231 protein-coding genes, 1 pseudogene and 3 riboswitches (2 of these 235 only partly in view) are annotated in these 230686 nt (G+C 42.2%); of the genes and pseudogenes, 164 read left to right on the top strand and 68 right to left on the bottom strand.

Annotated features, from left to right (window positions below; translation table 11 throughout):
* The 3 genes in view from NST01_RS18790 to NST01_RS18780 are tightly spaced (at most 31 nt apart) and all read left to right on the top strand, a layout consistent with a single transcriptional unit that may run on beyond the window.
* On the top strand, window positions 1-914 hold the final stretch of the coding sequence (locus NST01_RS18790; RefSeq protein ID WP_017368397.1) for a beta-glucoside-specific PTS transporter subunit IIABC. 946 nt of this gene lie to the left of the window's left edge; the window shows 914 of its 1860 coding nt (coding positions 947-1860); the start codon falls outside the window, past its left edge; it ends in the stop codon at window positions 912-914.
* 4 nt (window positions 915-918) lie between these two features.
* The gene (locus tag NST01_RS18785) at window positions 919-2385 is read left to right on the top strand and encodes a glycoside hydrolase family 1 protein (protein WP_065461409.1); all 1467 of its coding nucleotides are present in this window, start codon (window positions 919-921) and stop codon (window positions 2383-2385) included.
* Window positions 2386-2416: 31 nt separating this feature from the next.
* Window positions 2417-3265 (top strand): PRD domain-containing protein, encoded by an 849-nt coding sequence (locus tag NST01_RS18780; RefSeq protein WP_008347382.1) that lies wholly within the window; start codon window positions 2417-2419, stop codon window positions 3263-3265.
* A gap of 93 nt (window positions 3266-3358) precedes the next feature.
* Here the strand turns inward: NST01_RS18780 and NST01_RS18775 are convergent, their stop codons facing one another.
* From NST01_RS18775 to NST01_RS18755, 5 genes are all read right to left on the bottom strand, one after another.
* On the bottom strand, window positions 3359-4537 hold the full coding sequence (locus tag NST01_RS18775) for a response regulator aspartate phosphatase (RefSeq protein WP_025208279.1): 1179 nt from the start codon (window positions 4535-4537) through the stop codon (window positions 3359-3361).
* 658 nt (window positions 4538-5195) lie between these two features.
* Window positions 5196-5957 carry an ABC transporter ATP-binding protein gene (locus NST01_RS18770; RefSeq protein ID WP_017368394.1) on the bottom strand — a complete coding sequence of 254 codons (762 nt, stop codon included), beginning with the start codon at window positions 5955-5957 and terminating at the stop codon, window positions 5196-5198.
* Between the two features lie 13 nt (window positions 5958-5970).
* The gene (locus NST01_RS18765; protein ID WP_249476664.1) at window positions 5971-8298 is read right to left on the bottom strand and encodes an FtsX-like permease family protein; all 2328 of its coding nucleotides are present in this window, start codon (window positions 8296-8298) and stop codon (window positions 5971-5973) included.
* Entirely contained in the window at window positions 8295-9548 is a 1254-nt protein-coding gene (locus NST01_RS18760; RefSeq protein ID WP_025208276.1) for an MFS transporter, read from the bottom strand. The genes NST01_RS18765 and NST01_RS18760 overlap by 4 nt, the downstream gene beginning before the upstream one ends.
* 69 nt (window positions 9549-9617) lie before the next feature.
* Window positions 9618-10268, bottom strand: a complete 651-nt coding sequence (locus NST01_RS18755) for a TetR/AcrR family transcriptional regulator (protein ID WP_008347371.1) — start codon at window positions 10266-10268, stop codon at window positions 9618-9620.
* Window positions 10269-10428: 160 nt separating this feature from the next.
* Between NST01_RS18755 and NST01_RS18750 the strand changes: the two genes are divergently transcribed.
* The 7 genes from NST01_RS18750 (at window position 10429) to NST01_RS18720 (ending at window position 17187) form a co-directional block, all read left to right on the top strand.
* The gene (locus NST01_RS18750; protein WP_116306542.1) at window positions 10429-11541 is read left to right on the top strand and encodes a CdaR family transcriptional regulator; all 1113 of its coding nucleotides are present in this window, start codon (window positions 10429-10431) and stop codon (window positions 11539-11541) included.
* Window positions 11542-11658: 117 nt separating this feature from the next.
* Window positions 11659-12930: a GntP family permease gene (locus tag NST01_RS18745; RefSeq protein ID WP_116306540.1), complete on the top strand. Its 1272-nt coding sequence runs from the start codon at window positions 11659-11661 to the stop codon at window positions 12928-12930.
* Between the two features lie 29 nt (window positions 12931-12959).
* The gene (locus tag NST01_RS18740; RefSeq protein WP_116306539.1) at window positions 12960-14099 is read left to right on the top strand and encodes a glycerate kinase; all 1140 of its coding nucleotides are present in this window, start codon (window positions 12960-12962) and stop codon (window positions 14097-14099) included.
* A gap of 93 nt (window positions 14100-14192) precedes the next feature.
* Entirely contained in the window at window positions 14193-14531 is a 339-nt protein-coding gene (locus NST01_RS18735; protein ID WP_017359922.1) for a zinc ribbon domain-containing protein YjdM, read from the top strand.
* A 294-nt stretch (window positions 14532-14825) separates the two neighbouring features.
* Window positions 14826-15785 carry an ABC transporter ATP-binding protein gene (locus NST01_RS18730; RefSeq protein ID WP_223255600.1) on the top strand — a complete coding sequence of 320 codons (960 nt, stop codon included), beginning with the start codon at window positions 14826-14828 and terminating at the stop codon, window positions 15783-15785.
* A complete protein-coding gene (locus NST01_RS18725; protein ID WP_008347358.1) occupies window positions 15782-16732 on the top strand; it encodes an ABC transporter permease subunit in 951 nt (316 codons plus the stop codon). The genes NST01_RS18730 and NST01_RS18725 overlap by 4 nt, the downstream gene beginning before the upstream one ends.
* 26 nt (window positions 16733-16758) lie before the next feature.
* Window positions 16759-17187 carry a DUF4064 domain-containing protein gene (locus NST01_RS18720; RefSeq protein ID WP_007497283.1) on the top strand — a complete coding sequence of 143 codons (429 nt, stop codon included), beginning with the start codon at window positions 16759-16761 and terminating at the stop codon, window positions 17185-17187.
* A 45-nt stretch (window positions 17188-17232) separates the two neighbouring features.
* Here the strand turns inward: NST01_RS18720 and NST01_RS18715 are convergent, their stop codons facing one another.
* From NST01_RS18715 to NST01_RS18685, 7 genes are all read right to left on the bottom strand, one after another.
* Complete coding sequence (locus tag NST01_RS18715; protein WP_017359919.1) at window positions 17233-18561, bottom strand: CitMHS family transporter; 1329 nt, start codon at window positions 18559-18561, stop codon at window positions 17233-17235.
* Between the two features lie 294 nt (window positions 18562-18855).
* On the bottom strand, window positions 18856-20922 hold the full coding sequence (locus NST01_RS18710; RefSeq protein WP_116306534.1) for a beta-galactosidase: 2067 nt from the start codon (window positions 20920-20922) through the stop codon (window positions 18856-18858).
* Window positions 20923-20945: 23 nt separating this feature from the next.
* A complete protein-coding gene (locus NST01_RS18705; protein ID WP_039962843.1) occupies window positions 20946-22154 on the bottom strand; it encodes a glycoside hydrolase family 53 protein in 1209 nt (402 codons plus the stop codon).
* A gap of 11 nt (window positions 22155-22165) precedes the next feature.
* The gene (locus tag NST01_RS18700; protein WP_007497274.1) at window positions 22166-23008 is read right to left on the bottom strand and encodes a sugar ABC transporter permease; all 843 of its coding nucleotides are present in this window, start codon (window positions 23006-23008) and stop codon (window positions 22166-22168) included.
* A 1-nt stretch (window position 23009) separates the two neighbouring features.
* On the bottom strand, window positions 23010-24248 hold the full coding sequence (locus NST01_RS18695) for a carbohydrate ABC transporter permease (RefSeq protein WP_045033662.1): 1239 nt from the start codon (window positions 24246-24248) through the stop codon (window positions 23010-23012).
* A 145-nt stretch (window positions 24249-24393) separates the two neighbouring features.
* On the bottom strand, window positions 24394-25659 hold the full coding sequence (locus tag NST01_RS18690; RefSeq protein ID WP_008347347.1) for an extracellular solute-binding protein: 1266 nt from the start codon (window positions 25657-25659) through the stop codon (window positions 24394-24396).
* A gap of 172 nt (window positions 25660-25831) precedes the next feature.
* A complete protein-coding gene (locus NST01_RS18685; protein ID WP_024720441.1) occupies window positions 25832-26827 on the bottom strand; it encodes a LacI family DNA-binding transcriptional regulator in 996 nt (331 codons plus the stop codon).
* 172 nt (window positions 26828-26999) lie between these two features.
* On the opposite strand from NST01_RS18685, the gene NST01_RS18680 reads away from it, so the two are divergent.
* Window positions 27000-27899, top strand: coding sequence for a LysR family transcriptional regulator (locus NST01_RS18680; RefSeq protein ID WP_017359912.1), 900 nt, complete (start codon window positions 27000-27002; stop codon window positions 27897-27899).
* 16 nt (window positions 27900-27915) lie between these two features.
* On the opposite strand, the gene NST01_RS18675 is transcribed toward NST01_RS18680, so the two are convergent.
* The 3 genes from NST01_RS18675 to NST01_RS18665 form a co-directional block, all read right to left on the bottom strand.
* The gene (locus NST01_RS18675) at window positions 27916-29592 is read right to left on the bottom strand and encodes a hypothetical protein (protein ID WP_008347341.1); all 1677 of its coding nucleotides are present in this window, start codon (window positions 29590-29592) and stop codon (window positions 27916-27918) included.
* An 82-nt stretch (window positions 29593-29674) separates the two neighbouring features.
* Window positions 29675-30085, bottom strand: coding sequence for a hypothetical protein (locus NST01_RS18670; protein WP_098680412.1), 411 nt, complete (start codon window positions 30083-30085; stop codon window positions 29675-29677).
* 12 nt (window positions 30086-30097) lie between these two features.
* Window positions 30098-31582 carry a lipase family protein gene (locus NST01_RS18665; RefSeq protein WP_249476666.1) on the bottom strand — a complete coding sequence of 495 codons (1485 nt, stop codon included), beginning with the start codon at window positions 31580-31582 and terminating at the stop codon, window positions 30098-30100.
* Between the two features lie 129 nt (window positions 31583-31711).
* Here NST01_RS18665 and NST01_RS18660 point away from each other — a divergent pair, with 129 nt between their 5' ends.
* The 8 genes from NST01_RS18660 to NST01_RS18625 all read left to right on the top strand — a co-directional run bounded on the left by NST01_RS18660 (window position 31712) and on the right by NST01_RS18625 (window position 39593).
* Entirely contained in the window at window positions 31712-32218 is a 507-nt protein-coding gene (locus NST01_RS18660; RefSeq protein ID WP_035704010.1) for a DUF1433 domain-containing protein, read from the top strand.
* Window positions 32219-32299: 81 nt separating this feature from the next.
* Window positions 32300-32779 (top strand): DUF1433 domain-containing protein, encoded by a 480-nt coding sequence (locus NST01_RS18655; RefSeq protein ID WP_048001200.1) that lies wholly within the window; start codon window positions 32300-32302, stop codon window positions 32777-32779.
* 60 nt (window positions 32780-32839) lie between these two features.
* Entirely contained in the window at window positions 32840-33322 is a 483-nt protein-coding gene (locus tag NST01_RS18650) for a DUF1433 domain-containing protein (protein ID WP_249476667.1), read from the top strand.
* A gap of 93 nt (window positions 33323-33415) precedes the next feature.
* On the top strand, window positions 33416-34351 hold the full coding sequence (locus NST01_RS18645; RefSeq protein ID WP_249476668.1) for a nucleoside hydrolase: 936 nt from the start codon (window positions 33416-33418) through the stop codon (window positions 34349-34351).
* 116 nt (window positions 34352-34467) lie between these two features.
* On the top strand, window positions 34468-35301 hold the full coding sequence (locus NST01_RS18640) for a MurR/RpiR family transcriptional regulator (protein ID WP_034646848.1): 834 nt from the start codon (window positions 34468-34470) through the stop codon (window positions 35299-35301).
* 185 nt (window positions 35302-35486) lie between these two features.
* Window positions 35487-37031 (top strand): gluconokinase, encoded by a 1545-nt coding sequence (gene gntK / locus NST01_RS18635; RefSeq protein WP_017359904.1) that lies wholly within the window; start codon window positions 35487-35489, stop codon window positions 37029-37031.
* 24 nt (window positions 37032-37055) lie between these two features.
* A complete protein-coding gene (locus tag NST01_RS18630; RefSeq protein ID WP_249476669.1) occupies window positions 37056-38384 on the top strand; it encodes a GntP family permease in 1329 nt (442 codons plus the stop codon).
* A gap of 108 nt (window positions 38385-38492) precedes the next feature.
* Window positions 38493-39593 (top strand): DNA alkylation repair protein, encoded by a 1101-nt coding sequence (locus NST01_RS18625; protein WP_411801829.1) that lies wholly within the window; start codon window positions 38493-38495, stop codon window positions 39591-39593.
* A 219-nt stretch (window positions 39594-39812) separates the two neighbouring features.
* On the opposite strand, the gene NST01_RS18620 is transcribed toward NST01_RS18625, so the two are convergent.
* Window positions 39813-41150 carry an amino acid permease gene (locus NST01_RS18620; protein ID WP_007498042.1) on the bottom strand — a complete coding sequence of 446 codons (1338 nt, stop codon included), beginning with the start codon at window positions 41148-41150 and terminating at the stop codon, window positions 39813-39815.
* Window positions 41151-41468: 318 nt separating this feature from the next.
* Here NST01_RS18620 and NST01_RS18615 point away from each other — a divergent pair, with 318 nt between their 5' ends.
* Window positions 41469-42983: a methyl-accepting chemotaxis protein gene (locus NST01_RS18615; protein WP_008347318.1), complete on the top strand. Its 1515-nt coding sequence runs from the start codon at window positions 41469-41471 to the stop codon at window positions 42981-42983.
* A 41-nt stretch (window positions 42984-43024) separates the two neighbouring features.
* On the opposite strand, the gene NST01_RS18610 is transcribed toward NST01_RS18615, so the two are convergent.
* A complete protein-coding gene (locus tag NST01_RS18610) occupies window positions 43025-44008 on the bottom strand; it encodes a Gfo/Idh/MocA family protein (protein WP_116306518.1) in 984 nt (327 codons plus the stop codon).
* A gap of 144 nt (window positions 44009-44152) precedes the next feature.
* Window positions 44153-44512 (bottom strand): MerR family transcriptional regulator, encoded by a 360-nt coding sequence (locus NST01_RS18605; protein WP_007498034.1) that lies wholly within the window; start codon window positions 44510-44512, stop codon window positions 44153-44155.
* 311 nt (window positions 44513-44823) lie between these two features.
* Here NST01_RS18605 and yidA point away from each other — a divergent pair, with 311 nt between their 5' ends.
* Window positions 44824-45636, top strand: a complete 813-nt coding sequence (gene yidA / locus NST01_RS18600; RefSeq protein ID WP_024719208.1) for a sugar-phosphatase — start codon at window positions 44824-44826, stop codon at window positions 45634-45636.
* A gap of 35 nt (window positions 45637-45671) precedes the next feature.
* Here yidA and NST01_RS18595 read toward each other — a convergent pair whose 3' ends face one another.
* Window positions 45672-46679 (bottom strand): helix-turn-helix transcriptional regulator, encoded by a 1008-nt coding sequence (locus tag NST01_RS18595; RefSeq protein ID WP_249476670.1) that lies wholly within the window; start codon window positions 46677-46679, stop codon window positions 45672-45674.
* A 125-nt stretch (window positions 46680-46804) separates the two neighbouring features.
* On the opposite strand from NST01_RS18595, the gene NST01_RS18590 reads away from it, so the two are divergent.
* The 3 genes from NST01_RS18590 to NST01_RS18580 all read left to right on the top strand — a co-directional run bounded on the left by NST01_RS18590 (window position 46805) and on the right by NST01_RS18580 (window position 50059).
* On the top strand, window positions 46805-47512 hold the full coding sequence (locus tag NST01_RS18590; protein WP_249476671.1) for a class I SAM-dependent methyltransferase: 708 nt from the start codon (window positions 46805-46807) through the stop codon (window positions 47510-47512).
* Window positions 47509-48606, top strand: a complete 1098-nt coding sequence (locus NST01_RS18585; protein ID WP_144625475.1) for a saccharopine dehydrogenase family protein — start codon at window positions 47509-47511, stop codon at window positions 48604-48606. Before NST01_RS18590 ends, NST01_RS18585 begins: the two co-directional genes overlap by 4 nt.
* A gap of 181 nt (window positions 48607-48787) precedes the next feature.
* Complete coding sequence (locus NST01_RS18580; RefSeq protein WP_326114794.1) at window positions 48788-50059, top strand: MFS transporter; 1272 nt, start codon at window positions 48788-48790, stop codon at window positions 50057-50059.
* 95 nt (window positions 50060-50154) lie between these two features.
* Here NST01_RS18580 and NST01_RS18575 read toward each other — a convergent pair whose 3' ends face one another.
* Window positions 50155-51978: an acyltransferase family protein gene (locus NST01_RS18575; RefSeq protein ID WP_341042388.1), complete on the bottom strand. Its 1824-nt coding sequence runs from the start codon at window positions 51976-51978 to the stop codon at window positions 50155-50157.
* A 239-nt stretch (window positions 51979-52217) separates the two neighbouring features.
* On the opposite strand from NST01_RS18575, the gene NST01_RS18570 reads away from it, so the two are divergent.
* The 11 genes from NST01_RS18570 (at window position 52218) to NST01_RS18520 (ending at window position 62902) form a co-directional block, all read left to right on the top strand.
* Window positions 52218-53093, top strand: coding sequence for an aldose 1-epimerase family protein (locus NST01_RS18570; RefSeq protein WP_048002488.1), 876 nt, complete (start codon window positions 52218-52220; stop codon window positions 53091-53093).
* Between the two features lie 60 nt (window positions 53094-53153).
* Entirely contained in the window at window positions 53154-54098 is a 945-nt protein-coding gene (locus tag NST01_RS18565) for a sugar-binding transcriptional regulator (RefSeq protein WP_046526802.1), read from the top strand.
* Between the two features lie 84 nt (window positions 54099-54182).
* Window positions 54183-54854, top strand: a complete 672-nt coding sequence (deoC, locus tag NST01_RS18560; RefSeq protein ID WP_017358631.1) for a deoxyribose-phosphate aldolase — start codon at window positions 54183-54185, stop codon at window positions 54852-54854.
* A 167-nt stretch (window positions 54855-55021) separates the two neighbouring features.
* Entirely contained in the window at window positions 55022-56203 is a 1182-nt protein-coding gene (locus tag NST01_RS18555; RefSeq protein WP_017358632.1) for a NupC/NupG family nucleoside CNT transporter, read from the top strand.
* A 24-nt stretch (window positions 56204-56227) separates the two neighbouring features.
* Entirely contained in the window at window positions 56228-57529 is a 1302-nt protein-coding gene (locus NST01_RS18550; RefSeq protein WP_039164991.1) for a pyrimidine-nucleoside phosphorylase, read from the top strand.
* A 547-nt stretch (window positions 57530-58076) separates the two neighbouring features.
* A complete protein-coding gene (locus NST01_RS18545) occupies window positions 58077-58520 on the top strand; it encodes a MarR family transcriptional regulator (protein WP_008345718.1) in 444 nt (147 codons plus the stop codon).
* A 14-nt stretch (window positions 58521-58534) separates the two neighbouring features.
* Window positions 58535-59173, top strand: a complete 639-nt coding sequence (locus tag NST01_RS18540) for a nitroreductase family protein (RefSeq protein WP_008345716.1) — start codon at window positions 58535-58537, stop codon at window positions 59171-59173.
* A gap of 25 nt (window positions 59174-59198) precedes the next feature.
* Complete coding sequence (locus NST01_RS18535; RefSeq protein WP_008345714.1) at window positions 59199-59492, top strand: putative quinol monooxygenase; 294 nt, start codon at window positions 59199-59201, stop codon at window positions 59490-59492.
* Window positions 59493-59681: 189 nt separating this feature from the next.
* Window positions 59682-62063, top strand: coding sequence for an immune inhibitor A domain-containing protein (locus NST01_RS18530; RefSeq protein WP_008345712.1), 2382 nt, complete (start codon window positions 59682-59684; stop codon window positions 62061-62063).
* 207 nt (window positions 62064-62270) lie between these two features.
* Window positions 62271-62534, top strand: coding sequence for an ORF6C domain-containing protein (locus NST01_RS18525; RefSeq protein WP_008345710.1), 264 nt, complete (start codon window positions 62271-62273; stop codon window positions 62532-62534).
* Window positions 62531-62902, top strand: a complete 372-nt coding sequence (locus NST01_RS18520; protein WP_007498006.1) for a DUF1304 domain-containing protein — start codon at window positions 62531-62533, stop codon at window positions 62900-62902. The genes NST01_RS18525 and NST01_RS18520 overlap by 4 nt, the downstream gene beginning before the upstream one ends.
* 143 nt (window positions 62903-63045) lie before the next feature.
* Here NST01_RS18520 and NST01_RS18515 read toward each other — a convergent pair.
* Window positions 63046-63237, bottom strand: a pseudogene (locus NST01_RS18515) (hypothetical protein); the annotation flags it as partial.
* 227 nt (window positions 63238-63464) lie between these two features.
* On the opposite strand from NST01_RS18515, the gene NST01_RS18510 reads away from it, so the two are divergent.
* From NST01_RS18510 to NST01_RS18460, 11 genes are all read left to right on the top strand, one after another.
* The gene (locus tag NST01_RS18510; RefSeq protein ID WP_017358640.1) at window positions 63465-64121 is read left to right on the top strand and encodes a type 1 glutamine amidotransferase domain-containing protein; all 657 of its coding nucleotides are present in this window, start codon (window positions 63465-63467) and stop codon (window positions 64119-64121) included.
* Window positions 64122-64262: 141 nt separating this feature from the next.
* Window positions 64263-65390, top strand: a complete 1128-nt coding sequence (locus NST01_RS18505; RefSeq protein WP_008345703.1) for a hypothetical protein — start codon at window positions 64263-64265, stop codon at window positions 65388-65390.
* Between the two features lie 56 nt (window positions 65391-65446).
* Window positions 65447-65550, top strand: a riboswitch (TPP riboswitch).
* 87 nt (window positions 65551-65637) lie between these two features.
* Window positions 65638-66324 (top strand): thiaminase II, encoded by a 687-nt coding sequence (gene tenA / locus NST01_RS18500; RefSeq protein ID WP_282746136.1) that lies wholly within the window; start codon window positions 65638-65640, stop codon window positions 66322-66324.
* Window positions 66321-66920 (top strand): ECF transporter S component, encoded by a 600-nt coding sequence (locus NST01_RS18495; RefSeq protein WP_019743666.1) that lies wholly within the window; start codon window positions 66321-66323, stop codon window positions 66918-66920. The genes tenA and NST01_RS18495 overlap by 4 nt, the downstream gene beginning before the upstream one ends.
* Complete coding sequence (locus NST01_RS18490; RefSeq protein WP_341042379.1) at window positions 66895-68487, top strand: ABC transporter ATP-binding protein; 1593 nt, start codon at window positions 66895-66897, stop codon at window positions 68485-68487. Before NST01_RS18495 ends, NST01_RS18490 begins: the two co-directional genes overlap by 26 nt.
* The gene (locus NST01_RS18485; protein WP_024719222.1) at window positions 68477-69211 is read left to right on the top strand and encodes an energy-coupling factor transporter transmembrane component T family protein; all 735 of its coding nucleotides are present in this window, start codon (window positions 68477-68479) and stop codon (window positions 69209-69211) included. Before NST01_RS18490 ends, NST01_RS18485 begins: the two co-directional genes overlap by 11 nt.
* A 149-nt stretch (window positions 69212-69360) precedes the next feature.
* A complete protein-coding gene (locus NST01_RS18480; RefSeq protein ID WP_024719223.1) occupies window positions 69361-70200 on the top strand; it encodes a methyl-accepting chemotaxis protein in 840 nt (279 codons plus the stop codon).
* Between the two features lie 173 nt (window positions 70201-70373).
* A complete protein-coding gene (locus tag NST01_RS18475) occupies window positions 70374-71189 on the top strand; it encodes a YwqG family protein (protein ID WP_341042378.1) in 816 nt (271 codons plus the stop codon).
* 224 nt (window positions 71190-71413) lie between these two features.
* Window positions 71414-72247, top strand: a complete 834-nt coding sequence (gene licT, locus NST01_RS18470; RefSeq protein ID WP_060832766.1) for a BglG family transcription antiterminator LicT — start codon at window positions 71414-71416, stop codon at window positions 72245-72247.
* A 325-nt stretch (window positions 72248-72572) separates the two neighbouring features.
* Complete coding sequence (locus NST01_RS18465; protein ID WP_035702588.1) at window positions 72573-74480, top strand: beta-glucoside-specific PTS transporter subunit IIABC; 1908 nt, start codon at window positions 72573-72575, stop codon at window positions 74478-74480.
* On the top strand, window positions 74452-75870 hold the full coding sequence (locus NST01_RS18460) for a glycoside hydrolase family 1 protein (RefSeq protein ID WP_146271010.1): 1419 nt from the start codon (window positions 74452-74454) through the stop codon (window positions 75868-75870). The genes NST01_RS18465 and NST01_RS18460 overlap by 29 nt, the downstream gene beginning before the upstream one ends.
* A gap of 54 nt (window positions 75871-75924) precedes the next feature.
* Here NST01_RS18460 and NST01_RS18455 read toward each other — a convergent pair whose 3' ends face one another.
* The 5 genes from NST01_RS18455 to NST01_RS18435 all read right to left on the bottom strand — a co-directional run bounded on the left by NST01_RS18455 (window position 75925) and on the right by NST01_RS18435 (window position 82080).
* Complete coding sequence (locus tag NST01_RS18455) at window positions 75925-77049, bottom strand: 5-methyltetrahydropteroyltriglutamate--homocysteine S-methyltransferase (protein WP_341042374.1); 1125 nt, start codon at window positions 77047-77049, stop codon at window positions 75925-75927.
* Between the two features lie 87 nt (window positions 77050-77136).
* Window positions 77137-77249: riboswitch (SAM riboswitch) on the bottom strand.
* A gap of 81 nt (window positions 77250-77330) precedes the next feature.
* Entirely contained in the window at window positions 77331-78650 is a 1320-nt protein-coding gene (locus tag NST01_RS18450; protein WP_008345676.1) for a gluconate:H+ symporter, read from the bottom strand.
* 50 nt (window positions 78651-78700) lie between these two features.
* Complete coding sequence (locus NST01_RS18445; protein ID WP_017358656.1) at window positions 78701-80122, bottom strand: four-carbon acid sugar kinase family protein; 1422 nt, start codon at window positions 80120-80122, stop codon at window positions 78701-78703.
* 6 nt (window positions 80123-80128) lie between these two features.
* Window positions 80129-81022: a 2-hydroxy-3-oxopropionate reductase gene (gene garR / locus NST01_RS18440; RefSeq protein ID WP_017358657.1), complete on the bottom strand. Its 894-nt coding sequence runs from the start codon at window positions 81020-81022 to the stop codon at window positions 80129-80131.
* A 200-nt stretch (window positions 81023-81222) separates the two neighbouring features.
* A complete protein-coding gene (locus NST01_RS18435) occupies window positions 81223-82080 on the bottom strand; it encodes a MurR/RpiR family transcriptional regulator (RefSeq protein WP_017358658.1) in 858 nt (285 codons plus the stop codon).
* A 161-nt stretch (window positions 82081-82241) separates the two neighbouring features.
* On the opposite strand from NST01_RS18435, the gene NST01_RS18430 reads away from it, so the two are divergent.
* Window positions 82242-82919 carry a DUF3298 and DUF4163 domain-containing protein gene (locus tag NST01_RS18430; protein ID WP_341042371.1) on the top strand — a complete coding sequence of 226 codons (678 nt, stop codon included), beginning with the start codon at window positions 82242-82244 and terminating at the stop codon, window positions 82917-82919.
* A gap of 79 nt (window positions 82920-82998) precedes the next feature.
* Here the strand turns inward: NST01_RS18430 and NST01_RS18425 are convergent, their stop codons facing one another.
* On the bottom strand, window positions 82999-83178 hold the full coding sequence (locus NST01_RS18425; protein ID WP_008345664.1) for a hypothetical protein: 180 nt from the start codon (window positions 83176-83178) through the stop codon (window positions 82999-83001).
* A gap of 288 nt (window positions 83179-83466) precedes the next feature.
* On the bottom strand, window positions 83467-84699 hold the full coding sequence (gene pepT, locus NST01_RS18420) for a peptidase T (RefSeq protein ID WP_046344783.1): 1233 nt from the start codon (window positions 84697-84699) through the stop codon (window positions 83467-83469).
* A 226-nt stretch (window positions 84700-84925) separates the two neighbouring features.
* On the opposite strand from pepT, the gene NST01_RS18415 reads away from it, so the two are divergent.
* The 5 genes from NST01_RS18415 to NST01_RS18395 all read left to right on the top strand — a co-directional run bounded on the left by NST01_RS18415 (window position 84926) and on the right by NST01_RS18395 (window position 88322).
* Window positions 84926-85249 (top strand): WXG100 family type VII secretion target, encoded by a 324-nt coding sequence (locus tag NST01_RS18415; protein ID WP_058213448.1) that lies wholly within the window; start codon window positions 84926-84928, stop codon window positions 85247-85249.
* A 4-nt stretch (window positions 85250-85253) separates the two neighbouring features.
* Window positions 85254-86450 carry a DUF6861 domain-containing protein gene (locus tag NST01_RS18410; protein ID WP_017358662.1) on the top strand — a complete coding sequence of 399 codons (1197 nt, stop codon included), beginning with the start codon at window positions 85254-85256 and terminating at the stop codon, window positions 86448-86450.
* 12 nt (window positions 86451-86462) lie between these two features.
* Window positions 86463-87221, top strand: coding sequence for a hypothetical protein (locus NST01_RS18405; RefSeq protein ID WP_282833270.1), 759 nt, complete (start codon window positions 86463-86465; stop codon window positions 87219-87221).
* 21 nt (window positions 87222-87242) lie between these two features.
* Entirely contained in the window at window positions 87243-87770 is a 528-nt protein-coding gene (locus NST01_RS18400; protein WP_341042364.1) for a YfjD family protein, read from the top strand.
* 96 nt (window positions 87771-87866) lie between these two features.
* Entirely contained in the window at window positions 87867-88322 is a 456-nt protein-coding gene (locus NST01_RS18395; RefSeq protein ID WP_017368337.1) for a helix-turn-helix domain-containing protein, read from the top strand.
* Window positions 88323-88575: 253 nt separating this feature from the next.
* Here NST01_RS18395 and NST01_RS18390 read toward each other — a convergent pair whose 3' ends face one another.
* Window positions 88576-88923: a helix-turn-helix domain-containing protein gene (locus tag NST01_RS18390; RefSeq protein ID WP_017368336.1), complete on the bottom strand. Its 348-nt coding sequence runs from the start codon at window positions 88921-88923 to the stop codon at window positions 88576-88578.
* Window positions 88924-89129: 206 nt separating this feature from the next.
* On the opposite strand from NST01_RS18390, the gene NST01_RS18385 reads away from it, so the two are divergent.
* The 6 genes from NST01_RS18385 (at window position 89130) to NST01_RS18360 (ending at window position 94854) form a co-directional block, all read left to right on the top strand.
* Window positions 89130-90119 carry an asparaginase gene (locus NST01_RS18385; protein ID WP_017358664.1) on the top strand — a complete coding sequence of 330 codons (990 nt, stop codon included), beginning with the start codon at window positions 89130-89132 and terminating at the stop codon, window positions 90117-90119.
* Window positions 90120-90147: 28 nt separating this feature from the next.
* Window positions 90148-91569 carry an aspartate ammonia-lyase gene (aspA, locus tag NST01_RS18380; RefSeq protein ID WP_048001178.1) on the top strand — a complete coding sequence of 474 codons (1422 nt, stop codon included), beginning with the start codon at window positions 90148-90150 and terminating at the stop codon, window positions 91567-91569.
* A gap of 143 nt (window positions 91570-91712) precedes the next feature.
* Entirely contained in the window at window positions 91713-93119 is a 1407-nt protein-coding gene (gene nhaC / locus NST01_RS18375) for a Na+/H+ antiporter NhaC (protein ID WP_017358666.1), read from the top strand.
* Window positions 93120-93414: 295 nt separating this feature from the next.
* Window positions 93415-93840, top strand: coding sequence for a YwqH-like family protein (locus NST01_RS18370; RefSeq protein WP_017358667.1), 426 nt, complete (start codon window positions 93415-93417; stop codon window positions 93838-93840).
* A gap of 37 nt (window positions 93841-93877) precedes the next feature.
* Window positions 93878-94144, top strand: a complete 267-nt coding sequence (locus NST01_RS18365) for a YwqI/YxiC family protein (RefSeq protein WP_008345634.1) — start codon at window positions 93878-93880, stop codon at window positions 94142-94144.
* Window positions 94145-94428: 284 nt separating this feature from the next.
* Window positions 94429-94854 carry a YwqH-like family protein gene (locus NST01_RS18360; protein ID WP_007497950.1) on the top strand — a complete coding sequence of 142 codons (426 nt, stop codon included), beginning with the start codon at window positions 94429-94431 and terminating at the stop codon, window positions 94852-94854.
* Window positions 94855-94901: 47 nt separating this feature from the next.
* Here NST01_RS18360 and NST01_RS18355 read toward each other — a convergent pair whose 3' ends face one another.
* Window positions 94902-95099, bottom strand: a complete 198-nt coding sequence (locus tag NST01_RS18355) for a hypothetical protein (RefSeq protein WP_017358669.1) — start codon at window positions 95097-95099, stop codon at window positions 94902-94904.
* A gap of 137 nt (window positions 95100-95236) precedes the next feature.
* Here NST01_RS18355 and NST01_RS18350 point away from each other — a divergent pair, with 137 nt between their 5' ends.
* From NST01_RS18350 to NST01_RS18315, 8 genes are all read left to right on the top strand, one after another.
* Window positions 95237-97234 (top strand): BglG family transcription antiterminator, encoded by a 1998-nt coding sequence (locus NST01_RS18350; RefSeq protein WP_341042361.1) that lies wholly within the window; start codon window positions 95237-95239, stop codon window positions 97232-97234.
* Window positions 97235-97283: 49 nt separating this feature from the next.
* Window positions 97284-98594, top strand: coding sequence for a PTS sugar transporter subunit IIC (locus NST01_RS18345; protein WP_017368333.1), 1311 nt, complete (start codon window positions 97284-97286; stop codon window positions 98592-98594).
* Window positions 98595-98609: 15 nt separating this feature from the next.
* Window positions 98610-99674, top strand: a complete 1065-nt coding sequence (gene uxuA, locus NST01_RS18340; protein ID WP_079919719.1) for a mannonate dehydratase — start codon at window positions 98610-98612, stop codon at window positions 99672-99674.
* Complete coding sequence (locus tag NST01_RS18335) at window positions 99671-101104, top strand: glycoside hydrolase family 1 protein (protein WP_341042358.1); 1434 nt, start codon at window positions 99671-99673, stop codon at window positions 101102-101104. The genes uxuA and NST01_RS18335 overlap by 4 nt, the downstream gene beginning before the upstream one ends.
* 12 nt (window positions 101105-101116) lie before the next feature.
* Window positions 101117-101440 carry a PTS sugar transporter subunit IIB gene (locus tag NST01_RS18330; protein WP_008345616.1) on the top strand — a complete coding sequence of 108 codons (324 nt, stop codon included), beginning with the start codon at window positions 101117-101119 and terminating at the stop codon, window positions 101438-101440.
* A gap of 19 nt (window positions 101441-101459) precedes the next feature.
* Entirely contained in the window at window positions 101460-101789 is a 330-nt protein-coding gene (locus NST01_RS18325; RefSeq protein ID WP_008345614.1) for a PTS lactose/cellobiose transporter subunit IIA, read from the top strand.
* A 65-nt stretch (window positions 101790-101854) separates the two neighbouring features.
* On the top strand, window positions 101855-102709 hold the full coding sequence (locus NST01_RS18320) for a polysaccharide deacetylase family protein (protein WP_017368329.1): 855 nt from the start codon (window positions 101855-101857) through the stop codon (window positions 102707-102709).
* A gap of 170 nt (window positions 102710-102879) precedes the next feature.
* Window positions 102880-103245: a VOC family protein gene (locus tag NST01_RS18315; protein ID WP_017368328.1), complete on the top strand. Its 366-nt coding sequence runs from the start codon at window positions 102880-102882 to the stop codon at window positions 103243-103245.
* Between the two features lie 69 nt (window positions 103246-103314).
* Here the strand turns inward: NST01_RS18315 and ribD are convergent, their stop codons facing one another.
* The 3 genes from ribD to NST01_RS18300 are packed head-to-tail and all read right to left on the bottom strand — an operon-like array spanning window position 103315 to window position 106025.
* The gene (ribD, locus tag NST01_RS18310; RefSeq protein WP_007497931.1) at window positions 103315-104406 is read right to left on the bottom strand and encodes a bifunctional diaminohydroxyphosphoribosylaminopyrimidine deaminase/5-amino-6-(5-phosphoribosylamino)uracil reductase RibD; all 1092 of its coding nucleotides are present in this window, start codon (window positions 104404-104406) and stop codon (window positions 103315-103317) included.
* A complete protein-coding gene (locus tag NST01_RS18305; RefSeq protein ID WP_008345606.1) occupies window positions 104393-105154 on the bottom strand; it encodes a GTP cyclohydrolase II in 762 nt (253 codons plus the stop codon). The genes ribD and NST01_RS18305 overlap by 14 nt, the downstream gene beginning before the upstream one ends.
* Complete coding sequence (locus NST01_RS18300; protein ID WP_017358676.1) at window positions 105132-106025, bottom strand: VOC family protein; 894 nt, start codon at window positions 106023-106025, stop codon at window positions 105132-105134. Before NST01_RS18300 ends, NST01_RS18305 begins: the two co-directional genes overlap by 23 nt.
* Before the next feature lie 179 nt (window positions 106026-106204).
* On the opposite strand from NST01_RS18300, the gene NST01_RS18295 reads away from it, so the two are divergent.
* The 15 genes from NST01_RS18295 (at window position 106205) to cydC (ending at window position 122780) form a co-directional block, all read left to right on the top strand.
* The gene (locus NST01_RS18295) at window positions 106205-106537 is read left to right on the top strand and encodes a winged helix-turn-helix transcriptional regulator (protein ID WP_007497926.1); all 333 of its coding nucleotides are present in this window, start codon (window positions 106205-106207) and stop codon (window positions 106535-106537) included.
* Window positions 106538-106909: 372 nt separating this feature from the next.
* Window positions 106910-107368, top strand: a complete 459-nt coding sequence (locus tag NST01_RS18290) for an NEAT domain-containing protein (RefSeq protein ID WP_007497924.1) — start codon at window positions 106910-106912, stop codon at window positions 107366-107368.
* Window positions 107369-107388: 20 nt separating this feature from the next.
* Window positions 107389-108045 carry a heme uptake protein IsdC gene (gene isdC / locus NST01_RS18285; protein ID WP_017358678.1) on the top strand — a complete coding sequence of 219 codons (657 nt, stop codon included), beginning with the start codon at window positions 107389-107391 and terminating at the stop codon, window positions 108043-108045.
* A 19-nt stretch (window positions 108046-108064) separates the two neighbouring features.
* The gene (locus NST01_RS18280; protein ID WP_341042350.1) at window positions 108065-109963 is read left to right on the top strand and encodes an NEAT domain-containing protein; all 1899 of its coding nucleotides are present in this window, start codon (window positions 108065-108067) and stop codon (window positions 109961-109963) included.
* Window positions 109964-110040: 77 nt separating this feature from the next.
* Window positions 110041-110928, top strand: a complete 888-nt coding sequence (gene isdE / locus NST01_RS18275) for a heme ABC transporter substrate-binding protein IsdE (protein WP_008345594.1) — start codon at window positions 110041-110043, stop codon at window positions 110926-110928.
* Window positions 110929-110961: 33 nt separating this feature from the next.
* Entirely contained in the window at window positions 110962-111948 is a 987-nt protein-coding gene (locus NST01_RS18270) for a FecCD family ABC transporter permease (protein WP_017368325.1), read from the top strand.
* A complete protein-coding gene (locus NST01_RS18265) occupies window positions 111935-112705 on the top strand; it encodes an ABC transporter ATP-binding protein (protein WP_008345591.1) in 771 nt (256 codons plus the stop codon). Before NST01_RS18270 ends, NST01_RS18265 begins: the two co-directional genes overlap by 14 nt.
* Before the next feature lie 26 nt (window positions 112706-112731).
* Window positions 112732-113481, top strand: coding sequence for a class B sortase (gene srtB, locus NST01_RS18260; RefSeq protein ID WP_341042349.1), 750 nt, complete (start codon window positions 112732-112734; stop codon window positions 113479-113481).
* 18 nt (window positions 113482-113499) lie between these two features.
* Window positions 113500-114438, top strand: coding sequence for an ABC transporter substrate-binding protein (locus NST01_RS18255; protein WP_241511628.1), 939 nt, complete (start codon window positions 113500-113502; stop codon window positions 114436-114438).
* Window positions 114435-115448, top strand: a complete 1014-nt coding sequence (locus NST01_RS18250) for a FecCD family ABC transporter permease (RefSeq protein WP_035702526.1) — start codon at window positions 114435-114437, stop codon at window positions 115446-115448. Before NST01_RS18255 ends, NST01_RS18250 begins: the two co-directional genes overlap by 4 nt.
* 1 nt (window position 115449) lies before the next feature.
* On the top strand, window positions 115450-116571 hold the full coding sequence (gene isdG / locus NST01_RS18245; RefSeq protein WP_046526783.1) for a heme oxygenase: 1122 nt from the start codon (window positions 115450-115452) through the stop codon (window positions 116569-116571).
* A gap of 328 nt (window positions 116572-116899) precedes the next feature.
* The gene (locus NST01_RS18240) at window positions 116900-118315 is read left to right on the top strand and encodes a cytochrome ubiquinol oxidase subunit I (RefSeq protein WP_008345582.1); all 1416 of its coding nucleotides are present in this window, start codon (window positions 116900-116902) and stop codon (window positions 118313-118315) included.
* Window positions 118302-119318, top strand: a complete 1017-nt coding sequence (gene cydB / locus NST01_RS18235; RefSeq protein ID WP_017358684.1) for a cytochrome d ubiquinol oxidase subunit II — start codon at window positions 118302-118304, stop codon at window positions 119316-119318. The genes NST01_RS18240 and cydB overlap by 14 nt, the downstream gene beginning before the upstream one ends.
* Window positions 119318-121054 carry a thiol reductant ABC exporter subunit CydD gene (gene cydD, locus NST01_RS18230; protein WP_341042345.1) on the top strand — a complete coding sequence of 579 codons (1737 nt, stop codon included), beginning with the start codon at window positions 119318-119320 and terminating at the stop codon, window positions 121052-121054. Before cydB ends, cydD begins: the two co-directional genes overlap by 1 nt.
* Window positions 121044-122780 (top strand): thiol reductant ABC exporter subunit CydC, encoded by a 1737-nt coding sequence (gene cydC / locus NST01_RS18225; protein WP_035702518.1) that lies wholly within the window; start codon window positions 121044-121046, stop codon window positions 122778-122780. The genes cydD and cydC overlap by 11 nt, the downstream gene beginning before the upstream one ends.
* A 57-nt stretch (window positions 122781-122837) precedes the next feature.
* Here cydC and NST01_RS18220 read toward each other — a convergent pair whose 3' ends face one another.
* Entirely contained in the window at window positions 122838-123869 is a 1032-nt protein-coding gene (locus NST01_RS18220) for a pectate lyase family protein (protein ID WP_017358687.1), read from the bottom strand.
* Between the two features lie 489 nt (window positions 123870-124358).
* Here NST01_RS18220 and sigY point away from each other — a divergent pair, with 489 nt between their 5' ends.
* The 13 genes from sigY (at window position 124359) to NST01_RS18155 (ending at window position 135633) form a co-directional block, all read left to right on the top strand.
* The gene (gene sigY / locus NST01_RS18215) at window positions 124359-124889 is read left to right on the top strand and encodes an RNA polymerase sigma factor SigY (RefSeq protein WP_341042343.1); all 531 of its coding nucleotides are present in this window, start codon (window positions 124359-124361) and stop codon (window positions 124887-124889) included.
* Complete coding sequence (locus NST01_RS18210) at window positions 124889-125200, top strand: YxlC family protein (protein ID WP_035702515.1); 312 nt, start codon at window positions 124889-124891, stop codon at window positions 125198-125200. Before sigY ends, NST01_RS18210 begins: the two co-directional genes overlap by 1 nt.
* Entirely contained in the window at window positions 125197-125409 is a 213-nt protein-coding gene (locus NST01_RS18205; RefSeq protein WP_017368315.1) for a hypothetical protein, read from the top strand. Before NST01_RS18210 ends, NST01_RS18205 begins: the two co-directional genes overlap by 4 nt.
* A 308-nt stretch (window positions 125410-125717) precedes the next feature.
* Window positions 125718-127088, top strand: coding sequence for an NADP-specific glutamate dehydrogenase (gene gdhA, locus NST01_RS18200; RefSeq protein WP_035389910.1), 1371 nt, complete (start codon window positions 125718-125720; stop codon window positions 127086-127088).
* Window positions 127089-127171: 83 nt separating this feature from the next.
* A complete protein-coding gene (locus tag NST01_RS18195; protein ID WP_008345567.1) occupies window positions 127172-127285 on the top strand; it encodes a hypothetical protein in 114 nt (37 codons plus the stop codon).
* Window positions 127286-127396: 111 nt separating this feature from the next.
* Window positions 127397-128779, top strand: coding sequence for a hypothetical protein (locus tag NST01_RS18190; RefSeq protein ID WP_019743488.1), 1383 nt, complete (start codon window positions 127397-127399; stop codon window positions 128777-128779).
* Between the two features lie 68 nt (window positions 128780-128847).
* Window positions 128848-129462 (top strand): class F sortase, encoded by a 615-nt coding sequence (locus NST01_RS18185; RefSeq protein ID WP_048001160.1) that lies wholly within the window; start codon window positions 128848-128850, stop codon window positions 129460-129462.
* Between the two features lie 242 nt (window positions 129463-129704).
* Window positions 129705-131648, top strand: a complete 1944-nt coding sequence (locus NST01_RS18180) for a BglG family transcription antiterminator (RefSeq protein WP_035702510.1) — start codon at window positions 129705-129707, stop codon at window positions 131646-131648.
* Between the two features lie 121 nt (window positions 131649-131769).
* Window positions 131770-132075 (top strand): PTS sugar transporter subunit IIB, encoded by a 306-nt coding sequence (locus NST01_RS18175; RefSeq protein ID WP_007497889.1) that lies wholly within the window; start codon window positions 131770-131772, stop codon window positions 132073-132075.
* A gap of 14 nt (window positions 132076-132089) precedes the next feature.
* Window positions 132090-133439, top strand: coding sequence for a PTS cellobiose transporter subunit IIC (gene celB, locus NST01_RS18170; protein WP_007497888.1), 1350 nt, complete (start codon window positions 132090-132092; stop codon window positions 133437-133439).
* Between the two features lie 26 nt (window positions 133440-133465).
* The gene (locus NST01_RS18165; RefSeq protein ID WP_008345561.1) at window positions 133466-133792 is read left to right on the top strand and encodes a PTS lactose/cellobiose transporter subunit IIA; all 327 of its coding nucleotides are present in this window, start codon (window positions 133466-133468) and stop codon (window positions 133790-133792) included.
* A complete protein-coding gene (locus tag NST01_RS18160) occupies window positions 133789-135117 on the top strand; it encodes a 6-phospho-beta-glucosidase (RefSeq protein ID WP_007497885.1) in 1329 nt (442 codons plus the stop codon). The genes NST01_RS18165 and NST01_RS18160 overlap by 4 nt, the downstream gene beginning before the upstream one ends.
* 117 nt (window positions 135118-135234) lie before the next feature.
* Window positions 135235-135633 carry a hypothetical protein gene (locus tag NST01_RS18155; protein WP_060832752.1) on the top strand — a complete coding sequence of 133 codons (399 nt, stop codon included), beginning with the start codon at window positions 135235-135237 and terminating at the stop codon, window positions 135631-135633.
* A 324-nt stretch (window positions 135634-135957) separates the two neighbouring features.
* Here NST01_RS18155 and NST01_RS18150 read toward each other — a convergent pair whose 3' ends face one another.
* Window positions 135958-137049 (bottom strand): branched-chain amino acid aminotransferase, encoded by a 1092-nt coding sequence (locus NST01_RS18150; protein WP_341042338.1) that lies wholly within the window; start codon window positions 137047-137049, stop codon window positions 135958-135960.
* A gap of 358 nt (window positions 137050-137407) precedes the next feature.
* On the opposite strand from NST01_RS18150, the gene NST01_RS18145 reads away from it, so the two are divergent.
* The 5 genes from NST01_RS18145 (at window position 137408) to NST01_RS18125 (ending at window position 143660) form a co-directional block, all read left to right on the top strand.
* Window positions 137408-138835: a right-handed parallel beta-helix repeat-containing protein gene (locus NST01_RS18145; protein WP_341042335.1), complete on the top strand. Its 1428-nt coding sequence runs from the start codon at window positions 137408-137410 to the stop codon at window positions 138833-138835.
* Between the two features lie 117 nt (window positions 138836-138952).
* Window positions 138953-139062, top strand: a riboswitch (SAM riboswitch).
* Window positions 139063-139235: 173 nt separating this feature from the next.
* Window positions 139236-140354: a sugar ABC transporter substrate-binding protein gene (locus NST01_RS18140; protein WP_007497873.1), complete on the top strand. Its 1119-nt coding sequence runs from the start codon at window positions 139236-139238 to the stop codon at window positions 140352-140354.
* A 72-nt stretch (window positions 140355-140426) separates the two neighbouring features.
* Window positions 140427-141923 (top strand): sugar ABC transporter ATP-binding protein, encoded by a 1497-nt coding sequence (locus NST01_RS18135; protein ID WP_341042333.1) that lies wholly within the window; start codon window positions 140427-140429, stop codon window positions 141921-141923.
* Window positions 141920-142933 (top strand): ABC transporter permease, encoded by a 1014-nt coding sequence (locus tag NST01_RS18130; protein ID WP_017368303.1) that lies wholly within the window; start codon window positions 141920-141922, stop codon window positions 142931-142933. Before NST01_RS18135 ends, NST01_RS18130 begins: the two co-directional genes overlap by 4 nt.
* A 94-nt stretch (window positions 142934-143027) precedes the next feature.
* The gene (locus tag NST01_RS18125; protein ID WP_007497867.1) at window positions 143028-143660 is read left to right on the top strand and encodes a GTP pyrophosphokinase; all 633 of its coding nucleotides are present in this window, start codon (window positions 143028-143030) and stop codon (window positions 143658-143660) included.
* Between the two features lie 50 nt (window positions 143661-143710).
* Here the strand turns inward: NST01_RS18125 and NST01_RS18120 are convergent, their stop codons facing one another.
* Both NST01_RS18120 and NST01_RS18115 read right to left on the bottom strand, forming a co-directional pair.
* Window positions 143711-143860, bottom strand: a complete 150-nt coding sequence (locus NST01_RS18120; RefSeq protein WP_017358698.1) for a hypothetical protein — start codon at window positions 143858-143860, stop codon at window positions 143711-143713.
* Between the two features lie 19 nt (window positions 143861-143879).
* Window positions 143880-144965, bottom strand: a complete 1086-nt coding sequence (locus NST01_RS18115) for a Rap family tetratricopeptide repeat protein (RefSeq protein WP_206114082.1) — start codon at window positions 144963-144965, stop codon at window positions 143880-143882.
* A gap of 529 nt (window positions 144966-145494) precedes the next feature.
* Between NST01_RS18115 and NST01_RS18110 the strand changes: the two genes are divergently transcribed.
* The 3 genes from NST01_RS18110 (at window position 145495) to NST01_RS18100 (ending at window position 147699) form a co-directional block, all read left to right on the top strand.
* Window positions 145495-146259: a transporter substrate-binding domain-containing protein gene (locus NST01_RS18110; protein WP_007497862.1), complete on the top strand. Its 765-nt coding sequence runs from the start codon at window positions 145495-145497 to the stop codon at window positions 146257-146259.
* A 70-nt stretch (window positions 146260-146329) separates the two neighbouring features.
* Window positions 146330-146974, top strand: coding sequence for an amino acid ABC transporter permease (locus tag NST01_RS18105; protein ID WP_007497860.1), 645 nt, complete (start codon window positions 146330-146332; stop codon window positions 146972-146974).
* Entirely contained in the window at window positions 146971-147699 is a 729-nt protein-coding gene (locus NST01_RS18100; RefSeq protein ID WP_007497858.1) for an amino acid ABC transporter ATP-binding protein, read from the top strand. The genes NST01_RS18105 and NST01_RS18100 overlap by 4 nt, the downstream gene beginning before the upstream one ends.
* Before the next feature lie 87 nt (window positions 147700-147786).
* Here NST01_RS18100 and NST01_RS18095 read toward each other — a convergent pair whose 3' ends face one another.
* The gene (locus NST01_RS18095) at window positions 147787-148170 is read right to left on the bottom strand and encodes a VOC family protein (protein ID WP_008345541.1); all 384 of its coding nucleotides are present in this window, start codon (window positions 148168-148170) and stop codon (window positions 147787-147789) included.
* A 117-nt stretch (window positions 148171-148287) separates the two neighbouring features.
* On the opposite strand from NST01_RS18095, the gene NST01_RS18090 reads away from it, so the two are divergent.
* Window positions 148288-149469: a class I SAM-dependent rRNA methyltransferase gene (locus NST01_RS18090; protein ID WP_341042330.1), complete on the top strand. Its 1182-nt coding sequence runs from the start codon at window positions 148288-148290 to the stop codon at window positions 149467-149469.
* Window positions 149470-149506: 37 nt separating this feature from the next.
* On the opposite strand, the gene NST01_RS18085 is transcribed toward NST01_RS18090, so the two are convergent.
* Window positions 149507-150187: a CidB/LrgB family autolysis modulator gene (locus tag NST01_RS18085; protein WP_007497850.1), complete on the bottom strand. Its 681-nt coding sequence runs from the start codon at window positions 150185-150187 to the stop codon at window positions 149507-149509.
* The gene (locus tag NST01_RS18080) at window positions 150181-150564 is read right to left on the bottom strand and encodes a CidA/LrgA family holin-like protein (RefSeq protein ID WP_017368298.1); all 384 of its coding nucleotides are present in this window, start codon (window positions 150562-150564) and stop codon (window positions 150181-150183) included. The genes NST01_RS18085 and NST01_RS18080 overlap by 7 nt, the downstream gene beginning before the upstream one ends.
* A 165-nt stretch (window positions 150565-150729) precedes the next feature.
* Between NST01_RS18080 and cidR the strand changes: the two genes are divergently transcribed.
* From cidR to NST01_RS18060, 4 genes are all read left to right on the top strand, one after another.
* Entirely contained in the window at window positions 150730-151617 is an 888-nt protein-coding gene (gene cidR / locus NST01_RS18075) for a cidABC operon transcriptional activator CidR (RefSeq protein ID WP_017360156.1), read from the top strand.
* Between the two features lie 17 nt (window positions 151618-151634).
* The gene (thiM, locus tag NST01_RS18070; RefSeq protein ID WP_081114247.1) at window positions 151635-152459 is read left to right on the top strand and encodes a hydroxyethylthiazole kinase; all 825 of its coding nucleotides are present in this window, start codon (window positions 151635-151637) and stop codon (window positions 152457-152459) included.
* Entirely contained in the window at window positions 152446-153135 is a 690-nt protein-coding gene (gene thiE / locus NST01_RS18065) for a thiamine phosphate synthase (protein ID WP_081114246.1), read from the top strand. Before thiM ends, thiE begins: the two co-directional genes overlap by 14 nt.
* 113 nt (window positions 153136-153248) lie before the next feature.
* Complete coding sequence (locus tag NST01_RS18060; RefSeq protein WP_008345523.1) at window positions 153249-153623, top strand: nuclear transport factor 2 family protein; 375 nt, start codon at window positions 153249-153251, stop codon at window positions 153621-153623.
* A gap of 30 nt (window positions 153624-153653) precedes the next feature.
* On the opposite strand, the gene NST01_RS18055 is transcribed toward NST01_RS18060, so the two are convergent.
* From NST01_RS18055 to NST01_RS18035, 5 genes are all read right to left on the bottom strand, one after another.
* Window positions 153654-155192, bottom strand: a complete 1539-nt coding sequence (locus NST01_RS18055) for a solute symporter family protein (RefSeq protein WP_007497838.1) — start codon at window positions 155190-155192, stop codon at window positions 153654-153656.
* The gene (locus NST01_RS18050) at window positions 155189-155503 is read right to left on the bottom strand and encodes a DUF485 domain-containing protein (RefSeq protein WP_025208191.1); all 315 of its coding nucleotides are present in this window, start codon (window positions 155501-155503) and stop codon (window positions 155189-155191) included. The genes NST01_RS18055 and NST01_RS18050 overlap by 4 nt, the downstream gene beginning before the upstream one ends.
* A gap of 107 nt (window positions 155504-155610) precedes the next feature.
* A complete protein-coding gene (locus NST01_RS18045; RefSeq protein ID WP_035389886.1) occupies window positions 155611-156279 on the bottom strand; it encodes a glycosyltransferase family protein in 669 nt (222 codons plus the stop codon).
* A complete protein-coding gene (locus NST01_RS18040) occupies window positions 156272-156961 on the bottom strand; it encodes a class I SAM-dependent methyltransferase (RefSeq protein ID WP_017368290.1) in 690 nt (229 codons plus the stop codon). The genes NST01_RS18045 and NST01_RS18040 overlap by 8 nt, the downstream gene beginning before the upstream one ends.
* Window positions 156962-157259: 298 nt before the next feature.
* Window positions 157260-157400, bottom strand: coding sequence for an anti-repressor SinI family protein (locus tag NST01_RS18035; RefSeq protein WP_099496932.1), 141 nt, complete (start codon window positions 157398-157400; stop codon window positions 157260-157262).
* 458 nt (window positions 157401-157858) lie between these two features.
* Between NST01_RS18035 and NST01_RS18030 the strand changes: the two genes are divergently transcribed.
* Together NST01_RS18030 and NST01_RS18025 are read left to right on the top strand one after the other, a co-directional pair.
* On the top strand, window positions 157859-158242 hold the full coding sequence (locus NST01_RS18030) for a GtrA family protein (protein ID WP_024719496.1): 384 nt from the start codon (window positions 157859-157861) through the stop codon (window positions 158240-158242).
* A 26-nt stretch (window positions 158243-158268) separates the two neighbouring features.
* Window positions 158269-158526 carry a hypothetical protein gene (locus NST01_RS18025; RefSeq protein WP_048001150.1) on the top strand — a complete coding sequence of 86 codons (258 nt, stop codon included), beginning with the start codon at window positions 158269-158271 and terminating at the stop codon, window positions 158524-158526.
* Between the two features lie 34 nt (window positions 158527-158560).
* On the opposite strand, the gene NST01_RS18020 is transcribed toward NST01_RS18025, so the two are convergent.
* Window positions 158561-159406 carry an AraC family transcriptional regulator gene (locus NST01_RS18020; RefSeq protein ID WP_007497828.1) on the bottom strand — a complete coding sequence of 282 codons (846 nt, stop codon included), beginning with the start codon at window positions 159404-159406 and terminating at the stop codon, window positions 158561-158563.
* Window positions 159407-159587: 181 nt separating this feature from the next.
* Between NST01_RS18020 and NST01_RS18015 the strand changes: the two genes are divergently transcribed.
* The 8 genes from NST01_RS18015 (at window position 159588) to qoxD (ending at window position 168856) form a co-directional block, all read left to right on the top strand.
* Window positions 159588-160766, top strand: a complete 1179-nt coding sequence (locus NST01_RS18015; RefSeq protein ID WP_445662197.1) for a galactokinase — start codon at window positions 159588-159590, stop codon at window positions 160764-160766.
* Window positions 160766-161758 (top strand): UDP-glucose 4-epimerase GalE, encoded by a 993-nt coding sequence (gene galE, locus NST01_RS18010; protein ID WP_017360139.1) that lies wholly within the window; start codon window positions 160766-160768, stop codon window positions 161756-161758. Before NST01_RS18015 ends, galE begins: the two co-directional genes overlap by 1 nt.
* 31 nt (window positions 161759-161789) lie before the next feature.
* The gene (gene galT, locus NST01_RS18005) at window positions 161790-163310 is read left to right on the top strand and encodes a UDP-glucose--hexose-1-phosphate uridylyltransferase (protein WP_341042321.1); all 1521 of its coding nucleotides are present in this window, start codon (window positions 161790-161792) and stop codon (window positions 163308-163310) included.
* A gap of 7 nt (window positions 163311-163317) precedes the next feature.
* Window positions 163318-164400: a M24 family metallopeptidase gene (locus NST01_RS18000; protein ID WP_341042318.1), complete on the top strand. Its 1083-nt coding sequence runs from the start codon at window positions 163318-163320 to the stop codon at window positions 164398-164400.
* A gap of 514 nt (window positions 164401-164914) precedes the next feature.
* Window positions 164915-165871, top strand: coding sequence for a cytochrome aa3 quinol oxidase subunit II (gene qoxA, locus NST01_RS17995; protein ID WP_089374137.1), 957 nt, complete (start codon window positions 164915-164917; stop codon window positions 165869-165871).
* A gap of 27 nt (window positions 165872-165898) precedes the next feature.
* Complete coding sequence (gene qoxB / locus NST01_RS17990) at window positions 165899-167857, top strand: cytochrome aa3 quinol oxidase subunit I (protein ID WP_008345496.1); 1959 nt, start codon at window positions 165899-165901, stop codon at window positions 167855-167857.
* Window positions 167857-168474, top strand: a complete 618-nt coding sequence (qoxC, locus tag NST01_RS17985; protein ID WP_007497820.1) for a cytochrome aa3 quinol oxidase subunit III — start codon at window positions 167857-167859, stop codon at window positions 168472-168474. Before qoxB ends, qoxC begins: the two co-directional genes overlap by 1 nt.
* A gap of 1 nt (window position 168475) precedes the next feature.
* Window positions 168476-168856: a cytochrome aa3 quinol oxidase subunit IV gene (qoxD, locus tag NST01_RS17980; RefSeq protein WP_007497818.1), complete on the top strand. Its 381-nt coding sequence runs from the start codon at window positions 168476-168478 to the stop codon at window positions 168854-168856.
* A 77-nt stretch (window positions 168857-168933) separates the two neighbouring features.
* Here qoxD and NST01_RS17975 read toward each other — a convergent pair whose 3' ends face one another.
* Window positions 168934-169197, bottom strand: coding sequence for a spore morphogenesis/germination protein YwcE (locus NST01_RS17975; protein WP_008345491.1), 264 nt, complete (start codon window positions 169195-169197; stop codon window positions 168934-168936).
* 476 nt (window positions 169198-169673) lie between these two features.
* Here NST01_RS17975 and NST01_RS17970 point away from each other — a divergent pair, with 476 nt between their 5' ends.
* The 3 genes from NST01_RS17970 to NST01_RS17960 all read left to right on the top strand — a co-directional run bounded on the left by NST01_RS17970 (window position 169674) and on the right by NST01_RS17960 (window position 172804).
* A complete protein-coding gene (locus tag NST01_RS17970; protein WP_008345489.1) occupies window positions 169674-170885 on the top strand; it encodes an FtsW/RodA/SpoVE family cell cycle protein in 1212 nt (403 codons plus the stop codon).
* Window positions 170886-170995: 110 nt separating this feature from the next.
* On the top strand, window positions 170996-171745 hold the full coding sequence (gene nfsA / locus NST01_RS17965) for an oxygen-insensitive NADPH nitroreductase (RefSeq protein WP_017360135.1): 750 nt from the start codon (window positions 170996-170998) through the stop codon (window positions 171743-171745).
* 54 nt (window positions 171746-171799) lie between these two features.
* A complete protein-coding gene (locus NST01_RS17960; protein WP_326115183.1) occupies window positions 171800-172804 on the top strand; it encodes an LLM class flavin-dependent oxidoreductase in 1005 nt (334 codons plus the stop codon).
* A gap of 11 nt (window positions 172805-172815) precedes the next feature.
* Here the strand turns inward: NST01_RS17960 and NST01_RS17955 are convergent, their stop codons facing one another.
* Both NST01_RS17955 and NST01_RS17950 read right to left on the bottom strand, forming a co-directional pair.
* Window positions 172816-173043 carry a hypothetical protein gene (locus tag NST01_RS17955; RefSeq protein ID WP_017360133.1) on the bottom strand — a complete coding sequence of 76 codons (228 nt, stop codon included), beginning with the start codon at window positions 173041-173043 and terminating at the stop codon, window positions 172816-172818.
* Window positions 173044-173124: 81 nt separating this feature from the next.
* Window positions 173125-175548: a S8 family peptidase gene (locus NST01_RS17950; protein WP_052320532.1), complete on the bottom strand. Its 2424-nt coding sequence runs from the start codon at window positions 175546-175548 to the stop codon at window positions 173125-173127.
* Window positions 175549-176051: 503 nt separating this feature from the next.
* On the opposite strand from NST01_RS17950, the gene NST01_RS17945 reads away from it, so the two are divergent.
* From NST01_RS17945 to NST01_RS17920, 6 genes are all read left to right on the top strand, one after another.
* Window positions 176052-176330, top strand: a complete 279-nt coding sequence (locus NST01_RS17945) for a hypothetical protein (RefSeq protein ID WP_052320531.1) — start codon at window positions 176052-176054, stop codon at window positions 176328-176330.
* 51 nt (window positions 176331-176381) lie between these two features.
* Complete coding sequence (locus tag NST01_RS17940) at window positions 176382-177215, top strand: PRD domain-containing protein (protein ID WP_026050173.1); 834 nt, start codon at window positions 176382-176384, stop codon at window positions 177213-177215.
* 255 nt (window positions 177216-177470) lie between these two features.
* The gene (locus NST01_RS17935; protein ID WP_008345474.1) at window positions 177471-178859 is read left to right on the top strand and encodes a sucrose-specific PTS transporter subunit IIBC; all 1389 of its coding nucleotides are present in this window, start codon (window positions 177471-177473) and stop codon (window positions 178857-178859) included.
* Window positions 178860-178878: 19 nt separating this feature from the next.
* Complete coding sequence (locus NST01_RS17930) at window positions 178879-180336, top strand: glycoside hydrolase family 32 protein (RefSeq protein ID WP_017360128.1); 1458 nt, start codon at window positions 178879-178881, stop codon at window positions 180334-180336.
* Between the two features lie 188 nt (window positions 180337-180524).
* Window positions 180525-180779 carry a hypothetical protein gene (locus NST01_RS17925; protein WP_008359596.1) on the top strand — a complete coding sequence of 85 codons (255 nt, stop codon included), beginning with the start codon at window positions 180525-180527 and terminating at the stop codon, window positions 180777-180779.
* A 154-nt stretch (window positions 180780-180933) separates the two neighbouring features.
* Window positions 180934-182010 (top strand): chitobiase/beta-hexosaminidase C-terminal domain-containing protein, encoded by a 1077-nt coding sequence (locus tag NST01_RS17920; protein ID WP_035389870.1) that lies wholly within the window; start codon window positions 180934-180936, stop codon window positions 182008-182010.
* A gap of 46 nt (window positions 182011-182056) precedes the next feature.
* Here the strand turns inward: NST01_RS17920 and NST01_RS17915 are convergent, their stop codons facing one another.
* Window positions 182057-182866, bottom strand: coding sequence for a bifunctional hydroxymethylpyrimidine kinase/phosphomethylpyrimidine kinase (locus NST01_RS17915; RefSeq protein WP_017368275.1), 810 nt, complete (start codon window positions 182864-182866; stop codon window positions 182057-182059).
* Between the two features lie 126 nt (window positions 182867-182992).
* On the bottom strand, window positions 182993-183298 hold the full coding sequence (locus tag NST01_RS17910) for a general stress protein (protein WP_017368274.1): 306 nt from the start codon (window positions 183296-183298) through the stop codon (window positions 182993-182995).
* A 127-nt stretch (window positions 183299-183425) separates the two neighbouring features.
* Here NST01_RS17910 and NST01_RS17905 point away from each other — a divergent pair, with 127 nt between their 5' ends.
* Together NST01_RS17905 and NST01_RS17900 are read left to right on the top strand one after the other, a co-directional pair.
* Entirely contained in the window at window positions 183426-184253 is an 828-nt protein-coding gene (locus NST01_RS17905) for a glycosyltransferase family 2 protein (protein ID WP_341042312.1), read from the top strand.
* Entirely contained in the window at window positions 184250-184936 is a 687-nt protein-coding gene (locus tag NST01_RS17900) for a uracil-DNA glycosylase (protein WP_008343640.1), read from the top strand. The genes NST01_RS17905 and NST01_RS17900 overlap by 4 nt, the downstream gene beginning before the upstream one ends.
* A 26-nt stretch (window positions 184937-184962) precedes the next feature.
* On the opposite strand, the gene NST01_RS17895 is transcribed toward NST01_RS17900, so the two are convergent.
* On the bottom strand, window positions 184963-186321 hold the full coding sequence (locus NST01_RS17895) for an aldehyde dehydrogenase (protein ID WP_061420597.1): 1359 nt from the start codon (window positions 186319-186321) through the stop codon (window positions 184963-184965).
* 172 nt (window positions 186322-186493) lie between these two features.
* Between NST01_RS17895 and NST01_RS17890 the strand changes: the two genes are divergently transcribed.
* From NST01_RS17890 to NST01_RS17880, 3 genes are all read left to right on the top strand, one after another.
* On the top strand, window positions 186494-186826 hold the full coding sequence (locus tag NST01_RS17890) for a YwdI family protein (protein WP_008343634.1): 333 nt from the start codon (window positions 186494-186496) through the stop codon (window positions 186824-186826).
* Between the two features lie 33 nt (window positions 186827-186859).
* Entirely contained in the window at window positions 186860-188170 is a 1311-nt protein-coding gene (locus tag NST01_RS17885; RefSeq protein ID WP_007497786.1) for a purine/pyrimidine permease, read from the top strand.
* Window positions 188171-188237: 67 nt separating this feature from the next.
* Window positions 188238-188609, top strand: a complete 372-nt coding sequence (locus tag NST01_RS17880; RefSeq protein WP_003215282.1) for a DUF423 domain-containing protein — start codon at window positions 188238-188240, stop codon at window positions 188607-188609.
* A 42-nt stretch (window positions 188610-188651) separates the two neighbouring features.
* On the opposite strand, the gene NST01_RS17875 is transcribed toward NST01_RS17880, so the two are convergent.
* The 3 genes from NST01_RS17875 to NST01_RS17865 all read right to left on the bottom strand — a co-directional run bounded on the left by NST01_RS17875 (window position 188652) and on the right by NST01_RS17865 (window position 190841).
* The gene (locus NST01_RS17875) at window positions 188652-189269 is read right to left on the bottom strand and encodes a cupin domain-containing protein (RefSeq protein WP_017360121.1); all 618 of its coding nucleotides are present in this window, start codon (window positions 189267-189269) and stop codon (window positions 188652-188654) included.
* Between the two features lie 131 nt (window positions 189270-189400).
* Window positions 189401-189943, bottom strand: coding sequence for a spore coat protein GerQ (gerQ, locus tag NST01_RS17870; protein ID WP_007497781.1), 543 nt, complete (start codon window positions 189941-189943; stop codon window positions 189401-189403).
* A 223-nt stretch (window positions 189944-190166) separates the two neighbouring features.
* Window positions 190167-190841, bottom strand: a complete 675-nt coding sequence (locus tag NST01_RS17865) for a YIP1 family protein (RefSeq protein WP_007497779.1) — start codon at window positions 190839-190841, stop codon at window positions 190167-190169.
* A gap of 175 nt (window positions 190842-191016) precedes the next feature.
* Here NST01_RS17865 and NST01_RS17860 point away from each other — a divergent pair, with 175 nt between their 5' ends.
* The 12 genes from NST01_RS17860 (at window position 191017) to NST01_RS17805 (ending at window position 202054) form a co-directional block, all read left to right on the top strand.
* Window positions 191017-191787 carry a glycosyltransferase family 2 protein gene (locus NST01_RS17860; protein WP_025208175.1) on the top strand — a complete coding sequence of 257 codons (771 nt, stop codon included), beginning with the start codon at window positions 191017-191019 and terminating at the stop codon, window positions 191785-191787.
* 6 nt (window positions 191788-191793) lie between these two features.
* Window positions 191794-193206, top strand: coding sequence for a capsular polysaccharide export protein, LipB/KpsS family (locus NST01_RS17855; protein ID WP_341042305.1), 1413 nt, complete (start codon window positions 191794-191796; stop codon window positions 193204-193206).
* A 21-nt stretch (window positions 193207-193227) separates the two neighbouring features.
* Window positions 193228-194406 (top strand): DegT/DnrJ/EryC1/StrS family aminotransferase, encoded by a 1179-nt coding sequence (locus tag NST01_RS17850; RefSeq protein WP_017368269.1) that lies wholly within the window; start codon window positions 193228-193230, stop codon window positions 194404-194406.
* Complete coding sequence (locus NST01_RS17845) at window positions 194403-195278, top strand: GNAT family N-acetyltransferase (RefSeq protein WP_046344724.1); 876 nt, start codon at window positions 194403-194405, stop codon at window positions 195276-195278. The genes NST01_RS17850 and NST01_RS17845 overlap by 4 nt, the downstream gene beginning before the upstream one ends.
* 1 nt (window position 195279) lies before the next feature.
* Window positions 195280-196404, top strand: coding sequence for an N-acetylneuraminate synthase family protein (locus tag NST01_RS17840; RefSeq protein WP_025208172.1), 1125 nt, complete (start codon window positions 195280-195282; stop codon window positions 196402-196404).
* Window positions 196394-197134, top strand: a complete 741-nt coding sequence (locus NST01_RS17835; protein WP_017360114.1) for a cytidylyltransferase domain-containing protein — start codon at window positions 196394-196396, stop codon at window positions 197132-197134. The genes NST01_RS17840 and NST01_RS17835 overlap by 11 nt, the downstream gene beginning before the upstream one ends.
* On the top strand, window positions 197131-198159 hold the full coding sequence (locus NST01_RS17830) for a glycosyltransferase (protein ID WP_035389861.1): 1029 nt from the start codon (window positions 197131-197133) through the stop codon (window positions 198157-198159). The genes NST01_RS17835 and NST01_RS17830 overlap by 4 nt, the downstream gene beginning before the upstream one ends.
* 2 nt (window positions 198160-198161) lie before the next feature.
* Window positions 198162-198902, top strand: a complete 741-nt coding sequence (locus NST01_RS17825) for a sugar phosphate nucleotidyltransferase (RefSeq protein WP_079919333.1) — start codon at window positions 198162-198164, stop codon at window positions 198900-198902.
* On the top strand, window positions 198899-199864 hold the full coding sequence (rfbB, locus tag NST01_RS17820) for a dTDP-glucose 4,6-dehydratase (protein ID WP_108611081.1): 966 nt from the start codon (window positions 198899-198901) through the stop codon (window positions 199862-199864). The genes NST01_RS17825 and rfbB overlap by 4 nt, the downstream gene beginning before the upstream one ends.
* 3 nt (window positions 199865-199867) lie before the next feature.
* Window positions 199868-200722, top strand: coding sequence for a dTDP-4-dehydrorhamnose reductase (gene rfbD / locus NST01_RS17815; protein WP_144625550.1), 855 nt, complete (start codon window positions 199868-199870; stop codon window positions 200720-200722).
* The gene (locus NST01_RS17810) at window positions 200715-201170 is read left to right on the top strand and encodes a dTDP-4-dehydrorhamnose 3,5-epimerase family protein (protein ID WP_035702434.1); all 456 of its coding nucleotides are present in this window, start codon (window positions 200715-200717) and stop codon (window positions 201168-201170) included. The genes rfbD and NST01_RS17810 overlap by 8 nt, the downstream gene beginning before the upstream one ends.
* 92 nt (window positions 201171-201262) lie before the next feature.
* The gene (locus NST01_RS17805) at window positions 201263-202054 is read left to right on the top strand and encodes an SDR family oxidoreductase (protein ID WP_272870249.1); all 792 of its coding nucleotides are present in this window, start codon (window positions 201263-201265) and stop codon (window positions 202052-202054) included.
* A 15-nt stretch (window positions 202055-202069) separates the two neighbouring features.
* Here NST01_RS17805 and NST01_RS17800 read toward each other — a convergent pair whose 3' ends face one another.
* The 6 genes from NST01_RS17800 to NST01_RS17775 form a co-directional block, all read right to left on the bottom strand.
* Complete coding sequence (locus NST01_RS17800; RefSeq protein WP_341042294.1) at window positions 202070-203263, bottom strand: aminotransferase class I/II-fold pyridoxal phosphate-dependent enzyme; 1194 nt, start codon at window positions 203261-203263, stop codon at window positions 202070-202072.
* A gap of 17 nt (window positions 203264-203280) precedes the next feature.
* Entirely contained in the window at window positions 203281-204702 is a 1422-nt protein-coding gene (locus NST01_RS17795; RefSeq protein ID WP_144739644.1) for an ATP-grasp domain-containing protein, read from the bottom strand.
* A 14-nt stretch (window positions 204703-204716) separates the two neighbouring features.
* Window positions 204717-205478 (bottom strand): SDR family NAD(P)-dependent oxidoreductase, encoded by a 762-nt coding sequence (locus tag NST01_RS17790; protein WP_008343608.1) that lies wholly within the window; start codon window positions 205476-205478, stop codon window positions 204717-204719.
* Complete coding sequence (locus NST01_RS17785; protein ID WP_017368257.1) at window positions 205475-206182, bottom strand: cupin domain-containing protein; 708 nt, start codon at window positions 206180-206182, stop codon at window positions 205475-205477. The genes NST01_RS17790 and NST01_RS17785 overlap by 4 nt, the downstream gene beginning before the upstream one ends.
* 1 nt (window position 206183) lies before the next feature.
* Entirely contained in the window at window positions 206184-206789 is a 606-nt protein-coding gene (locus tag NST01_RS17780; RefSeq protein ID WP_017368256.1) for a bacilysin biosynthesis protein BacA, read from the bottom strand.
* A gap of 149 nt (window positions 206790-206938) precedes the next feature.
* Window positions 206939-208171, bottom strand: a complete 1233-nt coding sequence (locus NST01_RS17775; protein ID WP_079919317.1) for an MFS transporter — start codon at window positions 208169-208171, stop codon at window positions 206939-206941.
* 145 nt (window positions 208172-208316) lie between these two features.
* Between NST01_RS17775 and NST01_RS17770 the strand changes: the two genes are divergently transcribed.
* The gene (locus NST01_RS17770; protein ID WP_008343601.1) at window positions 208317-208796 is read left to right on the top strand and encodes an Lrp/AsnC family transcriptional regulator; all 480 of its coding nucleotides are present in this window, start codon (window positions 208317-208319) and stop codon (window positions 208794-208796) included.
* Window positions 208797-208811: 15 nt separating this feature from the next.
* Here NST01_RS17770 and NST01_RS17765 read toward each other — a convergent pair whose 3' ends face one another.
* Window positions 208812-209972, bottom strand: coding sequence for an MFS transporter (locus NST01_RS17765; protein WP_017360103.1), 1161 nt, complete (start codon window positions 209970-209972; stop codon window positions 208812-208814).
* Window positions 209973-210039: 67 nt separating this feature from the next.
* Window positions 210040-210810 (bottom strand): hydrogen peroxide-dependent heme synthase, encoded by a 771-nt coding sequence (gene hemQ, locus NST01_RS17760; protein WP_017360102.1) that lies wholly within the window; start codon window positions 210808-210810, stop codon window positions 210040-210042.
* A 239-nt stretch (window positions 210811-211049) separates the two neighbouring features.
* Between hemQ and pta the strand changes: the two genes are divergently transcribed.
* The 17 genes from pta (at window position 211050) to NST01_RS17675 (ending at window position 224570) form a co-directional block, all read left to right on the top strand.
* Window positions 211050-212021: a phosphate acetyltransferase gene (pta, locus tag NST01_RS17755; RefSeq protein ID WP_017360101.1), complete on the top strand. Its 972-nt coding sequence runs from the start codon at window positions 211050-211052 to the stop codon at window positions 212019-212021.
* 136 nt (window positions 212022-212157) lie between these two features.
* Window positions 212158-213009 (top strand): MurR/RpiR family transcriptional regulator, encoded by an 852-nt coding sequence (locus tag NST01_RS17750; protein WP_048001138.1) that lies wholly within the window; start codon window positions 212158-212160, stop codon window positions 213007-213009.
* A 141-nt stretch (window positions 213010-213150) separates the two neighbouring features.
* Window positions 213151-213822 carry an RraA family protein gene (locus NST01_RS17745; RefSeq protein ID WP_341042292.1) on the top strand — a complete coding sequence of 224 codons (672 nt, stop codon included), beginning with the start codon at window positions 213151-213153 and terminating at the stop codon, window positions 213820-213822.
* 11 nt (window positions 213823-213833) lie between these two features.
* A complete protein-coding gene (locus NST01_RS17740) occupies window positions 213834-214712 on the top strand; it encodes a prephenate dehydrogenase/arogenate dehydrogenase family protein (RefSeq protein ID WP_025208161.1) in 879 nt (292 codons plus the stop codon).
* A 43-nt stretch (window positions 214713-214755) separates the two neighbouring features.
* Window positions 214756-216090 carry a TRAP transporter large permease subunit gene (locus NST01_RS17735; protein WP_007497735.1) on the top strand — a complete coding sequence of 445 codons (1335 nt, stop codon included), beginning with the start codon at window positions 214756-214758 and terminating at the stop codon, window positions 216088-216090.
* Between the two features lie 13 nt (window positions 216091-216103).
* Window positions 216104-216370, top strand: coding sequence for a hypothetical protein (locus tag NST01_RS17730; protein ID WP_046526753.1), 267 nt, complete (start codon window positions 216104-216106; stop codon window positions 216368-216370).
* 174 nt (window positions 216371-216544) lie between these two features.
* Window positions 216545-216943 carry a YwqH-like family protein gene (locus NST01_RS17725; protein WP_008343584.1) on the top strand — a complete coding sequence of 133 codons (399 nt, stop codon included), beginning with the start codon at window positions 216545-216547 and terminating at the stop codon, window positions 216941-216943.
* A 4-nt stretch (window positions 216944-216947) separates the two neighbouring features.
* Window positions 216948-217226, top strand: a complete 279-nt coding sequence (locus NST01_RS17720) for a YwqI/YxiC family protein (RefSeq protein WP_008343583.1) — start codon at window positions 216948-216950, stop codon at window positions 217224-217226.
* A gap of 11 nt (window positions 217227-217237) precedes the next feature.
* Entirely contained in the window at window positions 217238-218908 is a 1671-nt protein-coding gene (locus tag NST01_RS17715; RefSeq protein WP_048001136.1) for a T7SS effector LXG polymorphic toxin, read from the top strand.
* A gap of 15 nt (window positions 218909-218923) precedes the next feature.
* Window positions 218924-219286, top strand: a complete 363-nt coding sequence (locus NST01_RS17710; protein ID WP_017360093.1) for a hypothetical protein — start codon at window positions 218924-218926, stop codon at window positions 219284-219286.
* Between the two features lie 28 nt (window positions 219287-219314).
* Window positions 219315-219587 carry a hypothetical protein gene (locus NST01_RS17705; RefSeq protein WP_017368246.1) on the top strand — a complete coding sequence of 91 codons (273 nt, stop codon included), beginning with the start codon at window positions 219315-219317 and terminating at the stop codon, window positions 219585-219587.
* A 65-nt stretch (window positions 219588-219652) separates the two neighbouring features.
* Window positions 219653-219928, top strand: a complete 276-nt coding sequence (locus tag NST01_RS17700; RefSeq protein ID WP_024719453.1) for a hypothetical protein — start codon at window positions 219653-219655, stop codon at window positions 219926-219928.
* Window positions 219929-219960: 32 nt separating this feature from the next.
* Window positions 219961-220356: an SMI1/KNR4 family protein gene (locus NST01_RS17695; protein ID WP_017368244.1), complete on the top strand. Its 396-nt coding sequence runs from the start codon at window positions 219961-219963 to the stop codon at window positions 220354-220356.
* A 233-nt stretch (window positions 220357-220589) separates the two neighbouring features.
* Window positions 220590-221435: a lipoate--protein ligase family protein gene (locus NST01_RS17690; protein ID WP_008343563.1), complete on the top strand. Its 846-nt coding sequence runs from the start codon at window positions 220590-220592 to the stop codon at window positions 221433-221435.
* A gap of 39 nt (window positions 221436-221474) precedes the next feature.
* On the top strand, window positions 221475-221960 hold the full coding sequence (locus NST01_RS17685; RefSeq protein ID WP_008343561.1) for a tetratricopeptide repeat protein: 486 nt from the start codon (window positions 221475-221477) through the stop codon (window positions 221958-221960).
* Between the two features lie 103 nt (window positions 221961-222063).
* Window positions 222064-224340 carry a glycosyltransferase gene (locus tag NST01_RS17680; protein WP_046526749.1) on the top strand — a complete coding sequence of 759 codons (2277 nt, stop codon included), beginning with the start codon at window positions 222064-222066 and terminating at the stop codon, window positions 224338-224340.
* Window positions 224337-224570 carry a DUF5970 family protein gene (locus NST01_RS17675; protein ID WP_008343557.1) on the top strand — a complete coding sequence of 78 codons (234 nt, stop codon included), beginning with the start codon at window positions 224337-224339 and terminating at the stop codon, window positions 224568-224570. Before NST01_RS17680 ends, NST01_RS17675 begins: the two co-directional genes overlap by 4 nt.
* Before the next feature lie 35 nt (window positions 224571-224605).
* On the opposite strand, the gene NST01_RS17670 is transcribed toward NST01_RS17675, so the two are convergent.
* The gene (locus NST01_RS17670; RefSeq protein WP_046526748.1) at window positions 224606-225406 is read right to left on the bottom strand and encodes an RsfA family transcriptional regulator; all 801 of its coding nucleotides are present in this window, start codon (window positions 225404-225406) and stop codon (window positions 224606-224608) included.
* A 242-nt stretch (window positions 225407-225648) separates the two neighbouring features.
* On the opposite strand from NST01_RS17670, the gene NST01_RS17665 reads away from it, so the two are divergent.
* The 3 genes from NST01_RS17665 (at window position 225649) to NST01_RS17655 (ending at window position 227873) form a co-directional block, all read left to right on the top strand.
* Window positions 225649-225870, top strand: a complete 222-nt coding sequence (locus NST01_RS17665; protein WP_003215259.1) for a DUF1450 domain-containing protein — start codon at window positions 225649-225651, stop codon at window positions 225868-225870.
* A 170-nt stretch (window positions 225871-226040) separates the two neighbouring features.
* A complete protein-coding gene (locus NST01_RS17660) occupies window positions 226041-227342 on the top strand; it encodes an HD domain-containing protein (protein ID WP_007497716.1) in 1302 nt (433 codons plus the stop codon).
* Between the two features lie 30 nt (window positions 227343-227372).
* A complete protein-coding gene (locus tag NST01_RS17655; RefSeq protein ID WP_007497715.1) occupies window positions 227373-227873 on the top strand; it encodes a YwgA family protein in 501 nt (166 codons plus the stop codon).
* 104 nt (window positions 227874-227977) lie between these two features.
* On the opposite strand, the gene NST01_RS17650 is transcribed toward NST01_RS17655, so the two are convergent.
* The 4 genes in view from NST01_RS17650 to NST01_RS17635 are tightly spaced (at most 17 nt apart) and all read right to left on the bottom strand, a layout consistent with a single transcriptional unit that may run on beyond the window.
* Window positions 227978-228721 (bottom strand): amino acid ABC transporter ATP-binding protein, encoded by a 744-nt coding sequence (locus NST01_RS17650; protein ID WP_017360086.1) that lies wholly within the window; start codon window positions 228719-228721, stop codon window positions 227978-227980.
* The gene (locus NST01_RS17645) at window positions 228718-229428 is read right to left on the bottom strand and encodes an amino acid ABC transporter permease (protein WP_008343549.1); all 711 of its coding nucleotides are present in this window, start codon (window positions 229426-229428) and stop codon (window positions 228718-228720) included. Before NST01_RS17645 ends, NST01_RS17650 begins: the two co-directional genes overlap by 4 nt.
* A 16-nt stretch (window positions 229429-229444) precedes the next feature.
* Window positions 229445-230287 carry a transporter substrate-binding domain-containing protein gene (locus NST01_RS17640; protein ID WP_008343547.1) on the bottom strand — a complete coding sequence of 281 codons (843 nt, stop codon included), beginning with the start codon at window positions 230285-230287 and terminating at the stop codon, window positions 229445-229447.
* 17 nt (window positions 230288-230304) lie between these two features.
* A protein-coding gene (locus NST01_RS17635; protein WP_008343545.1) for an amino acid ABC transporter permease crosses the window boundary here: on the bottom strand, window positions 230305-230686 show its 3' portion. It continues 380 nt past the right edge of the window; 382 of the gene's 762 nt are visible here — the last part of the coding sequence; its start codon lies off the right edge, out of view — the gene reads right to left on this strand; the stop codon is at window positions 230305-230307.

Raw genomic sequence — 230686 nt, 5'->3', positions numbered from 1 at the left:
TCGGGAAAGAAGCACTTTATTTACCAGCATCACTTGCGCATAATATTGCGGAAAGTGGAGCATGTTTCGCAGTGGCACTACGCACGAAAGACAAGGTACTCAGATCAACAGCCATTTCGGCAGGAATTTCAGCATTTTTTGGCATCACAGAGCCTGCTTTGTATGGTGTGACACTTCAAAATAAACGCGTACTTGGAAGTGTCATGATTGGTTCGTTTGTTGGCGGGATCTTCATTGGATTAGTTGGTATACAAGCTTTTGTACTTGTTGGTCCTGGATTAGCAAGTATGTCGATGTTTATATCAGATGAGCTTCCACGAAATCTAATGTTTGCTGTCATTGGAGCTGTCATTTCCTTCGTTGTTGCTTTTATCGCTGCTTTTGTATTAGGTAAGGATAAAAAAGTAGAAGAAAAGACAAATGATCAAGATGCATTTGCTGAACAAATTGGAGCAGGGGAAACTTTCAAAAGCCCTGTGATTGGTCAAATGATCTCTCTAGCTGAAGTAAAAGATGATATTTTCTCTTCAAAGGTCATGGGAGACGGAATTGCCATTATTCCTTCAGAAGGAGCGTTATATGCACCAGTAGATGGTGAGGTCACCTTGCTGTTCGAAACAAACCATGCACTTGGTATGAAAACGGACAAAGGGGTTGAAGTATTATTCCATATTGGCATTGATACTGTACAGTTGGAAGGACAGTATTTTTATCCAAAAGTGCAGGCAGGAGATCGTGTACAAGCAGGGGATTTACTCATTGAATTTGATGTAGAAAAAATCATGGAAGCAGGATACGATCCAGTTACGCTTGCTGTCATCACGAATACAGATCAATATGATATTAAGGTACAGCCATTACAAGAGGTCAATCGCCAAGATACATTGATGGTTATCACCCAATTAGGAGGCTAAACATATGACGACAATAAAAGGTTTTCCAAAAGGATTTTTATGGGGCGGCGCCATTGCCGCCAACCAAGCAGAAGGCGCTTGGAATGTAGATGGAAAGGGCCCATCTGTTGCTGATATTGCGATGTACCGGTCTAATTTGAGTGTAGAAGATTATGAAGGGCATCTAGCTGTTACTTCTGAAAATATAGATCGAGCGATGAAAGACCCAGATGATAAAAAGTATCCAAAACGCAGAGGTGTTGATTTCTATCATCACTATAAAGAGGATTTGGCTCTATTTGCTGAAATGGGTTTTAAAACTCTTCGCATTTCTATTGCATGGAGCCGTATCTTCCCAACTGGAGAAGAGAACGAACCAAATGAAAAAGGACTCCAATTTTACGATCGTGTATTTGCAGAAATGAAAAAACACAACATAGAACCGATTGTGACGCTGTCACATTATGAAATGCCGTTAGCACTGAGCGTGAAATATAATGGCTGGGTTGAAAGAAAAGTCGTTGATCTCTTTGTTAAGTTCGCCAATGTATGTTTTGAACGCTATAAACATGATGTGAAATATTGGCTGACCTTTAATGAAATAGATAGTATTCACCGCCACTCTTTTATTACAGCAGGAATTATTCCTGATCGCTGTCCAGAAGGGAAAGAGGAAGAGACGGTTTATCAAGCACTCCATCATCAATTCATTGCCTCTGCACTCGTAACAGCAGATTGTCATCGCATCATACCAGGCAGTCAAGTAGGGTGTATGCTGACAAAATTAACAACGTATCCGCACACTTGTCATCCGAATGATGTGGAGCGGGCATTGAAACAAAACTTAGAAAACTATTTCTATGCAGATGTTCAGGTATTTGGTGAATACCCGCCGCTTATCAAGCGCATGCTTGAGAGAAAAAACATTCATATCCAAATGGAATCAGATGATCTTTCTATTTTAAAAGAAAATACAGTAGATTTTATCTCGTTCAGCTACTATATGTCTTTAACTGAATCAGCTGATGAAGGATTAGAAAAAACGGATGGAAATACCATCCGTGGGGTCAAAAATCCTTACCTTCCATCTACTGATTGGGGATGGCAAATTGATCCGGTTGGTCTGAAAATTTCTTTAATAGAATTATATGATCGTTATCAAAAACCACTGATCATTGTAGAAAACGGCATGGGTGCAAAAGATGTTGTTGAAAGTGATGGATCAATTCACGATGATTATCGTATTAACTATTTCAAAGAGCATTTCCGCCAAATGAGAGAAGCGGTGGAAGAAGGCGTTGACCTCTTCGGATATACGAGCTGGGGCTCAATTGATATTATTAGTGCAGGTACATCACAGATGTCAAAACGATACGGGTTCATTCATGTAGATCAAGATGACGATGGAAACGGTACATTAAAACGTTCTCGTAAAGACTCATTTTATTGGTACAAAAAGGTCATTGAAACAAATGGTGAATCGCTTGATTGAAAAACCACAATCATGAAAACAGGTGATGACGATGTTTAAAATCAAAAAAGTTTTAAACTCGAGTGTGGTTCTGGCTGAAGATCAGAACCAACAGGAGATGGTTCTATTCGGCCGTGGGATTGGTTATGGACAAAAACCAGGTCAAATGATTGAAGAAAAGAAGGCAGATCAAGTGTTTATGTCTGTCGATAACATGAGAGCGAAGGAATTTCTCCAACTATTAGATTCAATGCCACAAGAGTTTATCGATTTAACTCAGCATATTGTTCAATATGCTGAAAAACGCTTAAACTCAAGTCTGAATTCTGGTGTCTATTTTACCTTGATGGACCACTTGAATTTTGCAGTAGAACGGCACAAGAAGAATATTAATATTACAAATCGAGTATACTGGGAAATCAAAAACTACTATACCGAAGAATTTGAAGTAGGTAATTATGCGCTTGAGTTAGTCAACAATACATTGGGCATACAATTACCAAAGGAAGAAGCGGCCAATATCGCTTTCCATTTAATTAATGCGTTAGGTGAAGAGTCCGATTCTAAAGATGGCATGAAGTATGCCAAGATGATCGGAAGTATTGTGAATCTCGTCCGCTATACGTTGAATATGAAAATGGATCAAGAGAATATTCATTACAGCCGATTTATTACACATGTGAAATTCTTTGTTGAAAGATTTTACGCAAATAAATTATTATCAGATCAAGAAAATGAGTTGTTTGAACAAATTGCACACTTGTATCCTCAAGCGATGGATGTAGCTTTCAAAATCAAAGATTATATTAAACAGGTGCATAGTATTGTTATTCCAAATGACGAACTTACGTATCTGGCGGTACATATTCACCGCCTCATTTCTTATCAAGAACTAAAATAAATGTGGACCACTTGCCTTGTAATGAGGCAAGTGGTTATTTGTATTGTATCGGTTTATGTTCCGATAGGTCGTTCTGTTGGGCCAAGATTTGTATCATTTAACGAATTGTAAGACACCGTTTGTCCGAAAACAACGATGGCTAAAGCGAAAATGAGTAAACTCACTTTTTTCATCATAATTCCTCCAATTAAGTGTAGTGTGTTCCAATTGATAGGCATCCTTCAAAAAGAGGTATGCTTGGTGAATTGAACCCAGCTCTTCAAAGTGTTTGGCAGCTAGTGCACTTAATTCACGGGCACCTTCAACATCCTTTAATTCTTTCAGAATACTGATGTCATCGAAACAGGTTTGAGCTTTTTTGGATATGTCTTCAGTGAAATATAGGTGATAGAGAAAATTCATTTTTGCTGTATAGATGGGGTTTCTGTCTATTTCTTGTTTTTGTTTGACCAAGTCAAAATAATAGAGAGCTTGCGACTTTTCATCAATGGAGAGTAGCTCTTTTAGTAACATAAACATGGAGTGTTCGAAATAACAAGATGAAAGGTAGTTATCATCACTAAGAGCCTTTTCTAGGGCATCAATACATTTTTTTGATTCTCCAGCTTCGGCATATAGAATACTGATATTGTGATAAAGCTGTGATGCTAGAAAATGATCGTTTAATTGATTTGAGATGTGTAATGCTTTTGTGTAGTAATTCTCAGCTCTTTTGAAATCGCCAATATCCATGAAGTTGGTGGCTGCGATCACAAAAGCTGCTGCCAGTCTTCTTTCATAGCCATCATGACCTTTGAAAATATCGATAGCATTCTGAATATAATGAAGTGAAATCAGGCTTTGGTGAAGCATCATATATAGGTTTGCGACCTTCGTATGGAATTCTGCTACTTCTATTTCATCAGGAATGTTTTGTAGTTTTTTCTCAGCAATTTTAAACAGTCCGATGGCTGATGCATAGTCTCTGTTATATGAAGCGTAAAGGGCTTTATATAGGTAAAAATAATATTCAATTAAGTCGTTTGTTTTAGAAGGGTATTCTAGCACTGTCGGTTCATTCAGTTTTTTACCTCTTCGTTCATATAACATGAGCTTAAATTTGCCTTCTAGCAATGAATAGTAGGTCAAGACCTCCTGATTCTCTTCCATCTCTTGAAGTAATTCCTTTAATTCTGTGTAGATTGTCTTTGCATTGTGCACATCATGCTTACGAATGGCAATTCGCCAATCATTTAAACGGTTCCCCACCTGTTCAGCTGAAATGATTTTCATGGAAATTTCACCTCTTTAACATCCTTTCGCCTGTTTCAATAAAAAACGATATCACAATTTTTGGTAAAATATAATCGTTTCTGGGAGGTGATTGACAGGAGGTAATAAAAAGGACCTTATGTCATGAGATGTACGTTATTGTATTGATGATTGATTGTTTATTCAAATGAGTAAAATCTTTTTTTGGAAGTCTAAAAACGTGATAGATACTATTAGTTTTAAGTTTATGGTCGAAAATACCATCCGAATATATGAAATAAAGCTTTTTTAGCTATGAGAGAAGAACAATGAAAGGTCGATCTAGAAGGGAAAATCAGTTATGATGTTGCTAGATGATTTTGGAAAAGAAACTGGTAGTTACTGAGAAAGGTGAATATCTAAGACAAGTGTTGACCTTTCAGAAAGGATGTTGAAATGAAAAAAAGATTTCAAATGTTAAACTGGCAAATGACAATTGTGATGACGACGCTTTTACTTGTTTTAGTCACTCTTTATATCTCAAAGAGATACTTTTATAGCAAAGAAATTGAGTTGCTGACAGAATCTTGTCAACAAGAAGACGGCAAAATCATACTAGAAACAAATAGTATGACTATGGATTACTCCTTTGAGTGTAAGAAAAAATAAAACAGGCAGCTTTCTGCCTGTTTGACACCAATTAAAACCCTAAGTTTTGTAACCACTTGTTTAACAAGGCCTCTCGTTTCTCAGCGGTGAAGCGATCGTATTTTCCTAAATTTAAATGGGCTGAAATTTCACCGTCATTCATAAATAAAATTCTTTCAGAGCAAAGGGCCACTTTTGGATCATGGGTGACGAGAAGCAAAGTTGTTCCTTCAGAATTGATTTGTGAAAAAATATCCATGACTTCCTTTGTGGTGCTTGAATTAAGAGCACCTGTGGGCTCATCGGCAAAAAGAATGTTTGGTTCATTCATAAGAGCTCGACAGATAGAGGCTCTTTGGAGCTGTCCTCCTGATACTTCTGATAAATATCTATCAGCTAAATGATCAATATCAAGTTTCTCCATTAGATATTTTGCTCGTTCATTGACTTCTTTTCTCGGCATTTTCTTCGCTAAGTAAGCTGCAGCAATGATGTTATCAAATAGATTGAGGTTTTTTAGTAAGTGGCTGTGTTGAAAGACGAATCCCATCTCTGATAAGCGCAAAGCTGTTAACTGTTTGTCTGTCATTTCTGATAGCAGTTGACCTTTATATTTGATTTCCCCTCTGGAGGATGTCTCTATACCGCTAAGTTGATAAAGCAAAGAGGTTTTTCCACATCCTGAAGGTCCCATAATGGTGACAAATTCTCCACGTTTAATGGTTAAGTGAATATTTCTAAGAATGGTCTGTTTTTGTCCTTTTAATGAATCAATTTGTAAAGACAATTGTTTCGCTTCAATTAATTGTTCCATGTGAAACATCTCCTTATGAAAGTGTATGACGGCTGATTTTACTAGAAAAAAAGGACTTCAATAACCACGAGATGACAGTTAAATTCACCATAAACAGCAGGAGAGGATACACGATCCAAACCCATTTCGGGGCTAACCACTGAAGGCTGGATGCTCCTAATGATGCTCCGCCTGCACTCATTAACGCCGGACCAATAGTATGAACAGCGATTGCTCCAATGAAGGCACCAATAGAGAGAACGACGATAAAACTTGTTAAGTATTGATAGGTTAAATCTTTTTGAGAAAAACCAATCGTCCTTAACAAGTGAGTACGATTTAAATCTTTCGCCCTTAACATGTGTAGAAACATCATTAACATGAGGCTGGCTGTTCCAAAAGCTGCGATGGTTGAAAATAATGCAATCACTTTTACTAGAGATGCGGTGCTTCCTATTGTTTGATGCACATATTCTTTCATATCTGTCACTTTTGCAGGAGACATATTTGTTTCAAGTGCTGCTTTTTTTCCTGCCATATCTATTCCTTGTTTTAATTGTATTTGAATGGTTTTCCAAAGGGATGATTGAGGAAAAGGCTGAGATAATGCTTTAGCAGTTTTCCCTCCGTTGGTGACGTCTTGATAAATGCCGGTAACCATTTTTTGAACTTGCTGCCCATTTGTGGCGAGAGTGACTTTTTCGCCTATCTTTTTCTGAAGTGAGTCAGCACTCAACACCGATAAAGCAATCTCTTCCTCCTTCAACGGTTCCCTTCCTTGTAAATAGGTGAGAGGGAATGCTGATAGATCACCTGTTTCTAAATAGAGCGTTTCTAATGTATTCTCCATTGTTTTGGCTTGTAGAGAAGTTGTTTCATAGACGGTAGATGTTTGAATGTCTTGGTCTTCGCTAATCATAGACTCTATTTTATTTGTACTTTTCTCTAAATGATTTCCCTGCCGAATATCAATTCGAAGGTCACTTTTTCCAGAGCCAAGATATGTGATGAAATCTGGTGATTGTAATGTGTACCATAACTGAATCGGCATCAACATTAAAAATGTACAAAGCGCGATAATACAAGTAATTGTTGAATACATCTTTATTCGCGAGAACAGATCTTTCAAACCAAACCAAAAATTGACTGGGAGGAATCTGTTTTTCTGGAGGTGCATAGGAATTTGTTTTTTATGGCTTGGTGAGCTTATGCCGCCTTGAATGGCTTGAGCGGCTGATATTTGTCCAAATCTCCTTAGGACAGCATAGCTGAATGAGATGACGATCATTGCCGTCAAAATTGACACCAAAAGCGGGATCACCTGATGAATAAAAGAGAGGCGATTCCCCATATATTGCTGAATATTGGCTGTAAACAAATCACCAAACATGAGCGTCATTAAATATCCTGCTATACACCCTATACAGGCAAGCACAGCATATTTCCCAACGTATAATTGTTTGATTTTTGATAAAGGAATTCCTAGCACTTTTAAGATTCCAATTTCACGTTCATCCTCTTCTATAGCGGCGGTCATAGCCAGACGAAGAGAGAGGAGAGAAATGCTAATGAGCAGAAAGCAGACAAGAAGAAGAATGGCGATCACCATACCATCTGTTAGAGCATTCAGCATGCGAAGCAGGGATAATGTGACAGCAGGCCCTTGTTGTGGCAGCTCAGATGATTGATAGAGTGATTGAAAAGCATCTGCTTGACTAGCATCATGCAATAAGAATTCAATTAAGTACTCCTTTTTTTGAAACACTTGATTCAGTGTCGCCCAGTCCGCATCATGCAGAAGAAATCTCTTTGAACTGACAAGACTTGGATTCATTTGGGCATCTCGTAAGAACGTTTTGATTTGAAAAGAGAATTGATGAGAGCCTTTTGTAATGAGTAACCTTTCGCCAATCTTTAAATGGTATTTTTGTTGAAAATAAATAGGGACTGCTACTTCTCCTTTATTGACAGTGAGCTTTTCATTTCGTTCGTTTAAAAGAAAATCAAAATAGCGATTTTGTTTTACAAATAAATGATCCATCACACCCGCTTGAGCAGGCTCCTGCCCGAACTTGATGCTGACGTGTTCGATCGGAATCATTGGAACAATTTGATGTGCCTTTACCATCGACTGTTTACTTGAAAATATATCGACCGCTTTTTCATCTAAGCTGCCATCGTGCATTTGGACAAAGTCTGGTGCTTTGGCTGATTGGAGTAGATCAGAAATGGAACCATTCAGCTGGACCGTCATTTGCGCAGCGCTTGTTGCTAAAAATGATGTCATCATGATGCAAAGGGTTAAGCCGATTGAAATGAGACGGTGGCGGGTTAGGTCTTTCTTGATAAACGTCAATCTCATGAGGCTGATTCTCCTTCATGTCGAAGCATATTTTTTGTAAGGAAGGCAAGTGCAAACATCAAGGCACTGACGATTAACACGGTCACATACATGCTGGCGGAAAAAGTGTTGAACAAGAACCCGTACATCATTTGACCGAGCGGTGCAGCACATTGAGAGACCATTGTCAGATTGGCCATGACTTTTCCTAATTGAGCATTGGGTGTTTTCTTTTGCACATGTGAGATGACAACGATCGAAATCATGGTGAGCAGCATGGCAATTGGGAGACACCCTGCTAAAAAGAGAAAATAGGCTGGAAATGTACCAAATTGAAGAGCCATCTTGGATGTTGAAAAAGCAACAGGCAGCAAAATGACTGCGATGACGAGCAGCCAGCGATACAAAGTAGGAATGCGCCAATGTTTCGCTACAAGCCCAACTAGCAGGGCGCCTGCGATGACGGCAAACTCAATGATACCCATTCCTATTCCGTACATGATGTCACTGCTTTTCATTGTGACCCTTAAAATAATGGGACCTCCAACGATAAAAAATGGTGTGAGGATGAAATTTAGCAACGCTGCAAGCAGCATGGCTCTTTTTAAAAATGGCTGGCTTCCGATATAGGAAAATCCTTGTTTCATATCTTTCAAGAGTACTTTGGTCATCGGTTCTGCGAGTGGGCTAGGTGAGAAAGAGATATTTAACCGTAAAAGCATGCATGCTGATAGAAAAAATACAATGCTGCTAGCGCCTATGATGACCTGGCTCCCAATGAGTCCGTATAAAACGCCGCCAATGATAGGAGCGACAACACCTGAAAGGGCCTGCACGCCATTCACGATGCCATTTGCTTGTTCTAATTTTTCTTCTTTCACTAGCTGAGGAATACTCGACATCACAGCAGGAGCATAAAATGTACTCATGACACCAAGGAGAATCATGACGGCTCCAATCATATAAAGCGAATCATGACCTGAAAATAACCAGAAATAAAAAGCCAGAATCATAATGCCAGTAAGAACATCAAATAAAATCATCAAATTTCTTCTGTTAAACCGGTCAGCAATTGCTCCTGCTAATGGCGAAAGGAGGAGCGGGATATTGGATAAAGCGAAAAGCAGAGCATATAAATCAACGCGATGTGTCATATCCAAGACGTGTAAAGATAGAACAAAACGAATCAAGGAAGACCCGAAAACGGAAATAATTTGCCCGAGAACGAGATAGATAAAATGGGTGGAGCCATTTTTGGCTGATAACGACATGAAAATCACTCTCCTTTTAGACCGACCGTCAGTCTATAATGTATGCAGGATTGGTATTGAAGTGACCAATCACTGATTATTGTCTTCCGGTTCTCCAGTTAAACGTTGGAGAAGGAAGGAGAAACTTCCCTTTTCTGCATGTAATGAGGCTTCAAGGATTGCGATAAATGCTAGAGCTCGTTGTATGCTTTCCGCTGTGGTCCATTGGAAAAGTCCCTCATCAAAGATAACCTGTGCAGAAGCGAGGAGAAATTCGACAGTTTCTTGCGGGTAATCCGTTTGAAATATCCCTTCTTCTACCCCTTGCTGAATGACTTCTGCTAAAACGGGTGATAGCTCTGTAATGGCTTTGATCAAGCTTTTTTGATGCATCTCTGCATTAGCAGGCTGATGAAATTGTTCGATCATGCCTTCTTTATGGCTGCCCTGTTTAGGAGATTGTGCCATGATGATGCGAAATAATTTATCGACCACTGAGATATCTGGATCAGCGGCAATACGCTTTGCCTCGATGATATCTGCTTTTATGATCCGGTCAATGATTGCATCCATCACTTCTTCTTTGGAAGTAAAGTAATAATAGAATGTGCCTTTTGCAATGCCAACGGCTTTGAGGATGTCAATAATTGTGGTTTGCTGATAGCCTTTGGTTGAAAAAAGCTTCTCTGCTGCATTTAAGATGTCATTTTTGCGTTCCTCAGGATGTTTAACGGTTCTCATAAAGCCATCCTTTCTTTTGACTAGACTGTCGGTCGGTCCCTTGATTTGATTAAACACTTTTTGGCGTATCCTTGTCAATGGCTGTTTTTTTCAGCTTTGCATTTATTGTGCAATGACACTATGATACATTGAATGAAAACCCCTTCAGGAGAGATGCAGAATGCAATTTTTAACCAGTGAATTGGCGCAAGAGATGGTTGAACGTACGATGCATATTTTACATCAAAACATCAATGTCATGAATGCAGATGGTGTCATTATTGGGTCTGGTGAACGAAAAAGGATTGGACAAAAACATGATGGAGCACGTCTAGTGCTGTCAAGCGGAGATAGTGTGGAGATTGATCAGGAGACGTCCCGCCGCTTAAAAGGCGTGAGACCTGGAATCAATCTGCCTATTTGCTTTCACGAACAAGTCGTTGGTGTCATTGGGATTACGGGTGAGCCAGGGGACATTCGTCATCATGCCGAGCTGGTGAAAATGGCAGCTGAACTCGTATTAGAGCAGTCTTTTCTACTTGAACGCTTCCAGTGGCGGCAGCGAATAGAGAGTGAAATTGTGAATCAGCTCATCTCCGAGTCTGACATGGGTGATCATCAGCTGAAACACCGTGCTGACTGGCTTGGAATGGTTTTAGACAAGCGGCGAATGGCTATTGTTTTTCAGCCGATTCCATCGTCTGAGGACACTGTACACAAAATGATGCATGCCATTCAATACGATAAGAATGCGGATGATTTACTAGGCATGACCTTCCGTCATGAATTGATCCTGTTAAGACAGCCGATATGTGACCATCAATTCAAGCATGTGATCGAACAGCTGCAACAAACAATGGCAGGTGCAGTTGATGGACAAGTGCTAGTGGGTGTAGGAACTGTCGCTGAGGACATGAGTCAATTACCGTTGTCCTTTCAGCATGCGAGAGAGGCCCTGCGGTTAGGAAAGGTGCTCCATCCAGAGGAAAGCATATATGTCTTTGAATCTTATCAGCTTGAAAGCTTGTTTATAAAAGCGAGAGCCGCCAAAGAGGGCAAACGGTGGAGTGATTTTTATCATCCGCTGATACAAGAAATGGAGCTCGTTCAAACGTTAAAGGTTTACATTGAAGAGGGCGGGGATTTACAAAGAATCGTTGATCGTCTATTTATTCACCGTAATACACTGCGATATCGTTTAGATAAAATCCAGGCATTGACCGGAAAAGACCCTCGTCATGTGAAACAGTTGATGGAGCTGTACATAGCACAATTGGACCATCAACTGTCTTAATTGTGCATTTGCACAACTGGATGAAGTAATAAATAAAAGAAGTTCATTTAGATTCACAACTCGATCCCAATGAGTAAACGCTTACAATTAATAAAAGACAATCAGGAGGGATGGAGAATGGGTGGAGATGTGACAGTAAGTACATTGGGCGCATTGACTGCGCTTGTGATCGCTATTGTTCTCATTTTAAAAAAAGTATCACCTGCTTATGGCATGCTGGCAGGTGCATTTATTGGCGGTTTGGTTGGCGGTGTAGATGTTGTGCAGACCGTGAACGTCATGATGGAAGGCGCAAAGGACATGATTCCGGCTGTCCTTCGAATCATGGCGGCAGGTGTACTGGCAGGGGTTTTAATTGAGTCGGGAGCAGCGCTATCTATTGCGGAGGCCATCGTCAAAAAGCTTGGAGAGGCGAGGGCACTTTTAGCACTCGCACTTGCAACAATGATTTTAACAACGGTGGGTGTTTTTGTAGATGTAGCAGTCATTACAGTAGCACCAATCGCACTTGCCATTGCCAAGCGTGCAAAACTTTCTAAAACGGGGATTTTACTTGCGATGATTGGAGGAGGGAAGGCGGGGAATATCATGTCACCGAATCCGAATGCCATTGCAGCCTCTGATGCCTTTGGTGTACCGCTTACTTCCCTGATGGCGGCAGGTGTCATACCGGCTATTTTCGGGATAGCCGTCACATATGTATTAGCCAAAAAGCTTGCGAATAAAGGGACACCTGTTCTGGAAGAGGGAGCTGACCAAGGCCAGGTTCAAGTGCCTGGTTTTCTACAAGCGCTTGTAGGACCGCTTGTGACCATTCTCTTGTTAGCCTTGAGACCATTGTTTCAAATAAATATTGATCCAATGATTGCCTTACCAATAGGAGGAATTGTTGGCGCTCTTTTCATGAAAAAAGGGAAGTTTCTCAATGATTATGCGATGTCAGGGCTGCATAAAATGTCAGGTGTAGCGATCATGTTACTAGGGACAGGTACATTAGCTGGAATTGTATCGAATTCTTCCATGAAAGAGGTATTTATTCAGGCGCTTGACGCTTCGGGATTACCTCCTTACTTGCTTGCACCAACGTCTGGAATTTTTATGTCGGCTGCCACAGCTTCGACAACTGCAGGGACGGCAGTTGCAAGTGGTGTATTTAGCGGAACTCTTATTGGTCTTGGTGTATCTGCCCTTTCAGGCGCAGCTATGATTCACGCTGGCGCAACTGTGCTCGACCATATGCCGCACGGAAGCTTTTTCCATGCAACGGCAGGAAGTGTTCAAATGGAGATAAAAGAACGGTTGAAATTAATGCCCTTTGAATCGTTAATTGGTTTGACATTAACCGTTGTATCGACCATTATCTTTGGTATTTTCCAGCTGTTCGGCTGAGGATTTAATGAGAAACGAGGGGTTTTTGGATGAAGATTGTGATCGCACCAGATTCATTTAAAGAAAGTTTATCTGCTTATGAGACAGCATGTGCCATTGAACGAGGATTTCGTTCTATTTTGCCACACGCAGAATATATGAAAATCCCAATGGCAGATGGAGGAGAAGGCACAGTTCAATCGTTAGTGGATGCGACAGGCGGGAAGATTGTCCAGCAAGTGGTCACGGGCCCGCTTGGCAAACCTGTGGATGCCTTTTTTGGTATGTTGGGAGATGGTCAGACAGCTGTCATAGAGATGGCAGCAGCATCAGGATTACATCTTGTCCCGCCAGAAAAACGGAACCCCTTATTCACGACGTCTAGAGGGACAGGAGAATTAATGCTTGCAGCGCTGGATAAAGGAGCGAAGCATTTAATCATTGGGCTTGGCGGAAGCGCAACAAATGATGGCGGCGTTGGCATGATGCAAGGTTTAGGTGCTTCTTTTCTCGATAAAGCAGGCCAAGACCTCACGCCGGGCGGTGGATCACTGAATCAATTAGCTTCTATTGATCTATCTCGACTGGATCCAAGATTGCGATCAGTCCGTCTGGAAGTGGCGTGTGATGTGGATAATCCTTTAACGGGTGAAAGAGGAGCGTCTGCTGTGTTCGGTCCTCAAAAGGGAGCAGATACAGAAATGGTTCAACTGTTGGACAAGAATTTATCTCATTTTGCACAAGTGGCTAAGCAGCATTTTCATGTCTCCTTTGGTGAGGCGGCAGGTGCAGGAGCGGCAGGAGGAATGGGCGCGAGTTTATTAGGCTTTTTACAGGCTGATCTGCAAAAGGGAATCGATATTGTACTGAAAGCCGTACATTTTGCTGACGTACTAAAGGACGCTGACCTAGTCATTACAGGGGAAGGCCGGATTGATCAGCAGACCATTTACGGCAAAACGCCGATCGGTGTAGCCAAAGCTGCGAAACAATATCGACTCCCTGTGATTGGCATCGCTGGGTCCCTCTCAAAAGACAGTGCAGTCGTACATGATCATGGCATTGATGCACTTTTTAGTATTGTCCCTGGCGTCACGACTCTGGCTGAAGCCATGCATGATGCTAGTGTGCATGTAGAGAGAACAGCGCGGAATATTGCGGCCGTCATGACATTTGGAAGAGATAAGTAAATGATGAAAAATGTTTCCTTTTCTATCACATTTCTTTCTATAGAAATGTGGTAAAATGGTTCTAAATGAAAAAGAAAGTTGGAGGAAACACAAATGTCTAATCTACCGAATTGTCCATCGTGCAGTTCAACCTATACATACGAGGATGGCAGCATGCTTATTTGTCCAGAATGTGCGCATGAGTGGTCGCTAGAACAAGAACAAGCGGCAGAGGAACAGCTTGTTGTCAAAGATGCGAATGGAAATCTATTAAGTGATGGTGACACGGTCACTGTGATTAAAGATTTAAAAGTCAAAGGTTCTTCTTCGGTTTTAAAAATAGGGACGAAGGTCAAAGGGATTCGTTTAGTCGAAGGCGATCATAACATTGATTGTAAAATTCCTAGTTTTGGCGCAATGAAGTTAAAATCGGAGTTTGTGAAGAAAGTATAATGTATGAAAAGAGGCTGTCGACCATCAGCCTCTTTTTTCGATATTTATAGGTGAAAGGTATAATCTTAAACATCATTTCATACATATGTACCTGTTGAAAATGATTCTTTTTTTAAAAAATCAAGCCTCTTTTCTTATAAAAATTCACGCTTTTCTTAACCCTACCTTAAAAAAGGCAGATGATTCTCTAAATTTTGCCTAATCCCCTTCACAACTTTTGGGCATTGCTGTACCATATGGAAGTGTTCTTCTATTTTTGACGGATCATGGTGTTTATCAGGAAATAGATGATAGATGATACTTAGACAAAGAAGGAGAGGTAACGTGACGAACGTTTTAGAACTGCAAAATGTATCTAGGCATATTCGCGGGAAAAAGATTGTTCAAGACTTGAGTTTCTCTGTCCAAGCGGGCGAAGTCTTTGGCTTCTTAGGGCCGAATGGCGCAGGAAAAACGACCACCATTCGCATGATGGTCGGTCTTTCTCCCATTACATCCGGTGACATTCTGATTAATGGTCATAGTATTCAAGCCTCATATCAGCATGCCATCCAAGATGTCGGTGCGATTATTGAAAACCCAGAAATGTATAATCATTTAACGGCAAGACAAAACCTTGTTCATTTTGCCAGAATGAATGGAAAAGTGGATGAAGGTCGAATTGATGAACTGCTAGAACTAGTTAGTTTGCAGCATGTGAAACATAAGCGTGTCCGTACGTTTTCATTAGGAATGAAGCAGCGTTTGGGGATTGCTCAGGCATTGATACATAAACCGAAACTGCTAATCTTAGATGAGCCGACCAATGGACTAGATCCAGAGGGAATTCGTATGATACGAGATTACTTGAGAAGGCTGGCAAAGGAAGAAGGGCTTGCTGTCATTGTTTCAAGTCATCTCATGTCAGAAATGGAATTGATGTGTGATCGTTTCGCCATTATTCAAAAAGGAAAGCTGATTGCGATTGAGGATCAGCGTGCGGAGACGAAGCAGGATGATTTGGTCAATTATCGAATGAAAGTAGCATCAAGTGAGATTGAAGAAGCTCAAAAGCTCATTGAAGCATTTGAGGAAGGTATCACAGTTAGAGAAGAGGAGCAGTACTTATTCTTCTCCATCCTAGAAGAGAAGATGCCACAATTGATTCGTCATTTGAGCGAGGCTTCTATTCATTTGTACGAAATCAAAGTAGAAAAACAAACCTTAGAAGATAAGTTCTTAAGCTTAACAGGTAAAAAGGAGGCAGACGTATGATTCGCCTCATTCAAAACGAGTGGATGAAAATCAGTTATCGTGTGGGTACTTGGATTATGGTTGGGCTTCTTGTTTTAGGTATGATTGCGACGTTGATTTTTGCTGTTAAGACAAATGACGGAGATCAAGCATCCGGTGATTGGAAAACTGAGTTGCAAGAAATCAATAAAGCAAAGAAGCAAGAATTGAAAGAGGATAATATAAGATTTTATAAGAGATCCCTTGAAACCGATATAGCGATCAATGAGTATCGAATCAAACATGATTTACCTCCAGCCGATCAATTCGGTAAAAATGCATGGACTTATGTGAAAACAAATGCTAATTTGCTTCAGCTGGTAGGTGTATTTGTGATTATTATTGCAGCCACAATTGTCTCGGCTGAATATAAGCATGGTACAATTAAATTATTACTGATTCGTCCGCCATCCAGGTTGAAGGTTCTTTTGTCTAAATACTTTACCGTCCAACTATATTCACTTTTCCTAATCGCTGTCCTATTTATCTTATCCTTTATCTTAGGTGCGATATTCTTTGGACTAAACAATGATTATGTGTATTTGGCTTATCAAAATGGTGAAGTCATTGAACGGTCTCAGTTTGCAAATATGGTCTCTTATTATTTGGCGCATTGTGCTATGTTTGTTGTATTAGGGACACTTTCTTTTGCTATCTCAACGGTGTTTAGAAGCGAGGCCATTTCCATAGCGATTAGTGTATTAGCCTATGTTGTCGGAGCATCCATCACAAGCATTTTGATGTTCTTCTTTGATTGGGCGAAATACTTATTGTTTGCCAACGATCCTGTACAGTATTTCGCAGAAACACCTACTTATATCGAAGGCATGTCCCTAGGTTTCTCACTAACGGTCCTAGTCATTTATTGGGCCATCTTCTTGGCGGTTGCTTTAATCGTCTTCCAAAAGCGAGAAGTAAAAACAGGTTAATTTAACTTTTTAGGAGGTTTCTATCAATGATTAAGCGTAAAGGTGAAAAAATTATGGGGATTATCAGTATTGTCCTCAACGTAATTGGTGTTGGTTTTGGGGCATTGATGCTCTCTGTGGACCCAGCATTTTATGAAGAAATGAATGAAATTTTACAAGAGGAAGGCAGCGCCTTGCCAGTTGAAACACTTGAAGCTTCGGTTCATGCCTTTGGCGTTCAGTTTATGGTTGTTTCCGCAATTGCGGCTGTCTTAGCCCTTGTTGGTGTGATTGTCTTGAAAACAGACCGCCGTGCCGTGCTTTCTGGTATTCTTTTCTTGGTTTCGGCTGTGACTCTTTTAATTGGAACTGTTGGTCTTGCTTTCGTTCCGATGATCTTGTTGCTAATCGTTGGATTGATGTCACTGATTAGAAAACCGAAAACAGACATTCACACGAGTGAATATCCTTCATAATTCAAAGAAAAAGACATGCGCTGATTTTGCGCATGTCTTTCTTTTTTATATGATGCCAATCAGTTTGGCGACGATGAGTAAAACGATACTGAACCCCCACATCCAAAAGAAGGAGTAGCGGATATGTTTCCCCATATCGACCCCTGCAAGACCGATGGCGAGCCATACAGCAGGTGCAAGAGGGCTGACAAAGGTGCCGATGATATTTCCAATCATCATGGCGTATGCTGCAGATGTCCCTGACACGCCAACCTCTGATGTAATCGATTCGACAATCGGCAGAAGTGCATAATAATAGGCATCCGTACTTGTCAGCATATCAAGCGGAACCCCAAATATCCCCACAATGATATGTAAAAATGGCAGTAAGAAAGCTGGCAAAATGTGAATGCTGTCCACTGCAATCGCCTTTAGCATGCCCGTTCCTTCAAGAATCCCTAAAAAAGAACCTGCGGAGAAAATAACAGCCGCCATCATTAGTGCACTCGGGGCATGTGCCTTAATTCGCTCCATTTGTAAATTCACATTTGGAAAGTTAATCAGAAGTGCTAGTGAAAGACCAATCATAAACATATAGCTAGCAGGAATCACGTTCAGCACAAGAAGGACAACAACAGCTAAAAATAGAATGAGGTTGACCCACATTAAGTGATAACGCTTTAAAGACGCATCGCCTGTTTCGCTGATCGATTGAATGGCACGATCCCAATCGGCGCCTTCTAATTGGACAGCGGCTACTTCATTTGCGGCGATTTTCACCCGAATTCGTTTTTCTTCTCTTTTTCCTAAAATGAATGCCATTCCTAATACGAGCACGACCCCGATCAGCTGAATGGGAATAAGCGGTACCCACAGTTCAGATGGGTCCATATTTAGAACACTTGCTGCCCGTCCTGTGGGGCCAGCCCATGGAATCATATTGGTTAATCCAGCACTCGTCCCGATTAACAAAAGCAATAAATAAGGACTCATATGTAATTTTTTATAAAGCGGAAGCAGTGCAGGTACAGTTAATAAAAAGGTGGTAGCTCCTGCTCCGTCTAAGTGTGCGATGACCCCAATCAAGGCAGTTCCCATCGCAACTGTGACAACATTTCCTTTTGTCAGCTTGATTAATGCTTTAATTACAGGTTCAAAGAACCCTGTATCTTGTAAAATGCCAAAAAATAAAATGGCGAAGATAAACATGGTCGCCACTGGCAATACTTTGATAATCCCTTGTTCAAAGAAAGTTTGAATGTCATTGATACCAAACCCCGCGATGAGCGCCCCTATTAAAGGCACCATGACCATGGCGACAATTGGACTCGCTTTCCCCCAAATCAGCAAAACAACAATCGTTAAAATAATCAACAATCCAACAAACGTTAACATAAGCCCCTCCCCCTACAATAAACCGTTTACATTTGTTTGTTTTTATACCAATGCAGTCCCACATCTGCATTGAAAAAAAGAGTATCAAAAATATGAGTATTAGGCAACCGCTTTCATACCTATACAATGGTAAAAAAGGATGGTGAATCCAATCGTGGCGCGGTGTTCAATATGTCAAAAAATTTAGATAAAAAATAATGATTCTATTGGTAATCTACTACCGGAAGAGATTTTATAGGTATTTAGATTCACTTAAAAGTAAAAAGCGCCCTTTGGATGGACGCTTCTTTCACGCTATTTTTTCAAAATAACGTATTCGTAAGGATTCAGTTGTAACTGTTGAGATGTATGCTGTCCAGTCAGCATATTTTCATAGCTTTCCGCTGAATCTAGTGAAATGTTCTGTTGCTGTTCTGTAAAATTCATCATAAACACAAAGTCCTGCGATCCATCTGTTCGTTTCTGGACACTGACGCCCTCTGGAATCGAAGAGGATAGGATCGGTTGTATGCCTATTCCTGTGATAAGGTCTTCGTAAAAATCATCATAAAACGCCTGCTCATTTTCAGAAGCCATATAGTATGCTTTCCCTTTGCCAAATGGACGGACAGTAAGGGCGGGCTGTCCTTCATAGCAGCCATTCTCAAAATGCCCTAACACAGAGGCTGTTTCAGGATGAATGGACTCGCAATATTGCCCGACATGATAAGTGCGTCCATTTCCTGTGGTCATTAAAACGTGTTCATCTGGCATCAATGTGTTGATTTCCTCTGCCCAAACACCAAGTACATGGCGGAGAGGACCGGGGAAACCACCAAGGAAACAGAGGTCGTTTTCATCGACCATGCCGCTCCAGTATGTTGCCACAAAAATGCCGCCCTCTTTGACAAATGCTTCGATCTTTTCTGCCACGCCTGGTTTGATCATGTAGAGCATTGGTCCAACAAGCACTCGATAGGATGAGAAATCCTTTTCCATCCCGACAATATCAACAGGGATGCCCTTTTTCCAGAAGCTTCGATAATGAGTTTGGCAAGCCTCTACATAGCGTTTGTTGGTATTATTTAAGCCTTGCGCATCATCAATTGCCCAATGGTTTTCCCAATCATATATGATGGCGACTTCTGGTTGAACGGATGTACCCGCAATCGGCTGAAGCTGCTCCAGCTGTTTTCCTAAATCAGCGACTTCTTGAAACACACGCGTGTGTTCATGTCCTGAATGATCCACAACAGCGCCGTGGAATTTTTCAGAGGCGCCTCGACCTTGTCTCCACTGGAAATAAAGGACGGAGTCGGACCCGTGGGCAATCGCCTGCATGGCAGAGAGGTGTGCCATTCCTTTATGCTTCACCTTATTCACTTCATGCCAGTTCACGAGGCTTGGTGTGCTTTCCATCACAAGAAACGGCTGACCGCCCTTTAATGAACGATACAAATCGTGAACGAAGGCGACGTTTGACGCTAATTCTGCAGTGGTTTCTCTGCCGCTATGCCATGCTGGATAGCTATCCCATGAGATCACGTCGACTTCTTTTGCAAATTGATGATAATCCAGTCCAAGGAATGGACGCATATGCGGATAGTCGCCCATAAAATTGGTGGTTACTGGCACATGAGGTGTTAATTCTCTCAGCGGTTCAATCTCATTTTGATAAAAATTGATCGTTTGCGCTGTGACAAAACGCTTCCAATCTAGGTTCATGCCGTGAATCATATGCTCCCCGTGAGGTGCTGGTGACTCGATTTGCGACCAATCGGTAAAGGTGTGGCTCCAAAATCCCGTCCACCATGCTTGATTCAAAGCTTCAAGGTCATGGTTGTATTTGTCTTTCAAATAGTCTCTAAATGCTTCTTGGCAAAGATCACAATGACATTCACCGCCGTATTCATTTGAAATGTGCCACATGATCAGCGCTGGATGATCCTTGTAGCGTTCAGCAAGCAAACGATTGAGTGTATTCGTTTTTTCTCGATAAACCGGTGAGGTGAAGCAATGATTATGGCGAAGTCCGTGTAAGTTGCGCTGGCGGTTTGCTTCAACGCGTAAGACTTCTGGATATGTTTGCGAGAGCCAAGCAGGTCTTGCTCCGCTTGGCGTGGCGAGAATGGCGTGAGCTCCCTGCGCTGCCAAGCGGTCCATGATATCATCCAGCCAGGCAAAATCATATTCCCCTTCTTTTGGCTCGAGCTTGCTCCAAGCGAAAATATTGATAGAGAATGTTTGACAGTGTGCAAGCTTCATTAATCGAAAATCTTCGTCAATGATCTCCGGCATATGGAGCCATTGATCAGGATTATAGTCGCCACCATGCAAAAAGCCTTTCACATTTGGGTGGACGAGTGGGTAACGCTTTCCCATTTTGTCACGTCCTATCTGTTTAATTACGGTGTCATTTGTTTAAATACATCAAGAGAAGGCAGGGCTTTTCCGTTGAAATCGAACATGGCCTGATTTTCCCAAGCATTCCCGACTGTCCCGGTTGTTTGAATATAAGCGAGCCCGTATTGACTAGACCACGGAGCACCTTTTGCTGGAATCCAAAGCGGCTCCCAATAAAAGAACCCTTTCCCGCGATTGTTTTTTACTTGTGAAATTTTTTCTGATAGATCTCGTATAAAAGATGCCTGCCCTTGTGGTGATGCTGGATAACCGGCCGTATTGACTGAATCTTGGTTAAATGAGTTATCGAGGTTGTCACCATTTGCTGTTGTAAAGCCGTAGGCGGTTTCTACCACGATGACATCTTTGTTATAGCGGGCGCTAATATCATTCATATTGTTAGTAAGACCGCTAAATCCGCCGTCCCAATACGGGTAGTAAGATAAACCGATCGTATCGAACGAAACGCCTCGTTTGGTGATTTCATCAAACCACCAGCGAGATGCACCATTGTCTCCTCCATGTGCAAGGTGAAGCATGACTTTGATGTTTGAATCGACAGAGCGGACAGCATTTGTCCCCGCTTTTAGCAAAGCAGCGAGCCGGTCAAATTCACCGCCGCCTTCACCCCAGCTCTTTCCGTTCGGCCAAAGCATACCTGAATTCAATTCATTCCCGACCTGTACCATATTTGGCAGGGCATTTTGTGCTTTCATCGCTTTAAGTACATCGCTTGTGTAAGTGCCAACAGCTTTTTCTAAATCGCTTTGCGAGAGATTGGTCCAAGCTTTCGGTTTGAACTGTTTACCGGGATCGGTCCAGAAATCACTGTAGTGAAAATCAAGCAGCACTTTCATGTTTTGTGCTTTTGCACGTTTCGAGAGAGCAATGGCGGTATTTAAATCGTTTGTCCCGCCGTTATAGGCACGGCCTTGGTTGTCGTATGGATGGTTCCAGAGTCTGATGCGCACATAGTTGACACCTTTCTCTTTTAATAGCTTGAGCGGATCAACCTGCTGCCAGTTTTGGTTGTAGTATTTGCCGCCGCTTCGCTCCACTTCTGCGAGCATGGAGATATCGGCTCCTTTGATGAAATCACCTTGCAATCCATTGATCGGTTTCACCGAAATCGTATCAGCCTTTGCTTCAGGCAGAATACCTAACCCCATCAGAAAGAAAACGACAACAGTGACAAGCAACCATTTCTTCATCAAATCTCCCCTTATCCTTTTGTCCCGCCTTGTGTGAGGCCGGATACAAATTGTTTTTGTAAAACAAGAAACAATAAAGCAACTGGAATCGCAATGAGTAAAGCCCCGGCTGCAAAGGTCGTGTAGCTGGCACCCATTTTGTCTGATACAAGATTGTATAGACCGATTGGGAGCGTATACATTTCGGGTGAGCGGACAATGACACTGGAGATGATGAAATCACCGAGCGGTCCTGTAAATGAGTTGATGGCAACAACGGCTAAAATCGGCTTGGCAAGCGGCATAATAATTTGGATGAAAATCCGGAAATGCCCTGCGCCATCCATTCTGGCTGATTCATCGAGATCCTTTGGAATCGCATCAAGATAGCCTTTCATTAAATACGTATTCATCGGAATTTGTCCGCCTGCATAAATCAAAATCAATGCAAGGTGGCTGTTAATGAGTCCAAGCATTTGAGCCAATACAAATATGGCAATCAGTGCTGAAAATTGAGGAATCATTTGCAGCAGCAAAAAGAGCATCAGTCCATTCTTGCGTCCTTTGAATCGGAACCTAGAAAAGGCATAACCTGTAAAGCTGACAAGTATCAACGTTAAGAGCATAGTCGCAATACTGATTTTCATTGAGTTCCAATACCATTTCGCATAAAGTGCTCCCTGACCGAAGAAGAGTTCTGTAAAGTGGCTGAACGTTGGATTCTTCGGAAACATGCTTGTGCTCATCAGGCTGTTCCCAGGATTAAAGGAAGCGCCGATCGTCCAAAGGAGTGGATATAGAATACAAACGGAGGCAATGAAAAGGATGAAATAAGTGATACTCAGGCGAATGAGCTTATTTTGTTTTGATCCCATATCACATCATGTCCTCCTCTTTGAATGAATTCGTTCTCTTAAACTGCCAAAGTGCAATGGCAATGACGAAGATTGACAGTAAGATCGTAACAGCTGCAGCAAGTGCATATTGAGAAGACTGCATCGTCAGTTTGTAAATCCAAGACACCAAGATGTCTGTGCCCCCCGCTGTGGATCCAGCAACAGGCGGTCCTCCGCCATTAAATAAGTAGATGATATTAAAGTTGTTAAAGTTAAACGTATACTGCGTGATTAATATAGGTGCAATTGAATAGAGGACAAGCGGTAATGTAATGGAACGGAATTTCTGAAAGAAATTTGCCCCATCAATGGTTGCAGCCTCGTATAAATCTTCAGGAATGGCCTGCAAAACGCCGGTTGTCATAATGAACACAAAAGGAAAACCAAGCCAAGTCTGCATCGCAATAAGAGCAATTTTGCTCCAAAATGGATCTGTCAGCCATGGTTTTGGATCAATTCCAATCGATGCAAAAAGGGTATTGTTGATCGCACCAAACGTGTCGTTAAACAATCCAGCAAACACCAAAATGGTCACAAATCCTGGAACAGCCCACGGCAGAATCAAAATCGTTCTGAAAAACCGTTTTCCTTTTAAATCTTTTTGATTGAGCAGAACCGCTAGGAAAATGCCGACAGCACATTGAAGGGTCGATGCAGCCAACGTCCATACGACCGTCCAGCCCAGTACATCAATGAATGTGTCTCTCCAAATATCGATTGAAAAGATATTTTGAAAGTTTTTGATGCCTACCCAATCAATGAGATTGGCAGGAGGCGAGTGGTATAAATCATAGTTTGTAAAGGCCAGCGCAAAGCTGAACATAATAGGAAAGACAACAGAGAATAGAAGTAAAAAGAAAGCAGGAGTGCTCATTAAGTAAGGAAAGCCTTGATCGATGAGCTGATGGTATTGAGCACGGATGGAATGAAGCGGAACCCCTTGATCACGTTTCTTTCCGTTCATAAATGCATCTCGTATCATGAGTACATAAAAACCGATGCCAAATCCAGCTGTTAAAAGTGCAATAATTCCTTTTGCTAAAAGGAAAACAGAGTTGTCACGAGGCAGCATCGTACCAAGTGTGAACAGCCCCCAGAAGCCAATATTGAATAAATCATAAAACACAAGTAGAAAAGAAACGCCAAACAGGAAAAAGAGTGCCCCTTTGCCATACTGTTTGTTGTATATTTGCCCCATCCCGGGTATAAGAGAGAACATTAGCGCCCGTCTCCGGTGTGTCTTTGATTCCACTATGTGTGTGCGGTCTAGTTCAAGGTTACCCGTCACGTCTAACACCTACTTCATATGAAATTAGATCAAGTGCAGGCAGCATGATAGATGAACAGCTACCTGCGCTTGATGTTTATTTGGAGTGATTCGCTTTAATTTGCGAGTCGATTTGTTTGACCGCATCATCAAATGCCTTTTTCACATCGGTACGGCCGGTCGCAATCAGCCCTAATGCGCTGTCAATCGGCTTCCACACCTCTGCCATTTCTGGATTGTTCGGTGTCAGCGTGGCATATTTCGTTTGCTTTGAAACAGCATCCGCATTAGCGTTTTCAGTAATGACTGGGTCTTTCATCAGCTTTTTCACTGGTGGAATTTCCTCTGTGACTTCAAAGCGCTTTTTCGAATTTTTTTCGTTCGTAATAAACTCAACAAATTTCTCGGCAAGTTCTTTATTTTTAGAATAAGAGGAGACGTTGTAGCTCTTTACACCTAAGAACGAGCTCATATGTTTTCCGTTAGGGAGTGTTGGCAGTTCCGTCACGCCATAGTCGATACCCGCTTCTTTATAAGGACCAAATGACCATGGACCAGAAATCACAGCCGCTGCCTTTTTCTCAGTGAATAAGGAATTGAGGACATTGATTCCTTGCTCACCAATGATGCCTTTCGGGAAAAGACCTTCGCTAAAGAATGTCTGAATGTATTTTCCGCCTTCGATGGCACCATCGTTATTAAGACCAATATCATTGACGTCATAAGACCCATCGTTTTTCTGTTTGAAAATATAGCCGCCTGAACCGCCTAATACACTTTGTGCGTAATAAATTTCATCCCACTTCGCAACAAAACCGTATTTCCCGTCCTTTGTCAGCTTTTTCGAAAGGTCATACCAGCCATCGAGTGTCGTTGGTGCCTTTTTCACAAGGTCTTTGTTATAGAAAAGCACAGTGGTTTCAACGGATTTTGGCAGGCCATACAGCTTACCATCTACCGTTTGTGATTGAATCGATTCGTCTGTGAAGGAATTGATTACTTTTTGATCTGGTTTGATTTCTTGTAACAATCCCTCTGTGACAGCTGATCCAATTTGGTCGTGAGGCATGGTGATGACATCTGGACCAGTGCCGGCTGCGCCATCAAGACGAAGCGCTTCAATTTGGTCGGCATATGCTTTTTCGACTACTTTGACTTTCACGTCGTTTTGTTTTTCAAATTCTTTGACAGCGTCTTGAATCCCATCAGACTTTTTGACATCCTCCCACACTAGCAAGGTCTTTGTACCTGTAGATGCCGGCTGTGTACCGCTTGAATTGTCATCTCCTGGTCCGCATGCTGACAGCAGAAGCACAGCAGTACCAACGACTGCCGATAATGTCGCCCATTTTCCCTTTTTCATTCGTAATCCCCTCTCGTTCTTTTTTCACAGATGATAAGAAAACGCTTTCTTAATGTGAGAATATCAACTTGAGTAAAAAAAGTAAACACATTTTATTAAATTTATTAAGTAAAATTTTTTACTGAAATAAAGAGAAAAGAAGCCCACCATATACGGCAGGCCTTCCAGCTGTTTATATCGTGCTTTTCCGAAAGACAGGTTCTGAGGCAATCAGCACGGTTTTTGGTAATGTTCTGCCATCAACAAGTCTTTCTAAAAGTAAATCGACAGCTGTTTCGCAAAGTAAAGAGGTATGGATGTGATAAGTTGTGAGCGGTGGTGACACATATTGAGAGACGTGAATATCGTTGATACTAAAGACACTCACTCGATTTGGTAAAGAAAAACCGCGTTCATTTAATGCTTGTAAACAGCCTATCGCAAGAGGATCACTTGCGACACAAAAAGCGGTTGGCAGGTGATCACCGAGCTCGTCGATCGCCTTCATCATCAATGAATAGCCTTCATCTACAGAGAAGTGGTGACCGATATAGACCAATTGTTCATCCAGTTTGTTGTGTGCTGTCATGTACTGGCGGAAGGTCGTTTCACGAATATCTGGAATCCGCCTATTTGTATTGAGATCAAGATCTGTCCCGCCAATAAATCCGATGGATGTGTGCTGTTTTTCGATAAAAGAATCAATAATCTTTTCTACAATTCGTTTCAGGTTTGGTTTTACAGAATCAAAGCGGTCTTCATCTGGTGATGTATCAATAAAGACGATATGTTTTGTGATCGCATATAATTGATCAAGCTCAGTTTTTTTAAATCGACCGATGGCGATGATGCCTTCTGTAGAAGGATCAATCGATTGAAGACCATCAGACGGGTTGTAAGCGGTAACATTTAAGCTTCGGGTATTGGTGAGTTCCTCAATGCCTAGACGAATGGATTTAAAATAAATATCTTCAAGCTCTTCTTTTTCGGTCATCCAATAGAGAAAGGCAATTTTTTTTAGTGAATGTTTGAATGTCTTTTTTTGATAGGACAAAGCTTCTGCTGCCGCGTATACTCTCTCACGTGTTTGATCTGTAACAGATAGGTTGGGATCTTGGTTCAATACGCGAGACACGGTAGCGATGGATAATCCGGCTTTTTCCGCAATGTCCTTTATTTTAGCTGCCAAGTCAGCACCTCCTATAGAAAATATCTCCTTTCAGTATAGAGTCTTTAAAAAAATTAGTAAATATTTTTATTAAATTGATTGCGTTTAGACTGTTCTTTACGATCTCGAAAGGAATTAGTAAGATATATGTATTGAAGATGTAGGATTAAGATTTCTGATAGGAGAGGGACAGATGTATTATGATGCACTGAAGACATTTGTGACAGTGGTAGAAGAGAAAAACTTTACAAAAGCAGCTCAGAAGCTACGGATTTCTCAACCGAGTGTCAGTCTTCACATTAAGAACTTGGAGCAGGAATTTCAGACGGTTCTGCTCAATCGTTCGCCAAAGCAATTAACGGTGACGCCAACTGGGGATATGCTGTACCATCGATCAAAACAAATCATTCGTTTATATGAACAGGCGAAGCAGGATATTTATGAGCATCATCATCTGGCACGAGGGAAGCTCACGATTGGAGCGAGTTTTACCATTGGGGAGTATGTGCTGCCGCAAATCTTGGCACAATTTCATCAGCTTTATCCGCATGTTGATATTGAGGTAGTCATTGATAATACAGAGGCGATCGCTAGACATGTTCGGTTGTTCCATGTCGACATCGGACTGATCGAAGGACAAACCAATGACAAAGAACTCTCTGTGGAAACGTTTCTAGAGGATGAACTGTATATCGTTGCCCCATTAGACCATCCGTTTGCAAAGAAAAAGGATGTCACCATTGATCAATTGCAAAATGAAACATGGATCACAAGAGAAGAGGGATCTGGGACAGGAGAATACTTACAGCACGTCCTGAAATCAAATGGACTGAAAGCGCGGACCTTTGTGACATTTAGCAGCAATCAAGCGATTAAAGAAGCTGTCATTCATGGAATGGGGCTGTCTGTTTTATCTAAATATGTCCTCCAGCGGGGCAGCATTGGCGGGGAATTGGCTGTCATTTCTGTGAGGGGAATGGACTTTAAACGGACATTTTCCTATGTCGAATCCCCGATGACAGGTGGGAATAAGAATAAGGAATTGCTTGTTGAGTTGTTGAGAAAAGAGAGAAAAGACGCTTCTCCGCAGTAGGAGAAACGTCTTTTTTTTATAATCCTTTGATGTTGATTTCATCGACTGGTAGGAAAATCTCACCTGTATCTGTGTACTTCATGGTGACTTGATCGCCTTCTTTTAAATAAATAATAAGAGGCTCTTTTTCAGATGACATGGTGTAGTTTTTCCCATCGTCTAGTAAGAAGGTGACGGTTGTATAATCACCGGTCTTTTCCTTATACACCCTCTTCACTTTGCCTGTTGACTCTTTCTTTTCTTGCTTTGATGAACTATTGACGGTACCGCCGCCTTTTTGAAGAGCTGTTTTATAGGCTCTTAGTGCTTCGTTTGGTGTAGAAGCGTATGCGGCGATCTCAGGATTGGCTGCCGAAACAATAAAGTAGTTTTGCAGGAACCCGTTTGAATCAAGAACAGGTGTAAGCCAGCTGGCTTCCCCGTAGAAATTATAAAGAATCGGCATGCGGCCCTTCCATTTCTTCTCGATAAATCGTTTCTCAATAATTTGCAAAGCTCCCTGTGAATCCATGTAGGATTCTTCAAGATTACCCGTATAATACGTAGCTTTTCCTGTTCGGGCATTTGTCAGTGCATACCCGAGCATGGAATCAACGCCCTCTTTTGGACTGGTGAAATCTGTGAAGTAATACATATCCCCTTTTGAATCAAACACTGGACTTACATTGGCTTCCGTTCCCTCGTCTGAAGGCAGCTTCACATCTGATTTTCCAAACATACTGTTCCAGAAACCATGAACATAGTTGCCGAAGTAACTATTTTGCAGACTGACGGCCTCTGGCGAAACAGCGCCATCAATAAAGGCTGGTACTTTGTCTAAGGAATATTTCTTCGTTTCACCCGTTTTGGCATCCACAACAACCACACCTGAAGCTTTAAACCCGTTTCGTGCAGAGATGAAATCTCCAAATGTTTGGATGTAATAAGGCTTGCCATCATCATTGATCTCGAGCTGCGTGTCTCCATAGAAAATCAAGTCTGGGTACTGAAGACGGATATGCCGCTCAATTTCCTTATTGAAATAGGAAGAAGGCGTATAGACCATCTCGGTTTTCACAAACTTTGGATTGGCAGATGAGTCGGTCGCACTTAATGTAAAGTAACCTGGTGTGCTACCAGAACGAATCCATTTAAAGAAATCGGAGAACTCGACGGGTGCGATATACACATACTCACCATTGACCTTCTGAATTTGCAAGCTGCCAAGCTCGTAGTAGCTCGTGTTTGGCACCTGTCCGAACGATTTCTTCATCTTATTGCGAGCAAATTGCGGTGGTACACTCGCAGGTGTTTCTGTCTCATCAAACGCTTTGATTTCGACTTTTTGCTCCATTTTAGACACGTCGAATTTCTCATTTGCATTAAATAGAAAAGCGGTTGCCATATAAACACCGAGCAACAATAAAATGAGAAATAATACGCCTTTGATCTTTCGCTCCAATCCCACTGATAAAAAGGCACCTGCTGCTGTCACAACAAGTCCAATGAGCCACAGTGATGATGGGTTGCGGTCTAAATTGGTGATGTAGTAGAAGCCGAAAATCCCGATGATGAACAGCAGTGCCAGTCCCGCAATCCACATAAGCGGCACCTGTTGTTCAGTCCCTTTCTTTCTAACGATTAACCTGAGTGGTGTGAGCAAAAGGGTCAGGACAAGACCGATCACAACCGAAAATAACAACATATATCCCACAAACAGATCTCCTTTCAAATCAATCACTCTTTTAGTATATACGAGTGAAACGGGGAAAAGATTCACCGGATAGAAGGTTCATTTAAATGCCGATCGAGTCGATGGCGGATTGAACATCTTCTTTCAGCTCAAAAAATGTGAGTCTTTTTTCGATTTTTTCGATTAAGGCGTCAATCGCTTCACCTGACATATGGGTTTGGATGTTCTTTTGATGTTTGTACACGTTAATCAGAAGGTCATCAATTAGATCTACTATTTTTTTGGCTTCTTGACGATCCTCTGCAAATTCATTTTGAAGTTGATGCCGGATGGCTCTGATCAGCGCTGTTTTCTGTTCTTCTTTGATCTTTGCCTTCAAAGCAGCCAGCTCTGCTGGTGTCATGTCTTCCGTGTTAAAGTTTGCTTGAGAGAAGATGGAGCTTGATGTATGCGTATCTGTCACTCTCTGCAAAAAACGATCTGCATCTGTTGGTTGTTTCTTTGAAAATTCCATTTGTCGTACTCCTTAAGAAATCCCCATATTCTTGGCAAGGGTTGTATCTGCATCGTGGTATTGTTTTCCTAGCTGGCTCATATCATCTGATATTGAGTCCGTCCACCTTTTCATATCCATCGCATGATCAATCGCTGCATCATACTTTTTAACTGAATAGAACTCATTTTCAAGACCCTCTGTTTTTAAGTGGCGAATGACAGCATCCACATCTGAAGCCGTCAGCTGATCATACGAACCAAAACCGACAATTTGTTTGTATCTTGAACGAACGCGTTCCACCGATTGATCCACTTTGTCATCGAGTTTCTCAATTTTGCGAATGATTTGCTGCATATGGTGCTCGGCATATGTGGAGAATGTACGACCTGTGTTCATAAGAACATGCGACTTGATTAAAATCGCTACCACACTTTGCGGGTGAACATTTGATTGGCTCAATTGATGTAACATGGCGGCAGTGAGAGAAGGGTTTTTTCTCAACATATCATCAATGGTTTGAACGGAGCCATCTGACGAAAAGGAATACCGGTCTAAGCCATGGCTGCCGGCGAGGGCTTCAAGAAATAAATTCGCATCAAGTGAAGGATTCACACTCATTGCCCGATTGAGGAGATTTTTCATAAATTGGACGGCCTTTGAGGAGTCCTCAGTGTAATCGACGCCTTCAGGTAAAGCGGCATCATACATCACTTTCACACGACCGATTTCTGTCGTATGACGATTTAAGAGAGATAGCCCGTCATTGAGATTGATATATTCTGTTAATCTACTACGGTAATCACCTTTTAATGCTTTGGCTTGCAGACCATCCGATAGATTTGGGTAAATATTCGGATTCTCAAAGGTGACCCCGCCTTTAATAAAATCATTTTTGACAAGAACATAAGAAGCATTTGACCCGCCAAGTGAATGCCCTGTCACATACATCTTCGCATTCGGCATTTTCTTATGGATCTCTTTCGCATACCGGTCCGCTTGCACCATTTGATTCTCTGCACCGTGTTCAAAAGGGATATTTTTAATCAAATACTTCGTATCTGAAATCAACCAATCTTGTACAATCTCATTTGTATAGGTCGTTGTCCCTGTCGTCATCTTCGTCGTGACTTCCTTTGACGTCTCTGACTGGCTAAAAGGAGGAAGCTTTGTCAAAATGGTAGAAAGAAGATCATCTGACTCTTTTTTTCCATGTTTTTTAATGGTATCTTTATATTGGCCTGCGCCAATTGGTTCTGATCCGCGGTAGGCGATGACGGCGTTTTTGATTTTGGTGAGGTCTTTGCCTTTACCGGATCGAATAAAGTCATCCTTTGATACCAGAGTTAGTGAGTTAAGCCCTTTTTCTGTTTCTTTATAGTCAATGACATACATTTTTCTATCATTGCTAATTTCTATTTCTTTATAGTCCTTATAGTTTTTAATAGCATAAGATTTTGTTGATATTTCTTTATAGTCTTCGTCAGTAAGCTTAAATCGAGTTGACTTTATGGTCAATATTAACACTCCTGTTATCTTTATATTTGGTAATTATATTATGTAGTGGTATAAATATCTATTTTAGATCTATCGCTTATTATACAAAAAATATCTCTATTATATCAATAAAAGGTGGATATTATTTAAATGAAAAATACAATTAAAATTATATGTGTTCTAGTTCTCGTCATAGTTATCTCAGTGATTTTACTTATTCTAGAATTTGACAAGAAAAAAGAATCAAACGATGCGGGAGGAAAAAATATCGTGGAAGAAAGAGAAAAGAGTGATCAAGAATTAGCAGAAGAGTTTGCAGAGAAGATGAAACCCAAGATTGAAGAGCACTTACACAAAAGAGATATTCATAACTTTATAAAAACCATAACGTTTGAAAAAGATGTGACCATTAACCCAATGGGAGATATTACGATTGATGGTTATGTAAATGATGAACCGGAAAAGTACGGTTTCTCAGCTTCTTTACAATATAGAGCTAAAAAAATCGGTTCAATGAGTTATGACCCTGATTTATCAGACCGCTTTATAGATTGGGAAGAATATAAAGATGAGCCGGAAGTGAAAGAAAATTACCTTAAAAGTTTTACTAAGGAGGAACGTGATCAGTATCTGAGAGACATTGGAGAAAAAGAGTAAAACAGGTACTAGCCTACCTGTTTTTATTTTGTCAAATTCAATAGTCAGCTGATTAAAGTTCATTAAGGAGTTTTGCTTTTTATGAAAAATATCATGAAATTTTCTATCATAATTGTGGTCGCCGTCATCTCCGTAACTGTGTTTGTTGTAGAGTACATTCATCAGAGTTTTTCAGATGAAGTAGTGCAAGAGAAAAGCGATCAAGAAAAGGCCGAAGAATTCGCAGAAAAGATGAAACCAAAAATTGAAGAATATTTACATGAAAAAGATATTCACAATTTTATTAAAACCATCACATTTAAAAAAAATGTATCTATAAGCCCTATGGGTTATGTCACAGTTGATGGATATATAAATAACGATGCAGAAAAATATCATTTTTCTGCATCATTAATATACAAATCTAATGAAATAGGTTCGATGAGTCATTCTCCTGATTTATCATATCGCTTTAAAAACTGGGATAAATATAAAGAAGAGCCTGAAATAAAGGGAAACTATCTTAAACGACTCTCTGAAAAAGAACGTGAACAGTACCTCAAGGATATTGGGGATAAATAACAAAAAGTTGATAAATTACCTTTTTTATTTTTCATTATTAAGAAGGTGGCAACGGTAGACATGAAAAACACAATAAAACTTGTATCTGTTTTGGTCGTTATCATCATTGTCTCAGTGACTTCGTTAATCACTCAGCACAATAAGCAAAGTAAATCAAATGATGTGGTAAAAGAAAAGAGCGATCAAGAAAAAGCAGAAGAGCTCGCAGAAAAAATGAAGCCTAAAATAGAAGAATGTTTACGCAAAGAAGACATCCATCACTTTATTAAGACCATAACGTTTAAGGAGAGGGTAACTATTAATCCTATGGGCTACATCGTAATTAGAGGATATATAAATGATGAGCCAGAAAAGTACGAGTTCTCCGCTTCATTAAAGTATAGAACAAAAGAAATCGGTTCAATGAGTTATTCAGGAGAACTAGGAGATCGTTTTGAGAACTGGGATGATTTTGATCCTCAAGTGAAAGAAGACTATTTAAATAGTTTATCTAAAAAAGAACGCGAACAATATTTGAAAGACATTGGAGAAAAAGTGAAATAACAAGTCGACAAAGCCGATTGATTCCCTAAATCAATTTCAAAATATGCTATCATTCCCCTAACAACACTTACAAACAAGGGAGAGCTTTCAAACATGGCAAATAAAAAGAAATTGATCTTGGATGTAGACACTGGAATTGATGATGCGATTGGTATTTTGCTTGCAGTGAAAAGTAAGCGGTTTGATATGTTGGGGATCACAACGGTGTGCGGGAATGTGTCTGTTGAAGCGGCGACGTTGAATACGTGTAAAGTGCTTGAGCTGGTTGAGGCAGAGGAAATCCCTGTCATCAAAGGTGCAGTAACGCCTCTTTTGAGAGCCCCTCATTATGAACATCGGGTGCATGGGGAGGATGGAATTGGCGGCGCTTTAAAGGACGCCCGGCCTAAGAAGACCGCAGATGAAGGTTTTGCGTCTGATTTTATCATTGACCAAGTGCTGAAGTATTCGAAGCAGGTTACGCTCGTGTTGACAGGGCCGTTAACGAATTTAGCCCTTGCGGTAAAAAAATGCCCTGAGCTGATTCATCATGTGAAAGAAGTCATTTTTATGGGGGGTGTCGTGCAGGGACAGGGAAATGTCACACCGGTTGCGGAATTTAATACATATGCAGATCCAGAAGCGACGAAATTGGTGCTGGAGGCTGGTTTCCCTTCACTGACTCAAGTAGGGCTGGATGTCACGAGACAGGTCTTGTTAACGGATGAGAGAATTGATGCCATTCAAAATGAAACGTTAGCCAGTTATATCAGAGAGAGCACAAGCATTTACCGCCAGCGCTATTTTGAGCGGAATGGGGTGTGGGCATGTGCCATGCATGATCCGCTTGCTGTAAGTCTTGCAATTGATAAACAACTTGTGAATACACAGGCTTTTCATGTAGAAGTGGAGACGAAAAGTGAGTTCTGCGATGGTCAAATGATATGTGATTTTCAGCACCAATGGGGAAAAGATCGCAATCTTCAAGTGTGTATGGATGTAGATGCTGAAGGGTTTTTTGATTTAATGATCAAAGTCTTGAATTCTTAAAAAAGAAGTCTGTGCAAACAGGCTTCTTTTTTATAAGATGGGAACATGAGGAAATGTATGCGCTCACATGAATGAGGAAGGAGTGAAGTCAATTGGCTTCTGTCAGTTTAAGTAGTATGGATAAGATAAGGGCAGCAAGCAGAGGATTGCCGCCAAAACTGAAAGCAATTGCTGAGCACATTACAAGTGAGCCCCGCGACATCATCCATTTGTCGATTGTCGAGCTTGCCAAAAAGACAGCGAGCTCAGAGGCAACGATTTTTCGTCTTTGTAAAAGGCTTGGATTTGAGGGGTATCAAGATTTGAAGATTGCTATTGCCCAGGAAATAGACCAAACGAAGCCTGATTATGTAGATGAAGAGATGAGTCTTGACGATGATACTGCCGTTTTTATGCAAAAGGTATTTCAGGCGAACATCACTGCATTAAAGGATAGTTTTCAATTGTTGAATCCAGAAGATGTAGAAAAAGCCGTACAATTAATCCATGAAGCAGAGCGCTTAGAGTTTTATGGCAGCGGTGGGTCTGGCCTCATCGCCACAGATGCTTTTCACAAATTTATGAGAACAGGCATCAACTGTATTGTTCATACAGATTCTCACTTTCAAGCGATGTCGGCAGGTCTGCTTGATCAAAAGAGCACAGTGCTTGGTATATCTCATTCTGGTCGAAATAAGGATTTGCTGGATGCGATGAAAACAGCCAAGGAAAAAGGAGCGAAAACCATAGGCATTACAAGCTATCAGCGTTCTCCATTGAGTCAGCTTGCAGATGTCACGCTGTATACATCAACGCAAGAAACGGCTTTCCGAACGGAAGCGATGTCTGCTAGGCTTGCCCAGCTTACTGTGATTGATGTGCTATATTTTGCGCTTGCACATTTAAGGCAGCAGGAAACATTAACAAACTTAAAGCAAATGAGAGAAACCATTTCTCAAAAAAGAGTGTAATGGTTTCAAAAATAAATTTTTCTATTAGTGAAAAATGCTGTTGTGGTAACGATTCTAAGGTTTTAAATGAAAATTATTTTCTTTTTGATCGTTGAATGTCGAAAAAAATATTCCTATAATGGGATTTATCAGGTACACCAGCACCACGACACTTTATTTCAAATCAATGATTGGGCGTGATACAGATGAAGGGAAACCAGGCGGTAATTGGTTTGGATATTGGAACAACAAGTACAAAGGCGGTTCTATTTGGACCACAGGGGAAAGTCATATCAAAACATTCTGTTCCTTATGACCTCATTCACCCCCAGCCAGCATGGGTTGAGCAGAACCCTGAACATATTTTAGATGCTGTGATTGCGAGTGTAAGAGGCGCCTTGACGAAAGCAGCATTTGATGCAAAAAATCTCATAGGTGTGGGAATTAGTACGGCGATGCATTCCTTAATCGTCATGGATGAGAATGGAAAAGCATTAACAAACAGTATCATTTGGGCTGATAACAGAAGTGCAGAACAAGCGAAACGAATCATAACGGACTTAGATGGCTTTCAAATTTATAAAAGAACCGGAACACCGATCCATCCAATGTCACCGCTTTCAAAAATACGATGGATCAAGGAAGTGACACCTGACGTCTTCAATCAGGCAGCAAAATTCATTTCCATCAAAGAGTATGTTCTTTATCATTTCTTCGGTCAGTATGTGGTCGATTATTCAATCGCATCAGCAACAGGACTGTTCCGATTGGAAACGCTTCAATGGGACGAGAAGGCACTACGTATTGCAGGAATTCAGGTGAATCAGCTGTCTGAACTTGTTCCAACGACGCATCAGCTGCGTGGGCTTCAGCCAGAAATTGCGCTGCGAATGGGCATTGAAGAAGATACACCATTTGTTGTGGGTGCAAATGACGGTGTCCTAGCGAATCTTGGTGTTGGTGCAATTGGCAAAGGTGAGGTAGCAGTCACGATTGGGACAAGTGGTGCAGTACGTACAGTCGTAGATCATCCAATTACAGATGAGCAATCAAGAACATTTTGCTATGCATTGACAGACAAGCATTGGGTGGTCGGAGGACCGACCAATAACGGCGGAATTATGCTGAGATGGCTCAAGGATGAATTTGGGTCTTCCGAGGTGGAGGTAGCAAAGCGTCTAGGTGTAGACCCTTACGATCTGATGATTGATATTGCAGAGAAGGTTCCAGCTGGCTCAGAAGGACTGCTGTTTCTACCATTTTTAACAGGTGAGCGAGCACCTTATTGGAATCCAAACGCAAGAGGCACGTTCTTCGGGATCAGTCTTCAGCATAAGCGCGAGCACTTTATTAGAGCCGTGTTAGAAGGCGTCATTATGAGTGTTTTCTCGATCGGTGTGGCACTAAGAGATTTAACAGGTCCAGCGAAGGATGTCAGGGCTTCTGGTGGATTTGCGAGATCCCCGTTATGGCGGCAGATTTTAGCCGATACGATGGGCAGAGAAGTGCTCGTTCCAGAAAGCTACGAGGCTTCCGCACTTGGGGCGGCTGTCCTTGCACTTCATAGTTTAGGTCATATGGAAGAGATAGAAGAGGTGCAGGAATGGATTCGTATTTCTGCCCGCCATGAACCAAATATGAAGAACAACGAAACATACATAGAGCTGTTTTATTTATATGAGCGTCTCTATGACAAACTGAAGGATGAATTTGATGTCATTAGTGCGTTGCAATTAAAACAAAATCGTTAAACATCGGGGAAAAGGTGGGAGAACATGCTTTTATTCATTGTGATTGCGGCGATTGTCCTTTTACTCATTCTCATTACAGTCGCTAAGTTGAATCCGTTTGTGAGTTTGATCATTACCTCTATGCTAGTAGGTTTTGCTACAGGAATGGATTTACAGGAAATCATTCAATCGATTAAAACGGGATTAGGGAACACGTTATCGTTACTGGCGATAGTGCTAGCGCTTGGGACCATGCTTGGGAAAATGATGGCTGAGTCAGGGGGCGCTGAGCGGATCGCTCAAACACTCATCAGTCGTTTTGGGACGAAGAATGTGCATTGGGCGATGATGTTTGTAGCCTTTATCGTGGGGATACCTGTCTTTTTCCAGGTCGGATTTGTTCTTCTCATTCCTTTACTCTTTACCATTGCGATTGAAACGGGCATTTCGCTTGTGACGATTGGGATTTCATTAATCGCAGGCTTGTCTGTTGTGCATGGGCTAGTCCCGCCTCACCCAGCTGCAATGGCAGCAGTAGGCATCTATCATGCCAACGTGGGGAAAACGATTTTCTTTTCAATCATCGTCGGTTTGCCAACAGCTATTATCGCTGGACCGCTGTATGGTAAGTGGATTGGAAAACGGATACATAAACCAGTTCCAGAGCTGCTCAGAAAGCAATTCACGGAACGACATGCTGATCGGAAGCTTCCTGGTTTTGCAAATACGATGTTTACCATTTTGGTGCCGGTCATTCTTATGCTGCTTGCCACGTTGGCGGAAATTATTTTGCCAGAGGATAGTATGTGGTATCAGATGTTCAAGTACATTGGAGATCCTATAACAGCTTTACTGATTGCGACAGTGTATTCTTTCTTTAGCCTTGGCTTTATACAAGGGATGAGCCGTGACCGAGTGCTGTCATTCAGTAATGATTGTTTGGGACCGATCGCTTCCATTCTGCTTGTGATTGGTGCAGGCGGAGCGTTCAATAATGTACTGATCGATTCAGGTGTTGGGGATTATATTGCTGATTTAGCCAAACACTCCCCAATCTCACCGATTTTACTTAGCTGGTTGATTGCTGCGGTTATTCGTGTGGCAACAGGATCAGCTACAGTATCCATGATGACAGCGGCTGGAATTGTAGCCCCAATCGCTGCATCCATGCCGGATGTGAGCAGAGAGCTGCTTGTTTTAGCAACAGGAGCGGGTTCACTGATTTTGTCTCATGTCAATGATTCTGGTTTTTGGCTGATCAAAGAGTATTTTGGTATGACCATCAAAGAGACGTTCTTGACATGGACGGCTATGGAGACCATCATTTCCGTTAGCGCCATTGCATTTATTATGATTATTAATATGTTTATATAACGGGACAACAGCTCAATTCTTCGGAATTGGGCTGTTTTAGCTTGTTGTTATGCCGCTTTTGACAATTTAGGATAAAATAATGATATTGAGCTATGGGAGGCGGACACGATCGAACCTTTAAAACATGTATATAATGAACCATTTATTCAACATTTAGCAGAAAAACTGGTGCAAGCGTCAACTGTATTTGATGCTGGTCACTTTCAGCAGCTCGTGTTTCAAGAGGATTGGGAGCAGCTGGAGTTGAAAGGACGAATGAGAAGAGTAACTGAATCGATGCACGCCTGTCTGCCTGAAGATTATGAGAAGGCAATCGATGTACTGCGTCAGACAGCACCGCATTTTACAGGGCTCAGTGCGCTCGTATTTCCAGACTATGTCGAGACATATGGTGTTGACCATTGGGATATTTCGATCAAAGCACTTGAATACTTTACACCGTTTTCCACTGCTGAATTTGCCGTTCGACCTTTTCTCATACAAGATCAAGAGAGAATGCTGGCGCAGATGCTTGTGTGGTCACAGGATCAAAATGAACATATTCGCCGTCTCGCTAGTGAAGGATGCAGGCCTCGTTTGCCGTGGGGATTATCCGTCCCTGCGCTGAAAAAGGACCCTTCTGTCACGCTGCCCATTTTAGAAAATTTGAAGTCAGATTCGGCCAAGTATGTGCAAAAAAGTGTAGCGAATCATTTAAATGATATTTCTGCAATTCAGCCAGACCTCATGAAGCAAATGGTCAAAAGCTGGTATGGAACCAATGAACATACAAACTGGATTGTCAAACATGCATCCCGTACGTTATTGAAAAAAGGCGATCCAGATATCATGGCTTTATTTGGCTATGGAGATGATCCGTCTATCCAAGTAACGGATTTGAAGGTGACGCAAGACCCCGTTCGTATTGGAGAGAAGCTGACCTTTCATTTTATTCTTCAGGCAGATAAGCCATTAAAGCTGCGCGTAGAGTATGCCGTTGATTACGTGAAAGCTCGTGGTACACGCAATCAAAAGGTATTTAAAATCACAGAATTTGAAACAGGATCGGCGCTGCATAGAGAATTTGTCCGGTCACAGTCGTTTCAAAATATGACAACGAGAAAGCACTATGAGGGCATTCATACATTAACCATCATCATCAACGGCATCCCAAAAGCGTCTGTCGATTTCGAAGTCACAGCAGCTGCTCATGAAAAAACCCGCCACTGAGGCGGGTTTCAGCGTGTAGACAAACCCTCGCATTCGGTGTCAGTCCTGCGCGCTGGTGCTCACGAATGTCAAATTCGCTCCGCGCCAGTACTCGTCCTTCCTAGACTGCAAAGGTTTTCTATCACGCTGAAAAGAAGACAAAGGGCTAAAATCAAGTTCATTTTAGCCCTTTGTCAACAATTTGATACCCGCCATTGAGGCGGGTTTTTTCATGCGTTTCTAAGCTTTCTTTTTCATTAAGAATGAAGCAATGATGGCGGCTGCTAAGAAACCGATACTGATAATCGAGCTAGGTAAGTTCTCTGGTCTGAATAGGAACAGAACAAAACTGACACTGAGTACAAGACCAGCAAATAAAGTGAAATACGGAAATAACCAAACTTTGAAATACGGCTCCTGTGGATATCTTGGACGCAGTTTCAAATGTGCCAGACAGATGCTGATCCAAATAAGAGAAACCGCAAAACCAGGAATAGCCAGCATATAGCTGAAAATTTGATCTGGGTACAAGTAAGCAAAGAATGTTCCGATTAAAAGAAACAGAACGGTCACCCATAAACTTAAAATAGGTACACCTCTTTTGTTGACCTGTGCCAGCTTTTTTGGACCGCCGTCTGATTTAGATAGAGAATGAATCATTCTCGTCGTACCGTAAATACCAGAGTTGGCGGCAGATAGAACAGCTGTAATTAAGACGAAATTAATGAAGTGAGAGGCACCCTGCATGCCAGCTGCTGAAAAGACTTGGACAAAAGGACTGTTATTCGGATCAATTTGATTCCAAGGAATGAGTCCACAAATAATCAAAATCGGCAGTGTGTAAAACAAGATGATGCGCCACATCATACTTTTGACAACACCAGGTAACACCTTTTCTGCATCCTTTGTTTCTGTAATGGTCAGCCCGATCAATTCAGAGCCTCCATACGAGAAGATCACCACTAATAATGAAGCAAAAACAGCGCCCCATCCGTTCGGGACAAAGTTTTGGTAATTGGTGAGAACAGGCGTGCTTTGTTCACTCGGAATGATTCCAAATAATAATGCAGCACCGAGAATAATAAACACAATAATAACGAAAATCTTCATTCCAGCGAACCAAAACTCAATTTCACCAAAGTATTTTACATTATTTAAATTAATTCCGATGACTAAGAGCGAGCAAAGTAAACATAAAGACCATAATGGTACGTTTGGCATCCAATATTGAAGCAAACTCCCCGCTGCAATGATTTCAATGACACATACAGTGAGCCACATAAAACAGTAAACCCATCCGACAACAAATGAAAAACGTTGACCAAGCGCAATCTGTATGAGGTCGCGAAGGTTATTCCCCGGGTAGACGATGGCCATTTCAGCTAAAGCCGCCATGACAATGAGAAGAAGCAATCCAGCAAATACATAGGAAAAGATAACTCCAGGACCTGCTAAGCCGATTGTATCGGCACTTCCTTTAAAGATTCCTGTACCAATGACCCCGCCCATCGCAATCATGCGAATATGACGCGGCGATAAAAGCTTTTTTAATTCGTGTTGTTCCTGATTCGCGCTCATGACGTTCTCCTTTTTTAAAATGCTTATGTTCCATTTTCTTTTTTCGAGCGGTCAGTGTCAATATAAAAAAAGAGATTTTTCAGACAAAATAGGCGGTTGATTCTATCAAATGAGCCGTTTTCTTCCATAAATCCTTTCCATGACCCATCCCCAAAATCTGAAACTTCGTGAAAAAATGAACATTTGCCTTCATTCTGACATAAACAATTTTCAGTTTTTGTCGATATATCTTTTGTATTACTAAAGTCCTAATAAAGAATTATTTATAACTGTAAAATATTTCAAAAAAGTATGGAAGAATGAAAGGAGTTATTGAAGATGTTTATGAGAAAAGCAAGTGATTCATCGTCGGGGGCCCTTCTTAGTGAAAGCAGTCAATTAGTTGAACGAATTGAGAAGGGAGATTTTTCAGCCAGAATTGATACTGCTGCATTCTCTTCTAGTCAAACAATAGAAGCAGTGGCTCAAATAAATGAAGCGTTGCAAAAGATGCAAGAAGCGCAAGAAGATATTCATATGCGTATGAATTTAGTGACAAAAGCGATTAAAGTGGGTCTATGGGATATGACGGTTGTAGCAGGAGATCCTGTGAATCCAAAAAACGAATTCACATGGACAGATGATTTCCGCAGAATGCTAGGTTTTCAAAATGAAAACGATTTTCCTAATGTCTTAGACAGCTGGGCATCTCGAATTCATCCAGATGAGCAGGAATACACCTTGAATGCATTCTCTACGCATTTATTGGATCATTCTGGCCGTACACCGTATGATATCGAGTATCGTCTGAAGTTGAAAAATGGCGAGTATCGCTGGTTCAAAGCAACTGGAACGACGATTCGAGATCGAAATGGGGTACCTCTTCGTGTGGCAGGGGCTCTTTTTGATATTCATGATCAGAAATTGAAAGAAGAAGAGCTGCAAGCATTCGTGACAAGATATGACTTGATCAACCGTGCGCTTGTGGAAGCTCCTTGGGATATGGTTGTAGAGGCTGGCGATCCTGTCAATCCAAACAATGAATTCTGGTGGTCTCCGCAGTTTAGAAAAACGCTTGGTTTTACAGATGAAAAGGATTTCCCGAACGTGTTGAGCAGCTGGAGTGATCGTTTGCATCCTGAAGATAAAGAGTCGGCTCTCCAAGCCTTTGCGGATCACTTAAATGACCATTCTGGCCGCACACCATTTGACATTGATTATAGATTGCAGAGTAAAAATGGCGAGTATCGCTGGTATCATGCGGGCGGTGAAACCATTCGTGATGAGAAGGGTGTCCCTTTACGTGTCGCAGGAACGATTCGTGATATTACGTTAGAAAAAAATAAAGAAAAAACAGCGAATGAAATGGCTTCTCAAGTAGAGCAGCTTTCAAGTTCTATTAGTGAAATGGTATCTGGCATCAGTTCTGTGACAAACCAAGCACAAGAGCTTGCTGTCGCTCAAGAGCAGTCAACGTCTGCTGCTAATCTGGCGAAAAACAGTGCAGATGAGACGAAGAACATTTCAGACTTAATCAAAGAAGTGGCAAACCAAACGAATCTGCTTGGTTTGAATGCCGCGATTGAAGCAGCAAGAGCAGGCGAGCAGGGACGCGGTTTCTCAGTCGTTGCCGATGAAGTGCGTAAGCTAGCGCTTCATAGTGCCAATGCGACAGAAAATATCGAATCTAGTTTAACTGAAATGAAAACACAAATCGATCAAATTCTTGAAAATATCTCCAATATGACAGCTCTTACGCAAACACAGGCTGCTTTAACAGAGCAAGTGAACGCTTCAGTTGATGAAGTGAATCATATGTCTCAGCGTCTGGTGGCATATTCAAAGAGTATCTAATGTCAAAAAACCGCCTTTTCATCAGAAGGCGGTTTTTTTATTTAAGCATGATCCGCTGGGAAAACAATACCGGCGTCTTTCCTAGCGGCTTCAAGAACCTTCATGACAGAAAGACTGTCATCAAGCCATTCATAACACTTTTCGACATTTCCGGTTTCAATGATATGCTGAAATGCTTCTGCTTCATAAAACAGGCGGTTTGAATTGGTTTGTGCATTGAGTGAAGTGACTTGGTCTCCTATATGCAGCAACACTTCCTCACAGCCATTCGCACCATTTTTCACATGTAGGAACCCTTTTTCCCCTTGAATCAAAGCGAAATTCATACTGCTTGTATCTTTGCTGCCAACACTTGTGGCGATGAAATCATTGTAAGTAAAAGTTAAAACACCAGATGTGTCGATGCCGTTTGGATGGCGGTTGGCCTGGTAACGAACGTCTTTCGGTGAACCAAATAGATTCATAATGAAATGAACATTGTAAATGTTAATATCCATTAGGGCACCGCCAGAAAACTCTGGGTTAAAGACATTCGGCGTTTCCCCGGCGAGCAGCTGATTATATTTACTTGAATATTGACTATAGTTACATTGAACGAGTTTGATTCTGCCTAATTGATGAAGGTGTTTTTTGATTAAATGATAGTTGGGCATATGAACGGTTGTAATGGCTTCAAATAGGAAGAGCTGCTTTTCCTTTGCGAGAGCGATTAAGGCTTCTAGCTCTTTCACATTAGAGGTAAAAGGCTTTTCGCAAATCACATGTTTTCCGTGTTTCAATGCAGCCGTGGCATGCTCGCTATGTAAACGATTGGGTGATGCGATATATACCGCTTCTATCTGGGGATCTTCTAACATAGCGGTTAAATCCGTATAAGTCGTTTGCACCCCAAATTGATCTGCGAGTTTCTTTGCCGTAGCGTCCTTTCTTGAATAGACAGCGTGGCAAGAAGCACCTTCAAGCTGTTCAATTGCCTGGAGGAATCCTTCCACAATCACACCTGTTCCAATGGTTGCTATTCTCATTCTATTCATAACCCCTTCCATACGATTGATGTCACGTCAAGCTGTCTCTAGTATACCTGATGTTTTCATCCAACGTGTACTTAACAGCTAGGCGCAGAGGGGTGCCAGTAAAAAATACCGGCACATCTTTGGCAGCCTCTACAATTAACTAATGTTAGCTAATGTTTGTTTCGTTAACAGTTGAATGGCCGCCTTCCTCTTTTTTAACTCTTGAATGGATTTTTGAATATCTTCTACTTTTTGTTCGAGCAGCTGTTCCGCTTCTGTTTTCGACTGTTTCTCGAATAGTGACGTGATAATTTCTCGAATTTCTTTGAGTGAAAAATCTAGCTTTCTTGCTTCAGTGATAAAGGATAGCATGAGTACATATTTTTTATCATATAAACGATAGCCGTTATGTGCTCTCTTAGGCTCGGGGAGCACACCCTCATTTTCATAAAAACGAATGGTTTCAATATGTACACCAGACATTTTTGACAATTTTCCTCTCGTAAATGTAATCATTCCCTGCACCTCCTTTCTTTGCTATCCATCATACAATTAGATTTGCTAGTTTCAAAATATTCTCCGATGAACTTTTGTTCCTTTTCATACTGTTAAAATGACAGGTCTGTCCTATTCACAGCGGATTTCATAGAATAGGTTATAATAGATGAGGATGAAGTGATTTTTTGTTACAGATATGAACAAGTAGACAGTGTGAGAAAAAAACGATAGGCTGAAATAGGTACATAGTATGATGAACAGCATGTGATCATGTAGATGATCACTCAAAATAGTGACAGCACGTTTTGCTGAGAAAAGGGGAGCAGTAAATGTATAAATTAGTCGCAATTGATATGGATGGTACGTTATTAAATGATCAGCATATGGTGCCGGATGAGGTGTTTGCTGCGATTCAACAGGCGAAGGCAGAAGGCGTTAAAATTGTCTTATGTACAGGCCGGCCGATTGGCGGGGTGCATCGCTACTTAAAAGAGCTGCAGCTCGATCAAGAGGGGGATTATGTCATCGCCTATAATGGAGCGCTTGTACAAAACAGCCATACAAATGAAGTCGTATCAGAATTAACTTTATCCTATGATGATTTGACTTCTTTATATGAACTGAGCCGTCAGCTGGATACACCTATGCATTATTTCGATTCAGCTCATCTATATACACCAAATCGGGATATTAGTGAATACACGGTACTTGAATCGTACTTAACGAAATTGCCGCTTAAGTATTTACCTGTCGAAGAGGCAGACCCATCCATGAGACTTCCGAAGATGATGTATATTGATCAGCCGGAACGTTTGGAAAAGACGATACAAGCCATTCCATCTGAAGTGAAGGATCAGTACATGATGGTAAAAAGCACAGATTTCTTCCTAGAAATTCTTCATCCTGATGTGAGCAAAGGGAATGCTGTGAAGCTTCTAGCGCATGAACTGGGGATTTCTCGTGAAGAAGTGATGGCGATTGGTGACAATGGGAACGACGTGTCGATGCTAGAATTTGCGGGCTGTGGCGTTGCGATGGGAAATGCCATTGAAGATGTCAAAGCAGTTGCGGATGTTGTGACAAAATCCAATAACGAAGCAGGAGTAGCACATGTTCTGCATGAGCGAGTCATCGGAAAATAAAGAAAGAGCGGTCTACCAATGAGGTAGCCGCTTTTTTATATGTGTGAGAAAAAGTAAACAAGCATACGTCTGCTGTTCAAATTTGTTTTTTCGAGCATCGCCTTTACATGGTCATGCACCGTATGAGGCGAGATAAATAACGTACTGGCAATTTCCTTTGTGGATTGTCCTTTGATTAAGCAGTCAAGGACGTTCATTTCTCTTTCTGTCAGCCGATATGTTTTCGCTATATAAGGAAGGATGTCACTTGTTTGAGCTCGTTTAATATGAATCATGACAGCCTCTTCCTGCTCGGCTGCCTGTGCTAATCGAAATGCTTGAAGAGAGAGAAAACGCCCTGTCGGCATTCTGGTGATGCTGACCGCTGTTTGGTCACCGCCGCCATATAAAAGCTTAGCACCTAATGCTCTAAACGGACGGGGCATGACGGCACCGTCATGAATTTGTTCAAAGGTTTGGAAGGTGTGAAGCCAATGAAGTCCGGTTTCATTTCCATAAAGAAGATGGTAATCGTGTGAAAGAATGAGGAAGCCTTGGTGTTCCGCCGTTTCATCTTCTTCCGTTTCTCTTCTTTTAAAAAGTTCATCTCTCAGCTTGGCAGCTAGTGCTGGTGTTTGGCGACTAACCGCTTGTATATCTTGTTCATGAAAAGGTTCCTTCTCCTTTTTCCGATAAAGGCTGGCAATTCCCCAGCATTCACCTTGAATCACAAGGGCTGCCCGCAATTCATCTGCCCATCCGTTAGGTAACAAAATGTGCTGGTATCGACCACTATTGGTGTATTCTCCACTTTGGACGAGACTGGCAGCGTGGACAGGACCTTTCGCTAGATCTTCATGCTGGTGCACATCTTTTTTTAAATATTCATTTTGAAACAGCTCGTTATGTATGGCTTCAATCGGCTCATCTGTAAAAGAACCCGTCGAGAGGAGAGTAGCTGGATCAATGGTTGTGATACAGGCAGCATCAAAATCACAGATAGCAGCAAGTTCATCTCGAATGCTTTTTCTCAGCTGCTGAAAATGAGCGGCTGGATTGTTCATTTGATCTCCTCCTCAATATCCCCACTTTTAGGGATCGTTTTTTCTCATCTATCTTCTTACAATGAAGATAACATACCGTTAGTGTAAAGGAAACGAAGCAAAGCGGAAACTGGAGGAGAAGACATATGAGTGTAAATCAACATTGGCATGATCCTGTTGCTGAATCCTATGCAGCGACAATTGCACATAAAGTACCGGGCTATCATCTTTTGCATGAGCTGACAGTGGATAGAGTAGAAATCGAATTAATGGGAGCGGCTTCTCGCATGTTAACAGTCGGAGCAGGTGGGGGCGAAGAGATCATCAACATGCTTCAAAGAAATAAAGACTGGCATATCATAGGGGTTGATCCATCTCCAACCATGCTTGATATGGCCAAGCGCAGAGTGGCACAGCTTCATATGCAAGATCGCGTCACATGGTATGAGATGGCCTTAGACAAAGTGCCGGTTGAAAAGTTGTACGATGCAGCAGTAAGTTTGCTTGTCATTCATTTTGTAAAAGATCAACTGACCTTTTTACAGGAGATCGCCCGCCGGCTTCAACCAGGGGCGCCTCTCGTGTTGGCGTTTATTCAAGGAGACCCAGAAACGCCTGCATTTCAGCAGGAGCTTCAAATGCTTTCTCTCTTCATGAATCGTCAAGGCTTGGGAAAGGAAGTGTTTACATCCTTCCGAGAAAGGCTGGGTGTCACAACATATCCCGTGTCTGAAGAAAAAATGACAGCACAATTAACCGAAGCAGGATTTCAAGACATCAGACCTTATTTTCAAGCGGGCATGATCAAAGGGATTGTTTGTAAAAGAGGCAATAGAAAGGCGGTTGGAAAATGAGGTCAAAAGTGATGGTGATAGGCGGTTATGGACATGTGGGGCAGCAAATATGTCTTCAATTAAGTGACGTGTATCCAGGCCAAGTCTTTGCGGCTGGCCGAAGTTATGAGAAGGCTGAACAATTTGCACGCCAAACAAATGGGCGTGTACGTCCATTTCAGATAGACGTCAGACAACCAATGGATACGGACTGGATGGATGAAACGAAACTCGTGATCATGTGTCTGGATCAAGATGACACGTCATTTGCTGAAACATGCTTACGATCAGGTATTGATTATCTCGATATTTCGGCAAAAGGAGCCTATATTGAGAAGCTAGCAAAGGTCCATCAACAGCAATTGAACGCAACGGCTGTGCTGAGCGTAGGTCTTGCACCTGGTCTCACCAATTTGCTTGCAGCGAAGGCGGCATCTATTCTGACTTCTGTGGAGCAAATTGATATTAGTATCATGCTTGGGCTAGGTGACCAGCATGGAAAAGCGGCTATTGAATGGACGCTTGATCATGTGCATACGGATTATGAGCTGACGAAGAATCATCAGCGAAAGAAAGTCAAAAGTTTTACTGGAGGGAAACGCATTGATTTTGGCAAAACGCTTGGAAAGCGGCAAGCCTATCAGTTTCCTTTCTCTGACCAGCAAACATTGCCTTCGACGCTCCATGTGCCTTCTGTGACAACAAGGCTCTGTTTTGATTCTCGCGCGGCGACACGTGCATTTGCTCTCACAAGGAAACTCGGAATGACGTCCCTTCTCACGATGCCGAAAATCAAGGAACGAGCCATTTCACTAATTCAATCTGCTCAAATGGGTACAGATCAATATGCAGTGAAAGTGGAAGCGGTAGGATTGAAGGGTAACGAAATTCATCAAGCAGCGCTTGGAATAAAAGGTCGCGATGAGTCTCAAGCAACGGCTCAAGTCGCCAGTGCTGCGGCACTGCATGTATTGAGCAGGCAGTTTCAGGCAGGTGTCTTTCATATCGAAGAATTATTTTCATTAGCGTATGAGAATGGTGATTTTGCGTTGGTGGATCAAAAAACGAAGGAAAAGCACGCATTAGCATTGAGTGCCAGTCTTTTAACGGCATAAAAGAAAACGACAAAAGATACGCATCAGCTCAAAAGTACAGGTCAGTCATGTGGCGCTTTATTCATGATCCGAAAACAACCGCTTGCTCTCCATGTAAATGGCCGAGAGGCAATCAAGGATGGTAGTCGGAACTGATATAATGGTTACATTGGGCAAATAAACCTCAAGTGGGTGTTTACAAGTGTTAGATACAGAACAAGATGTGGTGAAGAATTATATAGATTCACCCCAAAAATTGAAAAATTTATATAGACGAGTATTGTTCGTTGTCAGTCTATCGCAAATATTTGGAGGGGCTGGAATAGCTGCAGGAATTACGGTAGGTGCCATTTTAGCGCAACAAATGCTTGGAACTGAAGCCTATGCAGGAGTCCCAATCGCTTTATTTACTTTGGGGTCAGCTGGGTCAGCTTTCATTGTAGGAAAGCTTTCGCAATGTTATGGACGACGCATCGGTTTATCGACAGGTTTTGTTGCTGGAGGGCTCGGAGCAATTGGCGTTGTGCTGGCAGCTATGATGAATAGTGTCACTTTATTATTTGCATCGCTCTTCATTTACGGAGCAGGAACATCCACGAACTTACAAGCGCGTTATGCTGGGACGGACTTAGCGAATTCTAAACAGCGTGCAACTGCCATTAGTACAACAATGGTCATGACAACATTTGGAGCAGTAGCAGGTCCGAATTTAGTTGAAGTGATGGGTAAATTTGCAGTGTCCATTGGTGTTCCAGCACTTGCCGGTCCTTTTATTTTATCAGCAGCAGCATTTATTGTAGCTGGTCTTGTTCTTTTTATTCTGCTGCGTCCTGATCCATTAGACATTGCCCGAAGAATAGCAACTTACAAAGCAGAACATGGGCATGGAAATAAAGCAGATTCTGCTGATAAAAAAACAGATAAAAAAGGGCTTACAGTAGGTGCCACAGTGATGATCTTAACTCAAATTGTCATGGTGGCACTCATGACCATGACACCGGTGCATATGCAGCATCATGGTCATGGATTAGCCGAAGTGGGCATTGTGATTGGTTTTCATATAGGGGCCATGTATCTTCCTTCACCTATCACGGGTGTACTTGTAGATAAACTAGGACGAACAGCTATGAGCATAGCGTCGGGCATCACATTGTTACTTGCTGGTTTATTAGCAGCATTCGCACCAAGTGATTCAATGATTCTATTAATCATTGCTTTGTCTTTACTTGGATTGGGATGGAACTTTGGTTTAATTAGTGGTACTGCTCAAATAGTGGATGCTACAGAACCATCAACCCGGGCAAAAACCCAAGGAACACTCGATGTTTTTGTTGCGTTAGCAGGTGCTTCTGGCGGTGCCCTTTCAGGAATGGTCGTTGCGAATACGAGTTATGCTACATTATCTTTAAGCGGAGGAATTTTATCGTTAATTCTCATCCCTGTCATCATTTGGTCTTTTAAAAGTAAAACATAATGCAGCTCTGTGCTCATCCATCACAAAAAAGACATGCCTCCAATCATAGGAAAGCATGTCTTTTTTGAATCTCTCTTCACAGGATGCTAGTCTTCTTATGATGCTGAGGACACATCTCCTTTTTTCTTGATACTGGCTTTAATGAGCTCAGTCAATGTGTCAGAGCCTTTTGTGGAAAGGTGAACACCATCTGGCTGAAAATAGGATGGCTGTCCGGTAGCGGCTGAATGCCAATCGACTAAGCTCACATTGTGATGTTGATTGGCCACACGCTCAATGACTGCATTCACATCATTTTCCCAAGATCTTGGAACACGAGTGTTCACAAGAAAAATATGTGCCTTCGAGAAATGTTGAATGAATGAGGTCAAAGTCCCCTCTGTAAAATAACCATTTGTGCCAAGCTCAATAATAACAGCGGCATTAGATTGATTAAATGAAGCATACTGAGGAGCGATGTTGACGGCTTCGTTCATTTGTCTGCCAACCTTTGCATCGATGGTGATTTGTGCATATGCTTTTTCAAGATTCGGCGCTATGTCTAGCATGACGGAATCACCAATAGCAAGAATTTGGCGAAACTGCTTCTGATCCGCTGCTTTTTTCTCATGTTTGTCTTTCTTTTTCTTCACTTTTGATTCTGTCTGACCGCCTGCCTTTTGGGGCGCTGTCTTAATTTGTGTTACTTCCTTGGCATGTGGGGATGTATGAGACGAGCTAGACATGCCAATGGTAAATAAAATCAAAAGGACTGCGGCAATCCCAAGAAACACTTTGTTGGACATAGACCATTGCTTGATTCCTGTTTTCCAAATCGACCAAGAGGCAAAATAGTGTCTAAACCCGAGTTTACGAATCGGCTGTTCGATCAAACGATAGGAAGCCTCTGATATGAGTAGAATTGCGATGAGCTGCAATGTGACACGTCCTATGGAAGGCTGTCCAATCTCAATGACCGGTGTGGTCAGCACGATAATTGGATAATGCCATAAGTAGATGCCATAAGACCGCTTTCCGAGCCAAACGAGTGGTTGAAAAGACAGCCATTTCCCAATAAGACTGGCAGGATGGCAGACACACGCAATTAAGATCGCTGCATTCAAACAGAATAAAAGCATACCGCCTTGGTAGAGAAAGCCGTCAAATTCGTCGACTGCATAAACACATAAGAGGAAAATGACCATCGAACCGAATCCGGCTATTTGTAACATACGTCTGCCGACAGGAAGTAACTTTCTGCTGGAAAGTCTGTGCATGGGCCAGACAAATGCAAGACTGCACCCGATGAGGAGTGCAAACGCACGTGTGTCTGTTCCATAATAGATCCTGCTTGGGTCAGTATCCGGTGAATAGAGTATGGCCATCCATAACGCAGATACAAGTGCCAGACCAAAGGTGATCATAGGAAGATGGGATCTATTTTTCACCCATTTCAGTCCAGCAATCAACAGTACAGGCCAAATGAGATAAAATTGCTCTTCAATCGCCAAAGACCATAAATTTTTTAGTGGAGATACAGCATTGAAGCTGTCGAAGTAAGAGAGCTGATGAAAAATATACCACCAGTTACTCACATAAAAAAAGGACGATAAGGCATCGCCACGAATGGACATTAATGCATTTGAACCAGCAATGGTGCACCAGCTGACGATTAAAAAAATCATGACGTAGGCAGCTGGAAGCAGCCTTCTGATGCGGCCCATCCAAAAAGGCAGAAGCTCTTGATAGCCCAAATCCTGCTTATGCAGCAAGATGGTTGTAATCAAGTAACCAGAAATCACAAAAAACAAATCAACGCCAAGAAACCCGCCGCTTGCGGGTTCAATATGTAAGTGATAAGCAATGACCGCCAATACGGCAACAGCTCTCAGCCCATCTAATCCTAATATGTAACGTAAACGGTTTTCCTTGCTGTTCATGAAAAAGAATCCCCCATCAATGTCAAACGCGTCTTTTTTGTTGTCACTCCAAAAGAACAACGATTCTTTTATTTTATATAAGATTAGACGAATCAGCATTACATTTTGTTGGCGAATTTCTGTCTTTTTTAAAATTTTTTTATATGAAGAATTATTCTAAGGCTTGAGGGATTCTTATTTTTATACTCAAACCGAAAATCCCTGTCATAATAAAAGAAGAAGGAAAGGGGATGTGTTGAATGAGAACGATTGAAAATGATCTGTTATTGGTTCAAATCAATGAGAGAGGTGCCGAGGTGAGAGAGGTGCTTCATAAAGAAAGTGGACGTCAATATATGTGGTCTGGTGACCCTGCTTATTGGGGCAGGGTGTCGCCCGTCTTATTTCCGATTGTCGGACGGTTGAAGGATGATCAATACAAGATAGACGATCAAACGTATCAACTCTCGCAGCATGGATTTTTGCGTGATGTTGATTTTGAACTATTTGAAGAAGCAAAAGATCAGGTGGTTTTTCAATATCAATCAAATGGCCGTCACACGTCACAATATCCGTATGAATTTACAGCGCGCATCAGTTATGCACTGTCGGAAAATGGACTAACGATTTCCTGGGAAATTGTTCATGAAGGAGATGGCACGATGTATTTCTCGATTGGCGGGCATCCGGCATTTCATGTCCCGCTTGTTGAAGGCGAGCAGACAGCTGATTATTCACTCACATTGGCACCTTCCACCGAACATGATCCAGTCCAATATGAACTTCATGATTCACTTGTGAGAGAGAAGGAGAAAGGTGTTGAGTTTGAGCCGATTCAACTTCGCCCAGAACTTTTTCAGAACGATGCAATGATCTTTAGTCATATTGATCAAGTATCATTGATTTCTCAAGCAGGTCACGGCGTTGAGGTCGATCTCAGTGGTTTTCCGTTCGTTGGTATTTGGTCTCCATATGATCAAGAAAAGGGAACAATGGCTCCTTTTGTTTGTATTGAGCCTTGGTATGGGATCGCTGATATGGAAGGGACAAATGGGCAGTATAAGGAGAAATTCGGCATTCAAACCTTAGAGAAGCAAGAGACCTTTCACGCAGCTTACACCATTTTCTTTAAATGAACATTTGTGCATGGTGAAGTGAACAATTTGTTATGATAGAGGAAAAAAGGAGGCGTACGAATGGATCGGGACAAACAGCAATTAAGTATTGAAGCAGCAAGGCTCTATTACTTATCTGATTACAGTCAGCAGGAAATCGCCAAGCAGCTTGACCTGTCGAGGCCAACGGTGTCTCGTCTGCTTCAGTATGCGAAGGAAAAAGGGTACGTCCAAATTACAGTGATGGACCCATTTGAGGATTTAAATGAGCTGTCCTTATTGCTGAAAGAAAAATATGATCTGCTCGAGGCTCATGTGGTATTTTCACCAAAGGACGATTATCCAACGATTACGGATTACTTGAGCCGGTTTGGTGCAGATTATCTTCAGAATACGGTGAAAGACGGCGATATCGTTGGAGTGAGCTGGGGCACCACGATGTATCAAATTGCTCAAAAGATGCAACCTAAACAGGTAAAAGGGGTAGAAGTTGTTCAGTTGAAAGGTGGAATCAGCCATTCACATGTGAATACATATTCTGCGGAAACGATTCAGCTGTTTGCATCAGCTTTTCAAACGGCACCACGCTATTTGCCACTGCCTGTTGTGTTCGATAGTGCCGCCGTTAAAGAGATGGTCGAACAGGACAGACATATTCATCGCATTATTGAAATGGGCAAACAGGCAAATATCGCTGTGTTTACTGTTGGGACGGTAAGAGATGAGGCGCTTTTGTTTAGGCTTGGTTATTTCCGTGAAGAAGAAAAGGCGTTGCTCAAGACATCCAGTGTCGGAGATATCTGTTCACGTTTTTATGATCAAGAAGGACGCATTTGCAGTGAAGCGATTAACAATCGCACAATCGGTGTGGAGCTGGATGATTTGAGAACAAAAGAGCGCTCCATTCTTGTTGCTGGTGGACATCGAAAGGTTGCCTCTATCCATGGGGCGCTGAGAGGAAAATATGCGAACGTATTGATGATCGATCAGCACACAGCAAGAGCTCTTTTAAATGTCACAAAATAGATGAACAAAATTTCATAACTATATTTACAATTGTTCAATAGTCATTTAAGATGAAAGTATCATATTTAAAAGGAAGTGTGAATCATGACAATAGCAAAGCTCATTGATCATACAGCACTAAAACCAGATACATCTAAAGCTGCGATCATGCAGTTACTAGAAGAAGCAAAGACATATCAATTTGCTTCCGTTTGTGTGAACCCAACTTGGGTATCTCTTGCGGCGAAAGAACTAGAAGGAACAGGCGTTGATGTATGTACAGTCATCGGTTTCCCGTTAGGTGCAAACACAACAGCAGTGAAAGCATTTGAAACAAAGGATGCCATTGAAAACGGTGCAACTGAAGTGGACATGGTCATCAATATTGCGGCATTGAAAGATGGCGAATATGATGCAGTTGAACAAGATATTCGTGCCGTTGTAGACGCAGCAAAAGGCAAAGCCTTAGTGAAAGTCATCATTGAAACTTGTCTACTCACGGATGAAGAGAAAGTACAAGCTTGTGAACTTTCTGTAAAAGCTGGCGCTGATTTCGTCAAAACATCGACTGGATTTAGTACAGGCGGTGCAACAGCTGAGGACATCGCATTAATGCGTAAAACAGTTGGACCTGACATCGGTGTCAAAGCATCAGGCGGCGTAAGAACAAAAGAAGACGTAGAAGCGATGACAGCTGCAGGCGCAACCCGTATTGGTGCCAGTGCAGGCGTTTCCATTATTAAAGGGGATCAATCAGCTCCTTCTAAAGACTATTAATTCATACGATCCTATGGTAGGATAACAATCATGACTCATTAGATGATGAAAAAGTCATATGCGGAAGGATCTCATTTCTGGGATTTTCTTCCGCAATTTGTTTGCGAAATAGGGTTTGTTCCATACAAGCACATTAATGTAAACGAATTCATTCAAGGAGGAAAAACATGAAATACGTCATTGGTATTATCGGTTTGCTGGTGATTCTCGCCATTGCATGGCTGGCAAGTAACGGGAAAAAGCGAGTGAAATTCCGTCCAGTCATTGTCATGATTGTACTGCAATTTATTTTAGGTTATATTCTGCTCAATACAGGTGTTGGGAACTTCCTAGTCGGGGGATTTGCAAAAGGATTCCAAATGCTTCTAGGCTATGCTGGTGAAGGGATCAACTTCGTATTTGGTGGTTTAATGAATGATAATGCGTCAACTTTCTTTATCAATGTCTTGCTCCCGATCGTCTTCATTTCTGCCTTGATTGGTATCCTGCAGCATTGGCGTATCCTTCCGCTGATCGTACGCGGAATTGGGTATTTGCTTAGTAAAGTCAATGGAATGGGGAAACTAGAATCTTACAACGCCGTAGCGTCAGCGATTTTAGGTCAATCCGAAGTGTTCATTTCCATTAAGAAGCAGCTTGGATTATTACCTCAACAGCGTCTTTATACATTGTGTGCATCTGCGATGTCGACTGTATCAATGTCCATTGTCGGTGCGTATATGCAAATGATTAAACCGGAGTACGTTGTTACAGCACTTGTGCTGAACCTATTTGGTGGATTTATTATTGCGTCTATCATCAATCCTTATGAAGTGTCTAAAGACGAAGACATGCTTGAAGTCGTAGAAGAAGAAAGACAATCTTTCTTCGAAATGCTCGGCGAATACATTATGGATGGTTTCAAAGTAGCCATTGTTGTGGCTGCGATGTTGATTGGATTTGTTGCATTAATTGCGATGATTAATGGTATTTTCACAGCTGCCATCGGTGTTTCTTTCCAAGATGTACTTGGATATGTGTTTGCACCATTTGCTTTCCTTGTTGGTGTACCTTGGAGTGAAGCGGTACAAGCAGGAAGTATTATGGCGACTAAAATGGTATCTAACGAATTTGTAGCGATGCTTGCTCTATCTGGCGACGGTCTTCATTTCACTGCTCGTACAGAAGCGATCATTTCTGTATTCCTTGTGTCATTTGCGAACTTCTCGTCTATCGGTATCATTGCTGGAGCAGTTAAAGGCTTAAATGAAAAACAAGGAAACGTTGTCGCACGCTTTGGATTAAAGCTGTTATTCGGTGCAACACTCGTCAGCTTCTTAACAGCAGGCGTTGTCGGTTTGATTTACTAAACTAAAAAAGGAATGGTGAAAACAATGAGAATGGTAGATATCATTGCGAAAAAACGTGACGGAAAAGAATTATCTTCAGAGGAAATTTCTTTCTTTGTCAAAGGTTATACGGACGGAACAATTCCTGACTACCAAGCAAGCGCCTTGGCGATGGCGATTTTCTTCCAAGATATGACGGACCAAGAACGTGCAGATTTAACACTCGCTATGGCAAACTCAGGGGACACAATTGACCTGTCTGCTATCGACGGCATTAAAGTAGACAAGCATTCAACAGGCGGTGTAGGCGATACAACAACGCTTGTACTCGCTCCTCTTGTTGCAGCACTTGATGTACCTGTTGCAAAAATGTCTGGGCGTGGTCTTGGACATACGGGTGGAACTGTCGACAAGCTAGAGGCAGTCAAAGGCTTCCACGTTGAAATTACAAAAGACGAGTTCATCGAGCTGGTGAACCGTCATAAAGTAGCGGTCATTGGACAATCAGGCAACCTGACACCTGCTGATAAAAAACTGTATGCCCTTCGTGATGTAACAGGAACTGTTAACTCCATCCCGCTCATTGCAAGCTCGATTATGAGTAAGAAAATCGCTGCTGGCGCAGATGCAATCGTATTAGACGTGAAAACAGGCGCAGGTGCTTTCATGAAAACACCTGAAGACTCTGAGAAGCTTGCAAAAGCAATGGTTCGTATCGGAAATAATGTTGGCAGACAAACGATGGCTGTCATCTCAGACATGTCTCAGCCGCTAGGATTAGCGATTGGAAATTCCCTTGAAGTGAAAGAGGCGATTGACACGCTTAAAGGCGAAGGCCCTGAAGACTTAAACGAGCTTGTGCTCACATTAGGAAGTCAAATGGTCGTTCTTGCGAAAAAAGCAGAGACACTTGATGAAGCAAGAGAAAAGCTAATTGAAGTCATGAAAAACGGCAAAGCACTTGAGAAATTCAAGGAATTTTTAGAAAACCAAGGTGGAGACGGCTCGATTGTAGATCAACCGGAAAAACTGCCACAAGCACCTTATCAAATCGAAGTGCCGGCAAAAGAATCAGGTGTGATCGCTGAAATCGTCGCAGACGAAATCGGTGTTGCAGCGATGATTCTTGGAGCAGGACGCGCAACAAAAGAAGACGATATCGACCTATCTGTTGGCATCATGCTTAACAAAAAAGTAGGCGATCGTGTAGAAAAAGGCGAATCTCTCGTGACGCTGCATGCAAATCGTGAAGATGTTGCGAATGTCATGGAGAAAATTTATGACAACATCCGCATCGCTGACCATGCCGATGCTCCGACTTTGATTCATACAGTGATTACAGAATAAAGTGAAAAAGACAAAAGTGAAGAATCGCTTTTGTCTTTTTTTATGTAAATTTTAGGTAGTGCTTCTTCTAGATATGATAAGTTAGATGAGTGGGAGGGGATAAACCATGAGAATGCTCAAACTCATTCTCTTTATTTTTGTTGTCTTGATGATCATTGGATTTATCAGCTACTATGTGGGACCAACAACAACACCAAGTTCTTAAGGCGAGCAAAAGCTCGTCCCAGCGTGAAGACAAACCCTCGCATTCGGTGTCAGTCCTGCGCGCTGGTGCTCACGAATGTCAAATTCGTTCCGCTCCATTGCTCGTCCTTCCTAGACTGCAAAGGTTTTCTTTCACGCTGAAAAGAAGACAAAGGGCTAAAATAAGCTACATTTTAGCCCTTTGTCTACGGTCTGAGACGAGCAAAAGCTCGTCTTTTTTGATTGAAATAAAAAATTTCACTTTATGAAACAAACCTCTTGCAATCATGAAACAATGGGTGTATATTAGTTGACGAGTCAATGATTGATATATCAACTAATTGATCTGAATAGAAAAGAGGGGATGGCATTGACTGCATTTTGCTCTGAAGAAGCAGAGGTATTATATCGTTTGCAGTGTGTGAACCGTATGATGGGCGTGAAGTTCGAAGCATGCACGGGCATCAGCCAATCAAGACTAGAGTTGCTATCACTGTTATTTCAAGCAGACGAAATCAGCCAGTCAGATTTGCAGAAAAAAGTAAATATTGATAGTGCGGCTGTGACGCGTCACTTAAAACAGTTAGAAACAAAAGGAATGGTCACGCGCAGAAGAAAGCCAGAAGATAATCGAGTCACGCTTGTTCGTCTGACAGAAGAAGGCAGAACAAGAATCGAAGCTTCTAAAAAAGAAAAAGAACGATTTATCTCAGAAATGCTTGAAAACGTAAGTGACGAAGAACGAAAGCTTCTCACTGATGTGCTCATCCGAATACAACAAAACATCGAAAAGATTCAAACAACCTAAAGGAGTGTTTCAACATGGCTACAACATTAAAAACAAACGATTTTATGGAAATTATGAAAGGACGCCGCTCCATTCGTAACTATGATCCAGCAGTGAAAATTAGCAAAGAAGAAATGACGGAGATTTTAGAAGAGGCAACAACAGCACCATCATCAGTGAATGCTCAGCCTTGGCGCTTCATGGTCATTGACAGCCCAGAAGGAAAAGAAAAGCTTGCACCACTCGCAAAATTCAACCAAACACAAGTAGCTACATCATCAGCTGTCATCGCTGTGTTTGCAGATATGAAAAACAATGAATACTTAGAAGAAATTTATTCAAAAGCAGTAGAAAATGGCTACATGCCGCAGGAAGTAAAAGAAAGACAAATTGCTGCATTAACTGCACATTTTGAAGCTCTTCCAGAGCAAGTGAATCGTGAAACGATCTTAATTGACGGTGGACTTGTGTCAATGCAACTGATGCTTGCTGCTCGTGCGCATGGCTATGATACAAACCCAATTGGCGGATATGACAAAGAAGTCATCGCTGAAACATTCGGCTGGGATAAAGAGCGCTATGTACCAGTTATGCTTCTATCCATTGGGAAAGCGGCTGACGAAGGTTATGCTTCTTACCGTTTACCGATCGATCGCATCACAGAGTGGAAATAATTTTTAAAAAAAGGGAGACGATCATATGATTATTATTCATGCAGGGATGACCATTCATCCAGAGAAAGAAAACGTATTTCTAGAAGAAATCAACGGTTTAATGAAAGCTTCACAGGAAGAAGCAGGCAATGTGTCCTACAAGCTTTTCAAGGATACAGAGAAAGAAAACACCTTTTTAATGGTAGAAGTGTGGAAAGATGAAGCAGCGGTTCAAAGCCATAATGCAAGTGCACATTTCCAAGCTTTCGTCGCAAAGGCAAAAGAATTTTTAGCCGCTCCACTTGATGTTGTTGCATATCAAGGAGAGCAGCTTTCATAGAAAAACAACAAACACCCTAGGCATTTATAGCCTAGGGTTCTTTTATTTTCGACAATTCGTTCCACCTATTTCAATCTCGTATTGTGCATTTTCCACAAAGTTTCTGAAAATAAAATGTTTTTCGACTTAAGTATATTGGAATATGCTAGAATTAGATATTATTTATTACCAAATTAGGGAGGAACCAATATGAAAAAAGGGAAATGGACGAGCATCGCACTAACAGCTGTCCTCAGTTTAGGCACATTGACAGCTTTCAGCACCCCTCTATCTGCCCACACCTCAGAAAAGTCAACATCCTCAGATGGTGGTCATTATTCAGGTATTCCATTCGACGCAAGTGTTGTCAATGAAGACCGCCTCATCAAAGCCTTGAAAAAACAAGGAAAGATCAAAAAGAATGCCAATGAGGCAGAAACCCAAAAAGCATTAAAGAACTACTTAAAGAAAAAAGAAGAAGCAGCGATGAAACAAAGCGCAAGTACCTTAACAGAAGAACCTGAATTCCTAAAAGAATACAAACAAAATGTACATAATAAACTAGCCAAAAAGAAAAAGTTAAAGAAGCATAAAGGAAAAGAAGGCAATCAAGTAAAGCCGGTGAAAAAGGAAAAATATAAAGGCGACGTCCGTAATGATAAAGTTTTGGTATTATTAGTAGATTTTAAAGATTATAAGCATAATAGTATTAAAAAAGAAGAGACTGATATGTACTATGACAAGTACGATCAGCAGCATTACCAAGATATGCTTTTCGGAAAAAATGGCTACATCGGTCCAGATGGTAAAAGAAAAGTATCTATGAAGCAGTATTATGAAAAGCAGTCCGGTGGAAGCTACACGATTAGTGGAACAGTAGCTGGATGGTATACAGCCAAGCATGAAGCAGCATATTATGGCGGGAACGTACCAGACGAATCAGGCAGTGACGGCAGACCGCGCGAATTGGTGAAAGAAGCCCTCGAAGCAGCGGCAAAGGATCCAAACATTGACCTTGGTGAATATGATCAATGGGACCGCTATGATATGGATGGGGACGGTGTTTATAATGAGCCGGACGGTATCATTGACCACCTCATGGTTGTACACGCTGGCGTAGGTGAAGAAGCTGGCGGCGGACAGCTTGGCTCTGACGCGATTTGGTCGCATCGCTGGTCACTTGGTGATGTATTTGAGATTCCAAACACTGAATCAGAAGTGGGTCAAGGCGGAAAGTTAGGCGCTCTAGATTATACGATTGAGCCTGAAGATGGCGCAGCAGGCGTGTTCACACATGAATTTGGACATGATCTTGGTCTGCCTGATGAATACGATACACAATACACAGGCAGAGGAGAGCCCGTTTCTTATTGGTCTATCATGTCAAGCGGAAGCTGGGCAGGTAAAGTACCTGGTACGGAACCAACAGGTTTTAGTCCATATGCAAAAGAAATGCTTCAAAACTTGCATGGCGGCAACTGGCTTTCTGGAAAAACCATTGATGGTAAGACATTAACAAAAAGCAAAACAGTTTTAATCGATGAAGCAGCAACAAAAGGAACCAACCATGATGCGGTTCGAGTCGATTTGCCAGATAAAGAGATTGTGGTCACTCAGCCTGCACAAGGGCAATATTCATACTTCAGCGGAACAGGTGACAATTTGAATGCTACCATGACGACATCAGGGATTGATTTGTCGAAGGGAAGCAAAGCCGAGCTTACGTTTAAAGCATGGTACGATATCGAAGAAGATTATGACTATGCGTATGTAGAAGTTCGTGAAACTGGGACAGACAAATGGACAACCATTGCTGGTAATATTACGAATGATCGAAATGAGGCAGGAGCGAATGAAGGCAATGGCATCGATGGGAAATCAGATGGATGGGTAGATGCATCTTTTGACCTTTCTGCTTATGCAGGGAAGAAGATCGATCTGCAATTCCGCTATACAACCGATGCAGGATATTCACTGCCAGGTTTATTTGTAGATGATCTAAAGGTTACAGCAGATGGAGCAAAAGTGTGGTCAGATGATGCCGAGGGAACGTCCACGTTCACTTTTAACGGATTCTCTCAATCTAATGGAAAACAATATGCCGCTCAGTATTATTTACTAGAATGGCGCTCTTATGCTGATGTCGATAAAGGCTTAAAGCATATCAAACGAGGAGCAAGTCTGATGAGCTATAATAACGGTTTGGTCGTGTGGTACGTCGATCAATCGTACAGTGATAACTGGGTTGGAAAACATCCAGGGAACGGCTTCCTTGGAGTCGTAGATGCAGATCAACAAGTGTTGAAATGGAGTGACGGCTCTATTGCAGCGACAGGTTTCCAAGTACATGATGCAGCATTCTCTTTGAATCCAAGCACCAAGCTGAATATTGATTATACAGCGACAACAGGCTTAACCTTAGAGGATCGCTATATCCGCCCAACGCGTACATTTAGTGATAAAAAGAACTATGTGAATCCAAATAACCCGGATGCAGGACGTGATGTGCCAACATACGGCCTATCTTTTAAAGTCGTCGGACAAAGTAAGGACCGTTCTGTTGGAAAGGTATTAATTTCTAAAAGCAACTAAACAAAAAGCCGGATTCAATCCATGAATCCGGCTTTTTGATACGTTAAGACATGGATTTTTAGCGTATGACTCGTCTTTGATCGAATGTTTGTTCTTTTTTATTTTGATATCCGAATGAAACCATTATATAATAGAGATTGGAAGGTTTTTCTTTCATTCAATGTTCTTTTTAGTTGTTAAAAAACCAAGAAAGGATGAGCGTTACCAATGAGTTGTGTCACTGCCAAGCAATTAAAGGTGATTCGAGGGACGATGCAGACTTTTTGCAGCCATTTAGAGTATGATGGCCACGGTAAGCTTCATATTAATACCATCATGGCTTTTATTAAAAAGGAATTTGGTGTAAGAAAAATGAAAGACATTCCACAAAGTCGTTTTCATGAGGCGTTAGAGCTAATCCAAGACTTTGATTTATACACGGACAAAATACAAATACGAGACCGTCTATCAGAAAGGAATTCACTAAATTGAATATTTTAGCAATGATTTTAGTAGGAATTGTCGCTTTAGAGCACATTGTCATCATGTTACTAGAAATGTTTTTTATGGAATCAAAAATGGCGAAAAGATCTTTCAATCTGCCTGAACACTTACAAAAGGATCCAAATGTGAAAGTGATGTTTGCTAATCAAGGGCTATACAATGGCTTTCTAGCTGCTGGACTCATTTGGGGGCTCATTCTTGGTTCGAATACCGTAGGATATATGATTCAGCTATTTTTCGTTCTTTGTGTGTTCATCGCAGCAGTATTTGGCGGTGTGACGTCTAATAAATCGATTATCATCAAACAAGGGTTACCAGCTTTTCTTGCATTAATTGCACTTATCCTGGCTATATAATCCTATCAACGTGATAGAAAACCTTTGCAGTTTAGGAAGGACGAGCATCGGAGCGAATCTGACATGGGTGAGCACCGAAGCGCAGGACTGACACTGAATGCGAGGGTTTGTCTACACGGTAAAGCCGCCCAAGAGGGCGGCTTTTATCTTTTACGCATTCCCATCAAACGAATAATGGACGTAAGACAAAGGGCAACAGCGACAGCCAATATGATTTTTCCATACATGACGCCCGTAAGATTCATTAAAAAGACAGCCAATATGATACAGAGCGTGATGATAATCATCACAATCGAATAGGTTTTCATCTCTTTTTCCACTCCTTTTAAATTCCCTCTAGCGCAAGAGGTCTGTCAATTGTTTCTCATATTATATCATTTCATCACAATTTTACATGAAATTCCCTGTCAATAGAATGTGACAGAATGATTAGATTTGAAGTGAGGCTATATTTTTAAAAAAATCGGGTATAACATAAAGAGTTGTATCCAAGTCTGATTGCTTGATATTTAATTGTGCAAAATATAAAATAGCCACATGATAAATAGAAAGGATGATAAAGTTGAGCAAAAACGTCTTATTAGTATCAACAAGCAGCTCAGAAATGAACGGACACCCAACAGGCTTATGGCTAGAAGAATTGGCCGAGCCATTTCATATCTTTAAAGAAAATGGACTCAACGTGCAAATCGTTTCAATAAAAGGTGGAACAGTACCGATCGATAAAAATTCAATTCCTGAAGGAGTTCCAGCACAATATCAAGATGTGTATGAATTACTTCAAGACACAAAGGCACTGACAGATGTAAACCCAGCTGAGTATGATGGCATTTTCTTTGCTGGAGGACATGGCCCAATGATCGACTTTGCGTCCAATCAATTGGTTGCCGATGCGATCTTAGCGATTTCAGACAAAAATGGAGCCGTTGGGGCAGTTTGCCATGGCGTTTCTGCCTTTGTTGATGTGAAGGATCGTGATGGAAAATCATTTATCGACGGCAAGAAAATAACAGGATTCACAAATGAGGAAGAGGATGCTGTTCAGCTGACATCTAAAGTTCCATTTTTATTGGAAACAAAACTTCGCGAGCAAGGGGCAGCATTTGAAAAAGGCGATGCATTTGCGCCATTCGCTGTTGTAGACGGACAAATTATTACTGGACAAAATCCAGGATCAAGTGCAGAAACAGCACGCTTATTTGTCAAAACCATTGCATAAATCATCAAATAAACCAGTCGTGACTCATACGGCTGGTTTTTTGTTATGAAAATTTCCTAAAAAAGTCCAAAACAAGCATTAGAAAAATGGTAAAATAATCACAGGGTAAAAAAACCAAATTAGGGAAAAGGGGATGTTCCTGTGAGAGCATTTTATGTCAAAATCACCGCCGCCTTACTGTCTATTTTATTGGTCACAACAGGTTTATTTTCACCAGCAATCAAAGCAGAAGATGCACCAAAATCAAGTGAAAAAGTATCGCCACTGACTGAAAAAGCCATTCAGCAAGTGCAAGAGTCGTTTGAAAAGCAGGATAAAGGGACTGCGGTTCAACAGAAGGAAGTAAAAAAATCATTTAAAGTAGATAAGAAAAAGGGAATAAGTATTAAACGAAAAGCGGCTGCAGATGGAAAGATGCGCACGTCTGCCGTTCGCTCTATTGATGGACTAGCCATTAATCAATCTGCAGTTTTAAACGAGGAAGATCCAGTTGATTTATGGTTCTTAAGTACATCGTCCCCTCAGGCGCTCATCAGCCGGATTACCTCTCCAAATGCTGATTATTTCGTTCAGTTATTTGTTATTGATTATGAAGAAGGACAAGCTTATCCAACGGATCTGATTCAACCAGCAGGCAGTCTGCTTGCGTTAAGCAATTTACCAGCGGGTGATTATGCGTTTGGTATTACTAGCGGTGGAGACTTTGGAGACTCATATACATTACAGGTGAATGCAAAAAACCCACCAAATTTCACAGGTGCTGAATCCCTGTCATCAACGTTGCAATACTTTGTTGCTTCGTATGCCAATGGGGATGTTTTCGCAAATGGTACAAAAGTGTATAACAAACAATCTAAGACCGCTGATTATAAATGGGAGCGTGTATTTTATTTCTCATATGATGGAAAATATCAACAGAGAACGCATTCTGTTGACAGTGTAAAAGTGAAAAGTATTTCGGCACCAGTATCGTACTCTGCTCCATACGCGAGTTCCTCTGAGGCCATTCTTGTCTACTTAGATGTGGAGACATTATTTATGTATCATGAATCATCGTTTGCTAGTGGGCAGTACTACCATAGCAGCTTTGTTGATACTCTCGGAAAGACAACGCCAAGGCGTTTAGACATTGATGACCTGACAAATTACGGCGATCATATTTTGGCTGTTGATTTAAAGACAGGAAAGCCAATTGATTTCTTCAGTGTCCTTAATTTCTACTATGCAGCAGGGATCGAGAAGCTGCCAACGATCAATACATTGAATTAAGATCGGCGGTTGACATCAAATCGCCACATGTGTAGAGTAAAGATAATTAAATGACAAAAGTCCACTAGGGGAGTCATGTATGACTGAGACAAGAGAAAATCTTGGACCCTTTGAACCTGATCTAGTTTGTACTAGCGGAGGGAAGTGGAGCTGGACCTTGTCTTATTCATGATTGAATCGATAAGAAGGCCGCTCCATTTGGGGTGGCTTTTTCATTTATTCAACTGAAAAAGAGGAGGCTTTTTTTATGACATTTTCAACGCAATTAAGGCAAGAAGCAGAACCATTATTTGAAGCGATTTATCAGCATCCATTTGTGAGAGGACTCGCAGCAGGAGAACTCGAAAAGGAACAGATCATTCATTATGTCAAACAGGATGCAGAATATTTAAATGCCTTTATTAAAATTTATGCGGCAGCCATTAGCAGATGTACAGACAGAGAGGACATTACCTTTTTCCATCAACAAATGGCTTTTGTCCTTGATAGTGAGACACATCCTCATCAAAACCTTTGCCGGGTGGCAGGTGTCGCTTATGATGAACTGCAAGGTGCATCTTTGGCGCCAAGTGCTCATCACTATATTCATCACATGCTGCAAGTCGCCGAGGAAGGGACGCTAGGAGAAATCATTGCGGTTTTGCTCCCTTGCCCTTGGACCTATTGGGAAATAGGCAAACGAATGCTTAAAGATGTTGAGCCCGACCCTGCCCATCCATTCTATGAGTGGATCACATTTTATGGCGGGTTAACGGACTCTGTTACAGTGGAGCTTTGCAAACGGCTTGATCAGTGGGCGGAAGGAGCAAGTGAGAAGGAAAAGGAGAAAATGAAACAGCACTTCATCTTAAGCTGTCAGCTTGAGTATAAATTCTGGGAAATGGCCTTTACTGTCGAAGAGTGGCCAGTCCAAATGGAGGTGCATTCTTCATGACATGGAAGATGAAAGAAGTCGTTCTCGCTGTCATTTTATCAGTGGCATGCGGAGTTATCTATTTAGGGTGGTCGACGCTTTATTTACCGATTACAGCCCTTGTCGGTCCAGCAGGAGGCAACATCATGTTCGGAATTTGGGTCATTGCCAGTCCAATCGTTGCTTACATTATCCAAAAGCCAGGAGCTGCCCTCATCGCAGAAACAGCTGCCGCCGCCGTGGAATTACTGACAGGCAGCCACTTCGGTCTTTCTGCGCTTTTGATTGGTGTATGCCAAGGACTTGGAGCAGAAATCGCCTTCGCTCTTTTTGGCTATAAGCGATATCGCATGTGGACACTCATGTTGTCTGGTGCCTTTGCAGCAGTAGGGGCAATGGCATATAGCCTCATTGCCAATGGATTCGGCTATTACACGCCTCAAGTGTTACTCATGACACTTGTCACTCAAGTCATTAGCGGTATGTTACTCGGTGGTTGCTTAGCAAAAGTGGTGGTGGATGCCTTATCTAAAACGGGTGTGCTGAATCAATATGCCATCATGAAAGAAAAACGAAGTAAGGGTGACCAGCATGGATTCATTTCTCGCGTGCAGTAATCTCACTGTCCGTTTTTATGAACAGCCGAATCCCGTTCTTCATCAAGTATCCCTGTCTATACAAAAAGGGGAAAAGGTGCTGATATTAGGACCAAGTGGAAGCGGGAAATCTACGCTGATTTCTGTGCTTGCTGGCATTATTCCAGAGCATATGGAAGCTGATGTACAGGGAGAAGTGATGCTGCAAAGACATACAGGTGTCATGTTTCAAGACCCAGATTCGCAGTTTTGTATGCACCGAGTCAATGAAGAAATTGCGTTTAGCTTAGAGAATCGATCTGTCCCTCGAGAACAAATGGATGACATGATTCAGCATCTCATGAAAAAGGTACAGCTGGATATTGACCCAAATACAGATATTCATACCTTATCTGGCGGCATGAAGCAGCGGTTGGCGCTTGCTTGTTTACTAGCATTAGAGCCAGATGTCCTGTTCTTTGATGAACCGACAGCACAGCTTGACCCAGCAGGAAGAATGGAGATATTTCAATTGCTTCAGCAGCTTTCGGCTGAACAGAACCAGACGATGATTTTTGTGGAGCATGTGTTAGACGGTGTCATCGAGTGGATGGATCGGGTGATCTTATTAGATCATCAAGGCTGTATCATAGCAGATGGAACGCCAAAAGACGTGATGAACACATTTGAGGGAGAAATGAAAGAAGCCGGCATTTGGCGTCCGAAAATATTTCCCGAGAAATGGTCCACTATCGTACAAGATCCGTTTCATCCACTGAGTCAAACACTCTTGCAAACCTTTGAGGCGAGAAAAGAACGTCATGAGACATCAACAAATCGAGAGACAATCATTCGCACAGATCATCTACAATTAAGCTACGGGAAAAAAAGCATTATAGATGACCTGCACCTTGATATAAAAGCAGGAGATTGGGTTGCGATCATCGGTGAAAATGGAAGCGGAAAAAGTACGTTTCTTAAACATGTCATCCGTTTAGAACCAATAAAGAAAGGTCACATTTTTTTAAAAGGAAAACACCTGAAAAAGTGGTCTGACCGAACATTATATGAAAAAGCAGGCTTTGTATTTCAAAATCCAGAACTTCAATTTATACAGGACACAGTGTTTGATGAAATCGCATTTGGTGGGAGACAGCGAAATTGGCCAGAGTCTGTGGTGCAAGAAAAAACGAATCAGCTATTGGCAGAGTTCGGTCTAGAGAAGCATAGAGACGCGCATCCTTTCACCTTAAGCTTAGGACAAAAAAGAAGATTAAGTATCGCCACGATGCTTCTTTTTGATCAGGATGTACTCATTTTAGATGAGCCGACCTTCGGGCAGGATGAGAAAACGGCGAGGGAGTTAATCCGGCGTTTAAAAGAACGTCAACGACAAGGCACCACTATTATCATGGTCACACATGATATGGAACTCGTTGATGAGTGCGCTGATCAAGTGCTTGTTTTTCATCAAGGGGAGCATGTTTATGATGGTACGCCTTTTGATTTATTTTCTCATCAGGAACTTTTCACTTCCTGTGAGCTGAGAGTGCCGTTACATTATCGCTATATGGCTGAAAGAAAGGAAGTGATGACGATTGCAAAGTAATCACTCCTTTCTATCCACTGTAAATCCAGTCATGAAATTACTCGCCCATCTCCTTGCGATGTGCTGTCTGATGGCGATTTCTGATCCTAAAACGACGTTCATCATCTGGCTGTTTGCACTTGGAATTGGACTTGTCCTAGGCGGCTGGAATTTGAAATACCTCATCACCAGACTTGTACCTTATCTGCTCTTTTTCATTCTCGTGTTTTGGATGATAGCGGCCTTTGGCAAGGGAGATCATACAGTTTGGAAATGGGCATGGTTTCATATCACAGAGGAGAGTTTAAGAAATGGGCTGACCATTTCTTTTAGAATGCTTGGGTTTGTGACATTTGGTCTCCTTTTTACATCAACAACTGATTTGACGGCCTTTATGATGAGCTTAATCCATCAATGCCGAATGTCACCCAAATGGGCATATGGGATGCTGGCAGGCTTCCGGTTTATCCCGTTGTTTCAAAGTGAATTGAAGCAAATGAAGGCTGCACATAAAATTAGAGGTTACAAGCAAAAAAACAGTTGGAAAGCGTTTATACGTTATGCACTCCCTCTTTTCACGCAAGGCGTACGGAAATCTGAACGACTAGCCATTGCGATGGAAGCAAGAGGCTTCACAGGGACGAGGGAGAGAACGTATTATCATGTCATCAGCACTTCATGGATCGACTGCATGTATCTTTTTTTCATCGTCATTAGTGTGTTGATATGCATCTTCTTCTTTTAAAAACAGCCACATTCTCTTGATAGAATGTGGCTGTTTTATATGTCTTAGGTCATTTGGTTGATATTAGTACACATTGCAGGCTGTAATAGATCATATAAAGAACCGATAAAGAGAGTGTACTGAGAAAAAGAGAGGATGAACGTGAGCGAATGTCACAGAGAATTGATAACATAATAGACGCTTTACCAATCGTTGGACTAGCTATGAGAGAGCAGCTAACCTTTTCTGTATTAGGGAAAGAGAAGGTTCTTTATTATCAGCAGCACGGGAACATTGACTTAGGGTTTAAAGCAGGGGACGTTGTAGCTCCCGGGTTCCAAAACTTTTCGATGTTGAAAAATGGGAGAGAGCCATCATTTATCCAGATTCCTAAAGAGGTGTACGGTATTCCTATGGACATCGTCGCCGTCCCGATTAAAGATGACAATGGTCAAGTGATCGCTGCCTTCTGTGTAGCATATGACCAAACGAATCAACAACGATTAGAACACATTATGACGGAAAGTAACGATGCTTCCGAAAAACTGGTCGCGATGGTACAGCAAGTGGCTGCACATTCAGAGGAACTACAAGCGACAAGTGAACAAATTCTACAAAATACAAAAACCACTGTCGAAAATTCCTCTAAAATCAACCAAGTGTCTAATCTCATCAAAGGTATCTCTGATCAAACGAACTTACTTGGACTCAATGCATCCATTGAGGCTGCAAGAGTCGGTGAAGCAGGTGCAGGCTTTGGGGTGGTTGCTACGGAAGTGAGAAAGCTGTCTACTCACGCGAAGCAAGCAACGACTGATATTGAAACAGCGCTAAAAGATGTGCAAGGCTCAATCAAAGGAATGGAAGAAGAAATAGCACAAATCGTGGCTTCTTCTGAACATCAAGCAGAACTCGTTGGCACTTTCACAAAAATTATTGAGGGGCTGCACGAAACGAACGAAACGATGAAATCATTGGCAACAGACTTAGTGAATTATCAAGTGAAATAAATAAACGAATCACAAAACCTCCAGCCGTATCGGAGGTTTTTTAACGTGTTGAAGTGAGTTTTTTGTCATGATATTGACGGGTTTTTCACTGACAGGGAAGTTACACTTCTGTATGATAGAAAAAGAGAGACCTGTTTTGATCATTAGACCTATTCATAAGGAGGAAGACCATCTTGACACAATCAGCAAAGCTGCAAGAAGTACTTGCGCCTTACCGTCCATTGCTAGATCAAACTGAAAAACCACTGATTCAATTACAGATAAAACAAGGAAAAACGGGACCATATGACAGCAAAATAGCAGGTGATCCTTATTTCCCAAAAAACGACGAATATCCCGTTGATGGAGAAGGCCATCCTATGAAGTTGCTGGCACAAATCAATTTCGGCCAGCTGCCAAAGCTGAAAGATTACCCAGAAACAGGACTTTTGCAAGTTTTTATTTCTGTACATGATGATCTTTATGGGATGAATATTGACCATAAAACAGAGCAAAAAGATTTTCGGATCAAATTTATTGAGGAACCTTTCTTAGCTGAAGAAGACTTATTGACTGATTTTTCATTCGTGAAAATTCCTGACGATTTTTATTTTCCAGTTACGAAGGAAGGCGCGATTACAGGTGAATTATCAAGCGAAACGATCAGTGTAGAAGATTTCCGCTTTGAAAAAGTCACAGGAAAGCGAAGCTGGGATCTATTCGAAGATGCTGTTGGTATTGATGGTGATGAAGCAGATCAATTGCTAGATGAATTTTATGAGACAGCAAGTGGTTTTGGCCATAAAGTTGGCGGATATCCAGGTTTTACACAAGAAGACCCGCGTACCTATGTAGACCAAGAACATACTGTGCTATTATTGCAAATTGACTCAGATGATGAAGTGGACATGTTGTGGGGAGATTGCGGCATTGCCAACTTTTTTATCAAACCAGAAGACCTCAAACGAAAACATTTCGAAAATGTCGTCTATAACTGGGATTGCTCCTAATTTTGTAAAAAACACTCTTTTTGAAGAGTGTTTTTTGTCTATTTTTAGCCTTTTTGCCCCTAAATCGTCATTTCTGAGAGGTAATATGTCATTCTTTCTAGTTGACCGTATCAAAAAAAAATGTAAAATCATCTTAAAGTCCTCTTTTTTGAAAATAATAATAAAATGACATATCAATCAACAATGAAATGCTCGAAAAAGCGGAATGTACTGGGGGGGATCAATTGATCATTTCGAAAGTAATCAACAATAATGTGGTCAGTGCGTTTGATGACGAGCAGCATGAGCTGGTCATTATGGGCAGAGGGATTGCGTTTCAAAAGAAAAGCGGAGACCCGATTGACGAAGAACGTATTGAAAAAGTATTTTCCATTCAAAATAAAGATATATCAGAAAAATTCAAAACCCTGCTTTATGATATTCCGATCGAGTATATGCAAGTGTGTGAGGCAATTATCGATTACGCGAGAACGACCCTTAACAAAAATTTAAATGACAGCATCTATGTCACGTTAACGGATCATATTACCTTTGCTATTGAACGTCATCAAAAAGGAATGGACATTAAAAATGCCTTGCTTTGGGAAATCAAACGGCTGTACAAAGAGGAATTCATGTGTGGTGTAGAAGCGATTCGGATCATACAGGACAAGCTCAACATCCATCTTCCCGAGGATGAAGCAGGCTTTATTGCGATGCATATTGTTAATGCAGAACTGAATGAGGAAATGCCGAATGTCATTCAAATTACAAAACTGATTCAAGATATTTTGAACATCGTAAAGTATCATTTCCAAATTGATTTGGACGAAGAATCATTAAATTATTTCCGTTTTGTCACGCATTTGAAGTTTTTTGGACAGCGTCTGTTTAACGAAACACAAATGGAAAATCAAAATGAGTTTCTGTATGAAGTGGTAAAGGAAAAAAATACAGCCGCTTTTCAATGTGCGGAGAAAATTAATGACTATGTTCAAAAAGAATACAACCGAAGTCTCATAGAAGATGAGATGTTATACTTAACTTTGCACATCGATCGAGTCATAAAAAGAAAATAAATCAAAAAGAAAGCGTTGACATATCAAAATTAACATGCTAATTTATAACTATAAACTCAATAACCCACAATCTTTTAGGATTGTTACTGGTCAAGCAGGCAAAACCTAAATCATTGTCCCTATCTTTGATAAGGCATGATTTAGGTTTTTTTGTATCTAAAGGCTTATAAAATTGAATAACGATCAATCGCTATGAAGGATTGTTACTGGTTAAGCAGGCAAAACCTAAATATCGATTAATGTCTGAATCGCTATTTTTCGGGCATTAATGGATGTTTAGGTTTTTTCTATATCAAGATGAAATCAACGATTGGAGGGTAACACAATGAACCACAAACAAACAGCAAAAGAAGTTCTAGAGCTTGTCGGCGGTGAAAAGAATGTAAAGCAAGTCACGCATTGTATGACAAGACTTCGCTTCAATTTATACGATGAAGGCAAAGCGGATAAGGAGAAGCTGCAATCAACAGATGGCGTCATGGGCGTGAATCAAAGCGGCGGTCAATACCATGTCATTATTGGCAACGACGTATCAAACGTCTATCAAGCAATGATTGCTGATTCTGGGTTATCAACAGATGTAAAGTCAGGCGATTCAGAAGAAGCATCAAAACAAAATGTGATTTCAAAGCTTTTCGATTTTATCTCTGGTGTCTTCACACCGATTCTTCCAGCCATCGCTGGAGCTGGTATGATCAAAGGAATCTTGGCATTAATGCTGACGTTCCAATGGATCTCAGATAAAAGCAGCACATATGCGATTTTAACAGCTATCGGAGACGGAGCCTTTTACTTCTTACCGATTCTGCTCGCTGTAAGCGTCGCCAAAAAAATTGGCACAAATCAGTATATCGCCGCTGCCATTGCAGCAGCCGCACTGCACCCGCAGCTCACCGCTTTACTAGGTGCAGGAAATACAGAATTTCTAGGCTTGCCAGTGGTTGCCGTTGTGTACTCTTCATCGGTGATTCCAATTCTACTCACTATCTGGCTCGGCTCATATGTGGAAAGATTCGCAGAAAAATATAGTCCGAAATCACTAAAAATCATTCTTGTTCCAACAGTTACACTTCTTGTCGTGGTACCAGTTATGCTTATCGCGGTTGGACCGCTTGGTGGGATTATCGGAAATGGCCTTTCAGGTGGAATTGATTTATTGTTCAAACATGCAGGTATTTTGGCCGGACTCTTAATCGGTGGATTTATGTCACCATTGATCATTACGGGCATGCACTATGCACTACTTCCAATCATGATCAACAACATTACATTAAACGGTTTTGACTTCATTCTTCCAATGATGTTTGTAGCGAATATGGCACAAGCAGGCGCAGCATTCGGTGTCTTCTTAAGATCAAAAAACAAAACATTCAAATCATTGGCGATGTCTACAAGTATCACTGCATTAATGGGTATTACTGAACCTGCTATGTATGGTGTGAACATGCGATTGAAAAAACCGTTCCTTGCAGCCCTCATTGGTGCAGCAGCAGGCGGCGTGTTCATGTCTATCTTCAAAGTAAAGTCATATGTGATATCAGGATCAGCAGGTCTTCCAGGTCTCCCAACGTTCATTGGACCGACATTTGTGTACTCCATCATTGGATTAGTGATCGGCTTTGTTGTAGCAACCATCATGACACTTGTTCTAGGGTTCAAAGATGTACCAGTGAAAGATGATACAAAAGCAGACAAACCAGAAGAAAAGAAAGACACAGTAGCGCTTCAAAATGAAGTGGTACAAAGCCCGCTTGAAGGTCAACTAAAGCCGCTCAATCAAGTAAATGATGCAACATTCTCTAATGAAATCATGGGTAAAGGAACAGCCATTGTCCCAACAGTTGGACGTGTAGTAGCCCCGTTCAACGGCAAGGTTGAAACCATTTTCCAAACGAAACATGCCATTGGTTTAAAGAGTGATCAAGGCACAGAGCTTCTCATCCATGTGGGGATTGATACAGTAAAACTTGGCGGTAAAAATTTCACAAGTCATGTGCAGTCAGGTGATCTCGTTCAAGCAGGAGATCTGCTAGTTGAATTTGATATCGAGGGCATTCAGCAAGAAGGCTATGATGTAACAACGCCAATTATCGTCACCAACACAAATGATTATGCACAAGTTAATGCGAAAACAGATGGGGCGATTACAGTAAAAGAGACATTGCTTACAGTCAGTGTAGAAGAAAATGAGGAGGGCATTCAACATGACCAATTTAGAAAAAACATTTCCTAAAGGTTTCTTATGGGGCGGCGCAGTAGCCGCCAACCAAATTGAAGGTGCTTATAACAAAGATGGAAAAGGCTTATCGACAGCGGATGTATCACCACACGGTATTATGCACCCATTCGATGAATCAATGAAAGACCTTAACTTATATCATGATGCGATCGACTTCTATCATCGCTACAAAGAAGATATTGCCCTGTTTGCAGAAATGGGATTCAAGTGCTTCAGACTATCCATTTCTTGGCCACGTATTTTCCCAAATGGCGACGATGCGGAACCGAATGAAGCGGGCCTCGCTTTCTATGAAAAAGTATTTGATGAACTGCATAAGCATGGAATTGAGCCAGTTGTCACGATCTCTCACTATGAAATGCCACTTGCACTTGTGAAAAACTACGGCGGATGGAGAAACCGTAAGCTTGTGGGTCTTTATGAAACATACGCTAAAACATTATTCACTCGCTTTAAAGATAAAGTGAAATATTGGATGACCTTCAATGAAATTAACGTCGTCTTACATGCTCCTTTCACAGGGGGCGGCCTTGTATTTGAAGAAGGCGAAGACGAGAAGAGCATTCAATATCAAGCAGCGCATCACCAATTTGTTGCAAGTGCTCTAGCTGTTAAAGCAGGACACGAAATCATTCCTGATGCGAAAATCGGTTGTATGATTGCAGCGATGACAACTTATCCGTACAGCTCAAGACCAGAAGATATGTTTGCTGCGATTGAACAAGATCGTAAAACATTGTTCTTCTCAGATGTACAGGCAAGAGGTTATTACCCTGGATACATGAAACGTTATTTCCTGGAAAATAACATCAACATTGAGTTCCAAGACGGTGACGAAGACATTCTAAGAAACCATACAGTCGACTATATTGGCTTCAGCTATTATATGAGTTTTGTGACAAGTACAGATCCAGAGGTTCTTGGACAAGTTACTGGTGGCAACCTATTTGAAGGCGTGAAAAACCCTTATCTAGAAGCAAGTGATTGGGGCTGGCAAATTGATCCAAAAGGACTTCGTACAACACTAAACCAACTATATGACCGCTACCAAAAACCATTGTTTATCGTAGAAAATGGATTGGGTGCTGTGGATCAAGTAGAAGAAGACGGCTCCATTCAAGACGATTACCGAATTGATTACCTCAGAAGCCATTTGCTTGAGGCAAGAGAAGCGATCGCAGACGGCGTTGATCTGATCGGCTATACAAGCTGGGGCCCAATTGACCTTGTCAGCGCATCAACAGCTGAAATGAAAAAACGCTACGGCTTCATTTATGTCGACCGTGATAACGAAGGAAAAGGTACATTAGATAGAAAGAAAAAGAAAAGCTTTGATTGGTATAAACAAGTGATTGCGACAAATGGAAAGCATTTAGACGCATAAAAAAGAGAGACAAACCGCTGATCAAACGGTTTGTCTCTTTTTATTGTCAGTGGACTATGATGTCCACACTTGATCCGCAATCTCAATCACATGACGCAGCTTTTCCCATTGCTGTTCTTCTGTTAACAAATTGCCTTCCTCTGTTGAGGCGAATCCGCATTGTGGGCTCAAACAGATTTGGTTGATGTCCACATATTGAGCCGCTTCCTCGATTCGTCTTTTGATCTGATCGACGGGTTCAAGTTCTCCGTACTTTGAAGTGACAAGACCTAGTACGATTTGAAGGTTTGGATTTTTCACATAACGCAGGGGTTCAAATCCGCCAGAACGGTCATCGTCGAATTCTAAGAAGAGACCATCCAAATCGAGACCCGCAAAAATCGTTTCTGCCGCTGCCTCGTAACCACCTTCGGCTGCCCACGTCGATTTAAAGTTCCCACGGCAAATGTGCATAGTGATCACCAAATCCTCTGGTCGATCGGCAACCGCTTCATTGATTGTTTTCGCAAACGATTCACGCAGTTCATCTTCCTCGCGGCCAAAAGCTTTGATTTGTTCATGTCCTTTTTCAGAAAAGAACACAGCCCAAGCTGTATCATCTAGCTGTAAGTAACGGCAGCCTGCATCATAAAAAGCACGGATGGCTTTTTTATAAGCTTGTGCCACGTCATGGTGAAAATCATCTAAGCTGTCGTACACACCTTCTTCAAGCTTTCCACGGAAAAAGAGCATATTCGGACTTGGAATCGTCATTTTAGCCGTATGATCACCCGCGATGCTGTGAAGGAAGCGATAATCCTCCAGCATTGGATGATCAGTAAAATCTATCTTACCTGTTACTTTGATGCCTCTCGCTTTTGTCGTCGTATTGTGGAATTGAATGCCTTGGTCTGCTTCAAATCCTTCGACCCCATCAAGCCCTTCTAGAAAGTCAAAATGCCACCATGCACGTCTGAATTCTCCATCTGTGACAACCTCTAATCCAATTTCCTTTTGCTTCTCTACAATACGAGTGATTTCTTCGTTTTCAATTTGTCTGAGCTGTTCTGCTGTCAGTGTACCGTCTGCTTTTTTCTTGCGGGCTTCTTTGATGCGTTCAGAACGAAGTAAACTCCCTACTTGATCTGCACGAAATGGCGGCTTTGTTGTTTTCTTACCAATGGTTTGTACTTGTGTCATGCTGAATCCCTTCTTTCTTCAGGTTATAAATCAAATAAAAAAGCTCTTCCTTGGATAAGGAAGAGCATCATATACTGTGAGATCTCTGCCTTATCTTCAAACAAGCATCAGCTTGCTTAAGGAATTAGCACCATTCTGTTCCTAGGAACAGCGGTTGCCGGGTTTCACAGGGCCAGTCCCTCCACCACTCTTAATAAGGTTACCTTTGATTCAATTTTCTTAATAAACACAATTATTCAATCTTTTCGAGAAAAAGTCAATGGTTTTTCCTATTTATTTTCCTACATAAACAAATCAGCGACGAGAACACCGGCTAATCCAACAAGTGATAGAACAGTCACCATCAATGTCCAAGTTTTAAAAGTTTGAGCCATCGACAGATTAAAGTATTCTTTGTAAATCCAGAAACCCGCATCATTCACATGAGAGAATGTAATACTGCCGGCACCTGTTGCAATCACCATTAATTCTGGGCTGACTCCCGTCAAACCAATCAGCGGTGCAGAAATGCCAGCTGCTGTGAGACCCGCGACAGTTGCTGACCCTAAAGAGACACGAAGGACAGCTGCAATCAGCCAAGTGAGGAGCAGAGGAGACAGTGTGCTTCCTTGCATAATCCCTGCAATGTATTGATCAACACCGCTGTCAATGAGCACCTGTTTAAAGGCGCCGCCGCCTGCAATGATCAATAGAATCATCGCAATGGAGCCAATTGAATCTGTAATCGACTTCATGACGTCCTGCATGCTCTTTCCTCTGCCAAGACCAAATGTGTAGATGGCAAGCAGCACAGAGATTAATAGGGCAATCGCCGGCTCACCTAAAAACTCAGCCGCCGGTAGCAGCGGGGAGGACGGGAAGAAAATTTCTAAACATGCTCTGAATGTCATGAGCAATACAGGTAAAATAGCGGTGAAAATACTAATGCCGAAGCTTGGCATTTCCTCTTCTGTAAATTCCTTTGGATTAAACAAGTCCTTTGGAATGTGTGCATGCAGTTGGTCTTTCTTAAATAGTTTCGTAAACAGAAGTCCGCCTACTAAAACAGCAGGAATGGCTAAAATAATTCCAACCAATAAGGTTTGTCCCATGTTGGCTTGAAATACATTGGCAATGGCTGTCGGCCCTGGGTGAGGAGGGAGGAAGCCATGTGTTGTAATGAGTGCAGCGACGAGCGGCATTCCCACATACAACACAGGAAGTCTTGCGGCTTGAGCAATGGTAAAGACTAATGGAATAAGAATAATGAATCCGGTTTCATAAAATAGAGCAATTCCGATAACAAATCCAGTCAGCATCGTCGCCCATTGGATTTTCCCGATACCAAAGCGGTCGATGAGTGTCATGGCAATACGCTGAGCACCGCCAGAATCAGCCATCAATTTACCAAGCATCGCTCCAAAGCCAAGAACCAACGCCAGATGGCCGAGTGTACTTCCAAGCCCTTTTTCGACTGAAGCAATCGCTTCAAGTGGTGACATGCCTTCTAAAACGGCAACGATTAAAGAGACAATAATCAACGAAATGAAAGCGTTTAACTTAAAGACAACCATGAGTAAAAGTAATAACAAAACGCCAAGTCCGATAAAAACTAACGACATGATCTTTCCTCCTTTGTGCTGCATAAGGGAGCGTGAACGCCCCCTCTGCTTTATCCTTCAAGTATGTCTACTGCTTCTTTTAACGTATCCTTTGAGCCAACATTTCCCGGGAAAATCACATAAGACATAAATGGGAATTTGCTTTCTTCTCCTGTTTGCCAAACGGGAATACCTGGTTTGATTTGACCTGCGACGGTCGCACGTTTGACGCTGAGTCCTCTTGTTCCAATATCGCTTGAGGTGATTCCACCTTTGGCAATGAGGTACTTAGGGCGAATGGAGAGGCGCTGGACAATGCTTGTCACCGCATCACTAATCTGAACAGAGAGTTTCAATTCTTCCTCTCGGCGATTGTCTCCAAGATCAAGCCGTTCTCTCCTTGTATAAACAGCAACCGATTGTCCGGTTGTTAAAAGCCTTTCAGTTTGTTGAATCACGCGGTCAATTTCCTCTTGAAATGCTTCAGGTTCTAACACGAGGTGTGTATCAAATTCAATAAATGCAATGTCTTTATTTTGCTGCAGCGCTCGCAATTGTTCGGTTGTTTTTTTGACATGGGAACCGACCATGATGAGGCCACCGTGCGTGCTTTCTTCCTGTATTAAGTCTTGTCTAGTTAATAGTGCTTGATCCTCAACACCGCCAAGCACTTTTGTGAGAGCTGCCGCACTTCTAAATAGAAAGTGCTGACCTGCTTTGATGGCATCTATGAGGGCAACGACAAAGACTTTGACATCGTCATAGTCCACTGCATTCACAACCACCTTTTGAAAATCTTTCACGGTCATCAGCTGATCCTTGATTTGTTCAATACGTAAAGCCCGGATATCTTCTAAAGAAATATAAGTAGTGTTTTCCTTAGTGAACGATCCGTTTGATTTCTCTTCGATCCATTCTCCGAGGTGAGAAGATTGAAATCCGAATGTACGATCCAATGCAAATTCTGTGTCACCAGCAGGAATTAATTCGTGACCTTCCTGTACGTAGTGAATATTGCCAATCGTAAAGCGGCCGCCTTCTTTAAAAAAGGGAAGAAGAATTTCGCCGTCAAATTGGCGGGAGCTTTGCTGTTCAATGGTCGTTCTGAGAATTTCAGTCTCCAGTGGGAAATGTCCACGCAGGGTGGAATCCCCCCGGCTGACAATGATGAAATCTTGATCAAGCTGTTCAGCCGTTTTCACAATCGTTGATGCGATCGTTTCATGAAGAACCGCCGTTTCTTTCTCTGTCATACTGCGAGAGTTGGTTAAGATAAAGAACATACGGCTGTCTTCAAGAAAACCAGCCTCAATGCTTTTCTCTGACCAATCGGTGAAAACAGAGACGCCGTGTACCGTTTGAATGCCTGTTGGGTCATCGTCTAATACAATCACTTTATGGTGAAAATGGTTTAGTGCTTGTTCGTATGCTGATTGAATGCGGGCTGAATCCGCTTTCGGAATGGCATTTAGTAACTCAATGCTTTGTTTCATAGAACCTCATCCTTTCTTCACTTCAACATGAGCCATTTTTTCGTAATATTGAACGATTCCGCCGTGATCAAGTCCAGACTTTCCGTCCGCTTTGAGGGCGTGGAAGATTTCCAGCAGCTGACTAGAAAGCGGGAGAGGAACGCCGATATCGTGGGCAGTTTCCATGACATTGGTTAAATCCTTTAAGTTGATGTCAATACGTCCGCCAGGCTCAAAGTTTCGTTCTAAAATGAGAGGAACCTTCGCATCGAGTACAGCACTTCCTGCCAGTCCACCTCGGATGGCTTCATACATTTTATCAATCGCAATGCCAGACTTAGCGGCAAGGACGAGTGCCTCGGACATGGCAGCGATATTTAAGTTGACGATGATTTGATTCGCAAGCTTTGCGGTTGTCCCGCTTCCATTTGAACCAACTAATACGACATCTGTGCCCATGGCATAGAGGACATCCTTTACTTGTTCAAAGATCTCTTTTTCTCCGCCCGCCATAATCGCAAGTGTCCCGTCTATCGCCTTTGGCTCTCCGCCACTGACAGGAGCATCGATAAATTCGACCTGATGCTGTTTTGCCAGTGCCGCTAATGCTCTAGAAGTAACAGGTGAAATAGAGCTCATATCTATAATGATCGTGCCAGGTTTTGCTGTAGCCAATATGCCTTGTTCACCTGCTACGACTGCTTCTACATGCTCACCTTTTGGAAGCATCGTGATGATGATATCGCTTTCAGATGCTGCCTCAGCAGCTGATGCAGCGGCATTTGCGCCCACTTCTTTTAATGCTAGAACAGCTTCTGTATGAATATCGAAAACAGTCACAGTATGACCGGCTTTTAATAGATTGAGTGCCATAGGTTTCCCCATAATGCCTAATCCAATGAATCCAATTTGTTTTGCCATTTTGTCCGCCTCCTATTTAGAAACCCCTTACAAAAAGCGCTTTCTTTTCTTTTTGTTAGTATATATACTATCGATTTAAATTAATAGTAGGAAATAAACTATTGTTCATTTAATGTACATGACGAAATAGGAATGTGTCAACGGAAAATATGAGAAAAGTCACAAAAAAAAGACCGGAAACAGCTCCGGTCTATGGTCGATTATGTTTTATTTTTAGCTACAGCTAATCGAGATCGTTTGACGTTGTCGATTGCATTTGATCCTAATTCTAAAACAGCTGTGACGTACAAAACATCAATAATCACAAGCTGATTAATACGAGAAATCATTGAGTCAGAACGATAGGTTGTTTCTCTCGATGAACTGAGCAGATGAAAGTCGGATTTCTTGGCGAGCTCTGATTTCGGATAGCTCGTAATCGAGGCGACCGTTGCACCTTTTTCCTTTGCAAATTGCACGGCATCAAGGATTTCTCTACTTTCCCCTGAATGTGAGATCGCGACGATAAAATCATGTTCCGTTGCATGTGTTGCAATCATATTCATCATATGAGGATCACTGCATAGACTCACTTCAAAGCCAAGCTGGAGAAACTTATGATAGGCATCTCCGGCAATAAAACTGGAGGCACCTGCTCCAAAGAAGACTGTTTTATGTGCCTGTTTCATTTGCTCAATAAATTGTGTCACAGCTTGGTCTTCTAAAATATGTTTCATATCCTGAATAGAGTTGGTTGTTAACTCTATGACCTTATGTTTAATATCTACGACACTATCAGATGCTTCGATCTCACCGTATATGGATTGAGGTGTATTGGTCGCAATATCCTGCGCGACATGGACACGAAACACTTGATAGGACTCATAGCCAATTTTTCGCAGAAAACGAAAGATCGTCGTTTCACTTGTGTTGCATTCAGCAGCGAGTGCACTAATCGAATGAAGCACAACTTTCTGAGGGTTTTGTAAAATGTAATTGGCAATCTTTTTCTGGGTAGGGGACAAACTATGAAATGTTGTCCGGATATGACTAAAAATATTCTCTTCTATGATAAACACCACACTTCATCTAACATTCTATCTTAAGCATACAGGAACTTATGAAAACGGTAAACAAACCTCACATGAAAAATAAAGAATAATATGGAAGAAAACACTTCTTTTGGTTCTTTTGTCATGGTATACTCAATTGGTAATAGACAAAAATGGGGGTTTTTACTATGACAATGAAAAAAGGCCTAACGATCAGCCTGCTCATTTTTTCGCTGATTGTTTCATTGTTTGCGCCAGTTGGATCTGCGGATGCCAAACAAGTGAAAAAAGCAAAAGTAAGTACACACTATTATAAAAAGAAAAAAACGTTTAAATATGCACAGGTGAAAAACCTTAGTAAAGCGCATATGAAAACCATCAATCGTGATTTAAAAGATGATATTGCATTCTCTTATTCTACGTACTTGTTCTTAAAGGAGGAAGCGAAAAAAGAAGGCATTGGGAAGATCACATACGAGAGATCGTTTAAAACGAAATTTAACAATGGGAAGAAACTAAGTATCCTAAACTATGATTACATGAATGACGGTAGCATGCACGGGGATACGATGGTTACAAGCATGAACTATGTGTTAACAAAGAAAAAAACAAAGCAACTGTACTTTACAGATGTGGTAAAAAAAAAGAAAAAGCGTACAAAAGTAAGAGATTATATCTATAACTACACAAAGAAGCATAAAAATAAATTCTATGCGAATCTGAAAAAAAGCGATATTCAAATCGGCTACGACACGCAGTACTACTTCACGAAAAAGGGAATCGCTGTTGTCTTCCAGCCATATGAAATTTCACCGTACTATGTAGGAATTCCTATGATTCAAGTACCTGCGAAGGTGTATAAATAAACAAGAGAAACGGCCATGAATTTGGTCGTTTTTTTATACATAAAAAGAGCCCCTGGTGATGAGGCTCTTCTTTTTACATTTATACTTGTTTGGGTGCATCGTTTAGTGGGTGACGGCGTTTGCCGTTGTAGTGGCGGCGCATACGAAAGATTTCAAACTCCGAAAGCTCTGCGCTTTTTCGTTTTTGGGTGCGGTTATCTTTTTTGAAAGAGAATAGTAAGTAGCAGCAAAGTGAAGCGATAATCAATAAAATCATCATATGACATTCCTCCAATTCATCCTATTCTTTAAGTGTAGACAGGGTGAGTGATGTTTATAACTGAAAATAGTGAGCAAATAGCGTTTAGTTCTAAAGGTTTATTCTGGCTGCTTTTTTAGGTCTAAAATACTGGTTGTTTTTAACTATTATATTTCCAGTTATTTCACTCGTCAAGAAGAATTTTTCTGGGGTTGTCTCTATTAGTACGATTAAGTGTCATAAAAGTTTCAGAAAATTGTAAACTTTTATTAAAAAACCGTTCCCGAACAGGAACGGTTGTAAACATGTTTATGCTTTTTCTTCAAATAAACGTGCAATTTCCACGATCACTTCTGATGCTTTCAGCATGTTCTCTACAGAGATGAATTCATATTTACCGTGGAAGTTTTCCCCGCCAGTAAAGATGTTTGGCGTTGGAAGTCCTTTATATGAAAGCTGTGAGCCATCTGTACCGCCGCGGATTGGTTCAATGATAGGTGTCACTGAGCGGTTTTCCATGGCTTCATGAGCGATGTCTACGATATGTTTAACTGGCTCAATTTTTTCTCTCATATTGTAATATTGATCCTGAATGCTAAGGGTGATGCTGTTTTCGCCATATACCGCTTTTAAGTCGTTTGCGATTTTTTCAAACAGTGCTTTGCGCTTGTTGAATTTCTCTTTATCAAAATCACGAATAATATATTGCAGCTCTGCTTCTTCTACTTCTCCTACAAACCTCGTGAGGTGGAAAAAGCCTTCGTATCCTTCTGTGTATTCTGGAGATTCATCTGAAGGAAGTTTGTTGTGAAAGAGCATGCCGATCTTTGCAGCACTGACCATTTTGTCTTTTGCTGTGCCTGGATGGACGTTGTTTCCTTTAATTGATACTTTTGCACCTGCGGCGTTGAAGCTTTCATATTGAAGCTCTCCTAGCGGGCCACCGTCAATCGTATAAGCATAGGAAGCGCCAAAGGCATCAACATCGAATTTGTGAGGTCCTCTGCCGATCTCTTCATCTGGTGTGAAGGCGACACGAATTTTTCCATGCTTGATTTCTGGATGCTCAATCAGGTAATGCATGGCGGTCATAATTTCTGCGATACCAGCTTTGTTATCTGCACCGAGCAGGGTCGTGCCATCAGTCGTGATGAGCGTATGTCCTTGGTATTTTTGTAAATTTGGAAACTGTGCTGGAGATAATACGATATGTAGATCTTCGTTTAACGTGATGTCCCCGCCTTGATAGTTCTCATGAATCTGCGGTTTCACGTTCTTGCCAGTGAAGTCAGTGGCTGTGTCGATATGAGCCAGGAAGCCAATGGTTGGCACTTCTTTGTCTGTGTTAGATGGGATCGTGCCCATGACATAACCGTTTTCATCCATTGTCACTTCTTGAATGCCGATGGATTTCATCTCTTCAACTAGCTGCCTTGCTAAGTTAAGCTGTCCTTCAGTGGATGGGCAGCTCTCTATGTCTGCATCAGACTGTGTATCCACTTTTACATAACTTGTGAATCGCTGGATCATTTCCTCTTTCATCAATACGTCACTCCTTTTGTAGAATATGTTCATTTTATCATGTCTTGAATGCGCTTCATAACAAGAAAGGCTTTCTCTGACAATTAGAGAGGAAAAAGACCTACTTTTATTTTGTGATGTGCTGAATGGTTCTTTAGGGTGATTTTTTTGGGTGTCTTTTTATTTATAATGAGGACATATAAAATCATCCATTTGTACGTTAATTTGGGAGAAAGGGGTGCGAAAGTTGGATTCTAGTCAAACACTTGCACTCGCTCAAAAGTTCCAAGAAGCCGCTGATGGCATTCGGCAGTCGAAGCAGCTGCTTGAGAATCGGCTGAAGGCAGTTGGATCAGGCTGGCAAGGGGAAGCAAGAGATAAATTTAATCAAAGCTTTGAGGAAACAGCGGTACGCTATGATCAATTTGAAAAGGACTTGCTTGAAACAAGTCAGGAACTGCGGGATGCTGCTGTCAAAATCGAGGAACGTAAAGCTGAAATCGCCAGAATGGAAGAGCTTGAGCGAAAAAGGCGAGAAGAACGGAGAGAAAGAAATCGAGAAGGGAGATGATGTGATGGCGCGTGACATTGTAGTAGATCCAGATCAGCTGACAGGGCTGGCGAATGATTTTGTAGGAGAGCTTTCGGCCATCGAAACAAAGCACCACGATTTACATAGTGAACTGGATGGCCTCATCCTAGGCTGTGATCCCCGTTATCGAAGCTGTTTTTCTGGAGTAGGAGATGCATGGGGTTCTGGACAAGCCTTAATGAGCAAATTGAGCAGTGACGACATTGCCATTCGTCATGCAACGGATAAAATGGTCGAAGCTGATGATATTTTAAGGAAAATGTACAGTCTGTATGATCAATATGGTACACTCACGAGCCTAGCTGGTATTGTGATGATGCAGGCAAAATACTATGGACTTGGCATGACGACTTTTATTAAAGAAAATGGCCGATATGCTGCGCAGCATTCAAAGCTCCTTCTTGATGTGACCGGACGGGTAGAAGGTACGAGATTTGACCGGTTGGCAAGGATTTGGCTGAGCAAAAAAGAATTATTAAAACGATCGAATTGGTCGATGGCTGACCTGGTCCATAAGAAATTTACAAAATTTTATCCTAGCGATACAGTGGCGTTCACGAACAGTGTACGTGATTTCACAAAAGGAAGTATCAATTGGAAGGACACAGCTGGCATCAAGTCTGTTCTGAAAAATGGTGCAAGATTTGCGAAAGGAAATGCTATCATTGCAACGGTCGTCACAGGTGCAACAGAAACGGTTGGCTGCGGTCTGAAAATTGCGGAGAACTATGCGGAATTTGGGGATCAGCCAGAAGTTCTCAAGCGTGAAAATGCAAAGGCTGTTGGAAATGCAGTGAATAATACGGTCTTTATTGCAGGCGGATCTGTTGCAGGTGCCGTTGTGGGCGGCGCTCTTGGAAGCTTTGCAGGACCGATTGGAACAGTGGTTGGCGGTGCGATAGGATCAGCAGTAGGTGGCTTTATTGGTGAAAAAGTCGCCAAGCTTACTTCTGGTTTTGCAGAACAGGTCGCAGTGAAATTAAAAGACCCAATTCATGCGGTTGTCGATAAAGGAAAAAAAGCATTTGAACTGGCAGGTCAAGGTGTTAAAGCAGTCAATGACACCATTGATCAAGCAAATCAGGTGATACATAAAGGAATAGAAAAAACAAAAGAAACCGCAGATTCGCTGTTGAAAGGTGCAGGTGATTTCTTGAAGGGCGCATTTTCTTTTGGATAAGGAGAGATCAAGTTGGATCAGCTAAGTCTAAGTATCGAGGAACTCATCTTTAGTTTTTACAGTGAAGGCTATTTTGAGCAAGGGATGTCTTTAAAGGAAGCCTATTATCCAGATGTAGAGGATGAACGTCTTGGATTTTTATTTGAAATTGCATGTCGCTCTTTGCTGGCAAAAGACGTGCTGGAATTTCGAAATAGACAATACCGTTATAAAGAAAAATACCGGCATTTCATTCAAGCCATGAACGATGCATCACATACCGTGAAAGCTTCAAGGTTTGGTGCATTAGATGAAGAGGTCAGTACGTCCTTTCATACGACTCAGGCAGGTGTGTATTCACACCATACGCTTTATGATCAACAAGTGCATCAGATTCACAAACTAAAAGACGATCAGCAGACTGTGGAGCAAGTGACAACCTTTTTGAACATACACATGAGTGAACACCTCACACCAGTCATCAATTTGCAGGCAGAAGAATTTGAACTGCTGTTAGAACAAGCCAGTCAAGGGAATGATGATTGGCCTTCTTTTCTAGATAAAGCAGAGAACCAAGAGCTTGTGAGGGCATTTGTTTCTGATGTAAGGGTCAGAAAAGGAAAAATGGATTCTTTGATGAAGGTCACTTATGATAAAAATAATACGCCGGATGTAGAGTCTATGATATTTGTTATTCCGGGGCAGAAGCATTCTTGGCTAGTGTCGGGCATGAAGGAAAATGAATTTCGGATAGAGACGGCTCATAGGGACGGATTACGTTCTATATTCTAATGGAGAAAAGGAGAATGGCGCTTGAATCCAAGTGAAGTAATAGAAGTGAGGAGCAGACCCTTTCTAAGAGTATGGGCATTCTTAGCAACGGGCGGGTTTGGCATCATCGGTATTTGGTTATTTTCAGAAGCTCTTACATTTGAATCGAATTATACGTTGTTTTTATTTTTAGGCGGATTATTAGGCATTGTCTATGGGTGGATCTCTTTTTTGATGATTCTTCCGGCTTTTACGAAGAAGGGAAATGTGATTTTTCGCATTCAGCGTGGAGAGAATGGCGCTGTTTTATACCGGCAACAAACAATCCCTTTTCAAGACATACAATCTATTGATATGCGCAGGCATCGTTACAGTATTAGGGGATTTCTGTTCATGGATGTGCTCATTCGTAAAATAGATGGGAAATTGATCAAGATTCCGGCGTACAGTATTTTAGATGAAGAAGTATTTGAGCAAACGGTGAAACAAGACATTTATCCATATTTACATGAGAACGCCCAAGAGAATTGGAAACAGCAGCATGGTCATGGTGAAAAGCAGAATCAATAGATGTTTTTGCCATCATTCCATGAGGTGAGACGCCACTTTTTTTAAGAAATCGTGTAAGATGTCAGTAAAGACTGAACAATCAAGAGGTGATGAGAGATGGACAAAGAAATGGTAATTGACCTCGTCACAGAACAAATGGCACGAATTCGAAAAGAAAAAGACTATACACAGGACCGCATGGCTGAGGTGCTTGGGCTATCCAAACGGCATTTGCAGCAGGTAGAAAAGAATCGTCTTCGCCTCAACTGGACGCAATCTGCGGCCGTATGTGCATTATTCAGGGATAGTGACATTTTAAAAGGGACACTTGGGGATGATCCGCTTGAGATTTTGGAAGTCGTCGCCCACGATGAATTGCATTTATCTGTTGAACGTACGATTGGCGGAAAGGTTTGGTGGCGGACGTCTGTGAAAAAAGGTACGTTTCGTCTCCAGCAAAATGTACTAAGCCAGCATTACCGCATCTTAGATGATGAGAATTATCGCTATTATAGTTCCTTTAATAAAGAAGAAGCGAAGCGGCGGTTAGAGGAATTAAGTGAGCTGTCGTAAGCAGAAAAAGAGAGGTCCCTCTATGACAGGGACCTCTCAGCGTGTAGACAAACCCTCGCATTCGGTGTCAGTCCTGCGCTTCGGTGCTCACGAATGTCAAATTCGCTCCGCGCCGATGCTCGTCCTTCCTAGACTGCAAAGGTTTTCTATCACGCTGAAAAGAAGACAAAGGGCTAAAATAAAGTTCATTTTAGCCCTTTGTCAACAATCTGAGAGGTACCTCTATGACAGGGACCTCTCTTTTTTGTGTTGTTTATACTTTCAGAGTGTTTTTCGCCCGAATAAAGGCAACAAGCTGTTTAATTTCTTCATCTGTTAGTGGAACGCCGTCTACATGGATGGTTCCTTCTTTTGCTTCCGTCAGCTCAATTTTGATATCAGAGATTTTGCGTTGTATCTCTGGCTCGTCCGTTCTACCAAGTAAAAAATCAATGGACGTATCATACAAATCAGCCAGCAGTTTCACTGCTTCAAGCGAAGGTCGTCGGTACCCAGATTCGTAACCGGCATAGGTGCTTTTGGCGATACCTAGGCGATCTGCCGTATGCTGGAGAGACCATTTTTTCTTTTTTCTAAGGGTGGTTAAACGATCGAGTATCATACATGAACGCTCCTTTATATACAACAACAGTATATCATATTTTGACAAAGAGTGTACGCGTTATGCGTAATAATTTCTTGATTAATTCGCGTTATGTGACTATAATGGCAATGAAGGTACGCGTAAAGCGTATATTATAGAATAGCACAAGCTGGCTTATAATATGTGTGACAAACGAAGTAATTTTATTGAAAGAGGTGGACCTGTTGAAGAAATTATTGCTTTTAACCACTGGTGGGACGATTGCATCTGTAGAAAGTGAAAATGGTTTAGCTCCAGGTGTTAAAGCTGAGGACCTTTTAAGCTATTTAAACGAAATTAATGCAGACTACACAATGGACACAAAGTCCCTAATGAGTATAGATAGTACCAATATGCAGCCTGAATACTGGGTTGATATCGCAACAGCCATTTATGAAAATTATGATCAATATGACGGATTTGTCGTCACGCATGGTACGGACACAATGGCCTATACATCAGCAGCACTATCGTATATGCTGCAAAATCCTGATAAGCCAATTGTCATTACAGGGTCACAAATTCCAATTACGTTTAAGAAAACAGATGCGAAGAAAAACATTACAGATGCGATTCGTTTTGCATGTGACGGTGTTGGCGGCGTATACGTCGTGTTTGATGGCAGAGTCATTCAAGGAACTCGCGCAATCAAACTAAGAACGAAAAGCTACGATGCATTTGAAAGTATTAACTACCCATATATTGCATCGATTGAAAATCATCAAATTGAATACAATAGCAAAGTAAAAAGATCATCAATGAAACCGCTTAAATTAGATGCATCCTTGAACACAGACGTTTGTTTATTAAAATTGCATCCAGGACTGAAGCCTGAGTTTTTAGATTCAATCAAAGGGTTGTACAAAGGGGTCGTTATTGAAAGCTACGGCAGCGGCGGAATTCCTTTCGAAGGAAGAAATCTTTTAGAAAAAATCAACGAATTGCTGGAAGAAGGCATTTCTGTTGTGATCACCACTCAGTGTCTCGAAGAAGGAGAAGACATGAGTGTGTATGAAGTAGGACGTAAAATCAATCAAGAACTGGTTGCTCGTTCAAGAAACATGAACACAGAAGCCATCGTGCCAAAGCTCATGTGGGCATTAGGTAAAACAACAGATCCACGAGAAGTGAAAAAGATTATGGAAACGCCAATCGCAGAAGATTTAGTGATTTAACTATTCTATAGAAAGCAGGTCATACGAGATGGTTCAAGCAACTTATCGTTACGAGAAGGATTTTCTAGGTGAAAAAGAAATTCCCGCAGACGTGTATTATGGTGTTCAAACGCTTCGTGCAAAAGAGAATTTCCCAATTACAGGATATCGCATGCATGAAGAACTCATTCGAGCATTTGCCATTGTCAAAAAAGCAGCAGCTCAAGCCAATATGGAAGTCGGACGTTTATATGAAGGAATTGGAAATGCGATCGTTCAAGCTTCAGATGAAGTGATTGAAGGCAAATTCCATGAATATTTCATCGTAGACCCGATTCAAGGCGGCGCAGGAACGTCTATGAATATGAATGCCAATGAGGTCATTGGAAACAGAGCCCTCGAGATCATGGGACATCAAAAAGGTGATTACCTTCATTTAAGTCCAAACACACATGTGAACATGTCACAATCGACAAATGATTCGTTCCCAACGGCGATCCATATTGCAGTGCTCAAGCAGTTAGACATTTTACTTGAGACGATGCAGGCCATGCATGACGTATTTCAAAAGAAAGCAAAAGAATTCGATCATGTCATCAAAATGGGGCGTACTCATTTACAAGACGCTGTTCCGATCCGTTTAGGACAAGAGTTTGAAGCATACAGCCGTGTGCTCAGTCGTGATATTAAACGAATCAACCAATCAAAACAGCATTTATATGAAGTGAATATGGGTGCGACCGCTGTTGGAACAGGCCTCAATGCAGATCCTCGCTACATCGAAATCGTAGTGAAAAAGCTTGCTGATATTTCTGGACTGCCATTAGTAGGCGCAGAGCACCTCGTCGATGCGACGCAAAATACAGATGCATACACAGAAGTATCTGCTGCCTTAAAAGTATGCATGATGAACATGTCTAAAATTGCGAATGACCTTCGCTTAATGGCATCTGGGCCACGTGCAGGTCTTGCTGAGATTGCATTGCCAGCCCGTCAGCCGGGATCATCCATTATGCCTGGGAAAGTCAATCCAGTCATGGCAGAGCTCATTAACCAAATCGCATTCCAGGTCATTGGGAACGACCACACCATCTGTCTTGCTTCTGAAGCAGGCCAGCTTGAGTTAAATGTGATGGAGCCTGTTCTGGTCTTTAACTTGCTTCAATCTATTAGTATAATGAATAACGGATTCCGCTCATTCACAGATCACTGTTTAGCGGACATCGAAGCAAATGAAAAACGTTTGAAAGAATATGTCGAAAAAAGTGCAGGTGTCATTACTGCGGTAAACCCTCACTTAGGCTATGAAGCCGCGGCTAGAATCGCAAGGGAAGCCATTTTAACAGGACAATCAATCAGAGATCTTTGCCTGCAAAATGATGTGTTAACAGAAGAAGAACTTGATATTATTTTGAATCCTTACGAGATGACAAAGCCTGGCATTGCGGGTGCAGAGCTCCTAGAGCGATAATAATATCAAAAATTTTATTTTATTAATATGTGGAATTGCCTGTGAAATAGAGAAAAACAGGCAATTCACTTTCTTTCGAATTGACACACTTTTTTCACAATATTTTGAAAACGCTTAACGCACGCACAAAGGGAGGAAACAAAATGAAAACACCACGTCTACCGTCTATTTTAGAAGTCGTGTCTGTACTTGGCTTATTTTTAGCAATTGTTTTATCATTCACTCTTTACTTCAAACTAGATATTCAGCTAGCATTGTTCATCTCATGGTTTATGGTTATTGCTTTAGGAATTCGTTTAGGGCATTCGTACAAAGACCTTCAAAATGCGATCACAAAAGGGATATCAAATGGATTAGAGGCTGTTTTAATCTTAATTGCAGTAGGTGCACTTGTTGGTACATGGATTGCTGGCGGTGTTGTACCCACGTTAATTTATTACGGACTGGAATTTATTCATCCTAATATCTTCTTATTAGCTACACTGATTATCTGTTCTATTATGTCTGTTGCTACTGGTACGTCTTGGGGTACAGTTGGAACGGCAGGTATTGCGATGATTGCGATTGGTGAAGGATTGGGTATCCCATTACCGATCGTAGCTGGGGCTGTTTTATCTGGCGCTTATTTTGGTGATAAATTATCTCCTCTATCTGATAGTACTGTGCTCGCTTCCTCTCTTTCAAAAGTGGACGTGCTGGCGCATGTAAGAGCCATGATGGTTTTATCCATACCGGCCTTTGTTATTACGGCTATTATGTTTACAATTACTGGATTTATGTATGGTGGAAGAAATATTGATCAAGATAAAGTAGAGTTTTTGAAACAAGCATTGCAGGATACATTCACGATTAATATTTGGATGATCATTCCGGCAGTCATTGTTGTCCTATTACTTGTATTGAAAAAACCGTCAATGCCTGTTATCGCAATTGGTGCACTGCTTGGGGCAGTCTGGGCGATGGCATTCCAAGGGATGAACCCAGCTGATGCGCTTGGTACAGCTTATAACGGCTTCTCTATTAATTCAGATGTAGATTTCTTAAATACACTGTTGAACCGTGGCGGTATTGTCAATATGTTAGGATCTCTAGTGGTCATTATTCTTGGACTTGGTTTTGGTGGAGTTCTTGAATACTTAGGCGTGTTAAAAGTGATCGTCGCAACATTCGAGAAAAAATTGCACAATGCAGGAAATGTGACACTGTCTACACTTGTAGTAGCATTCTTTGCGAATATCTTTGGTTGTGCAATGTATGTCTCATTAATTCTTACACCAAAAATCATGGAAAAAAGCTATGACAAATTAAAATTAGACAGACGTGTGTTATCTAGAAACTCTGAGGTTGGTGGAACACTTACGTCTGGTATGGTTCCATGGTCAGATAACGGAATTTACATGGCAGGGATTCTAGGCGTCTCGACATTCTCTTATTTACCATTTATGTGGCTGAGCTTTGTTGCCATTGGTCTTGCCATCATCTACGGATATACAGGGAAATTCATTTGGTACGTGAAAAATCAACAAGACTCAGAAGAATCGGCATCATAAGCCACTGCAAAAGCCGCCCCTCCCCCGGGCGGCTTTTGTTTGTCCTAGGACCGTAAGACTATGTGTGTTTCCAGAAGGGTGGTTGTGTATTTTGACCCCCTATAAAAGAGGGCTTAAGGTGTGGTGTGAAGCAGATTGAAAGCATATTTATACCATAAAAAGGGCACAAATCCCTATTCAAACATGAGTCTTTGAACCTTATAATAACAATATTGGAAAAAGTGCGATTCACCATTACGCTCGTTTAGAGGGACTCTAAGCAGCGTTTTTATTTTTGACAGGAGGAGGAACCCATATGAGCTTATCGGATATGCTGTCTGCCCTTAACGGTGGCATTTCAAATAAAAAGGCAGAGATCGAAGAGAAAATTGCTCGACTCAAAAAGGCAAAAAGTAAGATTGAACGTGAACAAGATGCCGCAGAAACAGACCTAAAACAAATCAAGCAGCCAAAGCTTGGGGCCTCTTGGAAAGGGGAGCGGAGCCAAGATTTCAAATCAGAACGAAATGAAGCGCATGATGCGCTGCAAACGATCGTAAGCGATAAATATCCACGCTACGTGAGCCGAATCGAATTCAAAATCAGTACACTAGAAGCAGAGCAGGCTGCCTTATCCTTTGCCAGCTCTTTAGCTGGAGATGCCGCACGTTTGGCTGAAAAAGGAGAAGACGCAGTAGAAGACGCAAAACGCTTGATCTCAAAAGCATGGAGCAGCTTGTAAGCGAGCTTCATGCTGAACCAATCTGGAGGATATCATAATGGGACAAATTAAGTTAAACTACCAAACAGTGATGGATAAACTAGATGAAGTCTCCCAAGCAGTTGAAGCTTTAACAATGAAAAAAGCAGCAGATAAAGCTGGTGAAAACAGCCTTGAATTTGTAACCAAATGGACGGCACGTGAAGCAGAGGTGGGCGAAATGGTCTCAAGCTTTAAAGAAGCCTTAATCAAAAACGTTCAGGATACACGCTCAAATGTGAAGACGCTAAAAGAACAGGATGAAGCGATTGCGGCAAAATCATAAGCCCCAATCGTTTTATTGATAGCGTAGCTGAGTACGATGTAAAATATAGTCGTAAAGACTCATATATAATTCGGGATTTATGACCTTAGATTATTCCGTTTTTCTTCCAAACACCATGTTAAAAGGACACCTTTTCCCTATTTAAGCCTAAGGCTTTTCACCTTATACTATACTTAATGAAAGCGAACGATAGAAATGTCAGGACTGGAAAAAGCAGATGATCTGCCCGGTTTCAAAAACGCTGACGCCGTGCTTTCTTATGAGGTCTAATAGAGGTGGATGACATGAGTTTATCCGAGATGCTGCACCATCTGCATATGGGGATTGAAAACAAACGTGCAGAATTTGACGAAATGATCTCTCGGTTAAAGACAGCCAAAAGTAATATTCGAACAGAACAAGATCTTGCGCAGTCTGACATAAAGGAAATCAAGAAGCCTGCTCTAGATTCGTCATGGAAAGGTGAGAGAGGAACGGACTTTCACCGTCATCGGAAAGAAGCCTATCACGTGCTGCACGACATTGTGAACAATGAGTATGAAACCTATATTACGGAGATAGACCAAAAAATTATGCACTTTGAGTTAAAAAAAATGGAACTCGCTGTCGCTAGTAATTTTGCAGGAAGAGCCCAAGATGTGATGGAAAAAGGCGAGGATTTTGCAAAGGATGTCAAACATTTAATTGAACGGGGCTGGAAAGCTCTTTAATAAAATAAACGAAACAGCCGGCTGAACAAGCGGCTGTTTTTTTTGGTTTAGTCACATCCGCCGCTACCACCTGAATCACCACCGCAGGAGGCATCAGAAGCGTGATGTGTATACGAATCAGTATAGTTACTGGTTGTTGAACTGTGATGTGCAGAATGCTTAGAAGATGAACGCTTATCTTTTGGTGTAAACATGTGGGCGGTAATGGCGCCTAAAGAAGCTAGTATGATGATGATAACAAACATGATGTATCCCTCCTCTTGTTTCATATTCATACGTTTGAGCCATAACAAAGTTCCCGGTCGGAAAGAAAAACTGGGCAAAGAGTTCTATTTTCGTTTATGATGATAGGCAAAAGTAATTGACCAAGGGAGGGGAGTCTATGTTATCTCTACGTCAGGAGGAGCTGTTGAGGCGGTTAATGCAGGCAGAGCAGGAGCTGACAGGTGAAGAAATTGCACGCCTGATAGGCGTCACATCACGAACAGTTCGAACAGATATGAAAGCGCTTAAATCAATATTAGAAGTACATGGGGCAACACTTCATATGAAACGTGGAGCAGGGTATACATTGACTGTCGAAGATTATGGAGCATTTCGTACTTTTTTGAAAAACTCAATGAGAGAAAGAAATGAAAAAAAGAATCAAGTTATTCCAAATCAGCCGGAGGATCGTATCTCTTATTTATTGAGAAGGCTTTTATTGTCCGAAGACTATATGAAATTAGATGAATTGGCCGAGGAATTATTTGTGAGTGAATCTACTGTGAAAAATGACCTGAAAGCAGTCAAGCATCTATTTTCTTTACATGGACTTTCTGTTGCACACCGACCTAAATATGGACTGAGGCTGAGTGGAGATGAAATGAAATTAAGGTATTGTCTAGCTGAGCATGTGTTTCAGCAAGAGCATCCGAACCCTGCCCTTTTACCTGAAGAAACGTATCAATTGATTCAAGATATGGTGCGTTCACGTACAAAGGCAAGCGGCCTTCATGTCTCAGAGATCGGTTTAAGCAACTTAGTGACACATATCGCCATTGCGTGCAAACGAATTGAAGAGAAAAAATTGGTGATGATGCCGGAAGGAGAACTCAAAGATATTCAAACACAGCCCGCTTTTCAAGTGGCGAGGCAAATGGCAGAAGATATGCGTCACGTACTCGGTATAGATTTTCCATTATCTGAAATGGCCTATATTGCGATTCATTTAATGGGGGCAAAAATGATGGCGTATGGAGAAACGGGACACACGCTATTTCACATGCTTGATGAAGAGCATTTCCGTTTAACTCATCAATTACTTGGTTATGTCGAAGAGCACATGTCACTTGATATTCAGACAGACAAGGAATTGATTGTGGGACTAAGTCTTCACCTGAGATCAGCGATTCATCGGTTCCGATATGATATGAACATCCGTAACCCCTATTTATCAGACATAAAAAGGCATTATCCGATTGCTTTTGAAGCAGGTGTCTATATGGGAAGATGGCTGAAGGAAAAAGAGAATGTAGAGATTCATGAAGATGAAATCGGATATTTGGCGCTGCATATTGGTGCTGCCATAGAGCGGACAAAAACTCAGACTGTGAGGAAAAAATGCTTGATTGTGTGCGCAACGGGTGTCGCGAGCAGTCAGCTTCTTCTCCATAAGCTGAAGGCCGCCTTTAGCGAAAGGCTAGAGATTGCTGGAACTGCAAGTGTCAGTGACCTTTTGTCGTATGACTTGAGAAGTATCGATTTCATTATTAGTACCATCCCTCTTCAGAACACACTACCCGTGCCAGTGATTGATGTACATACGATCCTCAGTGAAGATGATATGTCGAGGCTGAAACGATTTGTGCAGGGGTCACAAGAAATGGGGGTCTTGCGATATATCAGTCCGAAGATGACTTTTTTTCAGCAAGATCTACAAACAAGGGAAGAGGTTCTTCAATTTTTCGTGACTGTATTGCAGGAACAAAACCGAATCCCGGATGATTTTGAACAGCTATTGTTGGAAAGAGAGGAAGTGTCGCCTACGTCGTTCGGTCATTTGGTCGCGATCCCTCACCCAATCAAACCGGCAACAGATGATACGTTTTGTGCGATCTGTACGTTGAGGAAACCAGTGCTGTGGGGCGACGATCGGGTACAGGTCGTCTGTTTGTTAAGTATACAGAAGACGTATCAGAAAGAATTGCAGTCACTTTATCAATTTCTTGTGCGTTTGACAGAGCAGAAGGAAGTGGTGGAGCAAATCATCAAAGCTGCTTCATTTGAAGAACTGACGGCGGCGCTGCACGTGTTGGAACAGCCAGATGAAAAAAAAGACACCCATTTCCGCATCTGTGAGGAAAAAGATTGGATGTTAATGAAAGCGCTTTTAAAATAACATCAAAAAGGAGGATGATCACGAGTTTTTGTAAAGGGGGAGACGGATCATGAGCTTTAAAGAGAGAGCGGCCGACGTCATGGGACATGTCGCTTATCGTATTACAAATCAGAAATATATTATGGCGATTAAGCAAGCATTTGTCACATTAATGCCAATTATCATTACGGGGGCATTTGCTGTACTGGTCGCAAATATGATCATGAGCCCGGAAACGGGGCTTGCCCATTTTGAGATATTCAGGTTTTTAGCAGAGCTTCAGCCAATTATGAAGGCAATCAATTATGCCACGCTGAACTTTTTAACGATCGGGGCTGTGTTCCTTATCGGGATTGAGCTCGGGAAAATCAATGGACACAAATCATTGTTCCCAGGATTAATGGCATTGATTTCATTTATATCCGTTATTCCGACGACACTTCTTCTTGAAGTCGATGGATCAATGCGTGAGGTTGTCGATGTGTTGGCGAGGCAATTCTCCGATCCAAAAAGCTTATTTTTGGGTATGATCATTGCCATCGTCTCTGTAGAGATCTTTTGTAAGCTTACCGAGGTGAAGTGGCTGCAAATTAAGATGCCAGATTCTGTTCCATCAAATGTGGCGACATCTTTTTCTTCACTTTTCCCATCAATTATTACGATTACAATCATTAGTTCATTCGGATTTGCGTTTCACCGTCTGACAGGCATTTATTTGCATGAAGCGGTGTATAACGTCGTGCAGCGTCCGCTTGAAAGTGTTGTGCAGGGACTGCCTGGTATTTTAACGTTAATGTTTGTGGCTCAATTTTTCTGGGTGATCGGTATTCATGGCAACCAAATGATTAAACCGATTCGCGAGCCGCTCTTATTAGGATCAATTGCAGTGAATATGACAGCATTTCAAGAGGGCAAAGAGATTCCAAATATTATCACGATGCCATTTTGGGATGTGTATATGAGCATTGGTGGTTCGGGTGTGACGATTGGTCTGTTGATCGCCATTTTTATAGCGGGTAGAAGGGAAGAGATGCGTAGCATTGCCAAGCTTTCATCAGGACCTGGACTGTTTAACATCAATGAACCAGTTATTTTCGGATTACCTGTCATGTTGAACCCTGTGATGGCAATTCCGTTTATCGTTACACCACTCGTGACAGGTACGATTGGTTATATCGCAACCGCTACAGGTTTTGCCGGGAAAGCGGTGGTGATGGTGCCGTGGACGACACCTCCGATTGTGAATGCTTGGCTGTCTACCGCTGGCAGTATGGGGGCTGTCATCACACAGCTTATCTGTATTGTTGTCGCTGTTTTCATCTATTTACCTTTTGTCCTCTTATCCAACCGGAAGCCAGAATCAGCACCTGATTCAGAATAGAAGGAGGGCTCATGAATGAACATGCAATTTAGATGGTATGGCAAAGAAGATCCTGTCTCCCTTTCATATATTCGGCAAATTCCCGGCATGAAAGGGATTGTCAGTGCAGTCTATGATGTGCCGGCTGGTGATCTGTGGCCGGAGGAAAGTATTGCTCATTTAAAAGCGGAAATCGAACGCCATGATCTTGCTTTTGAAGTCGTAGAAAGTCTCCCGGTCCATGAAGATATTAAGCTGGGAAAGCCTAGCCGAGATGTTTATATCGAGCATTATCAAGAAAATATCCGGAGATTAGCAAGGCATGGTGTGAAGGTCATTTGTTATAACTTCATGCCAGTCCTTGATTGGACACGAACACAGCTCGATTTCCCACTAGCTGATCAATCGACGACCCTTGTTTATTTTCAGCATCAGCTTGAACAGATGGATATAGAAAAAGATCGACTTTCCTTACCAGGATGGGATACGTCTTATACGCAGGAAGAAATGAGAAAGTTGATGGCTGCATACAGGGCATTGGGTGCGGAAGGGTTGTTTGAGAACCTAGACTATTTCTTGGGAAATATCCTTCCAGTTGCAGCGGAAGAGAACATGAACATGGCACTGCATCCAGATGACCCTCCTTGGAACATATTTGGTCTGCCCCGCATTGTCAGTTGTGAAGAACAAATAGATCGTATCCTTCAGCTCGATGAACGCTCACAGCATGGACTGACCTTTTGTTCCGGTTCCCTAGGCTGTAATGCTAAAAATGATGTTCCTTCACTTGCGAGAAAGTATGCCAAAAAAGGGCGTATACACTTTGCTCATTTACGCAATGTCAATTTGTATGAAAACGGTGATTTTGAAGAGTCGGCACACCTGTCGTCAGCAGGTAGCCTCGATATGGGAGCGATTGTGAACGCATTGTTTAAGGAAGGATTTGCTGGATATGTTCGGCCAGATCATGGACGAATGATCTTTGGTGAGACGGGCAGACCTGGCTATGGATTATACGACCGAGCACTTGGAGCTATGTATTTACAAGGGATGTGGGAAGGACTTCAAATTCACACGAAGAAAGGTCAGGTGGCAACATGAACAAAATCGACATACCCAATGACTTTATTCTAGGTGCTGCGGCTTCTGCTTGGCAGACGGAGGGTTGGAAAGGGAAGAAACCGCATCAGGATTCGTATATAGACCTTTGGTATAAGGAGGGGTATCACGTATGGCACGAAGGATACGGACCAGCAGGAGCAACGAATTTTTACGAGCGCTATCCTGAAGATGTAGCCCTTATGAAGGAAATTGGGTTATCTCATTACCGGACATCGATCAATTGGTCGAGGTTTCTCATCGATTACGAGAATGGAATTGTAGATGAGACCTATGCTCGTTATATTGATGATTTCATCAATGAATTACTTGAAGCAGGTGTAGAGCCAATGTTTTGCTTAGAGCATTATGAGCTTCCTGCCGTTTTGCTTGAAAAGTACGGCGGCTGGTCATCTAAACATGTTGTCGAGCTGTTTGTTCTCTATGCAGAAAAGGTGTTTGAACGCTATGGAGACCGGGTCAAACATTGGTTTACCTTTAATGAACCAATTGTTGTTCAGACTCGTGTGTATCTAGATGCTATTCGTTATCCTTTCGAGCAAAATACGAAGAAATGGATGCAGTGGAACTATCATAAAGCCTTGGCGACATCAAAAGTGGTGAAGCTTTTTCAGGAAATGGGCTTGAAGGAATCAGCCGGTGCAAAAATCGGGGTCATTCTCAATCCAGAAGTGACGTATGCGAGATCGACTGCCTCGCATGATCAAGAAGCTGCCCGCATGTATGACTTGTTTTTTAATCGCGTGTTCTTAGATCCCTCCATTAAAGGCGAGTATCCAGAAGAACTGCTTGATGTATTGAAAAAGCATGACATTCTTTTCGATGCAACGGTAGAAGAGCTTCAGATCATTAAAGATCATACAGTCGATGTGGTCGGTCTTAATTTATACTATCCGCATCGCGTTAAGGCACCTAGCAAGGCTTGGAACGAAAATACACCGTTTCATCCATCTTATTATTACGATCTATTTGAGCTCCCAGGGAGAAAAATGAATCCATTCAGAGGCTGGGAAATCTATCCGAATATCGTCTATGATATGGGCATGAGAATAAAAGAAGAATACGGCAATATCGAGTGGTTTGTGGCTGAAAACGGTATGGGGGTCGAGCAGGAAGAGCGGTTTAAAAACGAAGATGGCATCATTGATGATCAGTACCGAATTTCATTTATCAGCCAGCATTTGAAAAAAGCCCTCCAAGCGAAAAAAGAAGGTTCAAACTGTAAGGGATATATGCTCTGGGCTTTTACGGATAATGTCTCGCCGATGAATGCATTCAAGAATCGCTACGGATTAGTAGAGATCCAACTGGAGAATGAACGGAATCGTCAGATGAAAGCGTCAGGGTACTGGTTCAAAACATTAATCCAAACGAGGAAATTAAGGGATGAACCAGATGTCATTTATCAATAGGAGTGATGGGATATGAAGCGAATCATTCTCGCTTGTGCAGCAGGAATGTCGACGTCGATTGTGGTATCTAAAATGAAGGCAGCCGCAGAAGGAAAAGGGCTGGATTATGAAATTTATGCGATACCTGAAGGGGCCATTGCGGACGAATTAGAAGAGCATGGGGACGATGTAAAGGTCATTTTGCTAGGGCCGCAAGTTAGCTTTATGAGAAAGGCAGCAGAAAAAACAGCGGCACCTTATCATATACCTGTCGATGTGGTAAATGTAAGATTATATGGAACAGCGAATGGAGAAAAAATTCTAGAACATGCACTGAAACTAGCAAATGAATCTTGAGCAATCGGAGGAGAAGCAGATGACGGTATTAGAGGAAATGCAGGGAGCAGCCTTTCAAATCATTGCCCATGCAGGTGAGGCACGAAGCCATTATGTAGAAGCCATTCGTCTAGCAAGAGCGGATGACTTTGAAGCAGCGCAGCAGTTGATTGAAAAAGGGGAGGAAGCGTTTCGAAGCATCCATGACCTGCACTTGTCGCTGATACAAAAAGAGGCGGCAGGGGAACAGCTTCCCTTTTCTTTACTGCTCATACATGCAGAAGACCAAATGCTCACAACAGAGACCATCCATCTGCTTGCCATTGAAATGATCGAAATGTGTAAAAAAATGAATACCCTGTCAAAATAGATATCAGTTATTAACCAATTTCTGTTATAATCATTCGGTAGATAAAGAGAAAGCAGGATTGGTGAATGAAAAAAACATGTATGTGGCTTGCAGTTGGTCTAGTCATGCTGCTCATTTCGGGCTGTATGGGTACGAAACAGCAAACAGAAGGAAACCAGCAAGCCATCAAAGAGGTAAAGGGTCAAGTACAAACGAAAGAAACAACAGAAACGCACCAAATTGAAGCGGCAGAGATAGACAAACAAAACTGGATTCAGCAAAAGGAACCCGTTGCACTTCCAATCTTGATGTATCACAGTATTTCCAGCGGTAATTCGTTACGTGTGCCAAAAAGCGAATTTGCGGCTCATATGAAATGGCTGAAAGACAACGGCTATGTCACGCTGTCGCCGAAAGAGGCATATCAAGTTCTCGCGACCAATTCGACACCAAGTGAAAAGTATGTTCTTATCACATTTGACGATGGATATACGGATAACTACACAAAGGCATTTCCGATTTTAAAGGAATATGGAATGAAAGCCACGATTTTTATGATCGAGCAGTCCATCGGCCGCCCGCATCATTTAACCGATGCCCAAATGGATGATATGGTGGCGCATGGTATTTCAATAGAGAGTCACACCATTCATCATTTAGAGCTCAATCGTTTATCACAGAAGCAGCAGGAAGAAGAATTAAAAGGATCGAAGGTATTCTTTGACCAGCGGTTTTCTCAACAAACGGTCATGGTCAGCTATCCGGTCGGTCGCTATAACGAAGACACGCTGAAGCTGGCGAAGGAAGCAGGATATGAAATGGCTGTAACCACTGAACCAGGACATGCGAAAAAGGAACAAGGCATGATGTCCTTACACCGCCTGCGCATTTCACCGGGACTTTCACCCGAAAGCTTTGGCAGGCTGATAGAGGGAAATTGATCAATATTAGATCACAGATGTTTCACATGAAACATTTTACGACACGTTTCGTGGAGATGATTTGTGGATCGACAACATCATAGGGCTTGAGTACACATCTAGATATATTCTTCAGACGTGATCGTCACACATAATGTTTTTTTAATGATGTGAAAAGGGAGAGAGCAAAGATGTCAAATTTTCTTGGAATTGATCATGTCCAGTTAGCTGCCCCAAAGGGGAGTGAAGAGAAGGCACGTTTGTTTTTTGGGGAGATTCTAGGAATGAAGGAAATACCTAAGCCTGTTCACCTAGCAAAACGTGGTGGTGTTTGGTTTCAGTGTGGCAATCAACAGCTTCACATTGGCATTGAAGATCAGTTTCAAGCAGCGAAAAAAGCTCATCCAGCTTTTCAAGTAAAAAAATTATCAAATGTAAAAGAGACATTAATGAAACATCATATTCTTATAAAGGAAGATCAGCCGTTAGATGGAGCCATCAGGTTTTATGTAGATGATCCATTTGGAAATCGAATTGAATTTTTAGAGAGACTGTAGAAAATAAATCTTGTGAGAACCAATAAGGATGTCGAGAAAATCTCGACATCCTTATTTTATGAAAGTATGTTATTGATAAACAGGATAACCCGTTATCTTTATATCTTTTCCCAGCGGTTCAAGAGAGAGTTGATCCAGTTCAATTGCATCACTCATGAGGCGTATGCCTTCGCCTCCGAAAAAAGAAGGAGAGAGTCGTCCGCCAATGAGCTTAGGTGCCATGTAGATGACGAGTTTATCGACAAGCTGCTGCTCCAAAAATGAGGCATTGATTTGTCCGCCGCCTTCAATCATCAGGGAGGAGACATTTCTTTCTCCGAGCACTTGAAGTACTTCTTGTAAGGGCACCCGGATATCGCTATCCGTCATGATGACACTGACGCCAGCTGCTTCTAAAGCGGCTCGTTTTTCTTCATCGGCTTGTTTTGTTGTGAAAATCCATGTTGGTGCCATCTGATCTGTGACCACCTTTGCTGTCAGCGGGATAGACAGTTTAGAGTCTAAGACAATTCGAATCGGATGATGACCGTTTGGAATGCGTGCTGTTAATGAAGGATCGTCGTGAATGACGGTTTGCGCACCGACCAAGATCGCATCGTTGATACTGCGAATGTGATGTGCATCATAACGGGACGTTTCTGATGTAATCCACTTGCTGTCAGACGTAGCAGATGCAATTTTTCCGTCTAACGTAATGCCTGCTTTGAGTGTCACGAAAGGCGTTTTTTTCGTAATAAAGTGGTTGAACACTTCATTCATGAGAATGGATTCCTGCTCCATGACGCCTGTGATGACTTGAATGCCTGCATCTTGTAAAATGGCAATCCCGCGCCCGGCAACAAGCGGGTTCGGATCCAGTGCAGCAACGACAACTTTTTCTACGCCAGCTTTCACAAGTGCTTCAGCGCATGGGCCTGTGCGGCCATGGTGGGAACAAGGCTCTAGTGTTACATAGATCGTGGCACCTTTTGCCTTGTCTCCAGCCATTTTAAGTGCATGAATTTCTGCATGTGGTTCGCCGGCCTTCATATGCGCCCCGACCCCAACAATTTCATTTTCTCGCACAATCACAGCCCCGACGAGCGGATTGGGAGATGTCTGACCTTTCATTGCTTCGGCATTTTCAAGGGCTAGTTTCATATATCGCTCATGATGTGGCAATCGTACGCACCTCTTGATCCGCCTTCATATGGCCTGAGCGGTTAATTTTTGTCTGCAAGTATTTCTCATTGAACTCAGAGACATCGCCCCAAAGTGGAATCCGTCCAGAAAGAGAAAGGCCTGCATGGCTGATGGCATCCGTCTTTTTCGGATTATTTGTGATGAGTCTGACTGGCTTTGTACGCAATGTTTGAAGAACAGCAATCGCTTCTTCATATTGACGTGTATCATCTTCAAAGCCTAGTGCTTCGTTTGCTTCTACTGTATCGTAGCCGTTTTCTTGCAAGATGTAGGCCATGGCTTTACTGAAAAGACCGATCCCGCGTCCTTCATGGTTGGCTAAATAAAACAGTGCGCCTGCTCCATTGTCCTCAATCATTCGCATAGACTGTTTCAATTGGAACCCACAATCACAGCGTTTGCTTCCGAAAATATCGCCGGTGTGGCAGATGGAATGCATGCGGATCAGCGCTTCATCCGCATGTTCGAAATCTCCGTAAACAAGGACACTTGATTGCTGGTGATCTGCAAGCTCACGGGAGGAAAGGCTTTCGATTAAAGCTTCATCTGATAATGGTTCTTTCCCATCGTCTTTTAACCATGAATACCAGTTAAACATGACCGTTCTACCGTCTAAATTCACTGGCAGTTTAATAGGTCCAGTGATATATATAAATCCGTCTTCTTGCTGTACTCGTTTGATTTTATCTTTTAAAATAGCTGTTTTAACCTCTGTGTGTTTGTCCATATTCTACACCTTCTTTTTTGTCTGTTTCTTCAATCTGTAAACGAACGAGAACGCCAAATGGATCAATAAATTCGTTGCTTTTTCCTGTCGTGTTCATGTGAACACCTGCTTTTGTCAGACGTTCGACGACGGATGTTCTATCGTCTTCTTTTGGGAAAACCAGTGTATAGCTTCTAATTCCTGAAAAACGTGGATCAATGGCTCCTTTTCTCCCGCGTCCCCATGCATTAAAGGCAAGGTGGTGATGATAGACGCCACCAGCAACGAATAAGCTGGCTGGGGGAGCCATTCGGATATGAAAACCGAGCGTGTTCACATAAAAGGAATCGGCTTCTTCTGGGTTGAGATGGAAATGCAAGTGTCCCATGATTGTACCAGCCGGGAGTCCTTCCCAGGTGGAATCAGCGGCTTCTTGCAGGAGACCATCTCCATCAAGCGGGGCATTTCCGCCACCTTTCAGCTCTCCATGCTCACCTACCCATATGTCCTGAGGACGATCAGCATAAATCTCAACGCCGATGCCATCTGGATCACTTAAATAAATGGCTTCACTGAAAAAGTGATCGCTTGCTCCAATTAAAGGATAGCCTTTTTTGATCACATGCGCCAGCCATGTGCCCAGGTTTTTTCTGGTAGGTAATAAAACCGCAAAATGATAAAGTCCTGGCTCATGATCCGGCTTCTCTTTCAGCTGCACATCTTCTTTCAGCACAAGGATTGGTTCCTTTGCGTTGCTGCCAAGCGTGACAGTAGAATCCGTCTGTTCTAATAAAGTAAAACCTAAAATGTCTGTATAAAAAGGCAAAGAACGCTCAAAGCTGGACACATGTAATTCTGTTACACCTAATCTTACCTGCTCTATTGTATTCAAAGCTCGGTCATCTCCTTCATGTTATATGCATCTGTATGTTCAATGGTTTATTGAAAATTGATAAAAATGATTACCTTGTTACTTTTAGTAACTAAACTATATAATAGTTAGTGACTTATTTCAAGTAATTAATTATGTTATAATGAAAAAAAGTAGAGAAAAGCAGGAGGGAGTAAAGTATGGCTCAAGTAGATGGCTGCCCAATTACAGATGCCATGGAGATTTTAGGGAAGAAGTGGGTGATTCTCATCATCAATCAGCTTTTGACAGGGCCAAAACGTTTTTGTCAGCTAGAAAATGAAATGAACATCAGCGGACGGTTATTATCAGAAAGGCTGAAAGATTTAGAAGCTGAAGGACTTGTTGAGAAAAAAGTATATCCCGACATTCCAGTGCGGATTGAATATGAACTAACAGAACAAGGAAAGAAAATTGAACCAGTCATACGGGAAATGTATGCTTGGTCTTTAGAGCGAAAAAATAGTGAAAAGGGTGAACATGTCCCTTCTTAATCGACTTCGATCAGTGTCCCTGATCGATTTTTTTTTGTGATTTTCCAGAAATCTAAGTCAATAGTATGAAAAATGATGTTGACAATAATTTCATTCATCATATAATATCAAGGAGAAGAGGGTTCTTTTCCCTGTAATGGAATGGGGGAGGTTATGCCATGGTATCATGAATGGGACAGATTACCTAAACCGTGTATCACTACATCATGTAGCAGCAGACATCTTTGACTTGTCGAAAGCAAAGATTTATTTTTTAAACTCAATTGATAATGATTATCATAATCATTTATGAGTGTGATTCATACGCTGATAAAGGTTATTTTTTTTATTGTCTATTGAGAATAATTATCAATATCAATTAGGAGGATATATATGAAATCACTTCGTTCAGCATCACACGTCTTATTATTCTTTAGCTTTGTTCTATTGTTTGCTCTAGCCCCGGTTAGCTCTGCCTCAGCAGCAGGCTTAGCAGATGGTCAATATTCAGCACAATATGTGGTATGGAAAGCAGACAGTGATTCAACGTCAACTGCAAATACGTATTTTGAAAAACCAGCTAAGCTTGTTGTGAAGGACGGAAAAATCAAAGCGCAAGTCACGTTAACGAACAGCTCTTGGATTACAAGCTTTAAAACATTGGATCAAGGTGTCTACAAAGATGCGAAGGTGATCAGTACAAACACAGCTGCTAATAAGAGAACGGTAGAGTTCAATGTCAACAGCCTGACAGATGTTGTACCAGCTAAAGTGAGTGTGACTGTACCGGTCATTGGATATACAGGCAATTACGATATTCGCGTCAAGTTTGATGCAGCAACTGTTCAATAAAAAGGGAGGAAATTCATCTGATGAAAAAATGGATCAGGATGCCAGCCTTTGTGGCTGCATTATTGCTGGCACTTATACTGCCTTTTTCAAATGCACAGGCTGCTTCATTAAATGATGGTACATACTCCGTCAATTACACTGTGATGAAGGCCGAAGGGACTGCCGTTTCGATGGCAAATGATTACTGGCTGAAGCCGGCAAAAGTGATCGTGAAAAATGGCAAGCTGACTGTGCAAATGACCATTAAAAACAGCAGCTGGGTAACGGAATTTAAAGTGCCGGGAAATGGCGGCTATGTCGATACGACGGTTCTATCAACGAATAAGAAAGCCAATACAAGGCTTGTCCAATTCCAAGCACAGAGTTTGTCTAAACCAATCAAGTCAAAAATCCATGTCACAGTCAAATCCGCTGATTATGATCACGACTATACCATCCAGCTGAAATTCGATGAAAGCAGCATCAAGTCACTTTCTTCTGACAGTTCAAAAGAAACAGCAGGTGCAGCAAAACATCAAGAATCATCAAAAGAAACAACCAAAACAACTGATTCATCCACCAAAACAAAACAAGAAGAAAATCCTCAAACTGGTGATACAAGCCAGATGGGATGGCTCCTTATGCTTGTCTTATGTTCAGGCGGGTTTTTAGCGAGAAAGTGGATCATCAAGCATTAACGGAAGGAAGTGTCATCTTTTGAAACGTCTTTTTCATCTACAGACAGCTATTCTGCTCGTTTTATTCAGTTTGTTGACTGCGTTTCAGCTGCCTCAAGGAACGGCTCAGGCGGCAACATTGGCTGATGGTGAATATACGGCCGGATTCACCATTTTAAAAAATGGCAGCACTGAAGCATCCATGATGGATACGTATACAGAAAAGCCAGCTAAGCTCGTCATCGAAAATGGTAAGACGACTGCCTATCTTACACTGAAGCAAAGCAAAGAAATCACAGATTTCAAGGTCGAACAAAATGGCTCTCTCGTCACCACTGAAACGGTCAGTGAAGATGAGACAGCGAATACGCGTGTGATCAAATTTGATGTAGCCGATGTATCAGCCAAATTAAATGGCTGGGTCAAAATTTACTGGGACTTAGGCGGCTTTATTTATGATGAGGCGTATGACGTACAGCTCGCTTTCGACGAGAGCAGTCTCACACTTGTCACGCCTGCGAAGCCAGACGATAGTGAAACAACACCTGATGATCAAAACGGCACGACGCCAGGCGACAGCGAAACAAAGCCGGATGATCAAAACGGCACGACGCCAGGCGACAGCGAAACAAAGCCGGATGATCAAAGCGGCACGACGCCAGGCGACAGCGAAACAAAGCCGGATGATCAAAGCGGCACGACGCCAGGCGACAGCGAAACAAAGCCAGATGATCAAAACGGCACGACGCCAGGCGACAGCGAAACAAAGCCAGATGATCAAAACGGCACAACACCAGTTGATTCGACACAGAACCAATTAAAAGATGGTGTGTATCGTATCAACTACAGTGTGCTGAAGGGCGATGAGGATGAGGTATCTCGGATGAGCCAATACTTCTCACATCCAGCATCGTTAACCGTTAAAAATGGAACGCAAACCGTTTCCTTTACGGTGAAGGATCATACGTCAGTTGATTCTTTGAAAATAGAGAAAAACGGTTCTTATCAAGAAGTGAAAAACGTGAGCACAGATCAAGCAAAGAACACAAGAGTGGTTTCATTTGAAGTGTCTGATCTGAAAAAAGCAGTTAACGGAAAAGTACACATTGTAGTAGCAGCCGCTCACTATGATCAAACGTACGATATTCGTTTTCAATTTGATTCAAAAAGTATCGTTCCACTGAAGGACGGTCAAATAGAGGAAGAAACACCGGCTACACCAGAAACACCAAAACCAAATAAACCAGCACCAGACACAACGAACGGCGGAACGAATCAAGAGACAGTTCAGCTAAAAGACGGAGTGTACAAGCTTCCTTTTTCAATGAAGAAAGCAGACAAAGATGAGCTTTCTCGCATGAACGATTACGTCGTGAGCCCTGCGACATTGGTGGTGAAAAATGGCCGCCATTTCGTTTCATACACTGTCAAGAATAGCTCAGCCATCACGTCGTTCCAAGTAGGAACCGGCGGTAAATTTGAAGAGACGCTAGTTGCAAAGGCTGATCAAAAAGCAGATACACGAGTGATTCAATATGAAGCAAAAAGTTTGAGTAGTGATCAGGCAGCACGCGTGAAAATTGACATTCCAGCTGCCAATTATCATGAGCAGTACGATGTCAAACTTGTCTATGATACGAAAGGCATCGCAAGTGGTGAAGGAAGCGGAATTGCGACGGTGATCGGAGACGATGAGAGCATCGGCTTTGTGAAAAATCCGAATGATCACGATTCTCAACCAAACCAGCTTGCGAATCTCGCACCAGAGGAAACGGGCGCAGAGCAGATGACCTTTACGCCATCAGATGACCAAACCAAGTCTGAGACAGGTCAGCTGAACCCGAAAACAGGAGATACTTCACTTCTTTGGGTGTACATTCTTTTATTCGGCTGGTCACTATTCGTGCTCGTCAGAAAGTATCAAACTCGTACAAGATAAAGAATCTATTTTAAGTGAGGTGCGCCATTCATCTCGGCGCATCCACTTCCTTTTTTTCGAAAGGAGGCTTCCGTTTTTTGAAGCATCGAATGTTATGTACCCTGATTACGGCTCTATGTGTGTGCGTCTTCTTAGCAGGCTGCTCACAATCAGCTGAAAGCTCAGCGAAAGGCAAAAAAAATGCAGCATCAAGTGCCCGCATTGTGGCAACGACTGTAGCTGCTGCTGAGATCATGGATGCGCTAGAGGTGGATCTTGTCGGGGTGCCAACAAGTCAAAAATCCTTGCCGGCTCGATACAAAGGACTCCCAGCAGTCGGTAACCCAATGAGCCCGGACATGGAAATCATCCAATCACTTCAACCGACAGATGTCCTGTCTGTCACGACCCTTCAATATGATTTAGAAACGCCTTTTCAACAAGCTTCTGTCCCTGCGACATACCTCAACCTTGAGAGCCTGGACAAGATGGAGAACGCCATCACAAAGCTTGGAGAAAAATATGATAGAAAGACACAAGCGAAACGCATTGTGGATGATTTTGAACAAAAAAAGAAAGACATACAAGAGAGAACGAAGGGAAAGACGAAGCCATCCGTTCTCATTTTGCTTGGTGTACCAGGCAGTTATTTAGTGGCAACAGAGAATTCCTATATCGGTGATCTTGTGCGTATTGCAGGAGGAAAGAACATCGTAAAAGGTGAGAAAATGGAGTATTTGGCATCCAATACGGAGTATTTACAAAAAGCCAATCCAGATATCATTCTCCGAGCCGCACATGGGATGCCGGATGAAGTCGTCAAAATGTTTGATCAAGAATTTAAAACAAATGATATTTGGAAACATTTTAATGCGGTCAAACAAGACCGGGTGTACGACCTCGAAGAAAGCTTATTCGGGACAACAGGCAACTTAAAGGCAGCAGAGGCATTAGATGAATTGACTCGTATGTTGTACCCGTCATAAGCGGCGAATCTTAATGATAAAAGGACGTTCAAGATGAAAAAAACAGGGATTTTATTTCTGATAGTCAGTCTCTTACTAGCCGGCGTATTTATTTATTCCGCCATTACGGGGAGCATTCATGTTACACCGATTGAATTATTGGAAGGGCTTATGACCGGTCAACATGCACAGGTAGAAATCATTAAAGATTTAAGAATCCCCCGCATGCTCATTGCGATGTTTACAGGGGCGGCTTTATCTGTCTCCGGTGTCCTCTTGCAGTCTGTGATGAGGAATCCATTAGCAGATGCCGGTGTTATTGGTATTTCATCAGGAGCTAGCTTCTTTTCTTTAATGGCAATTACAGCGCTTCCTCAATTTTATTTCTACTCTCCTTTATTTTCAGTTTTAGGCGGGGCAATTGCCTGCTTCCTAGTATACGTGTTGTCTTGGAAAGGCGGCTTAAGCCCGATTCGAATGATTTTGGTGGGGATCGCCATTAATGCCATGTTTACAGGGATGGCAGAAGCGTTTGTGACCATTTGCAGCTATTTCAATATCACCATTAATCAGTCGGGACAGTCGAATCTGACGATGAAAACGTGGGGAGATGTCCGTTTAATCGGTGTCTATGGCCTTATTGGGCTTGTGGTTGCGCTTTTCTTTAGCAGATGGTGTAACTTGCTTGCCCTTCAAGATAAGACGGCGAAAAACTTAGGATTGCGTGTGACCAGAATGCGCCTTTTGATTTCAATCACGGCGGTGTTATTAGCAGCGGTGACTGCTGCGGTAGCGGGCGTGATTGCCTTTGTCGGTTTGCTCATTCCCCATATCTCTAGAAGGCTCGTCGGTTCGGACCATCGGGTACTGATTCCATTTTCTGCGTTAAGCGGGGCCTTGCTCATTTTGACGGCTGATACGCTCGGCAGAACGCTTGTGGCACCAAATGAAATCCCTGCTTCTACAATCATGGCTGTCATTGGCGGGCCGTTTCTGATCTTTTTATTAAGAAGGGGGGATCGTCTGCATGGACATTCGTGAGGTGTCGTTTTCCTATGATCGGCAGAGGGACATTGTTCAATCGGTCACCACGCACATCGAAAAAGGAAAAATCACGACCATTATCGGTCCAAATGGCTCGGGCAAATCCACGCTGCTTTCCTTGATGGCACATAACCATTGTCCACATAAAGGACAGATTCATTTAGATGGGCAAGAGCTGAATGCGTTCAAGCCAAGGGAACTCGCGAGAAAGCTGGCAGTCGTACATCAGCAAAATGAAGCGCCGCTCGATTTAACGATCGAACGAGTCGTGGCATTTGGGAGAACGCCCTACCAGACGATGCGCGGCAGTGACAAGGAAGAGGATGAGAAAGCAATTGAGTGGGCACTGTCCTGTACAAAGCTGACGGATAAGCGAAAAGTGCCTCTCGCCTCATTGTCAGGCGGAGAACGGCAGCGTGTATGGATTGCCATGGCTTTAGCGCAAAAAACACCGATCCTTTTCTTAGATGAACCGACGACTTATTTGGATATGTATTATCAATTTGACATTCTGGAGCTCATTCGAGAGCTCAATGTCGAGCATGGATTAACCATCGTGATGGTCTTGCACGATATGAATCAGGCGATTCGCTATAGTGATGTCATCATCGCCATGAAAGATGGGCAAATCATCCGCGAAGGACGGCCAAATGATGTGTTAACAGAAGAGATGGTGCGGCACATTTATCATGTGTCCGTCACAATTAAGCAGGATGCAGAAACAGGGATGTATATCGTGCCTGTAGGCATATAAGTTGTGCAAAAAGCAGGTGAGACAGTGTGAAACGAGGGAAAAGAATCGGGCAGCGAATGCTGACGATCGTCTGTTTAGGTGTTTTTCTATATAGCGGTACTGCCATTGGCTTGGAGCTCTTAGGCTATTATCAAAATCGTCAGGTGCTTGCAAAGGCTCAGACACTTTACACACACGAGGATGGAATGAAACAGCGAAAACCTGGAGAAATTCGTCAGTCATTTGATGATTTGCGAAAGGTGAATGAAGACATTGTCGGTTGGATTGATATGAAAGACACGATGATTCAGTATCCAATTGTTCAGTCAAACGATAATGCATTCTATTTAACTCGTAATTATGTAAAGGATGACACACGGGCAGGCAGTATCTTTATGGATTATCGTATTGACGTCTTGCATGAAAGTCCCAATACAGTGGTGTACGGTCATCGGATGAGGGATGGGTCTATGTTTGCTGGTCTCACAAACTATTTGAAAAAAGATTTTTTCCAAGATCATCGCACATTTCAGTACGATACGCTGTACCAAAGCTATGAAGCAGAGATTTTTGCTGTGTATGAGACGACAGTCGATTTCGATTATATTCAGACTGATTTTCAGGATCTTGCTGAATATGCGCACTACTTGCAAGCTGTGCGTAAGAAGTCCATCTATCAAACGAAAACAGACGTATCCACAGATGACTTGATTCTCACATTATCGACCTGTGATCACGTGCTGGCACCTAAAAACAAGCGTCTCGTGGTACAGGCGAAGCTAAAGAAAGTTTACTAGAAAAGGAGAGACAGACGGTTGAAATGTTTACATGTGATTTTGGCAGGACTCGTCGTCGTGCTTCTCCTCGGCGGATGCAGCCAGGCGGCGCCGGCCGAGAATGGGAGCGGGCATGGTGCGCTCAACATTCAGGATTTTGCCGGCAGAACATTATCGTTTCATGAATCACCTGAACGGATCGTCTCGTTGTCAACTGGCGACATGAGCATCATTTATGCCTTAGGTGGTCAAGTTGTCGGCCGGCCAACTGCCGAATTGCCAGACAATCTACAAAAGGCAAAGTCCGTACAATCAATTGGCACAACCCATCAATTTGATGTCGAGCTGATCACGAGTTTAAAGCCCGATGTGGTGCTTGGGAATGAATCATTAAACAGCAAGGATATCTCTACTATAGAAGGAATTGGTTCACAGCTTCTTTTGACAAGTGCCAACTCAGTGAAGGATATCCAGCGTCAAGTTACTTTATTTGGTGATTTACTTGGAAAGCAGCAAAAGGCCAAAGCGCTCAATACTCAAATCGATCAGCGGATTAAGCAAGTGAAGCAGCCTGAGAAAAAAGTAAAGACGCTCGTTGTATATGGTGCGCCCGGCACATATATGGCGGCACTTCCACAATCTTTAAGCGGTGATCTGCTGCGGATCGCTGGTGGGGCGAATATTGCTGAAAATGAACCAGCACTCGAAAAGTTTCCGCAATATGCACAAATCAATGCAGAAAAGGTAATCGAGGCCGATCCAGATCTCATTTTGCTGATGACACACAGCAATCCTGAAGATGTCAAAGCAGGCTTTATGAGTGAAATGAAGCAAAATGCGGCGTGGCACGATGTATCAGCTGTCAAAAATGGACACGTTGAGATTCTGCCAAGTGACCTATTTGGGACAAATCCAGGCGCAGAAGTCATCAGAGCGATCGATGAATTAGAGAAGAAATTGAAGCGATTGTCATCATGAAGATGAATGCAGAACTAGATTTTCAAAAAAGGCAGTCAAGACGAAAATGGCTGTTACCAGGATTGTTTCTCTCTTTATGTGTGGGCGTCTGTCTAGGACTTGCGGTAGGTTCTGTCCAATTATCTCTGACGGATTTAATGGCTGTCTTCACGGGATCAGGTCTGCCTGTTCATGAAAAAATTGTCATGGATTTACGGCTGCCCCGTGTGCTCATTGGTTTTCTCGTTGGGGCCTGCCTCGCTGCATCAGGGGCGATTTTACAAGGAGTTGTCCGAAATCCACTGGCTGACCCTGGGATCATTGGTGTGACTGCGGGCGGCGGGTTAGCTGCTGTACTCAGCATGATTGTTCTTCCACAATTCACGTATTTGCTTCCGGCAGCCGCTTTTCTGGGCGCCTTATTAGCAGCTCTTGTCGTGTATATGCTGTCATTTGATCAAGGGGTTTCACCGCTTAAATTGATCTTGGCAGGTGTTGCCGTCAATGCCTTGCTCGGTGCGGTGATGAATGGGTTTATGGTGCTTTATAGTGAGCGTGTGCAGGCTGTTTTGCCTTTTCTATCAGGGGGATTAAACGGACGGAGCTGGCATCATCTTAGCTTTGTGTCGCCATATGCGCTGGCTGGATTATGTCTTTGTTTTTTCGCCATTAAACCGTCCAATCTCCTTTTGCTTGGCGATGAATCGGCTCAACTATTGGGCCTTCGAGTAGAGCGGACTCGATTTTTTCTCATTACGCTGGCCGCTCTTTTAGCTGGAGCGGCTGTCAGTGTCAGTGGTTTAATCGGTTTTGTCGGGCTTGTTGTGCCCCATTTTATCCGTCTTTTAATCGGAGATGATTACCGGTATTTGCTGCCGATTTCAATGCTTGGAGGGGGCGTGCTTGTGGTCTTTGCCGATACAGCAGCACGGGTCTGGTTTACACCGGTTGAATTGCCTGTAGGGATCTTGCTTGCTTGCATCGGTGCACCTTTCTTCCTCTATTTATTAAAAAAGAAAGGGAGGGGTTAAGATGGATGTCATTGCAATGGATGACGTGAGTCTCAGTCAAGGCGGCTTTCGGCTGTCTTCCATTTCAGCAGCTGTTCCTAAAGGGAGTGTGACCGGCATCATTGGCCCGAATGGGTCAGGTAAGTCGACTTTTATCAAAGCGGCCGCACGACTGACCTCAATCGAAAGCGGCATGATTTACATTCACGACATCCCGCAAAAAGAGATGACGGCACAGGAGATCGCCAAGGAGGTGGCGGTTCTCATGCAAACAAGAACCGCCATTCCATCGATGACAGTACGTGAGCTGGTCGCACTTGGACGCAGTCCGCATCGTTCCATCTGGAAAAAAAGCACCACGTCAGATCATGAAGCGATTGAGTGGGCGCTTGAGGTGACGAATAGCCGCACCAATGAAAACAGAATGCTCCATACATTATCAGGCGGAGAAAGACAAAAGGCATATATTGCAATGGCACTGGCTCAGAAGACAGAGACTATCATTCTGGATGAGCCAACCACTTATTTAGACATTGCGCATCAGCTTGAATTACTGGAGCTGCTCAAACAGCTGAATCAAACACATGGCATCACCATTTTAATGGTTCTCCATGACTTGCAGCAGGCCGCAAAATATTGTGACCGTCTCATTGCTATGAAGCGAGGTCAGGTGCATCAAATTGGCTCACCAAATGAAGTGTTAACAGAAGACTTTTTCAAGGAGGTTTTTGGGATTCAGGCGGAGGTTCACTTGGACGGACCGCATCCACTCATTATCCCCATTGCCTCCATTCAACAACAAAAGGGAGATGAACCAAACATGATTATTGTAAACAACCAAGTAAGAGTAGAAAAAGGCAGTGCAGACCACCTTGTTAAACGGTTTAACAAGCAGGGGCAAGTAGAATTTATGGAAGGTTTTTTAGGAATGGAAGTATGGGTCACTCAGCAGACAACTGATTACGATGAAGTGACCATTCACACCCGCTGGAATCGAAAAGAAGACTTTGTGAATTGGACAAAATCTCAGGCATTTGGTGATGCGCACGCTCATGGAAAGGCGAAACCTGAAGGCCTGTTAAAAAACAAAATTACGTACTATGAAGTGCAAGTCACAAGACCTGCTTTACAGAAAAAAGCCTAAATATTCAAAAGCGCTGCAGCGAAGAAGCAGCGCTATTTTTTTGTGATTGTCTCTTTCCGTCACATATTTTTGACAAAGTATTCAAACAACTGACACAATCCCATCCAAATTTTAGGTAAAATTTACTTTATTTTTGAAGCGCATGGGTGTAAAGTACAGGTATAAATAACTAACCGAATGAAAATCAAGAGTAAAATTTCACCGAGTGAACTATATCAAATGGACTTCCGCTTGTGAATCATTGAACAAATAGTGAACTTTTTGTGAAATGGTGAGCATAAATATCTCGAATCATTCGGCATGCGAAAGTAAGGGAGGATGTAAGGCTGTGAGTGAGCTGTTTTTAGCAAGATTTCAATTTGCCTCAACGACATTATTTCATTTTATTTTTGTTCCTATGTCTATAGGTTTGGTATTTATCGTTGCATTGATGCAAACCCTTTATGTCGTCAAGAAAAAAGAGATTTATAAAAAGATGGCAAAATTTTGGGGTCACCTTTTCTTAATTAACTTTGCAGTAGGTGTGGTGACAGGGATTCTGCAAGAATTCCAGTTTGGGATGAACTGGTCAGATTATTCAAGGTTTGTCGGTGATGTCTTTGGTGCACCGCTTGCCATTGAAGCGCTATTGGCCTTTTTCCTTGAATCGACCTTTATTGGTCTTTGGATATTCGGCTGGGACCGTCTACCGAAAAAAATTCATTTGTTATGTATTTGGCTCGTTTCTCTTGGTACGATCTTTTCGGCATTTTGGATTTTACTCGCCAACTCATTTATGCAGGAGCCAGTTGGATTTGTGATTAAAAATGGCCGTGCAGAAATGAATGACTTTGGGGCGCTCGTGACAAATCCGCAACTTTGGGTAGAGTTCCCGCACGTTCTGTTTGGTGCATTGGCAACCGGTGCTTTCTTTATCGCGGGTGTCAGTGCCTATAAAATGATCAAAAAACAAGAAGTGACCTTTTTCAAAAAATCTTTCCAGATTGCCATGGTGCTTGCTTTCATTTCTGGCTTAGGTGTGGCGTTCTCTGGACATGATCAAGCAAAGCACTTAATGGAATCACAGCCGATGAAGATGGCAGCAAGTGAAGCCCTTTGGAAGGATAGTGGAGATCCAGCGGCTTGGACACTATTTGCCAACATTGACACAGATAAAAAAGAAAACTCTGCGGAGATCAATATTCCGTTTGCTTTAAGTTACTTGGCTTATTCGAAGTTTAGTGGAGATGTGCCAGGCATGCTGACCCTTCAAAAAGAATATGAAGCCAAGTTTGGTCCTGGAGATTACATTCCTCCAGTCAAAACAACCTTCTGGAGCTTTAGAATCATGGTGGGTGCCGGCATGTTGATGATTTTTGCTAGTATGATTGGTTTGTATTTGAGCTTTAGAAAAAAACTAGAATCAAACAAATGGTATTTACGCTTCATGGTATGGATGATTGCGTTCCCGTTTATTGCAAACTCAGCTGGTTGGATCATGACGGAAATTGGGCGTCAGCCGTGGACAGTCTTTGGTATGATGACAACCGCACAATCCATTTCACCAAACGTATCGTACGGCATGTTGCTATTCTCAGTCATTAGCTTTACGACCATTTATCTGATTCTTGCCATCGTGCTTGCCTACTTATTCATTCGAGAAATTAAAAAAGGTGCACATTCTGAAGAGAATACAGATCAAAAGGATGAAACGGACCTGTCTACAGATCCATTTGATGGAGGCGCATATCATGGCATATCTTAACGAGATTTGGTTTATTCTTGTCGCAGTATTGTTTGTTGGATTTTTCTTCTTAGAAGGATTTGATTTTGGTGTCGGGATGTCCATGCAGCTTCTTGGAAAAGATGCACATGAGCGCCGCATTTTAATCAATACGATTGGCCCTTTCTGGGATGCGAATGAGGTCTGGTTGATTACAGCAGGCGGAGCTATTTTCGCCGCTTTTCCTCACTGGTACGCTACGATGTTCAGCGGATACTATATTCCGTTTGCGGTTCTTTTATTAGCACTCATTGGGAGGGGGGTCGCCTTTGAATTTAGAGGGAAGGTCGAGAAGGCTTCATGGATCAAAACGTGGGACTGGGTGATCTTCTTTGGCAGCCTGCTTCCGCCATTTTTACTCGGCGTGCTATTCACAAGTATTTTACGAGGAATGCCCATTGATCAAAGCATGAATATGTACGCTGGATTTACAGACTTTGTGAATCTTTATTCAGTGATCGGCGGGGTAGCCGTGACGGTTCTTTGCCTTCTGCATGGATTGATTTTCGTCACACTCCGCACTGAGGGTGATTTAAGAAATCGTGCAAGAAAGCTCGGCCAGCGTGTTTTATTGATTGCACTGCCGGTTCTTGTTGTATTTGTTGGTGTGTCTATTCTTGAAACAGACATTTATACCGTGCGTCCGATCATTACGATCCCTTTAACTGTACTCATTGTGGTTTGTTATGTAGCGGCTCTATTCTTTATGAGAAAAGAGCGTGATGGCTGGACATTTTTATTCACAGGTGCAGGTATTATGGTGACGGTGACCATGCTTTTCACAGCATTATTCCCGCGTGTCATGATTAGTTCGATCAACCATGCATTCGACCTCACCATTCAAAATGCTGCATCAGGATCTTATTCACTGACGGTTATGACGATTGTTGCCATTTCTTTGCTGCCTTTTGTGCTTGGGTATCAGATCTGGAGCTACTATGTCTTCCGTAAACGTGTAAGCGGTAAGGAGCCAATGACCTACTAATGGATAAACGTTTGCTTCAACTAAAAGGAATGAGGGGGCTTCTTGCCCTCTTAGGTATTGTGTCAATCATCCAAGGAGCAAGTATTATTTTTCAAGCACAGTGGCTGGCACATGCCATAACAACGCTGTTTGACGGGAAGAGCCTCATGCAGGCAACGCCTTATGTCTTGCTGTTTCTTGCTGCCTTTTTGGTGCGGCACGGTCTCACCTTGATGCGGGAAAAGGTCATGTTCACCTATTCTTCCCGAATTGGAGCAGATGTCAGAAAGCAGCTGTTAGACCAACTTTTTCATTTAGGGCCAGCTTTCACGAAGAAAAAAGGAACAGGAAAGCTTGTGACATTGGCGATGGAGGGCATTGCCCAATATCGTCAGTATTTACAGCTGTTTTTGCCGAAAATGGTGAACATGGCAGTTATTCCGGTGATGGTGCTTGTCTATGTTTGGACATTAGATGAAACATCTGCTGTCATTCTCATTGTCACGCTGCCGATTTTAATTGTTTTTATGATTTTGCTAGGACTTGTCGCTCAGCGTAAAGCGGCCAAACAATGGAGATCGTATGAGAAATTATCCAATCATTTTACTGATTCTCTCCGTGGCCTTGAAACGCTTCGCTACTTAGGGATTAGCAAAAAGCATTCTCGTAATATTGGAGAGGTCTCAAAGCGTTATCGAAAGGCGACGATGAGCACACTGAAAGTCGCCTTTCTTTCATCTTTTGCTCTCGATTTCTTTTCTATGCTGTCCATTGCGACTGTCGCTGTATTTCTCGGCTTGCGCTTAATTGAAGGAGATCTTTTGTTATTGCCCGCTTTGACCGCACTGATGCTTGCGCCAGAATATTTCTTGCCAGTCCGTGAAGTGGGAAATGATTATCATGCGACGTTAAACGGTAAAGAAGCGAATGAGGCGATTCAAGTGATTTTAGAGGAAAAGGGCTTCCGAGAGCAGGAGACACAATCCGTGCAGCTGAACGAGTGGAATGAGCAATCTGAGCTCACACTGCAAGATGTCAGTGTCTTACATGATGAGCATGCACCATATTCGATTCAGGATGTGGACCTCACTGTGAAAGGAAAGAAAAAAATTGGGATCATCGGTGCCAGTGGTTCAGGGAAATCGACGTTAACGGATGTTCTCGGTGGTTTTGTTGAACCGTCTGCAGGTGAAATCATCCTAAACGGAAAGCCGCTTGCTCATTTACAGCTGGCGGCATGGCAAAAAGAAGTCGTTTATATGCCGCAGCATCCTTATTTATTTCACATGACACTGAGAGAAAACATTCGTTTTTATGAACCGAATGCAACCGATGAAGACGTCGAAAGAGCGGTGCAAGAGGCAGGTTTGTCTCAGCTCGTAGCGGAACTCCCCAATGGACTGGATGAGGTCATTGGCGAACAGGGCAGAGGACTGAGCGGTGGACAAGCGCAGCGGATTGCCCTCGCTCGCACAGTGCTCGGCCAGCGATCCATTATGCTGTTAGATGAACCAACGGCTCATCTGGATATTGAGACAGAGTATGAATTGAAGAAAACAATGCTTCCATTGTTTGAAAATAAACTTGTGTTTTTAGCCACACACAGACTTCATTGGATGACGGATATGGATGAAATCATTGTGATGGATCATGGGACGATTGCAGAGATGGGGACTCATGAATCATTAATGAAAAGAAAAGGTGTGTACTATCAATTGGTACAGGAACAAATGGGGGCGGTCACACATGGTCAGTAAAGGCTGGTTTATACCTTATATCAAGGAGAATCAAAAGCTGTTTGCCTTGGTGCTTTTTTTAGGGGCGATTGCGGTGTTTTCTGCTTCTATGCTCATGTATACGTCAGGGTTCCTCATTTCAAAAGCTGCCACAAGACCTGAGAATATCTTGATGGTCTATGTCCCAATCGTGGCAGTACGTACCTTTGGTATTTCACGCTCAGCGGCTCGTTATGCAGAGAGACTGGCGAGTCATCAACTCATTTTGACGATGATTGAAAAAATGCGGGTACGTCTTTATGATATGGCTGAACGAAGTGCCAAACAGACGAAGCTTGGAACAGGTGAAATGCTTGGGCTGTTATCAGAAGATGTGGAGAGATTACAGGATGCGTATTTAAAAACAATTTTTCCATCCATCGGTGCGCTGCTTTTATATGCCGCTTCGATTGGAGCACTTGGGCTTTTTTCATGGCCTTTTGCCGGATTGATGCTGCTTTATATGGCGCTGCTCGTATTTGTATTCCCATACATCACAGTACTTGTGAACCGGGCACGACAAATTCAAATGAAGAAAGGCAGAAATGAACTGTACAGCCATTTAACAGATGCCGTCATGGGCGTGAGTGACTGGTTGTTTAGCGGCAGACAGAACGATTTTGTTGAAGGCTATGAACGAAAAGAAGCAAAGCTATTAGCACTCGAAGCGGCAAAGCATCGGTTTATCCGTCTGCGCCAATTTTTAGCACAGCTAGTCATTGGAGGAGCAGTCGTCTTTGTAGTGTATTGGAGCGGCTCAGTCGTTCAGGCTGGTTCTATGCCGCACACGCTCATCGCAGCCTTTGTGCTTGTGCTGTTTCCATTAACAGAAGCTTTTCTTCCGCTGTCAGATGCAGCAGGTGATATTCCTGTTTATCAGCATGCCGTCAGCAGATTAAATCATTATGAAGAGCAGTCGTATGAAGGATTAGTGGAGAGGGAGGCAGCAGACGAGACACCCGTCTCTGATGGCGTTGAAGCGGTCTGTTTTGATCAAGTCACCTTCGGATATGAAGTCAATAAACATGTACTAAAGCATTTTTCGTTTTCACTGAAGCAAGGTGAATCGCTCGCTCTTTTAGGAAAAAGCGGTGCAGGCAAATCGACCATTTTAAAATTGTTAGAAGGGGCAGTCGTGCCAAATCAAGGGGTTGTCAGTATTCAGGGGAAACCGGTACAAAGCATTCAAGAGGAGGTATCCTCTTATGTGTCTGTGCTCAATCAACAGCCCTATTTATTCGATACATCTGTTTTAAACAACATTCGCTTAGGCTCTCCAGAAGCGACAGAAGAGCAAGTAAAAGAAGCCGCGCGGCAAGTGCAGCTGCACGATTACATTGAGTCTTTGCCAGAAGGTTATCACACAGGTGTACAAGAGACAGGGGTTCGTTTCTCTGGTGGAGAAAGGCAGCGTATGGCTCTAGCTCGGATTTTGCTGCAAAACACACCGATTGTTGTATTAGATGAACCAACCGTTGGGCTTGATCCACGCACAGAGCGTGAATTGCTTGAAACAATCTTCCGTGTGTTAAAAGGAAAAACAGTCATTTGGATCACCCATCATCTCACTGGCTGTGAGGCATGCGATCGTATGATGTTTATTGAAGGTGGACGCATTGAGATGCAGGGGCAGCATCATGATTTGCTGAAAGAAAATCTGCGTTATCAAAAGCTGTATGAAATGGACCGTCCATTTTCGGTCGTGTAAAAAATGGATGACAAGAACGTTCGGACAGAAGATTTCTGCCCGAACGTTTTTTTGAGATTAAGGATTTACTTTTCCTACACCCGCATTTGATACAACTTCTGATTTCACATTGTTCACGTTAAGCAAAGAGTAGTTATAAGGAGGGTTGTACGTACCTGTTGAAGACGTTGGCAGGCTACCTGTGCTGTTAATATAAGAGTTGTTGATGACATGCCAAGTACCGACTTGACGGCTGTCCCAGCTGCCGATGGCATTTTTCGTGTTTTCAAATACGTTGTGTTCAATTCTCATTTTCGCGCCCATACGTGAATTAATCGCTGTTGTTAGGATGTTTTTGTAATAGTTGTTATACACATGGCCTTCCCCGAAGCGCATAGACGGTACACGAGAGTTCAAGTTTTCAAAACGGTTGTTGTGGAACGTGATTTTTCTGTTGTAGTTATCGTTATCGGAGCTGCCCATCAGCATCGTTTTCCAGCTGTCATGGACATAGTTCCATGAGAACGTAATGTAATCAGAGTCATTTTTCACATCGAATAACCCATCATAGTCATCTTTATCAGAGTTTAAAGTGTTGTAGAGTTCATTATGGTCGACCCATACGTTTTTAGAGGCACCTTCGATTCCGATGGCATCTTTATCACCGATTTTGCTGTGATGGATTTTGAGGTTGCGGATGATGACGTTATTGGCGCGCCATACTTTAATACCAATCCCATTAAATTCGCCGTTTGTCCCTTTACCGACGATGGAGACATTGTTTGTATCTTTCACATCAATTTTATTGGCTGAAGTATTAGAAGGAGTAATCGTTCCGTCTACCACGATTTTCAATTTTTCATTTGTTCCTTTGCTTTTGAGGGCAGCTAATAGTTCATTTCCGGTTTTCACCGTCACCGTTTTACCGCCTTCACCGCCTGTTGTACCGCCATTTAATGTGGAGAATCCTTGCTGATTAAAATTGGCCATAATCGAAGGGCTTTCTGGATATTTCGTTGCTGCTTTTGCCTCCCCATTTGGCGCAAATAATGAAGTCACGAGACCAACCGCTAACACACCAGCTAACATTGGAACTTTTTTCTTCAACATGAACATCTCCATTCTCTATTTTGTTTTAATGTAAACGTTTCCAAAATAAGCTGCGATTCAACCGCTCCTCCTTCCTTCGCCAGCATCGCCTCTTTCGGAATGTAGGAAGAGCATAGCACGCAAAAAGGTATCATCGGCTAAGAATTGGAACGAAGTATTCCACGATTTTCAAGGAAACTAAGGCAATGATTATTTCAATTTATCTACATGAGACAAGGATCATTGACGATAGGTATTGGGGTAACCTAGTGATTATGAAAAGGACGTTCTTCTTTTCAAGGAAAATCAAGATGATTACGAAAGCGTCATTTTGTTAGAGACAAAGACATGTCATAATCATTACATAAGAAAAAATTGGATATCAAATAGATCCGTGCGCTAAACAGCAGGTAAAAAAGGCTCCAATTAAAAAAAAGAAGGTCTATTTTAAACGATGCGATCACCGGTGTCGTCTAATCAATAAGAGATAGAAAGGAAGGAGGGACGTGTTTGGAGCAGACCGAGGAGACTTTATGGATCAAGCGGGCAAAACAGGGGGATGATGCCGCATTTACCGCCCTTTATCGGCATCATTATTCGTTTCTTTACCGTTATTTGATGAAATTGACCCTTCAACAAGAGCTGACAGAGGAGATCATGCAAGAAACGATGCTCAAAGCGTACATGAAACTTTCTTCTTTTAGAGGAGATTCATTATTTTCAACATGGCTCATGTCCATTGCATCTAGACAATTTCTAGATCATCAAAAGAAAAGAAAACGTGAACAAACGAGAGAAGGAAAGGCGAATCAAGAAGCCATCCGCCGGTTCAAATGGGATGTTCAGCAAAAAGGCCATACTTGGCATGACATGTGGGATGCTTTAAATGAGTTAAAGGCTCAGGAGAGAGCACCGATCCTTCTCCATTATTATTATGGCTTTACTTACCCTGAAATCGCTTCGATGTTCGGGGTGAGAGAAGGTACGGTGAAATCGAGGGTTCATCATGGGATCAAGAAAATTCGAAAGGAGTGGGACTGATGAAAGAAGATCGTTTCGCCGATCGTTTAAAAGAGGAGCTGCAGGAGCTCGATGAACAAATTGAAGTAGAAAAGCCGAGTGAACAAGCTTTGATGTTGATGCTAAAGCAGGCAAAGGAAAAAGAGAAAAAACGTTTTAAACAAGAAGTGCTGGCGTACATCCTCGTCAGTCTGACCATCATGACACTTTTTGCAGCTGCCATTACTCATTTGCCCATCATCTTCATTCTTCTCCAAGTGGTGAGCGTGCCACTCTGTGTGGTTGTCGGCATCAAGGAATATCAACAGATTAAAGGAGGGTCTTCCTTATGAGTCAGACAGATATGATCATCTTATTGTGCGTATTGCCGTTACTGTTTGCACAAGGATTTCTCTTATTTATGGATGCCAAGAAAAGAGGGCGTTATAAATGGTTCTGGGGCATCATTGGGTTAATCAACTTCCCATCTTCTTCTATTTTATATTGGCTGTGTGTTGTCTTACCTGATCGGAAAAGAGGAGAAAAGCTCAGAAAAGATTGAAAGACATTGTAAAACTTTTGACCTTTTTTTTGAATGATCATCATCTAGAAAAAGTGAAAGTTTCATGAATGTGTCAAAGAAAGCGGGATGTTGAACGTCCAGTTCGTCATTTCTAGCACGATAGTCATTCTTTGAGCGGGTCATTTTCATGACGGAAGGTGATTCTGCTTGATCTATCTCATTTCGGCATCGTTTTCATCTGTTATCAATATTGATCAGTTTTTACAAATGGTGTTAAATTAATCTCAATATGCGTTAGAAAATCTAACAACCAAAGAGTGAGATATTGACAAGGAGGCAGATGAGACATGTTGACCTTAGATCGAGCAGCACAAACAGCACAAAGCTACATCCACCGTGTGCTAGAGGATGTAGAAAAACGGAATCCAGGCGAGGCGGAATTCCAACAAGCCGTAAAAGAAATTCTGGAATCCCTCGTCCCGGTTTTTGCAAAACACCCAGAGTATGAAAAACAGGGGATCTTAGAACGCTTAATTGAGCCTGAGCGGCTTGTGATGTTTCGTGTACCGTGGGTAGACGATGAAGGCAAAGTACAGGTGAACAGAGGATTCAGGGTTCAATTTAATAGTGCCATCGGTCCTTATAAGGGGGGCATTCGGTTTCACCCATCGGTCAATGCAAGCATCATCAAGTTTTTAGGATTTGAACAAATCTTTAAAAACGCACTGACAGGTTTGCCGATCGGCGGAGGGAAAGGTGGATCAGATTTTGACCCTAAAGGGAAATCTGATGGAGAAATCATGCGTTTTGTTCAAAGTTTTATGAGTGAACTCAGTCGTTATATTGGACCTGATCAAGATGTACCGGCAGGAGATATTGGGGTAGGTGCACGCGAAATTGGCTATATGTTCGGACAGTACAAAAAAATGCGTGGTGCGTATGAAGCAGGTGTCCTGACAGGAAAAAGTCCTGGTTTTGGAGGCAGCTTAGCGAGAAAAGAAGCGACAGGCTATGGACTGGTGTACTTTATGGAAGAAATGTTAAAAGCCCACGGAATGCAATTTGAAGGGCGATCTGTTGTTGTGTCTGGCTCAGGGAATGTATCGATTTATGCGATGGAAAAAGTATTGGAATTAGGCGGAAAGGTTGTGGCTTGTAGTGATTCAAGCGGAGCCATTTACGACCCTCAAGGCATTTCACTTGAGACAGTGAAGCAGCTGAAGGAAGTCGACAACCAGCGAATTGCTGCCTACATAGACATTCACCCGCATGCTGAATTGATTGAAGATTGCGAACAAATTTGGTCTCTCCCTTGTGATATTGCGCTGCCATGTGCGACCCAAAATGAAATTTCAGAGTCGCAAGCACAGCAGCTAGTGGCAAACGGTGTCATCGCTGTAGGAGAAGGGGCCAATATGCCGTCCACACTTGGGGCCGTCAAAGTATTTGAACAACATGATATTTTGTTTGCACCAGCAAAAGCGGCAAATGCTGGCGGAGTGGGTGTTTCGGCGTTAGAAATGGCGCAAAACAGTGCGAGAATGTCTTGGACTTTTGAAGAAGTAGATGGTCAGTTGAAACAAATGATGCAGTCGATTTATCGTCAGTGTACTGAGACAGCTGAAGAATACGGATACGCTGGAAACTTAATGGTAGGCGCAAATATTGCAGGATTTCGCAAAGTGGCAGATGCCATGATCGCACAAGGCGTCATTTAACTCCTGCTCTCCCGCACCTGTTTATTTCATGACAAGATCGGGAATTGTCTTGTAAGAATGACAATAAGGAGGCGCGGGAGAAAATGAAAAAGTGGCTGAAACAAATTGTCAAATGGGCACCAGTGATTTATCCAGTGGTGAGGAAAATATACAAAGAACGAAAAGCATCCAAAAGTCGTAACGTATCAGCCGGGTAATCCGGCTTTTTTTTATGAAATGAATGCAACAAAAAAATATGCTGTGGGAATGATCCATTTCACTTCTCTCTCCGTTAAGTACATAACAAACGGAAAGAGGAGGCAAAACAGATGAAAATGAAAAAAGCATTTTTAACGATCCCGCTTAGTGCAGCATTATTATTACCAACTGCTCAAATGGCAAGTGCACACGAAGGACATATGCATGGGGATGCAAAAAAGTCGTCATCATCACAAGAGGTGTCAAATAAAGCAACGGATCTTCGCGCAGCGCTTGATCAGCTCTTCTCAGAACATGCTTATTTAGCAGTGATCACGATGCAAAAGGGAATTGACGGCAGTAAAGATTTTGATCAAGCAGCAGCAGCGTTAAATGAAAACACGAATGATCTATCAGATGCGATCGCCTCTGTGTATGGAAAAAAAGCAGGGAAACAATTTAAAGAGATTTGGTCAAGCCATATCGGCTACTTCGTTGATTATGTACAAGCAACAGCGAAAAAAGATGAAGCAGGTAAAAAGAAAGCGGTCAAAGAGCTTGATCAATACCGCATGAAACAAGCTGATATGCTTGATAAAGCAACAGGTGGAAGATTGAAAGCAAGTGAACTTGAAGAAGGTTTAAAAATGCACGTCAATGAACTGCTAAAAGCTTTTGATAGTTACACAGAAAAGGATTTTGATACAACCTATGAAACGGTCAGAAAATCCATTCATCATATGTTTGAAGTAGGTAAAGGTGTATCATGGGCGATTACAGATCAATTTCCTGGGAAATTTGATCAAAAATCAGTCGATACTCCAGCCGCAGATCTTCGTGAGGATTTAAACTACTTGTTCTCAGAGCATTTGGCACTCGCGGTAGTGGCTATGCAAAAAGGGAATGATGGCAGCAAGGACTTTGACCAAGCGGCAGCAGCCTTAAATGAAAATACAAATGATTTATCAGATGCGATCGCTTCTGTTTATGGAAAAGATGCAGGAAAACAATTTAAAACGATCTGGTCAAGTCATATCGGATATTTAGTTGATTATGTTAAAGCGGATGCATCAGGAGACGAGCAAGCAAAAGAGAAGGCTGTCAAAGATTTAGATGCTTACCGTATGAAACAAGCAAAATTTTTAGATCAAGCGACAGATGGACGATTGAAGGCGGCTGACTTAGAAGCTGGGTTGAAAACGCATATTGATGAGCTCATCAAAACGTACACGTCTTATCATCATGGTGAATATGATCAGCTGTACCCGACTGTCAGAGAAGCATACGGCCATATGTTCATGGTTGGTCAAGATGTCGCATCAGCTATTGTCGATCAGCATCCTGACATGTTCAAATCCAACATGCCAAACGAGATGCCGAAAACAGGTATGGGAGGCACAGCCGGTCCATTAGGTATGTCATATGAAGCATTTGCTGGGATGATGGCAAGTCTCATCTTAGCCGGAGGTGCAGTGGGGGCGTTCTTCCTCATTCGCCGTAAACCATCAAATTAAACAATATCAAGACAAGAGGGAACGTGCACAATCGTGCCGTTCCTTTCTTCAAAAGGAGGTCGACTTGCGTGAAAAGGTGGCTGTTTAGTATTCTTACGCTTCTCATCATCACGGGCTGCGCATCCCAATCAATAGATGAAAAGTCATCCTCTGAAACTGCATCATCTCCTGAGCCAATGACAGCAAAACAAGCCAAGAATCAATCTCATTCACACGACACGTTAAAAGATGAGCCATCGGGTATTGTCCCCGCTGACATCTCCATTCCAGCGATTGATGTCCAAGCAAAAGTGGAGAAAACGACTTTATCAAAGGATGGCAGTATGGGTGTTCCGCAAAATACAGATCACACAGCTTGGTTTGAAGATGGTCCGAAGCCTGGTGATAAAGGGAATGCTGTCATAAATGGTCATGTTGATAATAAATGGGGTCCAGCTGTTTTTTATCGATTAAAGGAGCTAAAAAAGGGAGACAAAGTCATTGTGACATCCTCGTCAGGGGAAAAGCGAACCTTTGAGGTTCTCAAGGTGAAAAGCTATCCGCGCGAAGAGAAACCAAATGCTTTTTTCGGGTACGCCTTTACACGGAATCTCAATTTCATCACATGTACGGGAACTTTTGATCATGCAGCCGGTACACATGAAAAAAGATTGGTTGTCTTTACACAACTGATTTCCTCATAAGAAAAAGGCGGATACACGGAGGTGTAACGCCTTTTTTTCATGATTTCCACAACAGCATCTTAGAAGAAGATTCATAGGTCATTAGATATGGTTGGATGTATAAATAGGGGCGTTTGTCATATAAATGAGTTGGCAATTTTTATTTCTTTTCAGTAGAATATGAGTAATGAAGAGAACTGTAAGCGTATACAACCTGTCCAAACAAGGCAGATTTTCCACCCTAAATGAAGGAGGCCGACCTAATGCTGAGTAAAAGACTGGCGCACATTTTAAGTCAGCTGATGGCAGCTGAGACTCCTCTCACGAGCGCTGCGCTTTCTGTCAGTTTACAAGTGACAAGCCGCACCATCCGAACAGACATCAAGGAACTGAATGAGCGTCTAGCCCCTTATCAAGCAGCTGTATCAGCTGTTAGGGGCGCTGGCTATGAGCTGTTGATCAACGATGAGAATGCCTTTCGCCGTTTTATGAAGGAAGAAGTCGAACAGGAAGAACCGCTTGCTGTTCTTCCAGAAGAGCGAGTTCGATTTATTTTGAAAAAGCTGCTTCTAGCGGAATCATATGTGAAGCTGGAAGACTTACAGGAGCAGCTGTTTATTAGTAAATCGACGATGAGTAATGACATGAAATGGGTCAAACGTAAGCTCGAACCCTTTGATCTGAAGCTGGAAGCAAAGCCGAATAAAGGCTGCCGGATTAAAGGATCTGAGATGAAAATCCGTTATTGCATGTCAGAATATTTATTCAATGAACGGCGTTCCTATCAAACCATGCTGAACACGGCGGTTACGATTTTGCCGAAACATGAGCTGGAATTGATTCAGAGAACCATGATTGATTATATCAACGAGGAAAAAATGAATCTATCAGACATTTGCATGAATAATTTAATTGTTCATATTGCTATTGCCTGTAAACGGATTAGACACGGAAACTATGTATCTGTGCTGCCTGAAGAAATCAACGAAATCCCAAGGGCAAAAGAATACAAGGTAGCCAAAAAAATGGTTGAGCGTCTTGAAGGGTTGCTGGATGTCTCATTCCCACAAGAGGAAATCGTTTATATCACCATTCATTTGCTAGGAACAGCCAAAATGGTACAGTCTTTTTCAACGGGCGGTCAAAAACAAATTGTGGATGATGACACGAGCCGTCTTGTTCAGCTGATGCTGAAAGCCATTGATCAAAAATTGCAGCTGGATTTAGCGGGAGATGCGGAATTGCTGATTGGCCTCAGTTTGCACTTAAAGCCAGCGATCAATCGGTGTAAGTATGGAATGAATTTAAGAAATCCAATGCTTGATGAGATCAAAGCGGGCTATCCAATTGCCTTTGAAGCAGGGATTGTGGCGAGCAGGGTCATTGAAGAAGAGACAGGTTTGTCCATTCATGAAAATGAGATCGGCTATATGGCACTTCATTTTGGTGCGGCCTTAGAGCGCAGGAAAATGGAGATACCACCGAAGCGATGCCTGATTGTCTGTGCGTCTGGTGCAGGGAGTGCAAGGCTACTTCAAGATCGTTTGCGGTCACAATTTGGGTCGAAGCTGACCATTTTAGGAACAGCAGAGCTTTATTCCCTTCCGCATGTCTCTTTACATGCATTGGATTTAATTATTACGACCATTCCCATTCATATGGATTTACCGATTCCTGTCATTCAAGTGAACACGATTTTAGGAGGCAGTGATTTTTTAAAAATAGAAGAAGCTTTGACAAGTGAAACAAGAGTGACATTAGCCACGCAATATATGAAAAAGGAATTGGTCTTTACAAAATGCGCCTTTCAAACAAAGGAAGAGGTCATACACTTTCTCACGCAAAAGGTCATTGACATGGGCTTAGCGCCAGTAGAACTTACACAATCTGTGATGGAAAGAGAAGAGTCTGCACCGACTTCATTTGGGCATTATACAGCGATTCCGCATCCGATGACCCCGCTGACAGAAGAGACGTTTTGGGCGATCTGTACATTAGAAAAACCGATTATTTGGGGAGAGAAAAAAGTTCAATTTGTGTGCTTGCTTTGTGTCGAAAAAGAGAATGCCAAAGATTTAAAAGGCATGTACCGTCTGCTTGGAGAGCTTGTCCATCATGTGAAATTTATTCAGCACCTCATCACCTGTGACACCTTTGAAGACATGCTGGATGTCATGGATAAAAAAGCGCCTTCGTACAAGAACTAATGGTGTGATATTAACTTTTTCCGCTTCCTAAAGGAAAAAGTATGGGTGTTTATGAAAGCGGTTTCATAATATGATGAATGTGTAAAGAAAAGCTTCATACTTCAAAAAGGGGGCGTTTACAATGAACATTTTATTAGTTTGTGCAGCAGGTATGTCAACAAGCTTACTTGTCACAAAAATGGAGAAGAGTGCACAAGAACAAGGAAAAGACTATCGTATTTGGGCAGTATCTGGAGATGCTGCAAAAAATCATATTGATCAAGCCGATGTGCTTTTATTAGGACCTCAAGTTCGTTATTTATTACCGCAAATGAAAAAACTCGGAGAAGACAAAGGAATTCCAGTAGACGTGATTAATACCGTGCATTATGGCGTATGTAATGGTGCTGAGGTTTTAAAATCTGCTGAACAGTTAGTGAACGGATAAAGGGGGCGGAAGGGATGAATGGATTCAACCGATTTCTAGAAGAGAAGGTTATGCCGTTTGCAGGAAAGATTGCCGCTCAAAGACATTTACAAGCATTGCGTGACGGAATTGTTTTAACCATGCCTCTCATTATCGTCGGTTCACTGTTTCTCATTTTAGCCAACCTTCCGATTCCGGGATATAGCGATTTTATGGCAAGTGTCTTCGGAGCCGAATGGGCCACGAAACTATCCTATCCTGTGAATGCCACCTTTGACATTATGGCACTTGTTGCGACCTTTGGGATCGCATACAGGTTAGCTGAAAAGTATGCAGTCGATGCACTGTCATCTGGTGCAATTGCTGTCGCAGCTTTCCTCCTAGCCACACCTTATCAAGTACCGTTCACACCTGAAGGATCAACAGAAGCTATCCTAGTGAATGGCGGTATTCCCGTCACACTGATGGGCAGTAAAGGGCTATTCGTTGCCATGATTATTGCCATGCTTTCCACCGAAATTTACCGCTTTATTGTACAGCGGAATATCGTCATCAAAATGCCTGATGGTGTACCGCCAGCAGTTAGTAAATCGTTTATCGCACTTATTCCAGGTTTTGTGGTCATCACGCTGATCTGGGTCGCTAGGCTTCTGATTGAGATGACACCTTTTGAGAGTATTCATAATATCATCACGGTCTTAATCGGCACACCACTATCCATTCTTGGTGGAAGCTTAGGCGGAAGTATCGTTGCCATCGGTGTGCAAATGCTCCTCTGGGCATGTGGTATTCACGGAGCCACCATTGTCGGAGGAGTCATGGGTCCGATTTGGCTCGGTGCGATGGATGAAAACCGTCTTGCCTTCCAAGCAGGAGAAGTGCTGCCGAATATTTTCACAGCGCAGTTCTTTGAAATCTTTATCAATGTCGGCGGAAGCGGCGCAACGCTTGCTTTGGTACTGACCATGATCTTGCGTGCGAGAAGTAAACAAATGAAACAGCTTGGCCGTCTTGCGATTGGGCCAGCCATCTTTAACATCAACGAACCGATCATTTTTGGAATGCCGATTGTGATGAACCCAATGCTTCTCATTCCGTTTATCCTTACGCCAATTATGATGATCATCACCACATATATCGGAATGAGCACAGGACTTGTAGCAAAACCGGCAGGGATCGCTGTCCCGTGGACAATGCCGCCAATCATTTCAGGCTATCTCGCAACAGGCGGGAAAATTTCTGGCGCGGTCATGCAGCTGATTAACCTTGCCTTGTCATTTGCGCTATACTATCCATTCTTTAGAATGTGGGATAAGCAGAAATTGAAAGAAGAAAATGAGCTTGAAGCAAAAGCATCAACAGATGAAAATGTCGTCAGCATGTAATAGAGGGAACAAGGGGGATGCGGCCGATGGAAATGGAACAAATTGTGTTTCAACTCATCCTGCACGGTGGTAATGGCAGAAGCTCGGCCATGGAGGCCATTACATGTGCAAAGCAAGGCAATTTTGATGAGGCGAAGCAAAAATTGCAGGAAGCACAAGACGCGTTAAATGAGGCGCATCACGCACAGACAGAGCTGATCCAGGGAGAAATCAGAGGAGAGAAAACCGACGTCAGTCTCTTGATGATTCATGCACAGGATCATCTGATGAACGCTATGACCGTCAAGGAGCTTGCAGCTGAAATCATTGAGCTCCATGAAAAAATGAAGCAATTCGGAGGTGTCAATTCATGAAAGACGGAATCAAAATTGTCACAATAGGCGGAGGATCAAGCTATACGCCTGAGCTCGTCGAAGGGTTTATTAAACGATATCAAGAATTGCCTGTAAAGGAATTATGGCTTGTGGATATTGAAGCAGGTCAGGAAAAGTTGAACATCGTGGGTGCCCTTGCAAAACGTATGGTCGAAAAAGCGGGTTTGCCGATTGAAGTGCACCTCACCCTTGACCGCCGGGCAGCTCTGAAAGATGCGGACTTTGTCACGACACAATTCCGTGTAGGACTGCTCGAAGCCAGAGCCAAGGATGAGAGAATCCCGCTTAAATATGGCGTCATTGGACAGGAAACGAATGGTCCAGGCGGGTTATTTAAAGGTCTACGCACCATTCCAGTCATTCTAGACATCGTGAAGGATATGGAAGAGCTTTGCCCAGATGCTTGGCTGGTGAACTTTACAAATCCAGCAGGCATGGTCACAGAGGCGGTGTTACGCTACACGAATCTGAAAAAAGTGGTCGGTCTATGCAATGTGCCGATTGGAATCAAAATGGGCATTGCAAAAGCGCTGGATGTCGATGTCGAACGCATTGAAGTACAATTTGCAGGCCTCAATCACATGGTCTATGGCTTAGATGTGTATTTAGACGGGGTCAGCATTATGGATCAAGTGCTCGATGAATTAGGAAATCCAAATAGCCAGTGGTCCATGAGGAATATTGAAGCGAAAAACTGGGAGCCTTCTTTCGTCAAAGGCTTAGGGGTCATTCCATGTCCGTATCATCGTTATTACTATAAAACGAAAGATATGCTGGAGGAAGAACAAAAAGCGGCTCAAGAAAAAGGAACAAGAGCAGAGGTTGTGCAGCAAGTCGAGCATGAACTATTTGAGTTATATAAAGACCCAGATTTATCGATTAAACCGCCGCAGCTCGAAAAAAGAGGCGGGGCTTATTACAGCGATGCAGCATGTAATTTGATCAGCTCCATCTATAATGATAAACATGACATTCAACCGGTAAATACAGTGAACAGAGGAGCGATTGCCAGCATTCCGGCCGAATCAGCGGTTGAAGTGAACTGTATCATTACAAAGGACGGACCAAAACCAATCGCGACAGGTGATCTACCTGTGGCTGTAAGAGGACTCGTTCAACAAATCAAGTCCTTCGAGCGTGTGGCAGCTGAAGCAGCTGTGACAGGAGATTACGAGACGGCTCTTGTCGCCATGACCATCAATCCACTCGTTCCTTCTGACGAAATTGCAAAGCAAATCTTAGATGAAATGCTTGAAGCGCACCGTGAATATTTACCGCAGTTCTTCAAATCAGTGAATGCTTAAAATAAAATGGCCCCTTTATGGGGTCGTTTTTTATGATTTTTTCATATGGAAACCGGAGAAAGCAGTGTATGATAGAAAAAACAACATGTACTGCTTCAAAGAAAGGACGGTTAGAATATGGTGGCAATTGGTTTAATGCTTTACGGCTTTATCGTTCAACCTCTACTTAGTTACGGCACAGTGGTTTTGTTTTTGTATGGAATCATTGCTTCATTTATTGGTCTGATTCGGCGTAGACAGGATGTGTGGATGTATGTTCTCCGCCTGCTCGTTTGTTTTACTATTCCAGTAACCAATCTGTTAATGTATTTCGCAACCATCGGTGGAGATGAAAGAGACTTTGATTTCCAGCCGATGCCGCCAGTTTATCATCTTGTTTTTATCCTAGAAATCATCATCGTCTTTTTACCAGAGATCTTTTTACTGATCGAGAGAAAGCGGAGTATCAAAGGCAAACAGTGGATATATGCAGGGGCCATTGTGGGGATATCGGTCTTGTTTTGGTGCACGATTTGATGAGAGGCTGACTGACATCTAAGTCTTTTTCGCCTTTTTGTTGCGTAACCTCTTTCGCCTCACTTTTACAAAAGTAATGGAAAGAACAAAGATAGAAATTCCGAGAAACTTAAATAGAAAACGGGTGAAGAACGGTGAATCGTCGAAACCTGTAGCGATGATGATTGATCCGATGCAAATCCCAAAGAACGCAAGTAAATAAGTAAAAAACATACCATCACTCCTTAATTGTGGAATAGATCCATATTTTCCATTATGAGGTAGTGGAGGAGATAAAGAAACAAAAAAAGAACCCTTCATCAAATGAAAGGTTCTTTCGCTTGCTTATACCTGCTTGACGACCGAATCGACTTCTACTGTCCAGCCGAAGATGTCTGGCTGAGTTCCTTTTTGGATTCCGGTAATCGCTTCGTACAATTTCTTCGATACTTCGCCTGTTTGACCATTTTGAATGACGTATGGCTGATCGTGATAAATTAATTCACCGACAGGAGAAATGACGGCTGCCGTTCCTGTTCCGAAGATTTCTTCAAGTTCACCTGACTGATGTGCTTCAATTAACTCATCAATTGAAATTTTACGTTCTGTCACAGGGATTTCCCAATGCTTTAACAGCTCAAGCACAGAATTCCGTGTGATCCCTTCTAAAATGCTGCCGTTCAGTTCAGGCGTCACGATTTCTCCGTTGATTTTAAAGAAGATATTCATACTGCCGACTTCTTCAATGTACTTTTTCTCGATGCCATCAAGCCACAGGACTTGTGAAAATCCTTTTGTTTCAGCAACTTGCTGTGCTTTCAAGCTCGATGCATAGTTTCCAGCTGTTTTGGCATTTCCTGTTCCGCCTTTAACAGCGCGGACAAATTCGTTTTCCACCGCAATTTTGACCGGATGGATGCCTTCTTTATAATAAGAACCTACTGGAGATAAAATGATGATCAGCTTGTAGGTGCTTGACGGTGCAACACCTAAATAGGGCTCAGTAGAAATAATGAATGGTCGAATATACAAAGAAGTGCCCTCTGCATCAGGTACCCAATCCTTGTCAATGCGAATGAGTTCATTTAAGCCTTCTAAAACCGTTTCTGTATCAATTTGTGGGATACATAGGCGGTCATTTGATCTGTTTAAGCGTTCCATATTTTTTTCGGGACGGAATAAAAGAATCTTTTGATCCTCAGACACATACGCCTTCAAGCCTTCAAAAACAGATTGGCCATAATGATAAACCATAGAAGCTGGGTCCATTGGAATCGCCTGATAAGGAATAATTCTCGGATCATACCAGCCTTTATCAATTGAATAATCCATCACAAACATGTGGTCTGTGAAGATTTTTCCGAATTCAAGTTGATCAGATTGAGGTTTTGGTTTTTTTGTTGAACTAAGTTCAACGCGGATGGGTTGTTTTGGCATCGTAAATCTCCTTGCTGTTTGATTATTTGAAAATTCTAATAATATGAAATAATTATGATTCTATTCTATACCTTCACAAAATATTAGCAATAGGTTTTCTGGAATTCAGACAAGAAAAATCTGTTAAAGCGCTTTCCTCCTCTCTGTCGTGGTTTTCTGAAGTTTTCCCTTAGAAATAAAATCCAATTTCATTATTAACTGATTAATCTGACAATTTAAAAGCGATTTGTTTTCCTGTAAGATATTCTTTCAACCATACACCTTTTGACTAGTACATTGCAAGGGGCATTGCCATATTTTAATCCTCTTTTTTTTAGCCGATAAAGGTAGAAGAGAGTGGAAGGGAGCAAACAACGAGATGAAACGAATGATATCAGGCGCCTTATTGATTTTATTGATGACCGCCATTAGTTTTGGCTGTCAAGCGATGACGGAGGAGGCTGGTGCGAAGCAAGGTACTGCCTATTACGTCGCAACAAATGGGAACGACAAATATCCAGGGACGAAGCAAAAGCCTTTCCGTACGTTGAAAAAAGCGACAAGTATCGCGAAAGCTGGGACAACAGTTTATATGAGAGGCGGTACATACAAAGAGAGATTGATTGTCCGCCATTCTGGAACAAAGAAAGCACCAGTTGTTTTTCAAGCGTATGGAAAAGAGAAGCCTGTCATTAGCGGAGCATCTCTTAAAGGAAATCAAGCAGACGGTGGTCTTGTGAAGATTGATCAAAAAAGCTATATCACCCTGAAAGGTTTGACAGTCGGTCATATTAAAACGAATAAAGAAGATGTGACACCCATCGGTATATTCATCACAGGCAGCGGCAAAGGCGTCAAACTGCTTAACAACCGTGTGTACGACATTCAGACGACACATCAAAATGGGAATGCTCATGGCATTGCGGTCTATGGAACGAAAGCACCAGCAGCCATTGAAGACATCGAAATCAAAGGAAACACTGTGGAAAAGTTAAAGCTGGGTTTTAGTGAAGCCCTTGTGCTAAACGGAAACGTTAAAAAATTCCGCGTGACACATAATACAGTCCGGCATACGGACAATATCGGGATTGATTTAATTGGTTTTGAGAATGTCGCACCTTCTAAAAAGTATGATCAAGTGCGAAATGGTGTCGTATCTAGAAACAAAGTTTATGAGATTACGAGTGTTGGGAATCCAGCGTACGGCAAGGACATCTCCGCAGGAGGAATCTATGTGGATGGCGGGAAAGACATCGTGATTGATCATAACATCAGCCATCATAATGACCTTGGGATTGAGGTCACAAGTGAACATAAAGGGAAGATGGCCGAACGCATTCGCATTGAGCACAATCAAGTATATTTAAATCGTTATACAGGCATCTCAATTGGCGGATATGACAAGAAGCGCGGCGGAACGACAAACACGACCATCTCCCATAACATTTTGTACAAAAATGACACAGCCGGCTTAGAAGGCGGTCAATTGCTCATGCAATATCAATCGGTGAACAATCGAATCACGAATAATATCATGACAGCCAGTGCCTCTCATTACTTAGTCGTGAATCTCTACGAAGTGAACAAGAAGAATACATTCCAAAAGAATGTCTACGATGACCGCAAAGGTGCAAAAGCCTCTCAGTGGGTATGGCGAGGGAAATGGATGGAAGGCTACAAAACGTATCGCTCGAAAAGCGGTCAAGATAAAGGATCAGCACACCTCAATCCCCAATTTGTGAATGAGAAAAAATATGATTTCCGTCTTAAGGCATCATCACCTGCTAAGAAAATCATCGGCAGTTAAACAAGGTATACGGTGTAAATGATCATTTTAGAAATTTTCAAAAAAGTCATTGACATTGATGAGACATCACATTAAAGTAAAGAAGACATTTCAACTAAAACAAATTTCATAACGGATCTCTTATCAAGAGAGGCAGAGGGACTGGCCCTATGACGCCCAGCAACCGTTTCTATTTAAGAAATTGGTGCTAATTCCTGCAAAGCTGTTACAGCTTTGACAGATAAGAGAGGAAGACTTCCCGATACATGTTTCATGCAACGGTGATCAAGCCTCTCTTTATCAAGAGAGGCTTTTTTTGATCTCTTTTTTGAGAATCAAACGACTGGGTTCACAGGCATATTTCCACTTTTTTACCTAGTTTTCCGATGTGAAAAATAAAACAACTTGAGGAGGAACAGCAATGAAACGTAAATATTGGACATCATCTCTTGTATTATTGACGGTCCTGACCGTGCTATTATCTGGCTGCGGTACGGGATCAAGCGCAGGCTCAAAAGCCAATGCAAACGAAAAGGTCTCTTTTGACAATGTCCCGAAGCGATTTGCAAAAGGACAGGGAGCAAAAATTAAAGTCATCCGTAAAATTGGCGGGGACGATCATACCGCTCAGTTTTTAGCAGGAACGAAGGCAGAAGGGGAAGCGCTAGGCTTTACAGTAGATGTCTACACGGCAAATGGTGATACGGCGAAGTTTCATGATGCCATTTCTCAAGCACTAGAAGAAAACTATGATGGCTTTATCATCTCTCATGGGGATGATGAGGCGACAGTCGCTGATGTGAAGAAGATCACGGCGAAAGGCATTCCAGTTGTGGCGTTTGATTCAAATCCGAAGCTGAAGGATATCAAAGGAGTCACAGTGACGTCTCAAGATGATGAACAATTAGCGAAAAAATCATTAGACGCGCTAGTGGCTGATTTTAAAGGGAAAGCAAATATTGCGTATCTTTGGGTAGACGGATTCCCTCCAATGGTGAGACGAAACAAGGTGTACCAAGAAACGCTTAAACAGCATACAGGAATCAAGGAACTTGACCGATTTGGCGTTGCGGCCTCTGATACATCAGTTCAAACACAAAATGCGGTTGCGGCTATGCTGAATAAATATCCAAAGGGTAAACTGGATGCGATTTTTGCCACGTGGGATGCATTTGCGATTGGTGCCGCAAGAGCTTTAAAAGAAGCAGGAAGAACCGAAGTGAAAATATACGGTATTGATGTGTCTAATGCCGATCTCCAAGAAATGACTGCGAAAGACAGTCCTTGGAAGTACACTGCCGCTGTCGATCCGAAGCTCATTGGCGCAATTGACGTAAGGATTCTTGCGAAGAAACTAGCTGGCGAGAAAACGCCATCTTCCTATGACCTTGAGGCCTCTCTCATTTCACAAAAGCAGCTTCAGGATGCAGGAAAGGCCATCAATATGGTCAATCTTGCAGATGAAGTAAAAGGATTCGGTTCTTCGACTGCTTTTGAAGAAGACTGGATGAAGACCTTGAAGAAGCATTATGCAAAATAAACCACGTGCACTCTCTTTTCATAGAGGGTGTTTCGTTTTTCAATTGACGATCAGGAGAGAAGGAGGACACCTATGACAACGCCGCTTGTTCATATGAAAAACATCTCGATTGAATTCCCAGGAGTCAAAGCGTTAGATCAAGCAAATTTCACATTAAAAAAAGGCACAGTCCATGCCCTGATTGGGGCTAACGGTGCTGGGAAGTCAACGTTAATGAAAGTTCTCTCTGGTGCTCATTCACATTTTGAAGGAACCATCCACATCAATGGCGAGGAGGCGACCATTCATACACCAAAGGATGCGGCCTCATACGGTGTGCAGACCGTCCATCAAGAAGTGGATACAGCTCTAGTGCCATATTTAAGTGTTGGCGAAAATATGATGATTCATGAAATGGAGAAAAAAACCTTCGTCCGTTGGAAAGAGATTCACCGCAAGGCAGCACAGCTGTTACAAGAGATGAATATTGACATCTCGACGAAGCGTCTTGTGAGTGATTTGACACTGGCAGAAAAACAAATGGTGCTCATTGCCAAGGCTGTGTCGATCAAATGCAGCATTTTAATTTTAGATGAACCAACCGCTCCACTTAGTCATGCAGAAACAAGCAAGCTATTCTCAATGATTCATCAATTGAAAAAGAACGGCACAGGCATCATTTTTATTTCGCATCGCATGCCAGAAATTTTCAACATCTGTGATGAACTGACTGTGATGAAGAATGGAACCGATGTGGCGGCGCACCTCATTAAAGAAACCGATCCAAAGCAGGTCATTGAAGAAATGCTTGGCGCGCCATTAGAGGATCAATTCCCATCCCGTACACCGCTAGAGGATGCACCGATTGTGCTTGACGTGAAAGAGTTGCATGACCAACATAAATTAAACAACATTCATCTTCATGTGAAAAAAGGAGAAATTCTCGGGATTGCAGGATTAGTCGGTGCTGGTAAAACAGAATTGTGCAAAGCCCTATTCGGCGCCTCAGAAAAAAAGTCAGGCACTGTGCAGTTGCATGGTCAAACCATTCATATCAAGTCGCCTCATCACGCTGTGAGAGCGGGTATTGCCCTTGTGCCTGAGGAACGGAGAAAAGAAGGAATTTTAACAGAAGAAACTGTTGGATGGAACGTAACAGCTGCAAGTCTACGTTCGTTTACACGGCCGTTCAGCTTCTTACATCGTTCTAAGGAACGGAAGGCAGCAGATGGAATCGTCAAGCGGCTTGGCGTCAAGACACCTTCTCTTGAAGCGAAGGTGAAGCATCTCTCTGGTGGAAATCAGCAAAAGATTGCGATTGGAAAATGGCTGTTGGCTGAGGCAGATGTCTATCTCTTTGATGAACCAACCAAAGGTGTAGACGTTGGAGCCAAAAAGGACATTTTCTCCCTCATTGCAGAACTAGCTGCAAGAGGAAAAGCGGTTATTTATGCTTCAAGTGAGCTTTCAGAAATTGCAGGAATTGCCGACCGAGTATACGTCTTATATGATGGCAGCATTGCCCGGGAAATGACGGCACCAATGACTGAAGAAGAGCTTTTATATCATTCAACAGGAGGACAATCATGAGTGAACGACAAGTTTCAGCCCCAGTTCAACAAATCAAGAAACAGCGGCCATCCTTTCATCTGTTTGATTTCTTTTATCAATATGGCACCATCTTAACGATTGTCGTATTGATTGTTGTCTTTGCGGCAGCCAATCCGGCATTTTTACAGTCAGGAAATATCATCAACATTTTACGATCGATCTCGATTGTAACCATCATTGCAGTAGGGCTGACGATCTCATTAGCAGTGAATGGCTTTGATTTATCTGTAGGTTCAGTTGCTACGTTATCAAATGCAATTGTGATCTCCATGTTTGTATGGTTCTCGCAAAACCCACTCATTGCGATCCTTTCTGCGCTGGCGGCTTCTCTTATTGTCGGTTTGCTGAATGCTTGGATGATTGTCAAAATGAAGATTCCAGATATGCTCATGACACTAGCCATGATGTTTATCATTCAAGGGCTGGCACAAACCTATACGAAAGGTGCGACCATTTCTGAAAATATGGTGCTGCCTGATGGCACTTTTTCAACTGGCACCATCCCTGCCTTTTTCAGCAAGATTGGGCAGGTCCCCTATATCATTTTGATTATGGCGGCCATTGTGCTTTTTGCCCATGTTTTTATGACTTACACAAAGCATGGGCGGTTGATGTATATCATTGGTGGAAATAAAGAAGCCGCTCGATTGTCTGGTATTCATGTGAACAAATACAAAATCGCAGCATATTTGTTGTCTGCCTTATTTGCGGCGATCGGTGGTATCGTGCTGGCATCAAGGGTGATGACAGCAGAAATTAACGCAGGAACGCCATATTTAATGGATGGGGTAGCTGCTGCTTTTATTGGGTTTTCAGTCATGGGAGCAGGTAAACCAAACGCATTCGGTACGTTTATTGGTGCGGTGCTCATCGGTATTTTACAAAATGGACTTGTGATGATGTCTGTCCCGTATTATGCAATGGATATCGTGAAAGGATCTGTACTTGCACTGGCACTCGCGCTGACTTATTACAAACAACGGGGCTAAGATGTATTTTTTTAAAACCATTTGCGTCCTCTCTCCGTCTAGTAAACGGAAAGCAGTGTAACAGCTGTTTGCCAAAAGGAGATGACAAAAAGAAATGAATATGTCAGCAACTCATGTAGAAGATTTGAAAAGTGTCATGGAAGACTGGAAAAATGAATTATTAGTATATAAATTTGCATTAGATGAAATGGATACAAAGTTTTCGATTATTAGTCAGGAATATAATTTAATCCATGGACACAACCCAATAGAGCATACTAAATCACGGATCAAATCCTTTGAAAGCATCGTGAATAAACTAGCGAGAAAAGGATGTGACATCACCACACAATGTGCCAAGGAGTACATACATGATATCGCTGGTGTCCGCATCATCTGTTCGTTTATTCAAGATATCTATAACATTATTGATGTTCTGAGGCAAAGAGAGGATTTAAAGATCCTTGAAGTGAAGGATTACATTCAGCATCCGAAACCAAATGGCTATCGAAGTCTTCATTTAATTGTTGAGATTCCTGTTTACTTAACGAATCGTGTGGAGCATGTGAAGGTTGAAATTCAGGTGCGGACCATTGCGATGGATTTCTGGGCGAGTCTCGAACATAAAATCTATTATAAGCTGCAAAACGATGTTCCTCATCAGCTCACCGATGAACTAAAGGAAGCGGCAGATATCGCTCACTACTTAGATGAAAAAATGCAAAATATCAAACGGGAAATTGATTAACCAATAAAAAGAGTAGCTGTTTTGAATGACAGCTACTCTTTTCAGTCTTATTAAGGGTTGGTGCCTCGATCTCTCTTTTGAATGATCGTACCGTCATCTTGCGATTGTGCAGACTGGCTTTCTTTTTGAGTAGAAGTGCCAATCAAAACACCTGTAATCAAGAACGTAAAAATCGCACTTGAGATCAGCCATTTTTTCATCATACATCACTCCATCTTCTTAACAAGTTTTGAATGACAACGCCTTGTTCTGAAAATAAATCGCTTCTTTAGGAAGACCATTTTCAGTTAAGTAGGCGGCTACATCCTGACAGATAGCCTCAAGATCAACAAGGAAATTCATAGATTCTAATTGATCACAATAAGAAATGATCTGCTCAATCATGTTGTTTGGCTGGAGCATCAATGTTTCTAAAATGGATAATTTAAGTGAAATGTTTCGTTGTTTTAAATTTTCTGCTTTTTGAAGTGAAAGCTGTACATAATAGTGGAACAAACCAGGCTTTTTCAGCTTAAACAGCGCTTTCGTGTAGGCATACAAGGCCAGTAAATAGCCGCCTGGGGAAGAAGTTTCGAATGACTCAATCAATAAAGCTTTTTCTAGGAGCGGCACAGCTTCACTGTATTCATTTCTTAGACTTTTAATAAAAGCTGCATTGCAATACGCGTGACCAAGTAAATCTGGATCCTCCATCTGTTCTAGTGAGTGAATTACCTGTTGAAACAAAGTTTCTGCCTCATCATATTTCGATTGATCCGCATAATTCAGAGCAAGCATCATTTGACAGCTGATTGATTTTTTCACATAACATGGATCTGCGTCGTAAATAGACGAAGCCTTTTTTAAGTGGTGGATGGAGAGAAGTGTGGATCTTATATTATAGTATAGACATCCTGTTTTATAATGGAATTCTGCCTTTTCAATGTCATCATGTACGAGATCTAATTTATCCTCGGCCAATTTCAAATGGTGAAATGCTGTATCTTGATTCCCTCTGCGCATTTCATACATGCCTTTAAAGAAATAGAAATAGTAGCTGAGCATATCATCTGTACGAATCGCATTTTCATCCACAAAAAGACTGTGATCTAACGAAGCTGTATCTTCGACTAAATCTTTGAAACGGTATTCTAAAAGTTGATAGTAGAGTAAGACATCTTGATTCTCTTCCATTCGATCAAATGCTTGAAGAATCTCTTCTTTTAGCTGTATTGCTTCTTGTATGTCTCTTTTTTTCATCAAGACATACCAGTCATTTAGCATATTTGCTACATCAACGGATGACAAAACACCTGTTTCTGCCAATTGGTATCCTCCTTTCTTCACCTATTCATTTCTGCTGATTCTTATTTGTCTGAATCATCTTTCCATATTAAGTATCTTCTTATATTTTAAGCGGTCTATCTCAATTTGTAAAACATGTTTTTTGATGTAAATTCAACCAGTAGTGAAAAAAATAGGGAGTAGTGATCTAATTGTATACGCTTACATTTTTTTAGGTAAAAAGAGGATGTTCAAAAAAATATATCAGGATATCAATAGAGGAAGAGAGACAGTGAAAGAGGGTTTTTTCATAGGTGAGAAAGAAGTGGTATTGAAAAAGGAGTGTTCGCGGTTTTTTGTGAGATTATATCACATGAATATTGTGAAACATGCTTCTTTCAGAATAAAATGAGTTATTCGCAAAAAAGTAAAATTTAAAGAGACTATCGATCTAGAATTGTATGGATCTTTGGTATTGATAAAAAATATCACACAGTATAGCTTTAGCGTGGTATAGTAAGATTGTTGTTGCGAATATTTAGACAAAACTGACAATTGGGGGTCGTGTTTTATGAAGAAATCGATGTTACTGATCATGGGACTAATTGTTGTGCTCGTCATGGCAGCCTGTGGTTCAAAATCGGACAGCGGTTCGGGAGAAGGCAAAGGCACATATAAAATCGGGATAGATGTAACATATCCGCCATTTGAATTTGAAAAGGGCGGCAAAACGGTGGGAATAGACGTTGATTTAATTAACGCCATTGCGAAAGATCAAGACTTCAAAGTGAAACTTGAAGCAATGGATTTCTCAGGGATTATTCCAGCGATGCAAGCAGGTCAGCTTGATGTTGGAATGGGTGGTATGAGTATTACAGATGAGCGTAAAAAGAAAGTGGATTTCTCAGATCCATACTTCGACGCTGGTCTGACAGTTGTTGTGAAAAAGGACAGCAGCATCAAATCGATTGATGATTTAAAGGGGAAAAAGCTAGCTGTTAAAAATGGGACAACAGGTGCAAAATTTGCAACAGATAACGCAGACAAATATGGGTATGAAGTAGTTCAATTCAATGACAGTCCATCTATGTTCCAAGAAGTATCTAACGGAAATGCAGATGCTTTAATTGAGGATTATCCTGTCATTACGTATGCGATCGCACAGCAAGACTTGAAATTGAAAACAGTTGGAGACCGCTTGAATGGCGACCAATACGGGATCTCAGTCATGAAGGGGAAAAATCAGGACTTATTGAAGAAAATCAATAAAGGGCTTGAAAACCTAAAGAAAAACGGTGAATATGACAAAATTATTGAGAAATATTTGAAGTCATAACACAAGCGAGGCGCGCTCAGAGCGCGCTTTCTTTATGTGTCAACCGTATGTGAATTAGGGAGGGAGAAACATGGATACGATTGTTAATGCATTTCCGTATTTAATGGATGGTTTGCAAACCACTTTATATATCTTTGTTGTTGCTATCATTTTAGGTTTTATCATCGGGTTGATTGTGGCGCTATTCCGCCTGTCACCATTTAAAATCTTGAACTTTATTTCACTCGTTTTTGTCAATGCCATTCGAGGTACGCCATTTATCGTACAGCTATTCTTCATTTATTTTGGGCTTAATACACTTGAATTCATTTCGCTTGATCGAGTGCCAGCAGGGATTATTACAGTAGCGATTAATGCAGGGGCTTATTTCTCAGAAATTATTCGTGCAGGGATTCAGTCCATTGATAAAGGACAAACAGAAGCCGCACGCTCTTTAGGATTCACAGGTGGACAAAACATGCGTTTTATCGTTCTTCCACAGGCATTCCGCCGTATGCTTCCAGCCATTACGAACCAAGCCATCATCAGTTTGAAGGACACCTCTCTCTTATCGATTATCGGTATTGCTGATATTATGCAGCGGGGACAAGTTCAAGCATCGGCTACATTTGATCCTTTGAATGTCTGGCTCATTGTCGGTGTCATTTATTTCGTGATCATTTATTTACTTTCTCTACTGGCTAGCTACGCAGAAAGGAGATTTGATGTGAAATGAGTATGATTACGGTGAAAAACCTAAAGAAATCCTTTGGTGACAACGAAGTTTTAAAGGATATTAATGCAGTCATCGAGGAAAAAGAGGTTGTATGTGTCATTGGTCCTTCAGGATCAGGGAAAAGCACATTTCTAAGATGTCTCAATAAATTAGAGGATATTACGGCTGGGGAAGTTGTTGTCCACGGACATACGATTACAGACCCAAAAGTGAATATCAATAAAGTACGACAAGAAGTTGGCATGGTGTTTCAGCACTTTAATTTATTTCCTCATAAAACCGTGTTAGAAAATATCACGATCGCACCGGTGAAAGTAAAAGGGATGGAGAAGAAAGCGGCAGTCGATAAAGCATTAGACTTGCTTGAAAAGGTCGGCTTGAAAGACAAGGCCAAAAGTTACCCTAACCAATTATCTGGTGGACAAAAACAGCGTGTTGCCATTGCAAGAGCCTTGGCGATGGACCCGAAAGTGCTCTTATTCGATGAGCCGACATCTGCTCTTGACCCTGAGGTCGTTGGGGATGTTTTAGCTGTTATGAAACAATTAGCAGTCGAAGGAATGACGATGATTGTCGTCACACATGAAATGGGCTTTGCAAGAGAAGTGGGAGACCGCGTGATCTTTATGGATGGTGGATATATCGTCGAAGAAGACAAACCAGAAGCACTCTTTGGAAACCCGCAGCATGAGCGTACCAAATTGTTTCTTAGTAAGGTGCTATAAAAAAAGAGTAAGAGCAGGTATGCTCTTACTCTTTTTCTTTTGTGACGAGAATGAATATACCGATTCGCATGCATTTCCTAGGAAATATTATCGCTGGAAGAACTCAATCCACTCTTGGTCTGGCCCTCGGAAAAAGAAGTAGCAATAGCCATTGGGCAATGTTGTGATTTCTTCATCTATTAGCTCAATTTGCAGCTTTTGAATACGGTTGAATTCCGCGTGGATATTATCTGTTGTGAAGGCGAGATGGTGGACCTTTCCTTCAGATGGAAGGTCACTGCTATACCCTTGAATGAGTTCAATTTCCGTTTCCGCTTCGTCTTTAAAGCCAAGAAAGGCAAGTTCAATGACTCCGTTTGTATGAGTGATGCGATCCTTTAATTTCATGCCCACCACTTTTTCATAAAAATCAATGGACTGATCAATATTTGTCACCATAATCCCTGTATGATCTAAGCGTAATGTTGTCAAAAAAGAGCCTCCTCTATGTCGAGTTGATATTTTTCTCCTCATCTTATCATAATAGAAGTATCGTATACATTCATATGGTAGGATAGAGAGAGTCAATTTAGGATAAGGATGACACAAATGAAAAAAATCTCATTAAAACAAACATTTGCAGAACAAGTGAAAAAGGGATATCCGCTTATTTCAAAAGATGCTGTGTCGCGTGTGAACGGTGTACAGGAAGGCGAACTTATTGAATGGGTAGATGAAAGAGGCTCTTTTTTAGGGAAAGGATATTATGGTGTGCAAAATAAAGGCATCGGTTGGGTACTTTCCTTTGACGCTAACGAAAAAATAGATCAGGCCTTTTTTGTTTCTAAACTTGAACAGGCATCCAAAAGCAGAACGCATCTATTTCGTGATGCACAGACGACGGCTTTCCGTGTGTTCAATGGGGAAGGGGATGGAATTGGTGGAATCACGATTGATTATTATGATGGATTCTATCTCATCCAATGGTATAGCGAAGGTGTTTATACATTAAAAGAAGATGTATTGACTGCGATTGAGCAGGTGTATCCTGACTATAAAGGCATTTATGAAAAGAAGCGGTTTGATACGTCTGGACAATATATCGAAGATGACGATTTTGTAAAAGGGGAGAAAGGTGAATTTCCTCTTATCGTCAAAGAAAATGGGATGAACGTGGCGGTTTATCTAAATGATGGTGCGATGACAGGTATTTTCCTTGATCAGCGTCATGTGCGAAAAGCAATTCGAGATCGCTATGCAAAAGGAAAGACCGTCCTTAATACGTTCTCTTATACCGGCGCTTTCTCTGTAGCAGCAGCGCTTGGCGGGGCAAGCCGTACGACAAGTGTAGATGTTGCAAACCGCAGTTTGAAAAAAACATCTGAGCAGTTTGAAGTGAATGGCATTGATGTAGACGGGCAGGATATCAAAGTCATGGATGTCTTTAAATATTTCCCGTTTGCGGCGAAAAAAGGCTGGAGCTATGATGTTGTGATCTTGGACCCACCATCCTTTGCACGAACGAAGAAACACACATTCAGTGCAGCGAAGGATTATAAGAAACTATTAAAAGAAGCCATCCAGATCACAGCTGAGAACGGCGTCATTGTGGCGTCAACCAATAGCAGTGCATTTGGGATGAAAAAGTTTAAAGGATTTATTGCACAGGCCTTTAAAGAATCTGGGAAAACGTATCGTATTCTTGAGGAATATACACTTCCTGAGGACTTCCGTACAACGAAAAATTATCCTGAGGGGAACTATTTAAAGGTTGTCTTCATCCAAGCATAAGAAAAAGCCATTTTCCGATAAGGGGAAATGGCTTTTTCTATAGGGCAAACGACATCAGGATAGGCGCTGCACATAATGTAATAATGGCCGAAATGATCATGGACACACTTGAGATCGTGCCTGAGACGGAGCTCAGTTCAAAGGCCTTCGATGTGCCTGCACCATGTGCTCCTGTACCAAGCAGAACGCCCATTGCAATGTCATTATCAATACGGAAATAACGGATAACCAATGGTCCAATGATTGAGCCAAATAATGCTGTTAAAATGACGAAGACAGCCGTAACGGACGGCATCCCGCCAATCATTTCAGACACACTCATTGCAACAGGTGTTGTGACGGATCTTGGGACGAGGCTCTCGATCAGACTCGTATCCAAATGAAACAATTTGGCGATAAACGCTGTTGATAAAATCGCAACGATAGAACCGCAAGCCACATTTAAAATAATTTCTACTGCATGCTTCTTCAGAATGTGAAAATACTTATATAAAGGAATGGCAAATGCCACAGTCGCAGGTTGAAGCATATTTGTCAGCCATTTTCCGCCTTGATTGTAAGCATCGTAAGGAATGTTCACGATTAACAGCAAGACCACAAGAACAACCGGTGTCACAAGTAAAGGGGAGACATAGACTTTCGGGTGACGTTTATAAACCGCTTTTGATCCGAGATAGATCAGAATGGTTAGGATCAAGAATAGTCCACCAACTAACATAGCTTTTTTCGCTCCTTTCTTTTCGCAATCATCTGCGTCATTATGCCAGTCGAGAGCATGACCACAAAGGTACTAAGTAAAACCACAAGGACAATACTTGTGCCAGATTGAGAAAGTAATGTTCCGTAATCAATCACACCTACTGCTGAAGGGATAAAGAAGAGTAGCAGTTCTCCGAGCAGCCATACGGCGCCAAGTTCAATCCATTTTAATTTAATGATGTTAAAATGAAGTAATAAGAAAATGACAAGAATGCCTAAGATCGTGCCCGGAATTCTTAAATGCAAAAAGGCCGCCAGCACATTCATCAATTTCGCAAAAGCAAATAAAGCCATAATCTGAAGGGTAGCAATCAGCGACGTTTTGAGCAATTGCACTTTCTGTTCACTCCTTTTTCTATATAAATTGTTCACTGTTTCACAAAAACAACACAACGTTCTAATCGGTGAGCTTACTTTAAAGTGTACAGCACGTTCTATTATAGGTAAAATACATATATTGAATAGTTAGTATTCCTTTTGTCTATAGAAAGGGTGAACCATGTGGACATCAGACATTTAACATATTTCTTAGAAGTGGCACGGTTAAAGAGTTTTACGAAAGCATCACAATCGCTCTATGTGTCGCAGCCGACCATTTCCAAGATGGTCAAAAACCTAGAGGATGAGCTAGGTGTGCAGTTGTTTTACCGTAATGGCAGACAGGTTGAAATGACAGATGCTGGACAAACCATGTATACACAGGCGAGTGAAATCACACAATCCTTTCAGAATTTAACGAGTGAATTAAATGATTTAATGAATGTGAAAAAAGGACATATCCGAATAGGACTGCCGCCCATGATTGGATCAAGCTTTTTCCCAAATGTGATGGGAGAATTCCGCCAGCAGTATCCAGATGTCACCTTTCAATTGGTGGAGCACGGCTCCATTAAAGTAGAGGAAGGGGTAGAGGATGGATCATTAGATATTGGTGTCATTGTTCTGCCTGCAAATGATAAAATTTTTCATACATACACCATCATTAAAGAGAATATGAAGCTTGTCACCCATCCATCACATCCGATGGCAGGACGTGGTGAGGTTCATTTGGCTGATTTAAAGGAAGAGTCTTTTATTTTCTTTCGAGAAGATTTCGTTCTGCACAGCCGAATCTTAAATGAATGTATGAATGCTGGATTCAGGCCGAACGTTATTTATGAAACGTCACAATGGGATTTCATCAGTGAAATGGTTGCTGAGAATCTTGGGATTGGGCTTCTGCCTGAACGGATTTGCCGTGATCTAGATCCAGATAAAGTGAGGATCATTTCCTTAAATCCGTCTATTCCGTGGCATTTGGGTGTCATTTGGCGAAAGGACCGCTACTTGTCCTTTGCTGCAAGAGAATGGTTAAAGCATACAAAATCCTATGTGTGGGATGCAGAGTAAAAGGGAGGACGATACAGATGAAATTAAGCTGCGTGTCTCATCTTTTGGAAAAGGTTCGAGCGGAAAATCCGCTTGTTCATAATATCACCAACCAAGTTGTGACGAACTTTACAGCGAATGGACTGCTTGCTTTAGGTGCTTCTCCAGTCATGGCAAACGCTAAAGAAGAAGTGGCAGAAATGGCGCAATTAGCGGATGCACTTGTGCTGAATATTGGCACACTAACAAAGGATACAGTGGAGGCAATGGTCATTGCTGGACAAGCGGCCAATGAAAAAGGTGTACCGGTTCTATTAGATCCTGTTGGTGTTGGTGCGACAACGTTTCGGACGAGTGCGGCGAAACAGCTGTTACAGCAAGTGGACATCACTGTTGTTAGAGGGAATGCTGCTGAAATGGCTCATTTAATTGGAGTGAATGGCTGGCAGTCAAAAGGGGTTGATGCAAAAGGGGCAAATGGAGATGTATCGTCTTTAGCAAAGCAGGCGGCAAAAGCACTTCAAACCGTTGTGGCGATTACGGGGAAAGTGGATGTCGTGTCAGATGGAGAAGAGGTTCTATCTATTCATAATGGACACGAATGGTTAACCAAGGTGACAGGGACTGGCTGTTTACTCACCTCTGTCATAGGGGCATTTTGTGCAACAGGGGAACGTCCAATTCATGCGTCGGCATCAGCTCTGCTGTTTTATGGTGTCGCTGCAGAAAAGGCAGCTCAGCAGACAGATGAGAAAGGGCCAGGGACCTTTCAAATCGAATTGCTAAACGCGCTGTCCAATACAAATGGTCAAGATGTAATCACGTTAGGGAAAATAGGGGGAGTTTTGCATGACGAAGGTTGATCAGCAGCTAATCAAACAGCAATTATCGGTTTATTTTATTATGGGAACAGCGAATACAAGCCGGCATCCGCTTGATGTGGTAAAAGAGGCCATTCAAGGCGGGATCACGATGTTTCAGTTTCGTGAAAAGGGTGAAGGTGCTCTGCAAGGTGAAGAAAAGAAAAAAATCGCTCATCAGATTCAAGCACTTTGCCAAGAAGCGAATATTCCCTTTATCGTAAATGATGATGTACAGCTTGCAATCGATCTTGATGCAGATGGTGTCCATGTTGGGCAGGAAGATACACTTGCACTAGACGTACGGCAAAGGATCGGGAATAAAATATTAGGCGTGTCCACGCACAATCTAGATGAAGTGAGACAAGCGATGAAGGACGGGGCAGATTACGTTGGGATGGGTCCAGTCTATCCTACAGAAACAAAAAAGGATACACGCAGTGTCCAGGGTGTTTCTTTAATCAACGAAGTACGTCAACATGGTCTTCACATTCCCATTGTGGGTATCGGCGGTATCACATATGAAAATGCGGCACCAGTCATCCAAGCGGGAGCCGATGGCATTAGCATCATCAGCGCCATTAGCCAAAGCGCTGATCCGAAAAAAGCTGCGGAAGAACTAACATCTCTTGTCGAGTCAGAGAAAGCAGCTCTTTCATCTGTAAAAGACATGGATTAACTCATCCATGTCTTTTCTTATCTGCGTGAAAAATAGACAGAAGAGATACAATTGTGTACAATCTAATTGTTTGATTATTTTCGAAATGACAGGTAAATAAAGGAGAATGAATGATGGAAGTGCTCGATACGTATTTTCGCCGATATGATGAAGCGGGAAAAGGGCAAGAGCAAATGAACGAATTGTTGGCATTGTTTTCAGATGATGTCATGATTGTCTTAAATGGTGCTGAAAAGCCTGGCATCCAAGCGTTCACACAGTTTTTGAACACATTTTTCCACGTACATGAAGACATTAAGCACATGTGGGATGGCTGGGTGAAACGAGAAGATGGGAAGTATGAAACAAACTGGGCTGTTTGCGGAAAGTTAACAGACGGTCGTGTATATACAGCAGAAGGCATTGATATTGCGGAGCTGGATGATCAAGGAAAGATCGTTTATTTAGAAAACGTCCCGAAAAACCCAGAGTTATTCCAGCGATATTAAAAAGCCGGCAGAGCAGCCGGCTTTTTCTCATCAATCTGTATCCATATGCATACCTGTGTGTGCTTTTACTTGAATTTCTGTAAAGGTGTCTTCATCTGCTTTTTCAGAGGAGAAAATGGTGCCTAAGTAAGCTGCAAGGAATCCGAGCGGGATCGAGATAATCCCAGGGTTCGATAGTGGGATAAGCGGCTCTCCTGTGAAAATTGCTGCCCCTGATGGGTCCCAGACGCTTGGGCTGAGTGACACGATCAGGAGTGCGCTCAGAAGACCTGTTAAGCTTCCTGCGATAGCACCTGTTGAGTTAAATCGTTTCCAAAAGACAGTGAAGATAATCAACGGTAAATTCGCACTTGCTGCCACTGCGAAGGCAAGAGATACAAGAAAAGCGACGTTTAAAGATTGCGCAAATAATGCAAGAATGATGGAAAGGATGGCCACGCCGATGGAAGCAAAGCGTGCCGCCTTCACCTGTTCACGTTCACTCGCTTTTCCTTTGCGGATAATCTGGCTATAAAAATCATGGGCAAAGGCAGACGCGGCGGATAAAACAAGACCGGTCACCACTGCCAAAATGGTCGCAAAGGCAATAGCGGAAACAAAGGCAAATAATAAATCTCCTCCAAGCGCTTGGGCGAGTAGTGGAGCGGCCATGTTTCCTGCTGCATCGGCTGCCGTAATTGCATCTGTTCCGACAAAAGCTGCGGCACCGAAGCCGAGGAAAACCGTCATTAAATAAAAAATCCCGATGATCCACGTAGCGGATAGAACAGATTTACGCGCAGAAATGGCATCCTTTACTGTATAAAAACGGATCAAAATGTGCGGCAAACCTGCTGTTCCTAGCACAAGGGCAAGGTTCAGAGACAGGGTCTCTAAAGGCACATCATATTTATTTCCCGGGTGAAGAAAAGCTTCACCAAGCGGGGTCGCTGTTTTCATCTGCTCAAACATCTTCAGCAGGCTAAAATCAAACTTGGCAAACACAAGCAGCGAAATAATCAGCGTGCCCAGCATGAGAAGCACAGCTTTCGTGATCTGTACCCAGCTGGTGGCGATCATGCCGCCAAACACGACATAAATGGTCATCAAAACACCTACAATTAATACAGCGATCCAATAATCAATGCCAAGAAGCAGTTTAATTAAAGCACCTGCCCCAACAAGCTGGGCAATCATATAAAAAGTGGATACCGTGATGGTGTTAAAAGCAGCCACGCCTCTAATGGCAGGACGCTTAAATCGTGCAGCAATCATATCAGCCATCGTATATTTTCCTAGATTTCGCAGTGGTTCAGCCACGACATAAAGGACGACAAGATACGCTACAAGAAAGCCAATACTATAGAAAAAGCCGTCAAATCCATTTAAGGCGATCATGCCGGCGATCCCTAAAAATGAAGCAGCAGACATATAGTCCCCGGCAATGGCAAGGCCGTTCTGAAACCCAGTCAGACCGCCGCCTGCGGTGTAAAAATCGCTCGCATTGCTTGTTTTTTTCGCAGCAAAATACGTGATGACCAATGTGAGCCCTACGATCGCTATGAATAAAATAAAAGCGGTCATACTCATTCGTCATCACCTCTAGATTCAGTTTTTAAAGCGCTTACATATTTGTCGAACTGAGCTGCTTTTTTTGCATAAAGCCCACATAAAACCCATGTCATCACAAATTGCGTGAGGGCAAATAACCAAGCCCACGTGATCGCTCCAATTGCTGGCGTGTTCAAAAAGGTGAAGTAGGATGTAGCAACCGGAAGTGAAAAGTAAAAGAGAAAAAAGAAAATCGTCATCGGTACGATAAATCTGCGTTTTTCCTCAAGAAGTTTTCGAAAATCCTTTGAAGCGGCAACCTTCTTATAATGAACGTTTTTGTCTGCCATTGTTTCCTCCTTTGTACGAATTAGGGACAAGGTACTCCAATGCATATGAGACGATCTGGTTGTTTATGACAGTATATCATAAAAAAGGCACCCGAAAAGGGTGCTTTCTACCGATAATGCGCAAGAAATGTTTGTCTTGCTTTTTCATATGCTTCTGCATCAAAATGATCTCCGCATTTGTGAATACACCAGGGCTCCACTTGCCTTGCAATCCCAACCTCATATCCCTGCTGTGCAAACTCAAAAGACTGTGACACATCATAAAAATGAAAGCCGTCTAAAAGATCCTCACGCCACTTGATATCATATTGTGTTGCCATAAAAAGACCGTCAATCGCAGAAGCTTTGATATAACCTTGGGGCTCTGTCTGTGGATGACCAGATTCAAACGTCAGTAGCTGATAGGTGTCGTGCCGATATTCAATGACTTTCCCTCTGCAATCATGGCTCTCCCACCAGATTCCATTGTCTGGCACACTTTCTGCACCTATTACCCCAAGCATGCCAAGTGACGGATTTTGCAAGAAAAGTGGGATCAGCTCGAGAAGCATATGCTGTTTGACGATGAGTGTATCTTGATGAAGATAAATTTTAAACTGTGCAGGATGAGTGAGAGCTTCATTGTATCCAGAGGCCATACTTGATGCATGTCTAATGGGCAAAACCTCTACATGATACCCGTGCGGAGCAGGAAGTGAAGCGAGCTGCCGGAAGCAAGCTTGAAACATCGACTCATCATTTACACATAAAACAAATAAGATGGTGGGGCTACTCATTGAGTTGAACCGCCTCAACCACGTATTGATAGGCTGTCGCTGCCTCGTTAAAATCAAAACGGATGCCATGTTTTACGAGTAATTCATGTAGATCATTCATGACGCCCGTATAGGAAGGGTGTTGTACACGAATGGTTTCAAGCTCACGAACATGAAACCCGGCTGACTGAAAGAGGGCATGAATTTCGTGAAGGGTAAAGAAGCGTAAATGTGTTTGATCCATTAATCCTGCATCTGTATAAGAAAATCTCCCAGCCAGTAATTCTAAAACCGTTGAAATATGACCAATATTCGGAATGGAAGACAAGATGACCCCTTCCTTTTTCAGAAAAGGTTTGACCTTTTTTAAAACGGCCCAAGGGTCCAATAAATGTTCAAGAACATCTCCGAAAATGATGCAGTCAAATTGTTCATGCTGATAAGGCAGCGCCATCTGTTCAATATTGCCGCATAAAACATGATCCAGCGCTTTCTCAGCCTGCTTTGCTGCATCTTCAAAAGATTCAATTCCATATATGGTACGGTCTTGTTGTTTTAAGACTTTTCCAAGCTGGCCTGTGCCGCATCCGATATCCAAGATAGACGTCCATTCCTTGCGAATACGATGGACAATCACAGGGTTCACACCGTGATAATATTGATCCTTCTTTTGATGATAATAAGATAGGGAATCTGAACTCACGCGCCACCCACCTTTCTTCTTTCTTGTGTCTTATGCTTAATATATGGGTGGGGAGCTTGGTTTTATAACGAAAATGGGCAATTTTCATGAATGACAGCTAAAAAGGGGTCATATAAAGAACAGGGAACGGACTGTCCTCCTAAAAATAGAAAGACAGAACCCCATTGAGTGGAAGGGATTGGTATGATGAGGTGTTCAATTATTGTAGCGTATCGTCATGAAAGGATGTTTAAAAGGTCAATTGACAGGTTAGAACTTTAGCCAAAGCAATCTGAAAGACAAAGGATAACGGCGTTGATTACGGTTTGTTTATCATCTTCTGATCACCGTTGGATGTTAAAAAAGCTTGTATTTCCTCGATGCCTAGTCCAATTTTTTTCGCTTCTTGAATCAAATAAACCCACTCTTCGTCAACTCTTTTTTTCACTTGCGTATCCATAATATCCTCCAGTTCAATAAGACATATTCATCTGCAACCAATGACTTGAACAAACCGTCTAGTAACTGTACGTGTATGTGAATGGAGTACAAAAATAGATTTTTGTCGAAAAATGATGACATTTAACCTATTTTGTAAAATCTATCACCTACCACGTCCCTAAAAAAATGACTAAAAAACCCATAAATATTGAATTCTTACTTCTCATAATAAACAATTGTAAAGTCAGTTAAAAGATTATAAATTAAAATAATGATAAAGACCTAAATCATTTGACTCATATAAACCCATAAGGTTGACATATGCCATCAGCGAGAACAAATTTCATCTTTACAGGACGCACATATTGTTCGTTTGGGAAGTTCTTCTTAAGATGGTATTCTAAAAGAAACAGAATTCACCAAGAAGGAATGAAGAAAGACATGTATAGCCTTTTTCAAAAGTATCAAGAAGTTGTCATGTATCTGATCATGGGTGTGTGTACAACCATTGTCAACATAGTCAGCTTCTATTTATTCGTTGAGATGTTTTCTATGGATTACAAAACAGCAACGGTTGTTTCATGGGTATTTGCTGTGCTCTTTGCTTATATCACCAATAAGAAGTATGTCTTCAAGCAAAAGGCTCGTGACACAAAAAGCCTGATGCGTGAGCTTTCTTCATTTTTTAGTGTCCGTCTCATGTCTCTAGGTGTAGATCTGGGGCTGATGATTTTATTTGTGAGCCAAATGGCGCTCAACGAAACCGTCGCAAAAATTCTTGTTAACTTTGTGATTGTCGTGGTCAATTATGTCGCTAGTAAATGGTTCGTCTTCAAGAAAACAAAAGAAGATGCGATTTAACACATGAAAAAGATAGGTGATGTGAAATGAGCAGCAGGCCAGACGAATTATATGATGCCATATATCAACAAACAGAAAAGCAGCATGAACAAGTGTTGAGGCTAGTCAAGGAAATGACCGAACATCCAGAAGCATTTTCTGAACAAGAAAAGGAAAAGATCAACCGAATGGACATTGCGCTTCAAACAGCGACGGACATTTTAGAAAATTTAATGACCCCTGATACACAAATGACCATTGTTTTAAGACAAGGGAGAATTCGTGTTGACCTGACGAAAGCGTAAAAGAAGCAGCCAATTGAAAAGCGGCTGCTTTTTATTATGCATCGCTTGTTTCCCGGAGTTGCTTTGGAGACATGCCGATTTTCTTTCGAAAGACTTTATTCAAGTAATTCGCGTTTCGGTAGCCGCACTGTATGGCGATTTCTTCAATCGAGTATTTCGTTGTTTTCAGTAACGTTTCCGCCTTTTCTAAACGAATATTGGTTAAATAATGAATCGGTGTGAAGCCAGTTGCCTTTTTGAATTCCCTCGTAAAATGACTTTTGGATAAACGTGCCGCAGCTGCCATATCGTCAGGCCCAATCTCCTCGTGAAAATGGTGGCTTGCAAATAAGGCCGCTTGGACGATGGGCTCAGGCCATTTCTCCATTTGTCCCTCAAGCTTTGGCAAATATGAATACAGTTCCATGACAAATTGATAAGCAAGGCTAGACCCCTCAAATGGATTGGTAATCCGTCTTTCACTGGCTTCATCATAAATCTTCTTTAGCAGGCGGATCGGTTTGGAATTCGGATGAAAACGCATGACCTGCTTTCCTTGATCGATAAATTGATCAAAGCAAAGGTCACAGGCTTCCCCATAAAGTGTTAAATAGAGAAATTCCCAATGTTCACTGTCTTCTGGAAAATAGTATTGATAAGCACTGGGGCTTTTCACCAGAAAGGCCTGTCCAGGCAATACTTTGAATCGTTTCTGTCCGATTTCAATCATGCCGTGTCCAGACAGTGTGAGCTGAAAGATGCACTTGCCCTGATCCTTCCGCTCTACGCCATTCCAGCTGTATAACGAAGATGATTGAACTTCCCAGCCAACAGACCAGATTTGGGCCGGCAATGTCACATCAGAATGGTGAAAACGAAATGCAAATGCTTCCTTCTTCAAATTGGAAACCCTCCTTCACAGCAAAAAACAACCTTTTTCTATTTTGAATCATGTTACACCTCATATCACATCGTACCATTCACAGCAAAAAAAGGGTATTTTTTAACGATTTTTTTACCATTGAACTTCAGCTGACGGGGCAACTAAAATAAGATTATCAGAAGAGAAAAGGGGAATGGATATGATCGACACATTACGAGCAGCATTTCACCAGCAATTTGGAGATCAGGATGAACTCCGCTATTTTTTCGCCCCAGGCAGAGTCAATCTGATTGGTGAACACACAGATTATAATGGGGGCCATGTCTTTCCATGTGCACTCACTCTTGGTACATATGCTGCGGGAGCAAGACGATCAGATGGACGCGTCAGAATGTATTCCTTGAATTTTGAAGAAGAAGGTGTGAAAGAGTTCGACCTTTTTGAAATCGCTTTCTTAAAATCGGACGGCTGGGCGAACTATCCGAAGGGAGTATTCCAACAGTTTATCGAAGCAGGCATGGATGTGAAAGAAGGCTTTGATATTGTGTATGCTGGCAATATTCCAAATGGCGCAGGCCTGTCATCCTCTGCCTCTATTGAGCTCGTCACGGCTGTCTTGATCAATGAATGGTCGTCATTCGGCGTAACGCAAATCGACCTAGCCCTTCTTGCGCAGCGTGCTGAAAATGAGTTTATTGGCGTGAACTGCGGCATTATGGATCAATTTTCAATTAGTCTTGGAAAAAAAGGTCACGCTATTTTGCTCAATTGTGACACGCTTTCCTTTGAATACAGCCCATTTCGGCAAGAGGGTCTGGCACTTGTCATTGCCAATACAAATAAAAAACGAACACTTGCAGATTCCAAATACAATGAACGCCGTTCAGAATGTCAATCTGCTTTAAACGATCTTAGAAAAGAACGAGATATTGTGCATTTATGTGAGCTCGCAGTGGATGAATTCGCTAAGCATGAACATTTGATACAAGATGAAACGTGTAGAAGACGTGCAAGACATGCCATCACGGAAAACGAGAGGACCATGAAAGCAGTAAATTTTCTGAAAGATGATAAAATGGAAGAACTAGGTGCACTCATGAAGGCATCTCACCTTTCTTTAAAGAATGATTATGAAGTCACTGGGCTTGAGCTAGATGCACTGGCTGAAGCCGCATGGCAACATCCAGGGGCGATTGGTTCTCGTATGACAGGTGCTGGCTTTGGGGGTTGTACCGTCAGCATTGTGAAAGAAGAGCTACTGGACTCATTTATAGAAGAAACAGGTGCGATTTATCAAGAAAAAACAGGCATTCAAGCCTCTTTCTACACAGCTGGAATTGGAGGCGGCGCTAGAGAATTAACGAAGGAGGAATTTTGATGGCAATTTTAGTATGTGGGGGAGCAGGTTTTATTGGCAGTCATGCGGTAGCGGCTCTTTTGGCTAAAGGAGAACAAGTGGTGATTGTGGATAATTTGCAGACAGGTCATAAAGAGGCAGTCGTAAAGGGTGCCGTATTAGAAGAGGGAGATTTAAGGAATCACGCTTTTTTAAGAAGTGTTTTTCAAACACATGACATTGAAGCGGTCATGCACTTTGCGGCAGATTCACTTGTTGGAGAAAGTGTAACAGACCCGCTGAAGTACTATGACAACAATGTCGGAGGGGCAACGGCTTTACTTCAGGTGATGAATGAATTTGATGTGAAACGCATTGTATTCTCTTCAACTGCTGCGACATATGGTGAACCAAAGCGTGTACCGATCGTTGAAACGGATGAGACGAACCCAACAAATCCTTATGGGGAAACGAAGCTCGCGATTGAGAAAATGCTGAAGTGGTCTGAGCAGGCATATGGTATCGAATACGTTGTGCTTCGTTATTTTAATGTAGCCGGTGCTCATACAGAAGGGATTGTCGGTGAAGATCATCAGCCAGAAACGCATTTAATCCCAATTATTCTGCAAGTGGCTTTAGGAAAACGTGATCAAATCATGATTTACGGTGATGATTATGAAACAGAGGATGGCACATGCATTAGAGACTACATTCATGTCATGGATTTAGTAGAGGCGCACATTCTAGCGGTTGAGCGTCTGCGTGAAGGAAAAGGAAGCACGACGTACAACTTAGGGAACGGCACAGGCTTCTCTGTGAAGCAGGTCGTGGAAGCCGCAAGAGAAGTGACGGGTCATGCCATTCCAGCACAGGTGGCAGAAAGACGTGCGGGTGATCCAGCTAAGCTGATTGCTTCATCAGAAAAAGCGCTGAAAGAACTAGGATGGAAGCCGCAATATGCAGATCTCCACACCATCATTCAAAGTGCATGGGATTGGTTTCAGAAACATCCAGATGGCTATCAAAGTGAGTAACGTGTAGCAGGCAGGGGAGGAGACAAAGGGAATGGCGATTGATATTTTTGAAAAGCTAGAACAGCTGATTCAATATGGGGTTAATAAAGAGCTGATATCACCACTAGATATGGATTATACAAGGAACCGGCTGCTAGAGGTGCTTGGTCTCGATGATGCTGAGGCAAGAACAGTCTCAGGAGACAGCGACCTTGAAGACATCTTAATGCCGATGCTCGATTGGGCAGTTGAAACAGGTCTTATTCCTGACGGGACAGATACGTATCGTGATTTATTAGATGCCAAAATCATGGGCTGCTTGGTGGCGCCTCCGAGTGTCATCTATGCAAAGTTTGAAGAGAAACGCAAGCATTGCGGACCAAAGGCAGCGACAAGCTGGTTTTATGAAATGCAGCAGCATGCCCACTATATTCATACAGGCAGAATCGCCAAAAATGTGCAGTGGTTTACACCGACAGAAGATGGTGAGCTTGAGATCACGATTAATCTATCGAAACCGGAAAAGGACCCAAAAGCGATCGCTGAAGCCAAACAGCTTAGTCAAAAGCAATATCCTCTTTGTCTCCTTTGTAAAGAAAACGTTGGGTTTGGGGGACGCATCAATCACCCAGCAAGACAGAATCACCGGATTATTCCGGTAACACTTACAAATGAGTCGTGGTTTATGCAATTCTCGCCGTATGTGTATTACAACGAACATTGTATTGTGTTCAAGGGCGAGCATGAACCAATGCAGATATCTAAAAAGACCTTCGAACGTCTGCTTTCCTTCATATCTATATATCCGCACTATTTCATAGGATCAAATGCTGATCTTCCCATTGTTGGAGGCAGCATATTAAGTCATGACCACTTTCAAGGAGGTGCTCATGAATTTCCGATGGCGAAAGCAAAGATGGAAGAAGTGTTTTCTCTCGAAAAGTTTCCGAGGATGAAGGCGGGTATTGTGAAATGGCCGATGTCAGTGATCAGGCTTCAAAGCAGCGACCAGCAGACGCTTGCGGAGGCAGCGGATTTTATATTACATGAGTGGAAAATGTATTCAGATCCAGAAGCGGGGCTGTTCTCACATACAGGAGAGACCCCGCACAATACCATTACACCGATCGCACGCCGCCATGGGGATGAGTACGAATTAGATCTCGTGCTACGAAATAATCGTACAGACAAGCAGCACCCAGGCGGAATCTTCCATCCGCACAAAGAAGTTCATCATATTAAAAAAGAGAATATCGGATTAATCGAAGTCATGGGTCTCGCCGTGCTTCCTGGAAGATTAGCAGCGGAATTAAGCCAGCTAAAAGCGGCGCTGCTATCCAAAAACCCTCTTGAAGAAATCAAAGCCTGTCCGCCTATCATGAAGCACGAGTCATGGGCAGAGCGTCTGATCGAAGAGAATACCTTTACGAAGGACAACGTAGAAACCATTTTACAAAAAGAAATCGGCCTCATTTTTTCTCGTATACTCGCGCAGGCGGGTGTGTTTAAAAGAACAGAGCAAGGGAAAACAGCATTTAAACGTTTCGTTCAAACACTCCATACAGGCAGGTGATGAGTTGATGATTGAACAGGTAAGAACTTTAATGGAAGAAAAACAACTCGACGGTGTTCTCATTCAAAAGCGTAATAACTTTTCTTGGCTTACAGGAGGAAGAAGAAACCACATTGTGTTAAACACGCCAGAGGGCGTTTGTCAGCTACTTGTGTTGAAAGACGATATTGTCCTAGTTGTGAATCAAATGGAAGAAAAACGAATCATTGAAGAAGAAATGGCGTATTTTGACCATCCCTTTCAAGTCGTCACAATGGATTGGTTTGAGGATGAGACTCCTTACATTCAAACACTCATAAAAGACAAACGAATCGGTGCGGATATTCACATGGAAGGAGTGGAATGGATCGAACCCGATTTGTCTCGTGTTCGATCAATCCTTTCAGCACCACAGCTCAGCCAATACGAAACCCTTTGTCATGACACAGCTGTTATTGTAGAAAGTGTCTGTCAAGAAATCGTTCCAGGACAGACGGAGCATGAAATTGCTTCTCTTGTTGCTCAAAGAGCGATCGGGCAGGGGATGACGATAGAAGTGCTGCTCGTGGCGACAGATGACCGGATTCATCAATATCGCCACCCGATCCCAACAGAAAAAGCACTTCAAAAGCATGCACTGGTTGTCCTTTGTGCTGAACGGCATGGACTCGTGGCAAATGTCACAAGATCCGTTTACTTTGGACAGCTGCCAAAGGAGCTTGAAGAAAACAAAGAAAGGCTTGCGCGAATTGACACGGTCATGAATGCGGCCACTCGTCCAGGGAACACCATTGGAGATGTATTGAAGGCAGGCATTGCTCAATATGAAAAAGAAGGATTTCCTGATAGCTGGAAAAAGCTTCACCAAGGAGGGAAGACTGGATTTGTGTCTAGAGAGATCATTGCAGTTCCTTCATCCGTGGAAGAGATCCAGCTTCATCAAGTATTCACTTGGAATCCTTCCTTACCAGGATTGAAATCAGAGGATACGATGGTCGTAGAGAAAGAGGGGAATCGCTTTTTAACCTATACAGGCAAGTGGACGTATATAGACATAGAACATGAAGGAAGCATCTATAGGCGACCAGACATTTTGGTGAGATATGAATAAATGAGAAACCGGCGATGAGCCGGTTTTTTGCTGGAAGTCTTTAGTGAGTTTCCACTCATTTATCACCATTACCAATCATTACAGCGCATAGGCCAGCGATCGATACTTTCTTTTCTTGTCGACTTGCGTTAAAATGAGTAAGGTTTTTGTTAAATATGGGGATACCTATTTCGGAATTGTTTACCTAGATAAAATTTCATAAAGTTAAATTGAAATTTGACCAAACTTTTTTATTGTGGTAAACCTAAATTTGACAAAGTTCTTGATTGTATGTCCTTTGCCTTCAACTCTCAACTTTTCAAAATCCTAGAAATTTATTGTGTGTGCAATAATATATATTTATGTCGAATTTATGACATTTTAATAGAAATCTGTTGAAAAATAAATGAACTTTTGAAAAAAGGGAAGCTAACTCCAACAGATTTTGATAGCATTACAAAGGGAAGAAAAGTTTTCGAAGGCAGATGGCTTTTCACAATTATTCAGCAATTTATACATTATTTAAGGAAGGATGGTGATCTTCTTGTTCAGAGCCATTAAACCTATGCTTTTATTAGCGATGCTCGTGAGTGTTTTTGTATTAGGAGGTTGCAGCAATATCGCTGTTTTAGATCCTAAAGGACCAGTCGCAGCACAACAAAAAGACTTAATCCTTTTATCTATTGGATTCATGCTCTTTATCGTTGGTGCGGTATTTGTACTGTTTACCATCATTTTGGTTAAATACCGTGAGCGTAAGGACGTTGGAAACGCCTCTTATAACCCAGAACTACACGGGAATACGCTTCTAGAAGTTGTCTGGACAGTGATCCCAATATTAATCGTTGCTGCCCTTTCAGTTCCAACTGTAAAAACCATTTACTCTTTGGAAGAGGCGCCTCAAGCAACAAGTCATAAAGATCCACTTGTCGTTTATGCTACAGCAGTTGATTGGAAATGGATCTTCAGCTATCCAGAGGAAAATATTGAAACAGTGAACTACTTAAACATTCCAAAAGATCAGCCGGTTTTATTCAAAATCACTTCCGCTGATACAATGGCATCTCTATGGATTCCTCAGCTAGGCGGGGAGAAGTATGCGATGGCTGGAATGGAAATGGAACAATATCTTCAAGCTGATGAAGTAGGCACATATGAAGGAAGAAACGCCAACTTCACAGGCGAAGGCTTTGCTCAGCAAAAATTCAAAGTCAATGCGATGACGCAGTCTGACTATGATAAATGGGTAAATAAAACGAAAAAAGAAGCACCAAAGTTAACGAAGAAAACGTATGACTACTTGATGCTTCCTGATGCTGCAGATGTGCAGACATTCTCATCAACACATTTATCTTTTGCGAAGCACGGAGAGGATTCTGAATATGCACTCCAAGCACGCAAACGTTTAGGTTACCAATCAGTTTCTCCGCATTCCAAGACAGATCCTTTCGAGAATGTGAAGAACTATAAAAGAAAACTAGAAAACGAATAAACTGACTAAGGAAAGGAGGAGGCCGTTATGCATTTAAAATGGGATGAGTTTTTTGTAACTGGAGACCCATTAATTCTTGGTGCGCAAATTTCTATCGCTCTTACTTCCATTGCCATTGTGTTTGTTTTAACCTACTTCAAAAAGTGGAAATGGCTCTGGAAAGAATGGCTGACATCAGTTGATCATAAAAAGCTTGGAATCATGTATATCCTTGCTGCTGTGATTATGTTCTTCCGCGGTGGGGTAGACGGACTGATGATGCGCGCGCAGCTGGCGCTTCCTAATAATACGTTTTTAGATTCAAACCACTATAATGAAATTTTCACAACGCATGGTACGATCATGATTTTATTCATGGCGATGCCATTCTTAATTGGTTTAATCAACGTCGTGGTTCCTCTTCAAATTGGTGCACGTGACGTTGCATTCCCGTATTTGAACAACTTGAGCTTCTGGACATTTATGGTCGGAGCAATGCTGTTCAACATTTCCTTCGTTATTGGAGGATCACCAAGTGCAGGCTGGACGAGTTACATGCCGCTCGCCGGAAATGATTTCTCACCAGGACCTGGACAGAACTACTACTTGCTCGGGCTCCAAATTGCAGGTATTGGTACACTAATGACAGGTATTAACTTCATGGTGACCATCTTAAAAATGCGTACAAAAGGTATGACGCTTATGCGTATGCCGATGTTTACATGGACAACATTGATCACGTCTGTCATTATCGTTTTCGCATTCCCTGTTTTAACAGTTGCTTTAGCACTTATGACATTCGATCGTTTATTCGGTTCAGCATTCTTTACACTCGAAGCGGGCGGTATGCCAATGCTTTGGGCGAACCTTTTCTGGATTTGGGGACATCCTGAGGTATATATCGTTATCCTGCCGGCTTTCGGTATTTTCTCAGAAATCTTTGCGACGTTCTCAAGAAAGCAGTTGTTTGGTTACAAAGCGATGGTTGTATCGATTGTGGCAATCTCTGTTCTTAGTTTCCTTGTGTGGGTTCACCACTTCTTTACAATGGGGAACAGTGCAGCGGTTAACTCATTCTTCTCGATCACAACAATGGCGATTTCTGTACCAACAGGTGTGAAAATCTTTAACTGGCTCTTTACAATGTATCGAGGCCGTATCAGTTTTACATCTCCAATGCTTTGGGCACTTGGTTTCATCCCGAACTTCGTAATCGGTGGTGTGACTGGAGTTATGCTTGCGATGGCAGCTGCGGATTACCAGTACCATAATACGTACTTCCTTGTATCCCACTTCCACTATGTATTAATCGCAGGTACTGTATTTGCTTGTTTTGCAGGTCTTGTTTTCTGGTATCCGAAAATGTTTGGTTACAAGTTAAACGAACGAATCGGCAAATGGTTCTTCTGGGTATTCATGATCGGATTTAACATCTGTTTCTTCCCGCAGTACTTCTTAGGACTGCAAGGAATGCCAAGACGTATTTATACGTATGGACCAGAAGATGGCTGGACTGCACTAAACTTTATTTCAACAATTGGTGCATTCATGATGGGTATCGGATTCATCATCCTTTGCTATAACATTTACTACAGCTGGAGACACGCGAAACGTGAAGTGTCTGGAGACAGCTGGGGAGAAGGACGTACGCTTGACTGGGCGACATCTTCTGCAATTCCGCCGCATTATAACTTTGCAGCACTTCCAGAAGTGACGTCACCAGATGCATTCCATCATTGGAAGCAAAACAATGTAGACGTTCATCCTGAAAAAGAATTCAAGAAAATTCACATGCCGCACAATTCAGGCAGACCGCTGATCATGTCTGCATTCTTCGGACTTGGTGCATTCGGTCTTGTATTTGAATGGTACTGGATTGGCGTTATCGGCTTAATCGGTGTATTCGCAACAATGATTTTACGTTCATTTGAATATGACGATGGCTACTATATTCCTGTTGAAGAAGTGATTGAAACAGAGAAAAAGAATAAGGAGGCGCAGAAGTAATGGGACATAATGATAGCAGCTATGCAAATGCACCGCTTGAATATCAGTCTGAAACAGGACGTTTAAACATCCTTGGTTTCTGGATATTCCTTGGCGCGGAAATCGTGTTATTCTCAACACTTTTTGCGACCTACTTTGTTCTTCATGGCAGAACAGCTGGCGGCGTTTTGCCAGCTGAGCTATTTGATATGAAGCTTGTATTGATCATGACATTCCTGCTATTGGTGAGTTCATTTACATGTGGGATTGCCGTTCATGAAATGCGCCGTGGAAGTACAAAAGGGGTTGTCATTTGGACGATTCTGACACTGCTTCTAGGTGCAGGCTTCGTTGGTTTTGAGATTTTCGAATTCTTCCATTATGTACATGAGGGTGCGAGCATCCATACAAGTGCATACTGGTCTGCATTCTTTGTTCTTTTAGGAACTCACGGATTACACGTATCCATCGGTATCTTCTGGATTACGGGCGTCTTGTTCCAAATTAAAAAACGTGGATTAACACCACAAACAGCAGCGAAGATCTTTATCTCAAGTCTATACTGGCATTTCCTTGATGTTGTATGGATTTTCATCTTCACAGCTGTGTACTTGATCGGATTAGGGGGGCTTTTGTGATATGGCTGGAAAAACACATTCCTCAGCAGAGCACGAACACTTCCCTTGGAAACACGTAGTCGGCTTCATTCTCTCCATTGTGCTAACCATCTTAGCATTCTGGATTGCCATCGGAGCTGAAATTGGCAGTTCCGCAAAACTATGGATTATCTTTGGTTTTGCCTTCATTCAAGCATTCTTGCAGCTGTTCATGTTCATGCACATGACAGAGAGTGAGAACGGAACTGTTCAAGTCGGAAATACTTTGTTTGGTCTGTTCTGTGCGATCATTTTCGTCATCGGGTCTGTTTGGATCTTCGCGGCTCACTACAGCCACGGAGAGAACAGCAAAGACGGTTATTCACCATCTGCGCCAAAGCAGTCTGAGCATTCAGAGAAATAATAAAAAACCACTCATCTTTCATAGGTGAGTGGTTTTTATGCTGATTGTGATAACGCTTCCAATTGATGATGTGATATCTATCTGCTGCTGAATCTTTTACGAATGAATGGAAGTCCATAGATGAGGAAAGCTGCAATGTGAGCCAGAATCACGTTAATGGCAAAGAATGCGATCATGAAGGTATGTCCTGCTGGAGATAAACTGCTTGTCATGTAAAGACCGAAGAAAATCCACATAATCATGATGGGTGGAATAGATGCTAATGCAATCTTTCTGTTTTCCAACCATAAAAACAGGGGTGTAGCTGTTGCAATACATAGGTACGCAAAGAACATATCCATCGTATCCAACTCCTTTGTAAGTTGATGTTCAATTCAAATGAGAGGTCAGGATGCAATTGTGTCTGTTTTTAGGAGATATTGTGAACATTTTGTTACAAATATTATACCACAATTGACTTTGAAGTAAACTCAATAATTGGAAAATGGGCCTTATTCCGCAGAAATTGTTTTTTTTCTTATACCTCAGTTAAGCTTATGCTGGCAAGATGTTCACCTTTCATATCGCCACATAAGTCATTGAATTTTCCCCTTAAAATCTGTAAAATAATCTTTTTAAAGGACTTATGATCGGTTGTCATGATAGAGTGGAAAGGAATTTTTTCCTATTGTTAGGATGAAAAGTATTTCATTTTTTGAAAATAGAATGGAACCTTTCAGGTGTCACTTCCGTCATATTTAAGGTGAGTTGCTTTTGTGAAAATTTCAATCTAATATAAATAAGGGCTTTTATGTTTTGTAATAAGGGTGGTTAGTTCATGAACAAGCAGAATACATCTCCTTACTATCAGGGAGATTTGATTTTTATATTTTTAGCCTTCTTTGCCATCAGTGTCATCGCTATTTATGCTGCGGGACAGTTTGGGCAATATGGATCTAATGCATGGACCAGACAGATCATTTACTACATGGTCGGGGTCATCTGTATTGTGGCTATTAATTACTTCGATCTGGAACAATTAGAAAAGTTAAGCCTATATATTTTTATAGGCGGCATTATGCTCTTAATTCTTTTAAAAATTGCTCCTGCACAAATTGCAGGTCATGATTTTGCTCCAATTAAAAATGGTGCAAAAAGTTGGTTTGTGTTACCGGGAATTGGAACATTTCAGCCTTCAGAGTTCATGAAAATTGGTTTGATTATGATGCTCGCCTCTGTCATTGGGAAGGCAACCCCAAGAGGAAAACGAACATTAGAAGATGATATTTTCCTACTATTAAAAATTGCCGGCGTGGCTGCTGTACCAGTCGGACTCATCTTTTTGCAAGATGCAGGTACGGCTGCGGTATGTATGTTTATTGTCGTTGTCATGGTCTTTTTATCAGGGGTCAACTGGAAATTGATCTCTCTCATCGGTTCAGTGGTTGTGCTCTTAGTTGCCGCTGTGTTAGCCGTGATTATTCTATTCCCTGATTTCGCACAAAAGATCGGGATTCAGCAGTATCAGATCAATCGGATTACCGCTTGGCTGCCTGATAGTTCTTCGACAGCCAACCAAGCCCAGACACAGGATGCATCTGGATCTGATAAATATCAAGTCGAGCAAGCCATTATGGCAATTGGGGCAGGACAAATTTTCGGGAACGGTGTTAAAAACTTAAAAGTGTATGTTCCAGAAGCACAGACAGATATGATTTTCTCTATCATAGGGGAAGCCTTTGGTTTTGTCGGCTGCGCATTTGTTGTGATCATGTTCTTCTTCCTGATTTACAGGCTTGTTGTGTTGATTGACCGTATCCATCCTTATAGCCGGTTTGCGTCATTTTTCTGTGTAGGATATACAGCATTGATTGTCATCCATACATTCCAGAACATTGGCATGAACATAGGCGTCATGCCTGTAACAGGGATACCGCTCTTATTCATCAGCTTCGGGGGAAGCTCTGTTTTATCTGTTCTGATTGGATTTGGTATCGCCTATAATGCAAGTGTTCAATTAACGAAATATCAAAGTTATTTATTTAAATAAAACGGGTAAAGGGCAGTCTAAGCGTAGGCTGCCTTTTTGGTGTGAGTTCTAACTTTTGAAAAGCAATATTCATTTGTCTTATGATAGTAGGAGTGAAGGAGGTCTTCGAATTGAATAAAACGATAGAAACCATCTTAAATCATCGGTCCATCCGTTCGTTTACAGATGAGCGTCTGACAGACGAAGAAGTGCTGACACTTATCAAAAGTGCACAGGCTGCTTCGACATCAAGCTATGTACAGGCGTATAGTATCATTGGTGTAACAGATCAGGAGAAGAAGGCGAAGCTTGCTGAACTGGCTGGAAATCAGCCATACGTTGAGAAGAATGGGCATTTTTTTGTTTTCTGTGCAGACTTGAAACGCCACGACTATATCGCAAAAAAAGCAGGGAAAAACCATCAAGAAGCGCTTGAGAATACTGAAGCCTTTCTGATCAGTGTGATTGATGCGGCGCTCGCTGCGCAAAATGTCAGTGTCGCCGCAGAATCTATGGGACTTGGCATCTGCTATATCGGCGGACTGCGTAATCAGCTGAAGGAAGTATCAGAATTACTTGAAACGCCTTCCTATGTGCTGCCGCTATTCGGCCTGGCCATAGGACATCCTGCCAATTCATCATCTCAAAAGGAACGGTTGCCCGTTGAGCTGATCTATCATGAAAACACATATCAGCAAGACGAAGCTCATGTGGATCGTTATTTAAAAGAATACGATGATCGTATTTCATCATATTATGAAGAACGAACAAACGGTGAGAGAAAAGATACATGGTCTGAGCAAATGCTTCGAGGCTTTAGCCAGCCAAAACGTGCTTTCCTCGGAGATTTTGTGAAAGAGAAGGGCTTTAATCGAAAATAAATCAGGAGATCCCCCTTTCGAGTGAGAGAGGGGGATTTCTGTAAGAGGTGCGACATCATGAAATTAAGTATACTGGATCAATCTCCTTTAATTGGAGATGCGACGCCTGCTGAGGCGCTGAAGCAAACAGTCGAGCTGGCGAAGCAGGCAGAGAAATGGGGTTATCATCGATTTTGGGTATCAGAGCATCACTTTTCAAACCGGCTCGCAGGATCGAGTCCAGAGGTGCTTCTCGGTCATTTATCAGCTGTGACGTCACATATCCGTATTGGCTCAGGCGGCGTCATGCTTCCCCACTACAGTGCCTATAAAGTAGCAGAGAACTTCAGAGTGCTCGAAGCCTTGGCTCCGGGCAGAATTGATCTTGGCATTGGACGTGCTCCTGGAGGTATGCCGATCTCCTCCATTGCCCTTCATCATGGAGAACGGAAGCGACTTGGTGATCAATACCCTGAGCAGGTAGAAGAATTGAAGGTGTATTTACATGATTTAGCCGATGAATTTTATCCGCTGCCTCACTTGACCGCTTCTCCGAAAGTAGATACTGCCCCAGAGGTATGGATGCTAGGTTCCTCTGGAGGAAGTGCACGGCTTGCCGCAAAAGCAGGTGCAGGCTATACGTTTGCTCTTTTCATTAATGGAGAAGGCGGAGAAGACTCTGTGTCGCAGTATATTAACCGATTTGAACCTTCAGAATTTGGTGCTGAGCCGCGTGTCAGTCTTGCGGTCTTCGTTTTATGTGCAGAAACAGAGGAACAGGCAGAAAAATTGGCTGTCAGCTTAGATTTATCATTATTAGCCAATGAGCAAGGACAGAACCTTGGCGGCTTTCCTTCATTTGAACAGGCAAAGGCCTATTCCTACAGTTCATATGAACAAAAACGAGTAGCAGCCAATCGACAGAGAATGGTTGTTGGCACACCATCTTCTGTGAAGCAGCAGCTGACAGCACTCGCAAAGGTGTATCGTACAGATGAAGTGATCGCTGTGACCATCACACATCACATGCAAGACCGTCTCACATCGTATCGTTTATTAAAAGAAGCTTTTGACGCATAACTTATGTAAATTTACCGTCTGCGCAGCCAATAAAAGGGATAGAGGAGCATCATGGTGAGAATAAAGGCAGCTGTCACCGCCAAGCTAAGCGGATAAATGCAGGTGGTATAGACAGTCAGTTCACATGCTTGATGAAAAGGACGAGGCTGTTTTGCATGTAAAAAGGTAAAAAAATAAACCAAGGTGATCGTGAGAAAAAAAGCCGTCATAAAAGAAACGATCCATAGCCATATCAACATGAATTTCTCTTTCCTCCATATATGATAGAAAAGCCTTGTTGAGCTGATGGGCTCATACAAGGCTTATTATGTGATTCTTGTTTATTCAGGATAAATATCGAATGGTTCTTTCGTTTGAACCGTATCTGATTTGCCTTTCAGGCTTGCATACGCAAGCATTGTATACTCACCTGCTTCTAACTTCTGTCCTTTATTGATCGTGCCATTCCATTTCACACGATGCTCTCCTTTATCAACATGTTGATAAACTCCTGCTTCACCTAAATACTCTCCATCTGTCGAGTAGACGAGGAATGCAAGATTTTCAGCACCGCCTGGGAGATAGCTACTAATGACATAGCTTCCAGCACGGTTATCAGGCTCTACGGAAACCGAAGTGACGCGCGGGTAATCAGGCTCTTTTACAATCAATAAAGTAGGGATTTCAGTGACCTTTCTGCCATTTTCGCGAATGGTGATACTGCCTTGGTACGTTCCTTTTTTCGTTTTTCCATAATTCACTTGTACTGCGGAAGTAAAGGACCCTGTGGAATTCCCTTTTACTGTGATTTTTTTCGTGCCGTTTGTGCTAATGCCATTGCCATCGAACTTGTAATCAATGGTATAGGTTTTCGGTGCTTTTGACAGGTTTTCTACCTTGAACTTCTTCGTTTTGATTTGAACGCCCTTTTCTTTTAAGAAAGTGCCGTACGAATAGCTTGCATCAGACACAATAGAAGACGCTTGAAGTGATTCGATGATTCGAACGCTGCCTGTGCCCTGCGTATTGTGAGGGAACTGGCTGCCATTTGGGTCATACAATGTTTCTGCTGTATTCATCATCAGCGCTTTAATTTGCTCTGTAGAATACGATGGTTTTGCTTGTTTAATAATCGCTGCTACTCCGGCTACATGAGGAGATGCCATGCTTGTTCCTTGCTTCGATCCATAGCCGTATGGCTGAGAAGGATCGTGTGTCGGAATGGTGCTGACAATACTCACGCCAGGTGCTGAAAGATCTGGTTTGATCATCCACGTATCGACAACAGGTCCGCGAGATGAGAAGTCAGCGACTTGTTCACTTAACTCTTTCACAAATTGAATCGAGAAAGTTGTTGTATTGTTACCAGCCTCAATGGCTTTAACAAGTGCTGTTCCTTCCGCTTTTGACAGCTTAATCGTCGGAAGGGCTAGACCTGGTACATCCACAGGGATTTCTCCATCGGTATTGTTGTACATGACAACGCCGATCGCACCAGCAGCTTTCGCATTGTCCACTTTATCAACAAAGGCAATGGCTCCACGTTCAATCACTGCCACCTTTCCTTTGACATCGATGTTTTCAAAATCTTTTTCGTCACCGATGCCTGCTTGGACGAGTGTGACTTGTTTTTGGTCAAGTGCTTTTAAATCATTTTCTTGATAGTAGCCCATCACTTTTGCTGTTGAATAGTTCGGGAATTTCACGTTGTATAAACTGTACGGAAGCTGAGTGGCTCCGACAGAAATAGCATCTCTTGATGTCCCAGGAGATCCAACGGTCCAGCTGTTTGGCCCACTGTTTCCGTTTGATGTCACAGCAACAACCCCTTCAGACATGGCCCAATCCAGTGCGATGCTTGTTGCATAATCAGGGTTATTCACACTGTTCCCAAGAGAAAGGTTCATGACATCGGCTCCGTCAGTGACAGCCCGGTCGATGCCTGCAAGGACATTTTCAGTTGTTCCTGATCCGCCTGGTCCAAGGACACGGTAGGCGAGAAGGGTAGCGTCTTTAGCGACACCTTTAATTTGTCCATTTGCCGCAATTGTTCCTGCGACGTGTGTACCATGATCTGTCGATTCGCCTCTAGGATCTCCTTTTGGTGTTTCTTGTGGAGAATAGTCATTATCAACAAAGTCATAGCCTTTGTATAATCCGAAGTTTCCTTTTAAATCAGGGTGGGTATAGTCTACTCCAGTATCAATGACAGCGACTTTTACCCCTTTTCCAGAGTAGCCGGCATCCCATGCTTTTGGGGCACCGATAAATGGAGCACTTTTATCCATGAGTGGAGAGACATCCTCATTAGGAAGCTGGACGCTTTCCTTTTTCACTTCATCTGTTTGATATGTAACATCCGGATAAACGGCTTTTACTCCGTCAACTGCGAGCAGTTTCGGGATTTCGTTTGCAGGAAGTTTCATAGAGAAACCAGAGAAGACTTTTTCATATTCTTGACGAACACTCGCTTTATCTAACTTTTTGAGTGCTGCATTCTTTACTTTCGTTCGAGATTTTTTGAGGGAGGCCTTTGTTTGTGCTTCGCCTTCTTGCTTGGCTTCAACTAAGGATTTTTCCTTTAATTCAACAATGACAGTGGTGTGTTTTCTAGACTTAACATTGATTTCGCCGAAGATTTCTGCTTTTTCCAGTTCCACCTGTTTGTTCGATGGAGCGGCAGCAGCCTGACCTGAAAAGAATGTGGATAAGGTAAAAATAGTGGAGAACAATAGAACAGAAGAACGAGAGATTACTTTTTTCAATTAATTTTCCCCTTTCTAGCTGTGTATTTAGGGAGATAGCCTTTCTTTTTGTGGATAAATAGGAAAGATTCACTGCCCGTTATTAAGTATTCCATACGATGAAACCAATTCCTTTACTGAAATGGTCTTATTTTACATAGTCATAAAGAACTATTTTGTTTATAAAGTCACACTTATGCACAATAATCTGTTGATAACTCGATTATTCAGATATATATATATGGAAAATAAAAAAATCTCATACACAAAATCTAGTAAGAGGGTGTTGATATGTGGATAAACCCTGTTGATAAGATGTGCTTATCTTTGGGATAGTGTGTGTATAAAATTTTCATAGAAACATTGTGGAACATGATCATCTTCTGCACTTTTCAACAAAACTTCTGAAAACTAGTTCGTTTTTTCACCCAGATTGTGACAAACCTCTCTTTTTTCTCGGGATATGATAGGAACAGTTAATTTGCTAGAACTGCTAGATTCTAAGGAAAGCGGAGGGATGTTCAGTGAAGAAATGGAAGAACTGGTTGAGTGTATGGTTTGGTTTTGTGATGAATGTGCTTGTGAATCCTGGTGAGCTGCTGAAGAAGCAAGGGGTGAAAGTGATAGCAGTGGATGGAGGATTCTTTCTTGCGGTGAATGAGAGAAAGCTAGAGAAACTGGCAGATGAAAAGAAGAAGAAGCGCAGGATAGAAAAGCCGTTTCAAGAAAGTCTGATGATGCTTGATGAAAAGACAACGAGAGAGGCTCGTGCCGGTCCGTTCTTATCTTTACAGAAAAGTTGAAACAGGGTAAAATCCCACATAAGACACGTTATCTGTGGGAGAGGATGCCCCTTGAAGATATATAAAATATTGAATAACAATGCAGTGGTTGTAAAGGAGGGTGATCAGGAGAAAATTGTGATGGGGCCCGGAATTGCTTTTCAGAAGGGGAAAAATGACGTCGTTCCCGTTCAAAAAATAGAGAAGATTTTTGTTGTGCGTGAAGAAAATGAGAAATTCAAACAAATTCTTGCGACATTGCCAGAAGCGCATATTGAGGTGGCAGAGCATATTATTAGTTATGCAGAGGGTGAACTCATGATGCCGCTCAGTGATCATATCCACATTTCACTGACAGATCATTTATCCTTTGCCATTGAACGCGTTCAAAAAGGCATTGTCTTATATAATAAATTGCTTGGTGAGATCAAAGTCTTATATAAGCAGGAATATGATATTGGAAAGTATGCCATTCGTTATGTAAAGGAGCGGCTTGGGGTTGACCTGCCGGACGATGAGGCAGGGTATGTGGCACTTCATATTCATACGGCCAAAATGAATACGGAGTCCATGAAGAAGACGGTCAAATACACAACGATGATCAAAGAAATGATCGAGCATATCGAAAGCGTTTTTGAGCGCTCGATTGATGAGGATAGTATTTCATATCAGCGCCTTGTGACACATTTGAGGTATGCATTAGGCAGGTTGGAATCGAATGAAGCATTTCAAATCATGGACGATGACATGCTGACTTTTATCCAAACAAAGTATGATTCGGCTTACCGGTGTGCACTTGGACTGGCTGATTTGCTGAAAAAAGAATATGGACTTCATCTCCCTGAATCGGAGATCGGCTACATCACGCTGCATGTCCAGCGTCTGCAGGATGCCGAATTGGTGTAAAGGTTGTGCCTGTCCGCAGGCTTTTTTTTATGCACACTACTCTAATTAGTGTATATGGGTCATTTGATTCGAAAAAATAGGTTGACGCAGGTCACGCTCTTATACTATGATGAAAGCGTAATCAAAAACCAATATCGTGGGATTGTGACTGTCAGGCAGGCAAGACCTAAAATTTGCGTAACGAGGGGACGTGTATGTCCTTTCATCGTTAGTGAATTTTAGGTCTTTTTTGTTTTAAAAAAAGGGGGAGACAACATGGATTATCAAAAAACAGCCAAAGAATTAACAACATTATTAGGCGGCAAAGAAAATGTCATTAGCGCAACACATTGTGCCACACGACTCCGATTGGTGATGAAAGATGAGGCGTTAATTGACAAAGATGCCATTGAAGAACTTGAGGGTGTGAAGGGTGCCTTCTCAAGCTCGGGTCAATTCCAGATCATATTTGGAACAGGTTCTGTCAACAAAGTATATGAGCCTTTTGCGCGTGAGGCGGGTCTTGAGGCAGACGACGAGAATCAAAAACCAGCCAGCCATGATGAAGCCGTGAAGCAAAAAATGAATCCACTTGCACGTTTTGCCAAGACGCTATCGAATATTTTTGTACCAATCATTCCAGCGATTGTAGCAAGCGGTTTATTAATGGGCCTATTAGGTATGATGAAAGCCTTCAAATGGGCTGATCCAAGCTCTGCCATCTTCCAAATGCTAGATATGTTCTCAAGTGCTGCCTTTATCATTTTACCGATTTTAATTGGGGTTAGTGCAGCCAAAGAGTTTGGTGGAAATCCATATTTAGGAGCTGTCATTGGGGGCATTATGATTCACCCGAGCTTGCTGAATCCATGGGGACTGACAGACGCAAAACCAGAATATATGCATCTATTCAACTTTGATATTGCGCTTCTTGGTTACCAAGGAACGGTCATTCCCGTGTTATTAACTGTGTATATCATGTGCGTGATTGAAAAGAACTTAAGAAAAGTTGTGCCGAACAGTATTGATTTACTTGTGACGCCGTTTGTGACGGTGATTGTGACTGGATTTGTGACGTTTATTGCTGTAGGACCGCTAGGGAGAATGCTCGGTACAGGGATCTCGAATGCACTCACTTATGTTTATGACCATGCAGGATTCTTAGCTGGACTGATTTTCGGAGGTGCTTATTCTTTAATTGTACTGACAGGTGTTCATCATAGCTTCCATGCGATTGAGGCAGGACTTCTGAATGATATTGGACGGAATTATTTGCTGCCGATCTGGGCCATGTCCAACGTCGCTCAAGGCGGAGCTGGGCTAGCGGTCTTTTTCTTAGCAAAGCGTGCAAAAACGAAAGAAATTGCTTTACCAGCAGCATTTTCTGCTTTCTTAGGTATTACAGAGCCGGTCATATTCGGTGTGAATCTTCGTTATCGTAAGCCATTTATTGCTGCAATGATCGGAGGTGCATTAGGCGGGGCGTTTGTCGTCTTCACGAAGGTAGCCGCCAACGCTTATGGTTTAACAGGGATTCCGATGATTGCCATTGCAGCTCCATTTGGTTTACAAAATGTGGTAAATTATGTTATTGGTATGTTAATAGCTGTTGCTGTTTCATTTATTCTTACCATCATCTTTAAAGTCAAAGAAGTCGAAAAATAATCAAGGAGTGGTCACAGTGATGACAACAACGGACGCAGCACTTCGTCAAAAGGTAACAGATCGTATTCGAAACTATGAGCATTTGGTGAAAAAAGATGTGTACCGTCAGAACTTCCATTTAATGCCGCCAGTCGGTCTTTTAAATGACCCGAATGGATTGATTCAGTGGAAGGGAGTCTACCATGTGTTTTATCAATGGCAGCCATTTAAAACAGGACATGGGGCAAAATTCTGGGGTCACTACACATCAACCGATCTAGTGAATTGGCAGCATGAAGAGGCTGCCCTCACGCCAAGTGATTGGTTTGATCAAAATGGCTGTTATTCTGGCAGTGCAGTCATTGACGATGGTCGTATGTACGTGATGTATACCGGAAATGTCCGTGACGAGCAAGGGAATCGTGAGACATATCAATGTTTAGCTGTGTCAGAGGATGGGGTTCATTTTGAGAAAAAAGGTGTCGTGGCGACTTTGCCAGCGGGATTCACTGCACATTTTCGTGACCCGAAGGTGTGGAAGCGGAATGGAAAGTGGTACATGGTCCTTGGAGCACAAAGTGAAGATCTCAAAGGACATCTTGTTTTATTCACATCTGATACATTAGACAATTGGACGTTTCAAGGCATTATTGCAGGCAGTGGAAAGAATGGATTAGACCATTTCGGATACATGTGGGAATGTCCAGATCTGTTTGAATTAGACGGTCAGGATGTATTGATCGTGTCACCACAGGGGCTGAAGCCTGATGGATTTAAATACAACAATACACATCAATCTGGTTATTTTGTTGGTACATTCGATGATCGTACCTACCAATATACGCATGGAGCGTTTGAGGAGCTGGATCGTGGCTTTGACTTTTATGCACAGCAGACTTTCCAAGATGAATCGGGCAGACGCATTTTAATGGGATGGATGGGTGTACCAGATCAAGGGGAAGAGCATCATCCAACTGTCTCTTATCAATGGATCCATTGTTTGACGATTCCGAGAGAGCTTCGTTTAGATGATGAAGGACGTCTTATTCAAAAGCCGGTAAGTGAACTTCGATCTATGCGGACAAATGAGCAGGAGCATGTTTTTCACGTTAAACGATCTGTTCACTCCATTCCTGTTGAAGATTTGACGAGCGCAGAGGTATTCATTGATCAAATTGAAACACAAAAAGGATTTGAATGCTGTATCCGTGCTGCTGCTCGTATCATTTATGATAAAGATGAAGGCAAACTAACATTAGAGCGAGATCGATTTGAAGATCGAACAAAGGAAGTTCGTGAAGTAGAAATTGATGAATTACAGGATCTGCATATCTTTATTGATGCATCATCGATTGAGATTTTTGTCAACGGAGGCCGGGAAGTATTTACTGCACGTTACTTTCCTTCCCCGGGAAATAAATCAATCTCCATCAGTGGTAGAAATGAAACGAAGCTTAAATTGAAGACGTGGCATTTGCAAAAAGAAGCAGATCAATGATCTGCTTTTTTCTAGTGAGATCAGCCTGTATCTTAAAGCCTATATCATGTATATACAAGGTTGGCCTGAAGCGGTTTGATGACGTTTTACATATATGATAACAGGTTCAATTATGGTATCATTTTAAAATATATACAGCTGAGGCTGACGTTTATCCAAATGCGGTAGGACAAAAAGGGGTTGTTTACTTGAATTCAAAACAGCAGCCGACGACTAGAAAACGCTTGGAGACAATGGCAGATCATGTTGAAGATAAACGTGAAGAATATAAAGAATTGCTAATTCAAGTCCAATCTATTCTCGGTGAACCTTCTCTAGAGCAGGAAGAATTAAAAGAGAAGCTGTCAGATACGTATAAACAAATGAAAGAATATGCCTTATTTGTTGAATCCATTGAAGCCTTTATTCGAAAAATGGCGAAAGAATCTGATCAGCAAAAGTAGGTAAAAAAGTATGGTGAAAGAGTGTACCTGGGTGCGGGTATGCTTTTTTTATTTTAGTCAGATTATTCAGAAATTTAAATGAAAGCGTTGACATTCCTTTTGTCATGATACAAAATAAATAAAAATTCATCTGAGCATATACAGGAGGAACGATATGAACCATGCAACCAAGAAATGTCTGATCACCTTTATCATTGTGCTATTTTCTATGAGTTTTCTTCATCCTTCCGTTTCATCTGCCCGAACGCAACACACATCATTTTTTACACCTACTGCCTCCGTACCATCTGGTCAATATTATCGCTCACAAGAGGTGGCACTCCAATCTCAGGTGCCAAAAGCTTCTCTTTATTACACAACAGATGGCAGCCAGCCGACAACTCAAAGTCAGCGATATACAAAGCCTATTCAAATTGATACCGATACGACTTTAAAAGTAAGCGTTTACAAAAATAGGCATCGCCTTGCTACGTCTACGTACAATTATCGTTTTGTCACACGAGAAGACATTGCCTCATCTTTTTTATCTTTTGAATATCAAGGAATGCCTTATCGATTATACATTCCGAAAAATCATAAGAGGGGTAAAGCTTATCCTCTCGTCTTGTTCTTACATGGAGGAGGGGAGCGGGGGACTGATAATCAAAAGCAGTTACTTGCAAATGATGGTGCAGTTTTATGGGCTTCTCCTGAAGTTCAAAAGAAACATCCTGCATACGTACTAGCACCTCAGGCTCGAAATGCTGTGGATGGGGGTTTTGCATTAACAAGAAACGCGCAAAATGAGATCGACCTGACAAATGTGTTTCAATTTTCACCAGATTTACACAAAGCGCATGAAGTGCTTCAGCATGTTTTAACTTCTTATAAGATTGATCAGAAAAGGATTTATGCGACTGGTTTATCTCAAGGCGGATTTGGCTCGTATCAGTTGAACATCACATATCCTCGTTTGTTTGCAGCGATGATTCCTATTGCGGGGGGTGCAGATCCAAGTAAGGCAGGAATTTTAGCGAACAAGCCAATATGGGCATTTCATGCAGAGGATGATTCCATTATTCCTATCAGTTATGCGAGAAATACAATTCAAGCGATTCAAAAAGCTGGTGGAAGACCGATTTATACCGAGTATGCAAGCAAGTATGGGTATGATCATGCATCATGGACACCTGCTTATGAGACGCCAGGCTTAACAGATTGGTTATTTGCACAGAGACTCAGCTTACGATAAACAAAAAAAACCGATTCATCCAAGCGGCGGATCGGTTTTTATTGTTTTATTTGTCCAAACGATGTGCGGAATGTTTCGTTGGTCCGATGTATTCGTTTAGTTGGAAAGAGCCTTTAATGGCAGCTGTGATGAATTCTTTTGCTGCATAAATGGCTTCTTTCACGTCTGAGCCGTTGGCTAGTTCAGCTGTGACTGCGGCTGAGAATGTGCAGCCTGCGCCGTGTGTGTACTCTGTGTCGATCTTGTCTGTTTCAAGGCGTTCGAAGGTTTGTCCATCATAAAGCAAGTCAATTGCTTTATCTGGGCTTAGCTTACCGCCGCCAGTGATGACCACATATTTTGCACCAAGTTTATGGATGCGTTTTGCGGCTTCTTCCATTTGTTCCATCGTTTTGATCTCGCCAATGCCGCTTAATTGACCTGCTTCGAAAAGGTTAGGTGTGATAACTGTTGCCAGTGGTGTGAGCTTTTCGCGCAATGCTTCAGCGTGCTCTGGATAAAGGACTTCGTTCGCACCTTTACATACCATAACAGGATCAATGACGACATTTTTCAGCTCATATGTTTTGATCGTTTCAGCTGCGAGTTCAATGACGTCAACTGTTGGCAGCATACCTGTTTTTAACGCATCTACACCGATGCCTTCCACGATCGTTGAGAGCTGTGCGCGGATGGTTGATGTATCGATTGGAAACACTTGATGATCCCAGTTGTTATGAGGATCCATTGCAACGACAACGGTTAAAGCTGTCATCCCGTAGACGTTTTTTTCTTGAAACGTTTTTAAATCTGCTTGGATACCTGCACCGCCGCTTGAATCCGAACCTGCGATGGTGAGTGCTTTATTCATAGACATAGTTGCTGAACCTCCAATGTGATGTGTAACAGTTACTGTTCTACCCCTTATTATAATCAGCTTTTCCATTTATCACAATGAAACGGCATAAAAAAGCGTTCCACTCTTCATGGAACGCCTCATTCTTTATCTTTTACAAATCACCAATTTCCCTTTTTTCAGCTCCTCTAAAAGCGTTAAGGCTAATTCTTGATCGGCACCGGTCGACATGATTTTGGCCATCAGTTCATCATCCCTGGTGCGAATGACATTGGCGATCTGATCTAAAATCCCTTGATCGACAGCTGTCATGCTCTTTGCTTCCGTGTACTCAGTAACGGTATCAGAGCGTTCGGGGTCATACGCAAACACAAACACATCGTCCTTTGCTGATTGTATCTGTTCGATCGTCTGTTTGGCTTCTTTACTATTCTCAACTGTGAAAAATTCCATCATCATCACTCCTTTTCATCAAAAATTCCCATTTTCTCGATCAATCAAACCGTCTTTTATATCATGAGAAGAAAGCCGATTTATGTTTTAATGAAAAAGACGAATCTATTAAAGGAGTTAGGCCGATATGAAGATTTCTTTATTAATTGTGACACATAACCGGCTGAGCGCATTGTGTGAACTGCTTGAATCCATCTCGAGACAAAGCGTACAGCCTTTTGAAATTGTGGTCGTAAATGATGCAGGAGAGCGAGTGGACGTGATTCAGGAACTCTATCCAGAGCTGCCAATCCGCTTGATTCATTTAGAGGAGAATGTCCAGCATGTGAACGCAAGAAATGTTGGGGTGCGGGAGCTGACAGGTGACGTCATTATGCTGAGTGATGACGATGATTATTTTACACCTTGTCATATTGAACGTATGAGCAAGGCGTTGGAAGACGCTGATTTTGTCTTTTCGGATGCGGAAATTGTTTCGTTTGAAGAACGAGGTGCGACTCGTTTTCCAGTATCAAGACGTTTGTTTGCTTATACAGCGGACATTGAGGACATGCGTGTTTTTTCTACATATGTTCCTTCTGGCAGTATGTACAAACGACGCATACATGATGAGATCGGCTATTTTGATCCAGCGATGCATCACTACTGGGACTGGGACTTTTTCCTGCGTGTTACGCAGCATGCACGAACCAAACGAGTGCCAGCTGCCAGTGTGATCTATGCGTTCTTTGATGGTGGGGGCAATCAGTCGAGTGATCTTGGTGAAACAAGGAAGAACTATTTAGATGATCTGAGTGAAAAGCATGGGCTCGGTGATTTGCCGACAGCGAACTTTGCTGTCCTATTAGAAGAACCAGCGATGAAAAAACGAGAATCAGAGAGTGAGATTGTATGGGATGGAAAACCGATGATCTCAAGATTGGCACAGCAGACAGAAGGAGGACAACCGAAATGAAGCCATTTTTAAATGATAGCTGGTGGGCTGTGATGAAAAGTGAATTTGAACAGCCATATTATCAGGAATTACGTGAGTGGGTAAAGGAAGAATATCATACGCAGATCGTGTTTCCAAAGCCAGATGACATTTATCGTGCCCTCCATTTGACGTCGTATGAAGATGTGAAGGTCGTGATTTTGGGACAAGACCCTTATCATGGCCCAGGACAGGCACACGGATTAAGCTTTTCTGTTCAGCCTGGTGTCAAACATCCGCCATCTTTGAGAAATATTTTTCAGGAGCTAAAGGATGACCTCGGCTGTCCGGTCCCTAACCATGGCTCGCTTGTCAGCTGGGCAGAGCAGGGTGTCTTGCTGTTAAACACCGTGCTCACTGTAAGAAAAGGAGAAGCGAACTCGCATAAAGGCAAAGGCTGGGAACGTGTGACAGACCGCGTCATCGACGTCCTGAATGACCGAGATCAGCCAGTCGTTTTTGTGCTTTGGGGCAGACATGCGCAAAATAAAAAAGAACGCATTGATCAAAGCAAGCATTACATCATTGAGTCACCTCATCCAAGTCCTTTTTCCGCAAGAAACGGCTTTTTTGGCAGTCGTCCGTTCTCAAAAGTAAACGCCTATTTAAAGCAAATGGGGATCGATGAAATCAATTGGTGTATCAAGGACATCGAATCAAAATAGGACGAGGGAAAATCCCTTCGTCCTGTTTATTTTAAAAATTTACGGACAATGTCGAGTCCGTTTTTCGCATTTGGATAGCGGAAAGAAAAATCAAAGCGATTGGTCTGGCGCAGGACGCTTTTTTCATGCGTAAAGGTGAAAAAGCTTTCTTTTCCATGATATCGTCCGATACCACTTTCACCAACGCCGCCAAATGGTAAGTATGGAGTGGCGACATGCATCAGCGTATCATTGATGCAGCCTCCGCCAAATGAGAGGTTGTCTAGAATATAGTTTTCTGTTTCTTTATTTGTTGTAAATAAGTAAAGAGCGAGCGGCTTCGGTCTTGCCTTAATCATGTCAGCTGCCTCTTGAAGAGAGTCAAATGAGATGACAGGCAAAATAGGTCCGAAAATTTCCTCCTGCATCACAGGGTCTTCCCATGTAATGTGATCTAGAATGGTCGGTGCGATTTTGAGCTCTTGTTCATTGCGCTGTCCACCTGTCACAATCGTGCCATTAGAGAGAAATTGTGAAAGTCGATCAAAATGACGCTGGCTGACATTTTTTCCGAAATGCGGATTTGTTTCAGGCTGGTCCCCGTAAAAGTCACGGATACAGGTCGTCATTTCACGTAATAGGTCCTCTTTGATCGATTCATGAACAAGTAAATAGTCTGGTGCAATGCATGTTTGACCAGCATTCGTGAATTTACCAAAGGTGATTCGTTTTGCAGCGAGTTTGATGTCTGCATCAGGCATGACAATGCATGGACTTTTTCCGCCGAGCTCAAGTGTGACAGGTGTGAGATGTTTTGCGGCCGCTTCCATGACGACTTTGCCGACGGCTACACTCCCAGTAAAGAAAATATAATCAAAAGGCAGTTTCAGAAGCTCTGTGCTGACATCCACACCGCCTTCAACGACCGCTGCAAGATCTTCTTGAAACACGCTTTCCACAATCGTGCCAATCACGTTTGAGACGTGCGGCGTTAATTCTGACGGTTTTAAAGTAACGGCATTTCCCGCAGAAATGGCTCCAACTAATGGCGAAAGGGCCAATTGGAAAGGATAGTTCCAAGGGGCAATAATTAGAACGCTTCCGTACGGTTCCTTAATGATCATACTTTTTGATCCGATATGGGTCAGAGGTGTTTTCGCGCGAGATGGTTTGGCCCATTTGTGAAGATGTTTGACGGTATGATTGATCTCTTCATATACCATGCCAATTTCTGTTGTATAGGCTTCCTGTTCGGATTTATGTAAATCATGGGCTAAGGCTTGTAATATGTCCTTTTCATGATGTTTAATGGCTTTTTTTAAATCGTTAAGAAGACGGATTCGATCTTGAACCGCTGGTGTTTGCACGTTTTTTTGTTTGTGAATGAGTTCAGTGAGTTTGCTCATCTTTCAGTCCTTTCAAAGACGATATTGTTTCTTTTTTATTATGTGTGAATCATGGGGAAGGGTCAAATAAGAGGAACAGAAGCACACAGCTTTGAAAAAATGAGCCCATTCGGTTTGTTCATTTGGTAAAATAATGTTGGAAAACGAATTTTTTAGATTGGAGGGTCTACCCTTGAATATTCATATATCAAGTCTGCTTCAAAAAATGGAGGAAGCCATTCAAAAAGCAAAACAAAGTGGAAATGATGAAGAGGTGAAACGTCAAGCGGCGGTCATTTCTTCACTATGTGATGTCATTCTCGACACATCATCACAGGTGCAAATGCCGCAGTCTTCGGTTATTTCACCACCTCCATCTATACAGACACCATCTGCACCGGCTGTGTCTACGGATCAAGCCATGCTAGAGAAATTGATGGGCACTAGCGGTGCAAAGAAATTTCAGCATAAAGAAGAGGGTCAACAAGAGAAAGATGGCAACGGTGACTCTATTTTTGATTTTTAATGGTCTTGTCACGACAAAGGGAAGGTGATCGGGTTGAAACTATTTTTGGGCGCCATTCAGTGGATGGCATTTTTTATCGCAGCTTCTATTGCTGTGCCGATTGCGATTGCACAAGCATTTGAATTAAATCAAGTGCAGTCGGCGGAACTGATTCAGAGTACATTCTTTTCACTTGGACTTGTGGCGATGGTGCAGTGTTTATGCGGTCATATGCTGCCGATCAATGAAAGTCCAGCAGGGCTGTGGTGGGGGGTATATACCCTTTATGCAGGCATGACAGGGACGATTTTTGCTACATATCCTGAAACCTTGCAAGCGTTACAAGGGGCGTTAATTTTTAGTGCTGCGTTCTTTTTTATTTTTAGTCTTTTTAAAATCATTAATTGGCTTGCGTCTTTATTTACGCCGGTTGTCACAGGTATTTATTTGCTGCTGCTTGTTGTGCAGTTAAGTCAGCCAATCATGAAAGGGCTGATGGGGATCGGTTATCGGGGAAATCAGGTAGATGGACTTGTCTTTTGTCTATCGATCTTGATTATTGTCATCACCTTCATGATCAGCCGCTCAAAATGGCATTATTTAAGACAGTTTTCTGTGTTATTTGCACTTGCAGGCGGCTGGCTGTTATTTGCTTTACTCGGACTAGCGAAGCCTGTTCGCATTCCTGAGCAGATCATTGAGTTTCCAAAACTGTTTCCGTTTGGCATGCCGGTCTTTGACAGTGGACTGCTTGTCACGTCCTTTTTTATTACGATCTTACTCATTGTGAATATGTTGGCAAGTATTCGAATTGTGGAAAGTTCCGTCAAGGCATTTGGTGAACTGCGTGAGCGGAAACGAGCCAGACCGGCTGGTTTTGTCGCCGCATTTGGTCATTTGCTGAGCGGACTGATTGGTGCGATTGCGCCTGTTCCTATTTCAGGGGCAGCGGGTTTTATACAAACAACCAAAATTCCATCGAGAAAGCCATTTTTCCTTGGCAGTCTGCTCATTGTCCTCATTAGTTTATTTCCATTATTGATGAGCTTTTTCTCTGCATTGCCTTCACCTGTGGGGCTGGCTGTGAACTTTGTGGTGTTCTCTTCTATGATTGGGATTGCTATGTCTGAATTCGATCAGTATGAAAAAGAAGACATCCCGCGCATTCGATTTGTGCTTGGCATCGCTGTTTTAGCAGGCGTGGGCGCAATGTTTGTGCCGCAGGGGGCATTGAAAGGCATGCATCCTGTGCTGATTTCTTTATTGAGCAATGGTCTTGTGCTTGGCACGCTGATTGCAATTGTGGTCGATCAAGTGCTGCTGCGAAAGAAGAAGAAATCCGACAATCTCGTGTCAGCATCATAGGAAAGTTGAATGTTGGATAAGACCCGCGCTATGATAAACATAATTGACGAGATAAGGAGAATGACGAATGAAACTATTTTTCATATTAGGTGCCATTAACGCCATGCTTGCGGTTGGTCTTGGAGCCTTCGGTGCACATGGACTGGAAGGGAAAATTCCTGAAAAGTATATTGAGATATGGAATAAAGGGGTTCAATATCAGATGTTCCATGCCATTGGCCTGTTTATTGTCGCCTTTCTGGCAGATAAGCTGTCAGGTGTTTCCCTAGTGCCGACCGCTGGCTGGGTGATGCTGGCAGGCATTCTTTTCTTCTCAGGAAGCCTTTATGTGCTTGCCTTGACTCAGGTGAAGATTCTAGGTGCCATTACACCAATTGGCGGAGTGGCATTTATCGCTTCTTGGATCATGCTAGTGATTGCAGCAGCAAAAAATTTATAAGCTAGGAAAACCGATGCTCTCATAGGGGCATCGGTTTTTTTCTTAACTCCAATAAGGAGAATAGTTCGGAGGTGCTTGATAATAAGGTACATAGTGGGAAGGGGGGACAGGGTGAGTTTGTGCCTCTTCCTCCCGGTGGCAGAAAGGTCCGATAAACACACCAGGCTTCACAGGCTGCGTCGCCTGTTTCCACTGCGTTTCGTTCATGCAATAAGTATGTGCCATGATGTGAGAAGGCGTGAGGGTTAGAAGGTCTGAACCTAAGATGACTTCTGGCGTCGATGCGTTAAAAATGGCTAACAAATGGGTTTTGTCCTGTAAGGCGACTTCGTAATGCCACCAGCCTTGTGGCACATTGGCTACCTGCCCGGGGGTAATGGTGTAGGTGGACAGCTTTTTTGTAAAAGGGTTCAGCATGGATACAGTAGCAGAGCCGGCGATACAATAAACAAGCTCGGCAGCATTTTGATGATAATGAGGCTCTACTACTTTGCTTTTACTCAAATATATATCCAGCAGAGATACTTGATCGAGCGAATTTAATTGTTTTTTTCCTAAAACATTAATCAGGTTGTGTTGGTCATATTTCACAAGGGGGCTTTGGTTCAAATCAAATGAATATTTGACATTCGGCGATGTATAATCCAGCTCAACAGTCATTGATGTCACCTCTAGGCGTTTAATAAAAACTACTAGGCATCTTATGAGCCTTCCCCCGAAGGTGTGTCAAAAACCTAGACAAAAGAAAAAAGCAAGGGCGTCTGCACCTTGCTGTTGATATGAACTTGAGGTTATCTCGGAGAATACGTAGACATCGAGTATGGATAGTCATATTGAATTTCCCCATCAAACGTAATGTAATCAAGATAGATCGTTAACAATAAGTATCGTGTCCCTGTTTTGTTATCACTGATGATAATGTGATCACGTCCTGCGGCCTCAATGACCCCTCTAAAAATCTTAGAGTTCCATTCTTTACTTGCCTCAAACGTCATATAGATCGTGGCTACTTTGCCGCGGTTTAATCGTAAAATATTTTCAATATAGGACTGCTCAAGCGGCAGCTGACCGGTGACGTTCTGCTGATAAATCGGTCCAGAAGGAATTTGATAGGGCTGCCCGCCACTTTGCCCACCTTGGCCTCCTTGTGAAGTACCAGTAGACGGCATTGGCGAATACCCCTGCTGCATTTGACCTTGCATTTGACCCTGCGTTTGGGGAGGGACTGAATAACCCATCTGCTGCGCAGGATACGGATTTGCTCCATATTGTTGCTGGCGAAAATCTTGACCTTCGAAACCCGAACCTTGCCCAAATTGATTTTTCAATTTCATAACGTTCCTCCTCTTTCCTCATGGTGTTCTAAACAGAAGGCAGAAAAGCGCCTGTTGTTTCCATAGCATTCTTTTTCTCTTTCACACTATGAGACAGGAAGAGAGAATATGTACATTGAACGAAAAAAAGGAACTGCTTTGTGCAGTTCCTCAGTATTCAGACAAACCCCGTATTCGTACTGCCTAGACTGCAAAGGTTTCCAACAATCTAAGGAATGCCTCTTTACATCAACCAATTCATAGCTCGCTGGACGTCATAGAGAAGGGTCATAATGAGAAAAAATAAGGCGATCGGTGCGATGGCAATGATAAAGGCCTGCCATATTCTCAGCTTCATCACAGCAACAAGTCCTAAAACAGCCATCCCAAATATCCATGCCTTGGTATACGCATCAACCAGTGGTAAAACGCTGAGATAATACCATACTTCATAGTGCTGGTCTAAATAGGGTGAGATTTTCACAAATGTATACGGACCAAGCAACCCCACAGTAAAAATCCAAGTAAGAGCAAATAAGGTGGAAGGGAAAATGACCGTCAGTGTGCAAGCTTTGAGCACATCTCGATACGGCGCTTTACTGCCAAAAAACAGTCGTCCTAACCACTGTAAAATGAAAGAACCGAAAAATAGAAGAAAATTGCCTACTAAAATACCAAAACCTGCTCCGTGTAACAGAATAAAAGGATATGGAATATGATTGCCCATATACTCACTAAAATACCCTTCGTACATCCAGCTTGTACCAGCGATACTTGCAAGGAGTATCATCAGCCACATGGGAATAGAGGTATGTTCATATGAGCGAATAATCGTTTTTGTCGCGACAAAAATTTTAAAGAATCGAAAAAAACCTTTTGCTTCCTCTTCTTGGGAGAGATCACTCTTCATATATTCCAATGTTCTTTACTCCTTTAATACACATAAATGATTACTTATATTACCAAAATTTTTACGTTTTTCAAAGATAGATCATGAAAAAAATCCAATTTTATAAAAAATAGGTCACTCTACAGTCTCTTTAAGAGGAGACACATATGATAACCATAGTTTAAAAGAGACCGAGGTGAAAACATTGACGAAAGTAACGGTCATTATGACGAGCTACAACAAAGCGGCCTACGTTGGCAGATCAATTGAAGCGGTGTTGCAGCAGACCTTGTCAGACCTTGAACTTTTTATCATGGATGATGGATCAAACGAACAAACCCTTGCTGCTATTGAGCCTTTCCGTAAAGATCCACGCGTCCATTTTATCCAAAGCGGGGTGAAAACGCTGGAGGAAAGAACGGCGAAAACCCGCTATGCCGTCCTCATTAATCAAGCATTAGAACAGGCAAAGGGCGAGTATATTTCCTATGCCACAGATGACAATGTCTACGCACCAGACCGTTTAGAGAAGCTCACGAATTATTTAGATGCTCGTCCGAATGAAGAAATTGTCTATTCTAGTTCAAAAGTTATCTATTTAAATAGCGAAAGAGAGCCAGTAAAGGAAACGATTCGACCTGCGCAAACGGTGCAGTGGAATGCACCTTGTGCTATTGATCACTGTTCAGTTGTACATCGTGCATCCATTTTAACAAAGATTCGAGCTGAGTTTGGATCCTACTGGGACGAGAGTCCGCATTTTTATCGAATAGGGGATGCCCGGTTCTTTTTTAGATTAAATCACTTTTATCCGTTCTACCCTTTTGATGAGGTATTGGATACAAACTACATCACAGAACAGTCTATTCATTATCAGTTGGCAGAAGAAGAGAAAAGCGATTTTATTCAAGCACTTCCTCCGCAGTCTACCTGCAGGGAGCTCCGTCATATATTAAAACAAAGACATGGGAGGTGACCTTAAGTGTCGCATTATATTCATCATTATTGGCAGGTGTACTTTGAGTATGTGAATCTGATGAAAGACTTAACCTATCGCCACATCCCCCTTGGATTAATCAGTAATTTTTATCAATACATCAGCCCTGAAGTGAGGGAACGTATGGAAGATGAGGCGTTTGGTGAAGAGCTGACAACGACTTGTCCAAAGCCGCAAGACATTCAGCCCTTTTTTGATCAGCATAAACAGCAGATCAAGCGTATCCCTTATCGTCCGAGTCATGGAAAGGTGGTGCTTCACTTTGAACACCTGCGTTTTACTGAACAAAATTACACGCGGTTCCATCCGAACCAAACAGTGGTGCTCGCGCGCTGGAAGAAGGCTGATTATTTCGGATTACCGGTGATCAGCAAGCCGGAATTAGCCGGAGAGGTTAATAAAGAAGCCCATGTTGAATATATTGAAAAAGCAAATGCTCTATTGAAACCTTACGCCCACCATCCTGTCTTTGGCAATGTCTTTTTTAGAGAAAAGCTTCGGAAGGACATTGTGCAATTTATTGATGTGATTGACCAAATAGAAACGCTATTTGAGATGCAGCCGATCACAGCTGTCGTGGTTGGTACGACGGAGGATGCATATAGCCGTGTGCTCGCCTTGCAAACCGTGAAGCGTCATCTCACAAGTATTTGTCTTCAGCACGGTGCGCTCATGGGAGACGAAGCCTTTTTGCCGATTTTCACCACCTGCCACGGGGTGTTTGGAAAATATGAAAAGGACTGGTATGTAGACAAAGGCTGTCAGCTTGAGCAGGTGGAGATCACAGGTCACCCGAGATTTGATTTGGTGCAGGAGCGAACACCGCTTCAACAGGAAATGGTCTTTCGTAAATTGAACTTCAACCCTGCCAAAAAGACTGTACTTGTGGCAACACAGCCGTTTTCAGAAGCCTTTTACGGTGATGTTCTTAAAACAATTGCAAAACGGAAAGACATTCAGCTGATTATGAAGCCGCACCCGTGGGAAATCGCTCGAAATCGTTTAAATGACTATACAGCGATTGAGCGCGCGGGGAACCATGTGAGATTAATTAAAAAAGAGATCGACTTGTATGACCTCCTGCCGTATATGGATATGGTCATTACGCTCACATCAACAGTTGGTCTGGAAGCAATGCTCTTTAATAAGAGTGTACTGATTGGAAAAATGACAGAAGGCAGAAGATACCCTTATTACGAGTCGCTTGGAAGCTACCACATGGAAAACCCTATTGAGTTGGCCGAGAAAGCGATCCGTATTTTATCGGATGAACAAGAAATGAAGCTGGCGAAACAGCAAGGGGCTCGTTTCATTCAAGAACATTATCCGCATGCACAATCGACCGATGTTCTGCTTTCTCTGCTCAAAACAAAAACAGGCATGGATTTTCAGAGATGAAGATAGGGGTGTGCAAGCGATATGGGACAAAAGAGAGCACAATTTCTTCCTTATGCACTGCCTTTTATTGAACAGGAAGAAATTGATGAAGTCATTGGAACATTAAAGTCCGGCTGGTTGTCCACCGGACCAAAAGTGAGACAGTTTGAAGAAGAGTTTAGGCAGCTGACTGGAGCGAAGCACGCAATAGCAGTGAATTCATGTACAGCTGCTCTATTTTTAGCGTTAAAGGCGAGAGGCATTGGAGCTGGTGATGAGGTCATCACAACGCCTCTGACGTTCTGCGCAACAGCCAATACGATCATCCATACGGGGGCAGCCCCTATTTTCGTGGATATTGATCCGGCGACACTCAATCTAGATGCGAAAAAATTAGAAGCGGCCATTACACCACATACGAAAGCGGTTGTCCCTGTACATTTTGCTGGTCAATCGTGTGATATGGACCAAATTTTAGCGATTGCCAAGAAGTATGATTTGTTCGTGCTGGAGGATGCCGCTCATGCCCTTTATACGACCTATCACGATCAACCGATTGGATCAATTGGTGATGCGACCGCTTTTAGCTTTTATGCAACGAAAAACATAGCGACTGGTGAAGGCGGCATGCTGACGACAAATGATGATGCCCTTGCAGCTAGAATCAGAAGGCTGGCGCTCCATGGCATGAGTAAGGGAGCGTGGAATCGTTATGGAGAAAAGGGAACATGGTATTACGAGGTCGAGGAACCGGGCTATAAAATGAACATGTTTGACGTGCAAGCATCGTTAGGGCTCGTTCAGCTAAGCCGGTTGAAGGAGATGCAGACACGCAGAGAACAGATTGCGAAGACATACAATCAGGCATTTCAATATGAAGCTGGTCTCATCTTGCCGCCTGTACATGATGAGGGAAGACATGCGTGGCATTTATATGTGCTACAAGTTGATCCAAAAGAAGCACTGATCACACGCGATGACATGATTGATCAGCTGCAAAAGGAATATAAAATCGGCACGAGTGTTCATTTTATTCCCGTTCACTTGCATCCATATTATCAAGAGACCTTCAACCATTCACCAGAGGATTTCCCTGAGGCACTCACTTATTACAAACGAACGCTTTCGCTCCCGCTCTATCCAAGTATGACAGATGAAGATGTGCAGGATGTCATCACCGCAGTCGTGTCAATTTTAAAAGACAAGAAGGCCTCTTCATGAAAGTCGTTCATGCAATAGACGATCAGGTGCTGGCAACTTGGCTGAAAACATATGGTCATGAAGCGGAACGCATGGCAGGATTCAAGCAGTTTGCTCTTGTCAGCGGCGCTAAGCTCAAAGCAGTGCTGCTATACGAATGGTCCAAATGGGAGAGCGGCATTTTTGACAAGCATATTTTTCATGTGAAGTTTGTGGAAGCTGAATCAGCGCAGCTCTTTAAAGAATTGATGGAGAGATTCATCAATTGGATGAGAACAGAAAAATGTGATTTTTTCTTTTTACGTCTTGAGGCAGCTGATCTTGAAAAAAACCGCATTGTTCAAAAACTATCCCATGTGTATTATGTCGGTGGTCTCACTAGGCTTGAGGCACCGCCTGCTCTCATGGAGATGCCATCATCAGATCAAGATGTGGTGATGGGTGTGCCAGATGAAAAGGATTACGATGAGGCGGTCTTGCTAGGTGATCAGGCTTTTGTGAAAAGCCGTTATGCCCTTGATCCATATTTAGACCAGCGGGTTGTTCAGCATTTTTATCAGGAGTGGATGAGAAACAACTTACTCGGACGCGCAGATATCAACCTCGTTGCCAAGGTGAATGATGAAGTGGTTGGCTTGATTCAAGGTATGACAAAGGGGCATGAGATGGGGCTTGAGCTTTTTGCGATTAGACCGGATGTTCAAGGAAAAGGGATCGGAAAAAAGCTGTTTATTGAGATGATGAAAGTGTCTCATGACAGAGGGCATCACTTCATTTCTGCGGGGACACAGCTTCATAATACGACAGCCATCCAGCTGTACGAAAAGATGGGGTTTAGGACAACAAATGCCTTTTTGTATTACCATGTGTGGCCGAAAAAAGGAGAGAGGTAAGATGGCGCATTTCTATATCGGAGATCGCAAAGTGGGAGATGATGGGCCTGTCTTTATCATTGCAGAGGCAGGCATTAACCATGATGGCAAGCTGGATCAGGCACTTGCTTTAATTGATGTGGCAAAAGAAGCAGGGGCTGATGCGGTGAAGTTTCAAATGTTTCAAGCGGATCGGATGTATCAAAAGGAACCGGGGTTATACGAAACGGCCAAAGGAGAAGAAGTGTCTATTTTTTCTTTAGTGGAACAAATGGAGCTGCCGCCAGAATGGCTGCCTGTCTTATTGACACGTTGTAAGGAAAAAGGACTGATGTTTTTAAGCACCGTGTGTGACGAAGAATCGGCTGATTTATTGAATCAAACGAATCCGCCTGCTTTTAAACTGGCATCCTATGAAATCAACCATTTGCCTCTTTTGCGTCATACGGCTTCTTTTCAAAAGCCGATCATTTTTTCAACAGCTGGAGCCACCATTGCAGATGTTCATGAAGCATACGAAACGATTACGAGCCAGCAAAATAAGCAAGTCGCCATCATGCATTGTGTGGCAAAGTATCCAGCGCCTAGAGCATATACGAACCTGCGGGTGATTCAAACCTTAAGATCCGCTTTCCCTGAAGCAGTCATTGGCTTCTCAGATCATAGTGAACACCCGACGGAAGCGCCAGTAGCCGCTGTGAAGCTCGGGGCAGCAATGATTGAAAAACATTTTACAATAGATAAAACATTACCCGGAGCGGATCATTCCTTTGCTCTTGATCCTGAAGAATTAAAGGAAATGGTTCAGCACATTCGAGCGGCAGAAAAGCAGCGGAATCAAGCAGAAATAGACGTTCATTCATTACCAGAGGAGCTTCTTGGCAGTTCTTATAAAACGACAACAGCCATTGAAGGACAGATTCGAGAATTTGCGTATCGAGGAATTTTTACGACAAAAGGCATTGCAAAGGGTGAGACCCTCACGTCAGAAAATGTAGCCGTGCTGCGCCCCGGACAAAAAAATCAGGGATTGCATCCGCGATATATGCCAATTTTACTTGGCACAAAGGCTGTGAGAGACATCCCAGCTCATACAGGCGTTTCGTGGAAAGACGTACTCACGCAGGAGTCTCATGATGATGCATGATGTGCTTTTTGTCATTCAGGCTAGGATGGGGTCAACAAGACTGCCCAAAAAAGTGATGAAACCGATCGGCGGCATGGCGCTGATTGATTTGATTGTGGAGCGGGTGAAGCAATCAGATGATTACCATCACAACATGCAAAACCTTATGATTGCCACAACGGTCGAGCCAGAGGATGACTATTTGGCTCAATATTGTATGTCAAAGGGCTATAAGGTGTTTCGAGGCAGTGAGGCAGATGTGCTTGAGCGGTTTGCGCAGATTGTCCGCCAATTTGAACCTAAAACGGTCGTACGTTTAACGGGAGACAATCCATTTATAGATCCTTCGCTTTTGTCGAAAATGCTTGAAAAACATAGACAGGAAAAGGCTGATTACACATATACGAACGGAACACCACTCGGTATTTCCGGGGAAATGATTGAAGCATCTATTTTATGTGAAATCGACAAATTTCCCCTCACTTATTCAGAACGTGAGCATGTCACGCTGTATATCAGAAAGCATCCCGAGCAATTTTCCCTTCAATTATTCACACCGCCCAAAGAACTTGCATATCCTGCTTATCGATTCACGATTGATACAGAAGAAGATTATGTGTTTGCTACCCGTTTACTAGAGAAAGCTGGTGGTTCTATTGCTGTGCCGACAGCTGAGCTCATTTCCATCTGTGAACAACATCCAGACATTGTTCGTTTGAATCAATCTGTGAGACAGAAGGATGCTGAATGAACAAAAAAATCATGATTGTTGTTTATGGTGGTTTTTTAAGAGGAATGGGTCATGTCGTCAGAATGAAACGTTTGGCAAAAGAACTGCTTCAAGAAGGGAACGACCTATATTTCTATACAAATGATCAGATTTGTGTAGAAATGCTTTCGCACCCAGAGTGGTACGTTCACATGGTGCATGAGTCGAATGCGCTTCTCCAGGTCCAACAAGACATCAAAAAGCTAAAGCCTGACCTTTTAGTCATAGATGTGCTTGATTGTGATCTTCAGTTTCTTCAAACGATCAAAGACTCCTGTGGCAGTGCGAGGCTTGTCTTATTTGAGGAAAAAAGAGAGGAAGCCTGTCAGCTTGCAGACACGGTCATAAACGGCATTTATGGCGGTCTGGACGGGAAGCACGAGCAGCTTAATGGCACGGCTTATTATCATGGAACGCCCTATTTATTGTTAGATCACGAGTTTAAACGATTCAAAGACACATATGAGGTTCGGAAAGAATGTAAAAAGGTGGTCATCAGTCTTGGCGGTAGTGATCCGTGCGGCCTGTTATCAAAGGCTGTATCGGCGCTTCTTCAAACAAATCACCTAGACATTTTAGCGGTCGCAGGAAAAGCCTCTCACATCAAAGAGCAAGTAGAGGCGGAACATATCCAATTCATTCAACATACAGATCAACTACCGGTTCTTTTATCAGAAGCTGATGTGGCTATCGTAGCAGGCGGTATGACGTTATATGAGGTAATTTGTATCGGGGTGCCCAGCATTGTCCTATCGCAAGTAGACCACCAAGCAGTGACAGCGAGCATGTTTGCGCAAAAGGGCGCTTGTTTTCACCTTGGATTAGGTGACCTTGTGGAAGAAAAAGACCTGTTGCAAGCTGTTCAAAAACTGTCTGACAGCTATTTTCTCCGCAGAAGCATTCATCTTAATGGACGTTCACTCATTGATGGAAAAGGAATCGAACGAGTGAAAAACATTCTTATACACCTCATGAATTCACACCAAAAAGAACATAAGGATGTGTAGATGTGAAGGGAGTTATTTTAGCAGGAGGAAAGGGATCACGGCTGGCACCATTAACGAAGATTTTCAACAAACACTTGCTGCCGGTTGGTCCATACCCGATGATTTATTGGTCATTATTCAAACTGAAAGAAGCAGGAATTGTAGATGTGATGCTGATTTCACAGGAAGAACAAATTCCGTTGTTTCAAAAGTTACTGGAAGATGATCGTGAACTTGGGATGAACATTGTGTATCAAGTACAGCCAGAAGCGTCTGGTATTTCCGATGGTTTATCCTATGCAAAGCCCTTTGCTCAAGGGGAAAAATTTGTGCTGATGCTTGGTGATAATGTATTTGAAGATTCATTACGCCCTTTTGTCGACGCCTTTAGGCAACAAGAAAGCGGAGCCAAGGTTTTATTGAAAGAGGTGGCAGATCCAAAACGGTTTGGCATTGCAGAAATTGATCCTGCTCATCATCGAATTTTATCAATAGAAGAAAAGCCAGAGCATCCGAGGTCATCTTACTGCGTCACGGGCATCTATTTTTATGATCAAGACGTCTTTCAATATATCGAGGAAATCTCGCCGTCAGATCGAGGTGAACTAGAGATTACTGATGTGAACAATCTCTACATCTCAAATAGCCAGCTGACCTATGATATGTTAAAAGGGTGGTGGATTGATGCAGGAACACATGAATCTCTCCACGAAGCATCAACAAAAATGTTTGAAACGATGAAGGAAAAAGAGGGATACGAATGACGAAGTCTTATTTAATTACAGGTGGAGCAGGGTTTATTGGACTGAATTTTGTGAAGCTGCTGCTTCAAGAATCCGATGTCCGGCTGACCGTGTTTGATAAATTAACATATGCCAGTCATCCAGAGGAGATGGAATATTTATCAAAGCTGCCTCATGTCCGTTTTGTCCAAGGAGATATCACGCTGCAAGACGAACTAGATCAAGTATTTGATGAAGCCTATGATGCCATCATTCATTTCGCAGCAGAATCACATGTCGATCGCAGTATTGAGTCAGCAGAACCCTTTATCCAAACAAATGTCCTTGGTACCTATCGTATGCTTGAAGCTGTCTTAAAGGGAAAGGCGAATAAACTCATTCATATTTCCACAGATGAAGTATATGGAGATTTGGAGCCGGATGATCCTGCTTTCACAGAACAAACACCACTCTCACCGAATAATCCTTATTCAGCAAGCAAGGCAAGTTCAGACCTGCTTGTGAAATCTTATATCCACACCCACCAATTACCCGCCATGATCACAAGATGCAGCAACAACTACGGACCTTATCAGCATGAAGAAAAATTAATCCCAACCATTATTAGAAAAGCGGTCAATGGTGAAAAGATTCCGATTTACGGAGACGGCCAGCAGATTCGCGATTGGCTCTATGTAGAGGATCATGCGAGAGCCGTAAAACAAGTAGTAGAAAACGGAACAGCCGGTCAGGTGTACAATATTGGCGGCGGCAACGAGAAAACAAATCTTGATTTAACCAAAACCATTCTCACACATCTAGGCATCTCTCATGATCAAATCGCGTTTATTCAAGACCGGAAAGGGCATGACAGGCGGTATGCCATTGATGCCAGTAAGCTAAAAGAAGAGCTCGGCTGGATGCAGGCAACTTCATTCGAAAAAGGTATCGAAAAAACGATCGATTGGTACCGTGCCAAATATGATCAAAGTGAAGAAGGGTGACCGATGAAAGTTTTAATCACCGGTGCAGGCGGCCAATTAGGGAAAGAATTGACGAAACAGCTGAAAGAAAAAGACATCACCGTCATTGCTTTAACAAGGAGTATGCTGAATATCGCAGATCAACAGGCAGTCAGACATGCAATGAGACATTTCCGTCCGGATATTGTTGTCAGTGCGGCTGCTTATACGTCTGTCGATCAATGCGAAACAGAAACGGAAAAAGCCTATCTTGTGAATGGGATTGGCGCCTACTATACAGCGCTTGAAGCTAAAAACGTAGGGGCAGATGTGTTACATGTCAGCACAGATTATGTATTTGATGGGCAAGCGGATACCCCTTATCAAATCGACGCACAAGCAGATCCACAAACCATTTATGGAAAGAGTAAAAAACTTGGAGAAGAATTGATTCATCTTGTATCAGATGAAGTGAAGATCATTCGGACATCGTGGCTTTATGGACATGAGGGACATAATTTTGTGAATACCATTCTTCGACTGGCTGAAACGAAGGATCATTTGCGCATCGTCAATGATCAGTTAGGGTCTCCTACTTATACAAAGGATGCCGCAGAAGCTTTGATTCACTTGTTTGACCAGAAAGCAGGTATTTATCATGTCAGTAACCGAGCAAGCTGTTCATGGTTTGACTTTGCGACAGAAATTGTGGCAGCAAGCGGTCTGTCTACGACAATTGAACCCATTTCCACTGAAGAGTATGGTTTCCAAACACCTCGGCCCGCCTACTCTGTTTTAGACCTGCAATCGATTGAAGCGACAGGCTGGAAGCCAAGACATTGGAAGGGTGCACTTCACGAATACTTGCAGAAAGAAGGGAGATTCGAGCAGCATGATTGATGGTGTACAAACGAAAAAACTCATGAAACATTGTGATGATCGCGGCTTTTTCGCAGAGCTTATTCGAGATGACGAACCGATGCTGAAGCGCTTTGGGCAGGCGTCGTGGTCGAAAAGTTTCCCAGGAGTCATCAAAGCCTTTCATTATCATGAAAAACAAGACGATGTTTGGTTTTTCCCAGCAGGTCATGCACAGGTCGTTTTATACGATTTGAGAGAAGATTCTCCGACAAAGGATCAAACCGATGTGTATTATATGGGAGAAGATAATCCGATGCTGCTCCTCATCCCAAAGGGAGTTGCCCATGGCTACCGCGTATTAGGGGAGACGCCGCTGCAGATTGTGTATTTTACAACAGAATCGTACGACCCAAAAAACCCAGATGAGAAGAGAATTGCGTGGAATGATGAGGCGATCGGATTTAATTGGGAAACGACATTTAAATAGAGAAGAGAGGCCTTTCGCAGGAGAAAGGTCTTTTTTTGTTGAAATACATTCTGTATGTGTCATTTTATGTATATTGATGAAAAGGGATGTGGATGAGTTTGTCTAAAAGAATTGCATTTGTAACAGGGGCAAGTACAGGCATTGGAAAGGCAATCGCAATAAAACTTGCCGCTCAGAGCGATATGAAGGTGATCATCAACTCTAGAAATATGGCCTCACTTGAACAGACGAAACAGCACATTCAAGATATGACAGAAACAAAGGAACCGCTGTCTCTATTCTGTGGAGATATGTCGGTTGAAGCGGTGAGGTCGGAAGCCTTTGAGAAAATAGAAAAGGAGTTTGGCAGACTCGATGTGCTGATCAATAACATTCCAGGAGGAAAGCCAGATACATTTGATTCATGTGAAACTGACCAGATGCTGGATGCTTTCTCCCAAAAAGCCATCGCCTACGTCGATACAATGAAGCGTGCAGCCGCATTGATGAAAAGACATGAATATGGACGGATCATTCAAATTGTCGGGAACCTGTGGAAGGAACCTGGTGAACAAATGTTTACGAATAGTATGATGAATGCAGCGATTATTAATGCCAGTAAAAATGCAGCCACACAGCTTGCGTCGTCTAGTATTACGGTAAATTGTTTAAATCCAGGTTTTATTGCAACCGATCGGTATGAACAATTTATCGGCAATATGATGACGAAGCAGGCATTGTCACGAGAGCAGGCTGTACAAGCTGTCGCATCAGGTATCCCAATGCAAAGAGTGGGTTCAGCGAGTGAGATGGCGTCATTGGCAGCTTTTATGGCATCAGAGGAAGCTTCTTATATCACAGGTCAACAAATCTCCGTAGACGGTGGAACGATGAAAAGTATATAAACTGAAAAAAACCCGCTATAGGCGGGTTTTTTGATGAAATCGAATGGGGAGGATGGACAGGCGATCGATAAAGAGAGCAAGCTCCTCAATCGGGGCAACCATGGAAATGCGTACATGACGGCTTCCATTGGCTCCAAATACTCCTCCAGGCGTGACGACAACATCGGCATGTTCGAGTAAATAGTCAGCAAAGGCATGAGAATGTTCAAAGTCATCAGGAATCGGAGCCCATAAATAAAAGGCGCCGGGTGGACGTTCGATTGTCCAACCAAGCTTTCTCGCCGCTTGCCGGATGAAGAAATTGATTCGTTGAAGGTATATCGCCTTTAATGATTGAATATGACGGTCATCACTTTGCAAGGCAGCAGTCGCTGCATGTTGAAATCCGCCATACATACTGACAAACACGTGGTCTTGGAAGGTGTTGATGGCTTGGATGATCTCCTCATTTCCAACAGCAAAAGCGACTCTCCATCCTGCCATATTAAAAGTCTTTGATAGAGAATATAATTCCACTCCTACACTTTTCCCGAGAGGAGTATTCATGAAGCTCACGGGTGTTTGTTCATAATGAAATGAACCATAGGCGAAATCATGAATAACATACAGCTCGTGAGCGTCCGCAAAGGTAGCAGCCTCTTCAAAGAATGCCTCATTTGCAACAGCGCCCGTGGGGTTATTCGGATAATTCAAGAACAGTACTTTTGCTTTTTTGACTATGTCAGGATCAATTGAGGAGAGATCTGGTAAATAGCCATTTTTCTCTTCAAGTTTGATACTGTATGGCTTGGCGTCCGCCATCAAAATGCCTGAATGATATTCAGGGTATCCTGGATCGGGAACGAGTGCGATATCTCCTGGATCAAGCAGACACTGACTCATGACATACAGCCCCGTTTTTCCGCCAGTGAAAAGAGCAATTTCCTTCTGCGGATCAATCTCAGCACCGAATTCCGATCTATAAAAATCTGCAATGGCTTGTTTGAAAAAGTCAAAGCCTCTAAAAGGGGCATATTGTTGAAATGGCAAAACATCCGCTGACTCCTGTAGGGCACTCACGATATGGGGAGGAGTTGGTAGATCAGGGTTCCCCTGACCTAGATTCATGATGTTTGCTCCGTTTTTTGTCTTTTGAGCTATTTTTTCAAAAACGGTGCCGAATTTCTGTTCAGGCAGCCGTTCAATCATTTTAGATGCTAACATTTTCACCACAGCAGCCTCTCTTTCTATCCCTTCACTAATTCATCCATTAACTGAATCGTTGCCTGTTTCTGAATGTTGCGGATGGACGCGGCAACATCTTGTGAGGATGATCCTTTTAATTCAAGAGATACGATTCCATTAAAAGCTTCAAATAATTCAAGATCCACAATAGTCCCTTTGGCAGGGAATGATTGACTGACAATCGCAGTATCTCCAACGAATGCTTCCTGCGGAATAGACACATGATCAATGGTAATATGTGTGGCTTCAGGTGGGATAAGCCCACTCTCTTTAAAATGCTGAGGGTACAGGTGGCAGTCCGCTACATAAAATGTATGTCCAGAAAGCAGCTGTTTTGGCAGTACAGCCTTTTTACCATCAACTAATACATCAATCAATAGCTTCGCCATATCGACGCCAAAGACTTTTTTAATATTCGGGATCATATTCCAGCCAGCGAATCGAGCCGCTGACTCGATCAGTCCAGTTTCTCGATTTTTCATGAGTTTGATTTCTGTATGGGTTGCACAATGTTCAAGACCTAGCCCTTCATTTGCCTTCCTTGCTGCTTCAATGATGATTTGCTTGGCTTCATTGTCTAAGATCGTCGGAGTGATATGAGCCGTTTCTGTAAAGCCGATTTGAGGGGTTTTATCATGTATGACAAAAGGGAGATATTCGCCCTCTACGACCAGCCCTTCTACACTGACATAATCAGCATATCCTTCATCTTCATACCAATCTTCGTAAGCACCCTCTAAATATGTTTCAGCGACAAACGGTGCTTCATACGTGACAGCGTCTGGGACTGGTATGGTTTCCAAATACGATTGTACTTGTAAAAACAAGTCATCACTTCCGGCTTTGTCATGAAACAAGGTGACGCCAATAGAACTGGCTAAATATGTAGGCTTTAAAATGAGCGGTGTTCCGATAGACTCAATGGCTTGTTGGAAATCAGATAAAGTCGTGACAGGCTGAGTTTTCACCGCTTTGACGCCAGAGGCATTGAATGCAGCCCTCATTTGGCTTTTATCACGCGCCATTTCGGCTGCCTTGACACCGGCACCTCGTAGCCCAAGACGTTCAGCGGCCTTTGCCATCGGTGCAATGAATAATTCATTATTGGTCGTGATTGCATCTGCTTTGAAAAAGGAAGCCACTTGAATGAAGTCTTCCACAACCTCTTCTTCTGATTTTGGATAATCATCATGTGCCCAGTAAATAGAATCAGGGTGTTCAAAAGAAGGGTGTGTCTCAAAATAATCACGGTCTTTGATGACCGCAATGGAGTATTTTTCGATTAGCTCGGCATGTCCCTTTGTAATCGCAAAGGGTCTTGGGATATAAGAAACGATATGGTATGATGCCGCCACGCTTTCATAAAACATATGGGGCGGGCACCCTCCTAAGTCAGCAATGACAAGTACAGTTTTTTTACTCAATGAAAGCACTCCTTTTATCTAGCGGTGTAACCGCCATCTGCAGTGACGACACTTCCAGTCATATAGCTGGATAGGTCAGAGGCGAGAAACAGCATCACGCCAGCAATTTCTTCAGGTTTTCCAAGCCGTAGCATAGGATTCACCTTTGCTTTTTCCTTTTTGACGATCTCGAGACTTTCTGTGTGATTGTCTAAAAAGGACTTCTCGTTTAATGGTGTATCAATGATGCCAGGGGCAATACAATTCACCCTGATTTGATGAGCGGCATAGTCGATGGCCATTGATTTGGTGAGCTGAATGACACCGCCTTTTGTTGCATTGTATGCCGGAATGTCAGGCCAGCCCACAAGACCTCCGACAGATCCAGTATTGATAATACTTCCACTCTTCTTTTCAAGCATATGCGGCAATGTATGCTTACTCATGAGAAAGACGCCGGTCAGGTTGACCTGAAGAATACGATGCCAATCCTCCAGTGCCATCTCATGAATGGGTGAGACAATTTCGATGCCTGCATTGTTAATGAGGACATCAATGGCACCGAATCGGCTCAGCACGCTCTGAACGGTTTGGTGACAGTCAGACTCCTTCGTAATATCTGTTTTAAAAAATGCAAGGTGCTCATGCGGTAATGACTCAATGAGTTGGTTGCCGCTGCTTTCATTGATGTCAGCGACAGCTACTTTTGCTCCATGCTCGAGGAAGAGCTTGACAGCAGCAAGCCCAATCCCCGACGCACCTCCTGTAATGAGGACAACTTTTCCGTCTAACTTCATTTCTTCACCTTAGATGCTTTTGGTTTTAAGCGATTATAGCGGGGAGGGAAGAAGAGATTAATAGACTTTGAAGCTTCTGGCTTTGGATTGATGGCCCCGTGATCTTCCCGTGGGTCACAGAAATAGGTGGTGCCAAATTCCATCTTTTCTGTAAAGCCTTCGATTGTCATATCATACCCTCCGCTGATGCAAATGCCGATTTGTTCATTTCTATGTTTATGAAAAGGCATTTCTCCACCGTTTCCAGGGATATTGGCAATCATCAGCTCCATCCAATCCTCCACAAAAAAAGTCACTTCCATGCCAGGGAGTAAATCCCGTGTTTTGAAAATGTCTAAGAAATAAGTGGGGGGAGCTGTATATTCTTCGTCATCCTTTAATCTCTTAATATCAATGGCGATCACTTCTTCATCTGTCAGATTTGAAGCGCCATGAGGGACAAACGGTGGTGCGATATAGGCTGATTCTAATGGGGTGAGCAGTTGAGTCGATTGGCCGACAGTCATTTGAAGCTCACCTTTTAATACAATGCCGATTTGTGCTTCGGGATGTTCGTGAGGTTCAATGATCGTGCGGGGAGGGACGTATGAAATTAACACTTCCGTACCGCCTCTTACAGTGGAATATTGGATAACGCCATTATCCCATTCTAATTTTTTCGCTTGAGGAAAATATCGTTCTTGCGTCTTTTGTTCAGTTTGCATCTTATATCTCTCCTTTTCCGAATATGGACCAGCTCATGGGTATACTTTTAAACGTTCGAATGAAGATGAGGCCATATGTGGCTCTTGCCACCTCATTCGTTAAAGCAAAATCAAATTCGCCGTCCCTTACTTTCTGTGCGGCAGTACTTGTAGAATTAACAAGTTCAAATTCAGCATTTTGGTGAATGAAATATTGAATTAAATTGACAGGTGCAGGATGTGAGACAATTTTTAATTGGTGGAGCATTTGTTCATTGAATGGGAAATCAGGTCTGACAGCCAAACCATACATGGGCGTGTCACATCTGAAAATTTGTAAAAGCTGTAGATCTGGTCTCATGTAGAAGTGTTTGATGCCTTCATATGCGTGTGGAACGAGAGTAAATTGAAGTGGTTGAGAGAGAGTATGTTCAATGCAAGTTTCGAATGTGTCATAAAGGGATAGTTTCGTATGAGTGCCGAGTGTAGTGGTGGATTGAGAGATGAAATGTTTTGCTGCGTATTCACTGCTTGTCCCCTTAGGGCCTAGTGTGTTGACTGTAAACATCTTAGGTGAAGGGCTTGGCTCTTCTTTGAAATGAAACACATCATCATTCTTTAGGATCATGTTTACCATCCAATCTTTTTCAAATTTTTACTAGATTATAAAATTTAAAATTGGTAATTGTCAACAAATTTTATAAAAAATGTAATATATGATGATATTAAAAATTGATCTAAAAAACTGCACATATCGAGATGTGCAGTGAAATGTGCTTACGTTTCAAGAGTAGTTGGCTGTTTTTTCTGTAAGGCACGTTCTCGTTTATAGCTGCCAAAGCTGATGATAAAACCAACAAGTGTGATCAATGCACAGACAAGACCTACCGTATGATATCCGAAATGGACATAAACGGGTCCCATCAGTGCGGAACCGAGCATAACAGCAAAGTTGGAGGCCAGGCTGTAAAAAGCCATCACTTTCCCGCGATGGGTTTGAGAACAGTCGCTTAGAACGGTGCTTAGAAGCGTGACAGATAAGCTTTGCATAGCACCCCAAATAAATAGGGCGAAAATCAGCAACATCCACGAGAATGGCGCATAAGGAAGCAAGGCTAGAACAAGCGCAATTCCACCCAGCACAAAGACAAGGGAACGGGTTTTACCGAACCAGTCTGCTAATTTTCCAGTAAACATACTCATAGAAAAGCCGACGCCATAAGCCATAATAAGAAGTCCAGCTGTTGATTGTCCGCCATCAAACAGACTTTGCAAATAAGCACCTAAAAACGAGTACATGCCGTAAAATCCAAGCATATTGCAAAACGTCACAGTCAAATAGGCAGGCACACGATCGATTTTCAAAGCTCCCCATAAAGCGCCTGTTTTCTCTCTAGCTTGAGGTGCCTTCGGATCAGCTGCTCTGACTTGTTTTCTTGATTCAAGGATGACAAGCAGCAGGACAATGAGACTCATCATAGCGAAGATCCAAAACGTCCAGCGCCAGTTTAAACTCTGGCCGATAAAGGCGCCAATGGGCACACCAAGGACAAGAGAAAGAGACCAGCTCGATACAATGAGTCCCATCACTTTGCCGCGATATTCGTATGGAACCCGGTCGCCCACAAGAGCATAGGCTGTTGGCACGAATACACCAGTTGCCAGCCCAGAAATAGCACGGCCTGCAAAAAACACGGCCAAATTTGGGGCAGCAGCACACATCACTGTTCCGATTAAAAAGAAGGACAGCCCAATTATCAAACACAGCTCTCTTGAATATCGGTCTCCTAAAGGAACGAGCAGTGGAGCTCCAACCAGCACAGCTAACCCATAAATGCTGATGGAAAGAGCCAGAACATCAAGAGAGTGCTGAAAGGAGTTTGATAAATCAGGCAGCAGTGGTGAAATCACCAGTTCCTCCGATCCCGCCGCAAAAACGCCAAGTGTGAGTGCAATGGCAAGTGTGATGGGAAATGTTTTAGAAGCCTGGCTGTCTAAAGATTCTTTCATCAAGTGATCCCTCCATACTTGCTTTTTCATTCAATTCCGTTAAAATAAATTCTACCATTATTTAGTTTTATTTTACATTTCGTATCATAAGTATCATCATAAAATACTTTTCAAATGGAACGATTTTGGGATAGGAGCGTAACGAATGAAAATCACCGATGTGGATGTGCATATTTTAAACGAATTGAGAGAAGATGCCCGCTTATCAATGAGGGAATTGTCCAAACGAGTGAATTTATCGGCGCCTGCGGTAGCAGAAAGAGTGCGAAAACTAGAGGATGCAGGGATTATCGAAGGGTATTCTGTTCAAGTCAATTATAAAAAGCTGGGTCTGATGATAGACTGTTTACTGGAAGTCACCGTATTAAATGGGGAGTATCAGCGTTTTGTGACATTTATGAACCAGCATCCACGTGCGTTCTTTGCTTATCGAGTGGCAGGACAGTCCTGTTTTTTCATTAAGCTGTCTGTTTCTTCTCTTGAAGAAATTGAAGCGTTTATTCAAGATGTGTCTGGCTTTACAAAAACGGTCTCCCATATTGTCTTATCAGAGCATTCCTTTACCCATCCCATTCAGGAACGTGTGAAACAAATAGAAGAGCCAGAAATGACCGTGGTGAAATAGAAAAAGGACCTGCCCTCAGGTCCTTTTGATTCGTTTATCTGACTGATAGCTCATGATCGTAATGATCAATCCAATGAATGTCACACCTGCCGCAAAGAGCGGGACAAGCTGTAAATGTGTGATTTCAATAGCAAGACCGCCAAGCGCTGCACCGCCGGCATTTCCAATATTAAAGGCAGAATGACTGAGCGTTGATGCGAGTGTCGGGGCTTCATGTGCCATGTTCATCGTGCGGAATTGCAAGGTAGGAACGAGAATAAATGAAATAATTCCCCACACAAAAATCGTCAGCACGGCAGGCACTTTAAAGGCAGATGTATATGTGAATAACAACAGAACAGCCATCAGCAAGATCAATGTGATGATAATACTCGGCATCAGCTTCCAGTCGGCAAGCTTTCCGCCGACTAAATTCCCAATGGTGACCCCAAGCCCAAAGAGGACAAGAATGAGGGTGACCCCGTTTTCCTGAAAGCCAGTCACTTGCAGCAGGATCGGGCTGATATACGTAAAGGCGGTAAACACACCCGCAAAACCAAAAATCGTCATCGCAAAGGAGACGAGGACCTGCGGCTTTTTCAACACCGATATTTCATTTCGAATATCTAATACTTCTTCTTTCGATTGATTTGGTACTAAACTGATAATACCGATTAAGGAAATGAGACCAATGACGGCAATGACGAGAAATGACATGCGCCAGCCGAATTGATTTCCGATAAAGGTACCAAATGGCACACCCAGTACATTGGCTACTGTCAGTCCTGTAAACATGAAGCTGATCGCACTTGCGCTTCGCTCCTTAGGAACAAGCCGTGCAGCCATAATGGCGCCGACACCAAAGAAGGTACCATGAGCAAATGACGTTAAAATACGTGCAGCCATCAACAGACCATAAGAAGTCGATACAGCGGCGACAGCATTTCCCGCCACGAAAAGAATCATTAATAGGATGAGGAGACGTTTTCTCGACATTTTTCCAGTTGATAACGTTAAAATAGGGCCGCCAACTGCGACACCGAGTGCATATCCGGTAATCAGTTGACCTGAAGCAGAAATAGATACATGGAGATCATTTGCGACATTTGGCAAAAGACCCATGATCACAAATTCAGTCATGCCAATCGAAAACGCACCGAGCGTTAACGCAAAAATAGCGATGGGGAAGTTTTTCATGATGAGATCACCTTTCTAAACAAATACATAAAAAGGCTTCGGAGAGATCCGAAGCCTTAAGAGTTTATCATACATGGAAATAAGACGCTAGCTGCTCGTTTGCTAATCGGTTTCCAACAAAGAAGGAACCAAACTCGCCGTAACGTGCACTCACTTCATCAAATCGCATTTCGTAAACCAATTTTTTAAATTGAAGCACATCGTCAGCGAAAAGAGTGACGCCCCACTCATAATCATCAAAGCCAACAGAACCTGTAATGATCTGTTTTACTTTCCCAGCATAGCTTCTGCCAATTAAGCCATGGCTTCTCATAAGGGATTTACGTTCATCCATTGAAAGCATGTACCAGTTGTCATTGCCAGAACGTCTTTTATCCATTGGATAGAAACAGACATATTGAGAAGAAGGAAGCTCAGGATAGAGGCGCGCACGTACATGTGGGTTCTCGTAAGGGTCTCCGCCATCTCCGCCTCCTGCTAAGTAGTTGCTGAGTTCAACAACTGACACGTAAGAATAAGCTGGAATCGTAAACTCGGCTAGTCGTGTCTTGTTGAATTCAAGTTCAATTTCACCTAGTTCTTCCATGGTCGGACGTAAAATCATGAGCATAATATCTGCTTTTTGGCCGACAATACTATAGATTGTTTGGCTTCCAGCCTGATGGTGCTCGGCTGTTTTCCATTTTTCTAATAGACCTGTGAACTCATGAATGATGGCTTGACGCTCATCGCTTGTCAGCAGCTTCCAAGCTGTCCAGTCGATCGTTCTAAAATCATGCAGCGCATACCAGCCATCTAGTGTTTGAGCTGCTTCATTTGTTGTATGTTGTTCGCTCATTTCTTTCACTCCTATTTACAGTTTTCCATCTGTTCCAACTATAACATAGTTTGTCCAAATGAAGATGTGATCAAAACTTGAACGACGAAAACGCTTTTCTAGAAATTGATTTAATTAGTTTGAAAAATAAGAATTTAAATTGTAAGCGCTATAATGTAAGTTGGTAGTTTGAATTTATGTAGAAGAAGAGTATGCTTAAAAGAGAACGCTTTTTTTGTAAAATCAAGGAGGGTATTGAAGTGGCAGATATTTTTTCAACAGTTCAGGAAAAGGTTGCAGGTAAAGGAGTTAAGATCGTTTTTCCTGAGGGAATGGACGAACGCATTCTAACAGCCGTTCAAAAACTAGCAGATGGCAAAGTATTGCAGCCAATTGTTGTAGGTAAGAAGGAAGAAGTAGAAGCAAAAGCAAAAGAATTAGGTCTTACACTTGATGGTGTTGACGTGTATGATCCTCATACATATGAAGGTTTTGACGATCTTGTACAAGCTTTCGTCGAAAGACGTAAAGGCAAAGCGACAGAAGAGCAAGCGAGAAAAGCATTACTGGATGAAAACTACTTCGGTACAATGCTTGTGTATAAAGGCCTTGCAGACGGCCTTGTAAGCGGAGCAGCACACTCAACTGCTGACACAGTGCGCCCAGCACTTCAAATCATTAAAACAAAAGAAGGCGTAAAGAAAACTTCTGGCGTCTTCATTATGGCTCGCGGCGAAGAGCAATATGTGTTTGCTGATTGTGCGATCAACATTGCACCAGACAGCCAAGATCTTGCTGAAATTGCGATCGAAAGTGCAAACACAGCAAAAATGTTTGACATCGAACCACGTGTAGCAATGCTTAGCTTCTCTACAAAAGGTTCAGCAAAATCAGACGAAACAGACAAAGTATCTGAAGCGGTTCGCATTGCAAAAGAAAAAGCACCTGAGCTTGTTCTTGATGGAGAGTTCCAATTCGATGCAGCTTTCGTTCCTTCAGTGGCAGCGAAAAAAGCACCAGATTCCGTCATCAAAGGCGATGCTAGCGTATTTGTTTTCCCTAGCCTTGAAGCAGGAAACATTGGCTACAAAATTGCCCAGCGCTTAGGTAACTTTGAAGCTGTAGGTCCAATCCTACAAGGTCTAAATCAGCCAGTAAACGATCTTTCAAGAGGCTGTAATGCCGAAGACGTTTACAATCTTGCGCTGATTACAGCAGCTCAAGCACTATAAAATAGCATCTCGACTAGAGCAGTCAGTACGATAGATTCGTGCTGGCTGTTTTTTTATTTTGTCCAAATGTGTACAATAAAGAGTGAAAAGAAAACACGAATCGTAGATAAAGCCGATAGGATAGGCAGGTGCTATAATGGAGGATTTAATATATAAACTTCAGCATAAGGTCGCATTTTTAACCGATGCGCAGAGGAGAATTGCAGATTATATCGTACAAAATCCAATGGAAGTCGCTTTTTTAACTGTCGATAAATTGGCGTCAAAAGTCGGGACGAGTACAGCAACGATCATGCGCTTCTCTGCTGCTGTGGGGTATTCCGGTTTTTCTGAATTCCAAAAAGAGCTTCAATCAGCTATGAAGCATAAAGCCGACCCTCAAACGAGACTTGAAGCGAATCTCAAGCATTCAAATAAAAATAAGCTCCTGCATGACCATGTAGAACTGCAATTTCAAAATATCCAGTATGCACTAGACAATATCACGGAAGAAACCTTTCAGCAGATTGTTGGGAAAATAGCCAGCGCACGCCACGTTTTGTGTACAAGTGTTCGAAGTGGAAGACCTGTTGGTGAGTATCTGTCACTCGGAATCAATCGGTTATTGGGGAATTGCCAATACATTGATGCAGACAAAAGCGACTGGGTGGATGATTTGGTTCATTTCAACTCGGGTGATTTCATTATAGCTGTCAGCTATCCGCGCTATGCAAAGCGTATGAAAGATTTGATGGAAGCAGCGAAGTCTTATGGGGTGGAAGTCCTTTTAATTACAGACAGCTACAGCTCTCCATTAACCAAATATGCACAATATGTATTACCATGTTCCTCAGCAAGTGTAGGCTCTCATAACTCTGTCGTATCTGCTATCTTTATCGTCGATTACATTTTAAGTGCCTTAGCGATGAATGATCCTGAAAGAACAAAACCACGTTTAGATCAAATCAATCATATGTTAACGAAAATGAGTTACCACACAACACATTAGTCGTGTGGAACTCATTTTTTTATTTTTGAAAGCGCTTTACTAATTGAAAATGAGGTGGTATGATCATATCACGAAAGTAATAAATATTACTTTAATAAAAATAAGTGTAATGAATATAACTCAAAGGGGATGATGGAAACAATGAGTACTGTTCATTTCGTGTCAAATGATCTTATCGCTAGGGCAAAAAAGCTTAACTCGACCTTGCTGTCAGACGTAATGGGATGCACCGGCGCGATGGATCATCAAATCAAACCAGTTGCGAAAGGCATGAATGTAGTCGGCACAGCTTTTACTGTTAGCTTACGGCCAGGGGATAATTTATTTCTTCATCAAGCGATCTACTCTGCTAAAGAAGGAGATGTACTGATTGTTGATGGAAAAGACCATAAGGGTCATGCCTATTTAGGGGAATTGATGGCACATTCAGCAAAGGCTGTAGGAATAGAAGGAATCGTGATTGACGGGCTTGTTCGCGACAAACTCTCTTTAGAGGAGCTGGCTTTTCCAATCTACAGCAAGGGATTTATGCCAAACGGACCTTTTAAAGATGGTCCTGGGGAATTGAATCAAACCATCTCGTGCGGCGGTGTCAAAGTAGCCCCAGGTGATCTAGTGATTGCTGACGATGATGGAGTCGTCATCGTTCCAAGGGAAAAGGCGGAACACCTGCTGACACTAGCGGAAGAGAAACAAGCGTATGAACATCAGAGATTAAAAACGATTCAACAGTATGTGGACGAAGGAAAGCAAGACATCAGTCTCTTAGCACCGGCATGGCTGGAAGGCAGAATGAAAAAATTTCAAGGATAGGGGAATCGGTGATGAAAATAGGCTTTATCGGATATGGTGAAGCAGCATATGAGCTGTCAACGGGATTGAAAACAGAAGGATTAGACCAATTTTATGCGTATGATGTCCTATTACTAAGTGAGAAATTAGCTGGCTCGTTGAAAGAAAAAGCATCGCAAACAGGCGTTCAATTAACGAGCAGTATTAGCGAAGTCATTGAGAAATCTGATCTTGTGATTGCAGCTGTGCCAGCGAATAAAACCTTAGAAGTGGCACAATCCGTATCGGGAAGTTTGAAAAAGAATCAATTATATGTAGATGTATCGGCATCAACACCAGACATCAAAAAACAAGTAGCAAACGAAATTGAAAAGCAAGAAGCGCTATTTGTAGATGCCGCCATGCTAGGGCCTCTTCCAATCAACAAACACAAGGTTCCGATCACGGCAAGCGGCAGTGGAGTTGACCAATTCATGAAAGTGATGAATGCTTATGGCATGAATATCACAAAAATTAGTGACCAGCCAGGAGATGCTTCGGCACTAAAGCTAATCAGAAGCATTTATATGAAGGGGATTGTCGGTCTCTTGATTGAATTTTTGGAAATTTCCAAAAAATATAATGTGGAACATCAAGTGATTTCTTCACTAAGCGATACAATCGATAGCAAAAGTTTTGAAGAGACCATGAACCGTCTTGTGACAGGGAGTGCATTGCATGCAAAAAGACGGGCGGTTGAGCTGCTTGGCTCTATTGAAATGCTAGATGAAGCAGAGATTGATGCCAGTATGTCTCGGGCAGCACAACAGAAGCTTGAGAGATTAGCAGACTTTCACTTTGCTGAACGATTTGACGGGGTAAAACCTGCTAGCTGGGAAGAAGTCATTGACGTGATGCAGCAAGGGGAATAAATTGTAAGCGTTTTATTTAATAAAGGGGAGGCGAAGAAACGATATGGGTTTTATTGCGTTGATTGTGTTCATAGCTGTCATCATTATATGGAATGTTATGGTGAAACGGAATATGGGAGAAGCCATGCTACTAGGCTTTATTGCGACCACATTATTTGGCGGATTAGATGCGTTAAGACTTTTCTGGGATGGTTTAATATTTGCATCCACATATGAGGTGCTTTATGCAGCTGTCGCATTTGTATTCATGGCCTATTTAATCGAAAAGTTGGAATTAATTCATGCACTCTTACGAATCCTAAATTCGGTTGTAGGCAAACTTCCTGGTGGAGCGGCTTATATGAGTACGTTAGGTTCAGCAGTGTTAGGCGCTCTTTCAGGTTCAAATTCTGCAAACACAGCTGCGACTGGCTCTATCACGGCCTCTTGGATGATTAAATCCGGGTGGAGCCGGACCCATACGGCCACGATTCTAGCAGGGAATGGCGGACTTGGAGCGGCACTGCCTCCGAACTCTTCCATGTTTATCATGCTTGGGTTTGCACCAGTTGCCGCCCTTGTATCTGAGGGAGATTTATATATTGCCCTTCTAATAGGAGGACTGTATCAAGTCGTATACCGATTTATTTTGGTGTATCTTCTGGTGAAAAAGAATAAAATTCAGGCCATGCCGCCAGATGATATTCTTCCTTTCTGGGAAGCGGTAAAACAAGGGTGGAAGTCGATCTTTATTTTTTTCGGTGCCTTGATTCCTATCATGATCACCATTGGTCCGTTTGCAAACTACTTAAAAAGTAATCCAAACATCGGACCGGAGGCAATGGATCAAATTTCTTTAATTACGTGGATTCCGATTCTCATGATATTAATTAGTCTAACAATTGGAAGAAGCAAGGCGTCTGCTTTAGATTGGTCTCAATTTTTCAAATCAGCCATTCCTAAATTCACAACGATTGGCGCTTTGATGCTGTTTGCAGTGGCTGCTAGTCAAGTGCTTGCTGAATTAGGGCTCGCAGATGATTTGACGCAAATCACATCAGTACTTGCCATTCCGAAATGGCTCATGGTGCTCATTGTGGGTGTTCTTGTCACACTGGTGGCAGGCCCTCTATCTTCAACAGCGACATTAACAGCAGTTGGGCTTGTCTCATTTTCAGCTTTAATCTCAGTTGGAGTGGACCCAGTTGTGGCTGTAGTTGCCATTCTTGCTTTTTCATCAACTGAAGGCGCTTCCCCGCCTGCATCAGGGTCCATATTTATCGCTTCTGGTCTTGCAGGGGCCAGACCAGAAAAAACCTTTATCCCACTGATCCTCTATTATATGCTTCCGATCGTTGGTATTGGCTGGCTCATTGGAATGGAGATACTTCCCGTATAGAAAGGAGAAACAGATGAGAGTATTGATGGAATTGTTATTTAAAGTGCTGCTTGTCCTATTTCTAACGTCAGGAACGTTGTTGGTATTCGGTCAAATACTAGGAATTCTCTTGCAAAAGGGAGATATGATCATTGCTAGTACGAACCTATTTAAAAACCCAACACTGGTGTTAAGTGCCTTTTTTAGCCTTGTCGGGTTTTCACTCCATTATATACCTGAGAAGAAAGACACCTCATTTAGCGATCATCCATCAGCATCAGCAGGTGATTCGCTCAAATAAGCATGAAAAGCTGGATTCAGTTGATGAATTCAGCTTTTTTGTGCGTGTGAATTAGGTATAAAAACCCAATACATACGATTTATTTTTTAGTGAATTCGTTTTCAATCATATGCCTCTTGTGCTAGTAAATGGTAACATAACGGAGGACTATTTGAGGAATAGAGGTGTTTGACGATGTCTGGAGCTATCATCGGTTATACAACAGCCTTGTATTCGTTAAAGGCAGACATATCCATAAAAAAAGAACAAATCATAGAACTGAACATGTGTCGAAAAGAAATAAAAGAAGCAAAGTCTGCTCTGGCAGATGCTAACAAGAAAATGACTCATCCAGATCTGACATCACATACATGGTTTGGCCATCTCGCAGATACGTTTGATGACATTCGAGACGAGATGGCATCCGCCAGTCAAGAGATAAAAAGTGTACAGCTGACCAATCTAGTGAACCGAATTGATGAGAAAATCAGCGACTTAAAATCAGAGATCCATTCATTAGAACATGAAATTCATTCGGTTGAAAGAAAAATAGAGAAAGAAAAGCAGAAACAATTGGAAGAAAAAAGAGGGTAGTCACATGAGCAGAGAAATTAAAATAGATGCCAGTCAGGTCAAACGAGTATTACAGCATGCAAAACAATCAGGCGCTCAAATGAATGCAACACTTCCAACAACCATCAAAGGAAGAAATCAGCTCCTGACGGCAGACACATTAGAAAAAATCAATCAGCAGTTGAACGAATTAAGTACATCCTATATAGACATTCTTCAGAAACAACTTGTACAAACAGAACAAGCGGTGAACACCATGATCGAAACGGACAAGGCGCTTGCTTCCAGCAGTAAAAGAAAATAAAGGAGAACGCAATGAAAACCCTTGATGCTTTTGCGCTAATAAACGGAATTGACCAAACGCTGAATACATTAAAGCAGCAATCACAACAGATTAGCTCCATAGAAAAACAAATCCAACAGATCATCTCACTTGATGGCGCACTAAAGGGAGAGGCGGGACAAGCCATCCGCTCCTTTTATACAGAATGCCATATTCCCTTCCTGCAATTTTTTCAGGTTGTCATTGAGGAATACAGCTCTGCGCTCAAACAAACAAAGCAGGCACTTCATACACTTGAATCAAATCAGCACGGCTTTATATCACAAGCATTTATTGAACACGAACTTGATTCAGGTTTAAAAAAAGCAGAGCGAGCGATTTCTGACATTGTTTCAGATGTGAGCCAGGCGATCGGCAGGGTCAGTCATATCGTTCACTTGCCTCATGTAGACGAGTCTGCTTTTCAACAGAGCTATCAAAAAACGTGGCTTGAGACATCCAGAACCATTGGACTGCTCCATGCCTTTGACAGAGAACAAACAAGTGCTATGAATGAAACAACAAGTGCATTGCAAACAATGAAGCAATACATCAACACGCTAAGCACCATGTTCACCGGTCCCAAAATCGACATCACGAGCTATCAAAAAGGGTCTATTTTCAAAAATGGAAAAGAAGAAAAAATAAGCAGCACGATCAGCGGATTGAATGACAAAATAGACAACACGAAAGACCATCCGATGATGATCATGCTGAAGAAACTGAGAGAGAAACAACAGGCGAATGTGGAGACGGTTGTTCGGGACGAATCTCATAAAAACATTAATCAACAAGTCACAGCAAACGATCCATCACTTACGACATTGCAAAGGGAAGCTGTGGACGGGAAAAACAAGATTCATAGAGACATCAGGGTCATAAATGGTAAACTATACAACGTCAAAGGCATTAAAAAATTAAAAGAATTCGATATAGCAGATGAAGTCGTCACTGACTCATCCGATATTGATTTTATTGGCGGCCGATACACTGTTTACGCCAATAAACAAATCATCCGAACGTATATCGCAAACGGCGAAGTAAAAATAGAAGAAGTCGACAAAATTCCAGAAAGCCGCAGCCGTGGCAATGCGAAACGCATATTAGACGGTGAAGTTGTCTCAACAACCGAAAACATCATCCTAGAATACAGCGGAATCTATGACGGTTATCGAGCCGTCACCGGCAAAGACCCAGAAACCAGCAAAAATATTAGTAGCACAGAACAAGCCTTATCCGCAGCCTCTATTATCCCATTTATGAAAATCATTAAAGGCGGGAAATATGTCTTTAAGATTGATCAAGGGAAGAATGTGGTGAAGAGGGTTGAGAAGACAAGAAAGGGTACGGGTGAACTGATTAAATTCAAAGGTGATGAAGCTATTATTCATTTTGAAAAGCATAGTAAAGAGATAATGGGTGCAATGGGCAAAAACAAATACAATATTAAAAATTATCTTGAAGATGCAAATCACCTTATTCAGAAGGGACAATATGTACCAGAACTGAATGGATATGTGAGAATTGTTGGTGGAAAGGGAAGTGCAAAATACGGATTTGTTGGGCTCGATAGAAAAACAGGAAATATCACCACATTTCATATAAAATCGGTTAAAGAACTTTCTAAAAAAGCACCAAGTTTAGGGATAAAAACAAAGAAGTAAAAAAGGGTGATCGTATTGAAAATAAAAAAAATAAACTGGATTTCACAAGAAGCCTCAGAAGCTGAAGTGATTGTAACAGATGGCGAACTGGAAATAATGTGTTTTGCTCAACCATTAAATTACCTTGAAGAAAATGAACTATTAGAACCTATTTATTGTTTAGACGTGTCAGACTTAGTGAAAGCTGAATTGTCAGAGTATAGAATTGAAAAATTAGATGATAATTTCAGTTATAGTTTTTTAGGACAATTAATTGATAAGCGTGATGAAAAAGTGAAGGTAGGCGGACTTTTATTAGAATTAGATTACAATATACCGGGAGATATAAATGAAGGCGATTTTATAAGTTTTAATTGTCAACGGTTAGATATTTATTAGTATGAGCCAAAGTCTTAAGGAGCATTAAATGCACAAAAAACAAGAACTAACAAAACAAATCCAAACGGTCATCAACATCCTAGAAAAAGAATATTCGCAAGAGATCAATCAAGGTGTACTTGAATTAATATATAGAAGATACAAGAATGCCCAAAGAATCATGCAAGCAAATGATGATCTCCAAAAGGTCTTTATCATTGGCGGAGTTAGGGCTTACTTGGATAGTCATAATGACTATCTAAATCCATTCTTAGATGAATTACATAAAGCGGAAAGTCTACTAAAAGAATTGTTGTATTGATTATATAGTGATAGGTAGAAGTCTTTGTATTAGAAAGCGATACAAAAACACAGAAAGGAATTCGTATGAATCAGAAAAAACACATCAACAAAAAAACAGTCAATTGGCTATTAAGCATCAGTGTTCTTCTCGTCATTGGGACAGCTTTTATGAGAGGGGTTTATGTCCCACATGCCGGTTCGGATTATCGAGGTTTTCCCATTGATTGGCTAGTCCTGCATTCAAATTATGGTGTTGAATTTCTATTTTTTGGTTTTATACTCGATGTCATCATTTTCTATTTTCTATTAAAGGTGCTCCTGCGGGTGTATAAAAGGATTATGACAAAATCAGCTGAATAAACGCTAGTTCAACCTTTTAGGAGGCTTTCAAAATGATTCATTTTTCTCAGATTCCCAACTTGGTCATGAACGAACCAGCAAGTGACATACATATCAAAGAGGCAGAAGCTGAACTAAATATGATGTTTCCTCATGCCCATCAAGTCTTACTGAAACAATCAAATGGATGTTCCATTGGAGGCGACCTGCTTTTATACGGAACTGAAGACATAGTAGAACGCAATAAAACATGGGAAGTCCATCATTATGCCAGCGGCTATGTAGCCATTGGTGACGATGGCGGCGGGCGAGTATTTCTTATGCGGCAGGCAGAAGAAGAGAAAAAAGTGTGGATCGTCGATGCTGGTGTGATGGACCCTCAGCATGCGGAATTGGTGGCTGAAGACTTGTTAAGCTGGGTAAGTCACGGCTGTTTCATAGAAGTTTAGTCTATTAAGGAGATGATCGATTTGCCGTGGAACACATTGATCGCTGCATGCCTCGTGGTTGGGGTTCCTGTCGTTTTGATTGCAGCTGTTTATTTCATTTCGAAAAGGAAGAACAAGAAAACCAAATCCAGTTGAAAAGCTCTGTGACGTTCCTTGTCATAGAGCTTTTTTCTCTCTCATTCTCCCTCCATGTTATAATAAACACAGTTTATGAACGAGAGGATATGCAGGACATGAAAAATGAACCTATTGAGTTATTGACGCAGCCGACATGGCGAATCATAGATCAATCGAGCCTTGGTCTCTATGTAGACCCAAAGCAATCTTTTGCGATGGATGATACGCTTTGTGCGTCGGTCGGGAAAGGACTCTCACCAGCGACAGCACGTTCTTGGGTGCACCACAATACGATCGTTCTTGGGATTCAGGATACAAGACTTCCATTTCTCCAAGATGGTGTAAAGCTTCTTGCGAAAGAGGGATATCGCGTGATTGTGCGCAATTCAGGCGGTCTTGCTGTTGTGCTGGATGAAGGCGTACTGAATGTGTCTTTAATCTTTGCGGAACAAAAGAAGGGCATTGATATTGACCGAGGATATGATGCGATGGTGGAATTGATCCGCCGGATGCTGTCGCTGTATGAGGTGGACATTGAAGCTTATGAGATTGTCGGATCTTATTGTCCGGGCAGCTATGATCTAAGCATCAATGGAAAGAAATTTGCCGGCATTTCTCAGCGTAGATTACGCGGAGGGGTCGCTGTGCAGATCTATTTGTGTGCAGATGGAAGCGGCCGGGAACGAGCTGATTTGATTCGCCGTTTTTATGAGGCGGCCTTAAAGGATAAACGGCATGAGGTGAAAGCGGTATTCCCTGATATACAGCCTGATACGATGGCATCCCTATCAGAATTAACTGGAGAACCCATTGACTGTGCGCTTCTCATGCGTCTTTTACTAGAAGAACTTCAAAAGCTGAGCGAGCAACTGACCGCTTCAGGGTTGACCACCGAGGAACAACTGGAGTTTGAGAAGAACATGACACGGATGATTGAGCGGAATGAGAAAGTGTTCTCGTAAACATATCTTTCCAGCCATCTTAAAAATAGGGGTGATGTAATGGAAACGAAACTTCTGAAAGCGATTGAACTTCGAGAAAGTGGACATCTTCAAGAATCCAATGACATGCTCATCCGTCTTGTAGAAGAGTATCCAGATCATGCCTCCATTCACTATCAATGTGCTTGGAGCTATGATGTGTTAGGGAAGGAAAAACAAGCTGTCTTTTTTTATGAGAGGGCGCTTGAGCTAGGTTTGTCTTCAGAAGAAAGAGAAGATGCTTTTTTAGGATTAGGAAGTACATACAGAACCATAGGGGAATATGAACAGTCAAAACAGATATTCCTCCATGCGATGGAAGCTTATCCGCATAATAAAGCCATTCAAACGTTTTATGCCATGACTTTGTATAATTTAAATGAACATAACAAAGCCATGGAAATATTACTGAACTGTTTAACTGAAACGACAAACGATCCTGCTATTTTGAGTTATCGAAAGGCCATTGATTTTTATTCAAATCAGTTAGATCGATTGTGGAAATGATTTATATAGACATGGAGGGGCAATGTAATGGAAGAATCCCCTCCTTTGCTATGACATTTTATATGTGATAGTCCTTTATGACATAAGAAAGAAGGAAAATGTTTTGTCATTCATCACCACGTATTACCCGCTGTTTATGCTTTGTATTTTGTCTCTGTTGTATATGATATATCGTATCCAGCCAATGGCCTCTACTGTGAAAAAAGTCATCATTGTGCTATGTGTGTTAACAAATGCTGCCTATATTTGCTGGCGCCTCTTCTTTACATTGCCGCATGAAGGTACTTTTAATGTTGTCATGGGCATTTTGCTTGTTGCCTGTGAATGCATTGGGTTTATCCAGTTGCTTGTGTTTTATACACTTGTTTGGAAGCCTTCAAATCGGAAACAAGTCATGATTAGTGATCTTGACAGGCTGCCAACAGTTGATATTTTCATAGCTACATATAATGAACCAATTGAGGTGCTGAAACGTACTGTTGCAGGTTGTTTGAATCTCTCTTATCCGAAGGAAAGCGTTCAAATTTATTTATGTGATGATGGCAATAGGGAAGCAGTAGAGCAGCTTGCTTCTGAGTTTGGTGTTCATTATCTGACAAGAACAGATAACAGATTTGCTAAGGCAGGTAATTTAAATCATGCGATGTCTCAAACGGATGGAGAGCTGATTCTGACACTTGATGCAGATATGGTCCCTCTTCCTTCATTTTTAGAAAAAACAGTGCCCTATTTTCATGATGGGGCAACTGCGTTTGTTCAAGTTCCACAGGCGTTTTATAACGAAGATCCTTTCCAATATAATATGTTCTCGAAAGATCGAATTCCAAATGAGCAGGACTTCTTCATGCAAACTCTCCAAGCTGGTAAGGATCGGTTTAATGCCGTCATGTATGTTGGGAGTAATACGGTATTTAGAAGAACGGCATTAGATGAAATTGGCGGATTTGCTACAGGAGTAATTACAGAAGACATGGCAACAGGAATGCTTCTTCAGGGGAAATTCAAATCTGTGTCTGTCGGAGAAGTATTAGCCGTCGGTCTGGCACCTGAAAGCTGGCTTGATCTGTTAAAGCAGAGAGATCGCTGGTCGAGAGGGAACATTCAGTGTGCCCGTAAGTTTAATCCATTGAAGGTTCGCGGCTTAACGCTGATGCAGCGTGTTCTTTATTTAGATGGCATTGTGTATTGGTTTAACGGTTTGTTTAAAATGATTTATATTCTCACACCGATTTTGTTTTTATTGTTTGGTATTCAAAGTTTCTGGGCAGATTTCCAGTCCGTTTTCATGTTTTGGCTGCCGGCGTTCTTTAGCTCGTATTTAGCATTTAAACTTGTGTCGAATCAAAAAAGAAGTATGTTTTGGAGTCATATTTATGAAAGTTCAATGGCATTCAACTTAGCTGGTGTGGCACTCAGTGAACTGTTCTTGAAGAAACGTGTTGAATTTCTGGTGACACCGAAGGGAATTCAAACGGACAAAAGGCATTTTCATTTGAAAACGATGATTCCCCATCTGATCTTCTTGCTGCTCTCATTGCTTGCCCTTGTGAAAATAGGTTACGATGTGAAGGTAAATGGGACGATGAACGCTGATCTTATGTTGATTAATATTTTTTGGGTGCTTTATAACGGTGCAGGCTTATTCATGGCACTGCTTGTGGCGTTTGATCGACCGCGTTATCGGAAATCAGAGCGATTTGTCATTGAAAAAGAGGGGCATCTTCGTTCTGATCATCAAGATCAGTCGATAGCTTGTTTTCTACTAGATATGAGTGATTCAGGTGCGCGTCTGTCCATTCCATTGGACCAAGCGTCTTCTCTTTATCAAGGACAAACGCAATTATTTTTTTCAGAGAATGAAAGCGTGTCGTGTGACGTGGTTTGGAGCTATCCAGAGGGAGACAAGCTGATGGTTGGTGTTGCTTTTACTGACACAAAAAAATCAGAGTATTTATCACTGATCCGTTTCTTATTCACACGAGAGCATGTAGCGGTGACGGATCGTGAGAAAAAATCTCATGCTGTTCGCACGTTTCTCCGCTTTTTAAGAGAAACGGAGAAGGTACCAAAGGCTCTGCGGCGCAAATGGATGAGAAGGCCATTGCAAGGTGTGACAGGCACGATCGCCTATGAGGACCGACTAGAAGAGAAGGTGCCGGTGATCATACATGATATCAGTTTATCTGGGTGCAAAATTGAATTTGAAGATTCAATTGAATTAAATGGGCAAGTGCTGATCACCATTGACACAGAATCTCTAACGGATCAGCCGGCGATTGCGATTTGGACATCACAAAAACGCAGACGTACAATGGCCGGACTCAAGTTTGTTCAGCCTGAAATCAAGCAGATAGAAGAAAGAGAGGGAGTGGTTTCTTGAAATCCAAAAATGGCGGTTACCTCTATTTACTATGGCTTCCTGTCATCATAGGAGCCGGTTACGGCATTTCGCTTTTCGTGCCGTTTCTTCAGCCTGTACTGACGCTTGGTATCGCAGGGCTTTATATTTTTATCTTTGGTGATTTTCAGGTGAGGCAAGTTAGGTATATTTTTATGTTCGTCTTCTTGATCAATGTCCTTTTTAGCGTGATGCTATTTTTGGATATTTAAAAAAGTGCTTCCCGCAGGTGGGGAGCACTTTTTGGTTATTCTGCCATTTTTTCAAGGTTGCCGTTCCGGTCCATTTTAAAGGTTGGTGCGGCACTGTCGTCCTCTTCAAACAAAACTAGTTTTCTTGCACGGTTCATGATTTTGACGAGTGTTTCATAATCTTCTTGAATGGTGAGCTGATCCTTTTCAAGCTTTTTCACTTCAGCTTCTAGCTGCGACACTTTATGTGAAAGTTCATTGTTTTCTTGTTTTAACCGGCTGTTTTCCATCCGTAAGGCAGCTGATTGCTGTCCATCGCCTTCATAGCGGCGTAAGAAATCAATGATATCCTCAATGGTTAACTCTTGGCGCTGCCCAAATGGATTGGCTTCTAGCTTTTTCTCTGTCACTTGAGAAGCCTGTGACAATAAATGTGATAAACTAGCTAACTCTTCATTGTAGCTTTGATCCACAAACTGAAGCTGTTCGGCTGTTTCGGCTGCAGGTGCAAACGTTTCTTCTTGTGCAGGTTCCAGTTCTTGAGAGAACTCTTCCTGTGTGATCGTTTCTTCAACTTGCGGCTGATAGAGCAAACGTTTTTTCGCAGGTTGCCCATTGCCGAGTGCACGCATGCGTTGTTTACGCTGTTTTTTGGCAAGTGCCAATGCTTTTTCATATTGATGTCTCACGACAGCATTCCATCTAAATCCGCATGCCGCTGAGGTACGGTTTAGCTTGTCTCCCACTTCTTCAAATGCGTTCAGCTGTGTACTGCCCTCTCTGACGTGACGTAAGACGGTTTCTGCCAGAAGGAGATCATTTTCCTCTGACCAAGCATCTTGTCTTTGTTTTGACATGTGTTTAAACCCCCATAAGATTTGATGGTATTAGATTAGCCAAGTTGAAGAAGGTTTATACAAGTTTGCTAAAAGGATAGTGGAAAATACTAGCTTTTATGTGAATACGTCTCTGTGCTGACAATGCGTCTTGCAACTCCAGTCGCTTCGATGTACAATGTTGGGTGGTATATTATTCACTCTTAGTTGTCCAACTGTTTCATATAGAATGAAGTTTCATCATTGAAAGGAAGCGTAAGAACATGGCTAATGAGTTTCGCGTATGTGACGATTGTGATGCGACGAACCTAAAAACGTTATTGCCTCGACTTAAATCGGTTGACCCTGATGCAAAAATTGAGATTGGCTGTCAATCGTATTGCGGTCCAGGACGAAAAAAGGCTTTTGCGTTTGTGAACAATCGCCCATTATCCGCACCAACAGAAGATGAGTTACTCGAAAAGGTTCAAAAAAAAGTCAAATAAATGTCACTGAATGTGTTCAGTCGACCTAAAAAGAGGTCCGTCCCTGTCAGGTCGGGCTTTTTACGTCCGTTCAATCTATGAGAACACATTCGCCAGCAAATTCAAGGATGTTTTCGGGAAAAGTTACCCGATATAATAGAAACACGTCTTAAAAAAAGAGGGACGAAACGATGGCGTATCCAAAAGGGAAATTATCCGAAGAAAAGGTATTTAAAGATCCTGTGCACCGCTATGTTCACGTACGGGATGCATTGATATGGGATTTAATCGGAACGAGAGAGTTCCAGCGCCTTAGACGAATTAAACAGCTAGGCACCACTTATTTAACGTTTCATGGGGCAGAACACAGCCGATTTAATCATTCACTCGGTGTATACGAGATTGTCAGACGAATTGTGGATGATGTGTTTAAAGGAAGACCCGAATGGGATGAAGGGGAGCGTGAGCTTGTACTGAGTGCCGCCCTACTTCATGACCTTGGACATGGTCCGTTTTCTCATTCCTTTGAAAAGGTCTTTCATTTAGATCATGAATCGTTTACAAGAGATATCATTTTAGGGCAGACGGAAGTCAATGAAGTGCTGCGCCGGGTCAGTGACGATTTTCCAAAGCATGTAGCAGAAGTCATTGCCAAAACGTATCAAAACAAACAGGTGGTCAGTTTGATTTCAAGTCAAATTGATGCCGACCGAATGGATTACTTGCAGCGCGATGCTTACTATACAGGCGTCAGCTATGGTCACTTTGATATGGAACGTATTTTACGCGTGATGCGTCCAAGAGAAGATCAGATTGTGATGAAACAGAGCGGGATGCATGCCGTAGAGGATTATATTATGAGCCGCTATCAAATGTACTGGCAAGTGTATTTCCACCCAGTGACACGCAGTGCGGAAGTCATTTTAACAAAAATCCTCCATCGTGCAAAAGAGCTGCATGAAACGGGATATATTTTTACACATGCCCCGGTTCATTTTTATTCAATTTTTGAAGGAAATGTCACCACAGAGGACTATATTAAGCTGGATGAATCCATTGTCTTATTTTATTTTCAGGCGTGGGAAGATGAAGAAGATCACGTGCTGGCTGATTTGTGCCGCCGTTTTATGAACCGCCGTTTATTCCAATATACAGAGTTTAATCCTAACGAAGAAATGACGAAATATTTCAAGCTGACTGCTTTGTTCAAAGAAGCAGGAATTGATCCTGACTATTATTTAGTGGTCGATTCTTCCTCTGATTTGCCTTATGACTTTTATAGACCGGGCGAAGAAGAAGAGCGGCTGCCGATCCACCTTTTGACGCAAAGTGGTCATATTAAAGAACTGTCGAGACAGTCAGATATTGTTGACGCCATTTCCGGTAAACGAAGAACCGATCATAAACTTTATTTCCCGATGGACTTAATTGTAGATATGTCGGAAAAAGCTGAAGAAAAGAAGGCGATCATGAAGCTGCTTGGATTGGGATAAGGAAGTACTGAAAAAGGAGATGTCGGGAATTTGTTGAAAGAGCATGCAAAGTTGATGAAGGTGTTCTCTGAATCTGGGGAAATCGTTGGACGGAAGAAGCTGCAAAAAATGATTTACATAGCAAAAAAGCTAGATTTGCCTTTTTACGAGAAATACGATTTTCATTTTTATGGCCCCTATTCAGAGGAGTTGACGCTCAGAATTGAAGAGCTGTGCAACCTTGGATTCTTGGACGAAATGAAGGAAAAAAAGGGCGGATACTATCAATATCGTTATTCGCTGACGGACAATGGGAAAGAGTTTCTCGATCAGTGTGAAGTGGACATGCCTGACCTCAAAGTGCTGACGCAGCAGATGAATGAGCAATCGTCTCGTTTTCTAGAGCTTGTCTCAACGATTTTATACTTTGATGATCTGCCAAAAGATGAGGTAAAGGAAAAGGTCTTCACCATTAAAAGCAAGCAGCGCTATACGGACGAAGAATTTGAGGCAGCTCTTGCGTATATTGATCAGTTGAAGGAATTGAACTAACGACAAGAACCAGTTTGTGATAGCCAATGGCTAGAACAGACTGGTTTTTATTTTGTACGCATATAGAAACAGAAACAAGTCGACCTCATGGATCGACTTGTTTTTTAGGAATGATGATAAGAAAATCTTGCTAAAAATTGTTTTGTCCGTTCTTCTTTCGTCTGTTCAAAGACTTCTTCTGGTGTGCCTGATTCGACAATCACACCATCTTCCATGAAAATGACCCTGTCGGCAATATCATAGGCAAAGCTCATCTCATGCGTGACGATGATCATGGTGACGCCTGTTTGTGCCACTTGTTTAATGACGTCAAGTGTTTCACCTACAAGCTCGGGATCTAAAGCGGAGGTCGGCTCATCAAACAAAATGACCTCCGGATTCAATGCAAGTGCTCTTGCAATGCCTACTCGCTGCTGCTGTCCGCCAGATAATTGATGCGGATAGGCATCTTTTTTCTCTAGTAACCCCACTTTTTTGAGCAATTGGAGTGCTGTGTCATAGGCTTGGTCTTTCGGTTGTTTACGGGCAATGACTAAGCCTTCCATGACATTCTCAATTGCTGTTTTATGAATAAACAGGTCGTATTGCTGAAAGACCATGGCTGTTTTTCTGCGAATTGCTAGAATGTCTTTCGGTTTTGCTTGATTGAATGTGACAGTGGTGTGATCAATGCTGATCTCGCCTTGATCCGCACGCTCAAGAAAATTTAAGCATCTGAGAAATGTTGATTTCCCAGAGCCGCTCGGACCTAAAATGACAACGACTTCGCCTTTTTCCACCGTTAAATCAATTCCCTTTAGAATCTGGTTTTGACCGAATGCTTTATGCACTTGTTTGATGTGAATCATGCGAACCGCCCCCTTTTACTTTTGTGTACATATTTCTCATATCCAGCAGTGATGGCTTCAATAGAGGCACACAAAGCCCAGTAAATAAGGGCAACAGCAATGTATGCTTCAAGATAACGGTAATTCACATTGGCTTTGATTAAAGCGCCGTTTAAAATATCGACCACAGACACCATAGAGACGAGAGAAGAGGCTTTGATTAAACTGATGAGCATGTTGTTCAGTAAAGGAAGAGAGATGGGAAAGACTTGTGGAATGATCACTCTTCGCAACACCTGCCTGCCTGTGAAACCAACGGATAGAGCGGCATCAAATTGACCCTTTGGGATGGACGCAAGAGAGCTTCGAAATATCTCTGATAACCCGCTGACGGCATATAAAGAAAGGGCGAAAATGGCAATCCATCGTCTATCTAAATCGCTAAAACGGATGGGCAGCGAAAGAGATGCAGCCAATTGATCGAGCGAATCGGAAAAAATAAGATAAGATACGAGCAAGATTAATACAACAGGAATGGCTTTAAAAATCGCCACAAACCATTTGAACAATGGAGACAATACAGGCACTTGATAAAAACGGATAAGGGCAATACCAAAGCCAAAGATGGAGCCGAATACTAGCGGAAGAAAGCCTAATAGCAGCGTCGTTGGCAAATAATGAAGTGCGGCTACAAAGGCCTGAAACATAAAAGCAACGTCAAAATCCACTCAGATCGCTCCTTTCTTATGATGTAGTAAAGTCTCCGCCCAATATTTTTTTAGACAATTCAGCGAGCTTGCCGTTATCAATCAGTTTTTGCAGGGCTTGATCAATGTCCTTTTGAAGTTTCGTATTGTTTTTTTGGTATAAATAATACGTTTTAGATACGTTTACAGGCTTTCCGGATGTCACAAGATGAGCATTGAACTGTTTGTTTAGCTTATTGACGTCATACTTTGTGAGTAAGGCAGCATCGACCGTGCCATTCTGCAGGTTTTTGACTAAAATTTCGTTCCCGCCATCCCCGTAGACAATGTCAATTTTCCGATCATGCTTTGCGTTATATTGCTCTAGAAGATAAGCGAAATTACTTCCTGTAGAGGTGTGCACTTTGTGTCCAGCTAAATCGTCCAGGCTTTGAAAGTCATGACCGGATGCTTTATTCACCACCACATAGCTTGTATAATCTGTGTAGCCAACTTTTCCAAATAGATATTTCTTCTGACGCTCGTCATTGATTTCATATTGGTGTGCAGCGAGATCAACTTTACCGGCATCTAAAGCAGGCAGAATATTTTTAAACTCAAAGGATTCATATTTAAACTTATATTGTGGCAGCAGCTGATCCACTTCATCTAATACAGCCTTCTCGTAGCCTGTTAATTTGCCGTTTTCATCTAAGTAAACGAAGGGTTGATAGGCGTTCCCTGTCCCGATGACGATTTCTTTTGCATCTGGGTCATTATTGTTTGCTTCTGCTTTGATTTCATCCGATTGCTCATTATTTCCGCAGGCGGCAAGGAGCAATGAACCAAGTAGAAGCAGGCCGATGATGTAATGATTACTGAATATTCTGTTATTTTTCATGTAAATTCCTCCTCAGTTTATTTTGCACGTTTTTCTACAGTAAAGGCCGCTTCGGCTCTTTTTAAGGGAAGCAATGCCGTCTGACGCTGTTTTTTTGTTTTCGGTGTATTGATCCGTTTTTCCAATAGGTCAAATGATTTTTCTAACACCATACTTAAAATGATAAATATAACGGCAGCAATAAAGTATCCTTCTAATACGCGATAGTATAAAGCCCCTAATGTTTGAACCTTTCCGATCATGTCCATCACACCTAATGTAAAGGCGAGGGAGGTATTTTGTAATAAGTTGACAATGGCCACGCCGATATTAGGTAGGGCGATTCTCCCTGCTTGAGGAATAAGCGTTCTTCTATAAATCTGCCATTTCGTCAGTCCAATCGAGGCGGCCGCTTCATAT

Origin of the sequence: Bacillus sp. FSL R7-0166 (assembly GCF_038008935.1) — a bacterium.
In the GTDB taxonomy this organism is placed as follows: domain Bacteria; phylum Bacillota; class Bacilli; order Bacillales; family Bacillaceae; genus Bacillus; species Bacillus altitudinis.
This window is presented reverse-complemented; position numbering and strand designations above follow the sequence as displayed.

Bases quoted from the DNA above. Each gene is read 5' to 3' on its own strand.
- NST01_RS18320 (WP_017368329.1), top strand. From the start codon at position 101,855: ATGAAAAAAACATGTATGTGGCTTGCAGTTGGTCTAGTCATGCTGCTC.
- NST01_RS17840 (WP_025208172.1), top strand. From the start codon at position 195,280: ATGGCGCATTTCTATATCGGAGATCGCAAAGTGGGAGATGATGGGCCT.
- isdG (WP_046526783.1), top strand. From the start codon at position 115,450: ATGGATGTCATTGCAATGGATGACGTGAGTCTCAGTCAAGGCGGCTTT.
- NST01_RS17935 (WP_008345474.1), top strand. From the start codon at position 177,471: ATGGATTATCAAAAAACAGCCAAAGAATTAACAACATTATTAGGCGGC.
- NST01_RS17835 (WP_017360114.1), top strand. From the start codon at position 196,394: ATGATGCATGATGTGCTTTTTGTCATTCAGGCTAGGATGGGGTCAACA.
- NST01_RS18765 (WP_249476664.1), bottom strand. From the start codon at position 8,298: ATGAGATTGACGTTTATCAAGAAAGACCTAACCCGCCACCGTCTCATT.
- NST01_RS17660 (WP_007497716.1), top strand. From the start codon at position 226,041: ATGGCGTATCCAAAAGGGAAATTATCCGAAGAAAAGGTATTTAAAGAT.
- NST01_RS18705 (WP_039962843.1), bottom strand. From the start codon at position 22,154: ATGAAGAAATGGTTGCTTGTCACTGTTGTCGTTTTCTTTCTGATGGGG.
- NST01_RS18575 (WP_341042388.1), bottom strand. From the start codon at position 51,978: ATGAACAGCAAGGAAAACCGTTTACGTTACATATTAGGATTAGATGGG.
- NST01_RS18730 (WP_223255600.1), top strand. From the start codon at position 14,826: ATGATACTTAGACAAAGAAGGAGAGGTAACGTGACGAACGTTTTAGAA.
- NST01_RS18015 (WP_445662197.1), top strand. From the start codon at position 159,588: ATGATCGACACATTACGAGCAGCATTTCACCAGCAATTTGGAGATCAG.
- NST01_RS18090 (WP_341042330.1), top strand. From the start codon at position 148,288: ATGAAAAAAATCTCATTAAAACAAACATTTGCAGAACAAGTGAAAAAG.
- NST01_RS18295 (WP_007497926.1), top strand. From the start codon at position 106,205: ATGGCTCAAGTAGATGGCTGCCCAATTACAGATGCCATGGAGATTTTA.
- NST01_RS18655 (WP_048001200.1), top strand. From the start codon at position 32,300: ATGAAAAATATCATGAAATTTTCTATCATAATTGTGGTCGCCGTCATC.
- NST01_RS17790 (WP_008343608.1), bottom strand. From the start codon at position 205,478: ATGAAGTTAGACGGAAAAGTTGTCCTCATTACAGGAGGTGCGTCGGGG.
- NST01_RS18350 (WP_341042361.1), top strand. From the start codon at position 95,237: ATGTTATCTCTACGTCAGGAGGAGCTGTTGAGGCGGTTAATGCAGGCA.
- NST01_RS18425 (WP_008345664.1), bottom strand. From the start codon at position 83,178: ATGATGATTTTATTGATTATCGCTTCACTTTGCTGCTACTTACTATTC.
- NST01_RS18570 (WP_048002488.1), top strand. From the start codon at position 52,218: ATGAGAACGATTGAAAATGATCTGTTATTGGTTCAAATCAATGAGAGA.
- NST01_RS18780 (WP_008347382.1), top strand. From the start codon at position 2,417: ATGTTTAAAATCAAAAAAGTTTTAAACTCGAGTGTGGTTCTGGCTGAA.
- NST01_RS18700 (WP_007497274.1), bottom strand. From the start codon at position 23,008: ATGGGATCAAAACAAAATAAGCTCATTCGCCTGAGTATCACTTATTTC.
- NST01_RS18135 (WP_341042333.1), top strand. From the start codon at position 140,427: ATGACAACGCCGCTTGTTCATATGAAAAACATCTCGATTGAATTCCCA.
- NST01_RS18150 (WP_341042338.1), bottom strand. From the start codon at position 137,049: ATGCCAAAACAACCCATCCGCGTTGAACTTAGTTCAACAAAAAAACCA.
- NST01_RS18390 (WP_017368336.1), bottom strand. From the start codon at position 88,923: ATGATACTCGATCGTTTAACCACCCTTAGAAAAAAGAAAAAATGGTCT.
- NST01_RS18155 (WP_060832752.1), top strand. From the start codon at position 135,235: ATGGTGGCAATTGGTTTAATGCTTTACGGCTTTATCGTTCAACCTCTA.
- NST01_RS17975 (WP_008345491.1), bottom strand. From the start codon at position 169,197: ATGGATATGTTCTTTGCGTACCTATGTATTGCAACAGCTACACCCCTG.
- NST01_RS18265 (WP_008345591.1), top strand. From the start codon at position 111,935: ATGGACATTCGTGAGGTGTCGTTTTCCTATGATCGGCAGAGGGACATT.
- NST01_RS18545 (WP_008345718.1), top strand. From the start codon at position 58,077: ATGGCATTGACTGCATTTTGCTCTGAAGAAGCAGAGGTATTATATCGT.
- NST01_RS17730 (WP_046526753.1), top strand. From the start codon at position 216,104: ATGAGAGTATTGATGGAATTGTTATTTAAAGTGCTGCTTGTCCTATTT.
- NST01_RS18755 (WP_008347371.1), bottom strand. From the start codon at position 10,268: ATGAGAACCGTTAAACATCCTGAGGAACGCAAAAATGACATCTTAAAT.
- NST01_RS18370 (WP_017358667.1), top strand. From the start codon at position 93,415: ATGAGCTTATCGGATATGCTGTCTGCCCTTAACGGTGGCATTTCAAAT.
- NST01_RS18365 (WP_008345634.1), top strand. From the start codon at position 93,878: ATGGGACAAATTAAGTTAAACTACCAAACAGTGATGGATAAACTAGAT.
- NST01_RS18110 (WP_007497862.1), top strand. From the start codon at position 145,495: ATGAAGAAATCGATGTTACTGATCATGGGACTAATTGTTGTGCTCGTC.
- NST01_RS18460 (WP_146271010.1), top strand. From the start codon at position 74,452: ATGACCAATTTAGAAAAAACATTTCCTAAAGGTTTCTTATGGGGCGGC.
- NST01_RS18190 (WP_019743488.1), top strand. From the start codon at position 127,397: ATGAAAATGAAAAAAGCATTTTTAACGATCCCGCTTAGTGCAGCATTA.
- NST01_RS18615 (WP_008347318.1), top strand. From the start codon at position 41,469: ATGTTTATGAGAAAAGCAAGTGATTCATCGTCGGGGGCCCTTCTTAGT.
- NST01_RS18220 (WP_017358687.1), bottom strand. From the start codon at position 123,869: ATGTTGAAGAAAAAAGTTCCAATGTTAGCTGGTGTGTTAGCGGTTGGT.
- NST01_RS18750 (WP_116306542.1), top strand. From the start codon at position 10,429: ATGCAATTTTTAACCAGTGAATTGGCGCAAGAGATGGTTGAACGTACG.
- NST01_RS18605 (WP_007498034.1), bottom strand. From the start codon at position 44,512: ATGATTACATTTACGAGAGGAAAATTGTCAAAAATGTCTGGTGTACAT.
- NST01_RS18535 (WP_008345714.1), top strand. From the start codon at position 59,199: ATGATTATTATTCATGCAGGGATGACCATTCATCCAGAGAAAGAAAAC.
- tenA (WP_282746136.1), top strand. From the start codon at position 65,638: ATGACATTTTCAACGCAATTAAGGCAAGAAGCAGAACCATTATTTGAA.
- NST01_RS18195 (WP_008345567.1), top strand. From the start codon at position 127,172: ATGAAAAAGTGGCTGAAACAAATTGTCAAATGGGCACCAGTGATTTAT.
- gdhA (WP_035389910.1), top strand. From the start codon at position 125,718: ATGTTGACCTTAGATCGAGCAGCACAAACAGCACAAAGCTACATCCAC.
- NST01_RS18590 (WP_249476671.1), top strand. From the start codon at position 46,805: ATGAGTGTAAATCAACATTGGCATGATCCTGTTGCTGAATCCTATGCA.
- NST01_RS18130 (WP_017368303.1), top strand. From the start codon at position 141,920: ATGAGTGAACGACAAGTTTCAGCCCCAGTTCAACAAATCAAGAAACAG.
- NST01_RS18205 (WP_017368315.1), top strand. From the start codon at position 125,197: ATGAGTCAGACAGATATGATCATCTTATTGTGCGTATTGCCGTTACTG.
- NST01_RS17715 (WP_048001136.1), top strand. From the start codon at position 217,238: ATGAAAACCCTTGATGCTTTTGCGCTAATAAACGGAATTGACCAAACG.
- NST01_RS18030 (WP_024719496.1), top strand. From the start codon at position 157,859: ATGTATCTGATCATGGGTGTGTGTACAACCATTGTCAACATAGTCAGC.
- NST01_RS18490 (WP_341042379.1), top strand. From the start codon at position 66,895: ATGGATTCATTTCTCGCGTGCAGTAATCTCACTGTCCGTTTTTATGAA.
- NST01_RS17670 (WP_046526748.1), bottom strand. From the start codon at position 225,406: ATGTCAAAACAAAGACAAGATGCTTGGTCAGAGGAAAATGATCTCCTT.
- NST01_RS18410 (WP_017358662.1), top strand. From the start codon at position 85,254: ATGGCGCGTGACATTGTAGTAGATCCAGATCAGCTGACAGGGCTGGCG.
- NST01_RS17770 (WP_008343601.1), top strand. From the start codon at position 208,317: ATGAAAATCACCGATGTGGATGTGCATATTTTAAACGAATTGAGAGAA.
- NST01_RS18055 (WP_007497838.1), bottom strand. From the start codon at position 155,192: ATGAGTATGACCGCTTTTATTTTATTCATAGCGATCGTAGGGCTCACA.
- NST01_RS18395 (WP_017368337.1), top strand. From the start codon at position 87,867: ATGGACAAAGAAATGGTAATTGACCTCGTCACAGAACAAATGGCACGA.
- NST01_RS18565 (WP_046526802.1), top strand. From the start codon at position 53,154: ATGGATCGGGACAAACAGCAATTAAGTATTGAAGCAGCAAGGCTCTAT.
- galT (WP_341042321.1), top strand. From the start codon at position 161,790: ATGGCGATTGATATTTTTGAAAAGCTAGAACAGCTGATTCAATATGGG.
- NST01_RS17685 (WP_008343561.1), top strand. From the start codon at position 221,475: ATGGAAACGAAACTTCTGAAAGCGATTGAACTTCGAGAAAGTGGACAT.
- qoxD (WP_007497818.1), top strand. From the start codon at position 168,476: ATGGCTGGAAAAACACATTCCTCAGCAGAGCACGAACACTTCCCTTGG.
- NST01_RS18210 (WP_035702515.1), top strand. From the start codon at position 124,889: ATGAAAGAAGATCGTTTCGCCGATCGTTTAAAAGAGGAGCTGCAGGAG.
- NST01_RS18085 (WP_007497850.1), bottom strand. From the start codon at position 150,187: ATGTTAGTTGGTGGACTATTCTTGATCCTAACCATTCTGATCTATCTC.
- NST01_RS18465 (WP_035702588.1), top strand. From the start codon at position 72,573: ATGAACCACAAACAAACAGCAAAAGAAGTTCTAGAGCTTGTCGGCGGT.
- NST01_RS17930 (WP_017360128.1), top strand. From the start codon at position 178,879: ATGACAACAACGGACGCAGCACTTCGTCAAAAGGTAACAGATCGTATT.
- NST01_RS18355 (WP_017358669.1), bottom strand. From the start codon at position 95,099: ATGTTTGTTATCATCATCATACTAGCTTCTTTAGGCGCCATTACCGCC.
- NST01_RS18660 (WP_035704010.1), top strand. From the start codon at position 31,712: ATGAAAAATACAATTAAAATTATATGTGTTCTAGTTCTCGTCATAGTT.
- NST01_RS17725 (WP_008343584.1), top strand. From the start codon at position 216,545: ATGTCTGGAGCTATCATCGGTTATACAACAGCCTTGTATTCGTTAAAG.
- NST01_RS18105 (WP_007497860.1), top strand. From the start codon at position 146,330: ATGGATACGATTGTTAATGCATTTCCGTATTTAATGGATGGTTTGCAA.
- NST01_RS18000 (WP_341042318.1), top strand. From the start codon at position 163,318: ATGATTGAACAGGTAAGAACTTTAATGGAAGAAAAACAACTCGACGGT.
- NST01_RS18120 (WP_017358698.1), bottom strand. From the start codon at position 143,860: ATGAAAAAATGGCTGATCTCAAGTGCGATTTTTACGTTCTTGATTACA.
- NST01_RS18125 (WP_007497867.1), top strand. From the start codon at position 143,028: ATGAATATGTCAGCAACTCATGTAGAAGATTTGAAAAGTGTCATGGAA.
- NST01_RS18025 (WP_048001150.1), top strand. From the start codon at position 158,269: ATGAGCAGCAGGCCAGACGAATTATATGATGCCATATATCAACAAACA.
- NST01_RS17690 (WP_008343563.1), top strand. From the start codon at position 220,590: ATGAAAAATGAACCTATTGAGTTATTGACGCAGCCGACATGGCGAATC.
- NST01_RS18290 (WP_007497924.1), top strand. From the start codon at position 106,910: ATGAAATCACTTCGTTCAGCATCACACGTCTTATTATTCTTTAGCTTT.
- NST01_RS18100 (WP_007497858.1), top strand. From the start codon at position 146,971: ATGAGTATGATTACGGTGAAAAACCTAAAGAAATCCTTTGGTGACAAC.
- pepT (WP_046344783.1), bottom strand. From the start codon at position 84,699: ATGAAAGAGGAAATGATCCAGCGATTCACAAGTTATGTAAAAGTGGAT.
- celB (WP_007497888.1), top strand. From the start codon at position 132,090: ATGAATGGATTCAACCGATTTCTAGAAGAGAAGGTTATGCCGTTTGCA.
- NST01_RS18770 (WP_017368394.1), bottom strand. From the start codon at position 5,957: ATGGAACAATTAATTGAAGCGAAACAATTGTCTTTACAAATTGATTCA.
- NST01_RS18760 (WP_025208276.1), bottom strand. From the start codon at position 9,548: ATGTCGTTATCAGCCAAAAATGGCTCCACCCATTTTATCTATCTCGTT.
- NST01_RS18060 (WP_008345523.1), top strand. From the start codon at position 153,249: ATGGAAGTGCTCGATACGTATTTTCGCCGATATGATGAAGCGGGAAAA.
- NST01_RS18585 (WP_144625475.1), top strand. From the start codon at position 47,509: ATGAGGTCAAAAGTGATGGTGATAGGCGGTTATGGACATGTGGGGCAG.
- NST01_RS17920 (WP_035389870.1), top strand. From the start codon at position 180,934: ATGAACCATGCAACCAAGAAATGTCTGATCACCTTTATCATTGTGCTA.
- galE (WP_017360139.1), top strand. From the start codon at position 160,766: ATGGCAATTTTAGTATGTGGGGGAGCAGGTTTTATTGGCAGTCATGCG.
- NST01_RS18640 (WP_034646848.1), top strand. From the start codon at position 34,468: ATGGATAAGATAAGGGCAGCAAGCAGAGGATTGCCGCCAAAACTGAAA.
- NST01_RS17810 (WP_035702434.1), top strand. From the start codon at position 200,715: ATGATTGATGGTGTACAAACGAAAAAACTCATGAAACATTGTGATGAT.
- NST01_RS17665 (WP_003215259.1), top strand. From the start codon at position 225,649: ATGGCTAATGAGTTTCGCGTATGTGACGATTGTGATGCGACGAACCTA.
- NST01_RS17915 (WP_017368275.1), bottom strand. From the start codon at position 182,866: ATGTCTATGAATAAAGCACTCACCATCGCAGGTTCGGATTCAAGCGGC.
- NST01_RS18610 (WP_116306518.1), bottom strand. From the start codon at position 44,008: ATGAGAATAGCAACCATTGGAACAGGTGTGATTGTGGAAGGATTCCTC.
- NST01_RS17745 (WP_341042292.1), top strand. From the start codon at position 213,151: ATGAGTACTGTTCATTTCGTGTCAAATGATCTTATCGCTAGGGCAAAA.
- NST01_RS18345 (WP_017368333.1), top strand. From the start codon at position 97,284: ATGAGCTTTAAAGAGAGAGCGGCCGACGTCATGGGACATGTCGCTTAT.
- NST01_RS17955 (WP_017360133.1), bottom strand. From the start codon at position 173,043: ATGTTGATATGGCTATGGATCGTTTCTTTTATGACGGCTTTTTTTCTC.
- NST01_RS18250 (WP_035702526.1), top strand. From the start codon at position 114,435: ATGAAGATGAATGCAGAACTAGATTTTCAAAAAAGGCAGTCAAGACGA.
- NST01_RS17970 (WP_008345489.1), top strand. From the start codon at position 169,674: ATGAACAAGCAGAATACATCTCCTTACTATCAGGGAGATTTGATTTTT.
- yidA (WP_024719208.1), top strand. From the start codon at position 44,824: ATGTATAAATTAGTCGCAATTGATATGGATGGTACGTTATTAAATGAT.
- NST01_RS18525 (WP_008345710.1), top strand. From the start codon at position 62,271: ATGAGTTGTGTCACTGCCAAGCAATTAAAGGTGATTCGAGGGACGATG.
- cydB (WP_017358684.1), top strand. From the start codon at position 118,302: ATGGCATATCTTAACGAGATTTGGTTTATTCTTGTCGCAGTATTGTTT.
- NST01_RS18745 (WP_116306540.1), top strand. From the start codon at position 11,659: ATGGGTGGAGATGTGACAGTAAGTACATTGGGCGCATTGACTGCGCTT.
- NST01_RS18540 (WP_008345716.1), top strand. From the start codon at position 58,535: ATGGCTACAACATTAAAAACAAACGATTTTATGGAAATTATGAAAGGA.
- NST01_RS18650 (WP_249476667.1), top strand. From the start codon at position 32,840: ATGAAAAACACAATAAAACTTGTATCTGTTTTGGTCGTTATCATCATT.
- NST01_RS17700 (WP_024719453.1), top strand. From the start codon at position 219,653: ATGAATCAGAAAAAACACATCAACAAAAAAACAGTCAATTGGCTATTA.
- NST01_RS18670 (WP_098680412.1), bottom strand. From the start codon at position 30,085: ATGGAATTTTCAAAGAAACAACCAACAGATGCAGATCGTTTTTTGCAG.
- NST01_RS18445 (WP_017358656.1), bottom strand. From the start codon at position 80,122: ATGAAACAAAGCATTGAGTTACTAAATGCCATTCCGAAAGCGGATTCA.
- cydC (WP_035702518.1), top strand. From the start codon at position 121,044: ATGGTCAGTAAAGGCTGGTTTATACCTTATATCAAGGAGAATCAAAAG.
- NST01_RS18735 (WP_017359922.1), top strand. From the start codon at position 14,193: ATGTCTAATCTACCGAATTGTCCATCGTGCAGTTCAACCTATACATAC.
- NST01_RS17845 (WP_046344724.1), top strand. From the start codon at position 194,403: ATGAAAGTCGTTCATGCAATAGACGATCAGGTGCTGGCAACTTGGCTG.
- thiM (WP_081114247.1), top strand. From the start codon at position 151,635: ATGAAATTAAGCTGCGTGTCTCATCTTTTGGAAAAGGTTCGAGCGGAA.
- NST01_RS18550 (WP_039164991.1), top strand. From the start codon at position 56,228: ATGAGAATGGTAGATATCATTGCGAAAAAACGTGACGGAAAAGAATTA.
- NST01_RS18145 (WP_341042335.1), top strand. From the start codon at position 137,408: ATGAAACGAATGATATCAGGCGCCTTATTGATTTTATTGATGACCGCC.
- NST01_RS18450 (WP_008345676.1), bottom strand. From the start codon at position 78,650: ATGTCGTTAGTTTTTATCGGACTTGGCGTTTTGTTATTACTTTTACTC.
- NST01_RS17895 (WP_061420597.1), bottom strand. From the start codon at position 186,321: ATGAGCAAACTCACTGAACTCATTCACAAACAAAAAAACGTGCAAACA.
- NST01_RS18495 (WP_019743666.1), top strand. From the start codon at position 66,321: ATGACATGGAAGATGAAAGAAGTCGTTCTCGCTGTCATTTTATCAGTG.
- aspA (WP_048001178.1), top strand. From the start codon at position 90,148: ATGGTTCAAGCAACTTATCGTTACGAGAAGGATTTTCTAGGTGAAAAA.
- NST01_RS17785 (WP_017368257.1), bottom strand. From the start codon at position 206,182: ATGCAAACTGAACAAAAGACGCAAGAACGATATTTTCCTCAAGCGAAA.
- NST01_RS17650 (WP_017360086.1), bottom strand. From the start codon at position 228,721: ATGATTCACATCAAACAAGTGCATAAAGCATTCGGTCAAAACCAGATT.
- NST01_RS18530 (WP_008345712.1), top strand. From the start codon at position 59,682: ATGAAAAAAGGGAAATGGACGAGCATCGCACTAACAGCTGTCCTCAGT.
- deoC (WP_017358631.1), top strand. From the start codon at position 54,183: ATGACAATAGCAAAGCTCATTGATCATACAGCACTAAAACCAGATACA.
- NST01_RS18045 (WP_035389886.1), bottom strand. From the start codon at position 156,279: ATGAGTAGCCCCACCATCTTATTTGTTTTATGTGTAAATGATGAGTCG.
- qoxC (WP_007497820.1), top strand. From the start codon at position 167,857: ATGGGACATAATGATAGCAGCTATGCAAATGCACCGCTTGAATATCAG.
- NST01_RS18645 (WP_249476668.1), top strand. From the start codon at position 33,416: ATGGCAAATAAAAAGAAATTGATCTTGGATGTAGACACTGGAATTGAT.
- qoxB (WP_008345496.1), top strand. From the start codon at position 165,899: ATGCATTTAAAATGGGATGAGTTTTTTGTAACTGGAGACCCATTAATT.
- NST01_RS17780 (WP_017368256.1), bottom strand. From the start codon at position 206,789: ATGATCCTAAAGAATGATGATGTGTTTCATTTCAAAGAAGAGCCAAGC.
- NST01_RS18270 (WP_017368325.1), top strand. From the start codon at position 110,962: ATGAAAAAAACAGGGATTTTATTTCTGATAGTCAGTCTCTTACTAGCC.
- rfbB (WP_108611081.1), top strand. From the start codon at position 198,899: ATGACGAAGTCTTATTTAATTACAGGTGGAGCAGGGTTTATTGGACTG.
- NST01_RS18325 (WP_008345614.1), top strand. From the start codon at position 101,460: ATGACGGTATTAGAGGAAATGCAGGGAGCAGCCTTTCAAATCATTGCC.
- NST01_RS18180 (WP_035702510.1), top strand. From the start codon at position 129,705: ATGCTGAGTAAAAGACTGGCGCACATTTTAAGTCAGCTGATGGCAGCT.
- NST01_RS17750 (WP_048001138.1), top strand. From the start codon at position 212,158: ATGGAGGATTTAATATATAAACTTCAGCATAAGGTCGCATTTTTAACC.
- NST01_RS18305 (WP_008345606.1), bottom strand. From the start codon at position 105,154: ATGGACAAACACACAGAGGTTAAAACAGCTATTTTAAAAGATAAAATC.
- NST01_RS18140 (WP_007497873.1), top strand. From the start codon at position 139,236: ATGAAACGTAAATATTGGACATCATCTCTTGTATTATTGACGGTCCTG.
- thiE (WP_081114246.1), top strand. From the start codon at position 152,446: ATGACGAAGGTTGATCAGCAGCTAATCAAACAGCAATTATCGGTTTAT.
- NST01_RS17900 (WP_008343640.1), top strand. From the start codon at position 184,250: ATGAAGCCATTTTTAAATGATAGCTGGTGGGCTGTGATGAAAAGTGAA.
- NST01_RS18430 (WP_341042371.1), top strand. From the start codon at position 82,242: ATGACAATGAAAAAAGGCCTAACGATCAGCCTGCTCATTTTTTCGCTG.
- NST01_RS18360 (WP_007497950.1), top strand. From the start codon at position 94,429: ATGAGTTTATCCGAGATGCTGCACCATCTGCATATGGGGATTGAAAAC.
- NST01_RS17735 (WP_007497735.1), top strand. From the start codon at position 214,756: ATGGGTTTTATTGCGTTGATTGTGTTCATAGCTGTCATCATTATATGG.
- NST01_RS17880 (WP_003215282.1), top strand. From the start codon at position 188,238: ATGAAACTATTTTTCATATTAGGTGCCATTAACGCCATGCTTGCGGTT.
- NST01_RS18335 (WP_341042358.1), top strand. From the start codon at position 99,671: ATGAACAAAATCGACATACCCAATGACTTTATTCTAGGTGCTGCGGCT.
- gerQ (WP_007497781.1), bottom strand. From the start codon at position 189,943: ATGAAATTGAAAAATCAATTTGGGCAAGGTTCGGGTTTCGAAGGTCAA.
- NST01_RS18710 (WP_116306534.1), bottom strand. From the start codon at position 20,922: ATGGGAAAGCGTTACCCACTCGTCCACCCAAATGTGAAAGGCTTTTTG.
- NST01_RS17695 (WP_017368244.1), top strand. From the start codon at position 219,961: ATGATTCATTTTTCTCAGATTCCCAACTTGGTCATGAACGAACCAGCA.
- rfbD (WP_144625550.1), top strand. From the start codon at position 199,868: ATGAAAGTTTTAATCACCGGTGCAGGCGGCCAATTAGGGAAAGAATTG.
- NST01_RS17740 (WP_025208161.1), top strand. From the start codon at position 213,834: ATGAAAATAGGCTTTATCGGATATGGTGAAGCAGCATATGAGCTGTCA.
- NST01_RS17775 (WP_079919317.1), bottom strand. From the start codon at position 208,171: ATGAAAGAATCTTTAGACAGCCAGGCTTCTAAAACATTTCCCATCACA.
- gntK (WP_017359904.1), top strand. From the start codon at position 35,487: ATGAAGGGAAACCAGGCGGTAATTGGTTTGGATATTGGAACAACAAGT.
- NST01_RS17805 (WP_272870249.1), top strand. From the start codon at position 201,263: ATGAGTTTGTCTAAAAGAATTGCATTTGTAACAGGGGCAAGTACAGGC.
- garR (WP_017358657.1), bottom strand. From the start codon at position 81,022: ATGGCAAAACAAATTGGATTCATTGGATTAGGCATTATGGGGAAACCT.
- NST01_RS18050 (WP_025208191.1), bottom strand. From the start codon at position 155,503: ATGGCAGACAAAAACGTTCATTATAAGAAGGTTGCCGCTTCAAAGGAT.
- NST01_RS18455 (WP_341042374.1), bottom strand. From the start codon at position 77,049: ATGACACAAGTACAAACCATTGGTAAGAAAACAACAAAGCCGCCATTT.
- isdC (WP_017358678.1), top strand. From the start codon at position 107,389: ATGAAAAAATGGATCAGGATGCCAGCCTTTGTGGCTGCATTATTGCTG.
- NST01_RS18595 (WP_249476670.1), bottom strand. From the start codon at position 46,679: ATGAACAATCCAGCCGCTCATTTTCAGCAGCTGAGAAAAAGCATTCGA.
- NST01_RS18680 (WP_017359912.1), top strand. From the start codon at position 27,000: ATGTATTATGATGCACTGAAGACATTTGTGACAGTGGTAGAAGAGAAA.
- NST01_RS18775 (WP_025208279.1), bottom strand. From the start codon at position 4,537: ATGAAAATCATTTCAGCTGAACAGGTGGGGAACCGTTTAAATGATTGG.
- NST01_RS17640 (WP_008343547.1), bottom strand. From the start codon at position 230,287: ATGAAAAATAACAGAATATTCAGTAATCATTACATCATCGGCCTGCTT.
- NST01_RS18480 (WP_024719223.1), top strand. From the start codon at position 69,361: ATGTCACAGAGAATTGATAACATAATAGACGCTTTACCAATCGTTGGA.
- NST01_RS17875 (WP_017360121.1), bottom strand. From the start codon at position 189,269: ATGACTGTTGAGCTGGATTATACATCGCCGAATGTCAAATATTCATTT.
- NST01_RS18315 (WP_017368328.1), top strand. From the start codon at position 102,880: ATGTCAAATTTTCTTGGAATTGATCATGTCCAGTTAGCTGCCCCAAAG.
- cydD (WP_341042345.1), top strand. From the start codon at position 119,318: ATGGATAAACGTTTGCTTCAACTAAAAGGAATGAGGGGGCTTCTTGCC.
- uxuA (WP_079919719.1), top strand. From the start codon at position 98,610: ATGAACATGCAATTTAGATGGTATGGCAAAGAAGATCCTGTCTCCCTT.
- NST01_RS18720 (WP_007497283.1), top strand. From the start codon at position 16,759: ATGATTAAGCGTAAAGGTGAAAAAATTATGGGGATTATCAGTATTGTC.
- hemQ (WP_017360102.1), bottom strand. From the start codon at position 210,810: ATGAGCGAACAACATACAACAAATGAAGCAGCTCAAACACTAGATGGC.
- NST01_RS18035 (WP_099496932.1), bottom strand. From the start codon at position 157,400: ATGGATACGCAAGTGAAAAAAAGAGTTGACGAAGAGTGGGTTTATTTG.
- NST01_RS18785 (WP_065461409.1), top strand. From the start codon at position 919: ATGACGACAATAAAAGGTTTTCCAAAAGGATTTTTATGGGGCGGCGCC.
- NST01_RS18695 (WP_045033662.1), bottom strand. From the start codon at position 24,248: ATGTTCTCTCTTATACCCGGGATGGGGCAAATATACAACAAACAGTAT.
- NST01_RS18330 (WP_008345616.1), top strand. From the start codon at position 101,117: ATGAAGCGAATCATTCTCGCTTGTGCAGCAGGAATGTCGACGTCGATT.
- NST01_RS18740 (WP_116306539.1), top strand. From the start codon at position 12,960: ATGAAGATTGTGATCGCACCAGATTCATTTAAAGAAAGTTTATCTGCT.
- NST01_RS17850 (WP_017368269.1), top strand. From the start codon at position 193,228: ATGGGACAAAAGAGAGCACAATTTCTTCCTTATGCACTGCCTTTTATT.
- nhaC (WP_017358666.1), top strand. From the start codon at position 91,713: ATGAAAACACCACGTCTACCGTCTATTTTAGAAGTCGTGTCTGTACTT.
- NST01_RS18630 (WP_249476669.1), top strand. From the start codon at position 37,056: ATGCTTTTATTCATTGTGATTGCGGCGATTGTCCTTTTACTCATTCTC.
- NST01_RS18725 (WP_008347358.1), top strand. From the start codon at position 15,782: ATGATTCGCCTCATTCAAAACGAGTGGATGAAAATCAGTTATCGTGTG.
- NST01_RS17705 (WP_017368246.1), top strand. From the start codon at position 219,315: ATGCACAAAAAACAAGAACTAACAAAACAAATCCAAACGGTCATCAAC.
- NST01_RS18620 (WP_007498042.1), bottom strand. From the start codon at position 41,150: ATGAGCGCGAATCAGGAACAACACGAATTAAAAAAGCTTTTATCGCCG.
- NST01_RS18555 (WP_017358632.1), top strand. From the start codon at position 55,022: ATGAAATACGTCATTGGTATTATCGGTTTGCTGGTGATTCTCGCCATT.
- NST01_RS18165 (WP_008345561.1), top strand. From the start codon at position 133,466: ATGGAAATGGAACAAATTGTGTTTCAACTCATCCTGCACGGTGGTAAT.
- NST01_RS17720 (WP_008343583.1), top strand. From the start codon at position 216,948: ATGAGCAGAGAAATTAAAATAGATGCCAGTCAGGTCAAACGAGTATTA.
- NST01_RS17830 (WP_035389861.1), top strand. From the start codon at position 197,131: ATGAACAAAAAAATCATGATTGTTGTTTATGGTGGTTTTTTAAGAGGA.
- NST01_RS17905 (WP_341042312.1), top strand. From the start codon at position 183,426: ATGAAGATTTCTTTATTAATTGTGACACATAACCGGCTGAGCGCATTG.
- NST01_RS18690 (WP_008347347.1), bottom strand. From the start codon at position 25,659: ATGAAAAAGGGAAAATGGGCGACATTATCGGCAGTCGTTGGTACTGCT.
- NST01_RS18715 (WP_017359919.1), bottom strand. From the start codon at position 18,561: ATGTTAACGTTTGTTGGATTGTTGATTATTTTAACGATTGTTGTTTTG.
- NST01_RS17910 (WP_017368274.1), bottom strand. From the start codon at position 183,298: ATGGAATTTTTCACAGTTGAGAATAGTAAAGAAGCCAAACAGACGATC.
- NST01_RS18175 (WP_007497889.1), top strand. From the start codon at position 131,770: ATGAACATTTTATTAGTTTGTGCAGCAGGTATGTCAACAAGCTTACTT.
- NST01_RS18160 (WP_007497885.1), top strand. From the start codon at position 133,789: ATGAAAGACGGAATCAAAATTGTCACAATAGGCGGAGGATCAAGCTAT.
- NST01_RS17765 (WP_017360103.1), bottom strand. From the start codon at position 209,972: ATGAAAAACTTCCCCATCGCTATTTTTGCGTTAACGCTCGGTGCGTTT.